The sequence below is a fragment of the Paenibacillus sp. 102 genome, assembly GCF_039549175.1.
Taxonomy (GTDB): domain Bacteria; phylum Bacillota; class Bacilli; order Bacillales; family Bacillaceae_G; genus Bacillus_A.
Map to the genome: position 1 here is coordinate 115,343 of NZ_JBCGHT010000004.1, position 212,602 is coordinate 327,944.

At 34.9% G+C, this 212,602-nt stretch carries 210 protein-coding genes, 19 pseudogenes, 3 riboswitches and 1 other annotated feature (1 of these 233 only partly in view); of the genes and pseudogenes, 57 read left to right on the forward strand and 172 right to left on the reverse strand.

Going from position 1 to position 212,602, the window contains the following annotated elements:
• Nucleotides 1-6, forward strand: the 3' portion of a protein-coding gene (locus AAIE21_RS12720; RefSeq protein ID WP_343267122.1) for a CotS family spore coat protein. It extends 1,059 nt beyond the left edge of the window; only the last 6 of its 1,065 coding nucleotides appear in the window; the start codon falls outside the window, past its left edge; it ends in the stop codon at nucleotides 4-6.
• 243 nt (nucleotides 7-249) lie between these two features.
• Here the strand turns inward: AAIE21_RS12720 and AAIE21_RS12725 are convergent, their stop codons facing one another.
• Nucleotides 250-1,452, reverse strand: a complete 1,203-nt coding sequence (locus AAIE21_RS12725; protein ID WP_343267123.1) for a M20 family metallopeptidase — start codon at nucleotides 1,450-1,452, stop codon at nucleotides 250-252.
• 92 nt (nucleotides 1,453-1,544) lie between these two features.
• Nucleotides 1,545-1,649: riboswitch (SAM riboswitch) on the reverse strand.
• A gap of 86 nt (nucleotides 1,650-1,735) precedes the next feature.
• A complete protein-coding gene (locus tag AAIE21_RS12730; RefSeq protein WP_343267124.1) occupies nucleotides 1,736-4,045 on the reverse strand; it encodes an AAA domain-containing protein in 2,310 nt (769 codons plus the stop codon).
• Nucleotides 4,046-4,158: 113 nt separating this feature from the next.
• Between AAIE21_RS12730 and AAIE21_RS12735 the strand changes: the two genes are divergently transcribed.
• Nucleotides 4,159-4,551 (forward strand): VOC family protein, encoded by a 393-nt coding sequence (locus AAIE21_RS12735; RefSeq protein ID WP_343267125.1) that lies wholly within the window; start codon nucleotides 4,159-4,161, stop codon nucleotides 4,549-4,551.
• Nucleotides 4,552-4,680: 129 nt separating this feature from the next.
• Nucleotides 4,681-5,168 (forward strand): annotated as a pseudogene (locus tag AAIE21_RS12740) (DinB family protein).
• 444 nt (nucleotides 5,169-5,612) lie between these two features.
• Here the strand turns inward: AAIE21_RS12740 and AAIE21_RS12745 are convergent.
• The 3 genes from AAIE21_RS12745 to cuyA all read right to left on the reverse strand — a co-directional run bounded on the left by AAIE21_RS12745 (nucleotide 5,613) and on the right by cuyA (nucleotide 8,945).
• Nucleotides 5,613-6,053, reverse strand: a complete 441-nt coding sequence (locus tag AAIE21_RS12745) for a YaiI/YqxD family protein (protein WP_343267126.1) — start codon at nucleotides 6,051-6,053, stop codon at nucleotides 5,613-5,615.
• A gap of 484 nt (nucleotides 6,054-6,537) precedes the next feature.
• Nucleotides 6,538-6,927: a cupredoxin domain-containing protein gene (locus AAIE21_RS12750; protein WP_343267127.1), complete on the reverse strand. Its 390-nt coding sequence runs from the start codon at nucleotides 6,925-6,927 to the stop codon at nucleotides 6,538-6,540.
• 1,022 nt (nucleotides 6,928-7,949) lie between these two features.
• Nucleotides 7,950-8,945 (reverse strand): D-cysteate sulfo-lyase, encoded by a 996-nt coding sequence (cuyA, locus tag AAIE21_RS12755; RefSeq protein WP_343267128.1) that lies wholly within the window; start codon nucleotides 8,943-8,945, stop codon nucleotides 7,950-7,952.
• Nucleotides 8,946-9,151: 206 nt separating this feature from the next.
• Here cuyA and AAIE21_RS12760 point away from each other — a divergent pair.
• Nucleotides 9,152-9,442, forward strand: a pseudogene (locus AAIE21_RS12760) (class I SAM-dependent methyltransferase); the annotation flags it as partial.
• Nucleotides 9,443-9,703: 261 nt separating this feature from the next.
• Nucleotides 9,704-10,729, forward strand: coding sequence for a serine hydrolase domain-containing protein (locus AAIE21_RS12765; RefSeq protein ID WP_343267129.1), 1,026 nt, complete (start codon nucleotides 9,704-9,706; stop codon nucleotides 10,727-10,729).
• A gap of 248 nt (nucleotides 10,730-10,977) precedes the next feature.
• On the opposite strand, the gene AAIE21_RS12770 is transcribed toward AAIE21_RS12765, so the two are convergent.
• The 6 genes from AAIE21_RS12770 to AAIE21_RS12795 form a co-directional block, all read right to left on the reverse strand.
• Nucleotides 10,978-12,216 carry a DUF4073 domain-containing protein gene (locus AAIE21_RS12770; protein WP_343267130.1) on the reverse strand — a complete coding sequence of 413 codons (1,239 nt, stop codon included), beginning with the start codon at nucleotides 12,214-12,216 and terminating at the stop codon, nucleotides 10,978-10,980.
• 340 nt (nucleotides 12,217-12,556) lie between these two features.
• A complete protein-coding gene (locus AAIE21_RS12775; RefSeq protein ID WP_343267131.1) occupies nucleotides 12,557-12,904 on the reverse strand; it encodes a DUF4260 domain-containing protein in 348 nt (115 codons plus the stop codon).
• A gap of 79 nt (nucleotides 12,905-12,983) precedes the next feature.
• Nucleotides 12,984-14,099 carry an aminopeptidase gene (locus tag AAIE21_RS12780; protein ID WP_343267132.1) on the reverse strand — a complete coding sequence of 372 codons (1,116 nt, stop codon included), beginning with the start codon at nucleotides 14,097-14,099 and terminating at the stop codon, nucleotides 12,984-12,986.
• A gap of 334 nt (nucleotides 14,100-14,433) precedes the next feature.
• The gene (locus tag AAIE21_RS12785; protein ID WP_343267133.1) at nucleotides 14,434-15,105 is read right to left on the reverse strand and encodes an ABC transporter ATP-binding protein; all 672 of its coding nucleotides are present in this window, start codon (nucleotides 15,103-15,105) and stop codon (nucleotides 14,434-14,436) included.
• A complete protein-coding gene (locus tag AAIE21_RS12790; RefSeq protein WP_343267134.1) occupies nucleotides 15,105-16,169 on the reverse strand; it encodes an ABC transporter permease in 1,065 nt (354 codons plus the stop codon). The genes AAIE21_RS12785 and AAIE21_RS12790 overlap by 1 nt, the downstream gene beginning before the upstream one ends.
• Before the next feature lie 414 nt (nucleotides 16,170-16,583).
• Nucleotides 16,584-17,264: an HAD family hydrolase gene (locus tag AAIE21_RS12795; RefSeq protein WP_343267135.1), complete on the reverse strand. Its 681-nt coding sequence runs from the start codon at nucleotides 17,262-17,264 to the stop codon at nucleotides 16,584-16,586.
• A gap of 412 nt (nucleotides 17,265-17,676) precedes the next feature.
• On the opposite strand from AAIE21_RS12795, the gene AAIE21_RS12800 reads away from it, so the two are divergent.
• The 3 genes and pseudogenes from AAIE21_RS12800 to AAIE21_RS12810 all read left to right on the forward strand — a co-directional run bounded on the left by AAIE21_RS12800 (nucleotide 17,677) and on the right by AAIE21_RS12810 (nucleotide 19,194).
• The gene (locus AAIE21_RS12800; RefSeq protein ID WP_343267136.1) at nucleotides 17,677-18,153 is read left to right on the forward strand and encodes a DUF2975 domain-containing protein; all 477 of its coding nucleotides are present in this window, start codon (nucleotides 17,677-17,679) and stop codon (nucleotides 18,151-18,153) included.
• Nucleotides 18,154-18,163: 10 nt separating this feature from the next.
• Nucleotides 18,164-18,385, forward strand: coding sequence for a helix-turn-helix domain-containing protein (locus AAIE21_RS12805; protein ID WP_207994338.1), 222 nt, complete (start codon nucleotides 18,164-18,166; stop codon nucleotides 18,383-18,385).
• A gap of 18 nt (nucleotides 18,386-18,403) precedes the next feature.
• Nucleotides 18,404-19,194: pseudogene (locus tag AAIE21_RS12810) on the forward strand (DUF817 domain-containing protein).
• A gap of 286 nt (nucleotides 19,195-19,480) precedes the next feature.
• Here AAIE21_RS12810 and AAIE21_RS12815 read toward each other — a convergent pair.
• The 14 genes and pseudogenes from AAIE21_RS12815 to AAIE21_RS12880 form a co-directional block, all read right to left on the reverse strand.
• A pseudogene (locus AAIE21_RS12815) lies at nucleotides 19,481-19,759 on the reverse strand (sensor histidine kinase); the annotation flags it as partial.
• Between the two features lie 212 nt (nucleotides 19,760-19,971).
• Nucleotides 19,972-20,595, reverse strand: a complete 624-nt coding sequence (locus AAIE21_RS12820) for a response regulator transcription factor (RefSeq protein ID WP_343267137.1) — start codon at nucleotides 20,593-20,595, stop codon at nucleotides 19,972-19,974.
• On the reverse strand, nucleotides 20,564-22,147 hold the full coding sequence (locus AAIE21_RS12825) for an ATP-binding protein (RefSeq protein WP_343267138.1): 1,584 nt from the start codon (nucleotides 22,145-22,147) through the stop codon (nucleotides 20,564-20,566). The genes AAIE21_RS12820 and AAIE21_RS12825 overlap by 32 nt, the downstream gene beginning before the upstream one ends.
• Nucleotides 22,148-22,225: 78 nt before the next feature.
• Complete coding sequence (locus tag AAIE21_RS12830; RefSeq protein WP_343267139.1) at nucleotides 22,226-24,196, reverse strand: FtsX-like permease family protein; 1,971 nt, start codon at nucleotides 24,194-24,196, stop codon at nucleotides 22,226-22,228.
• Nucleotides 24,197-24,219: 23 nt separating this feature from the next.
• Nucleotides 24,220-24,975, reverse strand: coding sequence for an ABC transporter ATP-binding protein (locus AAIE21_RS12835; protein ID WP_343267140.1), 756 nt, complete (start codon nucleotides 24,973-24,975; stop codon nucleotides 24,220-24,222).
• Between the two features lie 278 nt (nucleotides 24,976-25,253).
• Nucleotides 25,254-26,630 carry a sensor histidine kinase gene (locus AAIE21_RS12840; protein ID WP_343267141.1) on the reverse strand — a complete coding sequence of 459 codons (1,377 nt, stop codon included), beginning with the start codon at nucleotides 26,628-26,630 and terminating at the stop codon, nucleotides 25,254-25,256.
• Nucleotide 26,631: 1 nt separating this feature from the next.
• On the reverse strand, nucleotides 26,632-27,303 hold the full coding sequence (locus AAIE21_RS12845; RefSeq protein WP_343267142.1) for a response regulator transcription factor: 672 nt from the start codon (nucleotides 27,301-27,303) through the stop codon (nucleotides 26,632-26,634).
• A 356-nt stretch (nucleotides 27,304-27,659) separates the two neighbouring features.
• Nucleotides 27,660-28,325 (reverse strand): annotated as a pseudogene (locus tag AAIE21_RS12850) (formylglycine-generating enzyme family protein).
• A gap of 373 nt (nucleotides 28,326-28,698) precedes the next feature.
• Nucleotides 28,699-29,946, reverse strand: coding sequence for a DUF1015 domain-containing protein (locus AAIE21_RS12855; RefSeq protein WP_343267143.1), 1,248 nt, complete (start codon nucleotides 29,944-29,946; stop codon nucleotides 28,699-28,701).
• A 13-nt stretch (nucleotides 29,947-29,959) separates the two neighbouring features.
• Complete coding sequence (locus AAIE21_RS12860; protein WP_343267144.1) at nucleotides 29,960-31,132, reverse strand: phosphoglycerate dehydrogenase; 1,173 nt, start codon at nucleotides 31,130-31,132, stop codon at nucleotides 29,960-29,962.
• A gap of 12 nt (nucleotides 31,133-31,144) precedes the next feature.
• Nucleotides 31,145-32,227 carry a 3-phosphoserine/phosphohydroxythreonine transaminase gene (serC, locus tag AAIE21_RS12865; protein ID WP_343267310.1) on the reverse strand — a complete coding sequence of 361 codons (1,083 nt, stop codon included), beginning with the start codon at nucleotides 32,225-32,227 and terminating at the stop codon, nucleotides 31,145-31,147.
• Between the two features lie 206 nt (nucleotides 32,228-32,433).
• Nucleotides 32,434-32,625, reverse strand: a complete 192-nt coding sequence (locus tag AAIE21_RS12870; RefSeq protein ID WP_241816663.1) for a DUF378 domain-containing protein — start codon at nucleotides 32,623-32,625, stop codon at nucleotides 32,434-32,436.
• Nucleotides 32,626-32,716: 91 nt separating this feature from the next.
• On the reverse strand, nucleotides 32,717-33,784 hold the full coding sequence (locus tag AAIE21_RS12875; protein WP_343267145.1) for a glycoside hydrolase family 113: 1,068 nt from the start codon (nucleotides 33,782-33,784) through the stop codon (nucleotides 32,717-32,719).
• 519 nt (nucleotides 33,785-34,303) lie between these two features.
• Nucleotides 34,304-35,473: a pectinesterase gene (locus AAIE21_RS12880; protein ID WP_343267146.1), complete on the reverse strand. Its 1,170-nt coding sequence runs from the start codon at nucleotides 35,471-35,473 to the stop codon at nucleotides 34,304-34,306.
• Between the two features lie 193 nt (nucleotides 35,474-35,666).
• Here AAIE21_RS12880 and AAIE21_RS12885 point away from each other — a divergent pair, with 193 nt between their 5' ends.
• Complete coding sequence (locus AAIE21_RS12885) at nucleotides 35,667-35,951, forward strand: DUF4183 domain-containing protein (protein ID WP_343267147.1); 285 nt, start codon at nucleotides 35,667-35,669, stop codon at nucleotides 35,949-35,951.
• A gap of 58 nt (nucleotides 35,952-36,009) precedes the next feature.
• On the opposite strand, the gene AAIE21_RS29600 is transcribed toward AAIE21_RS12885, so the two are convergent.
• The 21 genes from AAIE21_RS29600 to pulA all read right to left on the reverse strand — a co-directional run bounded on the left by AAIE21_RS29600 (nucleotide 36,010) and on the right by pulA (nucleotide 53,562).
• A complete protein-coding gene (locus AAIE21_RS29600; RefSeq protein ID WP_481858677.1) occupies nucleotides 36,010-36,477 on the reverse strand; it encodes a DUF4183 domain-containing protein in 468 nt (155 codons plus the stop codon).
• Nucleotides 36,478-37,198: 721 nt separating this feature from the next.
• The gene (locus AAIE21_RS12900) at nucleotides 37,199-38,023 is read right to left on the reverse strand and encodes a DUF2785 domain-containing protein (RefSeq protein ID WP_343267148.1); all 825 of its coding nucleotides are present in this window, start codon (nucleotides 38,021-38,023) and stop codon (nucleotides 37,199-37,201) included.
• Between the two features lie 346 nt (nucleotides 38,024-38,369).
• Nucleotides 38,370-39,089 (reverse strand): endonuclease V, encoded by a 720-nt coding sequence (locus AAIE21_RS12905; RefSeq protein ID WP_343267149.1) that lies wholly within the window; start codon nucleotides 39,087-39,089, stop codon nucleotides 38,370-38,372.
• A gap of 18 nt (nucleotides 39,090-39,107) precedes the next feature.
• Nucleotides 39,108-39,503 carry an immunity 22 family protein gene (locus AAIE21_RS12910; protein WP_343267150.1) on the reverse strand — a complete coding sequence of 132 codons (396 nt, stop codon included), beginning with the start codon at nucleotides 39,501-39,503 and terminating at the stop codon, nucleotides 39,108-39,110.
• Nucleotides 39,504-39,628: 125 nt separating this feature from the next.
• On the reverse strand, nucleotides 39,629-40,147 hold the full coding sequence (locus AAIE21_RS12915; protein WP_343267151.1) for a SecY-interacting protein Syd: 519 nt from the start codon (nucleotides 40,145-40,147) through the stop codon (nucleotides 39,629-39,631).
• A 107-nt stretch (nucleotides 40,148-40,254) separates the two neighbouring features.
• Nucleotides 40,255-40,602 carry an immunity protein Imm33 domain-containing protein gene (locus AAIE21_RS12920; protein WP_343267152.1) on the reverse strand — a complete coding sequence of 116 codons (348 nt, stop codon included), beginning with the start codon at nucleotides 40,600-40,602 and terminating at the stop codon, nucleotides 40,255-40,257.
• Between the two features lie 43 nt (nucleotides 40,603-40,645).
• The gene (locus AAIE21_RS12925) at nucleotides 40,646-41,089 is read right to left on the reverse strand and encodes a hypothetical protein (RefSeq protein ID WP_343267153.1); all 444 of its coding nucleotides are present in this window, start codon (nucleotides 41,087-41,089) and stop codon (nucleotides 40,646-40,648) included.
• Nucleotides 41,090-41,235: 146 nt separating this feature from the next.
• Nucleotides 41,236-43,620, reverse strand: a complete 2,385-nt coding sequence (locus AAIE21_RS12930; RefSeq protein ID WP_343267154.1) for a penicillin acylase family protein — start codon at nucleotides 43,618-43,620, stop codon at nucleotides 41,236-41,238.
• Between the two features lie 208 nt (nucleotides 43,621-43,828).
• Entirely contained in the window at nucleotides 43,829-44,209 is a 381-nt protein-coding gene (locus AAIE21_RS12935) for a hypothetical protein (RefSeq protein ID WP_343267155.1), read from the reverse strand.
• A gap of 121 nt (nucleotides 44,210-44,330) precedes the next feature.
• Nucleotides 44,331-44,945 (reverse strand): immunity protein Imm33 domain-containing protein, encoded by a 615-nt coding sequence (locus AAIE21_RS12940; protein WP_343267156.1) that lies wholly within the window; start codon nucleotides 44,943-44,945, stop codon nucleotides 44,331-44,333.
• A gap of 95 nt (nucleotides 44,946-45,040) precedes the next feature.
• Nucleotides 45,041-45,604 carry a DUF1444 family protein gene (locus AAIE21_RS12945; RefSeq protein ID WP_343267157.1) on the reverse strand — a complete coding sequence of 188 codons (564 nt, stop codon included), beginning with the start codon at nucleotides 45,602-45,604 and terminating at the stop codon, nucleotides 45,041-45,043.
• A gap of 55 nt (nucleotides 45,605-45,659) precedes the next feature.
• On the reverse strand, nucleotides 45,660-46,088 hold the full coding sequence (locus tag AAIE21_RS12950; protein ID WP_343267311.1) for an SMI1/KNR4 family protein: 429 nt from the start codon (nucleotides 46,086-46,088) through the stop codon (nucleotides 45,660-45,662).
• Between the two features lie 47 nt (nucleotides 46,089-46,135).
• Nucleotides 46,136-46,864: a DUF4261 domain-containing protein gene (locus AAIE21_RS12955; RefSeq protein ID WP_343267158.1), complete on the reverse strand. Its 729-nt coding sequence runs from the start codon at nucleotides 46,862-46,864 to the stop codon at nucleotides 46,136-46,138.
• Between the two features lie 128 nt (nucleotides 46,865-46,992).
• On the reverse strand, nucleotides 46,993-47,385 hold the full coding sequence (locus tag AAIE21_RS12960) for an immunity 22 family protein (RefSeq protein WP_343267159.1): 393 nt from the start codon (nucleotides 47,383-47,385) through the stop codon (nucleotides 46,993-46,995).
• 141 nt (nucleotides 47,386-47,526) lie between these two features.
• The gene (locus AAIE21_RS12965) at nucleotides 47,527-48,033 is read right to left on the reverse strand and encodes a hypothetical protein (RefSeq protein ID WP_343267312.1); all 507 of its coding nucleotides are present in this window, start codon (nucleotides 48,031-48,033) and stop codon (nucleotides 47,527-47,529) included.
• Between the two features lie 82 nt (nucleotides 48,034-48,115).
• Nucleotides 48,116-48,613, reverse strand: a complete 498-nt coding sequence (locus tag AAIE21_RS12970; protein WP_343267160.1) for a cytoplasmic protein — start codon at nucleotides 48,611-48,613, stop codon at nucleotides 48,116-48,118.
• 153 nt (nucleotides 48,614-48,766) lie between these two features.
• Nucleotides 48,767-49,171: an immunity 22 family protein gene (locus AAIE21_RS12975; RefSeq protein ID WP_343267313.1), complete on the reverse strand. Its 405-nt coding sequence runs from the start codon at nucleotides 49,169-49,171 to the stop codon at nucleotides 48,767-48,769.
• Between the two features lie 28 nt (nucleotides 49,172-49,199).
• Nucleotides 49,200-49,700, reverse strand: coding sequence for an Imm6 family immunity protein (locus AAIE21_RS12980; protein ID WP_343267161.1), 501 nt, complete (start codon nucleotides 49,698-49,700; stop codon nucleotides 49,200-49,202).
• A gap of 207 nt (nucleotides 49,701-49,907) precedes the next feature.
• Nucleotides 49,908-50,264 carry an Imm3 family immunity protein gene (locus tag AAIE21_RS12985; protein WP_343267162.1) on the reverse strand — a complete coding sequence of 119 codons (357 nt, stop codon included), beginning with the start codon at nucleotides 50,262-50,264 and terminating at the stop codon, nucleotides 49,908-49,910.
• 124 nt (nucleotides 50,265-50,388) lie between these two features.
• Complete coding sequence (locus AAIE21_RS12990) at nucleotides 50,389-50,754, reverse strand: hypothetical protein (RefSeq protein ID WP_343267163.1); 366 nt, start codon at nucleotides 50,752-50,754, stop codon at nucleotides 50,389-50,391.
• A gap of 243 nt (nucleotides 50,755-50,997) precedes the next feature.
• Complete coding sequence (pulA, locus tag AAIE21_RS12995) at nucleotides 50,998-53,562, reverse strand: type I pullulanase (RefSeq protein ID WP_481858678.1); 2,565 nt, start codon at nucleotides 53,560-53,562, stop codon at nucleotides 50,998-51,000.
• Nucleotides 53,563-54,229: 667 nt separating this feature from the next.
• Between pulA and AAIE21_RS13000 the strand changes: the two genes are divergently transcribed.
• On the forward strand, nucleotides 54,230-55,051 hold the full coding sequence (locus AAIE21_RS13000) for an alpha/beta fold hydrolase (RefSeq protein WP_343267165.1): 822 nt from the start codon (nucleotides 54,230-54,232) through the stop codon (nucleotides 55,049-55,051).
• Between the two features lie 57 nt (nucleotides 55,052-55,108).
• Here AAIE21_RS13000 and AAIE21_RS13005 read toward each other — a convergent pair whose 3' ends face one another.
• The 17 genes from AAIE21_RS13005 to AAIE21_RS13085 form a co-directional block, all read right to left on the reverse strand.
• On the reverse strand, nucleotides 55,109-55,447 hold the full coding sequence (locus AAIE21_RS13005; RefSeq protein ID WP_343267166.1) for a hypothetical protein: 339 nt from the start codon (nucleotides 55,445-55,447) through the stop codon (nucleotides 55,109-55,111).
• A gap of 51 nt (nucleotides 55,448-55,498) precedes the next feature.
• On the reverse strand, nucleotides 55,499-56,296 hold the full coding sequence (gene imm47 / locus AAIE21_RS13010) for an Imm47 family immunity protein (RefSeq protein WP_343267167.1): 798 nt from the start codon (nucleotides 56,294-56,296) through the stop codon (nucleotides 55,499-55,501).
• Nucleotides 56,297-56,326: 30 nt separating this feature from the next.
• Nucleotides 56,327-57,460: a suppressor of fused domain protein gene (locus AAIE21_RS13015; RefSeq protein ID WP_343267168.1), complete on the reverse strand. Its 1,134-nt coding sequence runs from the start codon at nucleotides 57,458-57,460 to the stop codon at nucleotides 56,327-56,329.
• Nucleotides 57,461-57,738: 278 nt separating this feature from the next.
• Entirely contained in the window at nucleotides 57,739-58,203 is a 465-nt protein-coding gene (locus AAIE21_RS13020) for a GNAT family N-acetyltransferase (RefSeq protein WP_343267169.1), read from the reverse strand.
• 16 nt (nucleotides 58,204-58,219) lie between these two features.
• Complete coding sequence (locus tag AAIE21_RS13025) at nucleotides 58,220-58,387, reverse strand: hypothetical protein (protein ID WP_343267170.1); 168 nt, start codon at nucleotides 58,385-58,387, stop codon at nucleotides 58,220-58,222.
• A gap of 45 nt (nucleotides 58,388-58,432) precedes the next feature.
• The gene (locus AAIE21_RS13030) at nucleotides 58,433-58,780 is read right to left on the reverse strand and encodes a hypothetical protein (protein WP_343267171.1); all 348 of its coding nucleotides are present in this window, start codon (nucleotides 58,778-58,780) and stop codon (nucleotides 58,433-58,435) included.
• A gap of 67 nt (nucleotides 58,781-58,847) precedes the next feature.
• Nucleotides 58,848-59,243, reverse strand: coding sequence for an immunity 22 family protein (locus AAIE21_RS13035; RefSeq protein WP_343267172.1), 396 nt, complete (start codon nucleotides 59,241-59,243; stop codon nucleotides 58,848-58,850).
• Between the two features lie 116 nt (nucleotides 59,244-59,359).
• Nucleotides 59,360-59,929, reverse strand: a complete 570-nt coding sequence (locus AAIE21_RS13040; protein WP_343267173.1) for a suppressor of fused domain protein — start codon at nucleotides 59,927-59,929, stop codon at nucleotides 59,360-59,362.
• 115 nt (nucleotides 59,930-60,044) lie between these two features.
• Entirely contained in the window at nucleotides 60,045-60,473 is a 429-nt protein-coding gene (locus tag AAIE21_RS13045) for an SMI1/KNR4 family protein (protein WP_343267174.1), read from the reverse strand.
• Between the two features lie 149 nt (nucleotides 60,474-60,622).
• Nucleotides 60,623-61,129, reverse strand: coding sequence for a hypothetical protein (locus AAIE21_RS13050; protein ID WP_343267175.1), 507 nt, complete (start codon nucleotides 61,127-61,129; stop codon nucleotides 60,623-60,625).
• 236 nt (nucleotides 61,130-61,365) lie between these two features.
• Nucleotides 61,366-62,250 carry a DnaD domain-containing protein gene (locus tag AAIE21_RS13055; RefSeq protein ID WP_343267176.1) on the reverse strand — a complete coding sequence of 295 codons (885 nt, stop codon included), beginning with the start codon at nucleotides 62,248-62,250 and terminating at the stop codon, nucleotides 61,366-61,368.
• 381 nt (nucleotides 62,251-62,631) lie between these two features.
• Entirely contained in the window at nucleotides 62,632-62,910 is a 279-nt protein-coding gene (locus AAIE21_RS13060; RefSeq protein ID WP_343267177.1) for a hypothetical protein, read from the reverse strand.
• Nucleotides 62,882-64,519 carry an SWIM zinc finger family protein gene (locus tag AAIE21_RS13065; protein WP_343267178.1) on the reverse strand — a complete coding sequence of 546 codons (1,638 nt, stop codon included), beginning with the start codon at nucleotides 64,517-64,519 and terminating at the stop codon, nucleotides 62,882-62,884. The genes AAIE21_RS13060 and AAIE21_RS13065 overlap by 29 nt, the downstream gene beginning before the upstream one ends.
• Nucleotides 64,495-65,601, reverse strand: coding sequence for a VWA domain-containing protein (locus tag AAIE21_RS13070; protein ID WP_343267179.1), 1,107 nt, complete (start codon nucleotides 65,599-65,601; stop codon nucleotides 64,495-64,497). Before AAIE21_RS13070 ends, AAIE21_RS13065 begins: the two co-directional genes overlap by 25 nt.
• Nucleotides 65,591-67,897, reverse strand: a complete 2,307-nt coding sequence (locus AAIE21_RS13075; RefSeq protein WP_343267180.1) for a DUF5682 family protein — start codon at nucleotides 67,895-67,897, stop codon at nucleotides 65,591-65,593. Before AAIE21_RS13075 ends, AAIE21_RS13070 begins: the two co-directional genes overlap by 11 nt.
• On the reverse strand, nucleotides 67,858-68,964 hold the full coding sequence (locus AAIE21_RS13080) for an ATP-binding protein (protein WP_343267181.1): 1,107 nt from the start codon (nucleotides 68,962-68,964) through the stop codon (nucleotides 67,858-67,860). Before AAIE21_RS13080 ends, AAIE21_RS13075 begins: the two co-directional genes overlap by 40 nt.
• Before the next feature lie 15 nt (nucleotides 68,965-68,979).
• Entirely contained in the window at nucleotides 68,980-72,414 is a 3,435-nt protein-coding gene (locus AAIE21_RS13085) for a DUF4132 domain-containing protein (protein ID WP_343267182.1), read from the reverse strand.
• A 570-nt stretch (nucleotides 72,415-72,984) separates the two neighbouring features.
• Here AAIE21_RS13085 and AAIE21_RS13090 point away from each other — a divergent pair.
• Both AAIE21_RS13090 and AAIE21_RS13095 read left to right on the forward strand, forming a co-directional pair.
• Nucleotides 72,985-73,524, forward strand: a complete 540-nt coding sequence (locus AAIE21_RS13090; protein ID WP_343267183.1) for an STM3941 family protein — start codon at nucleotides 72,985-72,987, stop codon at nucleotides 73,522-73,524.
• Between the two features lie 328 nt (nucleotides 73,525-73,852).
• The gene (locus AAIE21_RS13095; protein ID WP_343267184.1) at nucleotides 73,853-74,482 is read left to right on the forward strand and encodes a DUF6985 domain-containing protein; all 630 of its coding nucleotides are present in this window, start codon (nucleotides 73,853-73,855) and stop codon (nucleotides 74,480-74,482) included.
• A gap of 268 nt (nucleotides 74,483-74,750) precedes the next feature.
• On the opposite strand, the gene AAIE21_RS13100 is transcribed toward AAIE21_RS13095, so the two are convergent.
• From AAIE21_RS13100 to phaZ, 18 genes and pseudogenes are all read right to left on the reverse strand, one after another.
• The gene (locus AAIE21_RS13100; RefSeq protein ID WP_343267185.1) at nucleotides 74,751-75,269 is read right to left on the reverse strand and encodes an ankyrin repeat domain-containing protein; all 519 of its coding nucleotides are present in this window, start codon (nucleotides 75,267-75,269) and stop codon (nucleotides 74,751-74,753) included.
• A gap of 251 nt (nucleotides 75,270-75,520) precedes the next feature.
• The gene (locus tag AAIE21_RS13105; RefSeq protein ID WP_343267186.1) at nucleotides 75,521-76,030 is read right to left on the reverse strand and encodes an ankyrin repeat domain-containing protein; all 510 of its coding nucleotides are present in this window, start codon (nucleotides 76,028-76,030) and stop codon (nucleotides 75,521-75,523) included.
• A gap of 326 nt (nucleotides 76,031-76,356) precedes the next feature.
• A complete protein-coding gene (locus AAIE21_RS13110; protein WP_343267187.1) occupies nucleotides 76,357-76,854 on the reverse strand; it encodes a hypothetical protein in 498 nt (165 codons plus the stop codon).
• 410 nt (nucleotides 76,855-77,264) lie between these two features.
• Nucleotides 77,265-78,236, reverse strand: a complete 972-nt coding sequence (locus AAIE21_RS13115) for a DUF3994 domain-containing protein (protein WP_343267188.1) — start codon at nucleotides 78,234-78,236, stop codon at nucleotides 77,265-77,267.
• Nucleotides 78,237-78,294: 58 nt separating this feature from the next.
• Nucleotides 78,295-78,450 carry a hypothetical protein gene (locus tag AAIE21_RS13120; RefSeq protein ID WP_343267189.1) on the reverse strand — a complete coding sequence of 52 codons (156 nt, stop codon included), beginning with the start codon at nucleotides 78,448-78,450 and terminating at the stop codon, nucleotides 78,295-78,297.
• A 169-nt stretch (nucleotides 78,451-78,619) separates the two neighbouring features.
• Nucleotides 78,620-79,203: pseudogene (locus AAIE21_RS29605) on the reverse strand (HNH endonuclease).
• Nucleotides 79,204-79,418: 215 nt separating this feature from the next.
• Complete coding sequence (locus AAIE21_RS13130) at nucleotides 79,419-79,886, reverse strand: DUF6985 domain-containing protein (protein WP_343267191.1); 468 nt, start codon at nucleotides 79,884-79,886, stop codon at nucleotides 79,419-79,421.
• Nucleotides 79,887-79,903: 17 nt separating this feature from the next.
• Nucleotides 79,904-80,710, reverse strand: a pseudogene (locus AAIE21_RS13135) (HNH endonuclease).
• Between the two features lie 549 nt (nucleotides 80,711-81,259).
• Nucleotides 81,260-81,964, reverse strand: a complete 705-nt coding sequence (locus tag AAIE21_RS13140) for an endonuclease V (protein ID WP_343267192.1) — start codon at nucleotides 81,962-81,964, stop codon at nucleotides 81,260-81,262.
• Nucleotides 81,961-82,422 (reverse strand): toxin-antitoxin system YwqK family antitoxin, encoded by a 462-nt coding sequence (locus AAIE21_RS13145; protein WP_343267193.1) that lies wholly within the window; start codon nucleotides 82,420-82,422, stop codon nucleotides 81,961-81,963. Before AAIE21_RS13145 ends, AAIE21_RS13140 begins: the two co-directional genes overlap by 4 nt.
• Nucleotides 82,406-84,108: pseudogene (locus tag AAIE21_RS13150) on the reverse strand (YwqJ-related putative deaminase). The gene AAIE21_RS13145 and the pseudogene AAIE21_RS13150 overlap by 17 nt, the downstream one beginning before the upstream one ends.
• A 32-nt stretch (nucleotides 84,109-84,140) precedes the next feature.
• Entirely contained in the window at nucleotides 84,141-84,479 is a 339-nt protein-coding gene (locus AAIE21_RS13155; RefSeq protein ID WP_343267194.1) for a hypothetical protein, read from the reverse strand.
• Nucleotides 84,479-85,210, reverse strand: a pseudogene (locus AAIE21_RS13160) (DUF5081 family protein). The gene AAIE21_RS13155 and the pseudogene AAIE21_RS13160 overlap by 1 nt, the downstream one beginning before the upstream one ends.
• 23 nt (nucleotides 85,211-85,233) lie before the next feature.
• Nucleotides 85,234-85,544, reverse strand: a pseudogene (locus AAIE21_RS13165) (WXG100 family type VII secretion target).
• A gap of 40 nt (nucleotides 85,545-85,584) precedes the next feature.
• Nucleotides 85,585-85,995 carry a hypothetical protein gene (locus tag AAIE21_RS13170; protein WP_343267195.1) on the reverse strand — a complete coding sequence of 137 codons (411 nt, stop codon included), beginning with the start codon at nucleotides 85,993-85,995 and terminating at the stop codon, nucleotides 85,585-85,587.
• A 221-nt stretch (nucleotides 85,996-86,216) separates the two neighbouring features.
• Nucleotides 86,217-86,417 (reverse strand): NETI motif-containing protein, encoded by a 201-nt coding sequence (locus AAIE21_RS13175; protein ID WP_343267196.1) that lies wholly within the window; start codon nucleotides 86,415-86,417, stop codon nucleotides 86,217-86,219.
• Nucleotides 86,401-87,597, reverse strand: coding sequence for an MFS transporter (locus AAIE21_RS13180; RefSeq protein WP_343267197.1), 1,197 nt, complete (start codon nucleotides 87,595-87,597; stop codon nucleotides 86,401-86,403). Before AAIE21_RS13180 ends, AAIE21_RS13175 begins: the two co-directional genes overlap by 17 nt.
• A gap of 121 nt (nucleotides 87,598-87,718) precedes the next feature.
• Complete coding sequence (phaZ, locus tag AAIE21_RS13185) at nucleotides 87,719-88,636, reverse strand: intracellular short-chain-length polyhydroxyalkanoate depolymerase (protein WP_336452330.1); 918 nt, start codon at nucleotides 88,634-88,636, stop codon at nucleotides 87,719-87,721.
• 174 nt (nucleotides 88,637-88,810) lie between these two features.
• Between phaZ and AAIE21_RS13190 the strand changes: the two genes are divergently transcribed.
• The 4 genes from AAIE21_RS13190 (at nucleotide 88,811) to AAIE21_RS13205 (ending at nucleotide 93,259) form a co-directional block, all read left to right on the forward strand.
• A complete protein-coding gene (locus AAIE21_RS13190) occupies nucleotides 88,811-89,230 on the forward strand; it encodes a MarR family winged helix-turn-helix transcriptional regulator (protein ID WP_343267198.1) in 420 nt (139 codons plus the stop codon).
• 13 nt (nucleotides 89,231-89,243) lie between these two features.
• A complete protein-coding gene (locus AAIE21_RS13195; RefSeq protein WP_343267199.1) occupies nucleotides 89,244-90,443 on the forward strand; it encodes an MFS transporter in 1,200 nt (399 codons plus the stop codon).
• 100 nt (nucleotides 90,444-90,543) lie between these two features.
• Complete coding sequence (locus tag AAIE21_RS13200) at nucleotides 90,544-91,806, forward strand: serine hydrolase domain-containing protein (RefSeq protein WP_343267200.1); 1,263 nt, start codon at nucleotides 90,544-90,546, stop codon at nucleotides 91,804-91,806.
• 106 nt (nucleotides 91,807-91,912) lie between these two features.
• On the forward strand, nucleotides 91,913-93,259 hold the full coding sequence (locus tag AAIE21_RS13205) for a short-chain fatty acid transporter (RefSeq protein ID WP_343267201.1): 1,347 nt from the start codon (nucleotides 91,913-91,915) through the stop codon (nucleotides 93,257-93,259).
• A gap of 60 nt (nucleotides 93,260-93,319) precedes the next feature.
• Here the strand turns inward: AAIE21_RS13205 and AAIE21_RS13210 are convergent, their stop codons facing one another.
• From AAIE21_RS13210 to AAIE21_RS13220, 3 genes are all read right to left on the reverse strand, one after another.
• Complete coding sequence (locus AAIE21_RS13210) at nucleotides 93,320-93,676, reverse strand: group-specific protein (RefSeq protein ID WP_343267202.1); 357 nt, start codon at nucleotides 93,674-93,676, stop codon at nucleotides 93,320-93,322.
• Nucleotides 93,673-94,248 (reverse strand): NAD(P)H-dependent oxidoreductase, encoded by a 576-nt coding sequence (locus AAIE21_RS13215; protein ID WP_343267203.1) that lies wholly within the window; start codon nucleotides 94,246-94,248, stop codon nucleotides 93,673-93,675. The genes AAIE21_RS13210 and AAIE21_RS13215 overlap by 4 nt, the downstream gene beginning before the upstream one ends.
• 284 nt (nucleotides 94,249-94,532) lie before the next feature.
• Nucleotides 94,533-94,793: a hypothetical protein gene (locus AAIE21_RS13220; protein WP_174102483.1), complete on the reverse strand. Its 261-nt coding sequence runs from the start codon at nucleotides 94,791-94,793 to the stop codon at nucleotides 94,533-94,535.
• Nucleotides 94,794-94,894: 101 nt separating this feature from the next.
• A riboswitch (SAM riboswitch) is annotated at nucleotides 94,895-94,993 on the reverse strand.
• A gap of 122 nt (nucleotides 94,994-95,115) precedes the next feature.
• Here AAIE21_RS13220 and AAIE21_RS13225 point away from each other — a divergent pair.
• Nucleotides 95,116-95,308: pseudogene (locus AAIE21_RS13225) on the forward strand (hypothetical protein).
• Nucleotides 95,309-95,342: 34 nt separating this feature from the next.
• Here AAIE21_RS13225 and AAIE21_RS13230 read toward each other — a convergent pair.
• The 7 genes from AAIE21_RS13230 to rraA form a co-directional block, all read right to left on the reverse strand.
• Nucleotides 95,343-96,065, reverse strand: a complete 723-nt coding sequence (locus tag AAIE21_RS13230; protein ID WP_343267204.1) for a YwiC-like family protein — start codon at nucleotides 96,063-96,065, stop codon at nucleotides 95,343-95,345.
• 216 nt (nucleotides 96,066-96,281) lie between these two features.
• A complete protein-coding gene (locus tag AAIE21_RS13235) occupies nucleotides 96,282-97,001 on the reverse strand; it encodes an ECF transporter S component (RefSeq protein ID WP_343267205.1) in 720 nt (239 codons plus the stop codon).
• Nucleotides 96,974-98,641 (reverse strand): ABC transporter ATP-binding protein, encoded by a 1,668-nt coding sequence (locus AAIE21_RS13240; protein WP_343267206.1) that lies wholly within the window; start codon nucleotides 98,639-98,641, stop codon nucleotides 96,974-96,976. The genes AAIE21_RS13235 and AAIE21_RS13240 overlap by 28 nt, the downstream gene beginning before the upstream one ends.
• Nucleotides 98,614-99,492 (reverse strand): energy-coupling factor transporter transmembrane component T, encoded by an 879-nt coding sequence (locus tag AAIE21_RS13245; protein ID WP_343267207.1) that lies wholly within the window; start codon nucleotides 99,490-99,492, stop codon nucleotides 98,614-98,616. Before AAIE21_RS13245 ends, AAIE21_RS13240 begins: the two co-directional genes overlap by 28 nt.
• A gap of 22 nt (nucleotides 99,493-99,514) precedes the next feature.
• Nucleotides 99,515-100,363, reverse strand: coding sequence for a DUF4430 domain-containing protein (locus AAIE21_RS13250; RefSeq protein ID WP_343267208.1), 849 nt, complete (start codon nucleotides 100,361-100,363; stop codon nucleotides 99,515-99,517).
• Between the two features lie 55 nt (nucleotides 100,364-100,418).
• Nucleotides 100,419-102,329 carry a DUF4430 domain-containing protein gene (locus AAIE21_RS13255; protein ID WP_343267209.1) on the reverse strand — a complete coding sequence of 637 codons (1,911 nt, stop codon included), beginning with the start codon at nucleotides 102,327-102,329 and terminating at the stop codon, nucleotides 100,419-100,421.
• Nucleotides 102,330-102,718: 389 nt separating this feature from the next.
• On the reverse strand, nucleotides 102,719-103,204 hold the full coding sequence (gene rraA, locus AAIE21_RS13260) for a ribonuclease E activity regulator RraA (RefSeq protein WP_343267210.1): 486 nt from the start codon (nucleotides 103,202-103,204) through the stop codon (nucleotides 102,719-102,721).
• A gap of 327 nt (nucleotides 103,205-103,531) precedes the next feature.
• Between rraA and AAIE21_RS13265 the strand changes: the two genes are divergently transcribed.
• Nucleotides 103,532-103,741, forward strand: coding sequence for a hypothetical protein (locus tag AAIE21_RS13265; protein WP_343267211.1), 210 nt, complete (start codon nucleotides 103,532-103,534; stop codon nucleotides 103,739-103,741).
• 153 nt (nucleotides 103,742-103,894) lie between these two features.
• On the opposite strand, the gene ybaK is transcribed toward AAIE21_RS13265, so the two are convergent.
• Nucleotides 103,895-104,368, reverse strand: coding sequence for a Cys-tRNA(Pro) deacylase (ybaK, locus tag AAIE21_RS13270; protein WP_343267212.1), 474 nt, complete (start codon nucleotides 104,366-104,368; stop codon nucleotides 103,895-103,897).
• A gap of 421 nt (nucleotides 104,369-104,789) precedes the next feature.
• Between ybaK and AAIE21_RS13275 the strand changes: the two genes are divergently transcribed.
• The gene (locus AAIE21_RS13275) at nucleotides 104,790-106,082 is read left to right on the forward strand and encodes a histidine--tRNA ligase (RefSeq protein WP_343267213.1); all 1,293 of its coding nucleotides are present in this window, start codon (nucleotides 104,790-104,792) and stop codon (nucleotides 106,080-106,082) included.
• Nucleotides 106,083-106,294: 212 nt separating this feature from the next.
• Here AAIE21_RS13275 and AAIE21_RS13280 read toward each other — a convergent pair whose 3' ends face one another.
• The 9 genes from AAIE21_RS13280 to AAIE21_RS13320 all read right to left on the reverse strand — a co-directional run bounded on the left by AAIE21_RS13280 (nucleotide 106,295) and on the right by AAIE21_RS13320 (nucleotide 116,123).
• Nucleotides 106,295-107,281, reverse strand: a complete 987-nt coding sequence (locus AAIE21_RS13280) for an NAD(P)-dependent alcohol dehydrogenase (protein ID WP_343267214.1) — start codon at nucleotides 107,279-107,281, stop codon at nucleotides 106,295-106,297.
• Nucleotides 107,282-107,607: 326 nt separating this feature from the next.
• Nucleotides 107,608-108,570 carry an aromatic ring-hydroxylating dioxygenase subunit alpha gene (locus AAIE21_RS13285; RefSeq protein ID WP_343267215.1) on the reverse strand — a complete coding sequence of 321 codons (963 nt, stop codon included), beginning with the start codon at nucleotides 108,568-108,570 and terminating at the stop codon, nucleotides 107,608-107,610.
• Between the two features lie 216 nt (nucleotides 108,571-108,786).
• A complete protein-coding gene (locus tag AAIE21_RS13290) occupies nucleotides 108,787-109,491 on the reverse strand; it encodes a hypothetical protein (RefSeq protein WP_343267216.1) in 705 nt (234 codons plus the stop codon).
• Between the two features lie 360 nt (nucleotides 109,492-109,851).
• Nucleotides 109,852-110,610 carry an SDR family oxidoreductase gene (locus AAIE21_RS13295; RefSeq protein WP_343267217.1) on the reverse strand — a complete coding sequence of 253 codons (759 nt, stop codon included), beginning with the start codon at nucleotides 110,608-110,610 and terminating at the stop codon, nucleotides 109,852-109,854.
• Nucleotides 110,611-110,718: 108 nt separating this feature from the next.
• Nucleotides 110,719-112,374 carry a putative ABC transporter permease subunit gene (locus AAIE21_RS13300; RefSeq protein WP_343267218.1) on the reverse strand — a complete coding sequence of 552 codons (1,656 nt, stop codon included), beginning with the start codon at nucleotides 112,372-112,374 and terminating at the stop codon, nucleotides 110,719-110,721.
• Nucleotides 112,367-113,092 (reverse strand): ABC transporter ATP-binding protein, encoded by a 726-nt coding sequence (locus AAIE21_RS13305; RefSeq protein ID WP_343267314.1) that lies wholly within the window; start codon nucleotides 113,090-113,092, stop codon nucleotides 112,367-112,369. The genes AAIE21_RS13300 and AAIE21_RS13305 overlap by 8 nt, the downstream gene beginning before the upstream one ends.
• Nucleotides 113,093-113,245: 153 nt before the next feature.
• Nucleotides 113,246-113,428 carry a hypothetical protein gene (locus AAIE21_RS13310; protein ID WP_481858680.1) on the reverse strand — a complete coding sequence of 61 codons (183 nt, stop codon included), beginning with the start codon at nucleotides 113,426-113,428 and terminating at the stop codon, nucleotides 113,246-113,248.
• Between the two features lie 187 nt (nucleotides 113,429-113,615).
• A complete protein-coding gene (locus AAIE21_RS13315; RefSeq protein WP_343267220.1) occupies nucleotides 113,616-114,323 on the reverse strand; it encodes a YjjG family noncanonical pyrimidine nucleotidase in 708 nt (235 codons plus the stop codon).
• A 777-nt stretch (nucleotides 114,324-115,100) separates the two neighbouring features.
• Complete coding sequence (locus tag AAIE21_RS13320; protein WP_343267221.1) at nucleotides 115,101-116,123, reverse strand: tyrosine-protein phosphatase; 1,023 nt, start codon at nucleotides 116,121-116,123, stop codon at nucleotides 115,101-115,103.
• 428 nt (nucleotides 116,124-116,551) lie between these two features.
• Here AAIE21_RS13320 and AAIE21_RS13325 point away from each other — a divergent pair, with 428 nt between their 5' ends.
• Both AAIE21_RS13325 and AAIE21_RS13330 read left to right on the forward strand, forming a co-directional pair.
• Nucleotides 116,552-117,391, forward strand: coding sequence for a DUF2785 domain-containing protein (locus tag AAIE21_RS13325; RefSeq protein ID WP_343267222.1), 840 nt, complete (start codon nucleotides 116,552-116,554; stop codon nucleotides 117,389-117,391).
• Between the two features lie 66 nt (nucleotides 117,392-117,457).
• The gene (locus tag AAIE21_RS13330) at nucleotides 117,458-117,862 is read left to right on the forward strand and encodes an NUDIX hydrolase (RefSeq protein WP_343267315.1); all 405 of its coding nucleotides are present in this window, start codon (nucleotides 117,458-117,460) and stop codon (nucleotides 117,860-117,862) included.
• An 8-nt stretch (nucleotides 117,863-117,870) separates the two neighbouring features.
• Here AAIE21_RS13330 and AAIE21_RS13335 read toward each other — a convergent pair whose 3' ends face one another.
• From AAIE21_RS13335 to AAIE21_RS13345, 3 genes are all read right to left on the reverse strand, one after another.
• The gene (locus AAIE21_RS13335; protein ID WP_343267223.1) at nucleotides 117,871-118,869 is read right to left on the reverse strand and encodes a tryptophan--tRNA ligase; all 999 of its coding nucleotides are present in this window, start codon (nucleotides 118,867-118,869) and stop codon (nucleotides 117,871-117,873) included.
• 42 nt (nucleotides 118,870-118,911) lie between these two features.
• Nucleotides 118,912-119,122, reverse strand: a binding site (T-box leader).
• A 645-nt stretch (nucleotides 119,123-119,767) separates the two neighbouring features.
• Nucleotides 119,768-120,436 carry an O-methyltransferase gene (locus AAIE21_RS13340; protein ID WP_343267224.1) on the reverse strand — a complete coding sequence of 223 codons (669 nt, stop codon included), beginning with the start codon at nucleotides 120,434-120,436 and terminating at the stop codon, nucleotides 119,768-119,770.
• A gap of 61 nt (nucleotides 120,437-120,497) precedes the next feature.
• Nucleotides 120,498-121,772 carry an MDR family MFS transporter gene (locus tag AAIE21_RS13345; RefSeq protein ID WP_343267225.1) on the reverse strand — a complete coding sequence of 425 codons (1,275 nt, stop codon included), beginning with the start codon at nucleotides 121,770-121,772 and terminating at the stop codon, nucleotides 120,498-120,500.
• A 139-nt stretch (nucleotides 121,773-121,911) separates the two neighbouring features.
• Between AAIE21_RS13345 and AAIE21_RS13350 the strand changes: the two genes are divergently transcribed.
• A complete protein-coding gene (locus AAIE21_RS13350; protein ID WP_343267226.1) occupies nucleotides 121,912-123,639 on the forward strand; it encodes an ABC transporter substrate-binding protein in 1,728 nt (575 codons plus the stop codon).
• Nucleotides 123,640-123,775: 136 nt separating this feature from the next.
• Nucleotides 123,776-123,928: pseudogene (locus AAIE21_RS13355) on the forward strand (IS6 family transposase); the annotation flags it as partial.
• A 718-nt stretch (nucleotides 123,929-124,646) separates the two neighbouring features.
• On the opposite strand, the gene AAIE21_RS13360 reads toward AAIE21_RS13355, so the two are convergent.
• Complete coding sequence (locus tag AAIE21_RS13360) at nucleotides 124,647-125,339, reverse strand: M24 family metallopeptidase (protein ID WP_343267227.1); 693 nt, start codon at nucleotides 125,337-125,339, stop codon at nucleotides 124,647-124,649.
• 143 nt (nucleotides 125,340-125,482) lie between these two features.
• Nucleotides 125,483-126,265 (reverse strand): HAD-IIB family hydrolase, encoded by a 783-nt coding sequence (locus AAIE21_RS13365; RefSeq protein WP_137076175.1) that lies wholly within the window; start codon nucleotides 126,263-126,265, stop codon nucleotides 125,483-125,485.
• An 88-nt stretch (nucleotides 126,266-126,353) separates the two neighbouring features.
• On the opposite strand from AAIE21_RS13365, the gene AAIE21_RS13370 reads away from it, so the two are divergent.
• Complete coding sequence (locus AAIE21_RS13370) at nucleotides 126,354-127,052, forward strand: Crp/Fnr family transcriptional regulator (protein ID WP_343267228.1); 699 nt, start codon at nucleotides 126,354-126,356, stop codon at nucleotides 127,050-127,052.
• Between the two features lie 625 nt (nucleotides 127,053-127,677).
• On the forward strand, nucleotides 127,678-128,190 hold the full coding sequence (locus tag AAIE21_RS13375) for a histidine phosphatase family protein (RefSeq protein ID WP_343267229.1): 513 nt from the start codon (nucleotides 127,678-127,680) through the stop codon (nucleotides 128,188-128,190).
• A 528-nt stretch (nucleotides 128,191-128,718) separates the two neighbouring features.
• Here AAIE21_RS13375 and AAIE21_RS13380 read toward each other — a convergent pair.
• The 5 genes from AAIE21_RS13380 to AAIE21_RS13400 form a co-directional block, all read right to left on the reverse strand.
• Entirely contained in the window at nucleotides 128,719-129,051 is a 333-nt protein-coding gene (locus AAIE21_RS13380) for an AzlD domain-containing protein (RefSeq protein ID WP_085311121.1), read from the reverse strand.
• Nucleotides 129,042-129,770 (reverse strand): AzlC family ABC transporter permease, encoded by a 729-nt coding sequence (locus tag AAIE21_RS13385; protein ID WP_343267230.1) that lies wholly within the window; start codon nucleotides 129,768-129,770, stop codon nucleotides 129,042-129,044. Before AAIE21_RS13385 ends, AAIE21_RS13380 begins: the two co-directional genes overlap by 10 nt.
• A gap of 80 nt (nucleotides 129,771-129,850) precedes the next feature.
• On the reverse strand, nucleotides 129,851-130,660 hold the full coding sequence (locus AAIE21_RS13390) for a TrmB family transcriptional regulator (RefSeq protein WP_343267231.1): 810 nt from the start codon (nucleotides 130,658-130,660) through the stop codon (nucleotides 129,851-129,853).
• Nucleotides 130,661-131,433: 773 nt separating this feature from the next.
• Nucleotides 131,434-131,997: a GNAT family N-acetyltransferase gene (locus AAIE21_RS13395; RefSeq protein WP_343267232.1), complete on the reverse strand. Its 564-nt coding sequence runs from the start codon at nucleotides 131,995-131,997 to the stop codon at nucleotides 131,434-131,436.
• A gap of 743 nt (nucleotides 131,998-132,740) precedes the next feature.
• Entirely contained in the window at nucleotides 132,741-133,862 is a 1,122-nt protein-coding gene (locus AAIE21_RS13400; protein WP_343267233.1) for an AI-2E family transporter, read from the reverse strand.
• A gap of 532 nt (nucleotides 133,863-134,394) precedes the next feature.
• Here AAIE21_RS13400 and AAIE21_RS13405 point away from each other — a divergent pair.
• Together AAIE21_RS13405 and AAIE21_RS13410 are read left to right on the forward strand one after the other, a co-directional pair.
• Nucleotides 134,395-134,856 (forward strand): GNAT family N-acetyltransferase, encoded by a 462-nt coding sequence (locus AAIE21_RS13405; protein WP_343267234.1) that lies wholly within the window; start codon nucleotides 134,395-134,397, stop codon nucleotides 134,854-134,856.
• Nucleotides 134,857-134,894: 38 nt separating this feature from the next.
• Nucleotides 134,895-135,039: riboswitch (cyclic di-AMP (ydaO/yuaA leader) on the forward strand.
• 100 nt (nucleotides 135,040-135,139) lie between these two features.
• Complete coding sequence (locus AAIE21_RS13410) at nucleotides 135,140-135,283, forward strand: hypothetical protein (RefSeq protein WP_017151706.1); 144 nt, start codon at nucleotides 135,140-135,142, stop codon at nucleotides 135,281-135,283.
• A gap of 280 nt (nucleotides 135,284-135,563) precedes the next feature.
• Here AAIE21_RS13410 and AAIE21_RS13415 read toward each other — a convergent pair.
• Both AAIE21_RS13415 and AAIE21_RS13420 read right to left on the reverse strand, forming a co-directional pair.
• Nucleotides 135,564-135,659, reverse strand: a pseudogene (locus AAIE21_RS13415) (SAM-dependent methyltransferase); the annotation flags it as partial.
• A gap of 56 nt (nucleotides 135,660-135,715) precedes the next feature.
• On the reverse strand, nucleotides 135,716-136,270 hold the full coding sequence (locus AAIE21_RS13420) for a CGNR zinc finger domain-containing protein (RefSeq protein WP_343267235.1): 555 nt from the start codon (nucleotides 136,268-136,270) through the stop codon (nucleotides 135,716-135,718).
• 107 nt (nucleotides 136,271-136,377) lie between these two features.
• Here AAIE21_RS13420 and AAIE21_RS13425 point away from each other — a divergent pair, with 107 nt between their 5' ends.
• Nucleotides 136,378-137,562: an MDR family MFS transporter gene (locus AAIE21_RS13425; RefSeq protein ID WP_343267236.1), complete on the forward strand. Its 1,185-nt coding sequence runs from the start codon at nucleotides 136,378-136,380 to the stop codon at nucleotides 137,560-137,562.
• A gap of 68 nt (nucleotides 137,563-137,630) precedes the next feature.
• On the opposite strand, the gene AAIE21_RS13430 is transcribed toward AAIE21_RS13425, so the two are convergent.
• A complete protein-coding gene (locus tag AAIE21_RS13430; protein WP_343267237.1) occupies nucleotides 137,631-138,113 on the reverse strand; it encodes a GNAT family N-acetyltransferase in 483 nt (160 codons plus the stop codon).
• Nucleotides 138,114-138,363: 250 nt separating this feature from the next.
• Between AAIE21_RS13430 and AAIE21_RS13435 the strand changes: the two genes are divergently transcribed.
• From AAIE21_RS13435 to AAIE21_RS13445, 3 genes are read left to right on the forward strand one after another with little or no spacing between them, the layout of a single operon-like run.
• Nucleotides 138,364-138,570, forward strand: a complete 207-nt coding sequence (locus tag AAIE21_RS13435) for a helix-turn-helix transcriptional regulator (RefSeq protein WP_174102446.1) — start codon at nucleotides 138,364-138,366, stop codon at nucleotides 138,568-138,570.
• 6 nt (nucleotides 138,571-138,576) lie between these two features.
• Nucleotides 138,577-139,011, forward strand: a complete 435-nt coding sequence (locus AAIE21_RS13440) for a hypothetical protein (protein ID WP_241816588.1) — start codon at nucleotides 138,577-138,579, stop codon at nucleotides 139,009-139,011.
• 24 nt (nucleotides 139,012-139,035) lie between these two features.
• Nucleotides 139,036-139,512: a small multi-drug export protein gene (locus AAIE21_RS13445; protein WP_336452363.1), complete on the forward strand. Its 477-nt coding sequence runs from the start codon at nucleotides 139,036-139,038 to the stop codon at nucleotides 139,510-139,512.
• 134 nt (nucleotides 139,513-139,646) lie between these two features.
• Here the strand turns inward: AAIE21_RS13445 and AAIE21_RS13450 are convergent, their stop codons facing one another.
• Nucleotides 139,647-141,149: a malate:quinone oxidoreductase gene (locus AAIE21_RS13450; RefSeq protein ID WP_343267316.1), complete on the reverse strand. Its 1,503-nt coding sequence runs from the start codon at nucleotides 141,147-141,149 to the stop codon at nucleotides 139,647-139,649.
• A 480-nt stretch (nucleotides 141,150-141,629) separates the two neighbouring features.
• Here AAIE21_RS13450 and AAIE21_RS13455 point away from each other — a divergent pair, with 480 nt between their 5' ends.
• A complete protein-coding gene (locus tag AAIE21_RS13455) occupies nucleotides 141,630-142,253 on the forward strand; it encodes a LysE family translocator (protein ID WP_343267238.1) in 624 nt (207 codons plus the stop codon).
• Between the two features lie 197 nt (nucleotides 142,254-142,450).
• On the opposite strand, the gene AAIE21_RS13460 is transcribed toward AAIE21_RS13455, so the two are convergent.
• The 5 genes from AAIE21_RS13460 to AAIE21_RS13480 all read right to left on the reverse strand — a co-directional run bounded on the left by AAIE21_RS13460 (nucleotide 142,451) and on the right by AAIE21_RS13480 (nucleotide 146,054).
• Nucleotides 142,451-142,996, reverse strand: a complete 546-nt coding sequence (locus tag AAIE21_RS13460) for a DUF2179 domain-containing protein (protein WP_343267239.1) — start codon at nucleotides 142,994-142,996, stop codon at nucleotides 142,451-142,453.
• 144 nt (nucleotides 142,997-143,140) lie between these two features.
• Nucleotides 143,141-143,551, reverse strand: coding sequence for an ATP synthase subunit I (locus AAIE21_RS13465; RefSeq protein ID WP_343267240.1), 411 nt, complete (start codon nucleotides 143,549-143,551; stop codon nucleotides 143,141-143,143).
• A 53-nt stretch (nucleotides 143,552-143,604) separates the two neighbouring features.
• Nucleotides 143,605-144,927, reverse strand: coding sequence for a hemolysin family protein (locus tag AAIE21_RS13470; RefSeq protein ID WP_343267241.1), 1,323 nt, complete (start codon nucleotides 144,925-144,927; stop codon nucleotides 143,605-143,607).
• Between the two features lie 125 nt (nucleotides 144,928-145,052).
• Nucleotides 145,053-145,460, reverse strand: coding sequence for a MerR family transcriptional regulator (locus AAIE21_RS13475; protein WP_336452369.1), 408 nt, complete (start codon nucleotides 145,458-145,460; stop codon nucleotides 145,053-145,055).
• 135 nt (nucleotides 145,461-145,595) lie between these two features.
• A complete protein-coding gene (locus AAIE21_RS13480) occupies nucleotides 145,596-146,054 on the reverse strand; it encodes an SRPBCC domain-containing protein (protein ID WP_343267242.1) in 459 nt (152 codons plus the stop codon).
• Between the two features lie 398 nt (nucleotides 146,055-146,452).
• Between AAIE21_RS13480 and AAIE21_RS13485 the strand changes: the two genes are divergently transcribed.
• A complete protein-coding gene (locus tag AAIE21_RS13485) occupies nucleotides 146,453-147,340 on the forward strand; it encodes a DMT family transporter (protein ID WP_343267243.1) in 888 nt (295 codons plus the stop codon).
• A 77-nt stretch (nucleotides 147,341-147,417) separates the two neighbouring features.
• Here the strand turns inward: AAIE21_RS13485 and AAIE21_RS13490 are convergent, their stop codons facing one another.
• On the reverse strand, nucleotides 147,418-148,284 hold the full coding sequence (locus AAIE21_RS13490) for a pentapeptide repeat-containing protein (RefSeq protein WP_343267244.1): 867 nt from the start codon (nucleotides 148,282-148,284) through the stop codon (nucleotides 147,418-147,420).
• A gap of 187 nt (nucleotides 148,285-148,471) precedes the next feature.
• Here AAIE21_RS13490 and AAIE21_RS13495 point away from each other — a divergent pair, with 187 nt between their 5' ends.
• Nucleotides 148,472-148,648: a DUF1272 domain-containing protein gene (locus tag AAIE21_RS13495; protein WP_343267245.1), complete on the forward strand. Its 177-nt coding sequence runs from the start codon at nucleotides 148,472-148,474 to the stop codon at nucleotides 148,646-148,648.
• Between the two features lie 40 nt (nucleotides 148,649-148,688).
• On the opposite strand, the gene AAIE21_RS13500 is transcribed toward AAIE21_RS13495, so the two are convergent.
• Genes AAIE21_RS13500 through AAIE21_RS13510 form a run of 3 tightly spaced genes read right to left on the reverse strand, consistent with a single transcriptional unit; the run spans nucleotide 148,689 to nucleotide 150,991 of the window.
• The gene (locus AAIE21_RS13500; RefSeq protein WP_343267246.1) at nucleotides 148,689-149,258 is read right to left on the reverse strand and encodes an SGNH/GDSL hydrolase family protein; all 570 of its coding nucleotides are present in this window, start codon (nucleotides 149,256-149,258) and stop codon (nucleotides 148,689-148,691) included.
• Between the two features lie 15 nt (nucleotides 149,259-149,273).
• Nucleotides 149,274-150,098 carry an MBL fold metallo-hydrolase gene (locus AAIE21_RS13505; protein WP_343267247.1) on the reverse strand — a complete coding sequence of 275 codons (825 nt, stop codon included), beginning with the start codon at nucleotides 150,096-150,098 and terminating at the stop codon, nucleotides 149,274-149,276.
• Between the two features lie 41 nt (nucleotides 150,099-150,139).
• On the reverse strand, nucleotides 150,140-150,991 hold the full coding sequence (locus AAIE21_RS13510; RefSeq protein ID WP_343267248.1) for an aminoglycoside phosphotransferase family protein: 852 nt from the start codon (nucleotides 150,989-150,991) through the stop codon (nucleotides 150,140-150,142).
• 214 nt (nucleotides 150,992-151,205) lie between these two features.
• Between AAIE21_RS13510 and AAIE21_RS13515 the strand changes: the two genes are divergently transcribed.
• Nucleotides 151,206-151,415: a hypothetical protein gene (locus tag AAIE21_RS13515; RefSeq protein WP_336452377.1), complete on the forward strand. Its 210-nt coding sequence runs from the start codon at nucleotides 151,206-151,208 to the stop codon at nucleotides 151,413-151,415.
• 26 nt (nucleotides 151,416-151,441) lie between these two features.
• Here the strand turns inward: AAIE21_RS13515 and AAIE21_RS13520 are convergent, their stop codons facing one another.
• The 5 genes from AAIE21_RS13520 to AAIE21_RS13540 all read right to left on the reverse strand — a co-directional run bounded on the left by AAIE21_RS13520 (nucleotide 151,442) and on the right by AAIE21_RS13540 (nucleotide 156,211).
• Nucleotides 151,442-152,335, reverse strand: a complete 894-nt coding sequence (locus AAIE21_RS13520; protein ID WP_343267249.1) for a PhzF family phenazine biosynthesis isomerase — start codon at nucleotides 152,333-152,335, stop codon at nucleotides 151,442-151,444.
• Nucleotides 152,336-152,353: 18 nt separating this feature from the next.
• Nucleotides 152,354-153,121 (reverse strand): GNAT family N-acetyltransferase, encoded by a 768-nt coding sequence (locus tag AAIE21_RS13525; RefSeq protein ID WP_343267250.1) that lies wholly within the window; start codon nucleotides 153,119-153,121, stop codon nucleotides 152,354-152,356.
• A gap of 87 nt (nucleotides 153,122-153,208) precedes the next feature.
• Nucleotides 153,209-153,931 carry an alpha/beta fold hydrolase gene (locus tag AAIE21_RS13530; RefSeq protein WP_343267251.1) on the reverse strand — a complete coding sequence of 241 codons (723 nt, stop codon included), beginning with the start codon at nucleotides 153,929-153,931 and terminating at the stop codon, nucleotides 153,209-153,211.
• A 40-nt stretch (nucleotides 153,932-153,971) separates the two neighbouring features.
• Nucleotides 153,972-154,529 carry a GNAT family N-acetyltransferase gene (locus tag AAIE21_RS13535; protein WP_343267252.1) on the reverse strand — a complete coding sequence of 186 codons (558 nt, stop codon included), beginning with the start codon at nucleotides 154,527-154,529 and terminating at the stop codon, nucleotides 153,972-153,974.
• A gap of 173 nt (nucleotides 154,530-154,702) precedes the next feature.
• Nucleotides 154,703-156,211, reverse strand: a complete 1,509-nt coding sequence (locus AAIE21_RS13540) for a class I adenylate-forming enzyme family protein (protein WP_343267253.1) — start codon at nucleotides 156,209-156,211, stop codon at nucleotides 154,703-154,705.
• 592 nt (nucleotides 156,212-156,803) lie between these two features.
• Between AAIE21_RS13540 and AAIE21_RS13545 the strand changes: the two genes are divergently transcribed.
• Nucleotides 156,804-157,448 carry a hypothetical protein gene (locus AAIE21_RS13545; RefSeq protein ID WP_343267254.1) on the forward strand — a complete coding sequence of 215 codons (645 nt, stop codon included), beginning with the start codon at nucleotides 156,804-156,806 and terminating at the stop codon, nucleotides 157,446-157,448.
• A 217-nt stretch (nucleotides 157,449-157,665) separates the two neighbouring features.
• Here the strand turns inward: AAIE21_RS13545 and AAIE21_RS13550 are convergent, their stop codons facing one another.
• The 3 genes from AAIE21_RS13550 to AAIE21_RS13560 all read right to left on the reverse strand — a co-directional run bounded on the left by AAIE21_RS13550 (nucleotide 157,666) and on the right by AAIE21_RS13560 (nucleotide 159,886).
• Nucleotides 157,666-158,181, reverse strand: a complete 516-nt coding sequence (locus tag AAIE21_RS13550) for a DinB family protein (RefSeq protein ID WP_343267255.1) — start codon at nucleotides 158,179-158,181, stop codon at nucleotides 157,666-157,668.
• A gap of 283 nt (nucleotides 158,182-158,464) precedes the next feature.
• Nucleotides 158,465-158,917, reverse strand: coding sequence for an NUDIX hydrolase (locus AAIE21_RS13555; RefSeq protein ID WP_343267256.1), 453 nt, complete (start codon nucleotides 158,915-158,917; stop codon nucleotides 158,465-158,467).
• A gap of 438 nt (nucleotides 158,918-159,355) precedes the next feature.
• Nucleotides 159,356-159,886: an NAD(P)H-dependent oxidoreductase gene (locus tag AAIE21_RS13560; protein WP_343267317.1), complete on the reverse strand. Its 531-nt coding sequence runs from the start codon at nucleotides 159,884-159,886 to the stop codon at nucleotides 159,356-159,358.
• 124 nt (nucleotides 159,887-160,010) lie between these two features.
• Between AAIE21_RS13560 and AAIE21_RS13565 the strand changes: the two genes are divergently transcribed.
• On the forward strand, nucleotides 160,011-160,346 hold the full coding sequence (locus tag AAIE21_RS13565; RefSeq protein WP_343267257.1) for a winged helix-turn-helix transcriptional regulator: 336 nt from the start codon (nucleotides 160,011-160,013) through the stop codon (nucleotides 160,344-160,346).
• 189 nt (nucleotides 160,347-160,535) lie between these two features.
• On the opposite strand, the gene AAIE21_RS13570 is transcribed toward AAIE21_RS13565, so the two are convergent.
• The 12 genes and pseudogenes from AAIE21_RS13570 to AAIE21_RS13625 all read right to left on the reverse strand — a co-directional run bounded on the left by AAIE21_RS13570 (nucleotide 160,536) and on the right by AAIE21_RS13625 (nucleotide 169,616).
• Entirely contained in the window at nucleotides 160,536-160,907 is a 372-nt protein-coding gene (locus tag AAIE21_RS13570; RefSeq protein WP_343267258.1) for an ATP synthase subunit I, read from the reverse strand.
• 113 nt (nucleotides 160,908-161,020) lie between these two features.
• Nucleotides 161,021-161,139 (reverse strand): annotated as a pseudogene (locus AAIE21_RS13575) (DedA family protein); the annotation flags it as partial.
• Nucleotides 161,130-161,216: pseudogene (locus AAIE21_RS13580) on the reverse strand (CDP-diacylglycerol--serine O-phosphatidyltransferase); the annotation flags it as partial. The pseudogenes AAIE21_RS13575 and AAIE21_RS13580, both read right to left, overlap by 10 nt.
• Nucleotides 161,217-161,229: 13 nt before the next feature.
• Nucleotides 161,230-161,685, reverse strand: coding sequence for a MarR family winged helix-turn-helix transcriptional regulator (locus tag AAIE21_RS13585; protein WP_343267259.1), 456 nt, complete (start codon nucleotides 161,683-161,685; stop codon nucleotides 161,230-161,232).
• Between the two features lie 554 nt (nucleotides 161,686-162,239).
• Complete coding sequence (locus tag AAIE21_RS13590) at nucleotides 162,240-162,911, reverse strand: glycoside hydrolase family 25 protein (protein ID WP_343267260.1); 672 nt, start codon at nucleotides 162,909-162,911, stop codon at nucleotides 162,240-162,242.
• 140 nt (nucleotides 162,912-163,051) lie between these two features.
• Nucleotides 163,052-163,345: a MazG nucleotide pyrophosphohydrolase domain-containing protein gene (locus tag AAIE21_RS13595; RefSeq protein WP_343267261.1), complete on the reverse strand. Its 294-nt coding sequence runs from the start codon at nucleotides 163,343-163,345 to the stop codon at nucleotides 163,052-163,054.
• Between the two features lies 1 nt (nucleotide 163,346).
• Nucleotides 163,347-164,363 (reverse strand): C45 family autoproteolytic acyltransferase/hydrolase, encoded by a 1,017-nt coding sequence (locus tag AAIE21_RS13600; protein WP_343267262.1) that lies wholly within the window; start codon nucleotides 164,361-164,363, stop codon nucleotides 163,347-163,349.
• Between the two features lie 61 nt (nucleotides 164,364-164,424).
• The gene (locus AAIE21_RS13605) at nucleotides 164,425-165,270 is read right to left on the reverse strand and encodes a MerR family transcriptional regulator (RefSeq protein WP_343267263.1); all 846 of its coding nucleotides are present in this window, start codon (nucleotides 165,268-165,270) and stop codon (nucleotides 164,425-164,427) included.
• Between the two features lie 127 nt (nucleotides 165,271-165,397).
• Complete coding sequence (locus tag AAIE21_RS13610; RefSeq protein ID WP_343267318.1) at nucleotides 165,398-166,747, reverse strand: MFS transporter; 1,350 nt, start codon at nucleotides 166,745-166,747, stop codon at nucleotides 165,398-165,400.
• A gap of 40 nt (nucleotides 166,748-166,787) precedes the next feature.
• A complete protein-coding gene (locus AAIE21_RS13615) occupies nucleotides 166,788-167,477 on the reverse strand; it encodes a LutC/YkgG family protein (protein WP_343267264.1) in 690 nt (229 codons plus the stop codon).
• Between the two features lies 1 nt (nucleotide 167,478).
• Complete coding sequence (locus AAIE21_RS13620) at nucleotides 167,479-168,891, reverse strand: LutB/LldF family L-lactate oxidation iron-sulfur protein (protein ID WP_343267265.1); 1,413 nt, start codon at nucleotides 168,889-168,891, stop codon at nucleotides 167,479-167,481.
• Nucleotides 168,888-169,616 (reverse strand): (Fe-S)-binding protein, encoded by a 729-nt coding sequence (locus tag AAIE21_RS13625; protein ID WP_343267266.1) that lies wholly within the window; start codon nucleotides 169,614-169,616, stop codon nucleotides 168,888-168,890. Before AAIE21_RS13625 ends, AAIE21_RS13620 begins: the two co-directional genes overlap by 4 nt.
• 193 nt (nucleotides 169,617-169,809) lie before the next feature.
• Here AAIE21_RS13625 and AAIE21_RS13630 point away from each other — a divergent pair, with 193 nt between their 5' ends.
• Both AAIE21_RS13630 and AAIE21_RS13635 read left to right on the forward strand, forming a co-directional pair.
• Nucleotides 169,810-170,682, forward strand: coding sequence for a LysR family transcriptional regulator (locus tag AAIE21_RS13630; protein ID WP_343267267.1), 873 nt, complete (start codon nucleotides 169,810-169,812; stop codon nucleotides 170,680-170,682).
• Nucleotides 170,683-170,704: 22 nt separating this feature from the next.
• The gene (locus tag AAIE21_RS13635; protein ID WP_343267268.1) at nucleotides 170,705-170,995 is read left to right on the forward strand and encodes a DUF3784 domain-containing protein; all 291 of its coding nucleotides are present in this window, start codon (nucleotides 170,705-170,707) and stop codon (nucleotides 170,993-170,995) included.
• A gap of 108 nt (nucleotides 170,996-171,103) precedes the next feature.
• Here AAIE21_RS13635 and AAIE21_RS13640 read toward each other — a convergent pair whose 3' ends face one another.
• Both AAIE21_RS13640 and AAIE21_RS13645 read right to left on the reverse strand, forming a co-directional pair.
• Nucleotides 171,104-171,385, reverse strand: coding sequence for a hypothetical protein (locus tag AAIE21_RS13640; RefSeq protein ID WP_343267269.1), 282 nt, complete (start codon nucleotides 171,383-171,385; stop codon nucleotides 171,104-171,106).
• A 125-nt stretch (nucleotides 171,386-171,510) separates the two neighbouring features.
• A pseudogene (locus tag AAIE21_RS13645) lies at nucleotides 171,511-172,185 on the reverse strand (VOC family protein).
• A gap of 143 nt (nucleotides 172,186-172,328) precedes the next feature.
• Between AAIE21_RS13645 and AAIE21_RS13650 the strand changes: the two are divergent.
• On the forward strand, nucleotides 172,329-173,309 hold the full coding sequence (locus AAIE21_RS13650) for a ketoacyl-ACP synthase III (RefSeq protein WP_343267270.1): 981 nt from the start codon (nucleotides 172,329-172,331) through the stop codon (nucleotides 173,307-173,309).
• Nucleotides 173,310-173,394: 85 nt separating this feature from the next.
• On the forward strand, nucleotides 173,395-174,432 hold the full coding sequence (locus AAIE21_RS13655; RefSeq protein WP_343267271.1) for a serine hydrolase domain-containing protein: 1,038 nt from the start codon (nucleotides 173,395-173,397) through the stop codon (nucleotides 174,430-174,432).
• An 82-nt stretch (nucleotides 174,433-174,514) separates the two neighbouring features.
• Here the strand turns inward: AAIE21_RS13655 and AAIE21_RS13660 are convergent, their stop codons facing one another.
• The 4 genes from AAIE21_RS13660 to yeiL all read right to left on the reverse strand — a co-directional run bounded on the left by AAIE21_RS13660 (nucleotide 174,515) and on the right by yeiL (nucleotide 177,439).
• Nucleotides 174,515-174,880: a DUF4180 domain-containing protein gene (locus tag AAIE21_RS13660; RefSeq protein WP_336452401.1), complete on the reverse strand. Its 366-nt coding sequence runs from the start codon at nucleotides 174,878-174,880 to the stop codon at nucleotides 174,515-174,517.
• Between the two features lie 50 nt (nucleotides 174,881-174,930).
• A complete protein-coding gene (locus tag AAIE21_RS13665; RefSeq protein ID WP_000666954.1) occupies nucleotides 174,931-175,179 on the reverse strand; it encodes a hypothetical protein in 249 nt (82 codons plus the stop codon).
• A 296-nt stretch (nucleotides 175,180-175,475) separates the two neighbouring features.
• On the reverse strand, nucleotides 175,476-176,528 hold the full coding sequence (locus AAIE21_RS13670; protein ID WP_343267272.1) for a flavin-containing monooxygenase: 1,053 nt from the start codon (nucleotides 176,526-176,528) through the stop codon (nucleotides 175,476-175,478).
• A gap of 218 nt (nucleotides 176,529-176,746) precedes the next feature.
• Nucleotides 176,747-177,439 carry a transcriptional regulator YeiL gene (gene yeiL, locus AAIE21_RS13675; RefSeq protein ID WP_343267274.1) on the reverse strand — a complete coding sequence of 231 codons (693 nt, stop codon included), beginning with the start codon at nucleotides 177,437-177,439 and terminating at the stop codon, nucleotides 176,747-176,749.
• A gap of 128 nt (nucleotides 177,440-177,567) precedes the next feature.
• Between yeiL and AAIE21_RS13680 the strand changes: the two genes are divergently transcribed.
• Complete coding sequence (locus AAIE21_RS13680) at nucleotides 177,568-177,990, forward strand: DMT family transporter (protein ID WP_343267275.1); 423 nt, start codon at nucleotides 177,568-177,570, stop codon at nucleotides 177,988-177,990.
• 14 nt (nucleotides 177,991-178,004) lie between these two features.
• Nucleotides 178,005-178,469, forward strand: a complete 465-nt coding sequence (locus tag AAIE21_RS13685) for a DMT family transporter (RefSeq protein WP_343267276.1) — start codon at nucleotides 178,005-178,007, stop codon at nucleotides 178,467-178,469.
• Between the two features lie 81 nt (nucleotides 178,470-178,550).
• On the opposite strand, the gene AAIE21_RS13690 is transcribed toward AAIE21_RS13685, so the two are convergent.
• Both AAIE21_RS13690 and AAIE21_RS29610 read right to left on the reverse strand, forming a co-directional pair.
• Nucleotides 178,551-179,783, reverse strand: coding sequence for an MFS transporter (locus tag AAIE21_RS13690; RefSeq protein WP_343267277.1), 1,233 nt, complete (start codon nucleotides 179,781-179,783; stop codon nucleotides 178,551-178,553).
• 16 nt (nucleotides 179,784-179,799) lie between these two features.
• A pseudogene (locus AAIE21_RS29610) lies at nucleotides 179,800-180,300 on the reverse strand (GNAT family N-acetyltransferase).
• Between the two features lie 125 nt (nucleotides 180,301-180,425).
• Between AAIE21_RS29610 and AAIE21_RS13705 the strand changes: the two are divergent.
• Nucleotides 180,426-181,577, forward strand: coding sequence for an ArsR/SmtB family transcription factor (locus tag AAIE21_RS13705; protein WP_343267280.1), 1,152 nt, complete (start codon nucleotides 180,426-180,428; stop codon nucleotides 181,575-181,577).
• A 64-nt stretch (nucleotides 181,578-181,641) separates the two neighbouring features.
• On the opposite strand, the gene AAIE21_RS13710 is transcribed toward AAIE21_RS13705, so the two are convergent.
• The 4 genes from AAIE21_RS13710 to pdxR form a co-directional block, all read right to left on the reverse strand.
• Entirely contained in the window at nucleotides 181,642-182,049 is a 408-nt protein-coding gene (locus tag AAIE21_RS13710; RefSeq protein ID WP_343267281.1) for an NUDIX hydrolase, read from the reverse strand.
• 205 nt (nucleotides 182,050-182,254) lie between these two features.
• Nucleotides 182,255-183,469: an aspartate aminotransferase family protein gene (locus AAIE21_RS13715; protein ID WP_343267282.1), complete on the reverse strand. Its 1,215-nt coding sequence runs from the start codon at nucleotides 183,467-183,469 to the stop codon at nucleotides 182,255-182,257.
• A 333-nt stretch (nucleotides 183,470-183,802) separates the two neighbouring features.
• Nucleotides 183,803-184,717 (reverse strand): D-alanine--D-alanine ligase, encoded by a 915-nt coding sequence (locus tag AAIE21_RS13720; RefSeq protein WP_343267283.1) that lies wholly within the window; start codon nucleotides 184,715-184,717, stop codon nucleotides 183,803-183,805.
• On the reverse strand, nucleotides 184,714-186,171 hold the full coding sequence (pdxR, locus tag AAIE21_RS13725) for a MocR-like pyridoxine biosynthesis transcription factor PdxR (RefSeq protein ID WP_343267284.1): 1,458 nt from the start codon (nucleotides 186,169-186,171) through the stop codon (nucleotides 184,714-184,716). Before pdxR ends, AAIE21_RS13720 begins: the two co-directional genes overlap by 4 nt.
• A 574-nt stretch (nucleotides 186,172-186,745) precedes the next feature.
• On the opposite strand from pdxR, the gene AAIE21_RS13730 reads away from it, so the two are divergent.
• The 3 genes from AAIE21_RS13730 to AAIE21_RS13740 all read left to right on the forward strand — a co-directional run bounded on the left by AAIE21_RS13730 (nucleotide 186,746) and on the right by AAIE21_RS13740 (nucleotide 189,583).
• On the forward strand, nucleotides 186,746-187,453 hold the full coding sequence (locus AAIE21_RS13730) for a DNA alkylation repair protein (protein ID WP_343267285.1): 708 nt from the start codon (nucleotides 186,746-186,748) through the stop codon (nucleotides 187,451-187,453).
• A gap of 222 nt (nucleotides 187,454-187,675) precedes the next feature.
• Nucleotides 187,676-188,284: a TetR/AcrR family transcriptional regulator gene (locus AAIE21_RS13735; protein WP_343267286.1), complete on the forward strand. Its 609-nt coding sequence runs from the start codon at nucleotides 187,676-187,678 to the stop codon at nucleotides 188,282-188,284.
• Between the two features lie 12 nt (nucleotides 188,285-188,296).
• Nucleotides 188,297-189,583 carry an MFS transporter gene (locus AAIE21_RS13740; RefSeq protein WP_343267287.1) on the forward strand — a complete coding sequence of 429 codons (1,287 nt, stop codon included), beginning with the start codon at nucleotides 188,297-188,299 and terminating at the stop codon, nucleotides 189,581-189,583.
• Between the two features lie 789 nt (nucleotides 189,584-190,372).
• Here AAIE21_RS13740 and AAIE21_RS13745 read toward each other — a convergent pair.
• Nucleotides 190,373-191,827: a DHA2 family efflux MFS transporter permease subunit gene (locus AAIE21_RS13745; protein ID WP_343267288.1), complete on the reverse strand. Its 1,455-nt coding sequence runs from the start codon at nucleotides 191,825-191,827 to the stop codon at nucleotides 190,373-190,375.
• Nucleotides 191,828-192,000: 173 nt separating this feature from the next.
• Here AAIE21_RS13745 and AAIE21_RS13750 point away from each other — a divergent pair, with 173 nt between their 5' ends.
• On the forward strand, nucleotides 192,001-192,549 hold the full coding sequence (locus tag AAIE21_RS13750) for a TetR/AcrR family transcriptional regulator (RefSeq protein ID WP_343267289.1): 549 nt from the start codon (nucleotides 192,001-192,003) through the stop codon (nucleotides 192,547-192,549).
• Between the two features lie 588 nt (nucleotides 192,550-193,137).
• On the opposite strand, the gene AAIE21_RS13755 is transcribed toward AAIE21_RS13750, so the two are convergent.
• The 5 genes from AAIE21_RS13755 to AAIE21_RS13775 form a co-directional block, all read right to left on the reverse strand.
• Nucleotides 193,138-193,860 (reverse strand): SDR family NAD(P)-dependent oxidoreductase, encoded by a 723-nt coding sequence (locus AAIE21_RS13755; protein ID WP_343267290.1) that lies wholly within the window; start codon nucleotides 193,858-193,860, stop codon nucleotides 193,138-193,140.
• Nucleotides 193,861-193,910: 50 nt separating this feature from the next.
• Nucleotides 193,911-194,282 (reverse strand): hypothetical protein, encoded by a 372-nt coding sequence (locus AAIE21_RS13760; protein ID WP_343267291.1) that lies wholly within the window; start codon nucleotides 194,280-194,282, stop codon nucleotides 193,911-193,913.
• 104 nt (nucleotides 194,283-194,386) lie between these two features.
• Nucleotides 194,387-195,139 (reverse strand): hypothetical protein, encoded by a 753-nt coding sequence (locus AAIE21_RS13765; RefSeq protein ID WP_343267292.1) that lies wholly within the window; start codon nucleotides 195,137-195,139, stop codon nucleotides 194,387-194,389.
• 11 nt (nucleotides 195,140-195,150) lie between these two features.
• Complete coding sequence (locus AAIE21_RS13770; RefSeq protein WP_343267293.1) at nucleotides 195,151-196,248, reverse strand: DUF58 domain-containing protein; 1,098 nt, start codon at nucleotides 196,246-196,248, stop codon at nucleotides 195,151-195,153.
• Complete coding sequence (locus tag AAIE21_RS13775; protein ID WP_343267294.1) at nucleotides 196,245-197,174, reverse strand: AAA family ATPase; 930 nt, start codon at nucleotides 197,172-197,174, stop codon at nucleotides 196,245-196,247. The genes AAIE21_RS13770 and AAIE21_RS13775 overlap by 4 nt, the downstream gene beginning before the upstream one ends.
• 811 nt (nucleotides 197,175-197,985) lie before the next feature.
• On the opposite strand from AAIE21_RS13775, the gene AAIE21_RS13780 reads away from it, so the two are divergent.
• Nucleotides 197,986-199,002, forward strand: coding sequence for an acyltransferase family protein (locus AAIE21_RS13780; protein ID WP_343267295.1), 1,017 nt, complete (start codon nucleotides 197,986-197,988; stop codon nucleotides 199,000-199,002).
• 279 nt (nucleotides 199,003-199,281) lie between these two features.
• On the opposite strand, the gene AAIE21_RS13785 is transcribed toward AAIE21_RS13780, so the two are convergent.
• Nucleotides 199,282-199,809 (reverse strand): hypothetical protein, encoded by a 528-nt coding sequence (locus AAIE21_RS13785; protein ID WP_343267296.1) that lies wholly within the window; start codon nucleotides 199,807-199,809, stop codon nucleotides 199,282-199,284.
• A gap of 260 nt (nucleotides 199,810-200,069) precedes the next feature.
• Between AAIE21_RS13785 and AAIE21_RS13790 the strand changes: the two genes are divergently transcribed.
• On the forward strand, nucleotides 200,070-200,243 hold the full coding sequence (locus AAIE21_RS13790; protein WP_343267297.1) for a hypothetical protein: 174 nt from the start codon (nucleotides 200,070-200,072) through the stop codon (nucleotides 200,241-200,243).
• Between the two features lie 378 nt (nucleotides 200,244-200,621).
• Nucleotides 200,622-201,020: a DUF2871 family protein gene (locus tag AAIE21_RS13795; protein WP_343267298.1), complete on the forward strand. Its 399-nt coding sequence runs from the start codon at nucleotides 200,622-200,624 to the stop codon at nucleotides 201,018-201,020.
• 107 nt (nucleotides 201,021-201,127) lie between these two features.
• Here AAIE21_RS13795 and arsC read toward each other — a convergent pair whose 3' ends face one another.
• The 8 genes from arsC to AAIE21_RS13835 form a co-directional block, all read right to left on the reverse strand.
• A complete protein-coding gene (gene arsC, locus AAIE21_RS13800) occupies nucleotides 201,128-201,532 on the reverse strand; it encodes an arsenate reductase (thioredoxin) (protein WP_343267299.1) in 405 nt (134 codons plus the stop codon).
• 16 nt (nucleotides 201,533-201,548) lie between these two features.
• Nucleotides 201,549-202,586, reverse strand: coding sequence for an ACR3 family arsenite efflux transporter (gene arsB / locus AAIE21_RS13805; protein ID WP_343267300.1), 1,038 nt, complete (start codon nucleotides 202,584-202,586; stop codon nucleotides 201,549-201,551).
• Nucleotides 202,587-202,604: 18 nt separating this feature from the next.
• Entirely contained in the window at nucleotides 202,605-203,027 is a 423-nt protein-coding gene (locus AAIE21_RS13810) for an ArsI/CadI family heavy metal resistance metalloenzyme (RefSeq protein WP_343267301.1), read from the reverse strand.
• 60 nt (nucleotides 203,028-203,087) lie between these two features.
• Nucleotides 203,088-203,393 (reverse strand): ArsR/SmtB family transcription factor, encoded by a 306-nt coding sequence (locus AAIE21_RS13815; RefSeq protein WP_343267302.1) that lies wholly within the window; start codon nucleotides 203,391-203,393, stop codon nucleotides 203,088-203,090.
• 272 nt (nucleotides 203,394-203,665) lie between these two features.
• On the reverse strand, nucleotides 203,666-204,865 hold the full coding sequence (locus tag AAIE21_RS13820) for a multidrug effflux MFS transporter (protein WP_343267303.1): 1,200 nt from the start codon (nucleotides 204,863-204,865) through the stop codon (nucleotides 203,666-203,668).
• A gap of 471 nt (nucleotides 204,866-205,336) precedes the next feature.
• Nucleotides 205,337-205,597 (reverse strand): YuzF family protein, encoded by a 261-nt coding sequence (locus tag AAIE21_RS13825; RefSeq protein WP_343267304.1) that lies wholly within the window; start codon nucleotides 205,595-205,597, stop codon nucleotides 205,337-205,339.
• Nucleotides 205,598-205,732: 135 nt separating this feature from the next.
• A complete protein-coding gene (gene bshB2, locus AAIE21_RS13830) occupies nucleotides 205,733-206,395 on the reverse strand; it encodes a bacillithiol biosynthesis deacetylase BshB2 (protein ID WP_343267305.1) in 663 nt (220 codons plus the stop codon).
• Nucleotides 206,396-206,410: 15 nt separating this feature from the next.
• On the reverse strand, nucleotides 206,411-206,761 hold the full coding sequence (locus AAIE21_RS13835; RefSeq protein ID WP_000407035.1) for a YojF family protein: 351 nt from the start codon (nucleotides 206,759-206,761) through the stop codon (nucleotides 206,411-206,413).
• Nucleotides 206,762-207,006: 245 nt separating this feature from the next.
• Here AAIE21_RS13835 and AAIE21_RS13840 point away from each other — a divergent pair, with 245 nt between their 5' ends.
• Entirely contained in the window at nucleotides 207,007-208,332 is a 1,326-nt protein-coding gene (locus AAIE21_RS13840; RefSeq protein ID WP_343267306.1) for an ArsB/NhaD family transporter, read from the forward strand.
• A 35-nt stretch (nucleotides 208,333-208,367) separates the two neighbouring features.
• On the opposite strand, the gene AAIE21_RS13845 is transcribed toward AAIE21_RS13840, so the two are convergent.
• Nucleotides 208,368-208,595, reverse strand: coding sequence for a coiled-coil domain-containing protein (locus AAIE21_RS13845; protein ID WP_343267307.1), 228 nt, complete (start codon nucleotides 208,593-208,595; stop codon nucleotides 208,368-208,370).
• 313 nt (nucleotides 208,596-208,908) lie between these two features.
• Here AAIE21_RS13845 and AAIE21_RS13850 point away from each other — a divergent pair, with 313 nt between their 5' ends.
• From AAIE21_RS13850 to AAIE21_RS29615, 5 genes and pseudogenes are all read left to right on the forward strand, one after another.
• On the forward strand, nucleotides 208,909-209,553 hold the full coding sequence (locus AAIE21_RS13850; protein WP_343267308.1) for a YczE/YyaS/YitT family protein: 645 nt from the start codon (nucleotides 208,909-208,911) through the stop codon (nucleotides 209,551-209,553).
• Between the two features lie 140 nt (nucleotides 209,554-209,693).
• Nucleotides 209,694-209,837, forward strand: a pseudogene (locus AAIE21_RS13855) (zinc ribbon domain-containing protein); the annotation flags it as partial.
• Nucleotides 209,838-209,927: 90 nt separating this feature from the next.
• Nucleotides 209,928-210,500, forward strand: a complete 573-nt coding sequence (locus tag AAIE21_RS13860; RefSeq protein WP_343267319.1) for a YybS family protein — start codon at nucleotides 209,928-209,930, stop codon at nucleotides 210,498-210,500.
• A gap of 189 nt (nucleotides 210,501-210,689) precedes the next feature.
• Nucleotides 210,690-212,105: a PQQ-dependent sugar dehydrogenase gene (locus tag AAIE21_RS13865; protein WP_343267309.1), complete on the forward strand. Its 1,416-nt coding sequence runs from the start codon at nucleotides 210,690-210,692 to the stop codon at nucleotides 212,103-212,105.
• Nucleotides 212,106-212,375: 270 nt separating this feature from the next.
• Nucleotides 212,376-212,492: pseudogene (locus AAIE21_RS29615) on the forward strand (IS6 family transposase); the annotation flags it as partial.
• Nucleotides 212,493-212,602: the final 110 nt, after the last annotated feature.

The following is a 212,602-nucleotide window of genomic DNA, read 5'->3' on the forward strand; positions in this document are numbered from 1 at the left end:
TTTTAAAATCTAATACTAGTATTTAGTCATCCTATTTTCCACAGATTATAACTGTATCCAAACACCTACTCTTTCCATTAATAAACTTCTTTATAAGCAATAATTTATTATCTTTACTCTGACATCTAATTATATTTGTCAAATAAGAGGATGAAGTGAAACTAAAAATAAGGAGCCTACTAAATAAACAGCAGGCTCCTTTCACTATCATTTTTTCAATACCAAGGTCTAACCAATTATATTTCTACATCACTGATTCCGCTGTGTTTCTTTAAATTCTTCCTTAATTTGAGCAAGCGTTCCTTCTTCTGTAATTAATCGGTATGCTGCATACGCTAACGCTTTTGCAGATGTAATTAATGCTTTATCGCCAAGTTCCGAACAAGCTGCTTCTCTAAATTCATTTGTATGAGCAATTAAATCATCTGGACCAATTTTGATGTAAGGATGAATCGTTGGTACGACTTGACTCACATTCCCTGCGTCAGTTGAACCAATTCCCAGTCTCTCTTTACGATTTACATTTTCCCCGAGTAGTTCTAATTCCTCCGCAACCACTTCATTAAATGTTTTCGTCACTAATAATTCATCGATTTCATTTTGGAACTGATTGATTTTTACTGTTGTTCCTGTTGCTAGTGCGGATCCCTGTGCAATATTTCGTACCTTTTCAGTTACTTCAGCACATTTTTTACGTGTTGCTGCTCGAATGAAAAAGCGAGCTGATGCGTAATCTGGAATAATATTCGGTGCCTTTCCGCCTTCAGTAATGACACCATGAATTTTCACATCTGCTGGAAGTTGTTGACGAAGGGCATTAATCCCATTGTAAAGCTGAATAATCGCATCTAATGCATTAATTCCTTCCTCTGGTGACGCTGCCGCATGTGCAGCCTTTCCATAAAAATGAAAATCAAGTGGATCAACTGCTAGTGATGGACTTGTTGTTGCTGTTTTTCCGCTTGGATGAATCATAAGCGCTGCATCAATATTGTTAAACAAACCCGCCTTCACATAACTTGCTTTTGCACTTCCATTTGGACCACCTTCTTCTGCTGGTGTCCCAAATACAACGATTTCACCGCCAATTTCTTCAATTGTTTCTGATAATGCAATCGCTGCCGCAACACTTATTGTGCCAATTAAATTATGACCACACGCATGACCTAATCCGGGCAAAGCGTCATACTCTGCTAAAAAAGCAATTGTAGGCCCTTGTTTCCCTGAGCTTTTCCGTGCAATAAAGCCTGTTTCATGTCCTGCTATATTGTGTTGCAGTTGAAAACCTGCACTTCCTAGTAATAAGCTTAATGTTCTTGATGCAAAAAATTCTTGATTACCAATTTCAGGATCCGCATGAATATCATGACTTGTTTTTAAGTATTTTTCTTTATTTCTTTCTATACTTTCAGCAATAATATTTCGATGTGACGTTACTTGTGTTGTTCCCATTTCTCCATTCCTCCTTTAAATTTCCACATAAAAAAACCTCTTTCTAAAAGATAGAAAGAGGCTTGAAAAATACAGATTCAAAAATGCCTTCTTTCTTATCTTTCAAGTCTTTCACTTGCTGGAATTGGCACAGTATTCATATTGAATCCGCTGCCGAGGCTTCATAGGGCCAGTCCCTCTACCTCTCTTGATAAGAAAATCGTTTTTGTTTTCATAAAATTATATTAAATTATTTTCATTCTAGTTTTATTCCGACTAAATGTCAAGGAATTCCGATCTGATTTTACCGAATATCTAAAAACCCTTTTAAAACGCCAATCGTTTCAGGTGCCTGCAGTCTTGCACATATATAAGGGAATTCTGGACTTCCTTCAAACATCATTTGCGACGTTAACGGCGCACCTACCCAAAAGATTTCATCATCAATACATACAAATGGGAGTGATTTATTTTGCCTTTGTACTCTTACATTTTTCAACGGAATGGGTCCATCGCTATATATTGTGACTTGCGCCGCTGTACGCATTAATGCCTGCCATACTCTTTTATCTACCTGTCTTGTACTTGGAAGCGAAATAATAATTTTTTGTTTTGCTGACAGAATATCTTTTAATAATGCTTTCGTCTCTTCCAAATTCATTTGCATAAACCATCTCAAACGCTTTGTAATTTTTCGTTCTAACAATGGACGTGATGTTGTACGATCATATACATTTCCATGTCTTTCTATGTGAGAAGTTAAGTGAGATAACGCTTGTTTTCTTGAAAGATTTTTCCGCATATACTGACAGTCCGATAACTGAATGAACTTCCCTCTTGCCCTTGTAACTGCAACGTTTACAAGACGATGGTTCTTATGATCGAAGAATAATACACCTGGACGTTCCTGGGGATAACTATCTACCGTATCAAATATCATCATGTCTCGTTCAGATCCTTGGAACTTATGAACTGTCGCTGCTAGAACAGGTGTATTCCGGTACTTTGTTTTTTGCAATAGTTCTCTTATACATGTTGATAAGAAACGGGACTGCGCTCGGTATGGTGTTACAATTCCAATAGATTGAACGCCATCTAATAATCCAATTAAAATCATCTGCATTGCAACTAAACCAGACATAATATTAAAACGCGAACCAGAAGCTGCATCTTTTAAAGAATAAGCTCCCATCAAACTTGTATCGAACAGAGCTGTCGCTTCATTTGCAAATGGCTGTAATTTCGCTAATTCTTGTCTTGCCGAGACAGAAGGATGATCGAACACCCTATTCTTATAAATAAATGAATTTGTAAATTTAGATATATCCGCATGCATCCGTCTTTGTTCTTGCAGCATAAATAAATTCGGATGTGTTTCATAACTATTTACTGACTGCACAATCCCCGCATGATAAAACATATCCTCCCCTAACCACTTTCTAACAAGCTCATGATTTGCCATCGCAATCGGAGGTAACTGTAAAAAGTCACCACAAATGACAATTCGCTTACCAAGAGAAGCAGCTAATGCAATTTGCGGCACATACGCCATACTCACTTCATCTACAACAACTAAGTCAAATGTTCGTTCATAAACAAGAGAATCAATTGCGCATTTGGATAACGTTGCACCAATTACTTGTGCATTTTCAATATATTCTCTTTCCACTTCTTTAATCTTCGCTCTTTGTTTTCTAAGATCGCCTTCAATTTCTTGCATACGCTTTTTATCAGAAGCAGTCGCTTTATACGATAAGATTTTTTGACGAAGATCTTGGCGCATTTCTTCTAAATAAAGCTTCTCTTCTCCCCATGATCCATTCGTCGTTTCCACTAGTCTAGAAGCTAGCAACGTATCATGATTACGTATATGTTCATGTTGACTAAATCCATAACGGACAATTTCTCCTGGTGTCCACTTTTCTTTCTTTTCGATTTGCTTTGTTACTTCACTCATTAATACATCAACTGCCGCATTACTATGAGCAAGTACAAGCACTGATTTTCCTTTTTGATAATGAGCCGAAATAATACGTGATAAGTTATAAGTCTTTCCTGTTCCAGGTGGTCCCCAAACATATGTCGCCCTATTATAAAAAGAACGATACGCAAGTTCATTCTTCGGATTTTTCATCTTCTCCATATGCTTTGGTGTACTCTTTCCATCTAAAAGACGTTTTACTCGCTGACGTTTTTGTTTATCTTTTCGTATTTCTTTCAACCGTTCTTGTAATTGTTCTAATAACTGCCATGGTTCACTATATAAACTAGCTTCTCTTATTTCACCTTGTATATAATCATTTAATTTCAATTCGATTTCTAATCCATGTACAGATAGCACTTCTCCCGTTGCTTCTTCACCATCAAATTCAATTCGAATCGGTGTACCCTCTGGTAAGCTTACTTCCGAAATAAGCTGAAATACATAGACTGTACTCTCATAATCTGTATATAAAAAACGACCATTTATAATAGATAGCTTACTACCACCTATCGTTTTCCAATGTTTAATTTCATATGCTAACGCTTGGTGCCACTCTTTCATTGTTTCCGTTAATGAAGGAGTTTGTAAGGTTGTGTTCATACTGTTGTCTCCTTCCTTCTCTCCAAACATACTTTCTCACTATATCATAGAACACGCTAAAATTTGTAAGGTTTTTATCTTGCTTATTTTCTTAATTTTCAATATTATGATACATATGAAATTTATGGAAAGAAGGAATCAACATGCCAGTAAGAAGAATTGAACACGTTGGAATCATGGTTGCCAACTTAGAAACATCTATCTCATTTTATGAAAAAGTGGTTGGACTAAAACTGATTAAACGTATGGGACATCCAGATCCCAACTTAAAACTTGCTTTTTTAGGTGTAGAAGGCGCACCAGAAACAATTCTTGAATTAATTGAAGGCTATAACCCTTCTCTTCCAGCAGAAGGAAAAGTACATCATATTTGCTTTAAAGTGGATTCTTTAGAGAATGAGATTGAAAGACTGAAGAAGTTAGAGGTCACTTTTTTATTAAGTGAAGAAATTGAAACATTACCGGATGGAACTCGTTACATTTTCTTCGCTGGTCCTGATGGGGAATGGGTGGAGTTTTTTGAGACTGAGCGATAAGATAAAACATATGTAGGTGATTTTTTCATACTCCGTACAAAGGAGGATGATGAATCACCTTTTCAGTCACATCCACTACTGTATAATTTCATGCTCATACATCATATTTCTCGTTAACACTTTAATAATATAGTCGTTTTTATCCGTTTATGGGCAAATGAAGTTATTTTAAATCACTTAAAAGAACTACCGCAAGACATTTTCCATAAGGCAGTTAAGAGTGGTTTTTCTTCGGTGGCAAAAGTAATGTCTCACATATACCTCACAGATTTAGCCCCTGGATCGAGATTATTTCTGGTAAAAGCATGAGTGATGCAATGGCACACACAAACCAATTGAAAGAACAGCTGGAAACAAAAAATATTGAGGAAATGGAAACTAGTTTTTATGAATTATCTAAACGATATAAAGAATTTTTAAGTAGTCAACAAGATTATGAAAAAGTGTTCGAGGTTGATAATCCATATGCGGGGCTCCTGGATACGACGGTTTCTGAAACTATACTACACGTCGTCACCCACGGATCATATCACCGTGGGAATATAGCTACAATGTTGCGGCAAATGGGTCATACCTCTGTTATGCAAGATTTTGGACTATTTCTATATTCAAAATGAAGAAATTTTTTGTTGGATGTGCTCGTAATCATCGTTAACTATGGAGGATATGAATGATAAGCGATGAAATCAAATCATAATCACGAAAACCTCAGCAGAGTAATGAGTTCACGTGCTCTAAAGCGAACACTTTTAGCCCGACAGCTTCTTATAAAACGATCCAACATGTCTACTCCGGATGCCCTTGAGCATCTAATCGGAATGCAGTCTCAAACACCCAATTCACCTTATGTAAGTTTATGGAGCAGAATCGGGCGCGTTTATTTAGAAACGCGTCTTTTCTTGTATGTTAATTCATTTGATAAAATATGGTACCATTAATCCGGTACATCAAATAATTATAATGTTTATTCATGTGAGTTTAGTGTAAGGTTTAAAAAAGAACTGAAATACTTGTCACAATATTATTTTTCTAGGTTTTCCTTAAAAATGGACGGTTCATTTTTAAAGTGAAATCGCTCTTTTAAAAATCTCCCTAAATTTCTCCCTATCCTCTGATGTAAATGGTTTTGGCCCCTTTGTACGCTTTCCGCTTTTTCGAGCCATTGCACTTAAATAACGTGTTTGTAATAATTGGTCAATGTTTTCATTTGTATAGCTATACCCATTATGGTGAAGAACCGAACACCCTTTTGCTAAACCTAGCGAAGCAAGACCATAATCTTGCGTAACGATTATATCTCCTTTTTCTGCTAACTTCATAATCCGATAATCCGCAGCATCTGCTCCAGAATCAACATAAATCTTTTCCACCCCTGATGGTTGTTCCGCATTAGAAAAATGAGAAAAGCTAGTAACAAGGATAACAGGAATTTCAGCATTTGTACCTTCAGAGATAATAATATCTTTTACCGGACAAGCATCTGCATCAACATAAATTTTCATCTTTATCACTCCTATAAATAAGTTCGAGTTGATGATAATGGCAGATTTAGCTTTTGTCAAATGAAGATGCTTTACTTAAAATTATAAAAAAAACAGTTATTCCATTAAAGGGCGCTTTAATGGAATAAAAGAAGGGCACATATTATACATGACTAATATGTGCCCTTCTTTATTTTTAAGGATTTTTACAATTTAGGTCTTGATAACTTTAAAACGGTACATCTTTTTTATAAACGGTACGACTTTATTTCAAAGCTACATCGCGTCTTTCTTACAAACATCGTGACTTTTGTAGCCTTGGAATACAGTTTGATTAAATTAACTTAATAAATCTTGATAAAAGAGCAAATAGAAAAAGCGTGTTTTGAAAAATAGATTGATCAAAACACACTTTTTCTATAATCAATTAAATCATCCTTTTATAAAAAAGTTTGATAATTTTTGCGATCCTTACTCAATTAATGCGCTCGATTGGCCCTGCTTGTTATTTGACTATTACTTTTCCATCCATTCCTTTCTGGAAATGGTACCGACATATCAGTTCATATGTACCGGGCTTTTTAGGTTTTACGGTAATGTTTTTTTCTTTTCCCGGCTGGACTTCGGCGTCAATTCTGAGCTTTTCCACTGTGAAGGTGTGCTCTTTCTTACCTTGGTTTTTCAATATCAACGTTGTCGTTCCTTCAATCGGAATAGTGATGACTTTCGGATTAAAGTAATCATCATTCAACTCGACCTCAATTACTTTCACTGACTCAATAGGCTGTGTTACGACGCCGGATTCGGCAAATACACTGAGTGAACTTGGAGTTGTCACAACCACAATCATCGCAAGCAAAACGACCAATCCAGTTAACCACTTTTTCATAGACATTCGCAATCCTTCCTTTCCTAAGCACTATTGTTTTCCAATTCATAAAATATTATCACTATAAATGGGGCTCCAACGTGCTTCAAATAGTAACTCTTTTATCTGAAACAGTGACAAAGAAAAAAGATCGACTCTAATAACGATCTTCTGGAATCCATTCTTCTTCAATTAACCTGCACCATGAGTTTAAGTGTAATACTTCACATTCAAACAAAATATTTTCATCATCTTTAAGTTGTTATTCAACAATCTGGCCCGATTGTTGAACATACAGGGAACGGGATGCATTAGATTTTTTATAAACCTCTGCGTATTGCTACTTTTTCCTATTACATCTAAATATCCAAATACCTCATCGCAGGAATTACAGGTATTTCTCTTTCATCATCCACCACCTTAAAATAAGATCATAAAGTAAACATATTAAACTAGAATTTATAAGTATAGATTATAATTCTAATATGTATTAAAAAAGAGGATATTAGCTCTTATATTGAACTAACTATCCTCTAATAATCATAGTACAGTTAATCTTCTAAACAACTTTATTATTCGTGAGCATATAAGTTTAAAAGACTATAGTGATACGCATTTATTTTGTATAATATTGTAAATGACAAGTTTTCATCCTATCATTTATATGAAAGTACCATATGTTGCTACCCAAAAAAGGAGGTATATATTCATGCAACCCAAAATCCATACTTGGAAAAGTTACACATTCATAACTTTTAGTGTATTAAGTACCGCAGGACTGTTTTTGATTGTTCCTATGTTGGATTGGTTCGGGCCCCATACAGTTACTCCTGTGACAAACTCTACATTGGGTATGACTATTTTATCCATTATAATGGCAATCGTTTCATTTTGTAGTTCAACCGAAAGGAAAATTTTACCGATAATCGGTCTAATTTTGACTCTATTTAACACTGCTATTATTTTATTTTTCCTCTGGTTTGGTTATCATTTCACTCATTGAACATAAAAAATAAGCACTGGATCATCCAATGCTTATTTTTATGTGCTTAGGCAAAAAGAGAAGTATTCGCATATAACGCCGGTGAACCACCTGAATGTACAAATAGAATGTTATCCTCTTTCTTAAATGTCCCTTTTCGGATTAAATCGATGAGTCCAGCTGCAGCTTTACCCGTATATACTGGATCAAGTAAAATCCCTTCTGTTTTTGCTAAAAGCTGAACAGCTTCTACCATTTCAGGTGTTGGTAGAGCGTATCCTGGTCCAACATACTCATCAAAACACGTCACTGCCTCACGCGGAATAAAGTTTGGAATGCCAATATGTGCTGAAGTTTCTTGCACAAGCTTGAATACTTTTTCTTCTTGTTCAGCTTTGCCGCGACTCACATTGATTCCGATTACCGGTATCCCCGTTTGATTTCCATAAAACCCAGTAATTAAACCAGCATGCATGCCTCCACTACCACTTACACAAACGACTGCATTGAAATCAATTCCTTGTTCAAATGATTGGATCATAATTTCCTGTGCACATGCAATGTATCCCATTGCACCAGTAGGATTGGATCCGCCAACTGGAATGACATATGGTGTCTGCCCTTTTTCCACTACTTTTTCTGCCACTTTGTGCATCTCTTCCATAAGGTCTGCTCCGTTTGGCACAACAATAACGTTCTCAGCTCCTAGTAAATGATATAAGAAGTAATTCCCATTAAAATCTGGTTTTTCTGCTGGTTCAAGACCTTCTTCTAATACAAGAATACATTTCATTTTCTCTTTTACCGCCGCTGCTAATGTTAAACGACAATGATTAGACTGAATACCACCAGCAGTAATTAATGTGTCTGCACCTTTCGCCTGTGCATCTGCCACAAGAAACTCTAATTTTCTCGTTTTATTTCCACCAGCCGTTAAGCCAAGTAAATCATCTCTTTTAAAATAAATAGAAGGCCCACCAAGCACTTCAGAAAAATGATTTAACTTTTCAATTGGTGTATGTGATTCTGTATATTTCTTTCTTGGAAATTTTGCTAAATTCATACTAACTCTCCTTTTCTATTCACGATATCCCAGTACTCTCTGCTTACTGATAACATCCCTTATATATTCAATAAACGAAAACTATATGTACTCCAAATAATTTCAGGAAGTTCTCAGAACAGGTGATTTTTAGGAAACATTTCTCAGTATACTTGATTCATCTAAGTAAAGCGACTCTAATGATGAAAAACAGAACTAAAAATTATCAGGTATCACCAGGAAGCTCGATTGTTTTTGATTATGCAGACGAAAAACTATTCGAAGAAAAAGGAACCTCTAATAGAGTTGAAAATATGGTGAAAATGGCTTCAATAGGTGGAGAACCAATGAAATCATGTTTTTCTTACTCTGAAATCGAGAAGATGTTAGAGAAGTCCGGTTTATTAATTTACGAACACCTATCACCGGCTCAAATTCATGACCTTTATTTTAAGAATCGAAACGATTACTTATCTGCCTTTGAAACGATTCATTATCTTCATGCTGTAAAACAATAGAATGCACCGAAGATACACATTGCTCTTCAACCTGAAAAAAACCTATTCCAGACTCTAATTCTATATGGAACAGATACATTGAATCATCGAAATAACCAAGAATAAAAATGCCCCTTGATGAAAGGGGCTATTTTTTATTCTCGGGAATGTATGTCCTGTTAATATGACACAAACTTAGGGACTTTTGCAGAATGAATAAAAGGATTTTCACTTTGAAAAGAGGAATAATACATTACTATCGGTTCATGAGGAGGATTCATTTTGAGCAATCGAGTTTTTAACCACACTAAGGCAATTCATAACATAATAAATGAACAATTTTCTGGGGCTATTTACATCAAGGATAACAATGACGTCTTATTTGAATCTGCATTTGGTTATGCGAACAGGGCTGATCAAAAATTAAATACCGTTCATACACGCTTCGGAATTGCATCTGGCTGTAAGTTGTTTACAGCTGTTGCGATTTGCCAACTCGTTGAAAAAGGTTTCCTATCATTTGAAACTCGTCTTGAAGATTGTTTGAACATACAATTTCCGCATTTTAGCAAAGAGATAACTATTCATCACCTTTTGACTCACAGCTCTGGAATACCGGACTATTTTGATGAACAAGTCATGGAGAACTTTGAAGACCTTTGGAAACAAACACCTATGTATCTCTTAAATGACGCAAAAGATTTTCTTCCTTTATTTCAAAATGGGGAGATGATGTTCCATCCCGGAGAAAAATTCCACTACAATAATGCTGGATTTATTGTTTTAGGTTTAATTGTGGAACAACAATCAGGACTTTCTTTTACCGACTATATTGAAGCAAATCTCTTCCAACGATGTAGAATGAATGATTCAGGATATTTCTCTTTAGATCGACTCCCCAAAAACACTGCCTATGGGTACATAGATAATAAAGATGGAACATGGAGGACAAATACCTACTCGATTCCAATAAAAGGTGGAGCTGATGGTGGTGCTTTTATCACACCATCAGATATGATCAAATTTTGGAAGGCATTGTTTAATCATCAGCTTTTAAGTAAAGAATACACAGACACACTTTTACATTCACAAATACATGTGAAAGATGGGACAGATTATGGATATGGACTTTGGATCAGTAAAAGTGAAAGATCTATAATTAAGTATCATGTAATGGGATATGATCCTGGCGTAAGCTTCCATTCTGCTTTTTATCCTAAATCAGGAATCATGGCAGCGATCCTTTCAAATAAAAGTTCTGGAGCCTTTGAAGTAATGAAGGGAATTGAAGAAATTTTCGAGATATAGTTAAACTTTTTTATCAAGGCAATTCGTATCAATTTGAATAAAGCTTATTCTAAAGCAACATCAATACGTATACCGTCGCTGGTACACACTGCTTGAATAGTCGCTAAACAAAGATTATAGAGCAAAAGCAAAAGGGTGATACATATTATACATGACTAATATGTATCGCCCTTTATTTTTATAGATTTATACAATTTAGATCTTTATACTTGTAAAGAACGCCCTTTATATAAGGCAGAGTGTTTGTACTATTTATTAGCTGAGAACCGAACCATCTGTGTTAACCCAGGTTGCAAATTCATTTCTCCTTTATGGCGCACATACACTGTTTGATTCCCTTCAAATTGCGGAGGGTTTGCTGGATTATACGTATGCCATTCCTTTGTTCCTTCTATAGAATATTCCATGTACTCTGTCGCACCGATAAGAATATTCTTTTTATCATCAGCAGTTACATCTGGTGCCATTTGTGCTATCTTTCCATCATGAATAGATAGCTTTTTAATTGCTTTATCACGCTTGTAATCATAAGCGGTTACCATCACGTCGTTACCATATGCTTTCACTTGCAACCCTTGTTTGAAAGAATAGCCATCTGGCGCTCCCTTTTCGCCACCATTTGGCCCAGCTGACATCCATCCGTTTTCAATACCACCAGTATTTACAACCGTAAACCCTCGTTCATCTCCGCCTTCAATTTTCTTTTTCCCAGCCCAGTCTGGTAAATTTAAATCCCAATGCGTATGACTCGTAAAGAAAACAACTTGTGGATAATCTTTTAAAATATCGTATAACTTATCCACATTTAAATAATCTTGCAAATAAGGTGATTGACGCGATCCAGATACAGTATCGGGAAGAACGTGATGAGAGAAGAGAAAAATTGGCTTATTTTTATCTTTTTGGCTATATTGCTCTAAATTTTGTTTAAGCCAACCGAGCTGTTCATCACTAAGATATACTTCATCCCACATTTTTGGATCATGGTACTTCATATATTTCTCCGTCCCTAGAAATAATAGAGGATAGTCATCTAATTCTTTTTTATGATATACCTTTTCTTCACCACTAAATTGTAAATATCGGTCAAATAATGATTGCTCAGATACACCATTTGGCCATGTATTTTGAGCAAGCTTACCATCCGCTGTCCATTTTGGAGCATAAAACTCATGATTTCCTACTGTAGACCAAACGTTTTCTGGATGTTTATTTTTATGTAATACACGTTTCACATCATCGTATTGATATTGCAAACCTGTTCCCGTAATATCACCATTCATAATTAAAGCACGGTAATGCGGTGTTACCTTATTCATATCTTTTAATACATGATCAAAATCCCCTAAGTCCCCTTGAATATCGCTCACTACATTGAACATGGTAGCTGGCTTTCTTACTCGCTCCTGTTCTTTCGCTTCAGCACTCATTGAAAAAACCGGCAATAGTGTTGCGATAGCTGCTAATGATAAAACGGTCTTTTTCACGTTTTCTCCCCCTAATAATATGATTAAATCGACACGTGTTGTTTTATTCTCAGGTGCTTGTCCCACTCATAGTATAAAGAGAGATTGTAAAAAACAATTACATACAGTTTTAAATATTCGTTAAGAAAGGTTCCTTTTCACTTGAATCACACAACAATAAATCCGTAATATTACACCTATTTCCTACACAAATATTAATTCTTTGTAAACTATGAGGAGAGATTCGTGTTGTTTGCTTTTAAAAAATGATAAAAATCATCTTGGCTTTGTGGGATTAAAAAAAAATTATTTATCTATAAGAAGATTCATATGTACTACAAACGTTTATTCCTACTGTATCTTATAACTTTTGAATATGAGTATCCTTAAAACCTGTTTTATATTTGAGCCCATATCCAAACATACGGTCCATTCCAATATGAGCCGTCCAAATTAAGCCGATCATAAAAATAACATCTAATTTTAGAAACATACCTATTAAAATAAGTAATAGAGACACTACGTAAGTATGAAACAAATTATACACCTGCGCCCCAATCTGGTCATTCAGAAGATATGCTAGCATAGAAACATCCGGCGCTAAAAGCAACAAGAAAAATATGAACCAACTAAACTCATGTAATGAGTAAATATAAATAGTCGCTACTAAAACAATAAGCCCTTCAAAATGTATAATTTTCTTCTCCATGTTTTTTCCTCCCTTCTAACCATCAGTTAATAAGAAGTACAAGTTATTACTACTTTCCATCATGTTTTTGACATAGTAATCAGTTGTTTTTCAACTTCTCTTCATTTAGTCCATATAATTCTGGCAATACAAACCTACCATCTTTTCTAATTAATACATCATCAAACCAAATTTCTCCGCCACCATAATCCGCTCTTTGAATATGTACTAAATCCCAATGAACTGCTGATTTATTCCCATTATCTGCACCTTGTAATGAATCTCCTATCGCTAAATGAAAACTACCATTTATTTTTTCATCAAACAGCGTATTATTCATTGGATGTAATATGTACGGGTTAAACGCTAATGCAAATTCACCTATGTATCTTGCGCCTTCATCCATATCAAGAATTTGGTTGATTCGTTCCGTATCATTCGCATGCGCTTCTATTATTTTCCCATTCTTAATTTTCAAAGTGATATCACGAAACGCAAAACCTTGATGAACAGACACCGTATTAAACGTTATTACACCATTTACAGACTCTTTAACAGGTGCTGTATACATTTCACCATCAGGTATATTATCTATTCCATCTCCTTTTAGGACCCCCATTCCTTTAATTGAAAAACATAAATTCATACCTTTCCCAATAATTTTGACTTGATCTGTTTTTTCCATTCGTTCTTTCAGTGGTTCCATCGCTTTAGACATTTTATCGTAATCTAGTGTGCAAACATCGTAATAAAATTTCTCATATGCCTCTGTACTCATATTCGCTTCTTGTGCTGCAGAGGCATTTGGAATTCTCGTTGTCACCCATCTTGTTTTATAGACAGCTTCACTTTGTGCTTTTCCAAATATCCTCTGATACATTTTCAATTTATCTAGAGGTAAATCAGCTAGTTCATAAGCATTTCGAGGACTACGTAGATTAATATAAGCCTGCATCTTACTTAAACGATAGCACTCCCAATCTGCAAACATTTTAAATTGTTCTTCAGACCCTGACAAAATCAATTGGCGTGTAACAGATACATCACGCATCGATACATGCGCATATCCACCCGCCTTTTCAACAGCTTTAACAATTTCCCGAACGACTAAAGGGTCAACTTCCGTAACACTTTGAATCAATACATGATCACCAGATCGCACTTTAGTCGAATGGTTCACTAATACGTCTGCTAATTTAGATAAGCGCCTATCCACAACGATTCCTCCCACCTACAAAAAACAGAATAATAAAACTATTATACCATTTAATCCCAAAATTCATTTAAATAAATAATAATTTGCAAAAAAGAACAGGAATTCATGCTGTAGGGATAAGGAACTATTGAAGTATGTCGGGAAGACGAATAGGTAAGTGAAATTTCATCAGCGCTTTTTCAAATATATCGACGCAAATTCGGATATATCAGCTATTCGACAAAGGTCATCAACTAACCAACACATAGTGACAAAATAAACATCTATCAGCACATATTTCTCCATACGCAAAAAAAAGCACAGGAATCTCTCCCTGCGCTTTCTCCTATCATACTTACACTAACTTTCCATCTCTAAGCGTTAAGATACGATCACATACATCCAGCATTCTCTCATCATGCGTAATCATAATCGCTGCTTTTTGACTTTCTTTCACTTCACTTTTCATCATTTCAACAACTTCACGCCCACGTTTTGAATCAAGGCTTGCTGTTGGTTCATCTGCTAATATTAAATCCGGATTATTCATGAAAGCACGTGCAATCGCAACCCTTTGTCTTTCCCCTCCAGATAATTGATTTGGGTAATGATTTTTTCTCTGAGATAGTCCAAATGCAGCTAACAAATGTTCCACACGCTTTTCAGATTTTTTTCGGTCTTCTTTCTTTAATTTTGCAATGTAGAGTAATTGTTCTTTTACATTTAAATAGGGAACAAGATTTGCAAACTGAAAAATGAACCCAATTTTTCTTAAACGAATATCTGTCATTTCCTTTTCTGATAAATGCGTGATATTTTGTTCACGAATGTAAATGTTTCCTTTCGATGGTGATAATAACGCACCAGCAATTGATAACAAAGTACTTTTCCCTGATCCAGAGGGACCAACAATACCGATAAACTCTCCCGCCTTCACATCAAGTGAAATCGGATGAAGGGCAGTTACTTCTGTATTTCCTTCTCCGTATACTTTACTTACTTCCTCTAATTTTAATAACGAAGTCATCACATGCCACCTCCAATTGCTTCTAATGCATCCACTTTTAATACTTGATATAAGGAAATAAGTGTTCCAAGAATACTAATGACAATAAAGATTCCTGCATATTGACCAATCATTGTTGTCGTTAATAAAAACGGCATGCTTTCCGGTGAAATTCTTTGCAAACCTTCTACTAACACAATACTTATCCCCATTGCGACAACAGATAAGAATAATGCTTGCACAACTAAACTAGTTGCTAAATACGAATTTTTCGTTCCAATTGCTTTTAATACACCTAATTGCTGCGTTTTTTGCAATGTAATGACATAGAAGAACACACCGATTAATAAGGCTGCAATCACAAGCAAGAACGCAATAATCATTGTTAATGTTCCCTGTTCTTCTTTATACCCTGGGATACTTTGCAGAACTTCTTTTTTCTCTATCACATGTGCATTTTTTACTTCCTTATCAGTACGAAGTGCAATTGCACTATAGTCCTTTTGATTTGGCTGCGCAATTTGTCCCCATACATCTTGATTCACATACACAACAGGTGTGTGACTAAACATTTGATCTTTTGTAAAGCCAACGATTTTGAATTCTTTTTTAGAAACCGGATCGATAATTGTATCTCCAATATCTATGCCTTTTTCTTTAATTGATTCATCAGCAACCATTTCATCCTGTGCGGTTTCTAACGCATTCCCTTGCACAATCTTTGGTTGTAAGAACGTGTCGCGTTCGCTTGCAAAAATTGCAATATCAACCTTTTTTGAACTATCCTTCTTTTCATACGTGGAAACTTTCACATGAAATGGTACAGCATCTTTTGCATCCACTTGCCCTACTACATCATCTACATCGTCTTGCTTAATTTGTGAACGGAGTAATTTATTTTCCGCATCATCTGCTAATACAAATTTTGTTGCATCCATATTTTGAATGGATGATGCATTATCATACGATAGACCATTTGCTAATCCAGAAATCACAAGGACTAAAAATGATAATAAAATCATGATGAGTCCAATTAATCCATATCTTAATTTTGATTGTTTTAATTCGCGCAGCGCTAAAAACATTTCGCTTGCTCCTTCCTATTTCTTTCTATGTACTCATCTTAAAAAAGAAATATGAACGGAATATGAACAAAAGATTACAGAAAAAAATACTAAGCAAACAGAAAGTTTTTCAAAAAATATTGAAAAACAAACAAATTATTGTTATGAGGCAACCTTATAACCAGTCATTAACTAAGGATTCCCCATACTATTATGAATGAAAAGAAGACAAATTCCTCATGATGAATTTGTCTTCTTTTTATCCTATATGAACGCATAACCGATTAACCCTTCACTTTATTCCACACTTTTATATGACTTCCTGTGGAGAAAAACTAAAAAAACATTTCTAATACCAAGATCATTCACATTATAAATCGCATACCTAATAGCAAACAAAAACGCTCAGAGAATATCATTCTGAGCGTTAATTGATCATTTGATTAAATCATCCGTTTGTTTTGTATTTTCAAACAATACGGTTTTTAACTCCATTAAGTCATTTATTACCAAATCAGCCTGAGCGAGTTCATCTTCTTGTGCAAAATCAAAATTACACCCAATTGCAATCAAACCATTATCTTTAGCTGCATTTATATCGGACAGGCGATCTCCAACTACTGCTGCCTTTTTTATATCATATTTTTGTATAATTGTTTTAACTAAATCTCCTTTATCGAGCGTTTGTATTTGCTCAATACTACATGTTTCAGTAACCCAATGATCCAAGTTATAATAACTCACAATTGCGTGCAAATATTCCGTTAAACCATTACTCGCTATGTAAATGGAATAATTATTTTCTATTAAATAATTGAAAACTTTCTTTACATTAGGGTATAAAGCACCTTTTCCACTCCTTATATTTTCAACTAATCTTTCTAGAAAATAAGCATCCGTTTGCTCTCTTACCTCATTGGAATGATCAGGTAACAAAGCTTCCCAAACTTTTGGTAAAGGTACACCCATAATTTCACGGTATTTATCAATAGGGGTTACTGTATCCCATAAATTTAGTGAACGTAAATGGTTAAAAGTATCATCAAGTGATACTTCTAAAATTTTTTCTGTTTGAAATAAAGTTCCATCCATATCAAAAATCAGTGATTGTAACATTTCTCTCTCCCCTTTTTATCATTGCTGAATAACTTCTAAAGTTTAACATAAAATTACAATGAACTTTTCCTCTTTTCGAAATAGTTCAGAAATAACATAGCACTTAACAATCAAATTAACACCATAATTCAAACAATGACAATGGTTATTATCAATCTATTATTGGATATGCTATTATTCACGAACAATAAAGTTCCTTAAAAAATAAAATAGTTGTTTAAAAGGATGGTATAAAATTGGATTTTCATACCATCTTCTTTCATTTCTTTGTAATGAGAAATGCTTTTTATCTTTGTTTAAAACCAACACTTGTATAGCAATAAAAATATCATTATAATAAATAAAAATTTATTGTTAAACGATAAATAATATGTTAAATTCAAATTGACAATAAATAAGTGAGGTGCTTTTTATGAAACGAGTGTCAACGATCTTTTTAAAGATCGCTGTTATTCTTATTGGAATTCCGATTCTTGCTTTATGTATATTTGGCTTACCTTGGTTAGCTAATAATCCAGTAAATCCAGATTATGCCCATATACTATATCCCATTTTAATCATTATGTATGGATCGGTGATACCATTTTTCATTGCGTTGTATCAGGCGTTCCGACTTCTAAGCTACATTGACAAGAACAAAGCTTTCTCGGAATTATCTGTAAGAGCTTTAAAAAATATAAAATACTGTGCAATCACAATCAGTCTCTTGTATGTGGTAGCTATGCCACTCTTTTATTTCATAGCGGAGATAGACGACGCCCCAGGTATCATAATAATCGGCTTGGTCATTATTTTTGCTTCCATTGTAATTGCAGTGTTTGCTGCTGTTCTTCAAAAACTGTTAAAAGAAGCGATTGATATAAAATCAGAAAATGACTTAACGGTCTGAGGTGATTAACATGGCAATAATAATCAATATTGATGTGATGTTGGCTAAAAGGAAAATGAGCGTAACAGAACTTTCAGAGAGGGTTGGAATAACAATGGCTAACCTTTCTATATTGAAAAATGGAAAGGCAAAAGCAATTAGATTTTCCACTTTAGAGGCAATTTGCAAAGCATTGGAATGTCAACCTGGAGACATTTTAGAATACAGAAATGACGAAGACAATCAAGATTAATAAAGTGAGGCGCAAATCATGAGAGCACTAAAACAACTCGTTCGTTTCGGCTTTGAGCAGGCCCTATCGTGTTTGTTTCCTGTCGTTATTTTTACCTCTTTGGTTTTACACAAATCATACCACTTCCCTTCCTACCACGGTATGACTGGTTGCTCATCATCTGTCTTCTGATGCAGTGGTGGATGGTGCGTTCTGGGCTTGAAACACGTGATGAACTAAAGGTTATCACGTTGTTCCATCTTATTGGACTTGCTCTTGAACTTTTCAAGGTACATATGGGCTCCTGGTCTTATCCGGAGGAAGGATATTTCAAAATTTTTGGAGTGCCTTTATATAGCGGATTCATGTATGCAAGTGTAGCGAGTTATCTTTGCCAAGCGTGGAGGAGGTTGAAAGTTGAACTAGTTAAGTGGCCACCGTTTTTAGTAGTTGTCCCTCTTGCAACTGCGATTTATTTGAATTTTTTCATCCACCATTATTGGATTGACGTTCGCTGGTGGTTATCTGGACTTGTCATTATCGTCTTTTGGCAATCATGGGTCACATACGAAGTTGATGGAACTCGTTACCGTATGCCACTCGCACTTTCTTTTGTGCTCATCGGATTTTTTATATGGATAGCTGAAAATATCGCAACGTTCTTTGGAGCTTGGAAGTATCCAAACCAAACCGATGCATGGAATCTCGTTCATCTAGGAAAGGTGAGTTCATGGCTTTTATTAGTGATTGTTAGCTTTCTTATAGTAGCGACGTTAAAACAGGTTAAGGGGAAAAAACCTACCCGGGTAGATACTAGTCAATTTTTATAACTGTTAAGAACCCTCTTAAAAAAGGTCGGATCCTTAGGACTTTTTAGCGTACAAAATTCCGGATCAGATACATTGGAAAAAGCAACAATTCGAATTGTTGCTTTTTTCTTTATAAATAGCTTTTGATAATATTGCGGGAATGCATTTATTAGGGTTTCTTGTGAAAATATTATTCCCTCAACAAAAAAAGCATACCAATTCGTATGTGAATTGGTATGCGAATTCATATATTATTTAAAGTGTTTCTCCCGAAAACGGAACTACTTATTTCAAGTAGCCCTTCCCATTATTTAGGTAATTCAATTCGAAACGTCGTACCCTCTCCTTTTACACTCTCCACTGAAATTTCCCCATGATGTAATTCAATGATTTTCTTTACGATGGATAAACCTAAGCCACTTCCTTCAACGTTACGAGCCCTTGCCGCATCAACCTTATAAAACCGATCAAAAATCCGATCCGCTTCTTCTTGTCCCATACCAATCCCGCTATCTGAGATTGAAATTACTACACTCGTTTCTAATTCCCTAGCAGCAAATGCAATGGTTCCACCACTATCTGTAAACAATGATAATAAAATCATAATAAGTCCGATTAATCTACACCTTAATTTTGATTGTTTTAATTCACACAGAGCTAAAAATATTTCGCTCGCTCCTTCCTATTTCTTTCTATGCATTAATCTTAAAAAAGAAATAGGAACGGAATATGAACAAAAGATTACAATAAAAAATTTACCATTGAATGAAATGTATTGGATTCAAGCTCATAGTTTCATTAACGATTTCTATAATGAGGTTGAATATACCCTAATTGTATTCCTTTTGTTACAGCTTCTAATGAGGATGAAACATCCAATTTATTAAATATATGTTGAATGTGGTTTGATATTGTGCGTTCACTAGCATATAACATAGTAGCAATTTCTTTACGCTTATATCCTCCACATAGTAGCTGTAAAATTTGTTTTTCACTATCCGTTAATTCTTCAACATAATCCGTGGACATTGGAAAATAACATGCGCCTTCGTTAATCTTAATTAAAATTTCCAGCAACTTATCTGGCATAATATTTTTATTAATAAAGCCACTTACACCAATTTTTTGAGCTTCATATCGATAAACAGGCAAATCATAACCTGTTAGGATAACTATTTTCGTATCATATTTACTATTTAAAATAGTTTTTGCTACTTCTAAACCATCTTCGCTACTGATATTGTTTAAATTTATATCTACTAAAATAATGTCTGGCTTAAACTCTTTCATGATTGTGATAACATTTTCAACATTTTGTAATGAATAGAATTCATCTATCTCAGGATAATCTTCTAAAGCTATCTCCAAACTTTTTGAAAACAAAGCATGGTCATCTATTAATAAAATATTGATAGGAATCATCTCCTTTCATAGGAATAAAAATAACAACACATAAACCAGAAGGCTCGCATTTTGAAATTGTCATATTACCGTTTAACAAAAATAGTTGTTCTTTAATAGAATTCAATCCTCTATGTTCATTAGGAATATGATGCTTTCCCATACCCACCCCATTATCTTTTACGATAAGCTCTATTTTGTTATTTTCTTGTACCAAACTCAAAACTAACTGAGAGCATTCAGAATGTTTGAATGCATTTATTACTAATTCTTTTAAAATTCGATATATAACAAGATTATACGGTTCAACTAAGAATAAATTTTCATTGCAGTTAAAAGATATATCAATATTTTTCATTCCGTACTTTTGCTGTATCATCTCAAGCAAATTACTATAATTCTTTTTTAATGTGAGTGTCTTTAATAGCGCGGGGTGGTACTCTTGCATTTGTACGCGTATAGACTGGTTTAAGTTGTCCAGCGTTTTTACTATCATTTCATGAATTTCTTCTTTATTAGATTTATTCATCATATTTTTAACTGCTAATATATCTTGCAATATTTCATCATGCAGATAATTAGAAAAATCACTTTTTAACTTCTCCTCTTTCGCTATCTGCAAGAGATTATGAACGTAAGAGCTTTTCGGCACAGCTCTGGCTTCTTCTATATCCACATTTAAGATTCTATTTTTTACGTCTTGAAATAATAGAGTAAAATAAAGAAGAACAAACCAAAAAATCGTATGTATAATGATAAAATAGGTAATTATATTAAATCTAAACAGCATCCCAAGGGAACTCATAAAAACAATACAACATAAAAACATGAATACCATTTTTTCTTCTTTTAAAAGAAAATATTGTTTTATAAATAGATGGCTTTTAAAAGCAATGGCATGAATACTGAATAAAGGTAATAGGATCACGATATACCATCCTAAATTACTTAAATATTCAGGGCTTCTTGCAAACAACAGGGCATACACAATAAAGAGAGCGATAAGAATAGCAATGGATTTACGTAAATGATTTTTTTCGCTTGTGAAGATAAATTTGATTCGTTTTCGATGTTTCAAAAATAGAAAAATAATACATAAAAAACTAAAAATCCATTGACACAAAAATAAAACGGCAAATAGTTTTTCGTTTATCAATTTCGCAACCAGCGTTGATATACACATAACCTTTAAAATCCAGTCAGTTTCTTTTTTATAAGTATAAATAGAATCTTGGAAAAAGAATACAAGCAAAAATTGTACTGTCTTATATAGAATGACTACACTAAGTAATATACTTAACGTATAAAAAATGTGACTCCCATTAAGTGTAAGTAAAAATTGCCATGAAGCAAAAAGCAGTAATTTGGAGAATTTTGATAATGTGTTATTTTCTTTTATATTTACAAAACTAATATAGGCCCCATATATGACCATTATCGTTATAAATGTTAGTGGAAGTAACTTTTCTGTTCCTGCAATATTCCCTTGCAAAAATTCATAACATAAAAAAATAATCATACAAAGTTGATTCATTAAAATAAAGATTTGTTTTTGCTCATAATACTTTTTCATAGACTCACTTACCTTTACTAGATTACATACAGATAAAGCTGATGCTTGTTTATTATCCTCAGCTTTATCTGTAAATTTTTACTTTTTATTGTTAAATATAATTTTATAGCAAGCTCTTTTTGTTAACAAATAATAAATGATGTAAACCACTGTAAAAATAGTTACCGCAAAAAGAATCGGTAATATAAAGGCACTGCTTTTTCCTAATAAATCGTCCATTAAAGCAGTTTTGTATGCTATCAATGCAAAAATACTATGTGCTACCCCTAATGTATAAGGGATGCTAAATAACGTAAAGATTTCTTTTCTAATTATCTTTTTGATCTTTTTCCTGTTATATCCCATTCTTTGTAAAATAGTAAATTCATCTTTATTTGACATCATACTCGAAAGATTATGGAAATAGAGTATGCTACCCGTTGCAATAAAAAAGATGATAGTAACAAAACTAATGAGCAGAAATGTTGAGCTATTTTGTCCAATAATATAATCATTCTTTTGATAACTACTTGTAAAATAGATATTATCTTTAAATAGTGGAACTAAGTTTTCATAAACTTCTTTGTTATCTCTCATATCTGTTCCGTTCATACTCATCACAGTCTTTTCTGGAAGCCCTAATGCTTTTATTTCTTTGTAAAGTTTGTCAGAAATAATAAGGGTCCCTACACTATTTGCAAATCCAATTGGATTAAGTAATGTAGTCTCTTTCACTTTTACATCCACACTATTCGTAGATGTTACGTTCAAAGTATATGTATTCCCTTTATCTAACTTTTCTTTTTCAGGCCTATATTTCACTAAAATACTTTCATGTTCAGCTAAATTTTCAAATTCTACATTTTTCCCCTGAAAATTTATTAACTCCCTGTAATCCGACTCAGAGATAAGATCAAATCCATGTTCTTTCTTTATACTGTATTCTTTAGGCAAATTTTCAGAAGAGGATGTTCCTTGAATAATAGTCGTTTCTTTATAATTTATGTTTTCTTTTCCGACAGTATCTTGAACAACTTTAATTGCTTTAACAGCCAATTCTTTATCTTCTACTGGAAACTCAATAGCTGAGGGTACAATACGTTCTGTAGCAGCAACTGGATAGTAAAGCGTCAGTACAGTGGAGCCAAATATAGCTAAAGTTCCTGCAGCTAATAAAGTTAACAAAATTAAAGTTTTTGCCTTCGAACGGATTTTAAATATAAAGTTCGGAATGATAATAATATTCGATTCCTTATAAAACCATTTTTTCTTTTTCTTCAATTTTTGAATAGCAAAAGGTAGAAAGGAGTGAATAAAGAAAATTGTCCCTAATACCACACTTAACATTGTTACAAGTGCGATTGGTGAAAATCCTATCGTTTTCCACAATGATTTTGTGCCTCTTGTAATATCAATAGCTAAGAAATATCCTGTCGAAATCAAAAATAGTCCCAATAGCGATAAAGTTGTATGAACTTTCACCTGCTTTTCTTCCTTTTTCTCCATGCGTACCAAAGTAAGTAAGGAACTTTTCCGAAGAATTATCCAGTTTGATAAAAATAAGACGGTCAAAACAGCAAATATAAAAATAAAAGTGAATCGTACCGAATCAAGATTAATTAATGGCACTTCAGAAGTATTAATGTTTAATTTTAATACTCTAACTATCACCTGGATAATTCCTTTATGAGCAACTGCCCCCAGCACGATACCTACAATTAGAGCAGTAAAACAAATTATTATATTTTCAAAGGTTAGTAATTTTACCATAGTTGACTTTCGATAGCCCAAGAGTGAATAAATTCCCAACTCTTTCATTCTTTTTTTCATAAAGAAAGTATTGGAGTATGACATATAGAATAGTACAAATGCCATAACAAAGATTGCCACCGTTCTCGACATTGTTTCTACTCTACCATCAGATGAAATCTTTTCCATAATAATATCGTTCATGGAAAAAGAAATAAAGGCGAAAAACACCATCAAAACGAAAGCCACTGAAACGAAATAAAACGAATAGAAGGAAAAGTTATTCTTTAGATTCTTTTTTGCTATTGATAATAATCCCACAGCTATGCCTTCCTTTCACATTTTTAGTTATATCGATTTCCATCAATTTTTGAGATTGTCTTTAATATCTCCTCAAAAAATTCTTTTCTACCCTTTTCGTTTCTTTTTAATTCTTTCAGAATATTCCCATCCTTAAATATTAGGATTCTACTTGAAAAACTTGCTGCATAAGCATCATGAGTTACCATCAAAATTGTTGTATGAAGATCCTCATTAACCTCTCTTAACTTTTGAAGTAGCTCTGTTGCAGAGTTCGAATCTAACGCGCCAGTTGGTTCATCTGCAAATAATATACTTGGCTGTTTCGCAATCGCTCTCGCTGCCGCAACCCTCTGCTTTTGTCCTCCAGAAAGTTGACTAGGGTACTTGGATAATTGTTCAAATATGCCAAAACGCTTTGCTAAACTTTCTATAGTCGATTCAATTTCGTTTGGAGATTTGTTTAAAAGAGTAAGTGGCACAGCAATATTTTCCTGCACCGTTAAACTATCGAGTAAAAAATACTCTTGAAAAATAAAGCCTAAATGATCCTTCCTAAAATCCGCAGATTTGTTATCATTAAGTGTTTTGATATTGATCCCATTTATCAAAACATCTCCATCTGTCGGTGTATCAATAGTTGATAGTATATTTAACAACGTTGTCTTTCCAGATCCTGAAGCACCCATAATACCAATAAATTCACCTGATTCAATATCAAAAGATACTTTATTCAGTCCAGGCAATTGAGTCTTATTATAAATTTTTGTAACATTTTTCACGGATAATAATGTATTCATCCTATTTGCTCCTTCCAATTTATTGATATATTAATTTTATTCTTCAATATATAAAGAAGCATGAGTAAAAAACGCAATCTTCTACTTACATTACAAATTCACTTTATTTGTCCTCCCGTTTAACTGTCTCACAGATAACGAAAATTTTTCATTTTCAAATGAATAATCCCAACAATCGACCTCATACAATTTACATATTTTTAACATTTTATCCTATATATAGCCTCCTATAAAAAAAGACTGATTTAAAGATTCTCTCTTCAAATCAGTCCTTCTCATTATTTAGGAATTTCAATTCGAAACGTTGTACCTTCCCCTTTCTTACTCTCCACTGAAATTGTCCCATGATGCAGTTCAACAATTTTCTTCACAATGGATAAACCTAAGCCGCTTCCTTCTACATTACGAGCCCTTGCTGTATCCACTTTATAAAATCGTTCAAAAATCCGATCCACTTCGTCTTTCTCCATACCAATCCCACTATCTGAAATGGAGATTTCTACGCTGTTTTCTAGTTCCCTTGCCGCAAACTCAATCGTTCCGCCTTGATCTGTAAACTTTATGCTATTTGTAAATATATTTGTCCAAACTTGATGAAGTAAATTTTCATCGCCTTTTATATTGATGTTAGGTACATCAAATTCAACCGCTATATCTTTTTCACGCCATTTCCATTCGAGCATAAAAATGACATCTTTCATTTGCTTGTGCAAATCAAACTCTTTTATTTGCAGAACCTTTTCCTCTTTATCTAGAGAGGCAAGCGTAAGTAACTGTTTACATAAACTAGACATTCGCTTACTTTCACCCTCAATAATTTGCAGATAATGTTTTCTTTCCTCTTTTGTCATCTTTTCTGACTGTAATGTCTTCGAAAAACCTTGAATAGAAGATAACGGAGATTGAAATTCGTGAGATACGTTGGAAACAAACTCTTGTCTCATTTGATCTAACTCTTTTATACTTTTTGTCATCTTTTTAAAACTTGTAGATAATGTCCCAATTTCATCTTTGCGTCCTTCGTCTAATTCAATATCATATTCACCACTCGCAATTTTCCGCGTCGCTTTTGTAAATGTTTGAATTGGATGAACGATATAACGTGCTGCAATCGCAATAAAAATGATACTTAATCCAACAATAAACCCGAGTAATAGCGCCAAGAAAATCCTCATTTCGCCAAACTGCTGCTGAATATCAGGGCGAATAAATAAAGCATATTGCTTATCATCATGTTTCAGCGGAACCCCTACACTATTAATTAATTCATTATCAAAAAAGCCTGTTATAAATAGACGAGTTGGATAAGTAGAAACACCATTGTATGTTTTCCCTTGTAATACTTCGTCAATTGTAGCATCACTAATCTTTATATTTCGAAAGGCATTCCCAATCCGTTTCCCGTGCTTTTGATCATCTACTACATAGATCTCATAACCTAATTTCGCAATAGTATGTAAGTATGCATCTCGATTTTCCTCACTCTGTTTTTCATATAAATCCTTTACTTCATTCGCATAACCTAAAATCTTTTCACTATTGTACGGTTTTAACTTCACCTGATAATAGACATTTGTTAATAAAAAACCAATGATACTACTAAGAAGCATAATCCCAATCGTAATCAATACAAACCTAGAATAAAGTGACTTCATCTTATTTCAGCTCCAACTTATAGCCAAGTCCACGTACCGTTTTAATTTGAAAATCATCTGTTCGTTTTGAAAAACGATCTCGAAGACGTTTAATATGAACATCGACTGTCCGCTCATCTCCTTCAAAGTCCATTCCCCAAACAAGTTCAATCAACTCTTCTCTTGAAAAGATTCTACCTGGGTACCCTGCAAGTTGTGATAACAATTCAAATTCCTTTAAAGGAAGTAAAATCGTTTGGTCATTACATTTTACCTCAAAGCTTTTTCTATCAATCATTGTTCCGTGTAATGTTATAACATCTGCACTCAACATTTGGTAACGACGAAGTAAAGCTTTCATGCGGAAGATCACTTCTGCTGGTTCAAATGGCTTTACAATATAATCATCCGTTCCTGAAATAAATCCTTTTTCTTTATCCACCAACTGATCTTTAGCAGTTAATAAAATGACAGGTATATCATGATATTTTCTAATTTCTTCGCATAAAGTATATCCATCAACAAACGGCATCATAATATCGACAATCGCAAGGTAGATATTTTCCTTTTCTAATATAGATTGCGCTACTTTTCCATCCTCAGCTTCAAAAACTTTATACCCTTCCTTTTGTAGGTGGTAATGCAATAATTCTCTAATGTGCTTATCATCATCTGCTAATAAAATATGTATCATATTCGTTAAATCCTTCCTTGTTTATCCTGCATTAACGGACAATAAGACTCCCAACTCAAAGTTAAGCAAAAGCAAAGAAGTTAGGGAAGAGATCAACTGTCCGTAAAAACCCGATTCGTGAGGGCTAATAATCAGTGGGTATGAAGCCCTCCCCACTGATTAAAGTTTCACTTTATCCTTCTACACCTTAACATTAAGAAACAATTGTGTTTTTTGCAAGAAAAAGACAGCATAAAAATGAAAGCCTGCATCTTTGATTACTAAGTAATGAAAGGTACAGGCTCTTTTTTATTTAACTTTAACTCTTAGTTAGTTGAGCTGTAACCCCTCCTTGAAGGTTCGCTCCTTTGAGGAAGTTAAAAAGACCGAGCACGACGGAATCCAAGGTCGTCAATGTCAAATGTCGGATGGCTACGACGGCGACATGAAGCCCCGCACCCCCTGGCCCCTTCAGTCCAGCTCCCTCCTCGAAAAATTCGGTAGGATCCGTACACTTGTTCATCATATAAATCAAAGCACCACTCCCAAACATTCCCTAACATATCATATAAACCCCATGCATTCGATTCCTTTCTGCCTACTTCATGGATTTTGCCGCCTGAATTTTCATTATACCAAGCAACCTTATCAATCTCTCCATATCTATAACTAGTAGTTCCTGCTTTACATGCATATTGCCACTCTGCTTCTGAAGGAAGTCGATAGCCATCAGATTTCCAATCACAAATAATATTTTCACCTTCATTATTTATAGAATAGCACTCTTTCAGTCCAGCTTTCTATGAAAGTAGATTACAAAAAGAAATTGCATCATTCCAAGAAATATTCACAACTGGTTTTAGATCTTTATCAACAGAATTAGGTGACTTATTTGTAATAGCATAATATAGATCCATCGTTACAGGATACCGAGCAAGAAGAAACGGTCTTATTTCAACGTTCCATTTGCTTTTTATTCTATCGTCTCTTAATTTTATTTCTCCCCCTGGAATTTTTACCATCTGCCTGTCAATGTAACTCATGACTTCATTGGACACTCCATAGGCCTCCTAACGATCTTAATGTCATAAATCCCATTACATTTAGAACTATTTAACTGATACAAAAATCAAGTTGTTTTTTACAGATAACTATCCATTATCCATTCACACAGCTCTAGCACTGCACCAAAGAGAATGAAAATGGATAGAATGCCATTGGTTGGAAGAGGCATTTCTATCAACAACGGTGCCTTAATACCTATCTCTTAGTTGAAGAAAGAATAATGGATATCGTATTTTCATAAGTCGTCAATTATTACTATGCATCCTTAATTTGTACTTATAGTAAAAAAAGATAGTAGGGATATTCAATCCTTACTATCTTTTCTTCTAATCTTATATGCTGTCTTTCTCTCTATTCTAAAGAATGTATAAAAAGTCCACTGCGAAGTTTCGGTTCAAACCATGTTGACTTTGGCGGCATAACTTCTCCCGCGTCGGCAATTGCTAATAAATCTTCCATAGATGTCGGATATAAAGCAAACGCTACTTTATAATCCCCACGATTTACAAGGCGCTCTAGCTCCTCTAAACCTCGAATACCACCAACAAAATCAATGCGGCTATCTGCACGTGGGTCATGAATTTGTAACACTTGACTCAGCAGGTGATCTTGTAAAATAGAAACGTCTAAACGTTTTACAACATCATGAGCATCATATGTTTCTTCTTTCACAGTGAGTTTATACCACTTCTGATCCAAATACATACCAAATGTTTTTGATTCGTTTGGTTTATAGGAAGATGCACCGACTTCTTCCACATAAAAATATTGTGAAATTTGCTGTAAAAACTGCCCTTCTGATAAACCATTTAAATCTTTCACAACACGATTATAATCCCAAATCGATAGTTCATCATGAGGGAATAAAACAGATAAAAAGAAATTAAATTCTTCTTCTCCTGTATAGTTCGGATATTGTTCCCTACGCATAAGCCCTACTTTCACAGCAGATGCTGATCGATGATGTCCATCCGCAATATATAGGAAAGGAATCTCTTCAAATAATTTTACTAACGCAAAAATCTCATCAGCTTCTGCGATTTTCCATATTACATGCTCTACACCGTCATCAGCAGTAAATTGATAAATTGGCGTGTGATTCTCTTGCCAATTTACAATTAACTTTGTAACGGTTTCTTTCGTGCGGTATGTTAAAAAAATAGGTCCTGTATTCGCATTACATACATCTACATGACGAATGCGATCTTGTTCTTTTTCATGACGAGTTCGCTCATGTTTTTTAATTGTATTATCAGTATACTCATCAATTGATGTACAAACGACAAGACCAGACTGTGTTCGTCCTTGCATCGTTAATTGATAAATATACAGACATGGATCTTCATCTTGTATCAATACTTCTTCTTTCATTAAACGTTGTAAATTTTCACTTGCCTTTTCATATACACTGTTATCATATGGTGAAACAGCCGGGTCTAAGTCTATTTCTGCTTTATCAATATGTAAAAAGGAATATGGATTTCCCTTTACAACTTCTCTTGCTTCTTCACTATTTAACACATCATACGGCAGTGCTGCAACTTGTGCAGCCTTATCAGATACTGGACGAATTGCCCTAAACGGTCGAATTGTAGCCAAATCTATCTCTCCTTTATACAATCATTCGAACAGCTACGACACCTGTAATTTCCTTTATGTTTTCAACTACATTTTCTTTAATTATATCATCAATTCCATTATCAATATCAATCATTGTATATGCAAAAGAGCCTTTACTACGGTTTATCATATCTGCAATATTAATATGGTGCTCCGCTAAACATCCTGTAATTTGCCCTACCATATTCGGAACGTTTTGGTGCATAATTGTAATTCGTTTCTTTCCGACATAAGGAAGCTCCACATTCGGATAGTTGACTGAATTACGAATGTTTCCTGTTTCCAAATAGTCACGTAACTGGCGAGCAGCCATCACTGCACAATTCTCTTCAGACTCATACGTCGAAGCTCCAAGATGAGGCGTTGCTGTCACATTTTTCAGTTTTATTACATTTTCATTTGGAAAATCAGTTACATAATGATTCATAATTCCTTCTTCTAAAGCTTTTGCTAACGCACCTTCATCCACAAGCTCTCCTCTTGAGAAGTTAAAGAGGCGTACACCTTTTTTCATCGTTTGCACAGCGTGTTCTCCAATTATTCCTCTCGTTTGATCTGTCAGTGGAATGTGCAATGTAATATAGTCACACGTTGAGAAGATTTCATCTAAACTAAATGCACGTTGTACGTGTGTTGATAAGCGCCATGCTGTTTCAACAGATATATATGGATCATATCCAACAACATCCATACCAAGAGATAATGCATCATTTGCGACAAGAGCACCAATTGCACCAAGTCCAATCACACCAAGTCGTTTTCCTGCTATCTCTGAGCCGACAAATTGTTTTTTTCCTGCTTCTACAAGCTGCGGAACTTCTTCGCCTTCTAATCCAGCTGTCCAACCAACCCCACTTATAATATTACGTGATGACATAATAAGACTGGCAAGAATAAGTTCTTTCACTGCATTCGCATTTGCCCCTGGTGTATTAAAAACAACGATACCTCTTTCTGTACAACGGTCTACAGGAATGTTATTTACACCAGCTCCCGCTCTTGCAATCGCCTTTACATCTTTTGAAAATTCTTCTTGATGTAAAGAAAAACTTCGAAGTAGCATAGCATCTGGATGTTCTAACCCTTCTCCAACCTCATATCGCTCTCCTTCAAAAATTTGCAAGCCTTTTTCAGCAATCTGATTTAATGTTTGAACGCGAAACATTTCCCCATCTCCCTATCTATTCTCTAACTCAAAATCCTTCATGTAATCTACTAATTGTTGAACGCCTTCTACTGGCATTGCGTTATAAATACTAGCTCGCATACCACCAACTGAACGATGACCTTTCAATGTAACAAGCCCTAACGTTCTAGCTTTTTGTAAAAATTGCTCATTTAAATCATTGGATGGTGTTGTAAATGGAATATTCATAAGCGAACGATACGCAGGGTCAACCGGTGAAGTAAATAATTTTGACTCATCTAAAAAATTGTATAGAATTGCTGCTTTTTTTCTATTTTGTTCTTCAATCGCAGGTACGCCGCCCTGCTCCTTTAGCCATTCTAGTACTAGCTTCGTCACATAAATACTAAAGGATGGTGGTGTATTATATAAGGAATTATTTTTACTGTAAGTTTCATAGTTTAACATTGTCGGACAAAAAGTATTCGCTTTACCAATTAAGTCTTTTCTAATAATTGCAATTGTTAATCCTGCTGGCCCTAAATTCTTTTGTGCTCCTGCATAAATTAACCCAAATTTCTCTACATCATATTCTTCGGATAAAATATTCGAAGACATATCAGCAATAAGTGGAATATTCTCTAACTTTGGCAGCTCAACATATTTCGTTCCTTCTATCGTATTATTCGTTGTTATATGTACATAATCTAATTCTTTCGGAATCATTGAAACATCAACATTTGGAATCGTTGAAAAATGTTCTTCTTCTGATGAAGCAATAACTTCTACTCCCCCAGTTTTTTGAGCTTCCTGTAAAGCTTTCTTAGACCATGAGCCTGTAATTATGTATCCAGCTCTTTTATGTTCAGTCATTACATTTAGTGGAACCATTGAAAACTGCAGAGATGCCCCTCCTTGTAAAAATATAACATCGTAATTCTCAGGAATGTGCATCAATTCACGAAGCAAGCTACTTGCTTCATCTATAATATTTTGAAACTGTGAAGATCGGTGACTCATTTCAATAACAGACATGCCTGTCCCGTTATAATTTAAAAGCTCCTTTTGCACTTTTTCCAAAACCGGCAAAGGGAGTATAGATGGTCCTGCTGAAAAATTGTAAACCCTCTCCATCACTCTGACGACCTCCCTGTTTCTATATTTATTAATTTTTAAACTTTCTGAATTATACCCCATATAAAATATACGGTCAATTTGTTTTGCTTTATTGAGGTGTAAGACGCAATGGAACCGTTTGCAGATGCACTTGTATTCATAAACATACAAAAAAGTGTTAAGCATTATATCATGCCTAACACCCCATTCATAATTTATAAGAGCTAATTGTCCGTAAAGAACCGATCATAAATTTGATAAATAGCAGAGAGACCAAAAAGCCAATAAATGGTATCAACAAGAGCTGGTGTAGAACCAAACCATTTCTCAACTACATTATAGTCTAGCGCCACAAACAACCAATTCAAACCGCCAAGAATCACCAGAATTACTGTGAGGTAAGACAAAAATTTCATTATGATTGCCCCCTAGGTGATAAAATGGTGAAAGGCCTTTCACTAAAATATATGTAACAAATTTCAAAACTTGCGCATTTCTTTATTAAAATTATTTTTTGTACCAATCCTTTATAATCGCTTCAGCTTCCTTACTATGAATCTGATATGCGTGAGTTTGATCATTAGAACCAATAAACCATATGGAAAACCCTTTAAAGTATGGTTTTGGCTCTAAAACATCTCGAAATGCACGCCATCCATTAGATTGAACCTCTGAGGAGAAGACCTTTGAAACACCTGGATTCCATGGATTTTGTAAACCAAATTCTCGCGCAGGAATATTAAAACCTCCAAAATAAATTGGTTTTCCAGTTACATTATGCAATTGTTCAAGCTGCTGAATCACATTTTGACCACGATTGTAAATTGTCGTTGCATACAAGCTTTTCTTTATTTCTTCGTATGTTGGATTTTGCTTACCTGAAACTTCAAACCAACTATCAATGCTCACAATATCTACTTTTTTTAAATACGGGCGATGTATCTTTTCTATAAATTTCACTTCATAAGATAGATCCCAACTTGCAGTTGACCACCAATTCATCTGATATAGAACATTTCCTTTATACTGCTGACGGACAAAATTAATCGTATCATTCCAATACCCTTCTGCATATTCCATATTGACGAAATTAGAAGCAATCTTTAATCCATAAATATTGTACTTACTTGTAATCGTTTCAAAAATATCCTGTAACACTACTGTCTTCCAATTCCAAAAGAAATCATTTATATTACTTGGATTCCACTCCGTTTCCCCAATATTTCCTTGTTGAATATATGGAAATGGTTCAACTATGACTTGAATATTACGTTTTAATAATTCCTGAATTAAGTGAATCGCTTGTTGTTTTTGCACCTCATTGATTTCCATTTTTGAAGCACTCACATGGGGAATATCTACTTGAATTGGTACATTCACCGTATTTAAATTCAAACGTTCCACATCTTCTAAAACTTTCGCTACATTGTCTACTTCCCATACTGTTACATTTCCTGCTTTTATTTTTCCGAGTTTTACGTTAAGCACTTCCGCTTGCACAGCCCCTTGGAAATAAAAAGAAAATAACATGATACATACTCCTAAAGTACCAAATAACCTTTTGTTTTTCTTCATACAGCCTCTCTTAAAAAACTTTACTTACGCTTACTATTTTATACAGTAGTACCTATATATATCCTATAAAGAAGATACTTCACAATAAAAACACCTATCACTTATACCTTACATGAAATTCTTTTTACTCGAAACACTCCGTTTAAATGACACTTTTATAAAGTGCCTTTCTTTATTTATAACTTTGTTCACATCTTCATAAAGTTGGTATATACCATAACGTAATGGTTTATTGATTCAAAAAATAACTTAAGACATTTCCATTTACTTCCCACTTTTCAAAGAGCAATACATGCCATTGCTCTATTTACATATAGAATTTTGTTTCGATATATCAATCCATATTTTCCAATTGTGTTTTATATCCATTTTCCCTACTACTTAATTTCGTTTTGAATCTAGTTTTTATTCAGTTCCCTTACATTTCAGCACCATATTTCACGTCTTGTTTTAAACTAGGGCTGTAACTAATATCTACAAATCATTACTGGATAGCCACAACATTTTGTTTCATATTTATCAGAAAATATCAACTTGTATTACAGTATCTGTTGTAGCACTTCCAGTAGCGGCTGTTACTCTTAATGAAATACTATCCCCTGCTTGAAATGTCACAGAAACATTATTATTTATATTAGACGTCTGAGCACCAGTTAGTGAAACTATAAGAGATGTATCAACACCATTTTTTCGAATAGTCCAAGTATCTGTATTTGCCCCTCCCGGACCAACTCGAGCCCGTATTGCTAATGATTTTATAACGGCTTTTTGACTCAATCGAATAAAGACTTCTGTCGTTGAAACAGCTGCTGTACCTGGGCGATAAAAGCGATTTCCACCAGTTGGTAAACCAGCAGGATCTGCCCAAAGAATCATACTAGGCTGTAACACTGTAGAAAAACCTAAATTGTTAGTATTGGAATTTATAAGATTCGCTGAACTTAAAGTCATCGTTCCAGCTGTTTGAGATACATCCGCTGTAGTACCTTGAATAGATGCTAAACGTAAACTTAATTTTGCTCCAGACTGATTCACTTCTGCACCAATATAAGATCCTGCTCCCCCTGAACTAGTAGTAGTTAAATTAATGTCACGACAATGAAAGCTATGTGCATTCGTGTTGACTAACAATGATCTTTTATTTCCCAACCCAGCTGATTTTGTTGTTATCGTTGTTGCTCTTACAGCACTTATGCTGTCATCTGGCGTTCCTGTTCCAAAAGAATGAATCGCATAAACATTAGAAGTTCCACTTGTTGATGCTGTTGAATTGTCTACAGTAATAACTGCTGTTCTTAATCTAGATGTTTGTGATGTTGTTCCGGGAAAAGCAACTCCAGTTAAATTCACATGATTAGATGAAGTTAATAGTACGCTAACATCTTCCACTCTTGTATTTTCACCCATTGTAAGTACAGTAGTATTCGATGTTACATTCTGTTTACGAATTATTACTGTCAACAAGCTTAATCCCCTTAATGAATTTCCATTAGGAATGACTATTGTCTCGTCATAAACTCCAGGAAACACAAAAATTGTAATTCCAGTAGCCCCTATTGCATTAATCGCTGTTATTGCACCGTTAATTGTTTTAAAAGGATTCCCTCCAATGAAAGCTGTTGAATCGTTTCCTGATTTCATTACCACAGCTGTATTGGCTCTAGATATTAGTAATTCTTGTAAACTCATCGAATTTTACTTCTCCTTTCGTTTCATATGACATTTTTTATTACTCTCTACTAATGAAAGCAATATTTAATTTGATACTTATATTCATCGATTGATTCATAAGCCGTTTCTCAATTGAGAAGGTACCATAATATAATTATATGAATAAGCTTCTTTGCTTGTTCAAATACAATAAAAAAAGAGGTGAAAGTCATTGCCTATTGTTAAACCGTTTATTGCTGGAAGAAGGTTCGCAAGTACAGCAGGAACAGGAACTACAGCTGGAGCAGATTTAACTTTTGCTAATACTGACTTTACAAATGACGCAGGTGCTGTAACGACATTCCCTGCATCATTTGCATATTTCAGTTTGTACATTAATGGTGTACTACAAACGGCTGATACTGTAACTGGAGTTACTACTACTGCAATCACTATTGTGGGTGGTGCTGTCCTTGATCCAGCTACTCCACTTATCATTGAATTTGTTGTAACGTAGTTCGTTTGAATTTCTGGACAGGCTTACTAGGAAGCCTGTCATTTTTTATGTGGATATGCTAATTAATGATGATAAATTGAAGAATAATGGATGCACCTGCTATAGGGGCTTCAAGACCTGATAAAGTTAATTGTCCTGCTTCAACTTGATATTCAGTTTGTGGTTGAAGAATACCATTCACAAATAAATTCATATATGAAACTTCACTTGGCGATAAAATTTGTGTTGTTCCAAGATCTGCTACACCATCGGCATTTGTATAAATGAGTTTTTCTCCATTTGAAAAGGTAAAATACATTAAGTTCGTTGTTGGTATTGGACTAGGGACTGAGGGGCCAGGTGGTCCTGGTGGCCCCTGCGGTCCTGGTGGTCCTGGTGGTCCTGGTGGTCCTGGTGGTCCTGGCGATCCAGGATAATCTGAAATAATAGGCCGGCTAGTGGTACTAGGAACAGGACAAGGAATCGCTGATCTATATAGTTTCTGAGAATCACACAGAGAAAATTCAACTTTTTTATTTTGTTTCATATATCTCCTTCCATTCTTTATTTCATTTTTATACAGTTGTATTATATGAACAGATAAACAAAATGGATGCAATAGAAATGTTAAATTATGTTTTTTCCCATTTTACAAATATTTGTACTAAAACTTTTATCATCCGTTCTGTTGTAATAACACTGTCTGCATTTTTGCTCCGCCCATTTCATATGTGAGTTTTGTGCGTTCTTCTTTTGTTAGCTTCATAACAAAACCTACAGGACTTCCTTGAGGGCCATTCCTAATGCTTGTGATCTATCTTGCAACTCAAGACGTTGTTCCTGTATTTCCTAAATTTATAACATTCCATAATTTAATTATGGTATACTGTCTCTTTATTTAGAAGTTATTGATTATTAGCCCTCATCAATCGGGCTTTTAAGGACAGTTGATCCCCCGCCTAACTTCTTTGCTTTTGCTGAAGTTTGAGGTGGGAGTCTTGTAAGCGACAAATATCATTTAGTAAACGTATAACTCATAAATATTAAAAATGAACTTCGGTTTATCTTGTATGGCTAAATAGATCATCTTCACGCGGCGCTCACCGGTCGTTTGTATTTCCTTATCAATGCGCACATTTGTAGAATGTAAAAAGATAATCTAATACAATCTAATTTTTTTACGATGTGCCACAGTAGAAGCAGCCCACAAATGCACATTTGTGATGGGATCGAATGATGAACCATATATTCCAATTCGAAGACCTTTTTTAAAATCTATGCCGTTTTTTTAAAGTCTCCAGTATAGCAATCGTAAACCAAGAGTTTCCCTCTTGTTCTAACGTTCGAAAATACAAACTTCTTAAGAAGGATCTAATGTTTTGTACCAATATATCATTTTGAGAAGCGGGAGCTTCTTCAATGATTGTAAAGCTATGAAGCCAATTGTTCCATTCTTCTTTGGTTAAGAGATTTTGGTTCCATAATGACATTACTGCCGTCACCAATCTCTCATCCTCAAAGTTTATGTATACGTAATCGTTCAGACGAACCTTATGACGAACAGCAGTAAGGATCGCATGTGAAAATTCGAGATTTCGTATCGTACGTGCTAAAGCATTTAGCGCATCTGCAGCATGTGCAGTAGAATGGGCCCAGCCTTTTCCCTCTACATAGCCTCTTACATCTTGCTCTAGATATACATATTCAAGAACTTGTTCTGCCACGCTGTAAAGTTGTTCTTCAGATAAAAACGGTTCTTTTTCATGAACGGATAAAATAAGCGGTGGGATTAGAATCGAGAAAGCACGCTTAAAAACAGAGTCTGTTCCCTTTTCATCGATTTTATAAAACAAATAATCAGGACTAAGCGCCTGCAGTAATAGTCCTCGTAACTCTTTGTGTCTAAATACTTCACCTGTAATCCATCGTTCGAGCGTACTGTAAATCAAGTCATCACGCAAATCAGCATCAGGTGACCCGATATTATCTAGCATCCATTGTGCATATGGATATGCGTCCACATCTTCTGGTACAGCATAATTGTTATTTTTGATTTGTTGCAGTTCTTGTTTCAATTCTTGTTCATCCATCATTATATTTTCTATCCCCTTTTAAAGTTTTTCTTTTTTATACTACCTTAAATTTCTCCTTCTATGTTATCCTCTATTAACAATTTCATAAAATTAAGTTAATTCCTGAAATAGTTTTCGATGCAATAAAAAATCGAATCATTATTCGTTTTCACCATGCACCTATTCTTCTATGAAATTGATTCAACTATATAAGAATTATACCAATTGTTTGCATGTAACTGCCTCTCTAAAACAGAATATAACCTATTTAATTTCGTTATGTGCTAAGTATGAGTCCTTTGTCTTTAAACCTAAAATAAGTCTCATAATCCTTATTTCCCTATTCCTTTTTACATTGCATAAATGACTATACTATTTCATTTTTACTTTTTTCTCTTCTTACCTTATGTGTTTCTAAATCTGCCAATCTAACCGGTATTGGCAACCTACTTTCTTCCCCTATTAAACTCGACACAATTTGAACACTCGTATCTAAATCAATATTATTTCCGCAAGAGACAAAAATCGGTTTTACATTCTCCTTCGTCCTTAGAACTCTTCCATATACCTCGTCATCAATCATAATATTGCTAAAAGTAAACGCCTTATTCTCTGGCATGATAAAATCAATACCTTTAATCTTAAGATAACTTTTCGCTACACCGATTGTAGGCTTTTGTAAGAAAAACGAAGCATGTGTTGCAATTCCCATATGTTTATAGTGTAAATAGCCATTCCCATCGAACATGAATAGATCTGGATTAGAAGTAAGCTTTTTGGCTGCCTCTATTACTAAAGGCAACTCGCGAAACGCTAAAAAACCTGGTATATAAGGTACTGCCACTTCCCCATAAGTATAAACTTTTTCCACTTCCTTCTTCGTATGATAGTCAATCACAACAATACAACAAGTTCCATAGTGCTTATCATCTTCTTCCCAATAAGCTAAATCTACCCCAGCAATTAAGCTCACATCTTCTAGATAAAAGTTATTTTTCAATTCAATGGTATGTATGAGTTTATCTTGAATTTCAGAAAATTCTTCTTCTGAATGTAGATGAAATGAATGTACTTCTCTAACTTCCATGTTTTAATCCCCTTTTTATTAGCATTTATACGAAACGGCTCCTATGTATTTCATTTCATAACGGTTTTCATTTTTATTTATTATTTTATCACTGTATTCATAGTTATATATCATAATAATCGTGTTATACTTCATCTCTAGTATATTTGCAGTAAGTCTTTTCATCTGTGGTATCACAACTTCTTCATAAGAACACCCTGCTAGTAAAGTTTCTAGATGATTACTTCGTTTGAAATAAAATTCTTTTTCGATAAAGTCTTCATCAATATCATACATACAAATATGAAAATCTTTTATAAATGATGATGGTATGGAATCACCATCATCTGTATATTTTATACGGAAATAATCCTCTAAAAGATCTTCAGATTCCATATTTCCTAGCCATAATGAGACCCTGCCTTCTTTTTCCATGCATACCTAAATGGATCTTTCCCTAAAGCATTTTTCATTGCATCATTTTTTTCTAGTACTAATTTAATTATTTTCATTACCTCTTAACTTATATCTTACATGGAACGCTCCATTATATATTTTCGCTAAAGCATGGAAATAAGTTCAGCTAAACTATTACTAATCACTTCAAAACTTCCTCTTTCATAGTCTTCTATCTTCACTTGTCCATTTTCATTATCTACAACAATTAAAAGTCCATTACACTCCATACCTATAGGAATATTCTTTAACTCATTATGGTGCGCTTTTTTGTAGCCTTGTAAAGAAGTATAAAAATCTCGAAGTTCAATTCCTGGTATAACAGAATTTAGCTCTAGGTTATACTCTAAATAATTGCCAGCTAAATCTAAAAACCAGTAGGAATTATAGTATTCTTTAATAGAATCATGGAATTGTATGGCTAATTCCCTTTCTATATTAGAAAAATCATGAAATATATCTTTTTCGGTAGGCTTCCAGAAGATATATCCTTCTGCATCGGGTTCTCCTTCATAAATAAAAGAATTTGCCTCTTTTATCCACACAGATTTTGGTAATGAATGATTATAGTCTTTCCATTCCTTAAGTAATGTATGAAAATACTGTTTCATCTCTTCTTTCATTTTTACTACTCCTAAACTATTATTTAGAGTTGCACAAAAACTACAACCGGATTATCAGTATGCCCTTTATAACCCAAACAAATTAAAATTCATACTGCTATGTTATTTTAATGATACAAAAACTCGATAACCTCTTCTGTTATATTATCAATAAAATAACACCTTCCCTTCTCTACCACTAGTTGTAGGTCACTACCAACTGGAAAGGAATACACCGCTAAAATAGCAGGTTCAAATTGGACTACTGTGTTAAAGTCACATACAACTAAATTATCCGGATCATTTACGTAATCATCATCATCAATATCCGAAAAAAATCTCCAGCCATTATCAACACTCGTTACAGATTCATCTCTAACCAACCATTTTAACCTTCCATTCTCCTCCAAAATGTTTTTTGATACGATACAGCCGCCTGCATTTTTAATAAACTCTGACTTTATGTAAATGGACATATTCTCTCACCCTTTCCATTGTTTCTTTTTATGATTGTTTACCTTATACACTCTCATCAATAATTTTGAACCCACTATATTCAATTAAAGCTCTAAACACATCACTCCCTCCGTATGGCCAAGCATAAGGATCAAATTCAATTCTCCCAATATTGTTTGTTGCCTTTTCACAAGAGACTAGTTCATATTCCCCAGAGGCAAACGTATCAATCATAGATTCAAAATCCCATGGAGTTCTTAGTTTAGGGTCTGTTAAACGTTTTTCTACAGGAGTTTGTTCCCATAAAACCTGGTAATTTTGTAATTCTTCTTCCGTCGGCCACCAAAACTGTTTTAATACCTCTTCTTCAAAATAATCTAGCCACATAGAATCACTACAATCGATCATCTCTTTTTCTTTCTCTTCCTTAAGCTTGTAAAAAAATTCTCTTAGTTTATGAAAACGGGCCTCTTTATATATTACAAACTCAAAATAACAATTCGTCATGTACTCACCCCTATATTTGTATGACCAGGAAACTATATTTCCCTAAATTATAACATTCCATAATTTAATTATGGTATACTGCTCCCTTTATTAGAATTTATTATAATAAAAAGACTCCTACAAATGTAAGAGCCTTATAAACCTTATTATGGTTTTAAAGTTAATATTTTACCGCCTATTCCATCTGTACGAAGAGTAGTAACATGATAGTTTCCATTTACCCAGCCTTCTATTTGATCATGATACCAACCACTTCTAAAATGTCCTGACTGTCCTGGGCCTACGATGTGATAGCCATTAGACATATCTTTTGTATCTATTACAAACCGCCAAGATGCTCCATGATTTACAATGCCATCATCTCCATAACTTGCTGCTTGGACTGTAATATTACTCCCTCCAATTGGTACAGGTTTTTCACGATTGAAAAAGAACGCGAGTACATCAGATGATTTTGAGACAGGATGTATAAACGAAAGTTGATGATATGCTCCCCACTTCCATTTCGTTACGTCTCGGCCATACTGTTTTTCAAGCTTTTCCATTACCTTTGCATACGATGTATGTAAAACTTCTGTGAAACCTCCATGTTTAGAGAACCATACACTGTTTTCTCCATTCATTTGTTTACGAATTAATTCATCAACGACTTGTTGTTTTCCTTCAAATAAATCCATTACGTCCTTTGGTATTTCCTTTGAAAATAGAGTATTGGATATTTCTTTCATCCATAAATGAAAGATTAACGGGGCAGCTTGATCTTTACTATCGTAAAAATCCCAATTTGTTAACTCTTTTATCCCCTGTTTCTCCACGTCTGATACGTTTACTTTATCCAGTTCTTTCAAAAACACGGGAACAAACTCTCTTGCGTGAAGGTTCTTTTGATCCATTTGCAACTCTTGCAAATCCTCTACAGTCAATTTATCCTTTTCCTGCAAAAACTCTTGAATACGCATTTGACGATACGGCTGTGCCCAAATGTGACTAATATGATACGGATAGTCATCGTTTATAATTTTATTATTGGCAGTTGAAATAAAGCCTTGTTCTGGATTTATGACCTTTGGAAGTTTATCAAACGGAATGTAGCCTTCCCATTCATACTCGTCTGTCCATCCAGGTACAGGTAAAATCCCATCTCCTTTTTTCCGTATTGGTATGTTTCCATTGGCTTTATACGCAATCGTGCCATCTGTTGATGCAAATAAAAAGTTTTGGGTAGGAGTATGAAAATCTTCCAGTGCCGTTTCAAATTCAGTCCAGTTTGTTGCTTTGTTCATATTGAGTACAGCCTTTAATTCTGCTGAAGGTTCTAATGCCGTCCATTTCAGTGCAAAAACAGCTTCATCTTTATTTTTATAAGCAAATTCTGAAATAACAGGACCATGTCTCGTAACCGTTACTTCGTATGGAATTGTTTTTCCGCCTTTCACCTTTATCGGTTCCTTCACAATCGTAGCTTTTTCCCATTTTTCGTTATACAAAAATTCATTTGGATTTTCAGGATTTCTTTTTTCAATATATAAATCTTGTACATCCGGACCTGTATTCGTAACCCCCCAAGCAATTTGTTTGTTATGCCCTAACATAACTCCTGGAACACCCGCAAAAATAACTCCGCTCACATTTATATCTTTCATTTCCAAATGTGTTTGATACCAAATAGATGGTGTTGCTAAAGAAAGATGAGGATCATCTGCTAATATAGGCATTCCAGATACACTTTTTTCTCCACTTACAACCCAATTATTGCTCCCATTAGATTCTGGAGGAATAATTGCTTTTGCAAAGCTACCGGCCACATTCACATTTAGATTATTTAACTGTGCTAATAGTCTAGGAGCATCTTTTGGATAAGTCGGAAATAGCTCATAGGCCTGTTCTTTTGAAAGATGTTGAAGTGCCCAAAACCGAAATGCTTGCCCATGCCAATGACCACCTAAGTCAAAAGCCATATACTTGCCAATCGTTAAAGAATCAACCGGAGTCCATTCAGCAGGCTCGTATCCTAGCAAATGAAACTCTACTGGTAGTTTCCCGTCCTTTTTCGCTTCCTTTATAAATGCATTTATTCCATCGGCAAACGACTGCAACGCATCTTTTGCTTCACCAGTATATTGATTCTCAGATGCTTCTGCTGCCCGTCTAAGTCCAAGGGTTCGGAACAATTTATCTTTATCTAACGCTGCCTTCCCAATCACTTCGCTTAATGTTCCAGATGCCTGCCTTCTACTTAAATCCATTTGAAACAAACGATCTTGCGCCTGAACATATCCTTGTGAAAAATATACATCATGCGCATTTTGAGCTTTAATATGAGGTACCCCTTTTTCATCTCGTATTACTTGAACCAATTTTTGCAACCCACCAACATGAACCGTCCCTTCTACCTTTGGCATTGACTTCATCACGAATGCGTTTGCAAAAACTGCCGCGGCAACAAGTAAAAAAAGGATGATACTACCAGACCAAATGACAATTCTTTTTCCCTTACCTCTTTTCTTCCGTTGCTTCACAACAACTTCCATACAAGCTCTCCTCCTTTTTCAATGTATTCGCTCATATTAGGAGAGAACCCTTTCATATTGTAGAGAACCATTACCCTTTGATATGTAGAGCACTATTTAACATTCTTATTGTGAGCTGTCTCACTCAAAAGCTAACGATAAAAAGCCCCAGTAAATTCCGATTTACTGAGGCTCTCTTTTTTTTATTAAATACTCAATAGCAAACACTTTATCTTAAAAACATTTCCAACAAAGGAATTTTGAACGCACCTAAAAATGTCGGCATGACAAATGCAACAATAAGAAAAAGCACTTCCACAGCTATCTTTTTCCATTTAGAATTCGGTACGTACTTCTGATAGAAATAACAGCTGAGAAAAGCCAGAAATATGAATCCCACCCCGATGAGAACTGGATATAAATACGGCATAACTATTGGAGCATATTCCGTACTCATATCAGCATTCGGATCGTCCCAAAACAAAGCTACCGTAACGGCAAAAAAGAAGAAAAATGCGAAATTTAACATATGGAAAGTGGAAAGTAAAATAACCATAATTAATATCACTTTATCCTTCACTACATGAAATAAACTGTCTTTATAAGCCACGAACCTTCCTCCCTAAGTAATTGCTTCATTATGTAATTAGGCTTATCCTACCTCAATTCGATTCTACAATATTACTGAGGTACTGACTTCAACAAATTACTAACTCTTTTTCTATACTAGATTATAAATCGTTAACTCTATCCAAAATGTTTACATTATTTTCATCTACCACTGCTTGCACTACATCTTTTTCAAAGATTACAAGATATCCAGAAGGCAATGTTAACACTTGAAGAAGAGAAGGTCTTAATTTTAGTAATTCATATGCATAAAACGCTTCATACTCTTCTGTGTCATGCTCATCATGAACAGGGCCTATATACCAACCAGAGTCACCATCTTCACAATCCTTTGTTCTTTCTAAATAAATATCATCTAACCCCAATACATTTTTAGCAACGACAATTTTATCACAAAAGCGCAGCAATTCCCCTTCAATTGTAAATGGTTTTAAAAAACTCACTTGCGTCACTAGTATCCATAAAGAAATCGTTAAATCATCTGTCATATCTTGAAATGGATTCTTCGTATAATCATGTACAGTAATATGAAATCCATCTTCCCTTTCATCAAGAAAGTAAATCGACCAACCAACTTGTATAGAAAAACCATCTATTAATCGATCATTTTCTACTTCATTTAGAAAGCCAAATAAACCTTCTACCTGCATCGCAAAGATTTTTTCTGCCTGAGCAATAAAAGTCTTATCCCCTATCTTCTTCATAAACTTTTCCACTTATTTTCTCCCTCTTTTCACAAGTACTTCATTTTCATTCAGAATACTTACTCTACTATTATAAGTACGACTTTATTTTTGAATATTTTGGATGGCTATAAATAACTCCATTTCCCCTCACTTCTCATCAAAATTTTATCAATAAGTAAATGATCTCCGTCTTCCCAAACCTTTTCTATTATACCTTTCATTTTTTCAATTCCGTTACTAGCATTACAATCACAAAAGACAAGAATATCTCTTGCTGGTATCGCAACCGCATATCCATTTGATACGAATTCTTTTAGTGAGTAATCCCATAAGTCGTCTAAAACAATTAAGCTAGCTTCGAAATTCCCGTCAAGAATTAAGGCAAAACATCCTTCTGATAGTGTGTGAACCCGAAGTTCTTTTTCATCTGCTAGTTTATAAAGATTATTGACCCCCATTTCTAACAACTGCTCCTCATCCAATCCTTCTTCTGATATATGCCTATTTTGAACATATTGAAAATAATCGTTTTGATCATCCTCAACTAAAAAGGTAATTATTAAATCTTTATTAAAAAATGTATGGACAAAACTATTTTCTTCGGATAGGGTAAAACACTCCTCATCAAGATCCTCTTTTACTACTGGTTTTAAGTATGCAACTGCTTCCTTACAAAATTTCCCCGCCATATAACCCCCTCTTTCCACACCAACATCTAACTTTACACATATGATGCTATGAAACTTAATACAATAATTTCTCTATACCAATTCCGTTTTTTAATAACAGTTTTAAAGATGCAGTAAGTTTAATCGAATCCTGAATATCTAAATTTCCTAAGTCTACTAAATAAACTCCAAATCCCTCTATTCCAGACGCATATGTTAACACTTTTCCCCCTTCATCATCGCCAATAGCAAGAGAATAAGGGATATATTTTTGAATATGATAGGCTTCATTCATCTCGATACAATCAGTAGGACCCCAAATACGTATATACATATCATTACAGACATTAATTTCTACATTTGTAACTTGCCGAACTATTTCTATATATTCCAATGGAACTTCTATAGATGAAAAATTTTGAAGTGCTCGAATTTCTTCTTCACGAGCCGGTAGTTCTTGAACATCCAGCCTAAAAACTGCGTTTAGTTCTTCAAATATACCTATGATAGATTACTCCTTCCTCATTGTTATTCCTATTCATTTTAAATAATCTATTTTTTTGCTAACGCCCAAATACCATACTGATTATAAAACAATTCATCTTCTGAAAAATGTTTACACTCCGTATGTTGCAATATAAAATGAGGATTATTTTCATCCAGGCTAAACGTAGAATAGTCCGTTAAACTAGGCTTTTCAATGAGATTATACAGACAAAAAACGTTCATTAATTCTTGAGCATATTGCGGAGTTACTTGATCTTTAAAAGTAATTACATCCGGTAGCCCAAAGCAATGCATACCACATGTATAGTAAAAATCATCTTCTTCGGCCACTGTTACAAAGGCTTGAAATAATTCTACTGCATTATCTGTATGATACATATCATTCCAGTTTTCAATTGTATTTGCCGTACCTGAAGATTCAACTTTCACGCCAAGTCCTCCAGCTTTTACAAGTGCATTTGCAGTATCAACTAACTTCCTTATCTTTTCAATGGAACCTCCGTCCCCAATTAAATACAAAGTTAAGGAATGCCCTCTAATAAGATCAAGTTCTTCCTCAGTAAATGAATTGTATCCAGCAATTTCAAAAGCTTCTGCTACTCGCTCATCATGTTCATATATATCAACTTCAAAAAAAGTACTCGAATCCCCTAGTTTACTAATATAATTCCCAGCGAACATATATCCCCCACTTTTTCTTACAATCGCTTCAATAAGTTCACTTCTATTCTTCCATAAACCAGGTATACATAATACAACTTTTGAACTTTCCATCTAACCCTCTCCTTATCTACAACATTTCTCTATGTAAAAACAAATACAATACCCTCCCAAGATTTCTCATCTACTTGCTAAGTTCCTCTCTGCTCATTTGGCTTTTCACATCACTCAATCCCTTAAAGCTATTCATAATAAGGTACAGCACCAACAAATATAAATTCTAAACCCTCATATGTATCTTTTACTTTCTCAGCATCGTATTGAAAATCATAAAGTACTATAACAGAATTCATACCATCCTCTACATTTACTTTTTTCATAAAATCTTTAAATCTCGAAATAATTACCTCACTATAAGAGAAATCTTGTAACATCTCTTCTATATGTATTTTAGGTTCCTCATAAAACATAATTTCGATTTGATATTCATCATAATAACCAAAACCGAAATTCACTCCAAATTTCGAATCTATACTATCTCCATCTTCTGTATATTCCATATCCACATATTTTTGAAGCTGATTAAGTGATTGACTCGTTCCAAGCCACAACGAAGCCATTCCTTTATATTTCATATTGTCTCTCCTTATTTACTCTCCATCGTATAGAAACCTCTTCCCTCGCAGTAAACACCCTTTTTCTTGCAAAACTTTATTCATATGCAAGTTTTCTCGTTCTATAGTTTAAATATCTTGATAACCAACTTCTACAATTCGTTAAAAATTACACCAAAATACACGATCTACTGTTTGTCGGAAAACAGGTACTTTTATAAAGTTTAATAGTATATCTTTCTCATTTGTCCCAACATATTCATCGTTATCTACATTGTAAAATTGAAGGACTTCTACTTTATACACTCCATTTTCAATGTTAATTTTATAATTAGAGCAATTTTCATCAGGTACTTTCTCATCTTCAAATTGTGCAGCCATTGTAAGGCAGTCATAATCAACTAAATATAATTGGTTCTCAGTTACTCTTATATAACCCTCTGCTTTTCTGAAGCACTCTTGCTTTATTGGTTCCTCTCCAACTTTCACTTCTGCATTCCACGAATGCTCAATACCTTCTTCAGTCATCTGAAATACTAAAAGATTTCCGTTTTTCATTTCATCAGTAAAATGCTGTAGCAACATTTCTAATTCCCAATCCTCATCCACAAATGACTTGTATTGCTCCGCATTTACAACCCCAATAAAATTTGTATCACCAAATTTCATACAAAACTCCATCTTTATCCTCCTTAATATGAATAACCCTTATTTTTTAATATCCGCATTACCTAACCTTGTATAAGAAGCATTAAATGATTATTTCCGGCATGTAAACGATCATTTTCCCTTCCGGGTACTCGCCCTCCCATCCACATGGCCAGCCACCATGCTTATAAATTTCAAATATTCTCTCATAAAAATTATCCGTTTTTCCATTTACTAAACGATTGAGTGCACACATATGTAAATCGACTGTTACTTCTTCAAAAATCTCAATGTAGTTAGAAACAAAATTCTCTTGATAGTTGCTTGCTGATTGAACCATATCTCTTAAAGTACGCTCCATTGCGTTTAAATTACCCTCATATAATTTCCCGATTATCTCTCCGCTTTCTAGAGATTTTATATCATCCCATACATTTTCGACTTCATCTAAATCTTGAGACCACGCTAATTCTTGTGCCCTTTCATAATCGTTAACAATAATTCGATTATGATGTAAAACCTTTTCATTATGAAAAAGGTGAAGGCTGGAAAGAAAATGAATAACTTCTTCTACTAATTCTGTGTGTCTTCCATATTTCATCTACAAATTCTCCTTTAAACAGTAACCTCACTTCTTTTATTAAATAGAGGCTGTTAGGATATGAATATAAGCACCTTTCAGTCACCTCTTGTAACTTGTCATTCAACTTTTCATCACATTATAATCGCAGTATACTTTGATCATAAAATACATTCACCAATGTTCTTCTTCCCACTCTTCATAAACAACTGCACCAGCAAAAACAATGTTTCTATTTTCAACAGCATTCGCTTCGCTATATTCAAAATCATACACTCTGATTACTGTATTATAACTCTCTAACATATGTTCCCCATAGTAACCTATGAATTGAGAGATAACCTTTTCATAATAAGACGCTCCATCTAATAGCAACTGTACAGATGTCGTTGAACTATCAATAAATGTGATTTCCAATAGGTCTTCATTGTAATCGACAAAATCAATTTGAAAATCTCTCATAAATTGTGATGGGGTTCTCTCTCCCTGTTCATCAAATTGTGGTTCCACATACTTTTTTAACATTTCTTTACTCTTGAAATTCCCTAGCCATAGAGACATGAAACCTGGATTTTCGATGTTAAACCCTCCTCAATCTTTTCACATTTCATAAAAAGCTTTTTAGATATTTCATAGTACTTTCTTTGCTTACTCGTTCAATCTTTTCACAATACAAAATAAACTTCTCTACTAACTCTTTGTTTATACTTTTGATTTCATAAAAATTGTCTAAAAAATGTTGTACTAAATCTTCATCTACATTCTCAATTGGAGAAGGTAAGTACTTTTCTTTTTGATGTAAATACGCTTGCCAATTCGTATAAGCTACCGCATCAACAATACAATTCCAAACAGCCTTTTGCAGATTCCCTTCATCCATTTGCATTTGTATAAATAATCCTGAGAACTCTGTTCCATCATCTAGTAAGTAGTAGATTTTATCTCCAGACTTTTGTTTATATGCAAGCCACTCCCAACAAATCCTCATCGCTTCCTTCACTTCTTCATATCCAGAAGAGTGTGACAGTAAATCAATTACTGTTTCACTTAACCCTAACAAAAAAGCTACTTGTTTATCAGCGCTTACATTTTTAAAACGATTTAACAATAAGCCCCCTCCTTTATTCAGTTAGATTTTTAATTTCCTCAGACCAAAACGTATTCTTTTCCATAGCCTTGGGATCGATACGCTTCAATTCGTTTTCAAACCAGATACGCACTGATTCAGGAATTTCATTGTCTAAAAAAGCAAATTCACCATTTAAGCGAATTGCTTCATCAATTAACTTAGAAAACATTACATTGTATAAGTGGTTTATTCTACTGAAGGATTATAATCAATCTCTACTTGTTCAAGTCCTTCCAATACTTTATGTATTCTATTCGTTAAATCTCTTATTTCTTCTTGTGTTAATTCCCCCGTTGCGTCTAGTGGATGAAACTTGCTTAATCTCTTTGTTATCCCTTCAATGTATCCAATAAAAACTTTGTCATGAGTTAACAATATTTCACCTATAGCTACATCGGCGATAACGTCTTCTATTTCTCCAAGATTTATATATTCATAAGCAGTCCTTGCGATTGCATCTTTCTGACCTCTATTTAAAGCTAAAAAATCATTATAAGTTTCATTGATGGCTTCAAATAATTCATTGTATTCCCAGTTTTCCATTTCAGATTCCTCCATTAGGTATTCATTATCATGCATACTCACTATTCACTAGAATACAAAACACCATGTGAACAATTATGATGTAAAAAAACAGCAGAGTTTTTAAAATCTCTGCTGTTTCCTATTATTTAACTTCTAACGTGAACCAATTATTTATTGAATAAACAATCGTTACTACACAGCCGATTACACCAAACAAAATAACATTAGGACCCATCGTCGAACCAAATAACACCGCTATTAACGATACCATAAACAATAGCATCGCTAGACCATTCACCTTAATTTCGACTATATCGCCACTTTTCACTTGCTTTTCTTTACTTCCGAAAAACAATTGATTTGCTTTTATCTTTGCTTCTTTTACATCAGAAGGAAGCGTGTATTCTTCATTATTTTCTAATTTCATTACCACTTCATTATCCACTTTTAAAGCTACTCTTGTAGCTCCGCCCATCATTCCTGTTGCCCTTATTACTTTTATACTCATTTTAAGCTCCCCTTAAACTTTTATTCATCTAATAAAAAGATTCCCACTTTTTCGTTTAGTATATTTTCTGCAATTTTTCATCTTTTTTCCACAATATACATATTATCACATTTGAGATTCATTTATTAATAGGAAGATGAGTATTTTTACCTTTTACTTTATAGTCTATAACAAAGAACCTTTTGCAATCCCAATGTAGGTACTGTTTATTTCAAACAAAATTTTCTTTTACATCTTCTATTCTTATTTAATTGGTTTTTCTGTTTTCAAAACAAATGAACTTAATGCAGGAACCTTTATCTTATTATCATGAACAACATACAGCACTTTACTTCCTGCACGTTCACCATCTACTAGCACTTTCCAAGGACCTTTTGATGGAAGAGTTATTTCTACCGCTTCTCTATTCGCATTATGAGCTACAGCAAAATGTTCGGTTTTATTTCCATTCGCTTTGCTATTGAGTGTATAAGCTACAACATTTTTTGGCGCATCCATGAACGTTACATGTTTTTTAATTTGTTCAGCAGTTGTCATGCGAAAAGCTGAATACTTGTTACGAATCTCTATTAAGCCTTTCATATACTCTACTTCTTTATCGAATGCCACGCGGCGCACCCAATCCATCTGGTTAATCGAATCAGGAGATTTGTAGCTATTATGGTCACCATATTTTGTACGCATGAACTCTTGCCCTGCATGCAAGAATGAAACCCCTTGCGATGTCAATATGATGGAAGAAGACAACTTGTGCATTTGTTTACGTACTTCTTCACTGTCACCAGGATTCGTCAACGCAAGCTTATCCCATAATGTATGGTTATCATGTGCTTCAACATACGTTAGAACTTGCTCAGGATCCTGATAAGTAGACACCTTTTTATCATAGTCGATACCAGCCGTAATTCCTTTTTTAATGCGCTCTTCCATGTTTTGCATTCCGCTCACAAAACCATTATCCTTATCCCCAAATACGCTTCCTTTCAATCCATCACGTATATCGTCATTAAAATGAGCGATTCCGTTCATTTTCTCCGCATTTTTTTGATTTGCTTTTAACTCAGGTGCCAGAGGAGTATTTAAATCCCATCCTTCTCCATGAAGAATAATAGAAGGATCGATTTGATTAACAGCTTTACGTATCGCATTCATTGTTTCGACATCATGAATACCCATCAAATCAAAACGGAACCCATCTAAATTATACTCTTTCGCCCAATATACGGTGGAATCTATCATAAATTTCCTCATCATCTTTCGTTCAGAAGCTGTATCATTCCCTACGCCTGTTCCATTTGCGAGTGAGCCATCCTCATTGTAACGGTAATAATACCCTGGAACTAACTTGTGGAAATTAGATTCAGCCGCATTGTACATATGATTATATACAACGTCCATTACAACACGAAGTTTATTATCATGTAGTGTTTGAATCATCTGCTTTAATTCAGTAATTCGAACAGTCGGCTCATAAGGATTGGTAGAATACGAGCCTTCTGGTACATTGTAATTTTTCGGATCGTATCCCCAGTTATATTGTGGTTCATTTAATTTTTCTTCATTTACTGAAGCATAATCAAATATCGGTAAAAACTGAACATGAGTAACACCGAGATCTTTAATATGATCAAGACCTGTTTTTACGCCCTCTGGTCCTCTCGTTCCTTTTTCTGTTACACCAAGATATTTTCCTTTTTGTTTAATACCACTTTCAGGTTGAATGGAAAGATCACGTATTTGCAACTCATAAATAATAGCATCTTCTGGATTTTTAAATTTCGGCTTTTTGTTCCCCTTCCAATTTTTCGGATTTGTTTCTTTTAAATCAACGACTGCACCTTTATCACCATTAACAGAAGCAGCACGCACATAGGGATCAACGGCCTCAGTCCATTTCTCCCCAATCTTCACCTTATATGTATAAAAAAGGCCTTTTTGATTACCTGTAAGTTTTGCAGTCCAAGTTCCTTTTTCAGCTTGATCCATGCTGATTTCAGTACCTTTTTCATCATTCCATTTTTTATAAGTAACCAACTTTACCTCGCTCGCAGTGGGAGCCCATAAACGAAACTTGGTTTCCTGCGGTGTATATATATTACCTAAATCATTGCCCTCATAATAAAATAAATGATCAAATTCCTCGCTACGAATTACTTTACCAATTTCAGTATGAGCTTCAATGGAATTTCCCATTTTGATTTTGTATGTTTGTTTTACATCAAGATTCTTTTCTGTAATAATTTTTACCTTATTGGTAATATCTCCACCATTTGTATCATAAGGACTAACTTTCTCAATGTTAACGCCCTCAATTTCAATTTTTTGCTCCTTAATATTGAACGGAGCATTGGTAGTTATCGTGATCTCATTGAAGCTATCAATAGTGGCCTTCTGAATAGAAAGTTCAGAAGAAGGCTTTGAATCATATACTTTATCATCGCCAGAAAGAACCCATACTTCAGCACGGCCATCCTTTATATTTTCAATCCAACGATCTCCACCGTCTTTTTCCCAGTCATTCGTACGAACGATAAATCCGACGCGATTATAATCACCATCTATTTTTACCTTGGCATACTTACCAAACTCATCTTCCCCAGTAAATTCATAGGACATACCACTCGCATTTTCAGGCCACATCCAAAGATTCCAGTCTTTTGTATTTCCAGCCTTCTCCTTATAATGAACGATAATTTCAGTTGTTTTCGTATTTGATTCTGCTTGTGCACTCTGAAAAGAAAAACCAGATAATAGCAAAGCAATTACAGTAAATAATAAAAACGTCTTGTTTATTATATTTTTTGTCATATACACTCCATCCACCCTTTCTAAAAATATTACGAACCATTCATTTTGAATAACCCTGCATAGATTAATCTAGAAATTGCTTTTATAACACCTCCATATGGAATTCCACTTATTTATTTCAATGATCTTTTAATAGAAAAATCAAAGATAGAAAGGAATAAGAAAACAACGAAAACGTTTGCATTAAATACCAAAAAAAAGACTTACTTATTCCTTGTTATATCCCTAAATATCAAAAGATTACGGAAAACATTATAAAGAAAACGTTTGTTATCGCTTTCAATTTTATAGCACGAACTATAGAAAGGTCAATATATTATTAATTTTCTGTTTTTATATCGTACACATATTTCAAGAAACAAATCTATTGTACTAAATATCCCTATAAATATACCTATAAGTGCTACAGCATTTTCACCTGTCCGTCCCAATATAAATCCCTACCCTATATATCATTCCGAAATTATAATAAATCCTACAATATTTCAAAGCAACAATTTGATCAGACATTGAGATATGCTGACTTTGTTTCTTAGTTAATTTCTGCATTTAATATCATTCACCAATCATATAAAGTAAAGAGGATTACCGATTATAGTTAATAACGATGAAAATGGAATCTCTTATTCATTTTTTTGATAGATAAGAGAAAGGAGAGAGTTTCCAAATGACTATAGTGAAGAATGGAACATTGCAAGTGCCTGGAGCGAGCATCTACTATGAGGTTCGCGGAGAAGGGCCTGTGCTTCTAATGATTCATGGCGGTGGTGGTGACGCTGATAAATTCCTTAAAGTCGCTGACCATCTTGCTGATTGGTATACAGTTGTTACCTACGACCGCCGGGGTCATTCCCGCAGCCATCATACCGATGAAACTGAGGATTACCGCGTAGAAACACATAGCGAAGATGCTCACCGCCTGCTAGCTAAACTGACCGATGAACCGGCATACGTATTCGGAAGTAGCTCTGGTGCTGTTATCGGACTGGATCTGTGCATACGCCATCCGGCGCAGGTAAAGCTACTAATCCCTCACGAACCCGTCTTATTACAACTTTTATTCGGTGATGAGCAGGTGCAGGCTAGAAAATTCATGGAAGACCTTAAGAAAAATCATCAAAATGAAGTCATAAAATTATTATCAAATGTAGGGGCGGACACTAGCAATCAAAAACAAACGAAAGATGTGCAAACAGAGCGGATGCTTAGTAATTCAGCGTATTTCGTTCAGTATGAAATCCCAGGAATTCTTGGCTATTCACTAGATATCGATGCTTTGAAAACCGCATTAAAATCTTCATCGATGCAAGTACTTCCAGCCGGCGGAAGTGCTTCACGGGATTTTTTCGCTTACCGCTGCGCAGTCGCATTATCGGAACAAATAGGAACAGAAATCGTGGAGTTTCCAGGGCATCATGGAGGCTATAACACAAGTCATCATAAAGAGTTTGCTGAGAAGTTACAAGAGATTTGTTCTTCACATTTATAAGAACAAATAAAAACTAGCAAATTTTATTTTGCTAGTTTTCTATTTATTTCAGAACGACTATTCATCAGAATCATCCCTAAACATTACATTATCGATTGCTTCTCTATCTTTTGCAATCCCTTCTATTGTCTCAATTAAATTTTTCACCATTTCAAGTGTAATTAGTTCTTCCTCTTCATAAAGCTTTATACTTGCTCCCATTGAAAGTAATTCCTCAGCAAATTTCACTAACGCTTTCAATTGATCTGCATCACTATAGTTATATTCCATTATAGGCTTTTCTATTTTCATCTTTTGTTTGATTTCACTTATCGATTTAGACGTTTTCTTTCTAATCAAAGGCAGATACTTATTAGAATTCGAATCATGAAGCACTACTAAATTTACAGTAACCAAATCTACCTTCCCTCCTTCAATTAAAATTCTACTATTCCATCATTTCAACCACTATGCTAACGTAAACCCATAAAAATATTTTTGCCCTCTTTCCCAACTTTTTTCCGAGATAGCATCTATATAGGTTACAAAATCCTTATAACTATCATTACGAATTATCGTATGATAATCAGCAGGTACGTTCTCTCCTGTCCAAATTGATAATAAAGATGGTATCAACTCCATTTTTAATGGTTCTTCATGATTTGCTGCTCTTATGACTCGTTCAAATAGTTTTTTTGTTAAATCCCCAGGAAACGCTGCACTCTGATAGAAATAATACTTTTCCATATCACAGTTTTTTATGTAATTAAGATAAAATTCACCAATCTCGTCTATACTTGCTTCTTTTCCAATGATATCTTGATAATTTATATAAAAATCAATGGAATCCCTTATGATCATCGAAGTATCTGTGATTTCATCCCACTCTTCAAGTAACACTAATAAATACGGAATAATCTCCATAGAGAGCGATGTAATAGCTGCGGATGAAAATGTATCTACTGCGGATTCACTTGCTGAAGCTAAAAATATAAGATTATTAGAATTCCTAATATCTTCATGTGTAGCAATAGAACAAAAAATTCGAATACATAAGTTTAATATTTGTTCATCATTCGTATGATTCATTAGTTGGATAAGTAATTGTTTTTGTGAAAAATCACCAGCCTTAAATAGCTCTATTACATTTAACAAAACTTCCTTTTCTGTTTTAGCACTCAAAATATTATCTTTTATAACCGAAATAGATTCACTTGATCTATTTCCATACCAAATACGATTCATTATATTTGTACCTTCAATCAAAACATCCAACTCCCTTGTAATGACCGTTTTCTATACCCCCACATTTACTCTTTTCATATCAAGAATATCTATGATACATTTTTCAGTCATTTTATTTAATAAGCATTTATAACCTTTCTCTAAGGCTAGATTTCTTTCTTCTTCATAAATAGGTACAAGTGTATAAAAATTAATGATATTATCTTGTGGAGTCACTAATTTCTCCAATCCCTTTTCTTGCACTTTACATACCATAATACAAGATAGCTTTGTATGAGACGTAAAAGGCTTTGGTGGTTCTCCATTTGGAAGAATAACCCCTTCGGTTAACCATCCGTCATAACTATGGGGAATATGGGCTGTTTTTCTTAACCATCCAAATGGCCAGTATAAGCTTTGATCTTTCAAATCCTCTTTATTCGTCGGCCAGTCTACAGGTAACTTTAGTATTAATTCAGCGTACTTACACTCACTTGCTTCTTCCGAATCGTCCATCGGATAATCACTCATCCCTGTCGTCACAAGAGTAATAAAATCATTCTCTTTTGATGGTGGTATGATATGAATATGAATCCCTACTCTACTTCCAGGTGTGATTTCACTTATAGTCGTAATTGGAGATCTGAAGTATTTTGCTACATGTTCTAAAATCTGATTATGTTTGCTTTGAATATCGTAATTTGTTACAGATGAGTTACTTTCATCTCTGTTTTCTAATAATCGAATCATTTCAGTTTGCCCCTGCTCTCGAGCAAAAGCTAATGCATCTCTGTTACCACTGTACTTCACACTCGAATCAATACCACTTTTAATTAGAAGCTCTGCAATATCTACATGACCATTACTAATTGCACCAAACAACGGATTCCTTTCTGGGGCAGTGACATCCATTTTTGCGCCACAGTCCAATAAATATGTGACAATCTCTATATACCCTTTTAAAGATGCCTCATTGATTGCCCCGCCGCCGTATACACCACCATTTTGATTCACATCTGCTCCTAAGGCTATAAGTTGCTTAACAATTTCAAGTTTTCCTTTTGAAGATGCTACATGGAGCCATGTCCCAAAAGGTGTCATCATATGTAATCTCTCAATATCATGACCAATTAATTCAACAACCCTTTCTGTATTGCCTAACTTAATTGCTGAACGAATTTCTTTTGCAATGTGTATATGATTCATAACTTCTCCTCCCATTACGCTCCATTACTTATTTATTTAACATAAAACAATCATATATTATGGTGTTCATAATTTTAATACTTCTTAATTTTTTTATATTACAAATACTCTAGAATATTGGTTTAGCATAGAGTTTAATTATTAAATAGCTACAAATACTGATTGTACAATAAAAAGAAACGCTCAGCTTGAAAGAAACTAATCAAAATGAGCGTTTTATATTTCAGTTAGATATAAGTTTTTATAACGTTACTTTGATACACTATACAGTTCCTTTTTTAGATAGCCTTCACCATGTTTATATTTGTAATTTCATAACCCAACTTTTTATATAACCTACGTGCAACTTTATTATGCCCAAAAACATGAAGAGCAATTTTATTCATTCCTAATTCTTTAGCAATAATTTCAATTTCTTTCATTGCTTGCTTACCATACCCTTGTCCTTGGTGTGGCTCATAGATTATAAAATCAAAAATATAGCCTTGATCTGGATTTGTAGTTGATGTTTTTGCAATCCAAATCATTCCGACTAGTTGTTGGTCTTGAAAAATAGAGTACAAGTAATTCAGCTCAGATTTCTCATCTTTAGGTAACAGTCTAGAAAATTCTTTTTTAGATAGATTCATTGCCTCATCTTCACCCCAGTTTCCTGAAGTAACTTTGTTTTTTGCATAGTTCTCAATTGCACTAGAAATGTATAGTTGAAATTCTTCTTTATTCATCGGTCTTAATGTAATCACTTAATCCCCTCCTACTTTAACGTGAATGAGCTGGTTTATATAAATAACAAGTTCCAATGTTCGCTACTCCTAGCAGTTGAAATAAGCTTAACGATTTAAATTTATCGTTATTATATGACAATTCAGGAAAATCATCAAATGAGTGAAGCGTTGTATCTTTTTTTGCAAGCATCGTGACTTTCATTCAAATCAACACATAAACTTCCATTCACTCAAAAATAAATAGGATCTAAAATACGAGATCCTCTTCAATTCCCTGTATAATATTCCAATCCACACCTTCTTCTAACTCATTTTCAAGTTCTTCTAATAACCGAATCCCATCTTGTTCAATACCCGCTTCATATCCATGAACCTCAAAATATCTTTTTTTATATTTTGTATACCAATAATATGTACTATACATGATCGAATGTTTCTCTTCTTTTCCGATTAAATTCATTGCGGTTTTGCTTAAAAAATCATAATAACTCCAAAACTCTTTTAACCTCTCATCACTACATATCTTACTAGTAACCTTTTCTACTTTGTCTCGTTGCATTAATTTTGTTAATTCCAACTCTTTTATTATTTCCACTAAGTTATCCCTTTCCGTCCGTGTTCGTGTTTATTATATTCCGATGCTTCCATTGAACCCGATGTCTTTACCACCTATCATCAGCAATTACAGTATATTGAGCAACGCCAATACATTTCAGTTCGTTATTTTTATATGTAATCTTTGTTTTTCTAGCGTTATATTCAAAATTATAAACTAGAATTGCTGTATTACATTCTTTATTAAAATTAATGTTATCAAATTGTTCAGTAAATTGCTCATAATATGAAAAGCCCTTCAATAAATCTTGGATGTTATTTACCGGTGATTGACCAAACCATTTCGTTTCAACTAAATCACGATCGTAATAACCTAAGTTAAAATGTCGTTCGAATATAGAGGGTATACTATCTCCATCTTCCGTATATTTAATATTCGTATAGTTTTCAAGCTCATCATTACTCTCAAAATTCCCAATCCATATTGTTACTTTTTCATTCATCTTATTCCCCCTTTAATTCTTTTAACGAGCCAATTTTTTAGTTTTTTCAATTTATCTTTTCTATGCTGATTATTTCGCCTGAACCATTATAAAGTTATATCGAAACTAGCTAGCTCTCAATTAATAGATTCCCTGCTAACATGAAAAGGATCCACATGATTCTCTTCTAATACTTCCTCAAATTTCTCTGTTCCGTATTTAAGAAAATATTCATATTCCGACTCCGAAATAAAAAATGCCAGCAAAACTTTACCATCTTTTTCTGTATTTCCAGTAGGTACATAGCCGTACTCTTCTGGGAAAGCAAATGGTTCAGTAAAGTAAACTGCACCTTTATTGTATTTTTGAACAAATGACATATCAATACTTTCAATGCCACTAATTGCTGTTCCTCTACCTATTTCAATTCCATTAGCTATACAATAAAATATAGCATTTGCCAAAATATATCCTACACTACGAAATGCCCTATCAACTACCATGGAAACTTCAACATTATCTCCTACTATTTTTTTATATTTACTCACTCCAAGCGTATTAAAAACAAGACATTCTTCAAATACATTTTCATATTTCAAAACTTGTATACTCGGCATATCCTTACTATTTTTAAATACTTCTCGGTCCATTGGTTCACCTAAGTATTTACTATAATGGTCATAATACAGCTCTCCATAATGAATCATTCTTTGAATTCTCCTTTATACGTTCCTGTTACATCTTTACACACACGAATTTGTGTTAGTTTATTTAATAGCTGAATTGATAATCCTTTTAACAAACTTAGAAGACTGTTTAACTTTACTCCTCATATAAATGATCAAGAAATTCATTTATATTATTAGCTAAAAAATACATATTTTTCATGCCATCGTGCTCTTCATCATGAGCCCAATGAAAAATTTTTTCACAGTATTCCTCATTGATCCCCAAACATATCTGATTACCACCAGGATCATCTGCAATTGGTATAAATCCCATATCTAAAAGATCATCAAAAAAATCTATTATTTTCTCCAAATTATCATACATACCGCCAATTCCATAGAAAATATTTAATACACTTTCTCCTGCATCATCAGAGATTTTATACATACTTGCTTTTGGATAGCCTCCATTATATTTTAATAAAAACTCTCTATAATACTTCGGTAATCGTAGCTGAAGCTTTTGCTCAAAAGCTTCTAACTCTTCTAATGATAATCTTTCATGAATCATTTCAATCTCCAACGCATTCCCACTCCTTGACAAACTTTTTTCGCCACCTCTTTTTGATTGTGTATCATTAGTACAAGTTGGTTAGACATATCCTCTTTCAGTAAAAATCATTTTTCTTGATTCTATGATACTCTAAAAAACAAGAAGTTATCTTCTGAGTTTTAATCCCACCACTTTTCCTCATCAGAAACCCATATATTTTTCTGTAAGTCAAATGACTGATTAGCATCATGAAAACCACAATAGGCGGGGAATTTTATACTTCTTCCATCTGCTTTATTCCAGCAATCAACAAACCATTCCACGATGATTTTTTCCTCATCTTCCGATATGATCTCATCGTTTTCTTCATAAAACTCCCAGAACTCGTCTGATTGATCATCAGAAAGGTTATAGTATGATATACGTTCGAGTAATTCATGACTTCCTGCAAAAACACTATTATCATTTCCTTCATAAAAAACTTCACCTGCTTCTCTATTCATAGAAAACATCATGATAGAAAGGTCAAATGATCCAATAAAAATCATAAAATCTAGCAACTCTATTTTACTGTAATAATTAAAACTACGAATTTTCCTTATATTTTTAATCAACCTTTCTGAATTTTTTTCAAGATTTTCTTTTACCGAGCTAATATATGTATCTTTTGTAAACAATTCATTCACCTCATACTTCAATATAAATTAAAACTCTTTATACATAATATAATTGAGTGCCTTCTTTTCTTCATCAATTTCATATTTTAAAAGAAAACGCTAAGCTATCTTTATATCACTCCACCCTATTCAAATCGCAACATCTTGATAGTCTACTTCGTTTACTTTTTCATTGATAAGAAGTTTTGTTTGTAATACTCTAAAGTCGGTTACCAAAGGCTTTGTTGCACTTGTTCCGCCTAGGCTCACGGCTTCCACCCTTCTTCCTGCAAGAACTTCTGTAACTCTTCCTTAGACGGTACATTCTTCTCCCACTCTTCACATTCCTTCAAAAACTTCTCCGTTTCATAAAGAAGAGACGGCCCCTTCTTTCGGAACTTCACTGCCGCTTCCTCTACTTCGCAGAGACTCTTATATCCCTTCCCATGCCAATCTCGTAAAATCCCCTTCACATAAGCAAGCGTCCGCTTATTATTTTCATAGGCAATCTGAAGTGCCTTTAGTACAAGCTCCTCCGACAAGTCCGTAATCCATTCACTTAATTCCTTGGCTACATAAGACGATAAACAATCGAAGTTTTGTTCATAAAATGTGAATGCACTGCTACCTGGATTCACTTCTTCTACTTCTTCCTCTACTACTTCTTGTACTACCTCATCCCCTTCATAACCTTGAACAACTTCTTGCGGAATCATATGAGATACTTCAACAGGCATTCCGAAATGCCCTAGCAATAGCGGAATATTCAACTCTTCCTCGAGGCATCTTTGAAGAAACATATGTACAAACTTTTTATTTTTCACAGTCTTTAACTCACGTAACACACACTTTTCTATGTTCGTATTCGTAACAGGATTATAACGTAACCAATTTAGAACATATAACTCCTTCGTTTTCGCGTCATATAATATCTTTCCATACGTAACAAACCGCTGTAACAACTTCTCAACCGTTTCACGATTATACCCCGTTTCCATTTCTACCAAACGTAGTGGCAGTGGGTAAATTCCGCATTGTCTCGTCTTCGAACATGTCAGCAAATACATATAAAAATAGCGTTCCTCTGGCGTTAAATCAAGCACAAACTCATCTTGCCAAAAATTCACCTGTATACTTCGGTATACTCCCATATTTCTTCCTCCCACCGTTTTAGTGATAAATATAGAAATTGGTCATCCCTTACTATATATAGGATTACAAGAAGGAATTTGGTGAATTTATTTTATATTTTTTTACTAATACGAGAATGTTACTTTTTTATTTTCTTGTAGTTATTTTTTGTAATTCTTTTTTGTAATTCTTTTTGTTCTTGTAGTTGTTTTTTCTTTTGTTTATTTACTGATTTATTACTTGGTAGTGGTTTATAAGGGGCTTGGAAGGGGCTTATATGTGGCTTTTTTTATTACATGCATGGGTTTGTCGTCTGCTGAAGAACTTATAATATGGTCACTTCTTTATGAGCGACTAAATCATAAAGAAGTGACCAAAGATACGCCTTGTCCGAAGCTGAATCATATATGTAGCATTTCAGCTTTTACAATTTGAATATATTCCTGCAACTTACAAAATGCTTCTGTCAATTTGCTTGTTTCTTCTTTATGAAGAAAGCGGGCCTTGTTTCTCTCTTCTTCTATAATAAGCAACTGCGCGGCAGCATAGGAAAGACCGTACTTTTCGCATTCTCGTTTTATATCATGGAACAAAGAAAGTGGTATACTCCCCGCTCCTGAAATAAGCATCTCATCTAGAACTTGTTCCAATTCATCGATTATGCGCACTAACTCTATCATAGAACGTTACCCCTTCATTAAGTGTAATATTTAAAATCGCTCCTGCTTCTGTATATAAAATAATAGGTGTAACTACGAGCTTTGTTCCTTCCTGATAAGGATGAACGAGCATTCTCTTTACATGCAACGAGTCCAAATATATTTTTACAAGACGAATCATCCGCTCATTTTCTGGTCGTTTCATCATTTGCATGTGCAATGTTTTACCATTCTTATCGATAAGAGGGACAATCCATTTTTGTTCTTGCTTCTGAAATTCCCATTCTCTCATTTCAGCAACTTCGATACAAAAGACTCCTTGTTTATTTGCCTCTAACCTGTGCTCTTTTACTTTTTTTAGTAGTTCTTCCCATGAGGTTAAAAAGAGAGATTGCCACTCTGCCAAATTTGTTTTTCCTTCCACTTCTCCTACTGTCTGTGAGCTAGATGACAATTGAAAATCGGCGTTAAGTTTTGCCTGCTTCAACCCGAAAGATGAACGAGACAGTTCGTATCCTTTCCCTGCAATTCCCCATGGAACCTGCCTTTCATAGAGTTCTTCAGGAGTTGTGCTGCTCCCTTCATAAAACATAGGGCGCGATTGTGTGTATGTGATCCACTTTTCCTGTTCTCGATTATAGAAATAATACGTCACACCAACATAACCGGACTTCGTTTGCCAGCCAGATGCACCAAAAGCATGCAAAGTAAGTGGTGGAACTTCATAATATTCCGAACGAAACGGACTCTCTTGCAGACGATGGCGCCCTAGCAACAAAATGTGTTCATAAATCGCGGACAGCGTTTGCCGATAGGATGCCATTTGAAAAGATGCATGTTTCATCCGGTATAGCCTAATATCGGCCCCAAGCTTACGAAATAAATTTTCTAGCTTTGCTAGTTTCAAAGAACGGGCTTTTACAGAAAGTTGTTCTATTTCATAGATTGTATTTTCGGTAAGCCGCGTTAATCCAAAGTGAATAACTTGCTCAATCATCTCTTTGAAAATAGATAGCTTATCCAGCGCAATGATAAGAGGTTGCACCCGTTTCGTTTCATGCGAGATTCCTTTCTCTTTTTGATACCAATATACCGCTTCCGCCTTATGCCGGCATATCCCCTCTGCTTTACACGTACAGATCGCATCGGCTACCGATTCAGCTGTCAGAAAGCGAACCGTTATATTCTCTTCTGGGAAGGACGCAATTAAAGCCCCCTCTTCTTCTAAAACAAACTTTTGCTGAAATGTTTCGCGGAACATTATTTCAGCCCACATTTTTTCGGAGACAATATTGCGAACTTCCACATTCAAAAGAGCAGAGAAATCAACTTTTATGTTCTCTTCACCTTCGTACATCTTCTTTGCTTCTAATAGAGCCATAATGACATGCTTACAAATCGAACGAGCTTCACACGTGCAAAAGTAACTGCGTATATCACCCGTAAACGTTACAGTAATTCCATCATCAAGATGTATTTGCGCTGCACCCTCTTCTACGTCCATTTTGACATTTGTTGCGGCAGCCAAATCCTTCATTGCTCTCTTATATGTTCCTTTGTTGGACATGGCAATTAAGTATGTTTCATCAATAGAGGAAAGAACATTTAAGAAATGATTGTTGCGATCCATTGTGCCAACCTCCCTGGTGTTAATGCCGCTACATGAGCACCGAGCGCCGCCATTTTTTTAGCTGCCTGTTTATCATAAAAAGGCTGTGCAGTCGGATCAAGAGAAGTAAGCACGATCAACTTTGCCCCTGATTCTACAATCTTCATCGCTTCTCGGTACATTTCAGCGTAACTGCCACCTTCATATAAATCCGTTACAAGCACGACAATTGTTTTATGAGGCATCTCGATTTTATTCGTTGCGTAGCGCAGTGCCTGAGCAATATATGTTCCTCCCCCAAGCTGTACACTCATAAGCGTTTCCACCGGGTCATCAATACGATCCGTTAAATCAACAACAGCTGTATCAAAGATGAACAAATCTGTCTTAATCGTCGGTAAGCTTGCAAAAATGCCAGCCATAACTGCACTATGAATAACAGAATCAATCATACTTCCACTCTCGTCTACTGCGAGGATCACACGCCATGGGCTAACATGCTTCGTCGCAGCATAAAAGTATGGTTTTTCAATATGAATGGTGTTCGTTTCCTTGTCAAAATGCTTTAAGTTTTTTCGAATTGTTTTCTTAAAATCAAAGTTGCGCATCGTACGCACGCGACTAGAGCGATTTCGATCCGGTCTACCGCTTAAAGCATGCTTCACTTCTTGCTCTAAATTACGACGTAACTCCTCGGCAACTTTCGCTACAATACGCTTAGCTGTGTCCAATACATCCGGTTTTACATAATCTTTAAATTGTAAAATGCATTTTAATAAATTCATATTCGGCTCCATTTTTTCAAGCGTTTGTTTATCTTGTAATAGAGCCGTTAATTCATACTTCTCTAGCGCATGATTTTCCATAATTTCAATTGTTTCTTGCGGAAATAACTCCCGCACTTTCGAAACCCAAGTAGGCACTGTTAACTGAGAGGGATCCAGCGATCCGCCACCTTCCTCTCCGCGTTCCCGTTCATATAAAAACTCCAGCACCTCATCCATTTCTCTGTATGCATGGTTTTCTTCCTGAAATGTGATTTGGTCATCCGCATATTTTCCAAGGACAAGACGCCAGCGATTTAAAGAAATGTTATTCTCCATCTTCTAGCCCCCGTCTCATTAAAATCTCACGTGCCTTCCAATCTAACTGCATTGCATACGCCAGCACATCTTCTGAAATTGCTTCTTCTTTTATCACTTCTTCTGTGGCACCATATAACCCGGCAACCTGTCTAGCAATCGTATCAACCTCAAGCGGTGTGAATTGGCTGAACAAGAGGCGCAAATGCGGCAACACTTGTAAAAATGTCTCTTCATCAAGTACTTCTAGAACATGGGACATCCCATCAAGCAGTGACTCGTTATATAAAAAGATATCTTTTGCGCCAGCAAACAAACCACTCAAAAATATCGGGGCTTGTTTTTGCATATCGCCACTTCCATAAAAATATCCTTCTGCCACTTGCATGACCTCATCTACCGTCCGCTTGGCTAAGGAAGTTAACAGTCCAAACACGGCCCCTTCTACTTGACTTTCCCGTTTCTCTTTTTGCAAATAAAGCTCCAGCGCTTCAATAAATTGCTGGTCTGCAGGCTGCATTGTATACAAATCGATAAGCTTTTCCGCAATAATTGCTGGTTCGCCCCCATCTAAAACAGAAAATAACGAAAGTGCTTTATGTCTAGCATGATCCGCTTGCTGATTTGCTTTTTCTATTTGTGATAAATAGTAAGCACAATCTGCCATTGAAGCAAAATCTCCATCCGTCTGTATTGCTTCCTCTATAAACGGATTGTACAAGGTGAAATCAGAAAATAAACCACTTAAGTAGGCTTCTAGCAATAAAAGGGCCACCTCTCCAGCCCGTCCTTTTGCCTTATATAGCTTGGCTCTTAGCATTTCCTGCGCGGCTTCTCTCACCGTTCCGCCATACACAGATAAATCAATCAGAGCACTTTCTACTTGTGCTGAAAAACGATATTTCCAAGTTTCTCGCATAAGATTAATATTCTGCTTTCTAGCTAGGTTTGGCCCGCGCAGCTTCTCGCAAAACGGAACTCCTAAAAAAGCGAGGCAATGAAAGAATTGACTTAAACGCAAGTGCCTTTCTTTCTTGTATATGTCAAGAATCGTCTCCTGTGGTACAGTTGAACGTGCCGGAAGACGAAACGAAAGAACAGAAGCACGAAAATCATGCACGAGCGGCGGCACATCCGCTTCTTTTGACAATTTTCCACGCTTCGTCCCGTGCAAACTCGTCTGAAGCAGCGTTAAAGGCTTATCTTCCGAGAATATCTCACTTTTCACAAATGCACTACGGACTGCATCCATCAGCTCATACAATCCAGGTTGCATCTTTCCTCGAAGCAGCGCAAGTTCACGTATCATTCGCGCAGCCTCAATCTCATCTGCCATTGATATTCCTTCTGCCTTTAGCTGCCTAGCAATTCGTATCATAAATTGCTCTGCTACCGCTTCATCCCTGTTCTCCCAAATATGTTGATAAAAAGCAGGTGCAGGCATACCGCTCTCATAACCACGCGTCTGATCGCTTTCTAAAAAGGAATACGGCATAAGATAGTTTTTTGCGTATGTTTTAGACAATGGACTTTTGGACAGTTTTTTCTGTTTCCCTTCCAATTCAAGAAGCCCTTTCACATGAAAGCCTCCGGTAATAACAAGCACCTTATCATACACTTTACGCGCTTTTTCAATTTCCTTTGCCATATGTATTTCCCTGGCTTCGCAACCGTCTTCTGTCAGCATCTCCTGCGTATAATCCGCGCGCGTATAATAACAATAATGAAAGAGCTGACGGACAAACTCTTCACATGTCATATGAAAACCTTGGAATTCAAAATATTTCTCCCAAAATTCATGAAAGCTTCGGCACCCCGTTTTTTCCGAAAGCATGCGAACATATTGACTATGCCGAAAGTATTGTTCGTCATACTTCCTATTCTCTTCCTCATTTTTCGTTGTAAACAAATATTCTTTATAAGGAAGATCAATAAATGAAACAGGAATGCTTTTGGCAGCTCCTTCCCGCAGCGCGACAAGTTCCGGTGAATAGTCGAGAAAAGGATAGTACGCACGGTACTTTCCACTTTCTCCTCTTTCAAGTACATCCGCTTTATCATCATAACTGCAATATATACAAATCGGAGCCTTACTGTCTGCACTCACAATATGCGGAATAAGAGGGTTGCAATCTATCGGTCCTTCTATAAGAATCGCATCCGGTTTATATAATGCAACGATTTTTTGTACATGAAAAGAGCACGCAGGACTATGATGGCGAATCGGCACATATACGACGTTGTGATCTAAATTGTAAGCTCTTTGAAACCATGCATTTACTTCAGCTGATTGCGAGCTTCGTAAAACGACTTCCATACCTCTCCTCCTACTTGCCCTCGCGCCCTAATGATGCTTGTAAAGTAACTGCGCAGCTTTTCTAAATCATCCTTGTTTTCTTTCGCAATTGTGCCCGATAAATACCGAACAAGCGCATCCATTTTCACTTGTCCGCTTCCATAATAGTACGCATCCATTGCACTTTGATAATATACAGATACGGCTTCTGCAGTACTCATTACAGAAGATGGCTGATCAATTCGTTTTCCTTCAGCAGTTACGCCTTCCCGTAGTTCATGAAAAACAGTCGCTAACAGCTGAACAACCGCCCTATCCACTTCTGGCGTGATGCCCGACGCTCCTAATAACCGCGTTACTTGTGACTCTATTATTTTTGCTTCAAGCTTTACATCCTTAATTGGATGCACCGTTTCAAAATTAAAACGACGCTTCAATGCACTACTCATTTCATTCACACCGCGATCGCGCGTGTTGGCCGTGGCAATAATATTGAACCCAGGCTTTGCCGTAAGAATTCCTTGCTCTCCAAACTCCGGAATATTCAGCACCTTATCGCTCAGAACACTGATTAATGAATCCTGCACTTCCTGCGGGCAGCGCGTCAATTCTTCAAATCTAGTTAATATCCCTTGTTCCATCCCAACGAAGAGAGGCCCTGGCACAAGCGCCTCTCTTACAGGTCCTTTCGCAAGAAGAAGTGCATAATTCCACGAGTACTTAATTGTATCTTCCATCGTAGCAGCTGTTCCTTGCACAGTGTTGCGACTATTTCTGCATATTGCGGCAGAAAGTAGCTCACTCAGCATCGTCTTTGCTGTTCCTGGCTCTCCAATTAACATAAGCCCGCGATTCCCTGCTAATGTAACAATCGCACGTTCCACAAGCGCATCATTCCCATAAAACTTACGACTAATCTCCACTTCTTTTCCTTCCCAAAGAAGCGGTTCCTCTTGTCCGATAATAAACGTACGAACGGCACGCGGTGACAATCGCCAGTTAGGTGGTTTTGGAAACAGATCATTCGCTTCTAACGCATTCAATTCTATTTCATATAATTCTTCCATTAATGGTTTAATAGACTGCATATGTCATTTCCTTTCTTATCGCTTACTGCGCCAGTTTTCATCACGGCCAAGGTTCGATTCTGTTGCCCGTTTTATATCATATAAAATTTCACTGAAAAAGCGTTCCGATACTTGTTTTGGTAAAACGCGTCTCTCATGATCAATTTCGTCGTAATCATATGAACCGCGGCTCACCGTTCCTGCTTTGTAAAATTGAATTTCAAATACGCACACATCCTCCTCGCCTTCATACCCAACCGGTGCCCCTTCAAACGCAAGCTCCGCTCCTAATCCAGCGCGAGTATCTTCTTTATAGAATGTATAATATACACCGGCATCTTGAACTGATCCACGACTCCATCCGTACTTCGTCATCTTACCAAACAGTGAACGGCCATTGATCTGAGTACCAGCAAACCTCTCCACAGTAACTTCCTCATTTTCCTCAACCTGAAATACTTCACGATCAATTTGCGGAAATGGCTGAGTCACTTCATAATCATCTAGCTGTTCCTTCCATAATTCCCGTTCCTCTTCGGACAATTCTAGTGGATGAATTAAACCAATAACGGTATCTGGTGTAAGCTCATGCTCTTCTTCATCAATTGTATTAAACGTGCCATCCTCCATATAACGGAACATCGCAAGCAACTTTCCTTCCTTATACTCACCCCAAATAAGCGACATAGCAAATTGCTGCATAATTGGATTTTCCACAAACAGAGACTGCCATGTATGTTGTGACCAATAGCGATTAAGAGAAAGCGCTGTTTCAAGACGCTGCGTTTGCATCGTAATCATAGTCCGGAGCTGTTTCTTTATAGAGGATAACTCCGCCTTAGCCTTCTCTGCTTTTTCCGCATCATCTTTTGCATTTGGTTTTGGAAGCGACTTCAGTCGTTTTCCTTCTTCCGTCTTTAACTCAATCTTCAAATTTGGAGTTAAATAAGCAATAAACGTTCTATTGCCATAATCAATTGTTTTTTCACCGCGTTTATTAAAACCAAGGTCTGGAACAAGCTGATCTTCTAATTCTTCTTCTGTTATACCACGCGTTTTAGCAGCGAGACTTAGCGCTTCTTTCGCAGCATTACGCACTTGCTTATGTTTATACTTAAATGCCATCGCATGAATAGACATAAGCCCAATGTGCGACTTAGACAACGCTAGCGCCTGAACGGCCGCAGCAGCAATAGCTCCGCGCATACCAAGTGCCCACTCATCAATCTGCTTTTTAAGTTGCATCGCCATCTCATCATCACTGTAAATGCCATACAGTGAAAGAATGCCGCGTTTCTTCGATTCCGCACCTTGCGAAATCCAAAGTTGGTAAATTGCTTGTATATTTTCTTTCAAGTCTTGTTCGTTAAGAGCGGCGCTTATCACTTCTGCCACTTCCTTCTTCTCAATAACAGAATCTGATACGTACTGCTGGAAATATGCAAGAGGTATCATTGCATCTGCAATTGCTTCAGAATCACGAAGGCGGATTTGGGGTTCAAATCCGAGCCACTGCACAAGTGCATTCCTTTTTTGCGGCGTTAAAATACGCGCGCAAAGAGCTTCAATATTGCCTGATGCTCCTTCTAAGTCCCCATCATCAAGCAATGGAGCAAACTTTTCCATCAAAGAAGCGTTTTTCTTTTCTTGTAATGCTTCCTGTACAAGCTTTGTATATTTGTCAGTTTTATAATATAAAAGTGTTTGCATTACATTTTCGCGTACAACTTTCTTTCTATGATTTAATTCCTTTGCTACATCTTCTGCAGCTTCCGTATCTTTTGTAAGAAGCGCAACTGCAGCGGTACGTACTTTTTTAGAGGAATCCCCAAGGCTTTGAATGAGAAGATCACGCGTCTGAACGGCGTTATCCTTTGCCAACTCATCCAAAATAAAAATTCGTTCATCTGCAGAATACTCCGCGAATTTCTCCGTTACATATGTCCGTTCTTTTACAAACAAACGAACGAGTGCCTCCGTCGCCTTATCTCGCTTCTCACTATGCCCGAAAGCTTGTTCAATGGAATAAGAAACGAGCTTCTCTATCGATAAACCGTAGGAAAGCAGATCTTCTAGCACCCGTTCTGGTGAGTTCTCCATAGCAGCATACCGCTGCAGAAGTTCGTATAAACTATAGTGATAGCTGTAATTTCTCCCAAGTTGAAGCGTAAGAGCTGCTTCTCTCTTTGCCGCTTCCTCTATATCCCAAAGTAATGCAATTTCTAAAACCGGCATTCTCCAGTAATTATTTCTAAACTTCGAACTTTCGAACCATCGCTTCATATCCTCAAATGATACATTTCCTAATAAATAGTTACGATATGTACCACGTATGTCAGATGATTTCGTTTGAAGGACAACCGTTAAAAACTCTTCACGTACTCTATTTTTATGTAGCTCGTACCCTTTTTCCGCTAAAAGCATTGATACAAAAAGGTAATGACTTTGACTTACATATTGCAGTGTACGTTGCACAAATTCTGGTTGTTCTTCCACCATTTGAAGCAACAATTGGTATTCATATACGCGATCAAAATCAACAACACCTAACTGATGCTGCGCAAGGCGATATGCGAAAAATCTTTCCTCTGAAATACCGAATTGCTCACACAAATCTCGAGTTGTTTCATACAATTGTGCATAAAAACTTTTTGTTTTTTTGTAATTTCCAGACTGTTCAAGAGTATGGCTGACATGTGAAATTGCATAATTCATAAAATTTTTAACAGAGCATGTCACTAACAATTCCATATATCTTCTTGCAACATCCGAATGCGTATACAAACGAAAGATTTGCTGCCAAGTAAAATCAGGTAAAGACCCACCAGCAAACACCTTACTAACAGATTCACCTCGAACGTACCTTTGAGCTACTTCAACCTTCTCTTCTGCTCCGCTTAGCTTCAGTATAAACTCCGCATGCTCTTGCAATTCTTCTTCCAGTAAAGAACGATAAGGAAGAAATCTCTCATAATCTGCATCTAACATAACTAGAAGCAAAAGTAATTTTTGCTGACCTGTTATAACTTGCAACTGTTCTTCTATATACTTCGGATTCTCCCTTATTAATTGTCTAAGAAAAACATCCGCTTCATTTACAGAACGCGAAAGGTTCGTTAAATACTTACAAGCAAATACTACAAGTCTATCGAATGACAGACCGCTTTTTTCGAAATAAACCTTTATATCTGGAAAACTCATATATGAAAAACGCACGAGAAGAACATTCAACAGTTGATCCTCAAGCAAATGATAAAATAACCGAAAAAAACCTGAATCTTGCTTATACGTTTTCCTAAAATCATTCATAAACTGCCAAGCAAAATCACTACGTTTATTTTCACGAATCGTCGTTTGTTCTATACGTTTTAAAACTTCTTCATCTCTCGTCTGCAAGTAACGTAATGCTAATTCTTCTTGTTCCCCTGTCATATTAAGGTGTTGAAACAACTGATATGTACTGACTGCCATCTTCTCTGCCTCCCTGTTCATCACTACAACTTGTAGGTAGTTACATCATATAATTATGATAACACTCATTTTTGCATATATCTGAAATTTCCGTTTTGAAAATACGGAATATATTTACATTATTAGTATATCATATCACCCTGAAAACGAACATACGTTTCTTTTAAAACTTTATATTTACTTAAAACAATTATTGAATGTTCGGTTTAGAGATAAAGTGAAACTTTAATCAGCAGGGATTTTCTTCATCCCTCCCTGATTATTAACCCTCACCCATCGGGCTTTTACGGACAATTTATCTCCCGCCTAACTTCTTTGCTTTCGTCGAATTTCGAGGTGGGTGTATTACTACTTACCCGTTAATGCGGGGTAAACAAAGTAAGTAATGAATGTTTTCATGATATGATATATAAGTACCAATTTTTGAGAAAGTCAATTGAAGCCTCAATTGACAAGTACCAACTAATATATTTGAAAGAAAAGTTATTGGTGATGTTTGCAAATGTATAAAAGTTGTGCCAAGACATGAAAAAGCATTACCGGTAGATTGTTAGAAAATGGAGGAATCGTATGAGGAGATATGATATTTATGAATCAAAGAGAAAAGTAGTTGGATTATTTTTTTTGACTTTGGTAATTGAAGTGATGTTTCTCTTTTTTGTTATGTATGCATTTTCATCTGAGGAGCCTAATTTCATAGTTGGATTTTTATTTGGAGCTCTTGCATTCGTTGTACTAATTGCGCTTTGGAAATTTATCCAAAAAATGATTACGAAAAAACCAGCTATCATTTTAGAGCAAGAATACATTACAATTATTAACAACCCAAAATATCCTGTAAAAATTGCTTTGGAGGATGTATACGGTGTTTTACCTTATGCAATCCAAGGGCAAAAGTATTTAGGAGTTATAATGGAAGATGATGTTGAAGATCGATATATATCCTCTATACCTTCAAAAGGACAAAGGCTGTATCGAGTTAATAAACGTGCTGGATTTATACCATTTAATATTCATATGAATTTATTGAAAATCGATGGAGAAGCATTACTTGAGAAGTTAGATGAGTATGATATAAGCTTTTTAATTCCTGAAGATGAAGCGAAATAGTATAATAAAAGAATTAATTTAGGTATAAGGAAAAAAGAACATCTTGATGAAAAAGATGTTCTTTTATATTTATTTTGTTCTGCTGCTTTCCATTAAATAGTTATAATTTTAATGAATGAGTATATTTATAACCCCCATTCTTTATCGATTTACAATTATACTATGAAAGAATGGGGGGTACATTATGGTTTTAATTGCTTTAAATCTATTATCTTTTCTTTCTAGAATAGAAAACTGGTATTGGTCAACTCATTTATTTTGCCGTTAAACTTCGCTAATAAGAGGCGTTAATTATGAATAACAAAATTTAATTAGGTAGGTGTGAATTGTGTTATACAAAGTAGATGATTTTAAGTTTTCCGAAAAATGCAACTGTTGGAATGGATCTATAAACGTAAATTGTTCCATTTCGTTTTTTAAACAAAAAAACATTGAGATAGATGGGTATTTAGAAAGTAATCAGCCTTTAACAAAAGAAGCTTATAATACGCTATGTTATTTAAAAGAACACTTTGATATTATTTATGAAAATATACTAAATGCTCTATTTGAATTACAATTTAAAGATTTAATGAGATACGAAATATACAATGAAAATGACCATTCCTTTAGCCCTATTACTTTTAATAGTATGGAAGAAATCCATTCTTATTTAGGAACCCCTACATTTGAGATTTTACCTGACTATACGAAGGACAACTATGCTTACTTTGCAATTTCATTTCATAAAAATTGCTTGCTATCTATTGAACATGGTCTTACAGCTTTATTTTTTAAAAATGATATGATTCATATTCAGCCATCTGATTCATACTGTATGCTTCAGATGCTTACGGATTACGAGGAAGACTGTTCAAAGTGGCAAAAGAATTTTTGGTTAGTGTGTTTTGAACTAGCTAAGAACAGCTTATTAGAAGATAAGAAATTATTTAGGGAGAAGTGGTTGAAAAGTAAATAACCCTTTCTACTAAACTTAACGTTTGTAGCATCTTTTTAATTAAAGGTTAAGAAAGACTCGGGTAATTCTAGCCTCCAAAACTTTTCATGTTTTCTTATCAATTCCTCCGAAGGGAATGGTCTTACAACAGCATCCTGTTTTATTTTCATGGTTTTATCCCTTTCGTTAGTATAACTATCTAAGGGCATCTACCTAATGCCCTTTTGTTCTTCCTTCATAATGCTTTATGATAGTATGAATACTTAATAGCACAAGTTCCAACTGAGAATTAATAACTAGTACGACTTTTTTCTAATTTCCTCTTTAAATATTCAGCAATTTCTGTTTGCCCAAATTCTATAGCATATTCATAGGCATCCATATTCTGAATACTTTCACCAGTATATCGAATTGAAATATCTATCCCTTTTTCAACTAGAAACTCGGCTACTTCTTTATGCCCGCCATAAATTGCCCCAAATAATGGATTCCTTTTTGCTAAGCTCACATCTAATTTTGCGCCAACCTCAATTAGATATTTTACTATCTCTAATTGCCCTGCTCCTGCTGCCATATTTAATGCGGAAGCATCGAATGTACCACCTCTAGCATCAATATCTATCCCTTTTTCAATGAGATACTTAACTATTTCAAGGTGTCCTTTCTTTGCTGCTACATGCAACCACGTACCAAACGAAGTCATAGTGTTTAAACTTTCTATATTATCACCTATTAATTGTTTGACTTCATGAATATCACCAAGTTTAATTGCATTCCTTATTACTTTATTTACACTTTTTTTATCCAAAACAAGTCCCCCTTCCTTTCAATTTATCTTCTACTAGCTCATTCTTCAAGAACTTCAACACTCTTCATTTGTATAGCCCTCATCATAGATTTTATCTATTGACCCACCATTTACTTTTTCCACTTTTCATAAAAATGTCCCTAAACAAATTCACTTGTTTTGAGAGGTTTTGGAAAACTCTATTTTTCATAGTAGTAAATAATATTAAATTTTGTTATTAGGATATCTTTTAAAATAAACAGTCTCTTTCTCTATTCTTCTTCATCCATCTTTTTCTTTAAGTATTCAGCAATTTCTGTTTGTCCTCTTTCAATGGCGAATGCATAAGCATCCATATCTTTCATATTGTCACCAGAGTATTTTATAAATATATCTATATTATTCTCAACTAACAATTTAACAATCTCAAAATGACCACCATATATTGCAGCAAACAGAGGATTTCTATCTGGTTCACTAGTATCGATTTCAATATTATGGTTAATGAGATATTCCGCAATCTCTAAATGCCCTTTTGTAGCCGCTCTTTCAAGCGCATTTGTAGAAAAAGTTCCACCCTGCGCATGAATATCTATGCCAGCATTAATAAGATATTCTATTATTTCTAAATGTCCATGAGATGTTGCTACATGTAACCATGTACCAAAAGGTGTCATCCATGTTAACATTTCTGGCTCTTTCTCAAGTAAATCTCTTAATGTATCCAATTGGCCATTTTTAATGACGCCTCTAATGTCTTTTGCAATTTTAGTCTTATCCATTTTAGCTTCTCCTTTAATTTTTATCTTCTAGAAGCAGCTTGTTTTCCAAGGTCTTCTAGTATTTTAACAATATCATCTAAGTTTCCACACTAATTATAGGGCCACAATACTATACTTTCTTACTATTTCTTCCGCGCTTATCCTATTATTCTATCCCTAATTTACAAAAGAAAACACCTAATAACTTAAAGTGTTTAGGTGTTCTATTCAACCTTATGTACATGTATTTTCTCGATTCAAGTCAAATGTTACTTCAACGTCATTTTCCATTAACTTTTGTAATAATACATCGTATGGTGCGTATTAACCCAATCAAGTTCTATGGTTTAATCAAACCATTTATCACCATCAGTAATCCATTTATTGTTATGTAAATCAAAGCATTGATCATAATCATGAAAACTAAAATAAGAGGGGAATTTCACGCTTGTACCACCTGCTTTATTCCAGCAGGCAGCAAACCATTCTACTATGGCTTTTGTTTCAATTTCAGATATTACTTCATCGTTTTGTTCATAAAACTCCCAAAATTCATCTGATTTACCATCAGGGAATTTGTAGTATTCTACATCATCTATCAAATCGTGACTGCCTGAAAAAATACTGCTATCATTTCCTTCATAAAAGACTTCACTTGCTCCTCCATCCATAGAATACATTACAATGGACATTTCAAATGACTGAACAAAAGCTGTGAAATCTAATAAATCTATCCCCTTATAATAATTAAAATGAAGTGTCTCTTTTATATTTCGAATAAAATCATCAGAATTTTTTTGAAGACCCTTTTTTAAAGAACTTGTGTAATTTTCTATTGTAAACAAAACTATTCACTCCATATTCTAATTGAACTTCCAATATATTTTCCTCATCCAATAATACCAAAATTAAGTATTAAAATATAAAAATATAATTTCTACAATTGCACCAACTTAAGTGACAGAATTATACCCACTAAGCGCACGATATTATGTAAATTTAGCAACCAGATATAAACCTTTTAAACTGTAACAATTGTTGAAAAAAGTTGTTCATAGAGCTTGTATATTGGAAACTCCTTATAACGTTCCTAATCAACCGCTTCTAATTGCCCAAATAATACTTTTGCTTCATGTGCACTTCCTATCAATACACTGGTACAAAATTGCATTTCTGAATAAAAGATAAAATTGTTTAATTTTAAAATAGTTGTTATAAAATAAAATTTTACAGAGTAACCAAATCCTTACTTATTTTAGTTTTGTTTCACATAATTAGTTGTATTAAATGACTTATCATTGAATAATTGCAAGTTCTTTCTATCATAGTTTTGAACTTTATACGCTATGTCTTTATGGATAACTTCTGCTTCTACTCCGTTTGACATTTGCTTTGTGATATGTAGGTTTAATGTTAAAGAATTCTTATCATATTCCCACGTACCTTCTATATGGTTAGTCTTCCTCGGATACTCACCTACATTGTAAACTTCAAAAGTTTTAGGACTTCCACCTTTTAAAATAAATGCTGGTTTAAATCCGTCTGAAGTCTGTACTCCCCAGTTACCAATTAATTCAGTACCATCTATTACGTTCTTCTGTACCGCATCATAGTCGATTCCGGCTTTCTTATCTAAGTCTTTAATATCTTTAACCGATACTGTACCATCACCGACTTTTGTATTCTTATCTTTAAGTGAGTTAATTGCTTTATACCAGTATTCGTCACCTTGTTTCAGAATCTTCTCTGATTCTTCAATCATTTCTTTGTCAGTCTTTTCGCTTTTTTCTCTAGTTGATTTTCTAGTAAACACTTCTTCTACTATTTTGGAGGACTCTCTAAAGTAACCAGTCGCTTTTTCAAGGTTTTTCTGTTCTTCTATATACTCTTTAGGTGGGTCTATAGATTCAATCTTATCTAATACCCCATTTATTTCTTTTATTGAATCTAATACGTCTGATTTCTTTTTCTTGCCGTCAAAGAGTTCTCTTATTGTATCATTATGCTTCTTAAATGTAGTATCAAACTCTTTAACTAGTCCAACTACTCTAGTTGTGTAATCTTCTTTTGATACCTTCTCTTTCTTAACAGAAGACTTCTTTTCCTCTGCTTTAGCGGGTTTAGCTTCTTCTGTCTTTGTTTCCTTAGATTCAGTTTTATCCGATACCCCACAACCGAATAATAACATAACTGGAACTGCTACACTTACTAGTTTCTTTGCTTTCATGACTAATTTATCCCCTTTAAATTTTACTGATTAAGACCGTTTTCGTTACTTCAACCATTTATAGTTTATTTTGCTTTTCACCAATGTTTGCTGCCGCTTCTTTCCAGTACTTACCGCCTTCTGCAATCAATTCTAAAGAACGTTTCATCTTATCTTGATTCATGTCTTCTAAAGATTCTAATTGAAGTATATAGGCTTCATCATATAAGTCCATTGCTTTAACTACCTTTTTTGTTTTCATTACCCATATTATTCCTATATATCGTACCATTCACCTTCTTCAACGTCAAAGTGTCTTTCCTTGAAGTCTTCACTTCTTCTTTAGGGGTTTTCAAAGATTTGTTAACACAATGGCTTTATGTTAACAAAAGGTGTTTTCATATTTACATGACCCATCTAATACCATCCCCCCATAATTTATTTCCACCTAAGTGATTGACACCATGTGTATCTGAGTTAACCAATTATATCTTCCAGTCACTTGATGATGATGCCAAACTAATCCATCAATTCTTGGTTGACCATCAAAAATTTGCTCTAGTTGTAACAGGCTGAATATTTCTTTTGATATTTTCCCATCCTCTATTTCCTTTTTCAAAGCATTGGTGCAAGATTTAAATTGATCAGTATCCCTTGCGATTAACAAAGCTTCTCTTAACTTAGTTGTAAATTTAACATCATCACCTTTAAAAATTGGAAAGCCTAAAACATCGTAATCTATACCTTTCATATGTGTGCCACCTGCTAGCCCTTTATTAATTATATTATGTTTTGGTGAAGCATTTAAATGAGCATCAATATACCCTACTACCGCTTTAAATTCCTCAACACTATCATAACCTTTAGGAACAATTTACCTATTAACCAAATTCCCGTCTATATCGTAGTCGTTCTTAATTACTTCGTCAATTTCTGATCTATGAACAGTGTTTCCCGTACCCTTAGCAGATGAATCTACAAATTCAATATCTTTAGTAAAAGACCTCAATGGTATCGATAGAAATAACCTTCAAGACTAATTTTCCCCTTTTCATAAAAAAACTGCCCCCCAATTGTAGACTGTGTCTAACAATTGGGGGGCAGTACATTTCTAGTACCTATCTCCACTGCCTTTTTCATTAATTCTCTAAACAAGCTGATTCTTCATACTCTGCTATGTGTATTCCTAACAAATAATAATGCTTAAATTGCAACATCTTGATACCCTATCCTAGCTACTTCTTCATTTATTAGACGAATGCCTACCCCATTTTCCATGTCCCATGTACAGTCAAATGTTAGTCCAATATATCTGCCTTCAAAGCGTCTAGCAGACGGGACATAAATCCCCACTAGCCTGATCTTTTCAAGAAGCTGATCAATCGTTTCAATTAAAGGATAATTTTCATTATATGAAACATCATACCCAAGCTCTTGTCGTTTTTGCTTGTAATAATCTAAAATTGGTTGCAAAATACTTTGTTGAAGTTGTTCCCAATTTTGTATTAAAAAATTATACGAAACATACTGTTTTTCGCTAAATTCACCATCTTCTTTACCATCTATCATCAAAGCAATATCAGCTTCTTTTCCACAAAACTCAATAGTCGTATCTCTACTCCAGACATAATCATATTCAAGCTCACCAAAAACTTCATCATTTATTTTCATTTTGAGTTTTCCCCTTTCTATTTATTGGCAAATTCTCCTAGTTTAAACGCTCCTGCATTTATCTCTCCTACACCGCCAAGATGCCCAAATTTCCCATTTATTTCTGATGGTACAAGTTGGATAGTCTTCACATCATTTAATTCATGCCACGCTAGCTTGCATTCTTCTCGATAGTCTGCAATGTCTCCTGCTTTAATTTTCCCAGAAGTCATTCCAAACTTGCTTGCCTACTCTGGTGAATTGTTAAGTTGTTCAGCCAACTTTTGATCTGCTTGTTTAAAATTAATAGTTCTAGCCTTTGTTCCATGCTTGCCGGTCCCACCTAACATGTATTCAATTTCCAATTGTGCTTTTGCTACAGGTGAAAAATCAGGAACTCCATTTTTATACTCAATTCCATTAATACCAGCATCACTTAAGATTTTCTGTAACGTAGGATTTGGTGGTGGTTTTAGGGTGCATAAAGACTCATCTCTAACCCCTTCAAAAACAAGATTTGAATTCGTTTCTGCAGGTGTTTGCTTGAATCTTGATTCATATGTACTCGCAAATTCCTCTTGCTTGAAGGCTGGTGGAATATCAGCATCTCTATTACCCGTACCCTTAACCCCACTAGCTCCTAAACCAACATTCCCTTTCCTCTCCGCAAGCGAAGCCTCAACCCTCTGAATCTTACCATCCATAAACTTACTACTCTCTGCATGGCGCGTATTAACCCACTCAGTAACCTTCCCTGGGCCAACTTGCTTCCCTATTAATGTACCATCTCCAGCTGCTTCAACGCCTTTGAGTGTAGCTGTTACATAATCTACACCCCCGGCCATTTTTCCGCCAAGCTGATACATTTTTTTCATTTCCGTATTTTTCTACTTTTAGGCTTGCTAGCCTCATGCGGTCGAGCATAATATTTTTGTTATCTCGCATTGATTGTACTATATTTGAATGAAAAGTAGTTTCTCCACCTCACCTTTTTGCTAATAATACAAAGTTTGTTGTTACTTTGACCCCTTTTACAATTTCCCTCTACTACCTTCGTATACTGTACATAGCCATTACAATCTATAAAAACTTAACAATTAATGCACTTATAAAATTATAGTGCTCTTTTAAATTTTCACGTTAAAACACAAAAAAGCACTTGTTGCCTTTAGTAGACAATCAAGTGCTGTACGATTATTAGCTTTATCAAATATTATTAATAGTATTAGATCTTATATATATATCCCGACAGGTACTATATTAGAATTTACGAGCTTATATGAATTCATTGATTTATTACCTACGATCATTAGATATTTCGTTTATTAAATATGAAAATACACTAATTTATTTATCAAGGAATTTATAATCATTTAATGTCTTAATTTTTCATATTATTCTTCCATGAACTGCTTCCTCACTTTATGTGTTTCTATATCTACTAGTCTTACAGGAATGGGTAAACGACTCTCTTGATTAATGCAGTTCATGACAATATCAATACTAGTATCTAGATCAATCCAATTTCCACATGAAACAAAGATTGGCTTTACATTTTTTGATGTTCTTAAAGTTCGACCATAGATTTCACCATCTATTACAATATCTGTGTAAGAACCTATTTGATTCTCCGGCATAGTAAAATCTATACCTTGAATTTTAAGATAACTTTTTGCTACACCAATCGTCGGCTTATTTAATAGAAAAGATGCATGAGTAGCAATACCCATATGGCGATAATGTAAATATCCATTCCCATCAAACATATATAAATCTGGACAAATTTCTAGTTTCTTTACTGCATCTATTACTAAAGGTAACTCTCGAAATGCAAGAAAACCTGGAATATAAGGAATTGTTATTTCTCCATAACTATATACCTTTTCGATGACTTCCTTTGTACTATAATCAATGATTACAATGCAACATGTACCATAGGTTGTTTTATTTGCATCCCAGTAAGCTAAATCTACCCCTGCAATAGTTTTGATTTCACTAATGTCAAAGCTATTCACAAGATTAACTTTTGATAACAATTCATTTTGAATATTGATAAATTCATTTACCAATTTCATATTATTTAAATCTACATTCTTCATTGAGTATCACTTTTAGTAAAAGATTCAATCAATTTTAAATCTGTTTCTGTAGGAGAAAATTTTTGTTTTATGATACGACCTTGAGTATCCCATTCTATATAATGAAGAGCTATACCAAATTTGTATTCTCCTTCAAATTTTAGTTCTCCACTTTCATACCAAATTCTTTCGGCACCATTACTTTGTCCATGAATTAAATTTTTCACTGATTTCAAATTTCCATTTTTATAAAACTCTATTAACTCACCTTCTACAAAACCTTTTACATAACTTGTATAGTACATTAAATTACCATTGTCATACAATTCATAAGCTAAACCAGTAAAAGGTTCTCCATTTTCATCTTCAGGATTATCTAAAACCTCATCACTATATGATGTAAACCATAACTCTTCATCAAAGTCAGTCCCATGTTCTATAACATATTCTTTACTTAAAATGTCAATTTGATTTTTCAATCTTTTTCACCTCTGAACTAAATTCAAACCCTTCAGTAATAAAATTACAATGTGGACAGGTTGGCATCATCATACCTGCTGGTTTTAATTTTTTACCAGACCGTACTACATGAGTGATAAAATTTGAAGTGCTCGCTTCTGGGTTTGCAAGTAACGCTTGATTTAATGAGTACACTTCTGCGTGAGAACCTGCCCCATACGTAAATGTATATCCCTTTTTAATATTTTTCGGCATATTGATAATCCGTTGTTCTATTAAAGTGTGTAACTCTTCTGGAATCTTACCTGAAGTATTATTGATACCAAAGTAATACTTACCTGTTGTTTTATCAAAAGTTCCAGCAACCGCAGGCCCCATCTCTCTTTTAGAAATACCAATTTTATTTAATCTTTCAACTTCTTGGGCTACAGCACCACGTAAATTAATCCTATAATTTAATTCTTGTGGAGTAAATTCCCCATATTTATTACGCAAGTATTCTATTCTACTTAAACTTTCACCGCCACTATTACCAACTTCACCCGTACCCTTAGTACCACCACTCTCAAAATTTGATATCCGGCTCTGAATACTCGCTTTAGAGGCATCGTGGGCTCCTTTTACTCTTTCGCTGAAGTTGGTTCCACCGTGTCTTGCTAGGGTTCCATTTGGTAATACTTCTACACTTTTTATATTTGCTGTTACGTTGTCTGCTGCTTTTGCTAGTACACCTTTTATTGTATAGTCCCAATCATTGATTTTGTCTGCTGCTTTCCAGCCTTGAACTTTTAAGTTCTGCAACGCACTATTTTTACTTTCCTTGAGTGATTGTACCACATTTTTCCCCACATTTGGATTGAAATCAGCGATTCCTTCTTTCAATTTTGTTAATTTTGCAAGGGATCCGAGGTCGATTGTTCCTTTGAATGCTTTTGCTGCTGAACCTAGCCCTGGGATGAGGTCGAGTGCTCCGAAGAAGCCAGCTTCTAATCGTTCTTCTTTGCTTAGTTTTCGGTGTGTACCCCAGTCTTCCCCTGCGGCGGACAGAGGATTGTAGTGACGATTAGTGCTCCTCCTATTGCTAAATCACGCCATGTTTCTAATTTTTTTTGCTCGTCTTCTCTTGATGTATACTCGAATCCTCGCATAGACAGGACTAGTTTTCGATATTCCCCGTAGCTTAGTTTCGCATCTGGATTTTGCTTTTTGACTTCTTTATATTGCGTACGAAGTACATGATCAAAGGCAAGTGATTCTTTAAAGATGTCATCTACTGTTATTTTATCTTTTTTTGTCGTAATTGTTTGCGGGGCCCCATACGCATGCTCACTTGGTAATGTTGTTGTCGTTGTGGCACCAATTCGATTTTCTGTTTTAAAGTCCCGAATAGATAAGTCTCTCATTTTTTGAGCAAATTCATCCATATCTTTATAGAACGGCTCATCTATATGTTCATAAACGACGCGTCCTGCATCATCGCAGTATTTATGTAAAGTTGTATAATCCTCAAGTAATGTATTTATTTTCCTTTCTTGGTTTCTATGATGGAAATAAATGCATCTATCTGAATCTAATTCTTGTATTTTATCTTGTATATCATCTAGAAGTTCATTTGCTTGCTGTAATTTTATAATTGCATCTTTTGTAATCTCATTTATCCCATCTTTCATTTGTTGCCAAGGTTCTGGCCTATATTGCACATCCATCTCTTTTCCATCCCCCCACTACCGCACCTTGATTACTCAAGAGTTTGTAATATTTTTTGTAATTCCTCGTCTTTTTTTATCATTTCTTCAAGTGTATAGTTCACAACCATTGCAGCTTGTTTATAGTTATCTGCCAATTCCATTGTTTTTTCTAATATGTCTTTATAATGATCGGTAACTTTTGTTGCCTCACCTTTTTGATAGAAATGTGAATTTGCTAGATTATTAATATTTTGCTGCACACCATTCGCATACAGGTTATAAATCGTTTCAAGGCGCATCGCGATTGTAACCATTTCAGAAAAATTTACTAATACTTCTGAATTACCACCTGCTCCTCCTGTACTTCCATCGCTCATAGATACTTGCATTAACGTATTCCTCCTAATGAGAATTGTCTTGGATCAATTAACTTTTTATATGGCATTTTCAAGCCGTCGTATAACTTCTTATTCACGGCATATAGACTAGCCCACTCGTACTGCTTACGTTCGATATCAACTTGAATGAAGTTTTCCCCCTCCGTAAAGTACAAGAAGCATTCCCATTTCCCCTTGTTGCCTACCCGCCGGTCCCGCGGACGAGAAAATGTTTCAACGGCCAATAAATCTTTTTTTGACAAATCCATTTCCTCAAAGAACCGCTGCTTTTCTTCTGTCATTTTATTCGTTAAAAAAGTATGCTCTATTTCTCTCGGTTATCTCATTAAAAATGGAACACGTTGTAATAACGAGAAATAGACATCGCGCTTCGCTATGTAATCAATTTCGTATTCCTCATTTTGTTTTCGTTCCGTGAATACGGCTACTCTATCTTTATCTTGTGGCAAAAATCCGATTAAAAGATTATTAAACCGTGTGTACTCGTTACTTTCCTGATACGCTTTTAATAATTCAATTAGTTGAAAGGCTGCTGGTGTGAGACCATTCTCCTCTGTAATTAATCTCTTCGCTTTCAACTTTTCTGTCGCTTTTGTTACACAGTCTGGATCCGCTAAAGTAAGTTTTTCTCGCTCTGGTAAACCAAATAAATATGTAATGCCAGCGGCACCAGCTAATACATAAAGCTCACCAGGGGTAAAACTCTCAATTGTATGTACCATTTCCTCATTCCCCCAGTCCTATTTCACAGTTTCTTTACGCCTTCAACTTCAGGACGATTTGTAAAGGATTGAATATGTTTATCAAGCTCTTTAAGTGCTTTCGTATGCCCTTCAAGTGCTTCTGCCATTTTTGTATTAAATTAAATTGAATTAATAATTCTAAATAGCTTAAAAAAGCATCACGTGTTTTCCCATTCCAATGTGAACTTATGACGTATGCTTGTAATTCCTTTGCTTGCTGGAGTGAATCTTTTACCCCTTTTTCAATTTGCTCAGCATAAGAAATAGCATTTAACGCTTCGCTTCCAGAAATTCCGATTTCTTTACCGTGCATTTCTATTCCCCCATCGTATTCCATACTTCTTTATCTTCGCTTATTTTCCGAATAAATTCTTTAACGCATTAGCCGCCGCTTCAGCTTCAGCTTTATTTTCCGCATCTGCTTTTGCTTTATATTCCTCCCACTTGTAATACGCTTTATTTTTAGCAGACGTAACGTCTCCTAGCATTTGGCGAAAATAATTTATCGTCTCGGTTAATTCCGAATCTTTCTTGTGCCGAGCTGCTTCAAATTCACGGGCAGGAATTTTATCTTGTGGCAATCCATGACTGCTTCCTTCGTAACTACGCTTTGCTGATTCCGCTTGCTCGATTAAAGTTCTCAGTTTACCTTCTTTCGCCTGTAAATATCCATGTAGTTTATCGTAATTATCCCGCTTTCTTTCACTATCTGTATATGAAATATGGAGAAAGTTACCAATGGAATCTATTAAATGCTCCCCCATGTTTGTCCTCCTTTATTTCCTCTAATAAAACAATCGATTTCTCAATACTTTACATACAATCTACCTTGTAATTATTTTCAAAATTTTTCTTGTATAAGTAATTTCATGTGGATATATTTCACCATTTATTAAGATGAAACGCTCTCTATATAATTTACAGAAAATAATATAGCACTGATTACTACCCCATAAAAAAGAGAGGTCATTTTCACGACCTCTCCTCACTTTAACTTCCCTTCAAAAACAATTCTTCTCCCGCACGGTTCTACAACTGTTTTTCCATCTTTCTTCACTTCATGAAAGATCGGCTCTTCCATGCGGCGTGATGGTGCATATCCTTCACGTTCCATACGTACTAAACAATCTGTAATTGTTTCATTCTCTTGTACTTCAAATTTTTTCTTATTAGGTTGTTTTGTCATGCCCTAACCTACTTTCTATTTGTCTTGATGCGGATTGACTTTTCATATATGCGATATATAGAAGTGCAATAATTGCCATTATCATCATAACCGCTATAAAAAAGCTTGTATACTGTATTTTTTCTATAAATATGCCTCCTAATACAGGCCCTATAATACTTCCAATACTAAAGGCGATTCCGGATAATATATTTCCAGCTGGCAGTAAATGTCTTGGTAATAAATCCGTCATAAAGCCAAGACCTAAAGAGAAACATGAACCAATTACCATACCCGCTAACAGCATACACCCAAATACAATCCAATAATACCCGTCAAATACTGCCGCAAGTAAGAAAATGATTGTACTGATGCTGAATGTCCATGTTAAAATGCGGTCTCTTCCGTATTTATCACTTAATATACCAAGCGGAATTTGCGTAATGATTCCTCCTATTGCAAATGCTGGTAGTAAGAAAGAGACATCAGAGACAGACCATCCTTTTCGAAGTGCATATACTGGCAGATTACTATTTAACATTGCTTCTAACACGCCGTACGCTAAAGGTCCCATCAGCGCAACCCAAGCTAGAACAAATACTTGTTTGTAACGAGAAAGTGATGATTCATTTTTCTCTCCTGTATGATCTTGCTCTGGAAAGGCATTTTTAGTTGGTAATAGCAATAGCCATCCAATTAAACAAAGAATTGTCGATACAATAAATGGCGTTGCAAGTCCATATTGGACAGTGCTAGCTAAATATGGGCCTACCGCAAAACCAATACCAAAAAAAACTCCATATATAGATACTTGTCTGCCTATTTTACTAGGATCAGATGTCGTCGTAATCCACGTTTGTGTTCCGACATGTAACATATGATCTCCTACTCCAACTAAAAAGCGCAAAATAAACCATGCCCAAAATGAAAATGTTTGTGTAAAAAAGAATAATGAAATAATAACGAGAAAACCACCGATTACAATAATCGGTTTCATTCCAAACCGTTGCATCGGTTTTTCAAGCCATGGCGAAATAAATAAAATTCCAATGTATAACGCCGTTGCATGAAGACCGTTAAAACTAGAGCGAATCCCCTCTTGCTCAAAAATCATTGCGATTGCTGGCAGAAGCATCCCTTGCGACAATCCAGAAATCGCAACAATTCCAACCATAATCCAAAATGTAAATCGTATTGACATCCGCTTCCCTCTTCCCTTTATATGTTCACCGACCTCCATTATAAACGTTTTGAACAACAATGTGTAAGAATATAAAAAGAAGTTAGAAAACCCGCCTCTAACTTCCTTTTATATGTTCGGCTTATTTATGTTCCAACCAATTTGTAACATGCTGAATAAATTCATCTAAGCAATCGATAAACGGTGAATGCCCGCAATCTTTTAATATAGTTAACTTTGCATTGGGGAGATGCTTCGCTAATTCTTCTCCGACTACTTGCGGAACAACGTAATCACGATCTCCTTGTAAAACGAGTGTCGGCACTTGCAATTGATGAATATGACCATTTCCAGGAACAACCCCGTTATGTTCATCTGAAATATTAAATGTAATTAAAGCGTAGTTCACATCTACAAAATTACGCTGCGTTAACATATCATCTAAGTACTTTTCATAACGCTCTGGTTCCGGTTTATTATGCGTGTAAATGAGTAAATCCCAAACCGTTCGATAATAGAGCTTGTTCATATTTTTAATTGCATCTAGTACAGGAGCAATTTGAACAGGATCTTGTGCAATTTCTTCTTTTGTTTTTAATAGAGAAGAACCAATTGGTTGACCATTTATATCTTTTTTAAAGATCGGGTAGCCTTTCATTCCAACTGATTCAACCAAAATCAACTTTTCTACGTACTCTGGATAACAAGCTGCAAACTCCATCGCAACACCACCACCCATTGACCAGCCCATCAGTGAAAACTTCTTCAATTGTAGTTCATCTATAAATAGCTTGAAATCATCTGCAAAATCTTGTAATGAGTTTATTGGTTTATGGTATGTTGATTTCCCGAATCCTCTTAAATCAATCGCATAAATATGATATTCGTCCTGTAGTTTCTCAATAACTAAATCCCAATGCTGTGAGGATGTCATATTCCCATGAATCAGTACAAGTATTTCTTTACTTTGCCTTCCAACTTTTTGATATGCAATCGTTTCTCCATTTGACAGCGAAACAAACTCCATTGTTGCAGGCTTAATCATCACAAGCTCCCCCATTCACTTTTAATAGAAAGAAAATTCTAAACTTACCTTTAGCATACCATGCAGAATGTATGTTCTCAACACAAAAACGATACAAAATTTTTACATAAAACAACATGTCTATCGCTAGACAATTCTGGTAAAAAGGTATATAGTTAGCTAGGTAACTAATTTGAAAGGATCAAACAAATGGACGAAAAACAGCATTTTTTTCACATTGTCAGTCAAACTTCTCGTAAGTTTACTAAGAAATTTAATGAACGTGTGTCACCTACAGGCTTATTTAGTGCACAGTGGGCTGTCATTTTCCGAATCAATCAAACAGGACCTTGTACACAAACTGAGTTATGCCAATACTTAAACGTTGAATCTCCAACAATGACTCGTACATTAACGCGTATGGAAACAATGGGCTGGATTATTCGAACGGAAGGAAAAGATCGCCGTGAAAAGCTCATTTCCTTATCAGAAACAGCACTGGAAATGATTCCAGTATGGCAAGAAGAAGTTGATACTTTCGAAGAAAAAACGTTGCAGAATATTGATGAAGAAGATTTGCAACGAGCATTTCAAGTACTACAAAAAATTATTAAAAATTTAGATGATTAATGGAGGGATGACGATGCAAAGTGAGAGACTTTGGACGAAGGACTTCCTTGGAACTTGTTTTAGTAGTCTGTTTCTCTTTTTAACGTTTTACATGCTTATGACCACTCTACCTGTCTATGTAATAGACGGATTGAAAGGAAAACCTGAAGAAATTGGTTTAGTCGCAACAGTGTTCCTTATTTCTTCTGTCCTATGCCGTCCGTTTACTGGAAAGTGGCTTGACGATTTAGGAAGAAAGAAAATCTTATTTATTTCTCTTTCATTATTTTTAGCTGCTACCGTCATGTATTTCGGTGCACAAAGTTTATTTTTATTACTTGCCCTTCGCTTCCTTCACGGGATTGGGTTTGGAATGGCGACTACAGCAACAGGAACAATTGTAACAGACGTCGCACCACCTCATCGCCGCGGTGAAGCACTTGCCTATTTTGGTGTATTTATGAGTCTGCCGATGGTAATCGGTCCTTTTTTAGGTTTAACGATTATTTCACATTTTTCATTTACAGTTCTGTTTATCGTTTGTTCTGTCTTTTCATTACTAGCATTTCTACTAGGTTTACTTGTAAATATTCCACATGAAAAGCCAGTAAATAAACAAAAGCGTGAACGCATGAAATGGAAAGATTTAATCGAACCTTCTTCTGTTCCAATCGCTCTTACAGGATTTGTTCTTGCTTTTTCTTATAGTGGCATTTTATCTTTTATTCCTATTTACGCAAAAGAAATTGGCTTAGGAGAAGTTGCAAGTTACTTCTTTATCGTATACGCACTCGTTGTTGTGCTTTCTCGTCCATTTACAGGAAAAATATTTGATCGTTTCGGTGAAAATGTACTTATTTATCCTTCTATTATTGTGTTTACAATCGGAATGTTTACATTAAGTCAGGCACAAACGTCATTTTGGTTCTTAGGTGCTGGTGTATTAATTGGTTTAGGCTACGGGACATTAATTCCAAGTTTCCAAACGATTGCCATTTCCGCTGCGCCAAATCATCGACGTGGCTCAGCCACAGCTACTTATTTCTCATTCTTTGATAGCGGTATTGGTTTCGGCTCCTTTATACTAGGTATCGTAGCTGCACAAACAAGCTATCATAATATGTATTTCATTGCTGCCATTATCGTTGCATTTACATTACTTATTTATTACTTCCTACATGGCAGAAAACAAAAGTTCAAAAAGCAACATACAGACGGAAAATTATCAGCTTAATGTTAATAAGGAAAGTAAACTCCTCTGTTTACTTTCCTTATTTTGTGTTTCTAAGACAACGAGCGTATACTTACTGTAGAAATAACAAGGAGGTACATAGATGAACTTAAAAAAATCTCCCCTTTTATTAATCACACTTACACTATTGTTTATCGTATCTGGGCTTGGATTTGCATTTTTTAAACAAAATAAAGTCTCCCCTTCTAAAGAGAACGTGACAAAGGAAAATTGGTTACAAGATCCTTATTTACGCTGGTCATACACACATATGAGAGAATTAGCGTTAACAAGCGAAGTGAAAAACAACCCTAAGCAAGTAGCAACATTCCCTACTGCATTACAAAACTTAGATAGTTTCTCTGTTAAAAAAGAATACGGAAGCAATATTCCGTTAAAGAAACTATTAGATGAGAATAAAACAGATGCCTTTGTCGTCGTGCATAACGGAAAACTTGTTTATGAACAGTATTTCAATGGATATAAACAAAATGAACCGCATGGAATGGCTTCTTTAGCGAAAGTATTTACCGGGGCACTTATACAATCATTAACCGAAGAAGGACTCATCGATGTAAATAAGACTGCTGAAACTTACGTTAAGGAATTACGGAATACTCCATTTGGAAAAGCAACGATCCAACAATTAATGGACATGAAAGTATCTGCTGAATACCCTACACATGGATATATGCAGCAAGGATTAGAAAATCAAGATGCGCAGTTGTATTTAGCTAGCAATATTCTTCCTCGTGGTAAAAACTATGACGGTCCAATGAAAATTTATGATATGTTACGAGAAGCAAAAGAAACGGCATCACCTGGAACACAGTTTTCTTATAATAACGGCTCATCTGAAACACTCGGTTGGATTATACGGACTATCACCGGTAAATCGTTAGCGGAAAATGTAAGCGAACGAATTTGGTCCAAAATAGGTATGGAAGAAAATGCGTATTATGTTACGGATGAAACAGGAGTTGAACAAGCAAGCGCTGGTTTAAACGCGACTGCAAGAGATATGGCGAAGTTTGGACAATTGATTTTACATAACGGTCGCTACAATGGAGTGCAAGTTCTCCCCTCCTCTATTTCCGAAAATGTAAAGAACGTGCAAGAAGGAGAATTAGCAATCGGACAAGGCGCACCTATTTCTTATCATAATCAATGGTGGATTCCTCACAACGAACAAGGCGCATTTGAAGTATTAGGAAGTTACGGGCAATGTCTCTATATAGATCCTAAAGCAAATATGGTCATTGTACATTTTTCCTCAGATGCGAATCCAAGTAATGATGTCCATGCTACTTATTCAAATATGTATGTACAAATTGCAAAACATTTAGAAAAGCTTTCACAAGAGTGAAAGCTTTTCTTCATTTACCTTTTATCTGAATCTTCAGTTTAATGAAGGTTATCCCTTTGCCCATAGCGAATATGTAAAAGAAAAAAACTTAAGGAGGTTGATTAATTTGTTTCGCTCTTTTACAAATGGCTGTGTTGCTCTTGTGCAGCGCTTTTTACCAGAGCCCTTTATTTTATCTTGTCTATTAACAATTTTTGTTATCTTCTTTGGCATGTTCGCTACGCAGCAATCGCCTGTAGAAATGATTGCTCATTGGGGAAATGGGATTTGGGGACTTTTAGCCTTCGCAATGCAAATGGCACTTGTACTCGTTACAGGTTCTGTATTAGCTAACGCTCCGCTCATTCGCAAAGGCTTAGCAAAAGCTGCACAATTACCAAAAACAAGTGGGCAAGGTATTATCGCTATTTCTATTGTTAGTTTACTTGGGGCATACATAAACTGGGGATTTGGCATTGTTGTGTCTGTTTTATATGCAAAGGAAGTTGCAAAACACATACAAAATTTAGATTATCGACTTGCCATCGCTTCTTCTTATTCTGGATTTCTTATTTGGCACGCGGGACTTTCTGCCTCGATTCCACTTACACTAGCATCTGGAGGAGAAACGTTAATCAAAACAACTGCTGGAAGTATAAAAGAAGCTATTCCCATAACAGAAACATTATTTTCACCGTATGCGCTCGTTCCTGTACTTATATTTTTAGTAACTATGCCACTTATAAATAAGGCGATGCATCCTGATGAAAATCATACGATTAAAGTGGATCCTAGCGTATTTCAGGAAGAAGCTGCAGCCCAAGAAGTAGAGGCCCAGACATTTGCTGAGAAAATGGAAAATAGCATTGGGATAACAGTATGCGTTGGACTATTAGGTCTTATTTATATTGTTCATTATTTTAGTACGAAAGGTTTCAATCTTACACTTGATATCGTTATTTTTATGCTGTTAATCGCTGGTCTTATTTTTCATCGTACTCCTATTCAATATATTCGCGCCTTTTCAGATTCAACGAAAAGCGCTTCTGGCATTCTACTCCAATTTCCATTTTACGCAGGAATTATGGGAATGATGATTGGAGCGAACAGCGAAGGTCTTTCACTTGGAGGAGCAATTTCTAATTTCTTTATTAGCATTTCGAGTGAAACCACCTTTCCTCTATTCACGTTTTTAAGCGCAGGAATTGTAAACATTTTCGTACCATCTGGAGGCGGTCAATGGGCTGTACAAGCCCCTATCATGATCCCAGCTGGCGCAGAACTTGGTGTACCTGCTGCGAAAACCGCAATGGCAATTGCTTGGGGAGATGCTTGGACGAACTTGATACAACCTTTCTGGGCATTACCTGCATTAGCAATTGCCGGTTTAGGTGCCCGCGATATTATGGGATTTTGTGTTGTTAACTTACTTTATGCAGGGGTAGTTATCGGTTTATGCTTTCTTTTCATCTAAATTTAAATCATTCAAAAAAGCTAGTTTTATACTAGCTTTTTTACATAATAACTATGAGATTTATCCATTGTTTTCTATACATCTTATTACCTTTCCCCATTCATCATATGAAAGATGTAATCTTCTATATGCAAATACCATTGTACAAACACTTTCAATCATCGAAGGATTTTCTCGGAGAAAATCCCATCTCAATACTTTAGGTAATTCGTACATCTTATACTCTTTACTTTCCTTAATAACCCCATCAACTTCCCGTTCACAAATTCCCATTACTAAATAATCCACTCTTAATTGTTGCTTCACCTTTTGAAACACTTCACTATGATGTTTCAATTGAAGTAAGCAAATTACATATGTACGAAACAATTCATCATTCCGATTACAGCATCTTATTATCATTTCTAGCTCATTCATAATTTTTCAGCCTTCTCTTTTATTTCTAAAAGCCACTTTTCACGTTTTGCTGCTTTACTTGTTTTTACAGACTGAAAGACAGATCGTTTGATTTGACGTATACCACAAAATCGTAAAATACCCTTTTTCATAATCACCCAATCAGCGGAGCGATATAAGAGTGCCACGTACCATAACGGCGAATCTAGAGTATTAATAACCCACGCCGTTTTCCCTGTAAGCAACCCTTTCGGCATTACCCCTTCATATTTATATGCAAACCCAGCAACAAAAACGCGATCAATAAATCCTTTTAAAATAGCTGGCATCCCCCACCACCAAATTGGATAAATAAAAATAAAAGAATCTGCCTCTTTGACTAATGTTCTGTATTTCTCTGTCTCTTCTTCATACGCTAAATCACGTCTTCTTTTATCTTCGTTAAAAATAAGTACTGGGTTAAATTGCTCCTTATAAAGATCGAGCAATGTAACCGAATGATCCGTTTCTTGCAGTCCTTTTTGGACATGTTCTAAAATGGATGCATTGAAGCTAGATGGATTAGGATGTGCATATATGATTAGTATGTTCACCTTCTTACAACACCTTTCCTTAAATTCCCTTTTGACTTTCTTTCGCATCCCATGCTATTCTAATACATGTCAAGTAGCAAGCCTATATGACAAACCAACTGACACCTACTCGGCGAAGGTGTCTCTTTTCATTTATAGCCGAATGAAATGCCTCTTTCAGGGCATATTCAACTTTTGACACTACACACTCAACACCATTCCCTTGTATCAGGCTGCTTTGGCAGTCTTTTACTCTACATACTTCTTTTAATTTTCAGATAAATTATAACATAAAAAAAGAGAGCCTAGCTCCCTTTTCTCGCCTTATAATATACCCCTTTTTCAGCATAGTGGTATTCATCATTAGCTAAAGTAATTTTCCCATCCAGTTTCAGTTCGTCTAATAGCCTTGATAAATAAAATTGGTGTAACATTTTTTTCGTGAATTTTCCTTCATGATGCGAAACGATATGTTCTTGAATATCTAATAGTGATATTGGTTTATCTTGTTCCATCATATATTCATATACTGCACTACGCAGCTTTACGTATTTTTCAAGTGTCACAGTACAATTGCAACCCCTTTCTTCTTATTCTGTTGTTTTTGAATCGGTTTTTTTGCAATAAAAAAACCTCTTCGATAAGAAGAAGTTACGTATATAGCTTCGTCTTATCTCCCAGAACAAATATGTTCTGCTGGAATTAGCACCTGCATCGCGGTTGCTGGGTTTCATCGGGCCAGTCCCTCCACCTCTCTGGATAAGAAAATATTCACTTTATATCTTACTATAGCTATTTTTATTACAATTGTCAAACAACATACAATAAGTTATATTTTCTTTCCTAACGCCCATACTAAAATTGTATGTAAAAAAGGAGGAATTTATGATGGATAAAAATGCCCGCGGATACGTTCAAGATTCATTCCATTCGCTGCAAGAAGCAAAGAATTGTTTAGAACATGCATTACAAACAGTCGAAAAGAGCGATAATCGGGAGCGCAATCGAACAATCTCTACAAGCTGTGGAACATGCATTACAAAAATGTAATCACACGGTTGATATTTTAGAACAAAAATAAATATCGCCCACCTCTTTACGAGATGGGCAATACCTCAAATGGCATACTGCAACAGTATTGCCGTCACAATTAAAAAATATACAGAATTAACGATTTCTAAAACCCCAACTTTTAATATAGATATTTTTTTACCATACAATACGATTGCACGAACTAGGCTCGGTATAAATACAAGAGAAATCAATGGATTTACTACGAAAGAAGCAATGATTAAGAAAATATGGTAGCCCCATGAGACATAGCGATAAGTAGGATTGTTCTTTTCACGTATCATTGTTTTCACATAAAATGTACTACCTAAGAAATAAAGGAAAGAAACAGCCGCAATCCACCATGCTGTCCCATCAATTGTCTTCATCGAAAAATAATAACTAATCAAACCACCAATGCAGAAAACAAGTATCGCACAAATGTCATTTACTAATGCTCGTTCCTTTTTTTGACGGGCAAAGTATATATTTACGATAAAGAGCGGAATCATCGTAACCGTGAATAAAAGAATTTTCCATTCATATAGTAAAGATACGCTCCCGAAAACACATGCAATAACAAAATAAATAATGGCTGCGTGTAAAAATTCTTTCTTTCGTGTTTGCTTCATGTACATTAAAAATGGATACGTTGCTAAATAGATAAATAACCAAGCTAGAAAGAGTGGAATATGATAGACTGTAGGTTTACCAAGTAGAACACTAAGTAGAAACGGAATCAGCAGCATTCCCCATGCACCATGCTGCTTTGGAACAACTAGCTTCATGAATATTACATCTCCTCTTTGAAAACCTTTCTCATTTCCTATTATATAAGAAGTTCCATACGAAAGTTGAATACATTAAAACAATTTTTTGACATTTTCTAAACCAAAGTATCATTATAAAAAAATGCTTCTCACCAATGGTAAGAAGCATGAAAGAGGCAAACGAATATGTAAGTCGCGATCCTACCTTATATTCTTATGCTTTATGATACATGCTTATGCTTTGTTTCCGTGAGATAATAGCTCTTCATCATCTAAAATTCCATATTTCTTTTTAAACCTCGTAATGATTTTAATCCATGATGAGCTAAACAAAACAAGAAAAATCACATTTGAGAGTGCATGAGCTAGATCAAAGTAAAAACTTGCAGCGTAGTATGCAATAAAATCTTTCCATGTTAATCCTTCTAAAAAGCCAAGTATCCCCCATAAGTTCATAATCCAGCCAAAAACAAACCCTGCTATGAACCCATAGATGACTCTCCCCCATAACTTTTTCATGATAAATGTGTTTCGAAGTAAACCAGCTAGAAAGCCTATCATTCCCCAAGAAAACACTTGCCAAGGTGTCCAAGGTCCTTGTCCTATAAATATATTAGATACAAGTGCTGCTGTTGCCCCAATCATAAAACCTGTCTCACTTCCAAACACAATTGCAGATACAATAATAACAAAAGAAGTTGGTTGCACACTCGGCAAAAGAGAAAATGGTACACGACTAACTGCCGCTATTGCTGCTAAAACAGCTACAATGACTATTTCACGTGAAACAAATGCTTTCCTTTCAAATCGTATATAGAAAGGTAACATAATAATGAACAATAAAAATAAACTACACCAAATAAAATATTCATCTGTTACAAAGGAAGTAAACAGAAGTGTACTTATTACAAGAATGAAAATAAGCATTATGAGAGCAAAATATCGTTTGGACACGCTTTATACACATCCTCCCACGTTAATGCATAAGGTAATTGCTTACGAATAAAACGATTAATAGATGTTGTATAAAAGAAATTATCACTAAAAAATTTCTTTGGTGCATCATCCATAATGACCTTCCCGTCAAATAACATCATACAATGATCAACATATTTAGCTGCAAATTCAATGTCATGTGTGGCCATCACAATTGTTGTTCCTTCCTTTTGTAACTCTTGAAACAGCTCACCTAATCTTTCTTTTTTCTCTGGATCCAGTCCTTTTGTCGGTTCATCTAGTAATAATAAGCTTGGCTTCGATAACAAGGTCGTGCATAGTGCAATTAACTGTTGTTCTCCCCCGCTACAATCATGCGGATGACGATCGCGAATGGAATAAAGCCAAAATCGTTTTAACATCTCTTCTGCAAGTTCTTTCCCTCTATCACCATATAATTCATTTGCTCTTTCAAACACTTCATCCCACACCGTCTCAAATGTAAAATGATAATATGGATGTTGTGATACAAATCCGATTTTTTCAAATCGTTCCTTGGAATTCATTTTATGAATTTCCGTTCCGTTCCACCGTACTTTTCCTCTTCTAGGTTTATTTAATCCTGCTAATATAGTTAAAAGTGTTGATTTTCCTGTACCATTTTTTCCAACAAGCACAGTCCACTTGCCTTGTTCAATCGATAGCGTTAAATCTTGTAAAATAAACGAGCTATTTTTTTCATATTGAAAAGATATATGTTTTGCTTGTAAAATCACTTCTTTTGTTTCTGCCTGTGATATAGCCGGTACTTCATGTTCGATTGGTAACTCGGAATGAATTTGTATTTGTGCCTCCCTTACCGTAAATGGAATTTTCTTTTTCTCTATATTCCATTCTAAAAACAACCTTGGAATTTGAGGGATAAACGATCGAGATTCTTCTAATGCCCACATTTTTGATATAACATGTTGCGGAGTGCCATCATATATAATTTTTCCAGCATCCATAAACACAACTCGAGTTGCTAGTGGAATGACTTCGTCTAAACGATGTTCACTCATGATAATTGTAATCCCAAGTTCTTCGTTAATCCGTTTCAATAATCCTAAAAAATCTTTTGCTGCAATTGGATCAAGCTGCGCTGTCGGTTCATCAAGCAGTAACAATTTAGGCTGCAGCACAAGAACTGCCGCTAAATTAACAAGTTGTTTTTGTCCCCCCGATAATGTGTGAACAGACTGGTGTAATAAATCTTGAAACCCTAAAAAGCTAATTAACTCAGCAATTCTCTTTTGGATGACTTTTGTTTCTAAACCAATATTCTCAAGAGAAAATGCCAATTCTTGAATAACCGTATCCATAACAAGTTGATTTTCTGGATTTTGAAATACCATTCCGACTTCTTGCGCTGATAATAAATCAGGCATCTCGAGTAAAGAAGCTCCATTATAATACATACTACCTGTGCGCTTTCCAATCGGAAGTAACTCTTTCTTAAAATGTTTCAAAAGCGTTGTCTTGCCACATCCTGAGCGTCCAGCTAGCACAATAAATTCACCTTGAGAAACCGTTAAAGAAACACCTGTTAGCGCTTGTACATTTTCATCTGCATACATAAAAGTTAAGTCTTTTATTTTTGCATGCGCCACCATAACCATTCCCTCCCTTCCATTAGGATTGGTAAACTAATAAATAGTAAAAATAAAACGAATAGTATTCCATCATATTGCTGAAATACAAGTGATTCCACTCTTGGATAGATTGATAATTTGCCAGCGCCGTAATAATTGAGCACAAAACTGCTTAGTAATAAAACCACTAAAGACGCAAGTATATACCAATCTTGTCCCCCCATGCGATACCGTATATATGTACTACGCTTTGTCACTCCAAACCCACGCGCTTGCATGGAATCTGCAGTTTGTAATGCATCTTCTAAAGAACAAACAAGTAACACCTGCAAAAGTTTCATTCCATTTTTGATTCTCCCTATGAATGGGCCTGAATCTAATTGAACACCTTTTGTTTTCTGAACAAGTGTAATTTGTCTTAAACGCCGGATAAATAAAGGAACAAAACGCACTGTGATCATTGTCAATAGCGCAACTTTCGGTGAAACCCGTGAAAACAAGTACAAAAATTTATGACTTGAAATAATATCATTGTAAGAAGTAAATGTGAACATAATAGCAAGTAATAATAACCCCATGATGAGTCCATACATGCATGCTTCTAATGTGATTCGATTATCTCCTAAGCGAAATAATGTAGTAGCTCCCCTATGTGTTAGCAAAGGGTTCAGCACGATAACCATCAAAAAGAAAATGAACGTACTCGGCACCATTCTTCTTATTCTCTCACCGTTTCCTTGCATAACGTTCAATAGTACCATCAGAATAATTGCACCAATTAAAAAAAGAGGGTGAAGACACACCATACATAGTATCATCACCCCAATATAATAGAAAAAATTCACAAAAGGATGTAAAGAAGAAAAGATAATTTTCATAACCTTTACCTAAAGTCCTTCCCTAATTTGATACATACACCCATTCGATTTTATCTCCTGGTTTCACTTTATATGCACCTGCACTTCGGTTTGGAAACGTACCATTTACACGATACTTCCATCCACTTTTTGGCCCTCTGTCAAATTCATATAAATCATTGATTCCTTTTACATATTTACTATTTCCTGATCCAGTTGAATCAATCTCCAATCCCGTATCTTTTAGTACATCAAAAACTGTAGGCTCTCCTTGGACATCTACTTTCTTTACACCTAATACATAACCTTGATCACCACGTACAGAAATGGTAACTTGCTGATTCTGTGGTTCCGGCTTTAGTTCGGTTTTTGGCACTACCGATTTCGGTTCAGGTTGAGGTTCTGGCTTTGGTACTACTTTAGGTTCTGGATCTTTCGGATATTCTTGCTTTGGCGTTTCTTTCGGCTGGTTAACTACTTTAGCCTCTTCTTTTACTTCTGGCTTTACTTCTGTTTTTTCTTCTGTCTTTGTTTCTGGCGCTTTCTTTACCTCAGCGTTTTCTTGCTGTGTTTTTGGTTGTTCCGGCGCTTTTTGCTGAGCAGATGGTTCTTGGTCTTTTTTCTCTTCTTGTTTTACTTCAGGTTGTTCTTGCTGTTTTTGTTCTTGATTATCTTTTGGCTGTTCTTGCTCTTCTGGTTGCTTTTGTTCGGCAGCTGTTTTTTGCGATTCTTCCTGTTTACTTTCTTCTTTCTGTTCTTCTTGTTTTTCCTTATCTTTTTGTTCTGTTTGCTTTGATACCACTTGTTGCTCAGGTTTTGATTCATTTTGACTACATCCAACAAGCAATCCAAATGAGAGAACAAATGAGAGTAACCACTTCATCATACTCATGTTTTCCTCACCTTTCTTCAAAAAATTAGGAGCAAATCATTGCTCCTAATTTTCGTTAAGCTGCTTTTCGTCTCCATAAAACATATGCTGAAGCGATGCATAATACGCCCATCCCTACTGGCATAGCAGTATCCCAGGCAGACGCTCCTGTTTTTGGTAACTGACGGTTTATTGCAGTTTTTTCATTATTTACTGTTTTATTTTTCGTAACAACACGAGAGCTCTCATCATGTGTTTGTTCCTGCGGTTTTTGAATCACTTCTTGCTTTTCAATCACCTTTGGTTCGTCTACTACAGGTTTTTTCGGCTCTTCAACTGAAGTTTTATCATTTCCAGTCAATGGATTTGTCCAATCATATATAGAGCCTTTTCCATCTACAAATGCCTTATATTGAACGAGCGCTAAAAATGCTTGTTCAGTAGCCATACCATTACCTTCTTCATCGCTTGGTAACCATTTAAATTCACCATTTGCAAGTTGATATGACAGTAAATTGTGAACTGCATTTACATGATTTTTAGTGAACACTTCACCAGTTGGATCGATTCCTGTAATAGCAAGTCCAATAATTGCTTGCGAAACACTGTTAGAATTTTCTTGACCATCAGCTTCAAATCCGCCAGTGCTTAATTGTTTATTTGCTACATACTGCACTGCTTTGTCTAAAGCTTGTTTTACCTCTGGTTGTTTTTGATATGGTGCTAATGCTGATAACACCATACCTGTTACATCAATATTACTTGCTTCTTCTTTACCGCTTCCAACACTATACGTCCAGCCACCATCTGTATGCTGCGCATTTAAAATCTCTTTTACTAAAGCAGCACGATTCCATTTCGCTCCAGCTGGCACTTCGTATTTTTTCGTATCAAGTGCAAGTAAAGCAAATGTATAACCAGTAACAGAATTTAGTTTTTCAGATTGGTACAATTCTTGTACTAAATTTTTCCCTGCAACATTCGTTGGATTCCCATTTACCGCTGATACCGCTAAAACAGTTCTTGCTATATCTGTCGCATTAAATCGATTCACACGCTTTTCCACTGTTTGTGTTAAAGATTGTAAATAACTAATCTTTGTTTCAGTTGGAATATTATATCCTGAACGAGCAAGTGCAATTGCTACCCAATCACTATCAATTCCATCTTCCATCATTTTTTTTGATGTTTTTGCAATCGCTAGATTTAGTTGCTTCATTAGCAATTCATTTTTGATTGGTTCTTTCAACTCATGGGGCTTTTGTCCATCTGGCTTCTGCTCTTCTGGTTTTTGTTCCTCAGGTTTTTGTCCATCTGGCTTTTGTTCTTCTGGTTTTTGTTCCTCAGGCTTTTGCTCTTCTGGCTTTTGTTCCTCAGGCTTTTGTCCATCTGGCTTTTGCTCTTCTGGCTTTTGTTCCTCAGGCTTTTGTCCATCTGGCTTTTGCTCTTCTGGTTTTTGTTCCTCAGGCTTTTGTCCATCCGGCTTTTGCTCTTCTGGTTTTTGTTCTTCTAGGTTAGTTGTATCTGGATCTTTTTTACAAGTTCCAATCTTATCGAGCACCTGTTGCAATGTTTCTGTACTCATGTTGTTCCAATCTACAACAAAACGAAATGCAACAACATCTCCAGGTTCTAATTTATAACTATCTGCTCCTACCATGGCAGCTTTATCATTTACATCATATGTCCATCCACTTGTATCACCAGCCATTAAACCGTCAATACCTTTAACATAGATACCATATTTCGTGTTCTCAGCTGTTACTTTCGTCCCCATAACTTTTTGTAACAAACTATAGGCTGTTTCCCCATCTTCAATTGACACTTCTTTCGGACATAGAATAACTCCTTTTTGCGATTCCCCAATGATCGCAAGTGTTGCTGTTTTACCTTCAGCAAACGTAATATGTACAGTATTTGTGAATGAAACAAATACTAATGCAACTGCCATTATCGACGTAAGCAGCCATTTTTTTATCATTGCCATCCTCACTAATTCCTCCCTTTGCTTACTTATACATAAAAAAGGCCCTTCAAGGGCATGCAATCATAGCACTTTCTACTGTTAGTACTACAAAAAAACGCAACACCTCCCTTTATCCAAGTAAGTAGCGATTGGATTTGTATAGGAAAGATCATTCAGCTTATGAATGTAGCATTGTGATAACATTCACTTACAGTAACATTCCAAATTCGATTTCCTACTAACTTTTCTTTTCAAAGTTGTTGAAAAAACAATCACCTATACATTCAGCACATTATAAATTTCTGTATTATTTTACTATTGACACGAGATTTTGTCTATGTTTTCACTGATTTATTTTCTATGAATAAGAGTCTATTGCATAAAACTATAAAGCTTCTATTATATAGATACTATAGGTTACTATGAATCGGTTGTTCGCATATAATAACACCATCTTCATCTACATACACATAATGATCTGGAATCCACTCAATTGCTCCAAACTGTAAAGGGATTTCTTTTTTTCCCTTTCCCTCTTTTCTACTTTTCTTCGGTATTGTACCTAATGCTAAAATACCAATGTTTATATTTCGCAGTTCCTTAGAATCACGAACATATCCATACACAATAATACCTGCTAATTTGCGCTCTTCTGCAATGCTTGCCAAATTATCTCCAAGTAGTGCACAATTTGTAGACCCCTCTCCATCAACTACTAAAACGGTTCCCTCTGGTAAAGTTTGCAGCGCTTCCTTTACTAATACATTATCATCTTTCACTTTAACCGTCGCAATCTTTCCATGAAATTGTTCTTTCTTTCCGTATGATTGAAAAATTGGCTTACATACTTGTACTTCACCTTCAAAAGCATCACAAAGATCTGTTGTTTTCCACATTTTTCTCCCTCTTTCCTATTTTATATATTACATATTCTTGTCGTTTTATTTTTCACCTGTCTTATATTGCAAAATTTTGTATACTATAGTTTTCCCTCCTGCATAATATTTCAAATTCTGTACATACTATATACAGGCTGGTGAACAGCTTTAATCCAATTTGTAGTACCTATAATCTTTTCTCCCTTTCCCTGGGGCTGAGCAGTTAGCTTTTGCTAGCTGCTCTTTTGTTTTTTTAATTATCAATGCTGAACTATTATGTAGTCATGAGTGAATATGACAACCTTTCCTTGTAATATTCTTTTATAAAAGAATAAGGGTGTGACAATGTTGAATAGAAAAAACGATCAAATTATTGTTTATATAATTAAAGGTTCAACAATTAAAAAGTTTTTAATCTTAGATTTAGTTACTGGAACAGGAATTTATTATGTAGTCAAATTCATTTCTTCAAGTGTATTAATTGCATTTATTGGCAGTATCATGGGAACCGAAGGCATTAAGAAGATACCGAAATTCCAAAATAATACGAATTAGTTTTCAGTAACTAGTCCCACCATCTTCACTCCAGTAAGAAGAGCAGGCATTCTCAATTAACATAATAAAAAAAGAGCCAAATGGCTCTTTTTATTACATTCCAGTACATGGATTTATTATACCTCCAACTCAGTCACCAGAATTCGTAATATACTACTCAACTACAATATCATGCACTTCAAAGCGAATGATTTTTTTCAAGTCTTCTAATCCCAATTCAACTTGATATCCTATCTTCCCTGCACTAAAAATAATGGTTTCAAATTCAATAGCATTTTTATCAATGACAGTTTGAAAATATTTTTTCATTCCAACCGGTGAACAGCCACCATGAATATAGCCAGTGAGCGAGAGTAAATCTTTTGATTTCAGCATACTGATTGACTTTTCACGAACACTAGCAGCAGCTTTTTTCAAATCTAATTCTTTATTTACAGGTACAACAAAAACGTAGTGCTGTCCTGATTTCCCTGTCGTTACTAATGTTTTAAATACTTGATCGGGAGATTGTCCCAATACTAACGCAACATCAATTCCACTAATTGCATCAGTATCTGCATAACTATAATGCTTATAATCGATTTTCTTCTTATCTAACAACCGCATGACATTCGTTTTGTACTCCATAATAATAAAGTCCTCCTGTGACAAATTGACGCTTGTTATTTTATATAAAATGACTAAAACGCCATTTTCAATATATAAATATTGTATCTTATTTCTCTATTTTTTACCAAGTAGTGGAAAGTGACTAAGCACTATATAGATTTCCTAACTCCATGTACAGGGTAATAAATTCCCCTTTTTCAAAAAACATTGATATTTCAAAAATCTTTTGTTATACTTTTGAAAAAACTTAAGGAGAGATTATTCATGTTTAATTTTACTACTTCTTTCCAACTTCATCATCATACATAACGCCGTGTATCCGAAGAAAATTTTCTTCGTGGGTACAGGGCTTTTCCTGTTACCCACGAAGCGTTCATAAAGCTATGTGGGTATTTTTATACCTGCATAGCTTTTTTTAATTTAAAAAGGAGTGATTCAAATGGATGTAAGAAATGTAAAAGGAACGAAAGATTATTTACCCGAGGAACAGTTATTGCGAAGTAAAATTAAGCGTGCTTGTGAAGAAACTTTTGAACGATATGGCTGTAAACCACTTGAAACAGCTACTTTAAATATGTATGAACTGATGGCCTACAAATATGGGGGCGGTGCTGAAATTTTAAAAGAAATGTATACACTACGCGATCAGGGAAATCGTGAACTCGCACTTCGGTATGATTTAACAATCCCGTTTGCAAAAGTAGTAGCAATGAATCCGGATATTCGTTTACCCTTTAAACGCTATGAAATCGGAAAAGTCTTTCGTGATGGACCGATAAAACAAGGAAGGTTCCGTGAATTTATTCAATGTGACGTTGATATAGTTGGCGTAGGATCTGTTATTGCTGAAGCTGAATTAATGGCTATGGCCTTTGATCTTTTCAAAACTTTAAACTTAGATGTTACCATTCAATATAATAATCGTAAGTTATTAACAGGTATCCTTAAATCAATTGAAATTCAAGATGAACAAACAAACGATGTTATTTTATCATTAGATAAACTTGAAAAGATTGGGATTGATGGCGTACGAAAAGATTTACAAAGCCGTGGAATCATAAATGACACTGTAGAGGTTGTTTGTAATACCGTTGAATCTTGTATGACATTAGAGCTTGATGAGTTTAAACAGACTTTCTCAAATTCACTTGTTACAGATGGAATCAACGAACTACAGCAATTACAGCAATACCTACTCGCACTTGGTTCCCAAAAAAATACTATTTTTAATCCATTCCTAGCAAGAGGGCTTACAATGTATACAGGCACAGTTTATGAAATCTTTTTAGCAGATGGAAGTATCACTTCAAGTATTGGTAGTGGTGGACGTTATGATAATATAATTGGAGCCTTTCGTAAGGATAATACCTCTTATCCAACAGTAGGAATTTCCTTTGGCTTGGATGTTATTTATACAGCTCTTGAGCAAAAAGAAACGGAATCTACTTCTGCTGATATTTTCATTATTCCTATTGGAACGGAAACGAAATGCTTACAAATAGCAGAGCAATTACGTTCTACTAGTACAATGAGGATTGAACTTGAACTTGCCGACCGTAAACTAAAGCGAGCTCTTAATTACGCAAATAAAGAGAATATTCCTTACGTGCTTATTATTGGTGAAACTGAACTCTCTACGGAAACCATTGTTTTACGTAATATGAAGGAAGGTACCGAATTAACCCTTCCCCTATCTTGCGTTAAAGATGGAACTTTAAAGGACTATTTATAAAAAAGTGGCCCACTAAAAAGTTAAGCCGTTCTCTTTTAGAGTCCCCACAACTATAGAAATAGAGATAATAGCAGAGCAATTCGCACATGAATTCGCTCTGCTTTTTTATTGTTATATCAATGCTTTGTATACTTAAAGCGTTTTGATGAAGGGCGTGTCAATTTTACATTTTCTAAAACTGAAAAACCTTAATTCGGAGCATTCTTCATGTATTATGATTTGTTGTGAGATTCCACATTTATAACGACATTTCCCTTCTTGTGTCCTTTCTCGACATATCTATGAGCTTCCACAATCTCTTCCAATGCATAGCACCTATCAATGACCGCTTTTATCCTCCCTGTCTCAACAAGCTCTTTAAGGAAGTCTAATGCTTCGGAAGTTTCAGGTGAATTTTGACCTAATATGAGTTTCTTGCTGCTTGTCAATTTAGTCCACAGCATTCGAACACTTGGCAACGGTTCAACGATATTTATATAAGTACCGCCCTTCTTTAACAATTTGATACAATCTGAAAACGAGCTCTTGTTTACCGCTTCAAAGATAACATCATACGTCTCGTCTGTAGTAGAAAAATCTTTTGCGGTGTAATCAATTACCTTGTCGGCTCCCAAAGATTTTACCAATTCTAAATTTGTGTTACTGCACACCCCTGTAACGTTTGCTCCGAAATACTTGGAAATCTGTACTGCATAACTTCCTACACTTCCAGAAGCACCATAAACAAGAACATTTTGACCGCTCTGAACGTTGGTTTTTCTAAGAAAAAACAAAGCTGTGCGTGCCCCAATTGGAATGGCAGCGGCTTCCTCATAGTTTATATTAGATGGTTTAATAGATACCGCTCCATCTTCAGGCAAACAAATATACTCGGCGTAAGAACCAAAGCCCACTTGGGTAGCCGCAAAAATCTGGTCTCCTTCCTTGAACCGCTTGACATCTTTCCCTACTGACTCAACTTCTCCTGCTAACTCCATTCCTAATATTCGTTTTTTAGGTTGATTAAAACCAAGTGTTATTTGAGCAGGTAGCCAAACAGAACGAGGAACTGTAAAACTCCGTGACCGAATATCTCCTGCTGTTACAGTTGTCGCTTTTATTTTGACCAGTATTTCATTTTGCTTAGGAACAGGTTTCTCTACCTCTTTCAGTTGAAGAACGTCGGGGGCACCGTACTTTGTGTACACAATTGCTTTCATTAACCTTCCTCCAATTCATTTACTAATATCATACGAATAACATGAATAAATAGAACACTGGTTCACTCTTCAATAATTGGTCTAAACTAGAATGTTCTATTAATTAAAATATGTATTTAAATCATACATATTTCTCTTCAACAAAATGCTAAAAGCAGTGTGATTTCACTTGCGAAATCCACTGCTTTTATACTTGTTTTTATATTTTCTTTTCCCTATGCGGATACCTTAAAAGAGAATGGCTTACTAAAAGATGGCCTCTTTTTTATACACAGTCTTTTACCTATAATCGCAAATGAAGTTTACATAACATATTTATGATATACTCATTTATCTAAATAACAAGTTCGTTCTTCACTTGTTAAAAATTGAAACCATCTCTGTCTAAACTTAATTTGCGCTGCATCTGCGTATACATGCACCTCCATTTTCAAAGCTTCTGGAATTGGTCTTGGGTGCTGACTTTCTACTACCACTTGATCTTCTTGAAGAACTTTCAAACTATACCGGCTAAAAATTGTATGTAGGAACGGCATTTTTTTCGCAAAGTTTCTACCTGCTAATCCAAAAATCATTGTTTCTTCTTCATCTATCGGTGTAAAAGTTACAAAATTAATAAACTTCTTGTTTATCCCCTCTAAGGGCTTTAACAGCCATTGCTGAGGAAACTTATAACATAAATAAGCCTCACCATTTTTCAAGGAAAATGCATCTAAATTACCTTCAATTTGCAATTCTTCTAACTCAGGGTTTGTGCCTTTCCCAATTGTATTCTTATGAACAAAACTTAAATGGACAACATCTAGTACACTTTCTACAACTCTTGTAAAGTGAGCATTCCAAGTCGCTTTATACGGTGAAAATACAAAACCTGTATCCTCAACTTCCTCAAATAGTTCCAATACCGGTAATTCCTCATCGCTCACCTCACAGTCTGGATATACCCAAATCAGTCCAGCTTTTTCAATTACAGGATAAGACTTCGTGTGTGCAAATTTTGGTATCGGTTTCGAAGGCTGCGATGGAATGCATACACAAGTACCTCCTCCATCAAACTCCCATCCATGGTATGCACATGTTACTCTCCCTTTTCTAATGGAACCAAGAGATAAATCTGCCCCGCGGTGAGGACAATACGCATGTACTGCTTGTATGTTATGATTCGCATTACGAAATAAAACTAATTCTTTTCCTACTATTCTTCTCTTTATCGGCTGACTCGTAACATCCTTTGAAAAACAGACAGCATACCAGGTACACGGGAACATCCGATTTATATTATCGTCCATATGTGCCTCCTCCGTCGCTCTAAAACTAGTATTTTTACATTGGATATCCATTTTATAGTATGAGCATTTGAGCTTTAACAGTACTCCGACAGAAGTCCTCTTCCTCAAGCGCGTGCAGGACATAGTCTAGTGGTAGGGAGGGGTCATTCACTAGACACAAATAAAAGAAGAAACCTATATTGTTTCTCCTTTTCCATAAAATATTCTATTTTGTCCTCAAAGTTTGTTTAATAATTGATTTAAATCTTGCTTCGTTTTCGTCGTTAACGATTTTATTCGTTTCATATCTATTTTTTCTTTTTCAGCTGCGACAATTAAAGGGTACATACTTTGTCCAATCGTTTTATAATCAGTTGGATGAGTCGCTTCTAACTCTTTTTCGATTACATCCCATTTTTCATTAATTTGCTTTCCTAGCTTATTCACTGTATCTAGCTTAGGGTTTGCAGCTAATTGTTTATCTAAACTGTCAATAAGTTGCGCAACTGCTTTTACATTTGTTTTCACAGCCACACTTTTATTTGTATCTTTCGTTGCAGTTTTTCCGTTCGTAGATTGTTCTGTTGTTTTTGTACTTGTTTCTTTTTCTGTCGTTTTTCCACCTGTAGTTTGGTCATTTGCTTTCGTATTTGTTTCTTTTTCCTTCGTTTTCTCATTTGTTGTTTTAGCATTACTCTCCGTTCCAGACGATTCTTTGGAGTTCTTTTGATCTTTCTCTGTTTTTTCATTAGTAGATGTGTTTGTTTCTTTTTCATCGTTTTTCGTTGCAGATGTTTCATCAGCATTCGTTGTTTTTGCTTCTTCTTGTGCGTTCGTTTGTTCCTTTTTCACTTGATCTTTTTCTGCGGAGGGACTACAAGCTGTAACGGAGAGCATTGTACCAATTGCTATTGATGCAATTGTGATTTTTTTCATTTTCATAAAAAGCCTCCTATATTTACAATTTTATCCTCCCTTTTACGATTCTATTTATCCATAAAAATCCCTTTTTGCTCTAACTCTCATCTTTCCGACAGAAATCTTCATATCCATATGCTATTTGGCCAATTGTTTACATTTAATATTCGAGCTTTTTCTACCTGACCAACCTTTCTTAACATAAGAGAAGGAGAATATATTGTCATATCAAGAACTGTATTCTTTATATGACAATATATTCTCCTATCAAAAGCCGCTATTTACTGACAATCTATTTATTTTATATAAAAATCAATTCAATAATTATTTTTCACTTCATATTATTTCTCAACCTTTTTGTTTACATAATAAAATTATAAATCATTAGTAAAACCCACCATTCGAATGAATGACTTGTCCCGTCACCCACTTTGCTTCCTCGCTTACTAAAAATTGTATGAGACGTGCTACATCCACAGGCTCCCCTATTCTTCCTGTTGGAAATTTGGTTACTAAATACCCCTTAATTTCCTCTGTCATCCATCCTGTATTGGTCGGCCCTGGATCAACAGCGTTTACTGTAATTCCTTTTTTCATTGCAACGGGTGCTACTGAAGTAGTAAAAGCTTCAATCGCTCCTTTCGTTGCTATATAAGCAAGTTCGTTTGGCATTGGACCTAACGATTGGCCAGATGTAAGATTTACAATACTTCCACTTGTTTCAAGTAAATAATGATTAATAAATAGCGTACTTAATAACATCGTAGCGCGCATATTTACCGTATAGTGCCTATCTAGTTGCTCTACATCAAGTTCCTCTACTGTGGTATCAGTAGAGTATGCAGCATTGTTAATGAGAATAGACGGCTCTCCTAATCGTTCTGATACCATATATAATAACCGGTTTGGTGCATACGATTGCGATAAGTTCACTTCAGCCATTTCACAACGTACGCCATAATTTTCAATTTCTCTTTTCAATAAAAATGGTTCTTCATCCTTCATACTCCATGGCATCGCCTTATCATACTGAGGCCAATATGTGAAAAATATATCCATTCCTTTTTGAGCAAGCGCCTTACAAATTGCTGCTCCAATTCCATTTAAACGTGTCGCTCCTGTAACAATTGCTATTTTCGTCATTGGTTCCTCCTCCTATTTCACAAAATAGAATTGACCATAAATTAAAATTATCACTACATTTCTTACAAATAAACCCCCTGTAATGAATACAGAGGATTTATCATTTTTTTATTTAATATTTGCTAAAATGCGCTCTGCTCCTAACTGTAAACTACGTGTTACAATTACATTTATAATCATAAATGTAATTAATAGGATACTAAACATTCCCCACATACCGATTCCAAAGAAAAAGTATAATCCAACAACTCCAGCTACGATTACTAGATCCATCGCAATATTTGCAAGGAAATTCCATAAAGTTGTGTACCTGCTTTTAAACAACTTTTGCTCCGAATCCCAATGTATATCCGCCGTTTGAGCGTCCCAACGTGTACCGATTAAATTCGTTAACCAAAGGCCATTTGCACTTAGTAAAAACCATAACAACATAAAGAGTGGTGACACACCCGCAACAATTGTCATAATCAGACCAAACACAGCTAAAATTGTTATATTTATAAACCATGCTGTAAAAACTTTTGCAAAAAATATATCTGATGCCTTTACTGGTAAATAGCGATTGACAAACCATGAACTTCCATCCCTAGAAAAAGAGGTTGTGGCAATGACATTACTTCCCATTAAGAATAAACCTGCACAGAAACCTATGCCAAGAGCTAGACCAGACCATTCTGGCTCTTTTATAAACTTAGTTAACCACTTTAAGTTCCCCTCTTGTACGAAAAGTATAAAGAATAACATAATTGGCATCACAAAAGTTTGCACGATACAATTTATAAAAAATTGTGGTGTTCGGAATAAAATTTTGAACTCTTTTTTGACATAAGCTTTTATGTGTGAATTTTGTACAGTTGATTTTTTTAAGTTTTCTGCTGAGATGGCTTCTTTTTTCGCAGTACTCGTTGAAAGTCCGATAACCCCTTTTAAATACGTACGCTGTGCAACATAGAAAAACAATCCGAAAAATGCTAAGGAAATCGCTGCAAAAATCAGAACATATATAATTCCTTTCCAAGAAGCATTTTCTATTAACCCCATCGCACCAAAGTATGTTGTCGGAAAATAATTTGTCATCTGAACGAATAGAGACGATTGATTATCAGCAAAGTAATTTGCCATCATATCCCCTGATACTGCACTTTTGTTTCGCCACTGAATAAATACATTAATGCCTACGACAAACAATAAGGTTAATATTCCAATAAATATATTACTGCGGTCTTTATTCTTAGCTATATTTGTATAACGCATAATAACTGTCATTAAGAGCGATGCAAGTACTAACGGAATAATAGGGAAAAATATGTAAATGAATATTACATATAAATAATATGTAATAAATGCACCGCTTTGCACACCATATACAATAAAAATTGGAAATAAAATGAAAGCTCCCATTACATATTGTGTAATTAATACCGTAATAAATTTTGCCGTAATGATTTGTGATGGTTGTAGTGGTAAAGGTAATAGAGTTTCAACATCATTATTATAGTAAAATACAGTTAAAATGTTCGTAATACTAATTACAAATACCCATATACTCGCAACAGCTAATCCCATTCCGATGATCGATGTTTCTTGTCCGATTGATTCCATTCCAGCGTACATTCCATATGTAAGTGGACCGATAAATATAAAGCCAGCGAATAATAATGCTAAAAATGAAAATGCATACGCCCACCGTTTCTTTTTATCCGTTATGATATCGGCATAATTTAATTTCAATAATACTTTTGTTAATGTCCAAATTTTATTCATTTCCAGTCATCTCCAAGAACATTTTCTCAAGTGATTCATTGGATTTAAAATGATCTCTCATTTCATTTAAATTACCTTGGAACTGCAAATTTCCCTTATTAATAATGGCTACGCGATCACACAATTTCTCAGCTACGTCTAATACATGCGTAGAAAAAAATACCGTTTTTCCTTTATCTGCATGCTCCCTCATCATTTGTTTTAAAATAAACGCTGATTTTGGATCAAGCCCTGTCATTGGCTCATCTAAAATCCATACATCTGGATCATGGAGAAGAACACCGATAATAATAATCTTTTGTCTCATTCCGTGTGAATAACTTTGAATTTGATCTGACAAAGCATTATAAAGATCGAATCTCTCAGTCAACGATTGAATTTTCTCCTGCCGGATTGCATTGGGAACCTCGTACATATCCGCCATAAAGTTTAAATACTCTATTCCTTTTAATCTTAAAAACATATCTGGACTATCTGGTACATACCCAAATGTTTTCTTTGCCTCTAAAGGTTCCTTTGTCACATCTTTTCCATTGATCGAAATTGCTCCTTTATCTATTGCATGTATACCCGTTACCATCTTAATTGTTGTGGATTTCCCAGCACCATTTGGCCCTAAAAACCCAAAAATTTCTCCACTCGGCACTGTTAAACTTAAATCTTTCACAGCATAGGAAGAACCATTATAACTTTTTGATACATTCACAATTTCAATCATTTTATCCAATCCTTTCCTCATTTACCAATAAACTATATCTCTATTATAGCATACTCGTATTTTTAGATTTTTGTATTTTTCCAGATTAAATAAAGTTTCATGAAATCTTTTATTACGTATCATCTTTAGAAACAGACCGTTATATATTTCTCCTTATCCGTTAAAATATATATATAAACCTAGACCAACAATTAAAACCACTGCTAACAAAAGGTAAATCATTGTAAGTCTCGTAATATTTCCTTTCGTTGATTTGCTATAATTTTCATCCCCATTTTTCCCAATTACTATTGTTCCAACAACAATAACAGCCACAATCATTAACATAATTAACATCCACTTGATCATACGTTGCCCCCTCCCTTCCTCTTGCAACCATTTTACGATATTTTTACTGCCTATAACTTGTGAATATTATCATTTTTCTGAACTTTAATTAAACAGATTACAAATCTTTGATTTTTAATTTTAATGACATCTTTATTTTTGATGAGAAATAGCCTACAAAAATCCCTCCTACTTATCATGTAGTGAGGGATTTTTTAGAGTTTCCTACAATCTTTATAATCTCGGTTAACTCACGAATTTCATATGTTGGTTTAATGCCTATATTATTTTCCTTACAGTGCGGGTTGAACCAGCATGTATCAATCCCGTAATTTATTCCCCCTTGGATATCAGAAGTTACAGAGTCACCAATCATTAATACGCTCGCTTTATCTGCAATTTGCAGCTTTGAAAACGCATAATCAAAAATCCCTCGTGCTGGTTTTTGAAATCCAGCCTCTTCCGAAATGATAGTATGCTCAAAAATATCACAAAGAGGCGAACCCTTGATTCTAGATTTCTGCACATCTGTGAATCCATTCGTAATAATAGCTAGCCGACAATCAGCAAGTGTATTACACAAGTCTACAGCTCCTGATACCATATGTATTTCTGTCCCTAAATAGCTAAGATATGTACTGTTGAATATGTCAGCATTTATTTCAAGCTTATGGGCTAGAAACAATTTCCTAAATCTCTCCACTCCCAATTCAGATAAAGTTAGAATCCCCTGCTCTAACTCTTCCCATAATACTCTACTAATCTCTTTGTAGCTGTCTTCATAATCTACCAGTCCCGTAGGTAATCCGAAGTCTACAAACGTTTTATTCAATGCCTTTTTTTCAGATATACCAAAATCAAATAATGTATCATCAACATCAAATAAGAGAACTTTATATTTCATAGGTACCCTCCATTACTGTAGATTTTAAATAAAGTTTGATCAAATTAATTCTATCACCCGTGATAAAAGAACAGAAGAAAAGAGCGTGTTTTAATTAATCTTTTTTTATTTAAAATCAAGAAAATAATTAAAAATCTTTAAAATTAAATCTGTGTGAAAAGAAAGTATACGCTACAAGAGCGGCTAAAGGATTGATTAACTATTTCATTTGGAATATTGCAGTTACAGTGTTAACAGAAACATAATAAAAAACCAAACTACAGTATTTATCTAGTTTGACTTTTAATTTCACCTTAAATATATAGTCTCTTTCCATTCAAATGACCATTTTGTACAATTAAAAAGAGCGCTCGTTTCCGCGAGCACTCTTCGAGGGGTTGCGAGAATCCTCATTAACAAAAATTAATGAGGCTAAAGTTAATGTGGTACAAGCAGTATACGCTTGTCCACACCCAATCCAGTGAATGCTCTTAACGTGATAAGGAGTGTAAGCTTTGAATAGAATAAGCAGTTAGCTTGTCCTATACTTCAATATATGCATGTCCTTATCAAAAGGTGCAATATAAAAGAGTACCCGCCATTAGGTACTCTCAAAAATAAGTATGGCGCTCCAAGTTCCATCTCATATGATAACTTGTCCCACGTTCTATAATACGCTTGTCTCATTCAAAAATTCACTGGTCTTTTGTGTAATTTCTACATAAAAGTGAATTATACCTTTTAGTGTTATTCCTATTTCAATACAATACAGGACTTTCCACCAAAACTATTTACATGTTACTTCTCTTCTAATAACAATGTCTTCATATTTTCTAACTGTTCTTTTGTAAGACCAAGTCCTTTTTCAGCATACATTTCAATGCTTCCAAATTTACGGGTAATTTCATCAATTGCTGCTTGTAAATAATCAGCGCGAGCTTCAAACATAGCTCCTAATATTTCTTTACTTTCTTCATTTTGTAGCTTCGCCCCTAAAAAGGCCATCATTTTTTGATTTAACTTTTCACGGAATCCATTACTTAATAAATAGTCTTGCATCACCGTTTCTTCTGAGACACCAAGAAGAAGTAATAATAAAGCAGAACCAAATCCTGTTCGATCCTTCCCAGCTGTACAATGATTAACTAGCGGTAAATTTTCCGGTTCTTGAGCGAGCTGTAGAAAACGTACAAACGCTTCATTTCCCTCTACAAAGCCTTTATTCATTTTCACTAAATACTCACCTGGTTTTCCAAGCATTGATAAATCCCCGACTTGGAAAAACTCATTAATGTTTAGATCTTTTGCTATATCTTGCATGACTGGTAAACAGACTTGACGGGCACCAGCAATGCTCGGATTCGGTTTATGCGTCACTTCAAAATCTGTTCGATAATCACAAACTAGTTTTAAACCAGACTGTTGTAAATAAGCAATATCCCACTCTGTTAATCCTGCTAATTCTTCTGAACGATATAATTTCCCCCACTTTACTTTATGGCCGTCACTTGTTTCATAACCACCTAAATCACGGAAATTAAACGCTCCTTGTAATGGTAACCTGCGTTCAGCTATAGTAACTGCTTGTCCATTACTTGCTACTAATCGAAAATAAGGACGTACGTTAGGACTTGGATCTTCTATTGTACATGAAGCTGCTCCAGTGAGGTTTAATAACATTTGTCCATTTCCCTCAATATGTTCTGATGAAGTACTCCAATAAATCGTAACTTCTCCTACTCCATCTTCCCATACTATATGTAACTTATTATCTTGATTTCGCTCTACACTTGCTTGTAACCAGCTTTTTTGTTGTTCCATTATTTCACCAATACTTTCTTTATATATTCCGTTAATGCTCTATTTTATTGTATTACAAATATACTGATTCTGTCGTGACTATATTTATGACATTCTTTTGTCTTTCTTAAAAATTAAGAAAAGATTTCTTTTACGAATGTTGTAGATGGAGCACCGCGAAATATGTAGGCGATCTGCCTGTCACCTAAATCTTGGTATACGATCGTACCGCGCTGAGGATGAGTATAAAATTCTAATCCATTTATTACTTGCACTAGGCTATAATTTCTAGTCCAGGACGTTTCAGTTTTTGTTTTAACATAACGACCTCCCTCCTTGCTAACTACTTCGGGAGAGCTTATTATTTATCCTTGCATGAGCAGGATTGTCTTCGAATATATAGAATACTAGGAAACAATGCATTACGAAAGCATAGAGGAGGAGCAGCTTTGAATATCATTGCATTGCAACAACAATTGGAGCTCATTCAGCAAAATGACTATACACAGATGCAGAACATAGATCTTAATGAGTTAAGTTCACATATGATTGGACATATGGGAACGACCGATAGCTATGTACGTGATCAATTAATATATAAATGTTTTGCACATTTTATTCAAAATGAATTTCTATCACATGATAACTTAGAAACTTTGTTAACAACCTGTCTAAGTGACGATTACTTATATCGAGAAATCTCCTCTCCTAATACAGATGGAGTTTTCACTCGTTCTTATACCACTTTATTAATAGGACTAATTATACAGTTCGATAATTCTCACTCATTCTTATTACAAGAAACTGTGCAAAACGTAAAAGAAAAGCTTATTACATATATGAATCTTGAAATAGATTATCGTGGATATGTACAAGATAAAGGCTGGGCTCATAGCGTCGCCCATGCATCCGATGCCTTTAACGAACTGGTACACAGTGCACATATTACCTGTTCCTGTTATGAAGAGATTGCTCATTGCTTATTAAATAAAATCTTCATTTATTCTACCGTATATCATAATAATGAAGATGAACGAATTATAACTCCCCTCTTATCTATGCTTTATTATGACTTTCCAAGGGATCAACTTTTTTCGATTATCTATAAAAAAATAAAACGTTTAACACAGTTAAAAATCAGACTTTCTTGTCATGAATACTTTATATTATGTGCAAATGTAAAAACCTTTTTACGTACCTTGTTTTTCAGAGCAAAAATAGATCCTAACCTTACTTCTGTAGCGAATCGAGCTGAAAAAATGTTGAGGGAATTACCGAAGTATTGTTAATGATAAAGGAGAAAAAGAATGGGATATATCGAAGACATGTGAAAGCTCGTAGGGAAGCACCCGCTTATCATAACTGGTTCGCACGTAATTGTTTTAAATAAACAAAATGAAATCTTACTTCAGCTCCGCACTGATTTTAATATGTGGGGTATTGTTGGTGGAGCTCTTGAATATGGAGAAACATTAGAAGAAGCTGCAAAACGAGAAGCATTTGAAGAAACGGGGCTTATTTTAAAAAGCCTAGAATTTTTTCATACTTTTTCAGGGTCAGAATTTTTTCAAGTATACCCAAATGGCGATCAAGTGCATGGTGTCATGATTGTTTATGTATGCCGAGATTACGAAGGTGAGTTGCGATGCGACCATAATGAATCAAAAGAATTACGCTTTTTCCCATTACATACACTTCCAAATAATATTGGATCTGTACCTAAAATGATGATTGAGCAATTTAACAAAACAAAAAAATAAGGGAACGCTTATCGTTCCCTCTCATATCCAATCCTCTTTTTGATTTCCGCTAAATTCACCTTCGCGATTTTTCTCGCACGCTTCCCACCTTTTTCTAGAGCCTCATACAATAAGTGCGGCTCATTCATATATCTCTCATACTTCTCTCGCGGTTCTTCTAATTCACGGTTTATAACGGAAAATAGTTCTTTCTTTACTTCCCCCCATCCAATGCCTTCTCTATATCGCTCTTGCATATTTTGTATTTCTTCCTCTGTTGCAAATTCCTTATATATCATAAATAATGTCTCAGGCTCTTTCGGTTCATGAGGTAATGAAGAATCAGTTTTAATTTTAAAAATTAGCTTTTTGAGCTTTTCTGCTTCTGCAAATAGAGGAATCACATTCCCATAACTTTTACTCATCTTTCGTCCATCAAGTCCTGGTAAAATAGCCCCCTCTTCTTGCACTACATACTTTGGAAGTGTAAATGTCTCCCCGAAAGTATGATTAAAATACGTCGCAATATCACGAGCGATTTCAATATGTTGAATTTGATCTTTTCCAACGGGTACATGGCTAGACTGAAACAACAATATATCTGCAGCCATTAATATGGGATACGTATATAACCCCATATTGACACCCGTATCGATATCAATACCTGCCTCTTTATTTTGTTCTACCTTAGCTTTATACGCATGGGCCCGATTCATCAAGCCTTTTGGGGTCAGACAAGCTAAAATCCATGCTAATTCTAAAATTTCCGGAACTTCAGTTTGTCGATAGAAGATAACATCTTCTCCAAGTCCTAATGCTAACCACGTTGCAGCGACCTCTTTTGTATAATCACAAAATAGCTTAGGGTCATGCACGGCGTTTAATGCATGATAATCTGCTATAAAATACAAGGCTTTTCCGTCCTTGTTTTTAGACATGTTTAATGCTGGTTTAATCGCCCCAATATAATTTCCCAAATGTGGATGACCAGTTGGCTTAATCCCTGTTAACATGATTTTCTCACTCACACTAACTCCTCCTTTCTGCAAATAAAAGAGTCCCTCATCCTAGAAAAGGACGAGAGACTCCCGCGGTACCACCTTTATTAGCTACAATTATAGCTCACTTGATGCCTCTTTAACGCGAAGCAAATCGTCTTAGCCTACTCATTTCAGCTAGAAGCTCCAGAGTCCATTCCATGTTCATTCCTTACTGACTTCCACCACATATCAGCTCTCTGTAAAGTTCCAAACATGTACTACTCTCCATCATTGCATTTATTTATTCCTTACATTTTACCACATTTTTCTTTCTAATAAACATAAATTTTCTGTTTTTTCAGATATAAAATTTTGTTACATGTAGATCTACAGAAAATAATACGACAACTTAGGAAGGATCCTCAAATCGAAATACATTCCTAACCTTAGCTCAACAGGAGTACTAGGGGTATCGCCACACATCCATCAACTTAAGATCTCATAATACCCCCAGAACGAAAATTTTGTGCATTTTGCTCGTTTTTATTGATTTGGGATAACTCGTTCATTTAGCTTGATGACGATGGGGTCTGGCCAACAAAACGCGAATTTTGTACGCTAAGGAAGCACAACTGTTGCTTTGGAATAAAGTCTAAATCTAAGGATTTTATAAACACGTATTTTATAGCAAAAGAAAAGGATTCATTTTGGGTAAACTTTACTCAAAATGAATCCTTTTCTTTTCAAATAAACTTTCTGCTTTATAAAAAATTTTGATCAAACTTTGCTCGTGAAATATTTTAATTTATACGCATTTCGCTTAACTACGTGGTTTATTAAAAAATATTGCGATAACTAAAAATCTATTTAGCAACTTTTAGCCCAAAGTTCAAATCATTGTTGGTTTTCTTTTCTCTTTTTAATAAAATACTTCTACTTCATACAATTACAGTACTACACTTATACTAAACCCATCATATCCCTTACTTCCTACAGTTTGTATTGCCGTTGAGGTTAGTTGCGGTTCAGATGCAAGAATATCAAAAAAACGACGAACTCCCTGAACACTTGAATCAGTACTAACAGAATTTACTATTTCTCCTTTTCGAACTACATTGTCTCCTATAATTACAGTGCCTTTTCGAGATAATTTAAGTGCCCACTTTAAATATTCCGCATTATTTTGTTTATCCGCGTCAATAAAAATTAGATCAAATGGATAGGCTCCCTCATTATATAAGTTCGACATTGTTTCAAGAGCAGGTCCAATTCTTACCTCTACTAAGTTAGATAGACCAGCCCTTGATATATTCAATTTTGCAACTTCTGCATGACGGATTTCTGATTCAAGAGTAATTAGATGACCATCTTCTGGTAAGGCGCGAGCTAACCATATAGTACTGTAGCCTCCTAGAGTTCCAACTTCCAATATTCTTTTAGTTCCTTGAATTAATGCTAGTAAGTGAAGAAATTTTGCTTGATTGGGAGCTACGTCTATTGCTGGTAAGTCAGCCTCAGCATTCGTTGCTAATATTTCTTCAAGAATTGAGTCTTCGGGTAACAATTGACTTGTAATATATGTATCTACTTCATTCCACTTCTTTAAATCTATCATTATAAAATCCCCTTTCATTTTTCACCATAATTTCAAAGACTATTTTTTATCTAAAATTATTTCATTCAGCTTTGAACCTAGACGATAAAATCATTTGCTCGTTTCGCCGTTTTTTCGTAAGAGCAATCCAAGAACAAAAAATCCCGATACATGCAAAAAGAATATATAGTACTCCCATTCCAATTCCACCCAATAATTCTCCAGTCATAATGCCAAAAACACCAAATATTTTACCAATTTGAAATACAAATCCATTAAAAGCCATATAAGATCCCCGGCGTGAATCGTCTACAATTTCAGCAAGTAAAGATTGCCTTGTTGGAACATACATCAATTCACCTACGGAAAGTACTGCAACAGCTAAAAATAAAGAAATAAAGTTATTTGAAAAGGCGAGTACCGCGTATCCTAAGCCAAATAATAAAAATCCTATATACATAATTTTTTGCTCTGACTTATTTTTTAGCCACTTTGTAATTACAGCTGTAAATAAGATAATAAAAATCGTATTTTCGACTGTTAGTAAACTTAACAATTTCACCCCACTGAGTGAAATTTCCATACCACCAAATAACGATACGACCTGTGCTTGAATTTCATTTTCCAACCTTATAGAGATAAAATGATTTCGTTGATACTCGATAGACAGTATAGCCACTCCTCCGATTGTAAACCATACAAAAGGAAGATCACGAATGACTGTTTGATAGCTTTGTATAATCGTTTTTAACCCAAAAAGATTCTCCACGTCTCTCGACTGTGTAACAGAATATGTTTCATGTATTAGCGCTATAGTCATCCATAAAGTCACCATAGAAATAGCTAACAAAGAAATTAACAGTTCAAAAAAATGTGATTCAAAAAACCACCCTCCGATTATTAATCCAAGCATAATTGATAGATTGACGGCCCAATAGTTGATAGAGTACATTAGCGTCCTGTTCTCTTTTGTACTGACATCTATTAACATAGCATCCGCTGCAGGATTAACAAAACCAGTGGAGATACTTATAATCAGCAACATTAGAAAGGTAAGCCATGCAGATGTTAAAAATGGAGAATTTACAAACATCATACCTGCAAATGCGAAGACTTTCATCCATTCTCCAATAACCATCATTTTCTTTCTACCTACTGAATCCGCCAAATATCCACCGTACAGACTCGCGATAAATTGGACCGATACTTGTATCAATAATAATATCGCTGCATATGTCGTATTTAATTCCTTCGCGAAATAAATTGCCATAAAAGGAAATATCATTGAACCAATGACACGACTCATAAAAGATGTATAAATTCTTACTCGAATATTTGGATGCATATCTTTGAACACTTAAATTCACCTCCATATTCAGTATGCTTTGTTCAAAAGTGGAAAAAAAGGTTATAATTTAACCATAAATGTCCCCTTTTAATATAAGTTTTGAGTAGATAAGATAAACTGCTTCAACCAATATATGAGGAGTAATTACATGAAAAATCAAACCTATTTTCAAATGAGGGCTTATTTTTATTCAAGAGAAAAAAATCAATACGTTACATTTAAACTTAAAGAACTAGAGAGTTTATGGTTTTGTACACAAAAAAATGTTAAGAGAAAGCTACGGCAATTTGCAAATGAGAAAAAATTGGTTTATATTCCCGGGAAAGGAAGAGGTAATCCATCACAAATTGAATTTCATTGTTCATTCCAACAGGAAATAGAGGCCGAGGTACTAAATTTAATACAATACGATAAACTAGAAGATGTTATCTTTTTACTGCAGCTTCCCATTCCAAAAACCTGGATCACGAATGTCTCTAAAGAAATTCAAACCCTCTTTGGTATACATGTATCAGAACATAAAAGAGACACATTAAGAACTATATATACTAGAAAATTAACTACACTTGACCCATTATATACATCCATTACCTTTGAAACGTTTTTAATTCATCAATTAGGTGATAGTTTAATAACTTATGATAAAGAAAACGACTCTCTTCAACCACATTTAGCTCACACCTGGGAGGGAGAGGCTGAGAATAAGGTTTGGACTTTTCACTTAAGAAAGGGTGTACGATTTCATAACGGTCATGTATTGACAAGTGAAGATGTTAAATATACTTTTGAGCGTTTTCTTACAAGACCAACCTCACCTCATTATTGGTTTGTTGAAGATATAGAAGAAATTGATTGCCTTTCTCCTTTTATTGTTTGTTTCAAGCTTAGGCGTTCTAATCCACTCTTTCCTAGATATATGAGTTCACTTAATCTTGCTATCTTACCAATAAATGAACCATTCGATGAAAATAAGTGGATCGGGACAGGCCCCTTCCGAATGAAAAAGCGGACTGATACAACGCTTGTCTTACAGGCATTTGACGATTACTTTTTAGCTAGACCTTTATTGGATGAAATAGAAATTTATCGTATGTCTCCTGATACAACTAACTCAATGTCATATGAAATAAACAAAATAGAAACAAGTAATACACATCTGCACAAACAAGATATCGAAGTTGGATTCCATTTTTTAGCCTTCAATTTCCATCGAAATACTATAGTTCAAAATGCTTCATTTCGCGAGGCAATATACCATCTTATGGATACAAAAAAATTATGGGATGATTTAGGGCGCTCTAATCTTCAAGAGTCATCAAGTTACTTTTTTTGGAAATCTAAACCGCAGCCGAAGAATCAAGGCTATGTAAAGACACTATTAAAAAAAGCAGGCTATAATGGAGAATTAATTACTGTATACACGCTAAAGAAACAAAACTATATGGAAGATGCGGATTGGTTCAAAAAGGAAGCCGCTAAAGTAGGTGTGCACTTAAATATTAAAACCTTCACACTAGACGAATACTATGACCCATTCCTTGAAGACGCTGATTTATTATTCATGGGGGAAGCAGCTTCAACCGATTACCATTTATCTTTTATCGGTACCTTTTTAAATAAAGCATCTATATTTAATCGCTTTTTTTCTTTAGAACAACTAGACATTTTAAATATTCACTTTGAAAATATCAAGCATTCTGAGACTAGCGCTGATAGAGAATTTTGGATAGCAAAAGCAGAGAGCTATATCCGTGAAAAGAATTTGTTCCTATTTTTATACCATCCTATTAAAAATCGTACATTTCATCCGATGATTAAAGATATTCAATTTGAATCGTTCGGCTATGTAGATTTTAGGAAACTATGGATTAAGTAGTAGTGGTAAGTCCTTTTATAACTCCTAACAATATTACTAAAAATACGGTGCTGGTACAAAAACATAGACTCTCGTAGGTAATCTTCTAAACTTGAACATACTGATAGTAGGACTCTAACAAAGCTGTGTGATCAGTATGGAAAAGGAAAACTTGTTCAAATGAAAGCATTATCAGCCTGAATTAATCTTATTAACAGTGAGATGGTACCTACGGTATAATTTGTGCTTTCGTAATCTGGTGGAAATGATGGAAGAAAGAGGGTTATCAATTGCTTACACAACGATTATTGTTCATTTTAAAAAATGATTTAGACTAAATATCGTTGGTCTAATTAGATTTTTCAATTCTTGTTTTTCTAATTTAATTAAATAAAAATGTAGACTGAATAATTGATATGGAATTAATACAATAACTCCATTTTGAAAAAAGTTTGTTCAAAGTATTACTGCAAATATTGATTTTATAAGTAGAAGTAACAGATATTCACTATACGGGGTCTCGCCCTATCCCCATCAACTTAAGAAGTTATTGCTTCCCTAAAACGAAAAAAATGAGCTAAATTCTCATAAATAACTGTAAAAAGATAAAATTTTCGTTTTGGTGGCACTTCAAAATACTAGCTTGATGGCGATGGGGTAGCGTCAGGAAAATGCGAATTTACAACGCTAAGGAAATACAACATATAAAAAAGCCTAATTTCAAGCTACAATAACGAGAAATTAGGCTTTAATTATTTCATAAAGTATAGGTTACTTATTAAGGGTAGTACCAGCTACAAAGTATATGTTAATGACTGGTAATAATTGAACCGTGGTTCCGAGTAAAGTTCCGTTACTCACTGTTTTAGGAACTTTTCATTTTCTTACTTTACGGCCTATGTCAGCTACGCTGGTATCAGTCCTAAATAAACAGGGAAAGACCCTATGCCTTGTCGTTATGGCCTTTCTTCTTTTTTCAACTATCGATAATGAGATGTTGTGTAAACTTTATGTATACACTATACAATCTATTCAACTGTTAATAGCTGTTCAAAGAAACCGCCTATTTCTAGTTCTCGATCAATAAAATGTATCTCCAGAATCCAATCCCGCGGTTGACCGTTCTTATCAAGTTCATTCATGGAAACATTATTATCAATATGAATATAGTTCTCAACTTCTTCTCCTTGAACTTGTTCATGTGGGAACTCACCAATGAGATGACCAGCATGTGGACCTCCATATTCCCACCCATACTTTTTGGCAAGATCGCAAACAAATGAGAAAAGTTCACTACCTGTGATAGTAGGATTAGACTGAAAGAAGGCTTTTCCTTCTTCCCAAGCCTGTTCAATATCATTACGTAGTTTTAATTTGACTGGATCTTCTCCAAGGACGTATGTCCTACCAAAATCAGCTTCCCAATCTTCAAAAATAGGACCGAAGTCAAGAAAGATAATATCTCCCTCTAGCACCGTTAAATTTGGTGGATTTTCTCTATAAGGATATAATGTGTTCTTTCCAGCTCGTACAATGCGTTTATGCCAATATTTTTTGATTCCGAACATTTGAAAAGCCAATTCATAAATTTCTCGATTGATTTGTTTTTCAGTTACATCACTACGTAGTATCCCTTTTTCTTCAATCGCTCTGAAAAGATCTTCGGCCTTGCATTCAGCTTCTCGTAAAGCTAAGTGTCTCTTATCTAGGGATTGATTCAAAACTACCTCTCACCTTTCATAATAGTATTGTGAAATAACCATACAAAAAATAACACATTTATGTAATTTGAGTAAATTATAGGATTTCAGAACTTCTATAATTTTTACTTTGCGGTCTGTGTCAGCTACGCTAGTTCTCCACCTTATAGGCTTACCAACTTCTTAATTATATTTATATCTCCTAATTCACTAAGTCTTTGCACTAAAATGTTTTCTATATTCTCACTTAAAACTAGTTGTTCAGATGAAAACGGTGCTAATTGTAAGCTCTCACCAATCATAACAGAATACATCGCATGCTGAAACATTGTAATATCATTCGCATCATTACCAAATGCTATATATTCTTTTTCTTCCACACCTAATTGTTGCAATCCACTCCACTTATCTATTCCGTTTGGACTTATGTCTAAGATTCCTTCGTTTCCGTGGGAGTGAACCACAACATTCATATTACTAAGCTGTTCTTCAACTGCTTCCATGTTGTCTGAAGTAAGGACTAAAATTTTTACGATTGACTGCAATTTATCCAATTTAACGTTTTTAGCACGCCCTTCTGGATCAAGATTATTCAAAATCGGGTGTGTAGTTGGCCCTGTATAGGCATAATCCCAATCACCATCTATTAAATAAGAAACATTATAAAATTTAAGTAATTGAACAATATTTGCAAGCGTTTCTTCATCAAAACTAATTGTTGATATGATTTTCCCTTTCATTGCAATCATGGATCCATTTCCACCAATCATTGGGTATTGATGAAAACGTTTATGTAAGACGGGGAGTAAATCACGTATTGGCCTAGCTGAAGCAAAAATGACTTCGTGCCCTTGAGCTACTAGCTTTTCTAATGATACTAGTAGTCTTTCGGAAATAGGCTGACCTTTAAAGCAAATTGTTCCATCTAAATCGAATACAAATTTCATTCTATGCCACTCCTAAAATTTTTTATTGTTCTTATCATATCAGTTTATCTTATAATGAAAAGGACATATGTCCCAAAAGGAGTATTATATGAAATTTATTCATGACTTGAAGCTACTTGAAACAAAATTACGAGAATATCATATTGAAGAAATGTTTAACCGAGAAAAACAACCCCCATTTACACTGCAGCAATATGGACAAGATGAAATTGTTTTACTTGAGGGAAGTGAATTAGAATCATTATTGTTCTTGGTGGAAGGAAAAGTGAAAATAACATCAAGTGTTGAAACTGGAAAATCACTTTTACTACGATTTGTCCAACCTTTTTCTATTATTGGTGACATTGAATTAGTTCGAAACGTTTCCGTCCAATCACAAGTTAAAGCAGTTAATGAATGTTTATTAATTGGACTACATTTTGATTATATAAAACAATATGAAATGAATAATCCGCGGTTTTTACATACACTTTTAGAACATGTAAGCTATAAGCTTCAAACTTGTACAACGGCTTCTCGTGTGAATTTATTAGCATCTGTAGAAAATAAGTTTGCGAGCTATCTTATGTCCACGATATCATCTGACCCCGATAACATCTTTGGAATGGAGCTAAAGACTTCCAATATAAAAGAAATTGCAGATTTACTTGGCACGACATATCGACATCTAAACCGAGTTATTCATTCGCTATCCGAAAAAAAAATTATTGAAAGAGATAAAAACTCCATTCGTATATTGAATTGGAGTTATTTAGAAAGAATATCTAATGGGATCCGATATAAGTAAAAAGAAATAACCCAGATTTCTCGAGGGTTATTCTTAAAATTTGTTAATTATCCACTTTTGATATGATAACACTTGATTGATGTGAGTTTTATGAATTTACCGTCCCAAAAACGACCGTTTATGGGACTTTATTTATTTCTATCCAAATAGAGAAAAATACTATTCAAATTCAGTTTCAAAACCCATTACCAAAAATAAAAGCTCCTAACATATTAGTCATATACAATATGTTAGGAGCTTGATATTTTAAGTGTTTTTTGGATTTAGGTCTTGATAACGTACGTTAAGAAAGTTCCATAAAGTGTCCCGCCAGCATTTCGGAAAAAAACACGCTAAGAGCATGCCAGATTTTATACAGTTTTTTGGCTAATCCAGTAACAAACGAGAACCTTAAAACCGCGTCAGGATAGGAATGTATAAAAAAATGCATAGATCGATAGAACAAAAAAAGGAGGTTACCTTGTGAGAGTAGGGTTCCTCCTTGTCCTTGCTACCGATAATAAGTGAGTATGTTAACCTCACATGTATAAGGTATACATCGTACATAATTGAGATATTTAAAGGATTCCAACCTAGTTTATCTAATTTAGAAAAGAAAGAACAAATATCTAAAGAGGTGAAATGGATGCAAATTCTACTAATTCGTCATGGAGAATCTAAAGATGATTTTTTAAAAGAGGGTTATAAAGGGTCTACTGATTTACAGTTAACTAAAAGGGGATTAGAACAAGTTGAAAAAATGTCTAGTTATATATCAAAGGAATTCCCTCCAGAATTTATTTGGTCGAGTACTCTATTGAGAGCAACTCAATCTACTGAAATTTTGAGTAATGCTGTTAAATGCCCTGTAGAATATCTAATTGATTTACGTGAAATGCAAAAAGAGGAGAGTAAACTAGACTTTAGATTACGTGCTGAAAACATCCTTACAGCTGTTAGAGAAAGGAGTAAACATTACAAACGAGTTGCGATTATTTCCCATGGAGGCGTAATTACAAAAATTATAGATAGCTTCCTTCAATTACCGAAAGAACATGATGTATGGTTCCATACTGACAACACAGGTATACATCTACTTGAATACAAGTCTAGTATCCGTATTATTAGGTTTAGTAACAATACCACTCATTTAAACTAGGACAAAATTCAACTTCCGCAATCGCATGTTAACTAAATTAGCTTAAGATTAAATCATTAGAGGAAAAAGTATGAAAAATAAAATACCTCTAATAACATTCATTTTAGCTGCTTTATTTGTAGCTGGAGGTTTTGCATTCTTCTACTGGATCAAAACATTCCCATTCAACTAAAGAAACCTAACACCGATAACACTAATTATGTAAATGAGCTGTCCATATGGACGGCTTATTGTATTTTTTGCTTAGCGTGTTTTTTTCCAAAATGCTGTTGATACCCCATGCCCATCAAGTTAAAGAAAGTAAATACCCCAAAACGAGAAAATTTGCTTTTCCAAGCCAAAATGCATAATTTTTGTTTTGGGGACTTTATAAGATTCTTAATATGAGAAACATCATTTCAATTCAAGTATACTACAGTATAAATTCAACATCGATTTCAATCCTTATCTTCTACCCTGCTGTTCTATAATTATTCTTTCTTGCAATGGCTACTGCATTTAAACGTGGCACTTGACCAAATAAAGTAATTAGTTTTGAAACAAAAAACGCAAAATTATAATGGAAATAATACCTCCCAGTACGGTTCCCAGTAAACTACGTGTTTTTATCGCAATAAAGAAAGTCGGTATGGCTGCAAAAAATTCAATGTTATTTGTAAGGGGCGCAATCTTTCCATCATGTATAAATATCTCTTGACCAATCAAAGCAGCTATAACAGAAATAGGGACATAATTTAACCATCGCATTCCCCATTCTGGTAATTCGAAACGACTTAGTACCATAAGAGGAACGACCCTTGGAATGAACGTTACAATAGCTGACCCTAGAATAATCAAAAAAACTTCCCATCTTACTTCCATTTTTCCACCACCATTCCTATTGTTGAAGCAATAATTGTAGCAACAATAACACCCATACTGCTGGACAACATGAAAGAGCTTCCCACAGCAATGACAACTGCTATAATTGCGACAACTATATCAAGTTTGATTTTACTTCGCCCTAACATTGTTAATATAAGAATTCCTATAAACATAGCTGGCAAGGCAAATTCTAGACCGAACTTTTCAGGATTTGAAATCCATTGTGCCAAAAATGCACCTGCTAAATTAGCTATAAGCCAATTTAAATAAGCTGTTATGTTGAGACCATGCATCCATTTTTCACTGATTTGTTTTTTTTTCGCAGCCTCGCTAATAGCGACACCGAATGTCTCATCGGTGAGTAGAGAACCTACTAACATGTTCCTAAGTGGAGAAAGATGCCGAAAATAAGGTGCTAGTGCTGCACTAAGTAAAATATGACGAAGATTAACAAAGAAAATAGTAATAATAATGGCAGTAAGAGAACTACTTGCTGCTATCATTCCTGCCGCAATAAACTGAGCTGAGCCAGCATAGAGAATTAAAGATATCAGAGTTATCTCAGTTATGCTAAGCCCCGCAGTCTTTTGGATTACACCAGCCGCTATTCCGATACTTAAATAACCCAGTAACGTAGGGACACAATCTTTTACTCCTTTGATAAAGCTTTCTTCATCTCTCTGAGACGAATTCACTTGGACGTTCGACAGACTCATTTCATTCCCTCCTTATTAAGGATAAATAGAAGCTAACACACTAACTACTACGAAAAAATTGAAAGAAAATACGGTTCAATTTATTTGAACCGTTTTCCAGTAACAACATGAAACAGGTTAGGGTCGTTTCTCCAGAGAGCTTCTGTTTTCTCTGGACCAACTTCTTTAACTAATTCTGAAAACATAATGTCATGTCTGATGTATTCCGTCGCGATTAATACAAGTGCTGGATCTTCTGTTTTTATCGCCCATGCAGGTGTATTGTGAGAAAAATTTGCGATTAATACTTCTTCATTGTCTCGTGCAACAATCGTTAATCGACCATTCATACGCTCCTCCGCTACTTCTGGAGCCATATAATTATGATGAGTGGTTACACCAAGCTGAATCTCAGGTGCTCCAAAAAGAATAGAAAAAACATGGATTTCTTCATTTATACGCCTATCTATAGCATTTTTTATACAAGAGACTTGTGGTTCCCAAATCGACAACCATATTTCTTCTTCTGCTTTATCTATTATGTCAATCATTTCAGCCACAACACGCTCATCACTGCTGATGCGGCGAATAACATCTACTTCTTGTTCACTTTCTAAAGCAGATAAATTCTTTTCAAGATAATCCATAGAATTTTCGAAGTTATTACGCAATCGACGGATTAACTCTTTTGCTGGCAAAGGTGCATAGGTTACAGGATCAGAAGGTACTGTATAAACCGCACCTTTATCTATTAACTTTGCCAACACTTCGTAAATCGTTGAACGAGGTACACCTGACCTTTTACTGATTTCATATCCCGTTATGGGGTAATTTTTTAAAAGTCCTATATACGCTTTACATTCATATTGCGAAAAGCCCCATTTCTGAAGTTCTTTGTAAAGTTCTTCCATGATAACTCCTTTAGTAGTTAGTGTGGTACTTACTATAAAACAAAACAAATTATATGTCAAAGCTATTTTTTGAGTATAGATTTTCAATTATACTCAAAACGATCCTTAACAATTCGACTCTTTTACGAAACGATTTTAACATTAAAATATTAAACTCCTAAAGAAAAAGCTAATAGGAGTAATATTTCAGAGTTAGGTAATGTAAGGAACTAAAATGTACAAAATTCTTGCAAGGAATTTTGTACGTTTATACGGACTAATTAAATTTTCATTTTAAGGGGGATTTTGTTCTGTTAGGCGATTGAACAAAATGTTTCTTTTTTTAAAAGTGAAATTTATATGCTATATCATGAAGGAATATAATTAAACTGACAACTGCATTTATTTAGGTAGGCCACATAAAATGTTCAATCTTTTTTATAAAAACTTAAGGAATCCAAAATTAAAACCCACACATTTTGATCAAACTTTTTCAAATTGTGTGGGTTTCTTCTATTTATAAAATCAATCTTTGTAGCGATACTTTGATTAAACTTTAATTCAAACCAACAACAGGGAAAATCATTTCTCCTGTGTTTTTATTCCTTAACGATATGTAAAAATATTCCTTAACGTACAATTTTCTTTTTTGGACCGTGTGACCCCTTAAAAGTTATGAAACCGTTCGTTATAAAAAATCAAAAAAGCCGCCTTCCAAATTTGGAAACCGACCTTAAGATATGTTGTACAACTATCGCATGCTTTAGTTGTACAAGGAATTTTAAAATTTTAATCTAATTTACCTTTGCATAGATGCAGGTATCAGTTAGTTTTTTACCGTCAGCTGAAAGATCTTCATTACGTAATATCCCTTCAAGCTCAAAACCTAGTTTTTCAGGGATCGTACGACTTTTAGTGTTATTAGATTCACATCGTATTTCAATCCTTCTAAATTTGAGTAACTGAAATCCAAGGTTTGTTAACTCACTTACTGCTTCTGTCATATATCCATTGCCACTAAATTGCGTGTTAATCCAGTATCCAATTTCACATTTAGAAATCTTCCAATTAATTCCGTGAAGGCTAGCAGTTCCAATAAAATCAATAGTACCCTTATGATAGATAAGATAGCGAAAGCTTTCTCTTTTCAAAAAATCTATATGGGCATTTCTCAGGATAATTTCCGTTTCTTCAACAGTAGGAATTGACTGGTATAAAAACAACCATTGCTTTAACTCACTAATTGAATCCTTAATAGCTTGGGTTACGACATTCCCGTCACCAGCTTGAAGTGGTGCTCGAAGAATTAGTCTGTCTGTTTCTATTTGTAACGGAACATCTAATAAAATAGGATTCATATAATTTCTCCTCTCGAAAACTTTAAATTATGACATAATGAAACTTATATAATTAAAAAAATTTCACCTCAAAGAAATAATTCTTGAGGACGAGAGTTGCAATTTCGTGGTACCACCTCAGTTTGTTGATATGTCACCATATCAACCTCTTCGGGTACGTTACTATAATAAATAAATTAAAAAATACCCTATCTCACTAACAGGAGATCCCGTCACAGCATCACTATAAGTTATTATAGAACCGTACGAAGCTCCTAGTCTTTCTTCATTAAGAACTTGATATACAGCAATACAGTAAAGCTTATCTCCCATAAAGGGACCTCTCAAAAATTAGTAAACAATAAATATATATTCAATTAATCACTTAGAAATCCCTTTTCACATATTGAAAACTAAACTGCCAGTTGGTACAAAAAAATGGCTACCGAAGCAGCCTTAGGTTGTTCAACTAATGCATGCGTTAGTTGAATAAGGAATTATTATTTTTCATCTATTGGCTTCCAATTTTTATCTTTTGCATAATGGGGTAGCGTCACATCGCCATCAAGTTAAGAAAAGCAAATACCCCAAAACGAAAAAATGAGCTTTTTTGTTACAAGTTAGTACAAAATTTCGTTCTGGGGGTACTATAAAATTTTAGCTTGATGGGCATGGGATGCTACCCCTACTATGAAAAAAATCAATTATGAATTAAAAAATAAAAAAGAGTTAAAACAGACACATTCTGTTTTAACCCTTCTTTTTTATGTGTTTAATTTAATAAATCTATATCCGTGTGTAACTAGTACCTTTAATATCGCATATCCAGGAATCGCCAAGATGATTCCCATAATTCCAAAGAGATTCCCCGCTGTTAAAATAATAAAGATAATCGTAATTGGATGAATATCTAATTTTTTCCCCATTACTTGTGGGGAAATAAACTTTCCTTCTGCCAATTGCACAATCATCATCACAATAATAACTTTTAAAATCATTGCTGGTGAATCAATAAAGGCAATAATTAAAGCAGGTGTAATCGCAATAATTGGTCCTACATACGGCACTACGTTTACAATCATCGCTAACACAGCAAGTAACACCGCATATTTAATCCCAATGATTAAATAACCGATTAATAACATAATACCGATAAACAAACTAACAATAATTTGCCCTCTAATATATGAGCTAATAGCGTAATGCATATCATCTAATATAAGCTTAGCTGAAGGCCTTCTTTGTTCTGAAATAATCCTTAAAAAGTACTTCGGTAATTGCTCCCCATCTTTTAAAAGATAGAATAATATAAAAGGCACCATTACAAATGTAAGCACGACTTCTGTAAGTGTACTTAAGAACCCAGTTACATTCCCTGTCACTGATGATAGCGAATTTGTAAAATTCATTGTAGAATCTTTTACAATACTACCTACATCAATACTTAAGCTTTCTTGAATCTTTCCAATTATATTACTTTCTCCAAACCTACGCGCTGCCTTCTCAATTTCATGACCGAAATATGGCAAGTTATCGATTAATGCATTGATTTGATCTTTAATAATCGGAATAACCGTTACAACAAGAAAAACAAACAACCCAATTACAAGTATGTATATCGATGCAATTGAAATGATCCTCGAAACACCCTTTCTTTCTAAAAGCGAAACAAGTGGATGCAAAATATAAAATAGCACACCAGCTAACAACACTGGAAAAAAGATTGTTTTTAAAAAGACAATGAACGGTGTAAATACAAATGAAATTTTTGTTAGTAATAATATATTCACAAACAGTAAGGCAAATCCAAGTAGCACTGCTAAATAATTTTGTTCTTTAAAAAACTTTTTCAGTTTATCTCTTTTTCGTAAACTTACTTTCTCCAAATATACCACCTCTCTAAGTATGAAAAGCCCTTGAAAAGGGCTTTATGAAACAATCAGTAATATATTTCTATTCATTTGCAGCTTTAACTACAAACGATACAACTACACCTTGTAATGCTAGTCACCATTCTCTAAATAATGTACCGAATAAGCTAAAAATAATATTACCAAACTTGGAAAGAGAAATTTCTTATCTGTTATAGCACGATCCATCTCATTTTTAGGTCTTCTCTTCTATTAAGATGTAAATTTATGATTCAATAGAAAAGTTATACACACCCTTAGTTCATTACTAGCACTTTATAATTTCTCATTGAATGACAACCATTCATAACAGGAGAGTTACTATCATATCACGAAATTTATGTACATACATTGTATCCAAGGGAGCTAAAATTTGTCAAATTCCAAAGCGATTAATGTTATATAAATATATTTTTTATCTCACCTTAAATAACAATTATATCAATATTTAATACATATTTTTTCTTATTTTAAGATAAAATTTAACATACAAAAAGGAGATTAGATAATGATTTGTAAAATTCCACCTACTTCTATTAAAGTAGCATCAGCTATTTTAGCGATTCAAATCCCTGCTTATCAAGTTGAAGCAAAGTACATGAACAGCACAGCAATCCCACGTTTATATGATACGATAGAAGACATCCAAAATTGTAATGAGACCTTTTATGGCTACTTCTTTGAAAATAAACTAATAGGCTTTATTTCTTTTATAAATAAAGAGGCTATTATTGATATCCATCGCCTAGTTATATCTCCTGACTATTTTCATAGAGGAATTGCAACAAAGTTACTCCTTCATTTATTTAGCATATCCCCTGATACAAGGAAATATATTGTACAAACAGGGAAAGCAAACATCCCTGCACTGTCTCTATATAAAAAACACGGATTCATTGAAGTAACAGATACTATTTTACCTGACGGACTCGTTCTTACACAGTTGAAAAGGACAGAAAACACAAAATAATTTGACTTTTCCAATAAGTTATGTTATCTTATTTTTTATAAAACCTTTTGCTGAATCCAATTTTTTGGAACGGGGGAACCATTTACGTAGCCTACGCTACTTGGGGCGAATCTTTTTTAAGTAGGGAAACTCTCACTTCCCGAGTCCGACAGCTAACCTCGTAAGCGTAATGGGAGAGGGAAGGTGCTTTTTACCTATGATACACAGTATCCCTCCTTAACTATAAAGTATGTGGAATCGTTGTCATTAGAAACCTATATTTATAGAAAAGGAGACTCGTACAATGTTACGTTTATCAGATCATGAAATGAAAATGATGGAGCAACGTATTCGATTGGAACAACAACGTACGTATCAAGCAAACAAAATTGTAGATAGTTTACATCACAAATACTTTTTTCAACATATTTTTCAACCGAAAAGATGAAGTGAAATTCTTACCTATGTAAGATCATTTATACGTACAGTATGACGGAACATGAAAAAAGCTTTGCTATTACTGCAAAGCTTTTTTCTGTTACACTTTCTCTTTTGCACAAAAACTTATTTTCTTGATTTAACAATTAAAGTCGTTGGCGCTCTTCTTACTTTATCCAAAGAACAACAACTCACATAAAGTGAAACTTTAATCAGCCCTCACCAATCGGGCCGTTAGTGCGAGATAAAATCCCATCTGTTATTCATTACAATCACTAGATGGTTCCCCCTTCTATTCTTTCAATTATAAATCCCGCTTGAATAAGTTCATTTATGTATGTGCTTAATTTTCTTTTATACAGCACCGCTTGTACATCTTCCAACTTCTTTCTTACTCATCAAGTTAAACAACATTCCCTCAATTCACATTTCCCTCTAAAGTTTACATCGTGTAACTCGATCTTCCTTTTCTCTTCTCCCGGTAATTTTTCACTTTCGCAATCGTACCACAAGCTCTTCCCTCTTTACTCCCTGCATACATCCCACACCAGCGCTTACTTCCGTTACGAGAATGATCATAAAAGACCCAGCGGCAATCTGGACATGCTTTCAACCGATTCCACCTCTTTTGTTCAATCGCAGTCAAAATAATTTGTAACATCATCGTATAGAAATTCCGTCCCCCAATTGGTTCATATGTAATAAACTCCATATTTTCCGTCACACATACGCCAAATGGATATTTTTCAAACCATTTCTGTAGTGTCCCTTTCTCCTCAATCGCGAAACGAACGTCATCTCTAAATTGCTTCAGCTCATCCAACGTACCAAAAGAAAATTCCTCACTAAAATGGTTTCTCATAAATCGAAGTACATCATCTATTGTATTAAGCTCATCTACCTGCTTTCTTGTGTCATTTGGAATTCTCCATGTATTTAAAAACTCTCTTACGATTTCTAATTGTCCCGGCGCCCCTTGACTCTGACTCAAATCCATTCACCATCTTTCTAAAATTTACTTTTTTCTGACTTTATGTATAATAATAATATAAAAGAGTTAACCATTAAAAACTTTTACTGGTTACATTATAGAAAGGAGAATCTATGAAAAACTTTTCAATATCGATACGCGTTATACTCAGTTCGTCATTTTTCATGGCATTTGGATACTTTGCTGTATACGCTTTCCTCGCCATCTATTTATCGAGTTTTTTACACTTTTCCGCTGTGCAAGTAGGGACCATTTTAACCATTATGACGATTACATCACGAGTAATCCCTTTATTTTCTGGTATCATTGCCGATAAATTTGGATACATGATTATGATGATATCTGGTTTATTATTAAGAGGCATTGGCTTTATTTGTTTAGGAATATTTTCAGAGTTTCATACGATTTCAATTTCCGCTTCATTTATTGGATTTGGTACTGCGTTTTATGAACCAGCTGCTCGTGCTGTCTTCGGTTCGCAGCCTGCTTGCATCCGAAAAGATTTATTTACATACTTAAATCTTGCTTTTAACAGCGGTGCGATTATCGGCCCAATTGCTGGCAGCCTATTACTCATGTGGAATCCTTTGTATCCATTTATACTGACTGGACTTCTTATGCTATTCTTTGCAATTATTTTTTATCTTCTTAGATCCCACTTCCAAGTTTCTACTGAAAATGTACAGCTCTTATCTGGGTTAAAAGTCGTGTTTAAAAACAAACAATTTCTTTCATTTTCATTTATCATGATTTTCTTTTACATCATGTTTACTCAGCTCACTGTCGCTCTCCCCCTTCACATGACCAACATAAGTCATAGTGAAAAGTTAGGTGGTCTCGTTATTACAGTGAATGCAATTACAGGCGTTTTATTTATGATTGTATTTCGAAAAATATTTCATAAATACAACACACTTTCGATTGTAAAATGTGGTGTGCTATTCATGGGGCTTTCTTTTTTGATGATTCCTTTGTTCCCACACCCATATTGGCTGTTTGGTTGTGTCATTTTATTTACAATTGGTGAAACACTTGTATTACCTAATGCTGACATTGCAATTGCAAATTATAGTCATGAATCTTATACGGCCACATATTTTGGAGTTTATCAGCTTTCACTCGCTATTGGATTTACAATCGGTAACTACACTGGAACATGGTTTACATCACAGTTGCAAGAGACATATACACCTTGGTTAATTTTAGGCGCAATGGGTGTTACAGGATTTATTTTGCTTCATATGTTAAAAAATATGGAACAAAAACAAGAAAAAGAAATTATGAATACAGGATTATAAGCATATATAATACGATGAAAAGCACCGTCCAGTTTATAGAACGGTGCTTTTGATTCAATAATACAAATTTATACATTTACATAGTTTTTTAGTTTTAAACAGTAAACAAATTCTGGATGATGTCCCTCTTCAATCTCTCCTGTTGGCCTAAAACCCACTTTTTCATAGATCCGCTTTGCGCGTTCATTATCGTGAATAACCGATAAGAATATTTCTTCACATTTATATGTCTGAACCATACTATCTATTACTGCTTTTAAAATAGGAACCCCATACCCTAATCCTTGATATTGATGGCCAAGCATCATACTAATTAACTCATATTGCTTCGTTTCATTTCTAAACCCATACGTAGCAAAACCTATTAACACGTCATTATCATATATAGCTTTCGGAGTAAACCCAAACGTTTGGCAAGCTGCAAGAAAGAAAGCATTTGAACCAACCCATCTTTCATATATTTGAATGTGTTTTTCTTGGAGTTTATCTGATTTTAAATTAATAATTTCAAAGAAATTTTCTTCTGTTACATCTACTAATTTTAAATTCATCTTTTCCCCTCTTTCTATTTTTTGCATTATCTACTCTAATTCTTCATCGTATTTTTCAATCCTCTATCTTCTTAATGAATAAAACTATTCAATTTTAAAAACTAGATAAACGAAACAACACCATTTTAGTTATAGATGGTGTTGTTTTATGTTTCTCAAGCAATTATTTATTACAAAATGCAAATGATTATTTACATTTTGTAAGCAATCATTTACAATGTTAGTAATTGGAAATGAGGGAAGGGAAATTATGATGCTTGAAAACAGAGTTAGAGAATTACGGGCACGATTTAGGTGGACTCAGCAAGATTTAGCCGATGCCGTTGGAGTGACAAGACAGACAATTGGGTTAATTGAAAAAGGTGATTATTCTCCTTCTGTTACGATGGCGTTAAAAATAGCTACTGCGTTTCAAGTTACTGTAGAAGATATTTTTTATTTAACAGGAAAGGAATGAATATTTTTGATGAAACATATTTTGAGGTCTCCACTTATAGGTACGAGCTTATTTGTATTGATCATTGCATTTTTACTATTTTCTCTTATGGATACACAAGTCGTTATAGCTAGATTGTGTTTTGGGATTTTGGTAATGTTTACTTTTTTGTGGTTCGTTCTTACAAAGCATTATAATCGGAAGAATCCTGATGATAAAATTAAATTATTTGGATTTATCCCATCCGAATTTCGTGAAATAGATGAAGGTCAACAATGGGTGACCTATAAGGCTTGTAGGAATGTGTATATTTACTATAGCTTTGCACTTCCAATAACAGCAGGAGTTTGCTTCCTCTTTTCTCATAATATTCTTATTCCTTTAATATGCATAGGATTGCTAGGATTAGGTCAATACATTGTCTATTGGTTAACTACTATTCTGATTTTCCATCGTATTTAATCTGAACAAAACAGGGGGAACAATATGTTAGAATGGGCTCAAAATGCAGGTGAATTATGGCAATATGTGGTCTTATTTTTACTAGCCTTTGCTCCATGGATGGATGTATCAATCGTTGTACCACTCGGTATTGCATGGGGATTACAGCCATTTGCAGTAGGAGTGACAGCATTTGCAGGGAATCTTATCTTGGTTTTATTACTCGGCTTCTTCTTTAAGCAGTACACAAAATGGCAAGCAGCAAGAAAATTAAAAAAAGGTATAACAACACCTTCTAAAAAAGAAACTCGATCAAGGCGAATATGGGAACGATATGGTATTCCAGGGTTGGCTCTGTTAGCTCCAATTCTTGTAGGAACTGATATTGCAGCCGTATTAGCCTTAACATTTGGATCGAACCGGACACACGTCATAAGTTGGATGACGATCAGTCTAGCAGTATGGACAATCATTTTTACAGTTGCTGCGATGTATGGATTTAGCTTTTTAAATATTATTTAGAATCATATGAAGAGGCTGCCCCAAAAAATAGCTAAAAACGATCTTTTGGAGACAGCCTCTTTTGTATAGTTGATTTTCTTTTTTATTGAACTGTTTAATGGCCTTACATAGCTCTGTTTCTATACCCCAAGAATTTAACTATAAGCCAGTTCTTTTTTGCTTAAACCAAGCGTTTCCCCTGTTGAAGCATGAATTTCTTGGAAAAACTCTGGTTTTTCCGCTAGTGACACGCCATAAGAAGGGATCATTTCTTTTATTTTCAGTTCCCACTCTGTCATATGCTCTGGGAAGCATTTTTCTAATACTTCAAGCATAACATGAACGGCAGTAGAAGCACCTGGAGAAGCCCCGAGCAATGCAGCGATTGAACCGTCAGCAGCACTAACAACTTCCGTCCCAAATTGAAGTGTTCCTTTACCACCGGCATCAGTATCTTTAATCACTTGCACACGTTGACCCGCTACCACTATATCCCAATCCTCGCTTTTGGCGTTCGGAATAAACTCGCGTAATTCTTCCATACGCTTTTCACTCGATAACATAACTTGCTGAATCAGATACTTTGTCAATGACATCTCTTTTACGCCTGCCGCCAACATAGTTAAGACATTATTCGGTTTTACGGAACCTATCAAATCAAAATTTGAACCGGTTTTTAAGAACTTTGGTGAGAAGCCGGCAAACGGTCCAAACAACAATGTTTTTTTGTTGTCGATATATCTTGTATCCAGATGCGGAACTGACATTGGAGGAGCACCAACCTTAGCTTTACCGTATACTTTTCCATGATGCTGCTCTGCAACTTCCGGATTGTTACATACCATAAATAGTCCACTTACCGGGAACCCTCCAATATGTTTTGACTCAGGAATACCGGTTTTTTGTAGTAAAGGCAGACTTCCGCCTCCACCGCCGATAAAGACGAATTTTGCAGTATGGTATTCGATTTTGCCACTATCGATATCATGCACTTTCACTTCCCAAGATCCGTCGCTAGCACGCTTAATATCCTGAACACCATGCTTGTAGTTTAACTCAACATTTTTGCTCTGTAAGTGGTCAAACAACATGCGTGTTAAAGCCCCAAAGTTGACATCCGTTCCAGAATCGATTTTTGTTGCCGCTATCGGTTCATTCGGTGTGCGGCCTTCCATGATAAGCGGAATCCATTCTTTCAGCTTTTCAGGATCATCGGAAAATTCCATTCCTTGAAACAGCGGATTATTTGAAAGCGCTTCAAAACGTTTTTTCAAAAACGTAACATTATTTTCCCCTTGTACCAAACTCATATGAGGTATTGGCATAATAAAGTCCTGTGGATTACGAATCAGATTGCTGTTTACAAGATAAGACCAAAATTGTCTTGAAAGCTGGAACTGTTCATTAATTTTTATAGCTTTGCTAATCTCTATAGACCCGTCAGATTTTTCGGATGTATAGTTAAGCTCGCACAATGCAGCATGACCTGTACCTGCATTATTCCATTCGTTAGAGCTTTCTTCTCCTGCATCTGCCAGTTTCTCAAACACCTTGATTTCCCATTCAGGTGCTAACTCTTTCAATAATGATCCCAAAGTCGCACTCATGACTCCGGCACCAATTAAGATAACGTCTGTTTTTTTCTGCATGTTGCTCATGATAATCTCTCCATCCCCCATATTGGCAAAAAAGACTAGGCACTTTTGGCTTCTATGCCACAAAAAGAACTGCGCCACCTAGGCCCCACCTAGGAATACATCTTTTCTGTCTCAATTATAACCCATCTCATAGTCTATTATAATAATTAATAGACTAAAATATCTAGTATTATCTGATAATTTTAAACTATTTATGATAATAAAATAGTAAAAAATCCCTTTACAAAGCTCTAGGAACACACAATCATTCAGTTCTTAAGCTCAACTTTTAGCCGTTACTTATAATATATTTCTCTGCACTTAACAGGGGGAAACATTTTTCCAGAAATATTTAGTTCATTTACAATATATCATATGTCACATTTTCTCAGAGGCATCTATAAAGTTTGCCGTTTTAATCAAACAACAGAGTATACTTATAACATTACAAACGATGTAATCCATGATAAAATAAGGAAAATTTTCCAAAGGGGTGGATGTATGGATTTTTCAAATGTAATTGCTTTTGTCTTTGCGGCTATGCTCTTAACATTAATGCCAGGGCCTGACATTTTATTTGTTCTTGCCCAAAGCATGAGCCAAGGTAAAAAAGCTGGTATTATGACCGCACTGGGACTATGCACTGGTATAACGGTACACACATTAGCTGCTGCTCTTGGGATTTCCGCAATTTTGTATCATTCTACAATTGCCTTTCAAATTTTAAAATATGCAGGAGCAATCTATTTACTATATCTTGCTTGGCAAGCATTTAAAGAACGTAATGAAGGAATTGGAGAACACGCTGCTGTTTCATTAAATTACGGCGCTCTCTATCGTAAAGGGATTTTGATGAATATATTAAATCCTAAAGTCTCTCTTTTCTTTTTAGCCTTCTTACCTCAATTCGTAACCCCGAGTGCCGGGGAAGTACCAATGCAAATGATCACTCTAGGCATATTATTTATGCTACAAGCAATCATTGTATTTTCAATGATTTCATTCCTCTCTGGCACCATTGCAAATAAGTTCTTAAAGAATCCTAAAATCGCAAAAGGAGTGAACCTATCTAAAATAGGAATCTTTGCTATATTAGGAATTAGACTCGCCTTAACGGAAAAATAAAGTGTTACACATTATTTTTTGGTACATCATTTATCTATAATGTACCTTTTCCTACTACACACTATTGCAGTTATAACGCACAAAAAAAGGATAGATCACTCAGATTCACTCTGCTTGCATCTATCCTTTTCTTTTTTATAAAATGTATAACATTATATAGATATGATTCTCAAAATGAGAATCCATTCGCTTCTTTCTTATAAAGCATGATCTTTCTTCTTCATTAATGCTCTTTTTTTCATCGCTTTTGTTAAGTAACCACCTTTGAAAGAACGAATTTCATAAGAAGACATAAATGCTTTCGGTGCAATTCGATTAATAATTTCCAAAAGTTCTTTCTCACGAGAACGTTTCGCAACAATATCTAAACGATAACGAATAGAATTAATCCCTTCTCCTTCAAATACAGTTACACCAAACCCAGAGTGTCTTAATTCATCTACTAATTCATTACAACGATCTAGTAAACTAACTTGGTATGTAATATACCCAATTGCCAATTTATTTTCTATATAACCACCTAATAAAAGTCCGGCACTAAAGCCAATGACATAGGCTACAATATTCATCCAATTTGATAAATCTTGAAACACAATTCCTAAACTTACAATATAGATTGCACCTTCTAATAATCCGACACCAGCAGCGGATCTTGTTTGATTCTTTACAAGCAAAATCGTCCGGATTGTTAAAACGGGAACATAAATAATTTGAAGCACAAAAATAAGTAGCGCTTGTAACATTTTCATCCACCTCTTTCAAAAAGTCTTTTGTCATAATAACATATATAACCTTGAGAAAGCGATGGGTTTTCTAATTTTTTTTATTTTTTTTATAAAAAAATAAGAAGATAAAAAAGAACCGTTTTTCGGTTCCCTTTTACCTTCTTATTTTGAATCCTGTGCAATCTTTTTTCTCTTTTCCTCTTCTTCCCTTGCTAACTGCATATTCGCATACGCTAAATTCGCAATCATTAAAAAGTGACCACCTAAAATGCCCGTACCAAATGCCCACATCTCCATTTCATGTTCAATTTCATACATGATGATTGCCCCCAATATAGCAGCAGCAAAACGATTTAACATCCCGAGTCCCGGTGCGCGTTGCTTTAACACAATACTTCTACCAATTTTTTCAACTCTTCTCGCTAACAACCATAGGCAGTATGCACTGACTGCTAATCCAATCCCAAATCCAGTAACTTGCTTTGAAAAAGGCGTTATCGTCCATAAAAGTAGTAAACCACTAAAAATCATATATAGCTGTAGTTTGTATACTCGTAACGCAACTTCAACCAAAATATCCGCTCCTTATTTCAAGTTTTCCTATAGGTGAAAAAGAAAGCAACAACCTACACAGTTGCTGCTTTCTCTTGTTGATGATCAATTTTCCGAATTTCAACGCGCTTAATTTGATATGCATCTTTTTCAAGAACTTTAAACTCATATCCCTCAGCTTCCACACATTGTCCTTCTTCAATTTCATGGTTCTGCATCATAATCCATCCGCCAATTGTATCCACATCTTCTTCCTCGATGTGTAGACCAAATAAATCTTTCACTTCTGTAATCAACACTTTCCCATCAACAATTTTGTGATGTTCATTTACGTGTTGAATTGGTGGATGTTCGTCTTCATCGTATTCATCACGAATTTCGCCAACGATTTCTTCTAATATATCTTCAAGCGTTACAATTCCGGCTGTGCCTCCGTACTCGTCATATAAAACAGCCATTGGAATTCGTTTTTTCTGCATTTGTAGAAGTAAATCATGAATTGGGGTTGTTTCCATCACTTCAATAATTGGACGCATATACGTACGAATGGATGATAAATCTTTTGTATCGCCTTTCATATATCGAATAAAGAAGTCTTTTACGTTGACCATACCGATAATATCATCTTTATCTTCTCCAAAGATCGGATAACGCGTGTATCGTTCACTTTGGATAATTTTCATGTGTTCTTCTACTGAATCTTCGAGATAGAAACCAACGATTTCTGTTCGTGGTACCATAATCTCTTTCGCAATGCGGTTATCAAATTCAAAGATATTATTTACATACTTATATTCTGCTTGATTAATTTCTCCACTTTCATAGCTCTCTGAAAGAATAAGACGTAATTCTTCTTCAGAGTGGGCTACTTCATGTTCAGAAGCTGGTTTCAAACCGAATAAGCCAGTTATGACGCGCGCCGAACCATTTAGTACCCAAATAAACGGATACATTACTTTATAGAACATCATTAAAGGTCCAGCAAATAATAAAGTTACTTTTTCAGCCTTTTGAATTGCCATTGTTTTCGGTGCTAATTCTCCTACTACAACGTGCAAATACGTCATTGTCATAAATGCAAGACCAAAAGTCAATACTTGTGAAATAGACGGATTTAAGTTCCACTTCTCAAATAATGGATGCAATAGTTTTTCTATTGTCGGTTCACCTAACCAACCTAATCCCATTGCTGTAACTGTAATTCCTAACTGACAAGCAGATAAATATTCATCTAAGTTTGTTGTTACCTTTTTTGCTGCTAACGCACCGCGTTTTCCTTCCGCAACAAGCTGATCTATGCGACTTGAACGTACTTTAACAATCGCAAACTCTGCTGCAACGAAAAATCCAGTAAATGCGATTAAAACCGCAACCATGACTAAATTAAATATTTCCAATGAATCCCCTTAGTTAAAAAAACTAAGGTGTTCACCTCCTGTATACTTATAATGTTTTCTTATTCTCTGTTTCTCTAGAAAACATAGCGCTATACAGAAATTAAAAGAGTCGGATCCAACTTTAACTATAACAATAGTACTAGAGTTTGTATTAAAGCTGTCGTTTGACCAGATAAAGATTTCGATATTTTTTCACGTTGTGAATCTGTTAACCCATCTAACAGAGGCTTCAACTGTGTTAGTTCTGCTTCTAATTGATGGATATGGTTTGTCACTTCATTCACTTGTTTCGAAACGTGTTCATTGATACCGAGCAGCTTCTTTCTCTCCTCGATCCTCTCTTTAATCTCACAAAGCGGCATATGCATTTCCTTGCATTTCTCAATAAATTGTAATGTTTCAAATGCTGTTTCATCGTAATAGCGATAATTAGATTGAGATCGCTCCGCTTTTAAGATACCTAGATTCGTATAATAATCAATCGTTCGTTTCGATACGTGAGCCAAGTGAGCCAACTGTCCGATTCGATACACCTTCCCAACGATTTTTCCCTCCCCATTTATGTTAAGAACATCATACAATACATAAACTGTACAGTCAAACGTGACAGTTTATCATTCACAATATAGACAAAAAGATCCGCTATATGCTGCAGATCTCCTTCTTCTTTATATTTCTTTATTATACCTAGTTTCAACACACTCTGCTAAACTTTCAAGTTGCTCCATATATACAGCACGTGACATCCAGCCTGTTAATTTGTATAAAATACGATAAAGTAGATTACTAGGTGTATACTCCAAAATCAATGTAAGAAGTGTCCCCTCTTCCTCTTCTTCCAATACATACGTTGTCGTAGAATATCCTTGCTCCGTTTCACCACCAAGAGTAATGATATACGGAGGTTCATACTCTAGAAATTCCACCTCTGCTTCATATACTTTCTTTCCTAATTTCTGTACAGAAATAAACGTATCTCCCACACGTGGATTTTCTTTCACTCGGTCGGACGAATAATGATTTTCGATTAAAAAGGTATTCCATTCTTTTACCTTTTCATCATCTTTTACATAATCGAAAACAACATCTATTGGTGCCTCAATTAATACTTCAATAGCAAAACTCATTCATGTACTCCTTTTATATACCCTTATTTTTCTATATATATTGCGACAGAATGATTATGCCATATTTTATTTGGTGAAATACAAGTGTTATTTTACTATTATTTCTCTTATTTGGAGTTTCATGATGTTGAATTTAAAATTTCAACATCATAGTAAAAAGAATTGATGGATGCCCTTTAATAATCTGAAAATTAAGTTATAATTTAATATATAACTGATTCATGGGAAACAAATACACATATTGAGAGGAGAAAATCTAATGTACTATAACAACCTATTCGAAAACGATCAACCTGTAATCCGTCTATAATCTAAGGCGGGCATACGTATATTTTATAAAAAATATGCCTCGTCTTAGGACTTTTAAGAATCCTACAAATAGACGGAGGTATTTCACAATGAAACAAACCATTTTAGGAGCTATATGTTTATCACTTGCAGCAAGTATTTGGGGTGGTATGTACGTTGTTAGTAAATATGTATTAGATTTTGTTCCCCCACTTACACTTGTCTGGCTTCGCTTTATTATTGCTTTTGTAGTTTTATACATGATTTTAAAAACGACAAAGCGAAAACAAAAAACAACGATACAAATAAACAAAAAAGATTGGCTACTCTTTGCTTGGATTGGTTTCATCGGCTACTTCGTTTCAATTACATGTCAATTTGTTGGAACAAAACTATCTGATGCTCACACTGGCTCTTTAGTCACATCAGCTACGCCAGCATTTATGGTCGTATTCGCTACTTTGATTTTGAAAGAAAAGTTAACGACTCGCAGAATACTCTCTACTCTCTTAGCCACAATAGGTGTCATAATTGTTATTGGTTGGGACATAGAAGTAGAATCTTATTTTATCGGCACAATCATTTTAGTTGGGGCCGCTATTACATGGGCTTTACTATCTATTTATGTAAAAATTGCATCTAGTCGTTTTTCATCCTTAGTCATTACAACGTACGCAATTTTCTTTTCGTTATTTTTCATCACACCTTGCATGATTTGGGAGTTACAATCCAATCCAGTTGGAAACTTAAACGCCACTATCATTTTAGGCATTCTCTATTTAGGAATCATCTCTACTGCCGGTGCTTTTTTTCTTTGGAATAAAGGACTTGAGTTAATGGATGCTAGCATTGGCTCACTCTTTTTCTTTTTTCAACCTATTGTTGGTTCATTGCTAGGATGGCTACTTTTAAATGAAACGTTGAATCGTAACTTTTTTATTGGTGGTGCTCTTATTATATTTAGTGTCGTGATAACTACACTTGAAAAGAAAAAGTAGCAATAGTAAAAACACAGGCTATAAAAAATATAGCCTGTGTTTTTATAGTATCTATTAAGATAAAATTTATATTTTTCTCAAGCAGACCAATGCGCCGGACGAGAAAGTAAACTTGGTAATTTCGTGTTTACATCCCCTTTCGCTGCATTAACCTGAACTTGAGTCAGAAAAATGCTCTCCGTAAGGTTCGCTCCCCTAAGATCAGCGTCTCGTAAATCAGCACCAATAAAATCAGCCATTCTTAAATCAGCTTCTCGAAGATCAGCAGCAATGAGATATGCCCCTCTTAAATTCGCTCCCTTAAAGTCTGCTCTTCTTAGCTTTGCCCCCATAAGGTTTGCTCCTCGGTGATTCATCCTTTTATTTTTTTTCGCACTCTTATACTTGTGACGTGATTCCGTCCATACTAGTTCGCTTGTCTTTAATAGAAGTTCATTTACATACGCTCTGTGTGATGGAACATTTACATCAATCAGCAAATCTGGGCTAAGATAAGAAAGTCGTTCCGTCTCTTCAATCGCAGTACGAATCTCTCTATGAATCGATCGTGTTGCTTTTAACGCGAAAGCTTCATTCAAATACCAAAGCATCTCATGAAGCTGATGCATTATTGGAAAAACAGCGTACATTTTCTGCGCATGCTTAGAATCTTTACGCCAGTCAACTCCTTCGAAAGTAACCTGTGAAACCTTTTGTCCCGCACCGAAGCACTCAAATACAGTACACCCTTTAAAACCTTTCTGCCTAAGATTTTTATGAATGCTACAACGAAAGTCTGACTGTAAATTTGAGCAAGGCTTACCAGCATCTTTATTAACTGCAAAATCGGCTGAAGCTGCGAAAGGTAATGCAACGCAGCACAAACCGAAACAATTCTCACAATCAGCTCGTAAACTGTTAAAACTCACATTATTTTTTAAATTTAATTCTTGATAATTCTCCACTAAAACATATCCCCCTGTTACTGTATTACTTATTCAATTTTATATAAATAAGTATATAAAAGAAAATATTATATTTCATTTCAAACGCTACACAAACTTCCAAATATACTTTCATTTGAAAAGGACATATTCTCCAACTTATATTATCATTTAATTATAAACATTCATACAAGTAGGAGGAAATCAGATGGCATTAGAAATGAAAACAAACTGTCAAACTTGTAGCACCTCACTTCAAACGGATTCGGAAGCTTATATTTGTACTTACGAATGTACATTTTGTGCACCGTGCACAGAAAAAACGCATCATGTTTGTCCAAACTGCGGTGGTGAATTAGTGCGTAGGCCGAAAAAGAAACTATAAAAGCAAAGCTACTCATAGCTTTGCTTTTCTTGTGCGACATCTATTTAAAAATCTCTTTTAAATTACTCCCGATTAACTCGGATAAATATTCATAACCAACAGCACTAAAATGTAGTCCATCACGCTCTTCATTTTCTACAAACCTCTTATAATCTAATTCTTGAATCATATGAAGATGTAAATCCAGAAAGTGACTTCCTGTTTGTTCTGCCACTTCTTCCACCACTTTTGCATACTGCGATAATACTTCATTTGTTCTTGCCTGCTGTCTTTCCTCATCCACTGGCGCTGGGCTAATTAACAGCACCTTTTCTGGTGAGATTTTTTTCACGATCTCAATTAAATTTTCTTCATATTCTTGTATTGATACTTGTTTATGAAATGCCGCATCATTTGCGCCAAAAAAGACCGTTACAAATGTCGGATCATAAGATAACACATCTTCTTCTATTCTTCTTAAAGCATCGAACGTATTATCACCAGAAACACCTGCATTTTCTACTTTCCAATCCGGAAAATGCTCTTGTAAACGTGGTGTTAATCTCGGTGTTCCATTCCAAAATGTTTCATCAGCTGTAATGCTATCACCAAAGCATACTAACGTATTCATTTTTACTTCTCCTTTTTATGTATGAAATAATTCCCCTTCTAACGCTGAAATATAACGCTGCGCAGAGCGTTCTACAGATTCATTCGCATTCTCTTCCACTACTCGGTGAAAAGCATTATACAAACGATTAAAAGATAATGGTTTTACCCTTTTCGCCATCTCTTCTACTTTATTTGCAGGTAACGGAATTAAATTTGGATAGCTGTACATAAAGCTTACCCACTCCTGATCCGCTACAACTTGAATAATATCGCCTGTTAATAAAATACCTTTTCCATCATTCCCTTGTGACCAATGTAAAACGGCCCCGCCTTTAAAATGTCCACCTAGACGATGCACAGTGAGTTCATCTGACAATTGCAATGATTCCCCTGACCAAAAAACAATATGTTTACTCGGACGCATTACCCACTGTTTATCATCTTCATGAATATAAATTGGTACATCAAATCTTTCTGCCCATTCTACTTGAGTAGAATAATAGTGCGGATGGGATAATGCAATTGCATCTAATCCTCCTAATTCTTTTACTCTCTCAATTGTAGTTTCGTCGAGATATGTAATACAATCCCATAGCAAATTATATGATTCTGTTTTTACTAAATACGTTGTTTGACCAATTGCAAATTCCGGTTTTGTTGTGATGCTATGAAGTCCTGTTTCTTCTTCCATCATTTCATTTTGATATTTGTTGCTCTCTTGTAAATCATCAAGCGTTATCCAAGATTGCCCCTTTGGATTCACATATTGTCGTTCTTCATTACAAATCACACAATTCGTTGGTTCTTCCACACTAGCTGCATATTGCACTCCACATGTTATACAAATAAAATTTTTCATAACATTTCTCCTATCCCCATTTATTTTCTAGTGAACTTTCATTAGTGGCGAATTTGATCCATCCAATAACACCAAGCTTTTAAGTAAACATCCAAATCTTCAGGATGATGTCTCAAACAAGCATCTAACCTGCAATATAAAGCAATTACAACTTCTTCATATAAAATTTTTCTTACTCTAGTATGAAATACACTTTTTTCTACTATCTCGTCTATCGTTTCCCTTGTTAGCTCTTCTGGCGTCGAACAAAATGCATAAATCAAATCATATATTGGATCTCCCAACACTGGAAAAGGGTCGATTACGCCATATAACTTATTTTCTTTACATATAAAATTATGAAACCCACAATCACCGTGTAACAAAAATGGCTGACTACTATATACCGTTCTATTTGGACTATGCACCAATTGAAGAACTGTTTGAAAATCATCTTCTGTTACGTAAAGTTTTAAAGTTTCACTAGCCTCCATTATCCTTGTCAAAAGAAAATCGCGCCAAGATGCTACCGGCTCTTCCTTCCATCCCCACTTATCCATTTTCACAGCTGGTTTATATGTATGAATGACTTTCTGAACAAGTTTACAAAGAATAGCTCTTTTATTCCCAACACTATAACATGTGGAACCCGGGATAAATGAGTAGACCATATATCTATTGAGCGAGTCTACATACAACAGCTTAGGAAATATACTTTCATTTTCATAAAAGTTAAGAAAATATGCTTCTTCTTCAATAACCCTCGCTTCATTCAACTTTACAACACACTGTTCATTTCCTACTAAAAGATACAGTCTACTTGTCGTACCACCAGTTAATTTCTTGTAGCCTTTCGGATAATCAGCAATCACTTCATTAACAACTAATTGTTCGATAATTTCTGAAATGTCCACCTTTTCCATTCCTATTCTTCAAGTATATTTAACCATTGAGAAAACAACTTTATTATTATTCGACAAACATAAGAAAAATCCTCTACTCCAAATGCTATCGAGGTAACCCATCAATCCCATTTCACATTATCTTTTCTTTTATTAGTGCTAACTCTTAATTTTTATAAATATGGGCATGCTAGAAAACATATCTGTACATATTAGGAGGACATATATGAAACCCGATTTTTTACAAGCTGTAAATCAGGCTATCGGTAATATTGAACATATCCACATTGAAGAAAGCGGTGCAGATAGTCTGCTAATTCATCATGATGATGCCCAGCAATTGAAACAAGTTGCAGAAACGTTAGAACGTAGCAATTTCCATTCTGTAATGAGACAAAATGGAGATACTTCTTTTATTGAAGTATTAAATAGATAAAAAGCTCGGTCGTGTACCGAGCTTTTTCAAATCGAAATTTGAAACTCATCTACATATACCGCCGTTCCCGAAATCTCGATTTGCAGTGAATGGTCTTCCTGATTCTTTGTTACATAAACAGCCACACGACCGTCCTTATTCATTTCTTGTCCTTGTTCAACAATTAATATCATTTCACCATCAAAATCTTGCTTCAAAAACGTAGCATAGTAAGCTCCCATGACACCCGAAGCAGTTCCTGTCACTGGATCTTCAATCGTCCCGGAATAAGGTGATGAAAAATGACGACCATGCACATGTGCTTTCTCATCATACGTTTCTAAACAAAGAGGATGAATGGATGATTTTGGTATTTCTTTTAGAATAGATGGAAACGCTTCATTATTCGGTTCCATTCTTTGACAAGCATCTAACGTTTTAATTGGGACTATTAAAGTCCAAATTCCAGTACTTCCATACACAATTGGCAACCTTTCATCTAAATCCTTTTCACGAAGTCCAATGCTGTGAGCCAAATCTTCTCTCGAACCATTAAAGCTTTGAAACTGTGGTGCTGCTTGTCTCATCCTAATAAACGCTTCTCCTTTTTCATCTATATATACTGGTAAAATCCCAGCTTTCGTTTCAATTGTAAGATTTTGTTTCCCCTTCAGTAGCCCTCTTTCGTGAAGTGCATATATAGTCCCCACTGTCGCATGTCCGCAAAGATTCATTTCTTGTCCTGGTGTGAAATAACGGATTCTTACATCAGCAACATTGGAAGAAAGCACAAAAGATGTTTCGTTAAATCCTACTTTTTCTGCAATCAGCTGCATTTCATCATCTGTTAACCCTTCCGCATCTATTACAAGACCAGCTGAATTTCCCATATTTGGTTTATTACTGAATGCATCGTAATGAAAAACTTTTACTCCCTTCACTTCCTCATCCCCTAACTTTTATTTGAAAGATTTGCAATATAGTTCCGTTTCCGCTCTTATAGAACATCTATTTTTCCTAAAAACCTTCTGCATCTTGTTATTTGTCATATGAGTACTTCCTATATAATAAGTAGCTCCCATTTGCTTTAATCTATGTAAAGATTGGAGGTGAATCTGAGCACTAATTCCTTTTCCTCGTTCCTCTGGCAACAAGCCAAAATAAAATAATCGACCTTCCTCTTTCGTGCCAGGTTCAATATGAGGAATGGATATTCCAATCGGTTGCTCCTTATCATAAAAAGCAATACATGATTTTTCCCATCCCTCTCCTAATTCTGCTTGTATAGCGTAAAAATGCTCATTGATATGAAGAATGGATGATTGATTATCCGAATCCGACATACATCGCTCCCAAAGCGACTTAAATTCTTCTTCAGACAATGCCCCTTCGTCTATAGAGCGAAAATCATACCGTTTTTCTGGAGTTACGATATCCGAAAGCTTGCGAAACACTTCTATTTTCGCTGCATAAAGCTGAAAATCAAATTCACGTAACACTTTTACACTTAGAGAATAACTATTAAAACTTTTATCTAGCAAAATGCTTGCTCTTTTTATATTCCAATTTGAACAAACTTCTACAAATCTTTTTATCTTCTCTTTATAATTTTGAGGATCATACAGTAAATCTTCTTCAGTTTCTTCAATTGTTACTGCATTCGGTAAACCATTTAATACTTTTTTCGAGGGACCAAATATGTTTTGAACGGTTGTAAGGTTGTACATTGTGTTCACCTTTCTATACAAAAATTGAAACTACCAATCTAAGCCTCTGTTTCCACCTGTAATCAGTACTTTCATATGCAGTTCCTCCTAAAAGGATTTGTTTACATACTTTCGCAAAACTTCTCTAAGAATACTTTCATTTTGCATCCAAATATAATGTTCAGCTTCTGCAATTTCAATAGTTTGAGCCCCTTCTATAATAGATGCGATTTGTAAAATAGGCCAAGATGGACGTATATCGTTCTGTCCATATATAAATAGAGTTGGGATTTCAATCTTTGAAATCTCTTTTAATATATTCGGTCCTTTAATAAAATCCCTCCAAGAATTCATTAAAGAACGGTGTACTTCCTTATTATAAAAATAAACCGAATCTGGACATGTTTCTCCTTGTCCTTTTAATCCCTCTTGATATGCACGTTTCCAATCTCGATCATTTTGAATGCCAGTTCCTGAAATTGCGACAAATCCTAACAGTGAATTAGGCTGTAATATTGCATACGCAAGAGCTAGATCAGCTCCCCACGAATGACCCATAACAACCCACTTTTCAATTTTGTAATATTCTCGTATTCTTTCTATATCTTCTATACATTCTTTTACACCGTACCCTATACCATCGAACTCAGAACGCCCACATCCTCTAGGATCAAATCGAATCACTTCACATATGTCGTCTATTAAACTTGCCACTGGTTCTAAATAATCAGCACAACCTGGTCCGCCGCTTATGAATAAGACAGGAATTCCTTTTCCTTGCTTTGCTGTCCATAAGCGGAATCCCCTCGTCTCTATGAATTGTTCTTCCAAATTTATCCCCTCCGTTTATATTTCTTTACAACCTGACTTATCAGTTTACTCGATTTTTATAATAGATTAAAAAATCAGTCCACTCACTATTTTCAAAAGAAAACTCTTTTCGTGTACATTCAAACAGAAACCCCGCTCTTTCCGCCAGACGAATCGATGGCTCATTATCAACATTTATATGCAGTTCAATGCGGTGGAATTTAAGATGATCAAAGAATAAGTCCATAGCGGCCCGTACACTTTCTAACCCATAGCCCTTTTTCCAATACTGATTGTGAATCGAATACCCCATCATCGCCCATTGATAATCCATTCGTAAAATTGTAATTAGTTCAACCTTACCAACATTTGCACCATTTTCTTTACGAAAAATTCCTAACACATACATTTCATCTCGTTTGGCTGATTCATGAAACCCTTGTATCCATTCGGTAAACCATTCTTTTGTTGCATACGCCATATCTTGATAACCATCATCATACTTATACTGAGATGCCGATCGATTATGAAATCCTTCATACCAGCTTATATAATCCTCTTCTCGAAAAGGACGAAGGATAAGTCGTTCCGTCTCTACTTGTAACAATGACTTTCTCAATGTTTATCTCTTCCCCCATATTCAATGCTATAAATTCTATTTCCGAAGAAATATTATTTATCATTCGAATTTTCTTTATTATTTTAATCGAATTACAAAATTTAGTAAATCAATACAATTTCGGAATAAACAAAAGTCCAGTTATGCACAAAACATAACTGGACTTTTTATTGTTATTTTATTACAACACCACTTTTCAACTCTCTCTTCAATACTTTACCTAACGCATTTTTCGGTAAACTCTCAACAAACACTACTTGCGGTATTTTATAGCTCGCTAATTTTTGTTTACAATACTGAATAACCTCTTCTTCTGTTAAAGATGTGTGAATATCTTTAACGATATAAGCCCTTGGAATTTCTCCCCAAAATTCATCAGTGATTCCTACCACAGCGACTTCCAATACACCATTCATTTCGTGGATCACTTCTTCTACTTGATCTGGGTATACATTCTCGCCGCCATGTACAATTACATCTTTATATCGTCCCATTATATATAAGAAACCATCTTCATCTATCATGCCGGCATCTCCCATATAAAACCAGCTATCTTTTAAGACTTTTTTTGTGGCCTTTTCATTATTCCAATACCCTTTAAACATATATGGGCTTCTTACAAGAATTTCTCCTACTTCTTTTTTGGGTAATTCGTCACCTGAATCAGGGTGAATAATTTTTATTTCCACATTCTTAATTGGCCTTCCTACAGAAGACATTTTCTCTTTCCCCATGTCTGGCCGCCAAGAACTAACAACCCATCCTTCTGTACTTCCGTATCCTTGGATCATATAAATTCCTTTTTCCGCATAGCGCTGTATAATACTCTCAGATACTTTCGTCCCACCACTTTGCGCTACTTTGAAAGAAGAAATATCACGTTCTTTTTTATTTAACTCATCCAGCATATAACTATATACAGCCGGGAAAGCAAGCATCGTTGTAATATTCTCTTTCTCAATTGTATCCCAAATAAGTGCAGGATTTGAATCAGAAAGGAAAACCATCGTAACCCCATGATAAATACAGTTTAATATAGAAAGAACGCCACTCATATGGAAAAGCGGGTGCACAGAAAGGAAACGTTGTCCCGCTTGAATTTTCTGTTGCCCTGCAATTTCAGTAAAGTAGTTATATAAATTTTTATGACCAATTACACATGCTTTTGCATTTCCTGTTGTTCCAGAAGTGAATAAGAAGATGGCATCATCATCTTCATGAACAGTTACAGTTGGTTCATTTTTAGACTGTTTTTGTAACAATCGTTCAAATGACGGTGCTACATCCATCTGGTGCCCAGTCTCTATTGTCATTAGAATCTCTTTTACTGCATCAATTTTAGATAATACTGCTTTAAACTCCGTATCATAGAATAACATTTTTAAATTTGCTTCTTGTATAATTGTTTCTAATTCATAAGAAGTAAGCTGATGATTAAATGGGATAAGTATTGCACCAATTTTTAAGCTTGCCATCATAATTGTCGGGAATGGATGATTATTCTTACACAAAATCCCTATACGATCTCCCTTTTGAATACCTAGCTCTAATAAGAAATGCGCCAATTGATTTACTCGCTCATTATACTCTTTGAACGAATATCTTTTCCCACCTCCAACAAGTGCCTCTCTATTGACTGAATGTTTTACTCTTCTTTGTAAAAGTTGTTGCATCGTGCTCAAAAAAAACGCCCCTTTTTCATTTTTTAGATTTTTATTTTACTACATTAACTATTAATTTACTAAAGATTAAACTTGATAAAATTTATTTATATTTATGATGTATCTTTGAAATATAGTCCCGCTTTTTTAGAACATTGACGTACATAAAAAAAGACTCGTGAAAAATGAGGGCTTTTTTATGCCTATCGATAGAGGTTTTTATTAGAAAGTTATTTAGAAATTTGTAGAGACTTATGCCTGTACCCACTTATAAGAGGACTAGGAAATAATTCTAACTCCAGTCCGATTATGGCTGGAAACATCTTAAATGGTCACTGCTCGTATTTATAAAAAAATAGGGATAGCCCGCCATGCCCATTAAGCTAATATTTTGAAGTACCACCAAAATGAAATTTTTCTCTCTCTAAAGTTGTTTATGTCAATGCAGCTCGTTATTTCTCTTCTGGCAGGATTCAAAGACTTGATATGGTTGATTTGAATAGGCTACACTGAATTGGACAGTTATTAAATTCTAGTAGCTTAATAACCACTCTTTAGAGAACGTCATGGGAAAACTTGAGTTTGAGGCGATAGCCGCGGAATGGAGGATGTTATGATAAAAATCGGTAGAGATGGTGAAGCCTACTGGAGTGAAACCGTTGATTTAGGTGTTTTAGGTAAGTTCGATAGTATTTTTATAGATTTAGATGAATGTGACATAACAGGGGCGACAGATGATATGTCTCAAGAAGAGAAGATAGAAAAAGCTACAAAATATTATGGTAATAGATTTAAGGATCTAGAAGCAAATGTAGGTTTTATAAATGAGCAATTTCTGATGTGGATTATAACGCACTTATGTGACATAGAATATCCATTTTGGGAATTTGGTGATGAAGATGAAGGCAGTGAAGATTATCCAAATTATATAGTTAAAGAAGAAATAAAAAAATTCGAAGATGAAAATGGACAATTGAAACATGATCCGTATAGTCCAAGTCCGATTTATAAAGAAATTCAGGACTATAATGCATATAATAATGCAGATAATTTATCAAGCTGCGAAATTATAGCGAAATATTTACCAGTTCTTGATTTTAAAAAACTTGTAGATACAATTAGAGCTGATAGCATAGATACATATGAAGATAACATAAACTTTCAAGTAAGTAGCGAGATTTGTGGTGGTATGTTACTTTGTGCTACTTACGGAACAATATATACTAATAATGAGCTAGAAGTTACGCATAATTGTTAATACAAAAGTGACTAGTTGTAGATTTGGAATAAAGGTTGATTAAATTAACTCTATAAACCTTGATAAAATAGTAAATAGAAAAAGCGTGTTTTGAAAAAAGATTGATCAAAACACGCTTTACATATATTCAATTAAACCATTCGTTTATAAATAAGTTTGATCATTTCTTAATCCTGGTGCCATTAAAGCGCCCGATTGTGAAATTGGCAAAGGCAGTCTAATTATCGAATAGCCCTCTTCCTCTCAGATTTGCTGAAACAGGCTCTTTTCCTATTTCACGTGCCCATATAGATAACTGGCCGATATGGTGGATTTCGTGGACAATAACATGACGTATGATCTCTCCGTGTGTACATTCAATGACTCGGCGCCTGATTGGTGCGTCTCTAGAGCTAATCGGTTCTTCATTGAAATCAGTTTCTGAAAGTTTCCGAGAATCCATTTCATTTGTCCAAGATGTCACAAAGGGCTTCACTTTCTCGTGGTATTGAGCTGAAAGATTTTTCACTTTTTGTAAGCTAGCATAATCTTCAAACAATGGCTCCTCAGGCACTGGTTCACCTCGCAAACCTAAGATCCACATATATTCCACCTCTACAATGTGAAATAGGGTATGTAGGATACTACCAAACCCACCGACCCGTTTCTTTAATAGTTCTTCATCCGGTATGTCTTCGCACAATGTAAACCAATCATCACGAACTTGCCAGTTATATTGAAACAGTTTCAACACCACAACAACCTCCACCTTTTAGATTAACATTTAATATTCACCAAAAAGACTTCAAAATCCTTATTTAAATAATAACTCTAAAAAAACCTGTTAAAATCCTCTACAAACTGGTGTATAGAGAGAATAAAGGTGTTTAATTTTGAATAGAAAAATAAGAACTTTATTACAATTCACATGTAGCAAGACTCTTTAAGTTTCTTTAAATGTAAATCAATCTATTTAAGTTTCCCCTCAAAAATAGATAATAAAGATGTTTAATTATGAAATCTTTGTGGAAAAACTTTTATTTTACAAGCGTTAACGTATCATCTTTATATTCAAATGAATAATCACCTGCTTTTTCTAATAGAACAGGTAAATACTCCTTTACCATTTCAGCAATCCCTAAATTAGAGGGATTCAGTATCCAACCAATGTGCTTCCAATCGAGAATACCTTCTCTTGTTTTTTTCATAGATTCACTATCTAATATTGTATCTACTTCAAATAAATACACATATAATCCATCTTTTTTACGATCACTAGTATCCCATGTAATGATACCCTTTGAATAATACTGATTTACCTTGAATCCTGTTTCCTCAAACACTTCACGAATTGCACCCTCATCAGCAGTTTCACCTACTTCATTTTTACCACCAACACCGTTCCACACTCCCATAATCGGTGCCTTTTCACGATTCAACATCAAGACTTTATCCTTACTTTTTAAGAAACATACGTTATATTTAAACACTTAATCAACCCCACACTTAAATTTATTCTTTATTTATAGAAATATACGATACAAATACCCCAAGTACCATTTCTATACTTTATAACACCTTTATTTGCTTTTAAATGATTTTATTATTTTTTAAACAACTTTATTATCTCATTACAACTGGCCTTTTAATTGAACATTCCAACAGGAGATTATTATGCATGCGATTATGAAGAATATATATTTAAAACAGATAGGAGTATCTATTTTTTCAGTATGTAAGTACACGATTTAAAATATAATATACCTTACATAAAAGCGAGGCTTCTACTTACGTTTTAAGCAAACTTTTTTATAAAGTGAAATGTTCATCCAGACAAACAAAATCCATTTTGCTCAAACTTTATTTCAAACCAGTACATTACATAAAAAATATCCCAATACCTTAAAAGGAATCGGGATATTTTCAAATCATATATAAAGATTACTTTTATTCATAATATATTTAACATAATCAGCTGCACTTCTTTCGATATCTTCATCCTTCAGTTCATACTCTGCTCCATATAAAGTAAATGTAGGTATGAATTTCATACTAGTGTATAAACAAGTGGCTTGAAATGGTTTTGTTAGTTCTTTCATTGTAAACCCATCCTTATACTGCGTTTCTAATCCCCCTATAGAAATCGCCAAACCAAATTCTTTATTACGTACTTTATCTCCTGTAGAACCATACGCAAAACCGTATGTTAACACATCATCAAACCACTTTTTTAATAATGGTGGCGAACTATACCAATAGAATGGAAACTGAAATATGTAGCGATTGTGTTCTAATAATAGCCTTTGTTCATGCTCAATATCGAATTCCCAATTAGGAGCCGTTTTATACAATTGATGAACCGTTATCTCATCAGAATATTTCTCCAGTTCTTTTATCCATCTTTTATTAATTCTTGATTTTTCAATATCTGGATGTGCTACAATTACAAGTGTTTTCATCAATTATTTTCCCCCTTATAAATAAATGAAATCCTTTAGTATTAGTATGTATTAGTTACATATAATTGAAAAGTACGTACTTTCAGGTGCTATAGGAACCTCAAAGTACCTATGGAGGTGTAATATGAAGATGAATCAGAACTTCCCTATCGCTACTACCCTTGAAGTCATCGGAGGAAAATGGAAGAGTAGTATTTTATGCATTCTAATGAATGGAGAGAAGCGGACACACGAACTGAAACGTGCTATCCCAGAGATTACACAAAAAGTTCTGACGCAACAATTACGGCAACTTGAAGCTGATGGGATTATCCATCGAACTGTATATCAAGAAGTTCCACCAAGGGTCGAGTACACAATAAGTGAATACGGAAAATCTTTAATTCAAATTATGAATGAAATGTGTGAATGGGGAAAAGATCATCAAATCAAAAAATCAATAAAACAAAAGAACCCTTAATTGGATTCTTTTCTATCACTATTTAATTATCTATTTTACTATTAATAAATCTAATGTATGTGAAAGTAAACTTTTATCTCCCATTAGATAAAAAATAGCCACAATCTGTTTATGAAAAGATTGTGGCTACTTTGAGTGGACCCAAAAAGAAGGAATCGTTACTGTATCCCAAAAAAGTTTTATGCTAATCTATTTCTTCGCATCTTTCATACTATAATATCCTAAATTAATCACAATTAAGAAATAACCACCCATAATTCCGGCAGCAAATGTCCACATGACCCTATGGTGTTCAATCCCATACATAATAATCGCACCGAGTATCGCTGCTGCAAATCGATTAATCATACCAAGCATCGGCGCTTTTTCTTTTTTTACAATGCTATCTCCAAACTTTTCAATACGCCTTCCTAAAATCCAAACACAATACACACTAACAAGCAAGCCAATGCTTGCACCTAAAAAATGGGACGAAAAAGGCGTCATAGCCCATCCTAATAACATCACCCCTAGCAAATAATACATTTGTATTTTAAATGCTCTTAGTGCCATACGAATCATGCTGTGCTCCTTTACCTTCCTCATTGTATTTACATATCATCAAACTACATCTGCTACTATCAAAATTAAAAAACATATATATCCCTATTGTTTTTCTAATATATAAGTCACGTGAAATCTACGATTGTCATCATGACTTCATCAGGGATTGGTAATCTTATAATTCCAAGAACAAGCATCAAAAAATAGCGAGGTAACCATAGTCTGCTATAACCTGCTGTACTAATTCCATCTTTCAGACTCCAATTTTTCTGACATATGCTTTTTAAAATGGGGAAATTTTATTTTGCTCACCATTAAATAAGACAGTGAGACTTTATTACTATTTTGGCTCAAGGGTCTTCTTTTTTTCTTCCAGTATAATTTGATTTATTTTAATTAAGGTATCAGTCATTTGCTGCAAGGCTTCGATATCAATTTTAGAGAAGTATTTCTCAATAAGTAAATCATCTAGCTGAGACAACCGTTCTATATACTTGCTACCGTTAGGACCAAGTGTAAGGAAATACTCACGTTTATTGTTAGGATTTACGTGTTTCGAAATCATATTATGTTTTTCCAATTTAGATAAAACTTGGCTGACAGCACTTTTGGATATATTAAAAGTGGTCGCAATGTTGTTAGCTGTAGTATTTTTATTTAAATGAATATGGAATATCATGTTCTCTTGCTGCCCTGTAAGACCGAACTCATTCTTTAACTCCTGAGATAGTAAAATGTTGAATTCATTGTAGGCTCGATTCATTTCGTTAATTACTTCTTTATAAGACCTAGTCATAGTATTCTTCCTCCAATCATTCTGCTATTACATTGTACGCCGTTTTTTCGTTTTGATATATAGTTAAGTTAAGTTGACTTAACTATATTATACCTTTATGTTAGTGTAAAGGAAAATATATCTCAATACTTTAATTACAAATTCTTTTTAGTAACGCATTTAAATAATTTGGTATCAATATCCCTTGAAATATTAACATAGCAGTGATAACCATTACACCAATTATTGAAATCAAGATGAACAGGATTACCTTTCTTTTCGGATCTCTGTATGACCTCTCCCATATCTATTTAAATTTGTAGAACTACAATTAATTGTTCTGCTCGTTTTTGTAACAGTTGTTGCATTGTACTCAAGCCCCCTTTTCATTTTTTAGATTTTTATTTTACTATATTAATCATTAATTAACTGAATAATACAGTAAAATAAAAATACCCCGATGCCTATAAACGGATCGAGATATTTTTAAATCATATGTTTAACATACTCAGCTGCACTTCTTTCGATATCTTTAGCCTTTCATTTATATTCTGCCTCGTATAACATATTAGAAGCTACTTCATACCATACCTTTCAAATTCTTCTACAGTACCACGAAACACATTTAAATCAATAAACTTTTCTTTTCCACTATATCCTTTTAGCCTACCTCTATTACTATATTGCCAAAACGTCCATGTTCTATCATCTGACAAGCTCGGCTTTGTCAAAATACTCCGTATCCATATATCGCATTCAGGATAATTATCCTTTATATATAAATCATATGCCTCTGGCGTGGCATACAATATAACCCGTTTTTGATAATGCTTTTCTAGCATTTGTATCATCATCGTTAGTTCTCTTGCAACATCTTCACGCTTAGGAGGATTTGCTTTTTTATTACCGTAAAATTCTACATCAATTACTGGTGGTAATGCTTGTTCAGTTTTTGGTACAGTTCGTATATAATGCTCAGCTTGCGAGCCACCTTTACTATCAAAACTAAAAAAGTGATACGCACCAATACGCATATTTGTCCTACTAGCATGATTCCAGTTTTCTGAAAAATATTGATCCACAAAAGAGCTTCCTTCTGTTGCCTTTATAAAAGCAAACTTGATTCCTTGTTCTTCTAATTCTCTCCAATCTACTTCCCCTTGATATGACGCTACATCTACACCTTTCACTGAAAATTTATTTGCATTAAAATAATTCGGTATCCATATTCCTTGAAGTATTAACATAGCAACTATAGCTACTAGACTAATTATTGAAATGAAAACAATCAAAATTAACTTTCTTTTCGAACCTCTATATGAATCTTTTATATATAATCCCTCCCATACTTATTTGACTTTACACAAACTACCATCCACATTCTTTGTTAACCTTCCTTTAACCATACCCTTTCTCTATTGATTTCCATCTTTTCCTGAAATGCTTTCTCTAAATCAATTTCTAATTTATTCGCTAAATCACATACATTCCAAATGACATCGAACATTTCTAAACCTATTTCTCGCTTGGCATCCTTATTATCATTACGCTTTATGATTGCTTCTGTTAGTTCCCCAAGTTCAGCCATTAAATACATTGTACGCTTCTCAATCGTCGTATCAGCAAACCCTTTTTCTTTACTAAAATTTGATACATATTGCTGAAATTCAGAAAGCTTCATTTTATATTCCCCTTCTCTTTTTACGAATTTCTTCTACCAATCTTCTATCTTCTTTATATTTACAACGATTTGGCTGTCCTTCTGCACGATGTATTCTCAAACTATTTAACTCATATACAACTGAATATAATGTCCCAAAATTATATTTTTTCAGATTTAAACATACATGCTCTTTACTATTCGATAAGATGCCCTGTGCACTTTCACGATTTAACTGTAAATTTTTTCTCAATTGTTCTTCTATATAGGTATATCTATTTTGAGATTTACTCCAATCATTATCGAAATTTTGTTGTACAGCAATCATTTCTTTACTTACAAAATGATTCGTACAAATAATAAAATTTTCATCCTCTTTCGGCCTCCGTACAAACATGTTATGTGGCGCTTTTTCTACTACTACCATATTCCCTGAACCGTCTGCTAATAAGTAGTTATTACAGATGGAAGACGGGAATTCTCTTAAAATATGTATCGCCTCTTCTACCGTACTTGCATATTCTAATATTTTGCGAACTGCCACATAAAAATTTAATCCCACTTCTTTATATTCACTTTGTACAAGTGTAATCGCCACCGCCAATCCTTTCTCATTTATCCCATCTACTTTCCCCAAAAATACATCTGAATGTCCAACGTATGAATATTTATCGTTAGGGCAAATGAGGGCACTCTCCGTATATTTTTTCATATCTAAAGTCAGATCGTAGTTTCTTCCCATAACCACTTCTGAACCGTTATAAAATGCAAATATACTACATTGCGCCTCTGGCTCGAATACACCTATACTCAATATAAAAGAACTTACCTCTTCATACGTTACATGACACCCTTCAGCAAATCCTTTCATTTCTTCTATTAATTTTGGATAGAAACCTTTTAATAATGCATGACTTTGCTTTCCAAAAGCTAATTTTTCTTCTGACACCTTGGGAAACCGAAATCCATTTTTATATAAAATGCTCCCATAATGTTTTCCCATCTCATAATGTGTTCCGCGTAACCTTGGATGATACATATAATCCTCTCCCTCTCTCTTACTAAGGCTAGGATATATCCTCCTGTTACAGGAGGGTCAATTAAGAATAGACTGGAACACATACTTTCGTTATAAATTGTAACGGATTATGTTGGGATGCCGGCCGAATGTTTCTATAATCGATTTGCTCAGTAAACACTCCCTGTTCATACACTTCAAAAGGTGAATCCCTTACTACATATCCCTTTTCCTCGATGAATTTCATTATTTTTTCATATGCAATTCCTAATTCCGAATAGGGTCCTTTTACAATCACACAAATATGTTTTCCCCCTTCTAAACAACGGACATGGGAAAGTGCATGATCGTACTCTTTTATAGGTACACAAACTTCTAAATCTATTGGTACATTCCCTTTATTAAATTGATGAAAAACTGTCATCAATTTCCCATCTACTTCTAGCCCATATGCATATAACCTTTCAAACAATTTTTTTACAACAAGATCGATTTCTCTTGTACATATCTTTTCCCGAATACCATAAACCCATTGCCTTTCTCGTATTTCTTCAAAGCATTCTGTTATATTTGAAACCGTTACAAACGGAGCATTAGTATGCAACTCATCAATAGATTGATTAATTCCTTCTAAAGTTTGCTGTATTCTTATCATTTTCCGCTCTAATTGTAGAGCCTTTTCTTGCAAATGATTCACTAATTCGGTATCATCATGACCCTCAATGACTTCCTTTATTTCTTGTAATGAAAAACTGAAACTCTTTAGTTTTTTTATATATTGTAATGTTTTTATTTGCTCATAATCATAATATCGATACCCTGTTACAGAATCAGTATGCAAAGGTTTTACAAGGTCAATTGCATCATAATGATGTAACGTTTTAATTGATACACCACATATTGTTGAAAACTGTCCAACTGTATACATACATTACCCCAGCCCTTTTTCAATTTTTTCCACTTGGTAATATTGTACTATAAAAATCATTCATTTTAGACAAATGAAAAAACGAGTTCACATACAACTCGTTTTCCACGCAACTTATTTTAATCATTTACATATTCGTACGAGGCTCCTCTAATCTCTCCTTATTCCTCCAGTTAAACAAACTTTCAGATTTAGTTTGCTGCCCTGGTTTCACAAACCACATCGCTCCCATTGCAATAGCGGCCAATACAGCAGCTACAATAAACATAGAAGGATATCCGTAGCTTACAACTAAGTATCCCGTTAAAGTAGGGGCTAAGATTGTCGCGATATTCGCGATGAAATGCATAATTCCACTATAGGTTCCGGCTTGAGCAGGAGCTGTGTCAACAATGACTGCCCAAAATAATGAACTTGGCAAGAAAGCAAATGCATTTCCAAGTGACATGAGTGCTAATACTGCAACATAATTATTCATCATTGGAATAAAGCTAAAGCAAACCGCTGTAAGGAATAAAGCGATCATCGGCAATCCCGTTCGAGCTAAACGAAGGTTTCCTGTTTTATGTAAAATGCGGTCAGATAGCTTCGCACCTAGCGGTAAAGTAATACAAGCGCCAAGCCAAGGAATCATACCAAGATACCAAAGAGAAGATAATTGAAAATGGAATACATCTTGCAGATACTTTGGCGTCCAAGTTAATATTAAGAAATTAATATACTGGAAACAAAAATATGCTAATGTAACAAAAACAAATGTTGGCACTTTAAAAAAGGAATACCACGGCTCTTTTTTCGTTCCTTTCTCAACAATTACCGATGGAAGCACGCCTTCAGCACTTCGTATTTCAGCTAGTTCTTCTTTCGTTACTCGCGGGTGATCTTCAGGCATATTGGTAAAAGTAAAATACCAAATGATCGCCCATATAATTCCAATTGCACCAAGGATGAAAAACATCATTTTCCAGCTTGTAAAAGAGAGTAACAGAACCGCTACAGGTGCAGTTAATACTGCGCCTAATGGAACGCCAACAAAACCAAGGGATGTTAGAAAAGCTCTTTCTTTTGGCGCTGCCCAGTTTGCTGCTGTCTTATTCGAAACCGCGAAAGATGGTCCTTCTGTGAACCCGAATAAAACACGGAACAGAGCAAATCCCGCTAAAGCAGATCCTCCAAAAATAGCCATTCCTATTTCTCCAGCAAAAGCAGTCGCAATTTCAAAAATAGACCATGTCGTTGCTGCTACAATCCATACAAACTTTGGTCCTTTTTTATCTGAAAAAATACCTCCTAATAAAGAACCAATCATGTAACCGTAACCAAAATACCCTAGTATCGCTCCCCATTCCTTCGGGTCAAAGCCATATTCTTTTATAATAAAAGACTGTGCATAAGCGATAGCTCCGCGATCAATATAATTTACCATCGTAATTAACGTAAGCATCGTAAAAACATAATAGCGGAATTTGTTCTTCATCAAACTCCCCACTCCCCCTCGTATACTTTTGTTTTTCTCTCTAATCATTTAATAAAATGACATGAACCTTTCCAGGGCCATGAACTCCAAAAGCTAACTCCATTTCAATATCCCCCGTCCTACTTGGGCCAGTAATAAAGTTAATACAAGCAGGGAGTCCATTTGGAACATGTTCATGTACTGCAGCCATTCCCTCTGTTAAACGTCTATAAATTGTATGTTCCGAAAGAATTGCCACATAAACTGGCGGCAAAACACTAACTAAACGGCCACGCCCACCGCCATTCCATAAAACAACCGTTCCAGTCTCAGCTAACCCCATTTCTGCATATGTAACTCCTATATCAGCCTGAGCTACATAGTCTCGTAGTTCCCTTTCATCGTCTTTACTCTGCCACATTCGATAAGAAACGAGATTTCTTGTTAAATGCTTTCCTATTTCAAGTTGATGCAATCTCTCATCATCCCAGTACACAGCCGATTGCACATCAAATTTTTCCGCAACGTACTGAAGGGCACCCTCTATTTCTGAGCGGTATATGTGACTTACTTCTGTATGTAATACATGTAAATTTGCAATAAACTGTTCTACTAACGTTTCGTGATCGATCTCTTTAGGAAAGTGCCTAAGCGGATTGTTATTCCAATTAGGCGGTGTTACCCCAGAGCGGCGGTTTCGCCCTAGTTTACGTGCAATATTGTTTAAAAAAGATTCTTGTACATCTATCATGTTATGAATCCCTCTTTTCTTTTTTCCACCAATCTCGGAACGATTGTTTCGCAGGTTTTGGAAAATCCCTACTCTCTGTCCATCCCTTTAACGGACCTGGTCCCTTCGCAATATAACCATCTTTTGCAAAAATGGATAAACCTGCATGTGCCATTTTAATACCTTTCTCATAAACAAAAGGATGACTCACCATAAATGCAAAACCTTTAAAAGCTAGTTGCTCAAATTTCGGTATATACCCTTGTTCCACCTCATCTTTACGATGCTCAATGAGAAGGTCGTGTAACGGAATTTTCACTGGGCAAACATCGGTACATGCCCCGCACAAACTAGATGCAAAAGGTAATTCTTTTAATTCCTCATACCCTTCTAATAAAGGCGCTAGCACCGCACCAATTGGCCCGCTATACACACTCCCATAAGCATGTCCTCCAATATTGCGGTATACAGGACAAACATTTACACACGCTCCGCAGCGAATACACTTAAGCACTTCTTCGTAAGCGGTTCCTAAAATATCCGAACGACCATTATCTAAAATAATTAAATGAAATTCTTCAGGTCCGTCCTTATCTTCCGGTAAACGCGGTCCATTCACTCCAGTTACATAGGATGTAATTTTTTGACCGGTAGCACTTCTTGTTAACATGGAAATAACTACATCAAGATCTTTCCATGTCGGGACAAGACGTTCCATTCCCATAATAGCGATATGAACTTTTGGTAATGTAGTCGTAAGACGAGCATTTCCTTCATTACTTACAAGAACGACAGATCCAGATTCTGCTACAGCAAAATTACAACCCGAGATACCAATATCCGCTTCTAAAAATTCTTTACGCAGCTTTTCTCTAGCAAATTGTAATAGTTGATTTGTATCAACCGGTATTTCTCTTCCAGCTTCCTTAGAAAAAAGCTCTGCTACTTGTTCTTTCGTCTTATGAATGGCCGGGGCAATTAAATGTGATGGTGCTTCTTTGGCTAATTGAATGATATATTCCCCAAGATCGGACTCTACCACCTTCAATCCCATCTCTTCTAAGTTTTGATTGAGATGTATTTCTTCCGAAACCATAGATTTCGATTTAATAACTGATTTCGCCCCTCTTTTTCTTGCAATTTCAGAAACATACGATACTGCATCTTCGGCTTTCAAAGCAAAATGAACATGTCCCCCATTTTTCCGAACATTTGCGGCTAACTGTTCTAAATAACTATCTAAATTTTCAATGGTATGCATCCGAATTTCAGATGCTGCTTCACGCCATTCGTCAATATTCCCTAATTCAGATGTAGCTTGTTCTCTCCCTACCCGAAGCCTGTCTTGTGTAAACGGAACTGCACTTCTCATTTGCGAATCGTGCAATGCTTTATCTACTCTTCCCAAAAATTCTAGCCCCTGCACTACACTCATTTCTCCAGCCCCTTCGCCAGTACTTCTGCTATATGCAACACTTGAATCTCTTTATTTTCCCTCCTAAGTCGCCCGCCAATATTCATAAGACACCCCATATCAGCTCCAATTAAGAGATCAGCTTCTGCCTCCTCAATATATTTTATTTTTTCATCAACCATCGTTTCGGAAATCGAACTCATTTTCACCGCAAAAGTTCCACCAAACCCGCAGCAATCTTGACAGTATCGTAATTCTTTTACATCTAGCCCTTTTACTTGTGAAAGCAGCTCTAGCGGTTCGTCTTTTATCCCAAGTCCGCGGCTCATATGACAAGATTGGTGGAAAACTGCTGTCCTATCTAGACTAGAATTCAAATCATTTTTTCCAAGTACGTTCATTAAGAAATCCGTTAATTCATACGTCCTATTTGCTAAATGCACTGCTTTTTCATACCATTCACGATCCTCCTTAAACAGCTCTTTATAATAATGATGAACCATGCTAGCACAAGATCCAGAAGGAGTGACAATATATTCACTATGCACAAATGCTTGTATCATTTGCTTTGCTGCTAGCTTTGCTTCTTTTTGGTATCCACTATTATAAGCAGGTTGACCGCAGCAAGTCTGACCTTCAGGAAAATCTACTTCTACTCCACATTGCTCCATAATTTCCACAACACTCTTACCTACTTGAGGAAAAAACATATCTGATAAACACGTAATAAATAACGAAACTTTCATAAACAATTTCCTCCTCGAAACGTGATCATATACTTTTCAGTTATGAATCTACCAAAAACCACTTTTATATTTTAAATTTTTAGAATTTTCTATATTTAAAACCTTTCATTTATGATATCATGTGACTTATTATATAAAAACTATTTATAAGGTTGTTTTTGTATACAAAAAAGGTATAGAAAGAGGATTAAAGATGGATATAAGACAACTTCGATATTTTATTGCAATTGCGGAAGAAAGGCAGCTTACGCGTGCCGCTCATCGACTGCATATGGCACAACCACCTTTAAGCAGACAACTATCATTACTAGAACAAGAATTATCAGTAAACCTATTTGAAAGAAGCGGCCGAAACATGCATTTAACGGAAGAAGGTAAAATCTTATATATAAAAGCGAAAAGTATTATCGGACAATTAGAGGAAACCATTACAGAGATTAAAGATACCGGTGAAGGCCTAAGGGGAAATCTATCTATTGGAGCATTTCATTCTTGTATTCCTTTTCTATCTGAAAAAATCCGTTATTTTCAAAAAAACTATCCGAATGTGAACTTAAAAATATGGGAAGGAGGCCCTTTATACTTAACAGAACATCTAACAAATCGGAATATCGAGTTCGCGGTCTTGCGTACCCCTTTTAATAAGGAGATTTTTTCAAGCATTCGCTTATCAAAAGAGCCGTTCGTATTAGTCGCGCCCGCTAAATGGGAACTACATCACTTACAACTTCCAATCTCCGTAGACGAACTTCATCATATCCCTCTTTTACTAGTACATAAAGATAAAGAAGATAGCTATCATCAACTCGTCATTGATGAATGCAAACGCCGTGGTATAAAATTAAATATAGCATGCGAATGTCCTGATTCTGCATTCGTACTTATGCTCATTATGGCAGGAATCGGGGCCTCGATTCTACCTAAAAGTGCCGTATCCTATATCCCGCAAGAATCTATTAGAATTGTAGATTTAATAGATTTTCCGTTCCAGTCTGAATCATCAATTATATGGTTAAAAGATCGGAAGCTCTCTAACAGTGCTAGACGATTTATAGAATGTACGTAAGAATGATTTCGGAGGTGAAACTATGACTCTCTTTGCTTCTCCATCATTATGTATAATTGCTATCATCTCTTTCGCATTATCTTACTTTATAGGTGTAAAACAATATACTTGGCTCTTATCTGGTTTTAATGAAAGACGCGTCAAAGATAAGAAAAAACTAGCCAACATAGTTGGGCTTTACAATCTAGGTGCAGGTGTTGCTGCAACAATCGGCAGCGTCTTCACTACACCAAATACACAAATCATTGTTCCTATTATTATCATTGGGCATGTTGTATTGGCCGCTTATGTGAATACGAGAATGGTTCACTAATGCTTCTAAAAAGAAAAAAGATAAGCAAATTTGCATATGCCTATCTTTTTTCTGATTCCCATTCACTTAAGTGTAATGGCATATTAAGTTATGACTCTGTTTATGTGGTTATAAAGTATCCACATATTCCTTCGCTTCCAGCAACGAATAACCAAATGCTTCGCGTGCTTTCTTAATTGCTGTGATTGTTTTTCCATCTCTCACAAGCTGCCTTAATTCATGATTAATTTCAGGTTCTACTTCTCTAATTCCCATTTCCTTTGTGATTAACTCTAATCTCGTTTCTATACGCTTTAGTCGAACGTCAGTTCTTTTTTCCGTACTTTTTATCTTTTCCCCAATATAAATGATACCAAAAACAACTATTGGGAGTATCATCAAAAAATCCATATTCTCATCTCCTTATCATCTATGTATTCCGCATCAATTCTCTTAATTTAAATTTTACCATAAAATGTATTTCGTTCATAATATCGTTATTGTATTCATACGAAGGAGAGCATTTCCCACAGCCTTTATGTCCTAATAGATATGTTACATACTCCTTGTCTATTTATCTCAATTTGTTTTTCATGATCAATCTCTATCATTAACGGATGAACTTCTGCATCTAACTCTGAGAAAAACCACCGACGCCCTGATGGCCCTAATAATAAGTAGACTCCTTTTTCTCCCATAAACTGAAAACCATCACGTAACGCTTCCCTGTCTCTCACTAAAATCCCATATTATACCAATTAGTTCCCTACTGCGAGAACTTGATCTGTCGTCAAACTCATTTCACTTACATTTAATATAGAATGAACCGAAAAAGGCTCATTACTGTCTGGAGATATAGTATGCCTAGAGATAAACTCTACAATATTCCCTGAAGGGTCCATAAAATAGAACGAATGTGCATTCAATCGTGAAAAATATACTTCATCCTCTCCATCTTCTATATTTAAAACGACCTTACTTTTTGCCCATTTTTTTGCTTCAGAAAACTGATTGGACGGTATATTGAAAGCAAAATGATAAAAAGGTTTGGTATTCGAATTACTTTTTCGAAATTCTAATTCACTCTCTCCTACTTGAATGCTAAAACTCACTTCACTACTATGTAATAACTGAAAACCCAATGTATGTAAATAGAATTCTTGCATTTCTTCTAATGCTTGAATGTATAGAATCACTTTATTTATCAACATCATAAACCCCTCCTTCTATTCTAACTCTATATTCAAATCATATAATTAATAACTTAATTTTACAAATAATTGAATTAATAAGAAATTTCACCTATAATTAGAACCAAGTATTAAAACTTAGTGATAAAATAGGAGGTATTGGTATGAAATCAAAAGCACGAATTACAGCTGTTGGAACTTATGTACCCGAGAAAGTTCTATCAAATGAAGATTTATCAAATTTTGTTGAAACGACAGATGAATGGATTGTGCAACGAACCGGTATGCATGAGAGAAGAATCACTTCCTCTGATGAGTTTTCTACAACCTTATGTATTCGAGCTGTTCAAAATTTAATCGATCGATTCCAGGTATCTATTGATGACGTTGATTTAATTATTGTCGCAACTGCTACACCTGATTACATGTTCCCAAATACCGCAAGTCAAGTTCAGGCCCATTTTGAAATACCTCATACGGGAGCAATTGATTTAAGTGCAGCTTGTGCTGGGTTTGTGTATGGACTAATTGTTGCCAACGGTCTTATTACTTCAGGGACTAACAAAAAGATACTTGTGATTGGCGCTGAAACCCTTTCAAAAATCACAGATTATAGCGACCGTACTACTTGCATCCTTTTCGGAGACGGCGCTGGTGCAGCTCTTGTAGAATATGATGAAAAGAACCCTAGTTTTTTAGGAACTCATATGGGATCTAAAGGTTCTGGCGGAATCAACTTATACCAAACTGCCTTATCCAAAACCATGAATGGAACTCCATTACAAGACACCCCTTACCTTGTGCAAAACGGACGAGCGGTTTACAAATGGGCTGTAAACACAGTTCCGCAAGGCGTACAACAATTACTAGAAAAAAATCATTTAGATGTAACAGATGTTGATTGGTTTATTCCGCATAGCGTTAATTTAAGAATGATTGAATCCATTTGTGAACGAACTGGCATTTCTCTCGATAACACACTCATGAGTTTACAATATTGTGGAAACACTTCGGCTGCTTCCATTCCGTTAGCACTTGATATCGGATTAAAGGATGGAAAAATCAAGAATGGTGATACTTTACTTTTATACGGATTTGGCGGAGGACTTGTACATGCGGGACTCATTTTAAAATGGAATATATAACAGAAAGGCTGATGTCTTATTACATCAGCCTTTTTTATTCCTTATATTGTATAATGGACGTAATACTAAAAAGGAGAGTAATCATATGGCACTAGCAACATTACATATATATGAAAGAATGAAGGAATATTCTGTAACTGGACTAAGCTTAGCTATGATTCGTGACGGAAAATTAGAACACATTGAAAGCTTTGGCTCACTAGAATCGGGGACAGCTAGAGAAGTGAACATAAATTCTATTTTCAACGCTTGTTCCATAAGTAAATTCCTTACAGCGATGCTCGTATTGAAATTAACAGACCAAGGAATACTAGATTTAGATGATGATGTAAATAATAGGCTTACCTCATGGAAAGTTCCTGAAAATCAATTTACTTTTGATAAAAAAATTACATTACGAAATCTATTAAGTCATCAATCAGGAATTATAGATCCACCTGAAAGCTTTGATATATATCATTCTGCAAAAGGTAACCCTACCATTCTTCAAATTCTTCAAGGTCACACATCTTATTGCCCAGTCCCAATTGAAATTCAACATGAACCAGAAAGTATCTTTCACTATTCAGATGCTGGATTTTGTATTATAGAACAACTCATAGAAGACGTTACTGGAGAACCTTTTGATCTATTATTACAAAAATTCATATTTAAACCTTTACATATGAATAATAGTACACTAGACTTTCCTAAGCAAACGATCACTAATAATCGTTTCGCTTGTGGTCACGATAAAAACGGACATGTGGTAGATGGAAAGTATCCATCTTATCCATATTCAGCTGCTGCAGGAGTTTGGTCAAATCCATCCGATTTAGCCGCTTTAGTAATAGAAATCATCCATTCTTTACAAGACAATAGTAAACTCGGTCTTTCCTCAAAAATAACAGAAGAAATGATTTCTCCACAAGGTTGTTCAAGGTGGACTGGATTAGGTGTATTTCTGGACAACCCAAATGAAGAAATAGAAATTTCGTCACTTGGCTGGGGCGTTGGATTTCAATGCATGATGGTTGCATATCCTTATAGAGGTACTGGCGCTGTCATTATGACGAATTCAGATTTAGGTGTTCATCAAAATGAAGGAATGATTGGAGAGATTGTTAACTTATTAGGACTATAAAAAATTTGGTGAAAAGATTATAATAAAAAAGCTAGCAAAAGACTAGCTTTTTTCATTCTGACAAGTATAGCAAGATCTAATACTACACAGCGTGCAGAGCATTCAAAGCGGATTCTTCATCTGTTAAAAAGAATACTGCCTTTCCTTTATTGCATTCATATATAAAATCCGCTAGACTTTTACTATTATATACACTAAAGTCCCCAACAATAGCCAATTTCACTCCATAGTTCATATATTTTTGCAATATTTCACCCGCTAGACGAGTTCTTAAGTTGAAAAATTCCTCTGTAATATTTATTTTGTGAATTAATATTTTTTGGCAATCATGCTCATAATTGATGGATGCCATTAAGTCTAATGCCCCTTGTACATCCTCTATTACGATATCAGTACTTTCTATAATAGCAACTTTAGAATTTTCTTTTTCATGAACACGTATTTTCATTCATATCCCCACCTAACATTTTCTATCAAATTACCATTCCGATTTTTTCTTTATATAATATTTTTAGCTACGATTTTCAAGTGCTCAGGCGCAATAATCTCTTTTATACTTTCTTGAAAGTCCTCATAAAGCATTTCCTCAAGGTGCTCAAGTGATACTTCAAGAGGTGTACACTCTAAACTGTCAATGTTTAATAAAGAATAATGTTCTTTTTTCTTTATTACTAAATATTGATTTTCTTCTGTTATAAGTAAGGAACCTAATCGAACTCCCAGTAAACGCCGATCATCGAATTTCACATTGTATCCCTCGCTTTATTCATAGATATACTACAGAAACCTTTTTACATAATTAACCAAATATATATTTGCTATAAATCTATCACATATCACTCCAAAAGAATACATCTTATTCTCTAAAGTACTCTTAACTCTCCATATATTTCGGTATAAAAAACTTTCTCAACATATAGAGATCACTTTTTTGTTTTCGGAATTGTCAGAATACGATATAATAAATGTAATCAAGTTTGACCTCTCCTAATTGATGTACATATATTTTGATCGGTACAATTTGTTACCGATCCTTTTTTTGTTTATGAAAGTTCCTCCCCTTCCCTTTCAATTATTGAAAATACAAATTCTGCATCTCGTCCCACCCCGCAAAGAAGCGCGGACCCTCTTTGATGCTGCCAAGGTAATCCAATATAGTATAACCCTTGCACCCCACTTACCCCTCTAGTATGAATCGGTAGTCCTGCTTGATTCAATGCTCCTTTCACTTCAATCCACTCATAATTTGGTATGAACCCTGTGGACCATACTACATTCTGAATATGGCATGTACTACTATCTGAAAAAACTACTTTATCCTGTAATGTACTTATGACTTTTGGTTTTACTGTTATCCCCCCATTACGGATGAGCTCCTTACATTCAAAACCAAATATAGGATCCTTCCGTTTCTGAAACCATCTTCCTCGCCTTGTATCAGTTCCAGCATATAATAGTCCTATTTTCTCAAGCCAGGCAAACATACTTTTCCCCATTATTGTAAGTGGTAAAAATGTAAAAGGGCGAGTTGTCGCAATCATAACCTCGCGAGACTCTGCAAGTTCTGTTGCAATTTGTGTACCAGAGTTCCCCCCTCCAACGACAAGAACTGGCCCTTCAGGAATTTGTTTTGGTGATTGATATTGTGAAGAATGGATTTGAAAAATATCATTTGAGAAGTTTTGAGACATGGAAGGAATGAAAGGCCTCTGAAAAGCACCTGATGCGATAATAACTCGTTTCGATTGTAAAATCTCTTTCGGGGTATAGACTTCAAACTCGTTTCCTTTTTTTCTAATTTTTAAAACATCCATATTTAACCTCACCGGTATAGAAAAATGTTTCGCATACGCTTCTAAATAATTTGCAATTTCATCTTTACTAGGAAATTTATTTTGATTTCCATTTAAATTCATCCCTGGTAATGCACAGTAGCCTCTTGGCGTAAACAATTGTAAAGAATCGTATCGATTTCTCCATGAATCTCCAATTCTTTTTTCTCCATCTAATAATACAAACTTATAATTTCCTTGCCGTAAATAATACCCCATAGCTAACCCTGCTTGACCAGCTCCTACTATAATTACATCTAACATTTTTTATCCCCTCGTTTCATCACTCGAAACATATGAACACTTGTTCATATGTTCATATGTTTTATTCCATCATATCCATTTTTTTTTTACAAATCAAGGAAAACACTTCTCTTTCTAGTCAATATGTCAACGTAAAAAAAGCACCATTTTAGTGATAAGAAATTTTCACATATCACTAAAATGGTGCTTTTGAAATTTAAAATAAATTCACACTTAGTTTATTTATAAACATCCGCCCCAAGCTCTTTTAAAAAATCTAAATTTATCACTTCAAAATACCCCTTATTCTTTCTTATTATACTTTTATCACAAAGAGTATTTAATGTACGTAATAAGTGCCTATAGCTTGTTCCTAATAATTCCGATGTTTCCGTTAAATTCCCATTAAATATAATTTTTTGTTCGTTATAAGTAAGTCGTTCTCCAGTCGCAAGAATGTAACTCGCTAATCTATTCTCAAGAGGATATAGTAAATTAATCGTGCTGTTTTTAGAAAGTCTATTTAACTTCTGAGATAAAGAGCCACAAATATACCGTAAAAAAGTCGCATCCTGAAGTAACCTTTCTCTCACCTTTTCTAAAGGGATTCCAATGCAATAAGAGTCCGCCATCACTTGTACATTGGAGGCTGTTTTTTGCGAGTGGATTAATTCAACATCTCCCAATACTTGCAAGCTATCATAAAAACATAACAAGACAGATTTTCCATTACTTAATGTGTTATAAGCCTTTGCTTTTCCTTCAACAAAGAAATACAGATAGTGAATATCTTCATTCTCCTTACAAATATGTTCATTCTTTTTAAAGAGTAATAATTCCATATATGATTTCATGTCATTACTAAAAAACGATTCCATATTATTCTGCTTCACAAACTCATCTAACTTATATGAATTACGTATTTTCTTCATACATCCCCCACCCTTATAACTCATTTTCATTATAAAGAAAATTTCTTCCTTTCACTATGACATATGTCATAGTAGCTCACGATTTAATCATGATACATTACATGTAAATTTATAAGGGGGAAACGTCATTGTATAATTTACTCTCAATTATTATAGGTGCTCTTATCGCCATTATGATTCCTTTAAATGGGATCTTATCTGAAATCACAGGTAACTATATGTCTAGTGTCCTAATTCATATTGTCGGGTTAGTTGCCATTATCATTGTTTTACTCGCTAGTAAATCTAAGCTTCGTATGCAAAAAGGGATACCACTTTATCTTTATAGCGCAGGAGCCATTGGTGTATTTACTGTACTGTTTAGTAACATCAGCTTCACAACGCTTGGCGTCTCTATCACAATTGCATTAAGTTTACTTGGGCAATCCGTTTCTTCTATTATTATCGATCATTTCGGCTTATTAGGTATGAAAGTCGTGAAATTTGAAAAGAAGAAAATGTTTGGATTACTTCTGATTTCTTCGGGAATTGTTGTAATGACTATTTTTTAATGGAGGATGGAACTATGTTATATATTTGTATTGCCATTTTAGCCGGAATTTCTATTGTAGTTGCAAGAATTATTAATGCTAACTTAGCAGCCAAAATTGGAATTTTCCAAGGAACATTTTTCAACTACATTACAGGGCTGTTTTTTTCTTTCTTATTTTTACTCTTTAGCAATGAATCTCTTCACGTATCAACTGCAACATTGCACTCCATACCATTTGTAGTATATTTAGGAGGGTTAGTCGGTGTTATTGTAATCGTTTTATCAAACTATATTACTCCTAAAATCTCATCTTTCTATTTAACGTTATTAATTTTTGTAGGACAATTGTTTATGGGAGTTTTGATTGATTTTTTCAATTCAGGCGATGTGTCTATTGGTAAAATAATTGGTGGGTTTTTAGTGTTACTTGGACTTACTTATAATTTAATGCTAGATAAGACTTACGAACCTGTGAAAAATAGTCGAGTGCAACTCTAACAACATTTTAAAAATAGTAAAGGAATAAAGCCGCTCGCTTACATTGGATTTATTCCTTTTTTGTACGAATACCTCCTTTGTTCAACCCATTAGATTTACTTCTTTTTTCACAGATTGCCTTCTAAAAACAAGGAATTTCAATGCAATAGACATAATCACCATTCCGATTCCACAAATGATAAAAATAACATGTATAGAAATAAATATAGACAAAATTCCAAATACAAAAAGAGAGATTGTATCTGCTAAGTAAAGCAAAACTGCATTAAAGCTGAATCCTCGCCCTAACATATCTTTTGGAACGAGTTTTTGTAATATATATACCCTTGTTAATCCCGCTAATGGCAAACCAATTCCTACTATCAATACTCCAACGAAATAAAACGGAATGTTAAATGTAAATCCAAGTAATAGAATTCCAATCCCCCAAATGATAGAAGCAATTGTATAAATAGTTAGATTTAAATTTTTCCATATAAAAGGAATCATCATATTTGTAACAATTACCACACATCCAAAGAACCCTTGAATGACGCTATAAATTTCTTTACTTTCTCTTGTGAACTCTCCCAAAGATAATAATAGCCCGACTTTCCACACCCATGTATTCAGGAAAACCATTGTAAATGTAAGAAGAAATAAAAACGTGATTTGTCTATTCGTTTGCATCCAACGCCAAAATTCATGTAATGAGAGAGATACTTCCTTTACATGTTTTCTTTTTGTAGCCACCACGTCTTCTGTTACATTCATTTGAATAAGAAAAAGAGTACTTATAAAATATGTAATCGCATCAATTGTAAAAAAGTGAATAACACCGACGGTCTTCATTAGTGGTATGGAGAAAAATGGGCTAAGGACAGTAATCCCTCTCGTTATTGAATCATATAAACTATTCGTTATATTTCGTTGTTCCGTGGGGATTATCATTGGTAATAGCGCCCGGTGTGCCGGGTTAAAGAAACAACCGCAACATTGAATCAAAAAACTTATGATAATCATATACGTGTAGGTTAAAACATCGAAGTAATAGCAGAAGACAAGAGGTAAAATGAGAGGAATACGGATTATATCAATCATAATGAGTAATTTCTTTTTCTGCACCCAATCGGCTATAACACCGCCCACTAGTCCAAACAATAGATAAGGAACTGTTGTCGCAATAACCATTCCAGTTGTATACAATTCCGATCCCGTTAAATCATAGACCAGAAACACGAATGCTAAACCCGTTAATATATCCCCTAAGCTAGAAACTCCTCCTCCTAATAGGTAACACATTACATTTTTATTTTTTAAAATCGTTTTATACAACAGACTCTCCTCTTTCCTATTGTCTTCCGAAAGACATGTATGAAATATCTCTACGATAGCGAATTGTCAAATCTACCTCAATTTGTTGCACAAAACCTCTTGCTTCGTAAAAAGGAATTCCTTTTTGATTCCCCTTCATTACAGAAACCCATTGCTCTATTGCTCCTTGTTCAATTTGCCTTTCTGTAATTGCATGTAAAAGCATTGTTCCAATTCCTTCTCCTCTTCTACTAGGGTTTAAATACAGCACAAAAAGTTCTCAGGCTTCTTCACTTATCATCCCGCCTCCACCAGCGCCAACTACTTCCCCATTTTTCAAAGCAACATACCAGCCATCCCATCCTTGCATCGGCGAAGTGATTTCTTTGTAAATCCGTTCAAATTGATAGAACTCTTCAATTACCGCATCGATATATTCTTTTTCTCTTAAATCCACATATGTATCACGCCAACCCTTTGAGCACACTTTAGAAATCCCTTCCACATGACAAACCAAAGCTTTTTCAATTTGAATCATTTTTTATCCCCTCCAAAAAGAATAAATTGCATAAGTTGATATAAATTCTGAATTGTCGTAAAATTATACTAACATTCAAATATCGAATATGTAAATATAAAATATTTATTTTTTCGGAGGTTTCTATGAAAAAAGAATTTCTTACAACCACTTACCCAAAAGCAAATATTAATATCGCTACATCTATCGGAATAAATATATCTACAAATATACTGCTAGTTGATTACCAAAAATTTAGTAGTACAATGACTTCTCCCTGGATAAGAGAGACTGTACCTAAGCTATCTCAAACATTCTATGAAACATTACTTACTTTGCGCTCCGTATTTGCTCACGGTGCACTACTAAGAGAATTTATTGTAAAAAAATTAGATTTAGCTGATTCTACGCATATAGAATGGGCATCTTTCATGTCTTGGTGGGAAAGTCTGTCTAGTAAAGCAATCGAAGAATTAATTACATATGCAATTATTGAAAATATAAATTATTACCACGCAAATCTCCCAAATGACAAAAGAATAGATCAACTATTACATGGCATTCAACTTGATGAAGAAAGTTTATCTCATATATCCACAAGAAAAATTGTTTTAACTGCGGTTTTAAAAAGCTGGGGAATCACATCTACTGAAGAAAAAGTATCCTTTTTTCTAGATGCAAATGAAGTGAAAATAAATATAATTACCTTGCTAGAGGAATTTTGGAAATCAGCCTTTGAACCTGTATGGCTTAATTATTCGGATACTTTGCAGCAAGAAACTACGCGATTACAATCTATTTCTACCTATACATGCAAAACAAATGATGAAATTGTTTTTTTGATAACCGGATTATATCCTGACAGTTCATGGATTGAAACGATTCGTTCTTCCAAAAACATTATTTTTATCCCAACAATGCATATGGGGAGTTTCTTATCTATTTTTGAAGTTGATGAGGTACTTTATATTTTATTTGAACCCAAATCAGCACCTAAACAACAAAATGATGAGTCCAATACTCCGTTGAATATCGATGAAATCACCCCTGCTGTTACTGCTTTAGGAGATCCAGCACGCTTAACAATATTAACGGTACTTGCTAATCATCAAGAATTATTTGCCCAAGAAATTATTAATGAGACTGGATTGCACCAAAGTACGGTATCTCGGCACTTATCTCTGTTGGAATCTGGAAATCTTCTGCATGTGAGAAAGGAAGGGAAAACAAAATATTATTCTATTAATAAAACCACAATTAAAAAAACGATTACTTTTTTAAATCATATAAAACGGTAATTAAAAATAGAGAAAGTTATGCTTTCTCTATTTTTAATTACCCTATATTCCCCACTACTATAAATTAAAACGCTACAAAAAAAGGTTGCTCTTTTTCATCTAAACTTTTTACGATTCTCTCTTTGAAATTTGACCATATAACCATCTGTAAAGCCTCTTCCACCGTAAAGAATCCGACTTCTAAACTCTCACTACTTGTTTCTAACTTACCACCTATAGGTTTTGCTAGCCAACAAGTCGCACAAACACCTGAACTTAAATTTTGATATATACCACAGAACCTCGTCACATGAATATCAATTCCTGTTTCTTCTTTCACTTCTCTTATAGCAGCATCTTGAATGGATTCCCCTTCTTCCACCTGCCCACCTGGCTGCTCCCAGCCTCTACGCGGGCCACGAATTAACAGGATCTTCCCTTCATCGTTTACAACTACTACCCCCGCTGAAACATAATGTTTTGGATTACTCATATGAACACCTTCTCTTCATTCATTCGTACTTGCCAGAGTATCAAGTTGTAAATTTGCTGTTGATTTAGAGTGTGTGAAAAAAGATGAACCAAAACACCCTATTCTTCTGTTCAATACCTATAAATACCCTTTAACTATAATAATAGCTAAAGGGATATAACAGTACGACTTTATTCAAACGTCACAATCGTAAATAGAAGAACAATTAGCTTATCAATGCAACTGATTTTGAGATACAAGAAGTAAATTGATACATAAATTCATCGATTTCTTCTTTTGAAATAATATAAGGCGGGAGTAAACGAATAACATTCCCTTGCGTAACATCAACTAACATTCCTTTATCCAATAATTCTAATTGTAGTTTTTTTACATTTTCATTCGTATCATGAATACTAATTCCAAACATCATCCCACAATGACGTACTTCTTTAATGAGATAAGGGTTTTCCTCCTGAATTTCTTGAAGTTTAGTATTTAAATACAGTGACATTTCATAAGACTTTTCCATTAAACCATCGTCAATTAATGTTTTTAATACAGCTAAACCTAAAGCTGTACCAATCGGTGAATGTGCAAATGTCGTTCCATGATCGCCTGGTGAGAATATATCATAAAGTCGTGAACCTACTATTATCCCTCCTAACGGTGTACCACCACCTGCTCCTTTACCGAATTGAATAATGTCTGGCGTAATATCAAAATGCTGATAAGCAAACAATTTTCCCGTTCTCCCTATACCACTTTGTACCTCATCAACAATAAATAACAAATTATATCGTCTACAAAGCTCTTCCACACCTTTTACATACTCACCCGACAAAGGGTATACCCCGCCGCTTCCTAACACTGGCTCTAGCATAATAGCAATTGGATTTTCCTTGCGTATCGTTCTTTCTAATTCCTCTAAATTCTCTCGTTCCACCTCATATACAGGAATAGACGTACGAGGAAAATTCTGATATACATTTTCTTGCCTTGTAAAGTGAAGAGCACCTAATGTACGTCCATGAAAACTTTCTTTGAGTACAATTACTCCATCACGTTCTTGGTTTGTTATATGTCTGTACTTGTGGATTAATTTTAAGGTTGCCTCAGTAGCCTCCGTACCAGAGTTTGTATAAAAAACTTTCCCATCCTTTAAAGAATAATCGACTAATTTTTTTGCGTATTCAATAGCAACTGGATTTAAAAAATGAAAAGGAAGATGCAAGCATCTTTTAACTTGTTCAAAGGTGGCTTTTATAATATTAGGATGATTATAGCCTAATATATTCACTCCTACACCAGAAAATAAATCAAGATATTCTTTACCATTCACATCATAAAGTTTACAACCTTCTCCCCTTTCTATAGCAACTGGCGTACGGGGATACGTAGACATTACATATTCTTGATCTAATTGAAACCAATCGGTCATTCATGATTCCTCCTAGGTGTAATCACATTATCTTTACATTTTTTCACATTTCCCAACACGAAATTTAGATACAACTCCTGAATTGACTACACCATCATCCGATTTACATATTGGAAAAAATGTTTGAGTATGGAACTTTTGTTTACTACCTTTTTCAATAGTTTTATATTTCGCGAATGATAGAAGAAAACGAGATATTTTTTGTTCATACAACTATCATAAGCTTCGTGTATTCCATATAGACTCGAATGAACCAAGTAATTAGAAACAGATTTCGATTTGTCATAATTATAAGATTTTTAACTAGATTCCAATACTACATTTCATGTGCTATTAGAAACCTTCGCTTCTTCTAACCCGTAAGGAGGTTTCAATAATGGTATCCAATAGCTTGTTATAGGAGATTCCTGCCGCATGAGCGCTTTTAGGTAGTAAGCTATTCTTTGTCATCCCTGGCAATGTATTCACTTCCATCACATACGGGATTCCATCTTTTATCATCATATCCACTCTCGCATAAACACTACATTTTAATGTTCTATAGCATGCCATTGCAGCTTCAGCAACACGTTCATATGTTGCAGGCGGAAGTTCTACAACCTCTTCAATCGTAGCGATATCATCGTATTTCGCATGATAATCAAAAAATTCAGCCGTATGTTGAATCGAAATGATTGGTAAAAGCTCTCCGTCCAAAATAGAACATGTAATTTCTTCGCCCTTTATATATTTTTCAATCACTACTTCAGCATCCCATTTGAATACATCTTCAAGAGAGGAAAGTAAAGAATCCTTATCATATACAATCTTTACCCCTACACTGGAACCACCTGAATTTGGTTTTACCACTAACGGATACCCCATTTTATCTATTTCATCAAGCTGAAGCTCTTCCCTATTTGAAAGATGCATCCAATCTGGTGTTTGAATCCCCTCATAACGAATCATTTTTTTGGAAATATTTTTATCCATACAAATACCGCTTGATAGCATCCCGCTTCCGGTATATGGAACCCCCAGAGTTTCCAGTGTCCCCTGAATCGTACCGTCCTCCCCATATTCTCCATGAAGTGCTAACAATGCAATATCAAGATTATTTCCCTTTTCAACAAGCTCTTTTTTATTATTTAATGTAATAGGTACTATTTCATACTTACTCTTATCCAAATGCGCAATCATTTCTTCCCCCGTCATGAGGGACACTTGTTTTTCAGAGGACACGCCTCCCATAATAACGCCAACTCTCATTTTTCCAACTCCTCATATTCATTTTTTAAAGTATCACCGATTATCTTAATTCCATTGAGAATATCTTCTTCTTTTAACCGAGAGAATCCTAATCGAAACGTATTGCTTCCCCCTCCATTCGTGTAAAAGACATCTCCAGGAGAAAAAACAACTCCCTTTTCATAACATTTTTTCAAAAGTATACGTGAATGTATTCCTTCTTCTAACTCTATAAAAAGATGCAGTCCGCCATCACCAGTCATTCTTTTAAATGGAATGTATTGATTACAAGAATGAAGTGCTAGTTCATATTTCCCCTTATAAATTGACTTGGCTTTTTTCAAATATTTTTCAAAATAGCCATCATGTAAATATTGATAAAGTACTGCCTGATCCAATGTGGACGTATGAATATTACGTGCCCTTTTCATACTTTCCAAGTAGTGGATTAATTTCTTATCCGCTAAAATCCAACCGACACGTAAGCCCGGAAAAAGAACTTTTGAAAAACTGCTAATATAGATAACATTGTTCCCGGGTCCGGAAAACGTCATTAACGGCGCTAAATGTGAACCTGAATATCGTAATTCCTCATTAAAACCATCCTCGACAATTGGAATTTGATATTTTGAAAATAGGTTCATAATTTCAGACCTTTTTTCAGAGGAGGTGACAATCCCGGTAGGGTTATGGTAGGAAGGAATTAAATATGCAAAATCAAAATCTTTTTCAGACAAACTTTTCTCAACTTGACAAATATCAATACCATCATCCTTCATCTCTATCCCATGGATTTCATATCCATGTAATCGAAAAAGCTTTAATGCAGTATGATGGGTAGGGTTTTCGCAAATAATACGTCCTGATTTTTTAGCTAAGGAAGACAATAAAATATCCAGCCCCTCAGTGAAGCCATTCGTGATGAGAATATCTTTATTGGAAATGTCTACTCCTTTCATTTCCATATAGTGAAGAAGGTAATGAATTAAGGATCTATAACCTTTGGCATATCCATAGTTTAAAATGATATCTCCTTCATTAGATAACCTCGTCAAAAAAGCCCTTTTAAAATTTTCGACATCAAAAAGTTTTTCATCCGGGGCAATGCTATTGAATGAAATCATACCTTTTTCCCAACGAATACCGTGCTTCATTAAATCCAATTCATCAGCTTGCAAAGTCATCTCATTGAGCTTTTTTTTCCAGTTGAGTTCAATAGATGGTGTTTTGGATGCATCGACTTTCCCTACAAAATTTCCTTTTCCCTTTATTGCATAGATTAGACCTTCTTGTTCTAAATCTGCGTAAGTAGTGAGAACGGTCGTTCTGCTAACCGATAATAATTTACTTAATTCTCGGGTAGATGGGAGCTTCTGATGCTCCAATAGTTGGCCTTTCGTAATCATTTTTTTTAAATGATCCTTTAATTGGATATAAACTGGACGATTGTCTACAAACTTAAAATCATTAAACAATTTCTCGCCCTCCTTACTTTCATTTTCACATAATTACATCTATCTCAAAAGGTCCACCACATATGTATTTTCTTTAACTAGTGGTATGGTTTAAAACACCATTCAGACAGCTTTTTTACAAACATCATGAGTTTATTTTACATCTAATTTATAATAGGAAACCCTACATCTCATTTTAAGAGCCATTGAACATCCTAAGCAAGCCTTAGTTGAAGCTATTCGAGTAATGAAACAAACAGGGTTTCCCGAGAAACATTTTTGGGCGTACAAAGAAATATACGAGTTCATACAGAAATAAGGACAATTCTTAGAAAACATACTTAATAAAACAAATATGTATTTATACTTATATAAAATAATGTGTTATGTGTAAAATGACAAAAAAGTTGTTTAAAAAAATGCGAGCCATTCTATTCAACAATCGGGCCGAATTGTTGAGGAATTATAGACAGTAAACATCCTACTTGAATAAGATTAATGGTAAAATTGAGAAGCATAGAAGACTGGATAAAGAATACAAACTAGTTGGTTACAATTAAAAGGATTTTAATATTAAGGAAGGAAGTGCAAAACTATGGATTTCGAAACAGTTATGCAGGAGCTTGAAGCCCTCGGTAAGGAACGAACGAAAAAAATATACATATCCAATGGTGCACACGAGCCGCTTTTTGGCGTAGCTACAGGTGCTATGAAACCAATCGCAAAGAAAATAAAAATAAATCAACATTTAGCTGAAGAGCTTTATTCCACAGGTAACTACGATGCAATGTACTTTGCAGGCATTATCGCAAACCCAAAAGCTATGAGTGAGTCGGATTTTGATCGTTGGATGGATGAGGCGTATTTTTATATGCTATCCGATTATGTGGTGGCAGTAACTTTATCAGAGTCAGATTTTGCACAAGACGTTGCTGATAAATGGATTGTAAGCGGTGACGAGCTGAGAATGTCAGCGGGCTGGAGTTGCTACTGCTGGCTTTTAGGGAATCGCCTAGACAATGAATTTTCCGAAAGCAAGATTTCCAATATGCTTGAAATTGTGAAAAATACGATTCATGATTCGCCAGAACGAACGAAATCTGCTATGAATAATTTTCTATACACCGTAGGGATTTCATATGTGCCGCTACATGAAAAGGCAGTCGAGACCGCAAAGGAAGTAGGTACAGTAGAAGTGAAACGGGAAAAGAAAAAAAGCAGTTTTCTAAATGCTTACGAAAGTATTCATAAAGAAATTGAGAGAGGAAGGCTTGGTTTCAAACGTAAATATGTAAGATGTTAAAAATTAGCTTAGTATCGGGGGTGTTGATCCAAGAAAGATTGACACTCTTTTTGTTGAATAGTGGAATAACAACTTTTGAAATAAATTTATTCGTTTATGAAGTTCGAATATAATTAACTGTAAAAATATGAAAATATATTCCTTCATCATATTGACAATGGAAATAAATTGAAATAAAATTTGATTGATTAATCAATCATTTATTATGAAAGGAGTATCTAAATGAAACCTAGACTTACTAATGATGAAAAAAAGAAAAGAAAAAGATCTACTATCCTAAACGCTGCAATTAAATTATATAGTGAGAATGGTTTTGCAGAGACAACAGTTGCCGAAATAGCAAAAGAATCAGGAGTTAGCTTTGGTACCGTATTTACGTATTTTGATTCAAAAGAAGCACTTTATGAATCAGCGATTTTGGAGCCATTGGAGGAAATCAAACCATATTTTATTGAGATAGAAGAACACTTTAAAGGTGAGCCTCTTGAAGTTGTGAAAGAAATGATAGATTGCCATGTACAACTCTTTTCAATGAGAAGTGAATACCTACGTTTAATCCAGCAGGTTCTTGCGAGACCTGATCGATTTCCAAAGCTTTTTAAAGAACTAAACGATTTCGTAAATGTATTTATAGACTGTATTCATCCGGTTATTGAAGCAGGACAAAGGCTGGGTTACTTTTATGAAGACTCACCTTCATTAATTGCTGAGTCGTACTTATCCATCTTAAACGGAATGCGTTTAACGTTTATTGATGAATATACAAACTTGATGTGGAAAGATATAACGATACAAGCCCTGAGATTATTTGGACCTATCTCTAATAAATAAGGAGTGATTTATATGAAATTGAGAGATATCCATCCCAACATCAAGCTTCGCCTGGCCATGCAATTTCTAGGCAGCCTTATTTCCATGGCCGTTATACCTTTTCTGGCAATCTATTTTTCTCAGAAAATCGGAACTACTGAAACGGGGATTATTCTTATAATAATTGTGATTAGTGGGGTTATTGGAGGTTTTATCGGGGGGCATGTCTCAGACAAAATAGGTCGGAGAAAAATAATGATTTATTCTGAACTCGGTATATTGCTTTCGTACCTGTTTATAGCACTTTGCAATTCCCCTTGGTTTAACCTTCCTTATATTTCCGCAGCATGCTTTATCATCAATATGTTTTGTGGAGGAATGTTTCAGCCAGCAGCACAAGCTATGATCATTGATGTTACAAACTTTGAATCGAGAAAGCTTGTATTTACAATTAGCTACTGGTTGGGAAATTTATCAACTGCTATTGGAGGAATCATTGGAGCATTTCTTTTTAAAAACCACTTGTTTGAGTTATTTATTGGGATTTCACTTATCTCTTTGTTATCTGTACTCATGACCGTATTCTTCATCACAGAAACCTATACACCGGAACCTTCATCTAAGTCTTCTAATTATAAGAAAAAATTTTCACCAATAGAGATGTTTCAAACCTATTCAACCGTTTTAAAAGATAAGCTATTTATGTTTTATATTTTCGGAGCGATCTTGATCTTTTCCTTGGAACAGTCTTTAACAAACTATATTGGGATTCGTCTTGAAAAAGATATACCCCATCATTCAGCTTCATTGTTTGGAATAGATTTCATGATTGATGGCACAAAGATGCTGGGTTTTCTCCGAACAGAGAATACAATTCTTGTAGTTCTCCTATCAAGTGTTGTATTATTCCTATTTAAAAAGTGGAGTGATCGCTGGACTCTAGTCACAGGAATGTTGATCTTTTCTATATGTTTTAGTGTTTTTGCTTTTACAAATAGCGTGTTGTTTCTTTTTATTGCCATGTTTATTGGAACAATTGGTGAACTGATGTATGTTCCTATTAAACAGGCGATGATAGGGGAACTTGCACCATCTAACGCTCGTAGCACCTATATGGCTTTTAATAGCTTGACTTTCTACGGAGCAATGATTGTATCTTCGTTGTTGATCATCGTTGGAGAGTGGATTCGCCCCATATATATGGGGGGATTGCTTCTTACTCTAGGATTAACTGGTACATTTTTGTACTACATTATAACAAAAATGTTAGACTCTAAAGTTAGTGAAAAGAGTGAAAGAAAAGTACCTGCTTCTTATTAAAGGGTTCTTTCCCCACTAATACATGAAAAAACTAACTAGAAAACGATTTTCCGCAATCGAGCACTATTAAGTGAAAAACTTATCTTAAGGAGGAGATATAAATGAAGAATGTTATGATGATGCTATCGGACCAAAGCATTATAAGAAATTTAAGTTCCCTCATATGTCCATCGCTACCTTAGAAGCTAAACACCATCCTTACTTAGAAAATCAAGAAGAATTTAAGAATGTAATTCGCAATTTTGTACTGAATATACCTCTTCTAAAAGCAACTGAATGTTAGTAAAAAGTGATTTCTGAACATGAAAGACCCATGCAAGAAATCCTAACATGCTTATGACCCCTACAAAAAAATGATAATAAACGTTTTCAAAGGCTGGCATTTCTCTTTGACAATAATCACACCAGGTTGCCCGAAGATTAATTGTGATGCCATCTTTGAAAAATAACAAAGCATATCTGAGAAACCTCAGATATGCTTTCATTTTAAATACGATAAAGTGAAACTTTAATCAGTGGGGGTTTCTTCATCCCCCACTGATTATTAGTTGAACGAATCGGACTTTTACGGACAGTTTATCTCCCACCTACCTTCTTTAGAAAAGCGGAAGCGGCTCGTTCAAAATCGTAGGACGTTGAAGCTCCCGACAGAGAGGCGCTTTTTACCTCGTCCGAGGGAGCGAAACGGCTGGAGATTTTAGCCGCTAGAGCTGGACATTGCTTTCGTCGAATTTTGAGGTGGGAGTATTACTGCCCGTTAATGCGGGATAAATAATAATGTTAATGACTTTAGTTATGTGACTCACCTTCACATTTTTGAATTGCTACTTCTTTAGGCATTAAACATGCAAAAATTAATGCCACAAAAGATAAGAATAACATAAATACATAGGCATCACTTGAGCTAAAGATAGAAGACTGTTTCGCTAGTTGCATAGCTGAAATATTTCCATTTTCTATAGATAACTCCGAAGCATGAGAAGTTGCTTGAATTGTATACACCGTGATGACAACTGCGGTTCCAATAGCACCTGCTAATTGGCGAATGGTATTATTTACTGCTGAACCATGCGAACCCAATTCTCTTGGTAAAGCATTCAAACCTGCTGTATTTAAAGGCATCGAAATGAAACTTAATCCAATTCGTAAAATAATGGTACGAACCATTACATACATATAAGTTGTCGATTCAGTCAAATCAATTACACCCCACATCGAAATAATGATAAATACTAGACCTGTAATAAAAAGTGGTTTCGCCCCATATTTATCATACATTTTACCTGTGACAGGTGATAAGAAGGCATTAATCACAGCTCCAGGTAATAGAAGTAGACCTGATTCAAACGCGGTAAAACCTCGCCCATTTTGCAAGTAAATTGGTAAAAGAATTAAATCTGCGTACATAATCATCGTAATGAGCACGTTAATGACTGATGTAAGAGTGAAAATTTTATACTTAAATACGGATAAATTTAACAACGGATCCTTAGACTTTATTTGACGCAAACAGAATAGAGTTGTAACAATTATTCCGATGATAATTGTTGTAATAACAACTGGATGAGCCCACCCTTTGCTTCCTGCGCTACTAAATCCAAATAAAATACAACCAAAACCAATCGTCGATAATATGACACTTATGATATCTAACTTTGTTTTTGTTGTGTCTGCAACATTCATTAAATATTTAAGCGCAAGAATAATTACGATTAATACAAATGGAGCCAATCCAATAAATAGCCATCTCCATGATACATATTCAATGATAAAACCAGATAATGTTGGAGCGATGGCTGGTGCAAAAATTATGGCAAAGCCGATGGTTCCCATAATACTTCCACGCTTTTCACTTGGATACAAATATAAAATAACCGTCATCATGAGTGGCATAATAATTCCTGCCCCCATTGCTTGAATCATTCTTCCTGTTAACAGCATGCTAAAGTTCATGGCACAGGCACATAGCACAGTCCCCATGAATAAAAAGAGCATCGAGCTAATAAACAGCTGCCTTGTTGTAAAACGTTTCATTAAAAATGCTGTAATCGGTACTAGAACACCGTTTACGAGCATAAAACCTGTTGATAACCATTGTATAGTTGCAGCTCTAACGTCAAATACTTCCATTAAATTACTCATTGCTACATTTAATAGTGTCTGATTTAATGTTGATAAGAAACAGCCCGCAATTAAGACAATTAATATGACTTTTTTATTTCTTTCTGATATTTCCTTTTGCATGAATAAACTCCTTCATTCTCACCTTGAATTATCGACATCGTGTCGATAAAATTAATGGTAACAAAATATATTTTCTTTGACCATGAACAGTTTTTTTGAAAATGTTCACTACTCGACATAGAGAGTATGCAATGTCGAGTAAGTCAAGGAAAAATCTATAAAGGGGTTTAAAAATGTCTACACCTAAAAAAGAAGATCCTCGTACAGTTCGTTCAAGGGGAATGTTCAAAAATGCTGTTTTTTCTCTCTTATGTGAGAATCCTAGTATTTCTAGTTTAACAGTTCAGAAAGTCGCAACTAAAGCAGGATTAAATCGGACAACATTTTACTTACATTATCAAGATATTCAACATCTACTAGACCAAATTACTAATGAGATTTTAAATGAGCTTTCTAATAAAATTGTTGATTTAATACACGAAAAAGATTTATCAGAAAAACAAAAGCTAACACAATTGCTTGATTATTTATATACCCACCGAAGTTATTTATTTGTTTTATTTAAAATGAATCAATTTGAAGAGCAATTGTTTTTATTTTTAAAGGAATTAATAGAAACGAGAAGAGAGAATACTAAAAAGGAGTTACCTGATAATTATGTTGCAGTTGATATAAAAACCGCTTCATTAGTAGGTATCATAATGTGGTGGATAAGGAATGGACTACACTTTAGTTCAGATTATATTGCAAATCAAATTTATTTCATGTACAAAGGTCAATAAATCTAAATCATTCATCAATATCATTAGTATATATTTGGAATAAAATTTGATTAGAAATCACTCTTAAATCTTAATTTAGTGCATATAAAATGCCGTTGGTTTGAATAAAGATTGATCAAAACAGTGGCTTCCTTCTATTTTTTGGATGTTCCTTGTTCAACTAAAGCACACGTTAATTCAAAAAAAGTGTACCTTTCAGCAAAAAGCCAAAAGATACACTTTTGTGTGTAGTATTTTTCTTAATTGGTCATGCGTAAGCCTTTTATACGGTTGTTTGCTTATACTCTACGAATCATTTTTTGTTTTTCCATCTTAAATTATATAATTGATTGTTACTTGCAATCCAAAAAGGAGTTCGAATGAACGCAAAATGAGGTAATATCTTATAATTTAATTCATTTATTTTCTCATCGAATATACTAATCATGTAATCCCTTTCCTCGGAATTAACATTTATATCCTACGATTGGTTTAAAGTTATTTTCCATTATTCATTTTGAAAAAAGATTGAGCACGATACGATCTGTATTTCGTATTGAACGCATTAATTTTTATAATATACTAAAAAACCACTTGTAAACTATACAATCATGCATTTAAATCTGTTATAGCAGGAATATTAATTTCCTTTACACATGAAACAGGCGATAAATTCATAACGCATTGGACAATGGCTACAATATCTTGTACAGGAATACGTGTCCCTCCATACAACATAATTGCCTTTTCTGCCCCTTCTTCATACGGTATTTCAGCAGCAAGCTCTCCTGGATTAATACATGTTACAGAAATCTTGTCTTTTCTCACATGCTCACGCAAAGCATTTGTAATACCACGTAAGCCAAATTTAGATGTGACAAACGAAACTTGCGCATTATTCGTATGATCTAATCCTGCGGTGGAACCAATTAAAATAATTTTTCCGTTTTTCGCCTGTCTTACATTAGGTAAAAGCGCCTGTATATAAGTAATAGTGGAAGTTAAATTAATATTGATTAAGTTCGAAATATCTTCAACTTCATCCTTATCAAACGTATAGTCATCTTCGAAACCACGCTTTTCCCATACTCCGACATTATAAATTAATACATCAATAGCAATGTCTTTTAACGTTTCTTTTAAAGAAGGAATTTGTTGTTGACTAGATAAATCGATTGCGAGCCATTTACGATTTACTCCATCATTTATATCTAAACTACTTGGTCGTGTGCGTGACACCATCCATACTGTATCCCCCTTGGTAGGTAAGCCTTTTACAAATGCATCGCCTAACCCTTGACTTGCTCCAAATATAATAAAGTTCTTCCTCATCCTATCACCCCTTCTTAACAACTAAAGTAATCCTGTATAAGAGCACTCAACTACTTGTATGTCATTTCAAAACTCTCTTTCTTTCCATCCCATTCGATTGTAACAAGAAACGCTTCTTCCTTATCGTGCACTGCACAACCTGAACATGATGATTTTAATTGAATCGTTCCTCGATTAATGAATCCTGTTCCTTCTTGATTGCCACTGTTACTTTCAACTTTCCATTTTACTTCATTAACTTTTTCTTTATCTTTTCCTTTGTAAGTAATCGTACCTTCTCCAAACTCACTCGTATCTGTTTGTGAAATAATATATTTTCCTTTCCAATGCTTACTTTCTCCAACATATGAATAGGTGCGATCACAACCACTTAACAGAAAAAAACATATCATTATACTGAGCACACTAATGAATTTCTTCATAACTTCCCCCTTTTCAAGATTTCATTAAGATATTGCATCTCCATAAATCAATAAAAAAGGTGTGGTTATATTATTTGCTCTCTCCTACTTATTTCGCATTGGTATTATAAGGTCTTTTTTACATTTTCATTTATCCATCCCCGCATCATCTGTAATTCTTCATTTGAAACACTTCCTTCCCCATATCTCACTTTCTCATAAATTGGAATAATATCATTACTTTTGTGAATACGAGAAAACCATTGTTGAACCGTTTCTTGAAACCTTCTCTTTTCAAATTTTGGTAAAGTTAGTTCCCATTTGATTAGCATTGCTCTTACTTCTTCATCTGGAAATATGAAACTGTCTTGCTTTTCTTGTTCTACATTCCCCTCAACTTTTCGTATTTCTTTTTGTTTCAAATCGATATGATGAATCTCCTGCTTCTTATTCCGCATACGGCGAAAGATAAAAAATACGATTAACATCACGAAAAAAAGGATGCCAATTTGTATAAATATATTTTCAGTGTTAAATCCTAGAAACTCTTCGCCACCAATTGGCACTTTTCTATCTCGAGGGATTCCTTTGAAGTCCCCTTTCTTATAATATCCATCTTTATCAAAATCTGGTGAATCTTCAAATTCATATAATACCCCTGAATCCTCCCCTGGTTCAATCGGCGTTCCTTCTCCCATGGGTTTCCATTTTCTTGATGTTAGCGGTTCACCACCCTCTCCTATCTTTGATTGAGAAGAATCTATTACCTGTTCCTTTGCGAAAAAAGCGCCTTTCGTTATTCCAATTGCTAATATAGAGCAAAGACCAATAGCTAGGAAACAAAATATAACACGCGATCCCCATTTCAATTTATTCACCGTTCCTCCCTTTACTTCACAATTTGTATCCACCCTTTTTGTTTTTCGGGTGGATATCCAATAATTAACGGAATACATCCTGCTTCTTGTCTGCGAAATCCTGTTTGATAAAAGAAATGAGTATTTAGCGGTGTATCTTTTTCAGTTAACGAGGACAAGAGATCCATTGCTTTATAAAGTTGTTTTCGGTGTTTTCCTCCTTTTAAATGAATCACACCTTGTTCACGTACGCCATTTATCCATAGTTCAAACGAGCAGTCTTGCGAAATTAACTCTCGGCATACCCCAGCAGCTACTTGAATTAAATATTCCATATCTGTACGAAGTGTATATCCCGTTTTACCTAATAGATTTACATATAGTGCATACCGATCGCCTTGTGTATATTCATACTTTTTCGCACTAATCACTCCAGTTTTCGCAGTTGCACCCCAATGAATAGAACGAAAAGATTCTCCTTCATACGCTTTCACACCTACTATTTTCGTTTCATCATATAACGGAGAAACAGCCGCTCTTCGAAATCCGTGTTTCCATGTTGTCATTTCTGGTATTGTTACTTTCGACATTTGCGGAAGAATATGAAATGCAGGGAGTTTCTTTTGCTCAATAGGCAAGTAATAAGTTATAAGACTGAATGGATCTGATAGCATAAGTTCCGCAGCTTGCCAACCTTGTCTTCCTCTTTCATTTGCATTTCCCTCTAGCGTAATTGTTATCATATCTCTTCCTTCTAATTGAAGAGGGATTTGATAAGAGTGATTCGAACGCTGCATCTTCTGATCCGTTTCCCACTCCATTTGTTCATTAGAGCGAAACTGAAGAGTCGCTTTAAAAATTGGAAAACGTGCCTCATTTATAATTTGCACGACGCATTCTCCTCTTTCTTTCATAAATAGTCTCTTTTGATTTTGGGAGATATCCCATTTCACTCTCATCACTGCTTTCATATACATGTGCAAAAATCCAACTAACAACAAATAAAACAAAAAGATAGCCACAATGAAAAATTGATTGGTAAATACGACAAGTATAAGACAAATAACACTGATTCCCCCTATAAAGAACGGTTCCAACAACGGATGCTTCCTTTTTATAATCTCATTCATACGCTTTCCACAGGCACTGCAAGTTTTTCTAAAATCCCATGCAGTACATCTACTTTAGTTGTTTTCATATCCCCCTCAATTGTTAACGTTAAGCGATGAGCGCAAACCGGCGCTGCCAAAGCTTTCAAATCATCAGGAGTTACATATTCCCGCCCATTTAATAAAGCCCTTGCTTGAGTTGCTCTCATAAAAGCTAATGATCCACGCGGACTCACCCCAATTTCTACTAAATCATGTTTCCGCGTCGCTTCTACAATATCAAGCAAATATTCTTCCACTTCATCATGTATATGAATTTTTTTTGATTGCTCTTGCAACTCCAATATGTCAGAGAGAGTTACAACACTTTGCAGGTCATTAAATGGATTATTTTCTTTAAAGCGTTTTAACATTTCTTTTTCATACTTACGATTTGGATACCCTTGGCGAATCGTTAATAAAAAACGATCTAACTGCGCATCTGGAAGCGCAAATGTTCCTGCTGACTCTAATGGATTTTGTGTAGCTAACACAATAAATGGATTTGACAATGCATGCGTGACTCCCGCAATTGTTACGGTACGTTCTTCCATTACCTCTAGCAACGCTGATTGTGTCCGTGGAACGGCTCTGTTAATTTCATCTACTAAAACAAGATTTGCAAAAATAGGTCCTTTCCTTGTTTTAAAATCACTCTCTTTCATATCAAAATATTCTAATCCTACTACATCACCAGGCAACGTATCAGAGGTGAACTGTATACGTTGAAACGCTCCATCAATACTTTTCGCAAGCGTTTTGGCTAATGTTGTTTTCCCCGTTCCTGGCACATCTTCTAATAAAACATGTCCGTTTGCGACTAGCGCAATCATTGCCAAATCAATTACTTCTTCCTTTCCTACAATGACTTTCGAAACATTTTCTTTAATTTTCTCTAATATAGACATATTTTGTATCCACCTTAGTTATTTGACTTTTCTGATATTTTAACACGATAACCTTTTTCTATAAACTGGAAAATCATTTTCTTCAACCACACTTCACATCTTCTCTTTTCTATGTTTAAAAAACTTTTTGCACAAAAGAAATACACCGGGAATCTAGCGAATAAATGATAAGTTTCATCTATATAATCAAAGGCTGAAATTTTGTAATGTTTCTACCTTTCATCTCAATGGTATAAAGTGAAACTTCCATCAGTGGGGGGCTTCATCCCCCACTGATGGTTAGCCCTCACTAATCGGGCTTTTACGGGCAGTTATCTCCCACCTATCTTCCTTGTTTCTCTCTGAATATTAAGGTGGGGGTCTTACTGCCCTAAAATAGTGGTATAAAAATACTAAACCTTTTCACAACACGATAACTTTCTATAAAGCTGAATATGTAAAATGTCTTTTTTCAAATAAAAAGTGTCGCTATAATTAGCGGCACCAATCCCCATTTGTAGTCATGCTGGGTTTCAAAATAAAGTACTGACTATATTTGCATTGGACACAAGCAAAGCGAATTTTGAAGTCGGGGTCTTATCGTCCTAAAATAGCGGGGTAAAGTGTATCATTGCATTACAAAACCACATTTTATTTCTTTGAATGTGTAAATACAGATACATTTTTCTCTTTCTATTACATTACAAAATTATTATTTCATTACCAGTGTTTCTATTTCCTTACTAACATTTTAAAGCCTAATAACATATTGGAAAAGTTGCTTTCCTTCCTTTTAAAATAGATGTTGGTATTGCAGCCAGGAGGTGAAAGCATGATAAATAAACAACGTGAATTGTGGCTTGATTCAGCAAAAGGATTTGCAATGATTCTTGTTGTTGCAGGACATGCTTACAATCATAACAACCTTATAACCTATATCTATTGGTTTCATATGCCTGCCTTTTTTTTGTTTAGCGGTTATGTATCTAAGCCGGTAAAGCGGTGGTCACAAATCGGACCTTATCTAAAAAGAAGAGCACATAGCCTTCTCATTCCTTATATAACGTACTTAGGTCTCTTCACAATCATTCGCTATGCAGAAGAACTGATACAAGGGAATGTTTCTTTAAGTTGGTATATAGAAGACATTGGAAACGTCCTGTTTGGTGGAAGATTTATTACAAGCTATTACGGAGTATTTTGGTTTGTAACCTGTCTGTTCTTTACACAAGTATTATTCCTTGTTATATTTCTTATTTTTAAAAGAACAAAAACCCGCTTGTTGTTTATTATACTCTTATATATAGTGTCTCATATTGAAGGAAGTTATATCGGTACATTGGGTGGCTTAGAACCTTCCCTACATGTATGGATCCCTTGGAATATAGATGTATCTATGCTCGCTCTTGTATATTATAGTATAGGGTATTATATGAAACCATATGTACAACAAATCCCTTCTATACTTACAGGGCTCTGTATCCTATTGATAATTGGATTTATTACGATTCAGGAAATGAATCTGCTGGATTACCATTTAAGTATGAAGTATGTATCATATGAACACTATGGATTGGATATAGTAATTCCGCTGGTAATGACCATAGCATATTGCGGGATATTCCAGCTCATGAAATCTGTAAAAATCCTATCACTTTTTTCTCTTATTAACAAAAAAAGCATGGCTATCATGTATATGCACATAGGAGTTAATAAAATCCTTCTTCAATTTATGGATTACGGAAATATAATTTATACAATTGTAGGAGTAATAGTACCCCTATTTATTACCATATTTATTCTAGAGAAGAGATATACAGTTAGGAATCTCTTCTATGCAAAGGCGTAGTGAATTAAGACGATCTAGAGGGATGAGATCAGGAAACCGTAAAAACAACCGCTGCAGCGTTGAAGTGCCCCTCTAAATTTAGGTAACTTCATTAGGCCACTTTTTTGGCATAGGCTCGGTATTGTACCGGGCTCACCCTTTTTAATTCTACCCTAATTTTTTTATGATTATAGAATTAGGTTCTGTGTTTCATTTGTATAATATAAGATTATATAAATGAAACATAAATAGTATATATAACTCTTTAAACAACAAAAGATGTCTAAATTAGACATCTTTTCATTTAGATACTAGATTATCAAGTTTCCAATGGATATCTCCAAATGGATCAAGCTTACTATCCATATATAGATACATGTTATTGAAATCCTTTGGTGGATTTTCCGTCTTAAATGAAACGTCAAAAGTTAAAGAGTAGCCAGCTGGAACACTTTTGAATTTCTCTTCGTACATAGGCATAACTTGGCCTTCGTATTTTTTTTCCGTCTTTTCATCTTTAACAAAATACTGTATTTCTGAAAGATCAATTACTTTTTCATCAGTCCGAGCATTATTAATCGTAACACGAGCTACAATACGCCCTATTCCATCTACTTTTTCATATTTTGCATTTTCAACTGTTGCTCTGTAGTACCCACCTTTTGCAATTTCTCCATATAGTAGTGCATCCTTCTCCATTTTGTTCTCTTCAGACACTTCTTTTGATTGAGTAGTTACTTCTTGCTTTGTTGTAGTTTGTTCACTACAAGCTACCGTTAAACTTGTAAGTAAAAATGCTGTACATGTTACTTTTAGTAAAGATTTCATAGAACTCCCTTTCCCTATCCAAAAAATTAAAACACAGGAATAATTTTACTCCAAGAGATAGATGGAAAGGAAGACTTTTTAGGGAATTTGTTTTTATTCCTAGAACGCTGGTTATGTCAATGAAAAGTTCCTTAAGTAATTCTAATGTACTCTTTGTAAATGACTAGCCAAGCGTTCAGAAACAAGAATGGTATAAACCTTCACAATAGAGAAATAATACCAGTATAAAGTAACTATCAATTTAAGGAGGAAAAATGCATATGTCTACTCATAAGCCAAATCGTTCCAAAAAAGAATTAACACCCCAAAAAAACCAACACACAAATGAGTTGAACGCCACGGAAGATGTAAGCATGCAGGATGGCGATGGCATCTCAATTTACTGGGGCGATGAATGGAATGTAGAAAAGGGAGAAAAGAAACAAGAAAAATAAGGGGATATTATATAAAGTGAAACTTTAATCAGTGGAGGATTTCTTCGTCCTCCACTGATTCTCAGCCTTCACCAATCAGGCTTTTCCGGGCAGTAATACTCCTGCAAATAGCCACCGGTTTCAAATGCTTCAAACAGGTAGACATCCACCTCATTTTATATAAATCCGTTTTTCATACACTCTCTTTGTTCACATAAATTTCAATTATTCCATATAATTAAATACCCTATAATTATGATAAAATAATTATAAACCTGTTATAACAAAGACTCCTGGAAAACTAGGAGTCTTTGTTATGTGACTACCATGATTTGAAAATACAATAAAAATTTACGAATCAAAAATCAACATTACAGATTCTACATCAGGAGGGATATAATGAAAAAATTATATTATGCATCATTCGTATATTTAATAATCGGTTTATTATCAGGTGTATTCGCTAGGGAATATGCAAAATCAAAGGGTATTCTAGGATCTACGTTGCTAAATCTTTTACATACGCATACACTCGTACTTGGGTTTTTATTCTTTTTAATTGCCTTGGCACTGGCAAAAGCATTTTCATTCCATAAAGTGAAGGGGTTTAATACGTGGTTCATCGTCCATAATATTGGATTAATTTTAACTCTTTCTTCACTAGCAACTCGAGGACTTCTTCAACTAAATGGGGCTGATTTCAAAGGATTAACCTATATCATCGGAATCTCTCATTCTCTCATTGGTCTTACCCTAGTTTGGTTTATGATTCTATTAAAAAAATCATTCAAAATATAGCGTGTAACAAACAGCAACAAAAGCAAAAAATAGAAAGAGGCTGTATGAAAATGTCGTTAAAAACAACTTTTTCGAGTAGCCTCTTTTCTATAATGACATAATAGTAATTATTCCCCTGTTTCAGCAAACTTCTTAATGCGTTCACCAATTTGATCACGTACTCTTTGGAATACAAACCACTCTTGACCTGCTGGATCATCAAATCCCCAGTGAACACGTTTTACGTGTGGTGGTGTAGTTGGACATACATCATTTGCATGACCGCAAAGTGTAACAACAAGATCCGCTTTATTTAAAATGTCGCGATCAATAACATCAGATGTTTGATTCGTAATATCGATTTCTACTTCTTTCATCGCTTTAATCGCATTTGGATTTACGCCATGTGCTTCGATTCCTGCAGAATATACATTCCATTTGTCACCTAAATATTTCTTTCCAAATCCTTCAGCAATTTGACTGCGGCAAGAGTTACCTGTGCATAAGAAGTAAATTGTTTTTTTGTTTTCCATGTGAATTCCACCTTTATTATGATTGTTTTTGAAAGTATTTTTTCTGAAACCATAGTGCTACATTTACAAGTGCTATCATAACGGGCACCTCAACTAAAGGCCCAATAACCGCCGCAAATGCTGCTCCAGATTGAATTCCAAATACCCCTACAGCTACAGCGATTGCTAATTCAAAGTTATTACTTCCAGCTGTAAACGCTAATGTTGTTGTTACCCCATAACTTGCACCAATCTTCTTACCCATAAAGAAAGAAACAAAGAACATCAATACAAAATAAATGAGCAATGGAATCGCGATACGTACAACATCGAATGGTACACTAACAATGACTTCACCTTTTAATGAGAACATCACAATGATTGTAAATAATAATGCGATTAATGTAATTGGACTAATCTTTGGTATGAATACTTTTTCATACCACTCTCTACCTTTTACTTTTACAAAAATCAAGCGCGTTAGCATGCCAGCAATGAACGGAATTCCTAAGTAAATAAAGACTGATTTTGCAACCTCTGCCATTGTAATGTCTACAACAGCCCCCTCAATTCCTAACCATTCTGGAATGACTGTCACAAACATATACGCATACACTGAGAAAAATAACATTTGAAATACAGAATTAAAAGCGACTAATCCTGCCGCATACTCTGTATCACCTTTTGCTAAGTCATTCCAAACGATAACCATCGCAATACAACGCGCTAAACCGATCATGATGAGTCCTACCATATATTCCGGCTTATCCTGTAAAAATATAATAGCTAAAGCAAACATGAGAATTGGCCCAATAATCCAGTTTTGTACGAGTGATAAGATGAGTACCTTTACATCTTTAAAAACACGTCCCATCTCTTCATAACGGACTTTTGCAAGTGGCGGATACATCATTAAAATTAATCCAATTGCAAGGGGAATAGAGGTTGTTCCCACCTGTATACGATTCATTCCATCCACAAATCCAGGTGATAGATACCCGATTCCAATTCCCACTATCATCGCCACAAAAATCCAAAGGGTTAAATATCGATCTAAAAATGATAATCGTTTCATGTTATTCTCCTTTTCGTTTTAGCAACATGAAGTTGAATCTACACAACAACTAGACGTTTCTACTTTGTGAACTTCACTATCAGCCTTCGTATAGAAAAACTCCCACTCATTCCCATCAGGATCTGTCACCCAAAATTTATCTTGCACAGCATAGCAACAAGTTGTATCCATTTCCTCACGAGCAAAGAACCCTTCTTTTTCTAAACGCTCTTTATTCATGATGATTTCTTCTTGATTCTCTACTTGGAAACCAAAATGATTGACCTGGCTTCCTTTTACTTCATCTCTTACATTTAAAGTGAAATTTAGTGCTGGACTTTCTAATAGAAACTTTGCGTAATCTTCTTTTACTTTTACTGGTGTTACTCCAAATACCTTACTGTAAAACTCAATTGACTTTTCCAAATTCGTCACATTGATCCCCACATGTACATATTGCATATCCTCTTCCTCCCTTAATTTTATTAATCAATTTTTTTTGATTTATATAGTACAAAAAACTCAGCAGCAACTACCTCTGCCAGTTTTTCGGAACACACAACAAAGTTCTTCCGCCAACAAATGATTCACTTCTTCATCATTTAAATCATAATAACTCCATGTCCCCTTTGTTTCTTTTACAATTAAATTCGCATCAAGTAATATTTTTAAATGATACGACAGTTTAGATTGCGAAATGCCAAATACCTCTGTTAAATCACACACACATGTCTGTCCGCGCTGACATAATTCATACATAATCTCTAACCTTTTTGTGTCTGCAAGAGCTTTAAATTTCTTTTCAAATTGTCCAAAGTTTTCTTTCATACTTCCACTCCTTTCATCAATTTTTTTTGATATTTATATTATATGCACTGTTTCATTATAAATCAAACAAATAAATCAAAAAAAATTGATTTATTTGTTTGTTACATGAATACTAAATACTAGTCTTAAAGGGGAAGGATGTTCAAAACTACTCCTTTCCCTTTTTTTAATCTTTTCCTAACAATGTGAATTCATAATTTCACACAAAGCAAAAAAAGAGTCCCATTTCATCTATGGGACTCCTTTCGCCTTATATATTTGTAGTTTTATATTTAAGCAGATTTTTTAATCTTATTATTATAAATAAACATTCGACTTAGCACCGTCATCACAATTACAAGTAGAAGAAAATATACAGGCATAACAAGTAAAGAACCTGTATGCAACTGACTCATCCCCCATATCGTAATTGTAACAATTACATAATATCCTAAACTAAATATAGCACCTGCTGTTCCAATCACATCTTGAAAATCTACTAATGCTAGACTTAAACAATTCGGCAAAGCAATGCCTATTCCTAAAAGCAATATAAATAGAGCTATAAGGAAAAGACTCATATATATCATATTTGCACTCGTTCCAGTAAGAGCAACAATAGATAAAATAGTAGCTCCTCCCATCATTACGATGCAACCTTTATAAATAATCTTTTCTGGTTGATAAGCTAAAAGTAACCGTTTTGAAATTTGCGCTCCAATAACGGAAGCGAAAGCTACCACTATACCTAAAAATCCAAATACACCAGGCGATAGCTTAAAATACTCAATAAAGATGAACGGTGCTTCAGCATAATAGCTAAATAATATACCGTTTGTTCCCCCAATAAGTACTCCAAATGTCATCACTTTTGAATCACGTATCATTCGCTTTATTACAGCAAAAATATTGATTCTATTTGTTGTTACATTTGTTCGAGTTTCTGGTAATGTTATAAATGTACATAATAATATCCCAACACTCATAACAACTAAAGTAAGAAAAACACTTCTAAATCCAAATATTTGATCAATCCAGCCACCGATTAATGGGCCAATAGCTGGTGTGAATGCAATAACTGCTGAAATTTGTGCAAACATGACATGGCGTTTATGCCCATCTACACTTTCACGAAGAATGGTTTGTGTAACAACTGAACCTGTACTCGCTCCAAATGCTTGTACAAAACGACTAAGTAGCAATAATTCAATTGAACTTGCTAAGTAACATAATACACTACCTAAACCATACGTTACAATTCCCCAGATCATTGCAGGACGACGCCCGATTATATCAGAAAGCCATCCCCAGCAAAATACCCCTAAAGCAAAGCCGGCAAAATAAATACTTAGAGTTAACTGCACGGCATTATTACTGACATGCAACGCTTTCGAAATATCTGGTAAAGATGGTGTGTAAATTGTTTCACTAATTTGTGGGAATGCCACAAGAATAATCATTAACCATAATGATGGTACTGAGACTTTTTTCATTTTCTAATACCCTCCTATAACTTAGAAAATCTCAGATAGTTAGAGCTTTTCTTCGCTACGGAACTGGAGGGGCCATTATCGAAATACGATCATAAAACAACAAAACAAACACCTCGATTGTGTCATGTTAATACCTATAGGAGGGTATGAATTAACATTTATTTTCATTACTTCTCTTTACAAAGATTAACATATATTATAAGTCTTTGTATATAAAGAACCTACTAGTTAAATAGTAGGTTCTTAGCTTCATTCTCGTAATTTGTCTCTATATATCATTTTAATTTTTCGACATATAAGTCACGGTTATGAAAATAAAAGAAGGTCTTCACTCATTATCTCCTTCTGTTTTCACATGGCATGGGGCGAAAAAAGGAACTGACCACTTCTACCCATGAGCGGATCCTCTCTCCCACCTAAAAAGAATGGTATATGTCGGTTTTTCAATCCGTATTTATATACAAAACACCTTTACTTTTCAGGCTTAAACCACACAATTTGCTGCACTCGAACAAACGTAGGTATTTCTTTTTCCTCTAATACAATATGATCTGGCTTTACACTTCTTAGTGTCCCATTTACACTGCCACGAATTGTTTCCACTACAATTCTTTTTCCAACTATAGATTGCAATGTTTGTACAACATATGGATCAACAAATGCAACCACATCACCGCTTATCTCATAACCATCTCGAAAATAACCGAACACATCTTCATATGAATAATACATAGTTGCCCCCTCTTTTCAAGATTTGCTGTAGTGTATGTGGTATGCATGCAGGAAGTGCCTATCTAACAGAAAAAACGACGCCACAATGTGACATCGCTTTTGTATGTAAGGAAGACTAGAAGAATTTCTTCTAACCTACTCCCATTTATAAGTCCAAAATTGTTCAATTTGTAACCATTTTAATGTTGCAGCATCTTTGTTTTGCAGTTTTACTTCTGTTTCTTCTAACATCGCTTCTGTTTGTGAACGATGCGCACGTAAAGCCGCTATTTTTTGTTCAAATGCTTCACTAATGTTGTTAACAACATCTGGTTCCCCTAATACTTCTTCACGATTTTTTGTAATCGCAACTGCATGGATGACCGGACGTGTTTCTTTTGGCATACGCGATACTGCACGAACTACAGCACGACCAAATGCATCATGGTCTGGATGAACACCGTGCTCTGGATAGAATGTAATAATTCGTGATGGCTGCACATCGCGAATGACCGTTTCAATTTTATCTGCTACAAAGTCGACATCTTCAAATTCTAATGTTTTATCGTGAAAACCAAGCATTCTTAAATCTTCAATGCCCATCGCTTCGCACGCATCTTTTAATTCCTTTTCACGGATATTCGGAATCGTTTCACGGTTCGCAAACACATTCTTGCCCATATTACGTCCCATTTGTCCAAGCGTTCCGCACGCATATGTTACAGGTACTCCCTGTTTTCTTAATAAACTAATTGTTCCTCCCGCCGCAAATGATTCGTCATCTGGATGCGGAAATACAACAAGTACATGTCTTTCCATACGTTTCCCTCCTTCTTATTTAAATGGTGTTAAGCTTAACTCAAGTGCTACGGCTAAACGACCTTTATTGTCATGTCCCGCTAGTAATAAACGATCTTGCTCGTCTACTTCCCAATGCGTAATACCTTCTGCATATACCCAACCATGATCCATTTTAAGACCAACTCGGTATGGATTTGTTCCTGTTATTTTCCCGCGTTCAAAACGAATGATTGCATTTCGAATGAATGCTCCGACTGTCATCATTTTTTCATTAAAATGTGAAGCATACGCTCCATTTGTCGTTTCTAAATGAATATATACATCTTTATTTACAAAACGTTCGATTTCATGTTGAATAACAGCACTATCTTTTACTATTTCCATCGGATTTCACCTCTTTAAACCATTTTACGCAAAAATAATGTAAATTGCTATCTCTATATTAGAGGACAAAGCTCGCTTTGCATAATAATTTGCATTTTGTTTTTTATTTTTATATAGTATGTGAAATTTAATACTCTTTTCATTTTTGCATATCGTTTTCTTTCTCGTACTGAATTTGCTACAATAATGGTTATGCGGAGGGTAATTTTCGACAATTTAATACATATTTTAAAGAAGGTGACATGTTGGAACATTCAGCACATGAAGTAGCAAATTGGCAATATTACTTTGCGATCGCCGTATTTTTAGTAACATACGGATTTATTATTTCTGAAAAATTGAACCGTGCTGTAATTGCACTGTTCGGTGCTGCTATGATGATTATTTTTGGCATTGTAGACTTACATACTGCCTTTACATCGCATATCCAATGGGAAACGATAACCCTTTTAATTGGAATGATGATTCTTGTACATATTACGAGTCAATCTGGTGTATTTGAATATGTGGCCATAAAAGCAGCAAAAGCAGCCGGCGGAAAACCTATTCGAATTTTATTATTTCTATCCCTATTAACCGCAGTCGGTTCTGCATTTTTAGATAACGTAACAACCGTTTTATTAATCGTTCCTGTTACACTATCGATTACACGAATTTTAAAGGTGCAACCTGTTCCCTATTTGATTTCGGAAGTATTATTTTCAAATATCGGTGGTACCGCAACGCTAATTGGAGATCCTCCAAACATCATGATTGGATCTGCTAATAAACACTTAGATTTTAATGCCTTTTTGCTCAATTTGGCACCAATTGTACTTATTATTTCCATTGTTACATTAGGCATTATTTATTTGATGTATCGTAAAAAATTAAAAACAACATCTGAACAAATTACAAAACTTATGGCTTTAAATGAAAAGGACTATATTCGTGACCGAAGCTTACTCCTAAAATCTCTTTCCATTTTAGGTTTGACAATTCTCGGGTTTGTTCTTCATTCGATTATTCATGTAGATGCCGCAGTTATCGCGATGACTGGCGCAACACTTCTCATGTTGATTGGTGTGAAACAACATGAATTAGAAGATGTATTTGCTCATGTAGAATGGGTAACGATTTTCTTCTTTGCTGGATTATTTGTTCTTGTTGGCGGTTTAATTGATATCGGACTTATTTCATCACTTGCAAAAGAAGTGATCTATGTAACAAATGGTGATATCGGTTTTGCAGCGATTCTTATCTTATGGGTATCAGGTGTGGCATCAGCTACTATTGATAATATTCCATTTGTCGCAACGATGATTCCGCTTATTCAAGATTTAGCATCAGGACTTGGACTTTCTGTTGATTCTCCTCAAATTGAAGTACTATGGTGGGCGTTATCACTTGGCGCTTGCTTAGGAGGAAACGGAACACTTATTGGAGCATCAGCAAACGTAGTTGTTGCTGGGATTGCTAACCGCGAAGGACATGGATTTTCTTACCTTGATTTCTTAAAAATTGGTTTTCCGTTAACAATCATTGCATTATTATTATCACATGCTTATATATATTTACGTTATTTAATGTAAAAAGGTTTGCAGCGATATGCTGCAAACCTTTTTTGTCACCAAAATATCCCGATAATTGCCAGTGCCCCTAGAATCATACCGCCAATTTGTCCAACGATTGTCGGTGATAATTGAACCCCTTTTTTAACTTCAATAACTGGTCTTTCATGCCGAAGCTGTTGAACTTCACTTTGCAGTTGATGTACACTTCCATGTAATTCTTTTATAAGTTCTTTTAACTCTGCAACTTCTTCATTTACTGGTTTTGCTTTTTCTAAATTCATATGACATGACTCCTTATTTCAATCCATATGTTGTAAAATTTCGCCAGTCATTATTCTTTTTCCTGCAAATTATATGCATATTATTGAATATATTTATAGCATAGTTTTTACTCTCATCGAATTTATATATAGGGTTGCACCACACCCCCATTACGTTTAGTATTTCATCCCCATTAAAAAGCTTGTGCTCTCTCTTGGTTGAAGGCATAAAAGCTAAAAATCATTTATTTTCATATCAAAATACAAAACATTTGTATAACTAGATTCCCGCATGTAATATACGTAATGACATATAATATTAGGGGGATTAAAAATGGGGCTAACACTTTTTCGGTATTTTCTTTTTTTCTTAGGATTAACTTTCTTCGGGCTCGGCAATGCCATTGCAGTAAAGGTTAAATTTCTTGGCCTACATCCATGGGAAGTTCTGAATATGGCACTCTATCAGCGATTTGGATGGACCATTGGTACATGGAGTGTTATATGCGGCTTATTTCTTGTTCTTGTTTCCTTAGTAGTAGATCCGAAATATATAAACATAGGAACATTCTTAAACGCACTGCTAATCGGCCCTATTATGGATTTTTTCTTGAGGTTAGATATTCTTCCTCATGCCACACATTATTTGTGGATAAATCTTCTTATTTTACTTTCTGGAATTATAATTACAGGTATTGGCGGCGGTATGTATGTGGCTGCCGGAATTGGTGCAGGACCAAGGGATGGATTCATGCTTGCTATTTCTGATAAAACAGGATTATCTGTAAGCCGGGCTAGAATTATTGTGGAAAGCATTGTATTAGTAATTGGTTATATTCTAGGCGGTCCCGTTTTTATTGCGACATTCCTATACACTTTTATTCAGAGTCCAATATTCCAGCAATCATTCAAGATGTTTCAAATATTTTTATATACTTTAGAGAGGAAAAAGAAAGACAACGTTAGTGCAAATTTATAAATATATAAAAATTCTATTACAAAAATATAAGAGTCTATTTTGAAGTCTGTATCATCAAAATAGACTCTTATATTTTCCGACAGAAGACTCCTTCCTCAAAAATGTGAAGGTGTGAAACCCAAATTTCAGGTGGGAGATATATGCTAAAAAACCACAAGTTAGCCAAAGCAATAAGCGAAGTATCTTGGTCACAATTCAGGACAATGCTTGAATACAAAGCGAACTGGTATGGCAAAGAAATAGTTGTGGTATCTAAAACATTTGTTTCTAGTCAGTTATGTTCCAATTGATTACTAACAGGCAATACCGCATAAAGCGCAAGAGAATGAATAATATAGAAAGTGACGGATTGGATATTTTTTGGGGGTGTTTTCATCAATCGGTTTGTTCGTTATTGGTATCAATCGATGATAGAGACAGGTGCAAACTATGTTCATGTAAGAAAAATGGCCCTTGCAACCAAGTTAGTTATTACAGCTTTATTGAGTACAATTGCCACTATGTTTCAATCAGCGGGAGGCTTTATGCCTGGTATAGGCTTTCTAATTAGTTTTCTAGCGACATTACCAATTTTTTTAGCTACTTGCTTTTCTATCCGCCAGGGAATCCTTTCTTTTACCCTTACGATTTTCCTTTTATTTATTATTCAGCCGAGTGAACTAATTATCTTTCCCTTTACAACAGGTTTATTAGGTATAGCGATGGGTGTGGCCTTTTTACAATTGAAGAGAAGAATTGTGGTTGTTTCCTTTTCATCAATATGTCTACTTACGGGTATTATGATGATTCTATATGTATTCCGTTTTCCAGTGCTAGGCCCTACTGTTGATACAACCATGGATTTAAAGGTTATTGCAATAATATTTATATTGAGTTTTCTTTACTGCTGGATCTTCGCGGAGTTTTGTAGACTACTCATGAATAGATTGTGTCAGACATTTCCTTAACAGTTGAGTAATATAAACAGTTTGAAATTTCCATATATCCATCTTAATATCCACATAGAACCTACCAAAAACGTACCAATATTAAAAGGAAATTAATTTACCCAATTCCCCGGCCTTGATTTGATACTAATAGCACAGTTCTAATCATATTCTTATAAAAGAAAACAATTAGAGGGAGTGTAAAGTTAGTTGCTAAAAGTTAAGGTTAGTTTACGACCCATTGTAAGTAAGATAAATTTACCCACTGTTTTGAAAACAGCTATACTTCCGGGTGACTCAATTGAAAGATTATTTATTGCAACCCAGGTAGGAGAGATCTTTTACATAGGAAACGGGGTTTTAAGAACTTTTTTAGATATTCGTCCGCGAATCATAAAACTAGGTGATTCTGGTAGTGGATATGATGAACGGGGATTGCTAGGGCTAGCATTTCATCCAGAATTTTATTATAACGGTCTGTTTTATCTTCATTATTCAGTAGCTGGGACACAAGGTCCAGGAGCTTTTTCTGAATCTTTTAAGCCTAACCCGTGTGATCTCAAAACTTTAAACCTAAAGTGGATAAATAGAGAAACTCAATATGATCATATTGATACAGTTGAAGAATGGATGTTACAGTCGAATGGCCAACCTCAAAAACAACGGACATTACTTAACTTAAGAAGACCATTTTCTAATCATAATGGTTTCAATAGCTTAAACTTTTCACCTGAAACTGGAAAACTTGTTTTAACAACAGGGGATGGTGGTTCAGGCTATGATCCATTTAATTTAAGTCAGGATGATATGGAAATATCTGGTAAAATAATTGAAATTGATGTAGTTAAGAATACACTTATCTATAATCCACCTGTAGTCACACGTTTTAATGAACTTCCCGCACCTATTCAGGAAACGCTCACAGTAATTGCTAAAGGGGTTCGTAATATACCAGGCATTTCATTTCAAAGGTTTTATAATCAGTATATCAAATATGTGGGAAATGTCGGACAGGATTTGGTAGAGTCGATTTTTTCATTCGTTCATTATAAACCAATACCGGTTACACAGCTTATTCAAGCTTCATTAATGAACTCTAAACCTGACCAAGAAGGATTTATAAACTTTGGCTGGCGAGGGTGGGAAGGTGCTTTTCCTACTTCGGTTATAAGGGGCTGCTCTGCAAATCCGACTTTGGATGAGAAAACACTTGCTTATTATTATGAAGCAGTACAAACTTCAGTGAGGCGTCTTCAGCCTTTAACTAGTTATTTTCATAAAGATCCCCGACCCGATAAGTTTGGGGGAACTGCACTTACAGGAGTTCAGTCATATATGGGGAATGGAATCCCAAATTTAACGGGAAGCGTTGTATTTACCGATCTTGCCCGGTATGAAGAATCTCGGCCTCCGGTTAGAGGGGTTTTAGCTTATACAAAGGTAAGGACAGCTTGTAAACCAAATGACTTTAGTGTTATTGAAACCGATTATAATTTTGGGTCTCAACCAGCTTATTATGTTAATTTGGGAACGAATCTGGATCAAACCAGACTATATTTAGGGGTTTATGGCTCTATGAAAGTGACTGATTTTAACCAAGGTACTGTTTTTGAAATTGTTCCGTAATTAATAATTATAAAATTCGACGGCTAGAGTATTTGTCATACATTTATGACGATAAAGTTTGTTCAAAAATGCAGTTCTGAAAAGAAAAAAGTAAAAGATTAGTTTTACTGCGAATCTATTGAACTACCCCCACCTTCACTTCTTTTAGAAGAGGGGGTCTTCTCGGTTAAAATGATAGGCTGTGTTCGAGTCGATGAAGGGGCGCGAAATCATTTTTTCGTTATGGGGGAACTTAAGAAGCTTAGCTTGATGCCGATGGGGCGGCACCCCAATATACTTGGATTAAAATCATTGCAAACAGCTAAAAAAGTGATTGTTGGAATAGAAGTTATGCATATGATTAAAAAAGGACAAACTCTCCAAGGGGAGATGATATTATCCCCTTAAGGTAGACAGTGTAAAAAGACCATGAATAAACATGGATGTTACACTTTTACTTGGAGGGGATTTTATTATGGTTAAAAAAGGGGATAAATTTCAAACTTATTCAGATGAAT

Excerpts from the sequence above, each read along its gene's own strand:
- AAIE21_RS12725 (WP_343267123.1), bottom strand. The coding sequence starts at position 1,452 with ATGGGAACAACACAAGTAACGTCACATCGAAATATTATTGCTGAAAGT.
- AAIE21_RS12730 (WP_343267124.1), bottom strand. The coding sequence starts at position 4,045 with ATGTTTGGAGAGAAGGAAGGAGACAACAGTATGAACACAACCTTACAA.
- AAIE21_RS12735 (WP_343267125.1), top strand. The coding sequence starts at position 4,159 with ATGCCAGTAAGAAGAATTGAACACGTTGGAATCATGGTTGCCAACTTA.
- AAIE21_RS12745 (WP_343267126.1), bottom strand. The coding sequence starts at position 6,053 with ATGAAAATTTATGTTGATGCAGATGCTTGTCCGGTAAAAGATATTATT.
- AAIE21_RS12750 (WP_343267127.1), bottom strand. The coding sequence starts at position 6,927 with ATGTCTATGAAAAAGTGGTTAACTGGATTGGTCGTTTTGCTTGCGATG.
- cuyA (WP_343267128.1), bottom strand. The coding sequence starts at position 8,945 with ATGAATTTAGCAAAATTTCCAAGAAAGAAATATACAGAATCACATACA.
- AAIE21_RS12775 (WP_343267131.1), bottom strand. The coding sequence starts at position 12,904 with ATGGAGAAGAAAATTATACATTTTGAAGGGCTTATTGTTTTAGTAGCG.
- AAIE21_RS12785 (WP_343267133.1), bottom strand. The coding sequence starts at position 15,105 with ATGACTTCGTTATTAAAATTAGAGGAAGTAAGTAAAGTATACGGAGAA.
- AAIE21_RS12790 (WP_343267134.1), bottom strand. The coding sequence starts at position 16,169 with ATGTTTTTAGCGCTGCGCGAATTAAAACAATCAAAATTAAGATATGGA.
- AAIE21_RS12795 (WP_343267135.1), bottom strand. The coding sequence starts at position 17,264 with ATGTTACAATCACTGATTTTTGATATGGATGGAACTTTATTTCAAACA.
- AAIE21_RS12800 (WP_343267136.1), top strand. The coding sequence starts at position 17,677 with ATGAAACGAGTGTCAACGATCTTTTTAAAGATCGCTGTTATTCTTATT.
- AAIE21_RS12805 (WP_207994338.1), top strand. The coding sequence starts at position 18,164 with ATGGCAATAATAATCAATATTGATGTGATGTTGGCTAAAAGGAAAATG.
- AAIE21_RS12820 (WP_343267137.1), bottom strand. The coding sequence starts at position 20,595 with ATGATTCCTATCAATATTTTATTAATAGATGACCATGCTTTGTTTTCA.
- AAIE21_RS12825 (WP_343267138.1), bottom strand. The coding sequence starts at position 22,147 with ATGAAAAAGTATTATGAGCAAAAACAAATCTTTATTTTAATGAATCAA.
- AAIE21_RS12835 (WP_343267140.1), bottom strand. The coding sequence starts at position 24,975 with ATGAATACATTATTATCCGTGAAAAATGTTACAAAAATTTATAATAAG.
- AAIE21_RS12840 (WP_343267141.1), bottom strand. The coding sequence starts at position 26,630 with ATGAAGTCACTTTATTCTAGGTTTGTATTGATTACGATTGGGATTATG.
- AAIE21_RS12845 (WP_343267142.1), bottom strand. The coding sequence starts at position 27,303 with ATGATACATATTTTATTAGCAGATGATGATAAGCACATTAGAGAATTA.
- AAIE21_RS12860 (WP_343267144.1), bottom strand. The coding sequence starts at position 31,132 with ATGTTTCGCGTTCAAACATTAAATCAGATTGCTGAAAAAGGCTTGCAA.
- serC (WP_343267310.1), bottom strand. The coding sequence starts at position 32,227 with ATGGAGAGGGTTTACAATTTTTCAGCAGGACCATCTATACTCCCTTTG.
- AAIE21_RS12870 (WP_241816663.1), bottom strand. The coding sequence starts at position 32,625 with ATGAAATTTTTGTCTTACCTCACAGTAATTCTGGTGATTCTTGGCGGT.
- AAIE21_RS12875 (WP_343267145.1), bottom strand. The coding sequence starts at position 33,784 with ATGAAGAAAAACAAAAGGTTATTTGGTACTTTAGGAGTATGTATCATG.
- AAIE21_RS12880 (WP_343267146.1), bottom strand. The coding sequence starts at position 35,473 with ATGAGTTTACAAGAATTACTAATATCTAGAGCCAATACAGCTGTGGTA.
- AAIE21_RS29600 (WP_481858677.1), bottom strand. The coding sequence starts at position 36,477 with ATGAAACAAAATAAAAAAGTTGAATTTTCTCTGTGTGATTCTCAGAAA.
- AAIE21_RS12900 (WP_343267148.1), bottom strand. The coding sequence starts at position 38,023 with ATGATGGATGAACAAGAATTGAAACAAGAACTGCAACAAATCAAAAAT.
- AAIE21_RS12905 (WP_343267149.1), bottom strand. The coding sequence starts at position 39,089 with ATGGAAGTTAGAGAAGTACATTCATTTCATCTACATTCAGAAGAAGAA.
- AAIE21_RS12910 (WP_343267150.1), bottom strand. The coding sequence starts at position 39,503 with ATGGAAAAAGAAGGCAGGGTCTCATTATGGCTAGGAAATATGGAATCT.
- AAIE21_RS12915 (WP_343267151.1), bottom strand. The coding sequence starts at position 40,147 with ATGAAAGAAGAGATGAAACAGTATTTTCATACATTACTTAAGGAATGG.
- AAIE21_RS12920 (WP_343267152.1), bottom strand. The coding sequence starts at position 40,602 with ATGTCCATTTACATAAAGTCAGAGTTTATTAAAAATGCAGGCGGCTGT.
- AAIE21_RS12925 (WP_343267153.1), bottom strand. The coding sequence starts at position 41,089 with ATGACGAATTGTTATTTTGAGTTTGTAATATATAAAGAGGCCCGTTTT.
- AAIE21_RS12930 (WP_343267154.1), bottom strand. The coding sequence starts at position 43,620 with ATGGAAGTTGTTGTGAAGCAACGGAAGAAAAGAGGTAAGGGAAAAAGA.
- AAIE21_RS12945 (WP_343267157.1), bottom strand. The coding sequence starts at position 45,604 with ATGGCGGGGAAATTTTGTAAGGAAGCAGTTGCATACTTAAAACCAGTA.
- AAIE21_RS12955 (WP_343267158.1), bottom strand. The coding sequence starts at position 46,864 with ATGGAAAGTTCAAAAGTTGTATTATGTATACCTGGTTTATGGAAGAAT.
- AAIE21_RS12960 (WP_343267159.1), bottom strand. The coding sequence starts at position 47,385 with ATGAAATATAAAGGAATGGCTTCGTTGTGGCTTGGAACGAGTCAATCA.
- AAIE21_RS12965 (WP_343267312.1), bottom strand. The coding sequence starts at position 48,033 with ATGAAATTTGGTGATACAAATTTTATTGGGGTTGTAAATGCGGAGCAA.
- AAIE21_RS12970 (WP_343267160.1), bottom strand. The coding sequence starts at position 48,613 with ATGAAATATGGAAGACACACAGAATTAGTAGAAGAAGTTATTCATTTT.
- AAIE21_RS12985 (WP_343267162.1), bottom strand. The coding sequence starts at position 50,264 with ATGGAAAACTGGGAATACAATGAATTATTTGAAGCCATCAATGAAACT.
- AAIE21_RS12990 (WP_343267163.1), bottom strand. The coding sequence starts at position 50,754 with ATGAGTATAAAAGTAATAAGGGCAACAGGAATGATGGGCGGAGCTACA.
- pulA (WP_481858678.1), bottom strand. The coding sequence starts at position 53,562 with ATGACAAAAAATATAATAAACAAGACGTTTTTATTATTTACTGTAATT.
- AAIE21_RS13000 (WP_343267165.1), top strand. The coding sequence starts at position 54,230 with ATGACTATAGTGAAGAATGGAACATTGCAAGTGCCTGGAGCGAGCATC.
- AAIE21_RS13015 (WP_343267168.1), bottom strand. The coding sequence starts at position 57,460 with ATGAATCATATACACATTGCAAAAGAAATTCGTTCAGCAATTAAGTTA.
- AAIE21_RS13025 (WP_343267170.1), bottom strand. The coding sequence starts at position 58,387 with ATGAAAGTCACGATGCTTGCAAAAAAAGATACAACGCTTCACTCATTT.
- AAIE21_RS13035 (WP_343267172.1), bottom strand. The coding sequence starts at position 59,243 with ATGAATGAAAAAGTAACAATATGGATTGGGAATTTTGAGAGTAATGAT.
- AAIE21_RS13040 (WP_343267173.1), bottom strand. The coding sequence starts at position 59,929 with ATGATTCATTATGGAGAGCTGTATTATGACCATTATAGTAAATACTTA.
- AAIE21_RS13055 (WP_343267176.1), bottom strand. The coding sequence starts at position 62,250 with ATGGGAGTATACCGAAGTATACAGGTGAATTTTTGGCAAGATGAGTTT.
- AAIE21_RS13060 (WP_343267177.1), bottom strand. The coding sequence starts at position 62,910 with ATGATAGAGTTAGTGCGCATAATCGATGAATTGGAACAAGTTCTAGAT.
- AAIE21_RS13065 (WP_343267178.1), bottom strand. The coding sequence starts at position 64,519 with ATGGATCGCAACAATCATTTCTTAAATGTTCTTTCCTCTATTGATGAA.
- AAIE21_RS13070 (WP_343267179.1), bottom strand. The coding sequence starts at position 65,601 with ATGGAGAATAACATTTCTTTAAATCGCTGGCGTCTTGTCCTTGGAAAA.
- AAIE21_RS13075 (WP_343267180.1), bottom strand. The coding sequence starts at position 67,897 with ATGGAAGTCGTTTTACGAAGCTCGCAATCAGCTGAAGTAAATGCATGG.
- AAIE21_RS13080 (WP_343267181.1), bottom strand. The coding sequence starts at position 68,964 with ATGCAGTCTATTAAACCATTAATGGAAGAATTATATGAAATAGAATTG.
- AAIE21_RS13085 (WP_343267182.1), bottom strand. The coding sequence starts at position 72,414 with ATGGCAGTCAGTACATATCAGTTGTTTCAACACCTTAATATGACAGGG.
- AAIE21_RS13090 (WP_343267183.1), top strand. The coding sequence starts at position 72,985 with ATGAGGAGATATGATATTTATGAATCAAAGAGAAAAGTAGTTGGATTA.
- AAIE21_RS13105 (WP_343267186.1), bottom strand. The coding sequence starts at position 76,030 with ATGGATAAGACTAAAATTGCAAAAGACATTAGAGGCGTCATTAAAAAT.
- AAIE21_RS13115 (WP_343267188.1), bottom strand. The coding sequence starts at position 78,236 with ATGAAAGCAAAGAAACTAGTAAGTGTAGCAGTTCCAGTTATGTTATTA.
- AAIE21_RS13120 (WP_343267189.1), bottom strand. The coding sequence starts at position 78,450 with ATGGACTTATATGATGAAGCCTATATACTTCAATTAGAATCTTTAGAA.
- AAIE21_RS13130 (WP_343267191.1), bottom strand. The coding sequence starts at position 79,886 with ATGAAAATAAATGATGAAGTTTTTGGTGAGCTTGAATATGATTATGTC.
- AAIE21_RS13140 (WP_343267192.1), bottom strand. The coding sequence starts at position 81,964 with ATGAAGAATGTAGATTTAAATAATATGAAATTGGTAAATGAATTTATC.
- AAIE21_RS13155 (WP_343267194.1), bottom strand. The coding sequence starts at position 84,479 with ATGCAAGTATCTATGAGCGATGGAAGTACAGGAGGAGCAGGTGGTAAT.
- AAIE21_RS13170 (WP_343267195.1), bottom strand. The coding sequence starts at position 85,995 with ATGGGGGAGCATTTAATAGATTCCATTGGTAACTTTCTCCATATTTCA.
- AAIE21_RS13175 (WP_343267196.1), bottom strand. The coding sequence starts at position 86,417 with ATGACAAAACAACCTAATAAGAAAAAATTTGAAGTACAAGAGAATGAA.
- AAIE21_RS13180 (WP_343267197.1), bottom strand. The coding sequence starts at position 87,597 with ATGTCAATACGATTTACATTTTGGATTATGGTTGGAATTGTTGCGATT.
- phaZ (WP_336452330.1), bottom strand. The coding sequence starts at position 88,636 with ATGGGGGAGCTTGTGATGATTAAGCCTGCAACAATGGAGTTTGTTTCG.
- AAIE21_RS13190 (WP_343267198.1), top strand. The coding sequence starts at position 88,811 with ATGGACGAAAAACAGCATTTTTTTCACATTGTCAGTCAAACTTCTCGT.
- AAIE21_RS13195 (WP_343267199.1), top strand. The coding sequence starts at position 89,244 with ATGCAAAGTGAGAGACTTTGGACGAAGGACTTCCTTGGAACTTGTTTT.
- AAIE21_RS13200 (WP_343267200.1), top strand. The coding sequence starts at position 90,544 with ATGAACTTAAAAAAATCTCCCCTTTTATTAATCACACTTACACTATTG.
- AAIE21_RS13210 (WP_343267202.1), bottom strand. The coding sequence starts at position 93,676 with ATGAATGAGCTAGAAATGATAATAAGATGCTGTAATCGGAATGATGAA.
- AAIE21_RS13230 (WP_343267204.1), bottom strand. The coding sequence starts at position 96,065 with ATGAAGCTAGTTGTTCCAAAGCAGCATGGTGCATGGGGAATGCTGCTG.
- AAIE21_RS13240 (WP_343267206.1), bottom strand. The coding sequence starts at position 98,641 with ATGGTTATGGTGGCGCATGCAAAAATAAAAGACTTAACTTTTATGTAT.
- AAIE21_RS13245 (WP_343267207.1), bottom strand. The coding sequence starts at position 99,492 with ATGAAAATTATCTTTTCTTCTTTACATCCTTTTGTGAATTTTTTCTAT.
- AAIE21_RS13250 (WP_343267208.1), bottom strand. The coding sequence starts at position 100,363 with ATGAGTATGATGAAGTGGTTACTCTCATTTGTTCTCTCATTTGGATTG.
- AAIE21_RS13255 (WP_343267209.1), bottom strand. The coding sequence starts at position 102,329 with ATGGCAATGATAAAAAAATGGCTGCTTACGTCGATAATGGCAGTTGCA.
- rraA (WP_343267210.1), bottom strand. The coding sequence starts at position 103,204 with ATGTGGAAAACAACAGATCTTTGTGATGCTTTTGAAGGTGAAGTACAA.
- AAIE21_RS13265 (WP_343267211.1), top strand. The coding sequence starts at position 103,532 with ATGTTGAATAGAAAAAACGATCAAATTATTGTTTATATAATTAAAGGT.
- ybaK (WP_343267212.1), bottom strand. The coding sequence starts at position 104,368 with ATGGAGTACAAAACGAATGTCATGCGGTTGTTAGATAAGAAGAAAATC.
- AAIE21_RS13275 (WP_343267213.1), top strand. The coding sequence starts at position 104,790 with ATGGATGTAAGAAATGTAAAAGGAACGAAAGATTATTTACCCGAGGAA.
- AAIE21_RS13280 (WP_343267214.1), bottom strand. The coding sequence starts at position 107,281 with ATGAAAGCAATTGTGTACACAAAGTACGGTGCCCCCGACGTTCTTCAA.
- AAIE21_RS13285 (WP_343267215.1), bottom strand. The coding sequence starts at position 108,570 with ATGGACGATAATATAAATCGGATGTTCCCGTGTACCTGGTATGCTGTC.
- AAIE21_RS13290 (WP_343267216.1), bottom strand. The coding sequence starts at position 109,491 with ATGAAAATGAAAAAAATCACAATTGCATCAATAGCAATTGGTACAATG.
- AAIE21_RS13295 (WP_343267217.1), bottom strand. The coding sequence starts at position 110,610 with ATGACGAAAATAGCAATTGTTACAGGAGCGACACGTTTAAATGGAATT.
- AAIE21_RS13300 (WP_343267218.1), bottom strand. The coding sequence starts at position 112,374 with ATGAATAAAATTTGGACATTAACAAAAGTATTATTGAAATTAAATTAT.
- AAIE21_RS13305 (WP_343267314.1), bottom strand. The coding sequence starts at position 113,092 with ATGATTGAAATTGTGAATGTATCAAAAAGTTATAATGGTTCTTCCTAT.
- AAIE21_RS13310 (WP_481858680.1), bottom strand. The coding sequence starts at position 113,428 with ATGTTAATTATGTTAATGATTGTGGCTGTTATTGTTGTTGGAACAATA.
- AAIE21_RS13315 (WP_343267220.1), bottom strand. The coding sequence starts at position 114,323 with ATGAAATATAAAGTTCTCTTATTTGATGTTGATGATACATTATTTGAT.
- AAIE21_RS13320 (WP_343267221.1), bottom strand. The coding sequence starts at position 116,123 with ATGGAACAACAAAAAAGCTGGTTACAAGCAAGTGTAGAGCGAAATCAA.
- AAIE21_RS13340 (WP_343267224.1), bottom strand. The coding sequence starts at position 120,436 with ATGATAGATTTAAAGAAGTGGAATGAAGTAGATACATATATTACAAGT.
- AAIE21_RS13350 (WP_343267226.1), top strand. The coding sequence starts at position 121,912 with ATGAAAAATCAAACCTATTTTCAAATGAGGGCTTATTTTTATTCAAGA.
- AAIE21_RS13365 (WP_137076175.1), bottom strand. The coding sequence starts at position 126,265 with ATGAAATTTGTATTCGATTTAGATGGAACAATTTGCTTTAAAGGTCAG.
- AAIE21_RS13370 (WP_343267228.1), top strand. The coding sequence starts at position 126,354 with ATGAAATTTATTCATGACTTGAAGCTACTTGAAACAAAATTACGAGAA.
- AAIE21_RS13375 (WP_343267229.1), top strand. The coding sequence starts at position 127,678 with ATGCAAATTCTACTAATTCGTCATGGAGAATCTAAAGATGATTTTTTA.
- AAIE21_RS13380 (WP_085311121.1), bottom strand. The coding sequence starts at position 129,051 with ATGGAAGTAAGATGGGAAGTTTTTTTGATTATTCTAGGGTCAGCTATT.
- AAIE21_RS13385 (WP_343267230.1), bottom strand. The coding sequence starts at position 129,770 with ATGAGTCTGTCGAACGTCCAAGTGAATTCGTCTCAGAGAGATGAAGAA.
- AAIE21_RS13390 (WP_343267231.1), bottom strand. The coding sequence starts at position 130,660 with ATGGAAGAACTTTACAAAGAACTTCAGAAATGGGGCTTTTCGCAATAT.
- AAIE21_RS13395 (WP_343267232.1), bottom strand. The coding sequence starts at position 131,997 with ATGAATCCTATTTTATTAGATGTTCCGTTACAAATAGAAACAGACAGA.
- AAIE21_RS13405 (WP_343267234.1), top strand. The coding sequence starts at position 134,395 with ATGATTTGTAAAATTCCACCTACTTCTATTAAAGTAGCATCAGCTATT.
- AAIE21_RS13410 (WP_017151706.1), top strand. The coding sequence starts at position 135,140 with ATGTTACGTTTATCAGATCATGAAATGAAAATGATGGAGCAACGTATT.
- AAIE21_RS13420 (WP_343267235.1), bottom strand. The coding sequence starts at position 136,270 with ATGGATTTGAGTCAGAGTCAAGGGGCGCCGGGACAATTAGAAATCGTA.
- AAIE21_RS13425 (WP_343267236.1), top strand. The coding sequence starts at position 136,378 with ATGAAAAACTTTTCAATATCGATACGCGTTATACTCAGTTCGTCATTT.
- AAIE21_RS13430 (WP_343267237.1), bottom strand. The coding sequence starts at position 138,113 with ATGAATTTAAAATTAGTAGATGTAACAGAAGAAAATTTCTTTGAAATT.
- AAIE21_RS13435 (WP_174102446.1), top strand. The coding sequence starts at position 138,364 with ATGATGCTTGAAAACAGAGTTAGAGAATTACGGGCACGATTTAGGTGG.
- AAIE21_RS13445 (WP_336452363.1), top strand. The coding sequence starts at position 139,036 with ATGTTAGAATGGGCTCAAAATGCAGGTGAATTATGGCAATATGTGGTC.
- AAIE21_RS13450 (WP_343267316.1), bottom strand. The coding sequence starts at position 141,149 with ATGAGCAACATGCAGAAAAAAACAGACGTTATCTTAATTGGTGCCGGA.
- AAIE21_RS13455 (WP_343267238.1), top strand. The coding sequence starts at position 141,630 with ATGGATTTTTCAAATGTAATTGCTTTTGTCTTTGCGGCTATGCTCTTA.
- AAIE21_RS13460 (WP_343267239.1), bottom strand. The coding sequence starts at position 142,996 with ATGTTACAAGCGCTACTTATTTTTGTGCTTCAAATTATTTATGTTCCC.
- AAIE21_RS13480 (WP_343267242.1), bottom strand. The coding sequence starts at position 146,054 with ATGAGTTTTGCTATTGAAGTATTAATTGAGGCACCAATAGATGTTGTT.
- AAIE21_RS13485 (WP_343267243.1), top strand. The coding sequence starts at position 146,453 with ATGAAACAAACCATTTTAGGAGCTATATGTTTATCACTTGCAGCAAGT.
- AAIE21_RS13495 (WP_343267245.1), top strand. The coding sequence starts at position 148,472 with ATGGCATTAGAAATGAAAACAAACTGTCAAACTTGTAGCACCTCACTT.
- AAIE21_RS13500 (WP_343267246.1), bottom strand. The coding sequence starts at position 149,258 with ATGAATACGTTAGTATGCTTTGGTGATAGCATTACAGCTGATGAAACA.
- AAIE21_RS13505 (WP_343267247.1), bottom strand. The coding sequence starts at position 150,098 with ATGAAAAATTTTATTTGTATAACATGTGGAGTGCAATATGCAGCTAGT.
- AAIE21_RS13515 (WP_336452377.1), top strand. The coding sequence starts at position 151,206 with ATGAAACCCGATTTTTTACAAGCTGTAAATCAGGCTATCGGTAATATT.
- AAIE21_RS13525 (WP_343267250.1), bottom strand. The coding sequence starts at position 153,121 with ATGTACAACCTTACAACCGTTCAAAACATATTTGGTCCCTCGAAAAAA.
- AAIE21_RS13545 (WP_343267254.1), top strand. The coding sequence starts at position 156,804 with ATGATAAAAATCGGTAGAGATGGTGAAGCCTACTGGAGTGAAACCGTT.
- AAIE21_RS13560 (WP_343267317.1), bottom strand. The coding sequence starts at position 159,886 with ATGAAAACACTTGTAATTGTAGCACATCCAGATATTGAAAAATCAAGA.
- AAIE21_RS13565 (WP_343267257.1), top strand. The coding sequence starts at position 160,011 with ATGAAGATGAATCAGAACTTCCCTATCGCTACTACCCTTGAAGTCATC.
- AAIE21_RS13570 (WP_343267258.1), bottom strand. The coding sequence starts at position 160,907 with ATGATTCGTATGGCACTAAGAGCATTTAAAATACAAATGTATTATTTG.
- AAIE21_RS13585 (WP_343267259.1), bottom strand. The coding sequence starts at position 161,685 with ATGACTAGGTCTTATAAAGAAGTAATTAACGAAATGAATCGAGCCTAC.
- AAIE21_RS13590 (WP_343267260.1), bottom strand. The coding sequence starts at position 162,911 with ATGTTAATACTTCAAGGAATATGGATACCGAATTATTTTAATGCAAAT.
- AAIE21_RS13595 (WP_343267261.1), bottom strand. The coding sequence starts at position 163,345 with ATGAAGCTTTCTGAATTTCAGCAATATGTATCAAATTTTAGTAAAGAA.
- AAIE21_RS13600 (WP_343267262.1), bottom strand. The coding sequence starts at position 164,363 with ATGTATCATCCAAGGTTACGCGGAACACATTATGAGATGGGAAAACAT.
- AAIE21_RS13605 (WP_343267263.1), bottom strand. The coding sequence starts at position 165,270 with ATGTATACAGTTGGACAGTTTTCAACAATATGTGGTGTATCAATTAAA.
- AAIE21_RS13610 (WP_343267318.1), bottom strand. The coding sequence starts at position 166,747 with ATGAAGAACAAATTCCGCTATTATGTTTTTACGATGCTTACGTTAATT.
- AAIE21_RS13615 (WP_343267264.1), bottom strand. The coding sequence starts at position 167,477 with ATGATAGATGTACAAGAATCTTTTTTAAACAATATTGCACGTAAACTA.
- AAIE21_RS13620 (WP_343267265.1), bottom strand. The coding sequence starts at position 168,891 with ATGAGTGTAGTGCAGGGGCTAGAATTTTTGGGAAGAGTAGATAAAGCA.
- AAIE21_RS13625 (WP_343267266.1), bottom strand. The coding sequence starts at position 169,616 with ATGAAAGTTTCGTTATTTATTACGTGTTTATCAGATATGTTTTTTCCT.
- AAIE21_RS13630 (WP_343267267.1), top strand. The coding sequence starts at position 169,810 with ATGGATATAAGACAACTTCGATATTTTATTGCAATTGCGGAAGAAAGG.
- AAIE21_RS13635 (WP_343267268.1), top strand. The coding sequence starts at position 170,705 with ATGACTCTCTTTGCTTCTCCATCATTATGTATAATTGCTATCATCTCT.
- AAIE21_RS13640 (WP_343267269.1), bottom strand. The coding sequence starts at position 171,385 with ATGGATTTTTTGATGATACTCCCAATAGTTGTTTTTGGTATCATTTAT.
- AAIE21_RS13650 (WP_343267270.1), top strand. The coding sequence starts at position 172,329 with ATGAAATCAAAAGCACGAATTACAGCTGTTGGAACTTATGTACCCGAG.
- AAIE21_RS13655 (WP_343267271.1), top strand. The coding sequence starts at position 173,395 with ATGGCACTAGCAACATTACATATATATGAAAGAATGAAGGAATATTCT.
- AAIE21_RS13660 (WP_336452401.1), bottom strand. The coding sequence starts at position 174,880 with ATGAAAATACGTGTTCATGAAAAAGAAAATTCTAAAGTTGCTATTATA.
- AAIE21_RS13670 (WP_343267272.1), bottom strand. The coding sequence starts at position 176,528 with ATGTTAGATGTAATTATAGTAGGAGCTGGTCAAGCAGGGTTAGCTATG.
- yeiL (WP_343267274.1), bottom strand. The coding sequence starts at position 177,439 with ATGAAGAAAATACGTAATTCATATAAGTTAGATGAGTTTGTGAAGCAG.
- AAIE21_RS13685 (WP_343267276.1), top strand. The coding sequence starts at position 178,005 with ATGTTATATATTTGTATTGCCATTTTAGCCGGAATTTCTATTGTAGTT.
- AAIE21_RS13705 (WP_343267280.1), top strand. The coding sequence starts at position 180,426 with ATGAAAAAAGAATTTCTTACAACCACTTACCCAAAAGCAAATATTAAT.
- AAIE21_RS13710 (WP_343267281.1), bottom strand. The coding sequence starts at position 182,049 with ATGAGTAATCCAAAACATTATGTTTCAGCGGGGGTAGTAGTTGTAAAC.
- AAIE21_RS13715 (WP_343267282.1), bottom strand. The coding sequence starts at position 183,469 with ATGACCGATTGGTTTCAATTAGATCAAGAATATGTAATGTCTACGTAT.
- AAIE21_RS13720 (WP_343267283.1), bottom strand. The coding sequence starts at position 184,717 with ATGAGAGTTGGCGTTATTATGGGAGGCGTGTCCTCTGAAAAACAAGTG.
- AAIE21_RS13730 (WP_343267285.1), top strand. The coding sequence starts at position 186,746 with ATGGATTTCGAAACAGTTATGCAGGAGCTTGAAGCCCTCGGTAAGGAA.
- AAIE21_RS13735 (WP_343267286.1), top strand. The coding sequence starts at position 187,676 with ATGAAACCTAGACTTACTAATGATGAAAAAAAGAAAAGAAAAAGATCT.
- AAIE21_RS13740 (WP_343267287.1), top strand. The coding sequence starts at position 188,297 with ATGAAATTGAGAGATATCCATCCCAACATCAAGCTTCGCCTGGCCATG.
- AAIE21_RS13745 (WP_343267288.1), bottom strand. The coding sequence starts at position 191,827 with ATGCAAAAGGAAATATCAGAAAGAAATAAAAAAGTCATATTAATTGTC.
- AAIE21_RS13750 (WP_343267289.1), top strand. The coding sequence starts at position 192,001 with ATGTCTACACCTAAAAAAGAAGATCCTCGTACAGTTCGTTCAAGGGGA.
- AAIE21_RS13755 (WP_343267290.1), bottom strand. The coding sequence starts at position 193,860 with ATGAGGAAGAACTTTATTATATTTGGAGCAAGTCAAGGGTTAGGCGAT.
- AAIE21_RS13760 (WP_343267291.1), bottom strand. The coding sequence starts at position 194,282 with ATGAAGAAATTCATTAGTGTGCTCAGTATAATGATATGTTTTTTTCTG.
- AAIE21_RS13770 (WP_343267293.1), bottom strand. The coding sequence starts at position 196,248 with ATGAATGAGATTATAAAAAGGAAGCATCCGTTGTTGGAACCGTTCTTT.
- AAIE21_RS13775 (WP_343267294.1), bottom strand. The coding sequence starts at position 197,174 with ATGTCTATATTAGAGAAAATTAAAGAAAATGTTTCGAAAGTCATTGTA.
- AAIE21_RS13780 (WP_343267295.1), top strand. The coding sequence starts at position 197,986 with ATGATAAATAAACAACGTGAATTGTGGCTTGATTCAGCAAAAGGATTT.
- AAIE21_RS13785 (WP_343267296.1), bottom strand. The coding sequence starts at position 199,809 with ATGAAATCTTTACTAAAAGTAACATGTACAGCATTTTTACTTACAAGT.
- AAIE21_RS13790 (WP_343267297.1), top strand. The coding sequence starts at position 200,070 with ATGTCTACTCATAAGCCAAATCGTTCCAAAAAAGAATTAACACCCCAA.
- AAIE21_RS13795 (WP_343267298.1), top strand. The coding sequence starts at position 200,622 with ATGAAAAAATTATATTATGCATCATTCGTATATTTAATAATCGGTTTA.
- arsC (WP_343267299.1), bottom strand. The coding sequence starts at position 201,532 with ATGGAAAACAAAAAAACAATTTACTTCTTATGCACAGGTAACTCTTGC.
- arsB (WP_343267300.1), bottom strand. The coding sequence starts at position 202,586 with ATGAAACGATTATCATTTTTAGATCGATATTTAACCCTTTGGATTTTT.
- AAIE21_RS13810 (WP_343267301.1), bottom strand. The coding sequence starts at position 203,027 with ATGCAATATGTACATGTGGGGATCAATGTGACGAATTTGGAAAAGTCA.
- AAIE21_RS13815 (WP_343267302.1), bottom strand. The coding sequence starts at position 203,393 with ATGAAAGAAAACTTTGGACAATTTGAAAAGAAATTTAAAGCTCTTGCA.
- AAIE21_RS13820 (WP_343267303.1), bottom strand. The coding sequence starts at position 204,865 with ATGAAAAAAGTCTCAGTACCATCATTATGGTTAATGATTATTCTTGTG.
- AAIE21_RS13825 (WP_343267304.1), bottom strand. The coding sequence starts at position 205,597 with ATGTATTATTCATATGAAGATGTGTTCGGTTATTTTCGAGATGGTTAT.
- bshB2 (WP_343267305.1), bottom strand. The coding sequence starts at position 206,395 with ATGGAAAGACATGTACTTGTTGTATTTCCGCATCCAGATGACGAATCA.
- AAIE21_RS13835 (WP_000407035.1), bottom strand. The coding sequence starts at position 206,761 with ATGGAAATAGTAAAAGATAGTGCTGTTATTCAACATGAAATCGAACGT.
- AAIE21_RS13845 (WP_343267307.1), bottom strand. The coding sequence starts at position 208,595 with ATGAATTTAGAAAAAGCAAAACCAGTAAATGAAGAAGTTGCAGAGTTA.
- AAIE21_RS13850 (WP_343267308.1), top strand. The coding sequence starts at position 208,909 with ATGGGGCTAACACTTTTTCGGTATTTTCTTTTTTTCTTAGGATTAACT.